Here is a 228,948-nt window from a genome sequence, read left to right as displayed (position 1 = left end):
CCCAGCTCTTCGGCCGCCGCCGCGGGGTCGCCCTGGGCCCGCAGCCATGCGCGCAGGGTGCGGGCGTGGTCCGTGCCGTGCTCGGCGTCGTGCCGGGTCAGGACGGCCACCGGGCCGTCTGCGGGGCGGCGGCCCGACGCCGAGGCCATGCGCAGGCGGTGGATGAGCACGTCGCCCCACGACTCGTCGTAGGCCACCGCCGCTCCCTCGGGCCGGGCCGCGTGCAGGGTGAGGCTCTCGTCCGCCTCCCTGCGGCTCGCGGCCAGACCGGCGAGGTCCGCGGGGGCGCCGATCCCCGCGTTCACCACCACGTGCGCCGGGAGACCGCGGGTGGTCTCCGAGACCCACGCGCGGGCCGGTGCGGGATCGTCCCCGCAGGGCAGGACCGTGTAGACGGTGCTCCCGAACACCGTGCTCCGCCCCTGGCGTGACCAGCCGAAACCGGTGGTGGCCCGCTCGAAGGTCATGAGGGTCGCGGAGTGGCGTTCGTCGGGCGTGTGCGCCTGGAGGGCGACCACCCGGTGCGGGGCGGCGGCCAGCCCCAGGCGCCCGGCGGCCTCGGTGGGGTCCATCGCGCCCTCCATCAGGCGGCTCACCAGATCCGACTCCACCTGGCGTTCCAGGTCCGCGCTGACCCTCGTGCGCAGCAGGTGCAGCGCCACCGTGCGGGCTCCCTCGGCCAGCAGGGCCGAGCGCTCGGCGTCCAGCGGGTCCGCGCAGGCAGCCCAGAGCGACCCCAGGAACTCCCGACCCACGCGGACCGCCACCGCCGTGCGGCCGCCCAGCCCGAGACCCGGCTCCGGCGGGAGGTACACGGGGTCGGCGGACGAGGCCAGGTGTGCGACGACCCCGGTGGCCTCCAGATGGCGCTGGAGCGCCTCGGGGACCCCGCGCCCCAGGATGGTGTCCCAGCGGGCCTGGTCGGCCTCTGACTGGCGGTTCGAGTACGCGAGGACGCGCAGACGGGGGTCCTCGATGGTCACGGGTCCGCCGACCCGCGCGGCGATCGTGTCCGCGAGCGCGGGGAGGTCTGCGGGGCCCCGTCCCGCCTCGGTCTCCCCGCCCTCCAGCACCAGCCCGTAGACCACCCCGGCGACCTGGCCCCAGGACACCGAGGGATCCACCGTGAGCAGGGCGATCCCCTGGTCCCCGGCCCGGGCGGCAGCCTCGCCGTGCGGGTCCACCCCGCCCTCTCGCACGATCCGCACCACCACGGCCAGGGACCGGGAGCGCTCGGCCAGCTCGACCGCGTGGAGCGGGTCCTGGACGCCCACAGCGAGCAGGACGTCGGCCTCCTCAGGGCCGGGGTCGGCCGGGTCGTGCACCGCGACCCCGCGCAGCACCGTGTCCGCGGCGGGACGTGGGCCGACCAGCCGGGTTCCGTACGTGCCGAGGATGGTGACCAGCCGGTCCAGCAACACCATCGAAGCCACTCCCTTGGACGTGGAACGCTCACGTTGTGTGATCTCCACATGAGCGTACGCCGAGATTGTCCGGCGCGGACAAAGGATGCCGTGCGCTTACGGGAGAGACTCTGGTCGGGTGCGGCACCGCACCCGCCGTCCAGCACGCACAGGAGAACTCGCCATGTCCGGGAAGGGCGCGGGCGCACCGCGTACCGTCATCGTCGTCGGGGCCGGGATCGTCGGTCTCTCGACCGCCTGGTTCCTCCAGAAGTACGGGGTCGGCGTCACCGTGGTCGAACGCGACACGGTGGCCTCGGGTTCGTCCTGGGGCAACGCGGGCTGGATCTCGCCCGGTCTGGCCATCCCGCTCAACGAGCCGGGTGTGCTCGGCAACGGCCTGAAGGCCCTGTTCGACCCGCGGGCCCCGCTGTCCGTCCCGCCCACCACGGACACCGGACTCCTGCACTTCCTGGCCTCGTTCGCCCTGAACAGCGGTCAGCGGACCTGGGAGCGGGCGCTGCGCGGCAACGTGCCGCTCAGCTCCGCCTGCCTGGACGCCTTCGAGGAGCTCGCCGAGGGAGGCGTGTCCGCGAAGGTCGAGTCATCCCCGATCACCGCGCTGTTCACCTCCAGGAAGCACGCCGCCCGGCTGCTCATGGAACTGGACACCGCCCGCGACGCCGGTCTGCCGCTGACCTACTCGGCGCTCGAGGGCGAGGCCGCCCGCGCGGGTGTCCCGCTCGCCTCCAAACAGGTGCGGGCGGGCGTGCGCATCGACGGACAGCGGTACGTCAACCCCGGGGTGTACACCCACGCGCTCGCGGACTCCGTGCGCGAACGCGGCGGGAGCGTGGTCGAGGAGTTCCGCGTCACCAAGGTGGAGGCCGCCCGCGACGGCGGGTTCCGGCTGCACTCCGCGCACGGCGAGACCGAGACCGGCGACGCGGTCGTGGTGGCCACGGGGGCGTGGCTGGGCCGACAGTCCCGGCCGTGGGGCGTCAACGTGCCGCTGCGCGCCGGACGCGGCTACAGCTTCATGGTCCCCACGGAGCGCATCGTCCCCGGCCCGGTCTACCTGCCCGAGGTCCGGGTGGCCTGCACACCGCACGGTGAGGGGCTGCGCGTGGCCGGAACCATGGAGTTCCGCGCCATCGACGCACCCTTCCGCGCGGAGCGGGTCCGGGCGATCACCGAGTCGGCCGCGCCCTACCTGGACGGGGTCGACCTGAACAAGCGCACCGACGAGTGGGTGGGCTCCAGACCGGTCACCTCGGACGGCCTGCCCCTGATCGGGCGGACCGACGTGCCGGGGCTCTACGTGGCGGGCGGGCACGGCATGTGGGGGCTCACCCACGGGCCCGTCACCGGGCGCCTCCTGGCGCGCACGGTCGCCACCGGCGCACCGTCCCCGGCACTGCGCCCCTTCGACCCCACCCGCTGAGGTTCGTTCGACGAAACCCAGCAGGTCCCGTCCGCGCCCCGCCGAACCCCGGCGGGGCGCCTTCGTACAAGGAGACCCCATGACGAACCGCACCTGGCTGACCCCGGGCACCCACCAACGCCTCACCGCCGAACTGGCGGTCCTCACCGGCACGTCCGCTCCCGGAACCGGGGGCTTCCCCCTCATCGAGGACAAGGACGCCCGTGAGACCCGCGTCAACCGCATCCAGGAGATCCTCAGGGACGCGGTCATCGGCGAGGCCCCTCCGGACGACGGCATCGCCGAGCCCGGCATGGTCGTCACCGTCCGCTACGGCGACGACCCCGACCCGGAGACCTTCCTGCTGGGGGTGCGCGACCGCGCGGACTCCGACGGCATGCCGGTGTGCTCGACGGAGTCGCCCCTGGGACAGGCCATCCTCGGCGCCGAGCAGGGGGAGGAGCGCACCTACACGGCACCCAACGGGCGGACACTCAGGGTGAGTCTGGTGCGCGCCGTTCCCTACGGCTCGGAGGCCGTCGAGGTTCCCTGAGTCCGGGGCGGGGTCGCTCACATCGGGATCGGCCCCGCCCCCGGACGTGGCCCTAGGGTGGCGGTACCCGCCTCAGGAAGGAAGCCCATGGCCGAGGAGATCACCCCGGAGCTCGCCAACCGCGTCCTGGCCGCCCAGCCCTTCAGCCAGCTGGTCGGGGCCCGGATCGCCGTCTTCGAGCCCGGCAGGGCCGTCCTGGAGGTCGACGTCCGCGACGAGCTCCGCCAGCAGAACGGTTTCCTGCACGGCGGGGTGCTCGCCTACGCGGCGGACAACGCGCTGACCTTCGCGGGCGGCACCGTGCTCGGCGCCTCGGTGCTCACGAGCGGGTTCTCCGTCGAGTACCTGCGGCCCGCCCGGGGACGCCTGCTCAGCGCCCGCGCCCACGTGGTGGAGTCCACCCGCCGCCGTGCGGTGTGCCGCTGCGACCTCGTGATGGTCGACGACGAGGGTTCCGAGAGGACCGTGGCGGCCGCGCAGGGCACCATCGCCCTCACCGACCGGTGATCACCCTCGGCGGCAGGGTCTCGCGGGACAGCAGGGACAGGAGGTACTCGAAGAAGCCGTCCGCGTCGATCTCCTCGATGACCCGCGCGTTGGGCTCCAGCCCGTGGACGCCCCAGGACATCGCCGAGTAGCCGCGGGTGAGCTCTCCGGCGGTCTCCACGTCCACGTGGTACGGAGAGGCCGCGAGCACCAGTTCCGGGTGGAGGAGCACGGCCGCGGTCAACGAGTCCGGATGGGTGGTGCCGTCGATGCCCACCCTGCGGTCGAAGTCCAGGGTGGCGGCGCAGATCGTCGTGAAGAACCGGGACAGCGGCGTGTCCAGCTCGGCGATGCGGTCCAGCCGGTCCTGCCCGAACACCGCCTGCCGCAGCGTGAGCGGGTCCCAGGGCACCACTGTGACGTCGAACCCGGCGGCGAACACCGCCTTGGCGGCCTCGGGGTCCACGTAGAAGTTGAACTCGGCGGCGGCCGTGATGTTGCCCCGGCCGTTGTTGGACCCGCCCATGACGTACAGGGACTTCACGTTGCCCGCGAAGTCGGGGTCCCGGACCACCGCGGCCGCGATGTTGGTGAGCGGCCCGATCGCCACGATCGACAGCTCACCGGGGTTCTCGGCGGCCATGCGCACCAGGGCGTCCACGGCGTGCTCGCCACGGGGATCCAGCCCGTCCTGGTCCATCGAGAGCCCGCCGGACCCGTCCCCGTGCACGTTCTCGGCGCTCACCCACTCACGCACCAGCGGACGCCGACAGCCCAGGTACACGGGCACGTCGGAGCGCCCGCCCGCGACGTTCAGCGTCATGAAGGCGTTGCGGACCTGCTGGTCGAACCCCACGTTCCCGGCCACCATCGTGACCGCCCGCAGGTCCGCCACCGGGTCCAGCAGCCCCACGAGGAGCGCCACGCAGTCGTCCTGTGCGGTGTCGGTGTCGATCACCAGGGGAACGGCCATCAGTCGAGTCCTTCCGCGGGGAGGGTGAAATGCCGGGATCCCGGGCATCGCGTGTCTATCAGCCCGGGTCCCGGCTGTCTAACCTGGTCGGCGTGCGGGAGCCAGGCTGAGCAGGCCGCAGCCGTAGGCCTTGGCCCGACCGATCCCGTTGCCCAGCGCGGCACGGAACGCCTCAGGGTCGGTGACCCTGAGTCGACCGTCGAACGTCACCGAGGCCACCGTGATCTTGAGCCGGTCCGGCCCCCGGGAGTTCTCCGGAGCCTTCTTGTACCCGACGGCCGGGGGGCGGGGCAGGGCCACGACGTCCGGAGCGTCGGCGGAGGAGTCCAGGAGGGCGAAGCCGTGGCGCTCACCCTGCCGCACCAGCCACTGGACCTGGAGTTCGGGGTCGTGGATGGGGCGTCGTGTACCGCGAGGGCGCTTCTCTCCGTTCGGCGGGGGAAGCACGCTCCTGGTGGGGTTGGCGGTCAGGCGGAAGCTGAACTCGGCCTTGTCCGCGACCGCGGAGAGGACCGGCTGGAGGCTTCTCACCAGGGCGCGGCCGCCGAGGTACCCCTCCGGTAGCGAACCCCAGTTCGGATGCTCCCTGCTCTGCACGTACAAGACGAGTTCGCGCCCCTGCCCTTCGAGCCGCCACAGCAGTCTCTGGTGCTCCCGAGCAGGCATGTCCTGCGGGGCTTCGGGAAACCTGGCCATGAGCGTGCGGTGCATGTCGTGGACGTCGGCGTAGTCCCGCCGGAAGGTGGGTGACAGGGGGTTGACCGGGACCCGGCTCAGATACACGGAGCCCCTCCTTCCGCACTGGTGGTGTGGCCGCTGATCATGACGTCGGTCAGGAGGACCTGGTCGACCCGGACGGCGCGGGAAGCGTAACGACGGGCCCCCTCGGTGAAGGACAGCGGGAGGTCGTGCCGCCGCTCGGCGTACTCGTGGTCGGGGCGGACGTCGACCACCGTCCGCAGCCTCCGCTGGTCCGGTTCGAGACCCAGCATCTCCCGCTGGCGCTCGGGGTCCCGTTCCAGCCAGGGGTGGTCCCGAAGCACGTCCCCCAAGGGGCGCAGGGAGAGACCGGTGCCCCAGCGCTCACGTTCTGAGTCGGGTTCGACGAGGGGAGCCGCCGGGACGAAGGCCTTGCGCCCGAAGAAGAGGGGCCAGTGCGGTCGGCGCACCGCTTCCTCAAGCTCCTGGAGCAGCGTGGCCGGGCCTTCCAGGACCACCAGGAACAGGGCGTCCGCGAGGTAGTAGCGATCGCTGACCACGGTCCGGTGGCTGGTTCCCATGGTGTTGGGGACCTCCTGCGCGGTGTGGAAGTCGCGCTCCAGCAGGCCCTCCCTGTCGACCCGGACCCCCATCCTCAGCTGGGAGATCTCCCTGAGTGCCGCGTCGTCGTCACGTGCGATGCCGCGTGCCGAGGCCAACAACCCGACCACCCCCGACTTGGTCGGTTCCGAGGCGGTGTCCCTCTTGACGAAGCGTGACCGCAGGCCCCAGGACTGCATGGGGGCGTCGATACGCAGGGCGAGTGTCTGTGTGTTCACGCCGTTCACCCGTGCGACGCGGTCACGGCACTCTGCACGAGGGCGTCCAGCGAGGACACGATTTCGCCCTCCTCCAGGCCGCTCACCTCACCCGACAGGGAGGAGGCCGCCACCTTGGTGATCTCGTCGTCGCCGTAGAAGCCCCGGAGCTTGCTGAAGTGTGCGAAGAGGCGCTCAGTGGAGTCCTCCATGATCGCGGTTCCCTCCACGGGCTTGAGGAAGGCGTTGGCGAGGTTCCAGGAGCCGTGTTCGCGCGCCACCATCATGAGGGTGTCGGGTCGTGTGTGCGCGGCCATCGAGTTCTGCTTGCCGCTGGGAGTCGCGTTCACGAACGCGCGGATCCAGGCACCCAGGGCCCGATCCATGAGCTCGTTGATCTCGCCGTCGTCCGCTGTGGCTCCCGAACCGCTGACCAGGTTGCGCCTGAGCTGATCAAGATCGACGTTGGCGTAGCGGTAGTAACAGGCGGCGTTGAAGTCCACCACCCCGATCATGTCCGCGCCCGCGTCCTGGTCGGCCTCGTTGGCCTTGAGGTCGTCCACGGCGGTGAAGAAGTCGAACTCGGTGGACACCGCGTGCGTGGAGATGGCGTGCGCGACCTGGGAGGCGGCGTCGACGTTGAAGTCCTTGTTGTTCGCGATCATCCGACCGAACAGCGCGATGTCCACGGAACGACCGGCGCTGAGGACGCGGCCGGCGGCCTTCCGCGCTTCCTTCTTCTTCGCGGCCGGGACCTCGTCGAGCTTCTTGATCTTGGTCTCGACGCTGGTGACCCCGGTCCTGGCCTTCCTCTTGTCCTCGTTGCCCTCGGCCAACTGGTGCCTCTCCCGAGCCTTCTCGAGGTCACTCATGAGCTTGCGCCGCTTGTCGCCTTGATCAGCGAGGTCGTCCCAGTGCTCGCGGCAGTACACGGCGAGCTCTTCGGCGGCCTCGGGCCCGAGGAAGAACAGGTACTGCGTGAGGTCCTTCTCAGCGATGGCGAAACCCATCCACGCCAGGGCCTGCTGGACGATTCCGCGTGCCTCGTCGGAGGGGACATCGGCGTCGGACACGCCGTCGAGCAACCGGGCGGTGATGGGTAGCAGGCGTTTGGTGCGCTCACCGAGCTCCGACTGATCGAGCCCGTACCGGGGGAAGAGCGTCCGGGCCGAGCGCTTCAGACACTGACTGGAGACCCTGCCCCGCACGACACCGCCGAAGGTGACGCTCTTCGGCTGGCCGATGTCGTCCCGGTTCAGGTTGCTGGTGGGGAAGGACTGGAGCAGGTGCAGTTCGATGTTCACGTACGGACTCCGTGCGGTGTGTGCTGTCGAGGGGCGGGGAGACCCTACGGTGCGGAGATTGTGGAGTGGTGGTCTTCCCAGCCACTGAGGAAATGCTCGGTCCAGCGCAGGTGCACTCGGTGCGCTCGAGCACTCCCGTGGGGAGCCTGGTGGAGTTCCACCAGGTCGTCGAGCAGCTGGCCGTAGTCCAGCGCCACCCCCTGCTGTTGAAGCATCGGCACGACCTGACGCAACCGGTACTGGAGGACGTTCCAGTCGGAGGTAAGCAATTGGCGCAGACGGGCCTCAACGGAGGATCCGGTTCCGGAGTCCCTCATGGCGATACCGAGAGGCCTTCGCTTTCCACTCAAAGCTGGTCGTGGGTTCAAGGAGAATAGGACCGCGACGAAGTACCAGACCTCCTTCTCATCCGGCACGGGTGAGTGAGGGAGGACGAGTTCGACGAGGTCGGGCAGGTAGCGCGGATCGTTGGTACTCCGACGTATTCGGGAGAGAACTCTGCGTGCCCTCGACGCTCGGGTTGGTTCTCCGGAGTCTAGTTCGATCCCTAGTTGGTACAAGCCGTCGATGAAGATTTTTCTATTCTGGAGAACTTCGATCGAAGCCGGGGTGGAAATCCTCTGGAAATTCTTCTGCTTCAATAGGATGTGGTCAGTCTCTATGCTGCTGTTGAAATCGTGTCGAATATCCCGGGTTCGCCTTTTGAACTGGATGGAGCATTTGGCCAGCGAGAACAAGTCGTCCGCTGGCCTGCGTGGAATATTATCAACCCATCGTAGGTGTGCCTCGTGGGCGATCCGATCTACTTCATTCGCCCAGGACGCCGTGAGTGGTGCGATGCCCCTTGGGTCTTCCTTGATTCCCTTTGCGAGGGCCATGAGGTAGCGGTTGAACTCCTCAGATAGGGGGTGCCAGAACCATTGTTGGAGGAGTCTTCGTTCTGCTTGCGAGTTGCCCTTGAGTCGGGTGTGGTAATCACGCTCCATCCTCTGGAGCGCCTCGCCCATGTTGACAGCCAGGGACACGGCCAGACCTATAAAGGGTTCCAGCGACGTCTTGCCCGGGTTTTCCTGGAGTATGCTCAGGGGGGCGGGGAGAGTCTCCTCTAGCCAGGTGTGTACCGCGCCGCGGTTGGGGTCGAGCTGCTGACCCAGGACGCGGAGCGTGAACACCTTGTCCTCTGGGAAGCAGCCCTCGCTCTCGTGTAGCTCCGTAATCCGGTCCAAGTTCCTTGGGCGGAGGTATTCGTACTGGCTATTGTCAACCTCGTTGGCGATCAGGAGTTCGCGGCAATGCCGCCAGACTCCTCGGACTTCCTCCAGCTGAATCGGTTTCCAAGGGCCAGACGCCTCCTTGTCGCGAGCTCCCTTCCTTATTCTGAAGCTGCGGCGGAACGCAGCCGTATGTTCGATGAGCTCTAGGTCTATTCCCATTCGATGGCCGGGAAGGATGACCGCGTCATGCACGACCACACCAGTAGCATCCTCGTGGCCGCGGAGTCGAATGTGCCGTGACTGCCAGGTGAGAAGATCCATTTGGCCGGACGGAGTGCGGATGAACTTTTCAGTCTTGGATGAGTCCTGAATGACATCAGACTCGCGTTCCCAGGTCGGTCGATCTCTCGAGCTCGACTGCGGTTTCCCCGAGGGGTTAGCTCGAGGTACGTTCAGCAGAAGAGTCTCGCGTAGGTCTGCTCCCTCGATGACGACTGTCGCGAAGCCGTTACCCAATGAGGGGCGTGAAGGGCGCTTCCCTGCTTTGAGTCCGCCCGTGTCGAAAGCCTGAACTGTAACGAGCCACCGCGCCGCTTCGGCCGGGCTGAGGTCTGTTCTTGTGTCATTGGCGGTGTGGTCGAAGAGCGTGGCGTTGTTCCCTGCCGCGCGGAACATGGTCAACTTTGCAGTGGAGCCAGTCATGTCTTCCGGGATGCGGGTGTTCTGGAAGAAGGGGTGAGCCCCGAACAGGTCGAACCGGTCTCGGTACCCGGGAGTGTCTCCATCACCGTCCAGGTACCGGGCTAGTAGACCAGCAGGAAGCGAGCCGCTGAACCACAGCTCGGACCAGCGTTTGTCTGACGAGACCGAATCCAGACCGTCGAAGTGGACGCGCAGAACTAGCGCGAGGAGTAGGCGGTGGAGGGCCGCAGTGACAGTGGGAGTCTCGCCCTGAAGCCAGCGGTATTCGTGTGCCCTGTTCAGAGCATCTTCGAGGCCGACGTATGCCGCTTCTCCCTGAAGGGTGATCACGGGTAGCCAGGGCTCTCGGAGAAGGTCGAAGCGCATCGTCCGTCTTCCAACGTCGCGTGATCTTGGGGTCGAGGGATACAGGCCGTGCTCCGAGGCCTGTGTGCCTCGGAGCACGATCCCTCACTCCCGCGAGTGCGGGAAGAGACCGAACGCAACGCGTCTACTAGGGTCCATCCCCCTGCATCGAGATGACCATCAGGGGCGTGTTGACACTATCGCAGGGTGTTGAGGGCCTGCGGCAGGAGCCCAGGGACAGCGGTAGCCATGTCTGTATGCGTGTTGTGGGCTCCGTGCTCCAGAAGCACCGCATTTACTACTTTGGCAGCGAGTGATCTCGTGTACGGTGTGTTGAGTCGCTAGCCCACTAACATGGAGAGGCCACCCCCCCCGATGCCTGAAGTCTCTGAACATACCCCCCAACCCTCGGCTGAACACTCTGGCGTGACTCTGCACGTTAAGATCGGCCTGAAGCTCTGTGTGGCGATCACCGTTGTCACCGCGGTCTGTGCGGTGCTCGGCATGGTGATTGTCGCAGGCATGGTGAATTGACTGACGCCCGTCCGAGGTTCTGTACCAGAACCTCGGACGGAGTCCCACTGGTAGTAGATGCTCGCGATCCTCGGCGTCGCAGTGCGATCGCTGTTGGCCTCGAATACCAGGACCTTTGGTTTGGTTCACCCCATTTCTCGAACCATCTGCAATGTGCACGCCGGTGATCCGTCCACGCTGCCTTCCCCCAACGACCGGTCTCGGTCAGAAGAGGGTGGCAGGTGGGTGTCCCCGGGGGGTGACATGTCCTGCCTTCCAACGCAGAAGGGGCCCCGATCAACGGGGCCCCCTCAGGTAAGCACAGGGCAGTGACAGAACGGATTCGAGCCGAACCGATCCGTGGTCGGCCTACCCGAACCGGCCGGTGATGTAGTTCTCGGTCTCCTTCTTCTCCGGGCGGGTGAAGATCTGGTTGGTCTCGCCCATCTCGATCAGCTTGCCGGGCTTGCCCGGGGCCGAGAGGTTGAAGAAGGCGGTCCGGTCGGAGACGCGGGCGGCCTGCTGCATGTTGTGGGTGACGATCACGATCGTGTAGTCCTCCTTCAGCTTGTGAATGAGGTCCTCGATCGCCAGCGTCGAGATGGGGTCCAGCGCCGAGCAGGGCTCGTCCATGAGGAGCACGGACGGCTTCACGGCCGTGGCACGGGCGATGCACAGGCGCTGCTGCTGGCCGCCGGACAGGCCCGAGCCGGGCTTGTTCAGGCGGTCCTTGACCTCTTCCCACAGGTTGGCGCCGCGCAGCGACTCCTCGACCAGCTCGTCCGCCTCGGACTTGCTCATCCGCGTGTTGTTGAGCCTGGCCCCCGCGATCACGTTGTCGTAGATCGACATGGTGGGGAACGGGTTGGCCTTCTGGAAGACCATGCCGATCTCGCTGCGGACCATCACCGGGTCGACCTCGCGGCCGTAGATGTCGAGGTCGTCCAGGAGGACCTTGCCCTCGGCGCGGGCGCCGGGGGTGACCTCGTGCATGCGGTTCAGGGTGCGCAGGAAGGTCGACTTGCCGCAGCCGGAGGAGCCGATGAACGCCGTCACGGAGCGGGGTTCGATGGTCATGGACACGTCCTCGACCGCGAGGAAGTCGCTGTAGTAGACGTGCAGTCCGGAGACGTCGATTCGTTTCGCCACAGGGTGTTCCTCGTTTTAGCGGGTCTTGGGTGCGAAGAGGCGGCCGATCACGCGGGCCAGGACGAACAGCAGCATGACCGTCAGGACCAGCGTCAGGGCGGCGGCCCAGGCCCTCTCGTAGTTGACGGCCCCACCCATGCGGAACTGCGAGTAGATGAACACCGGCAGGCTCATCATCTGGCCGTCGAACAGGTTCCAGTTGATGGACACGGCCGACGACCCGGCGGTGAGGACCAGCGGTGCCGTCTCTCCGATAACGCGCGCGATGGCGAGCATGATTCCGGTGGTCAGCCCGGCCGCGGAGGTGGGTAGCACCACCTTGGTGATCGTGCGCCACTTGGGCACGCCCAGGGCGTAGGAGGCCTCACGCAGGTCGCGGGGGACCAGGCGGAGCATCTCCTCGCTGGAGCGGACCACGACCGGGATCATCAGCACGGCGAGGGAGATCGCGCCCGCCGCGCCGTTGGTCTTGCCGGGGCCGAACAGCATCATCCACAGCGCCACCACGAAGAGACCGGCGACGATGGACGGGATGCCGGTCATGACGTCCACGAAGAACGTGATGACCTTCTTCAGGCGGCCCTGGGCGTACTCGACCAGGTAGACGGCGGTGAGCACGCCGATCGGCACCGAGATCAGCGTGGCCATCCCGGTGATCGCCAGGGTGCCGACGATCGCGTGGTAGACGCCGCCCGCGTCCATGCTCGGCAGTACGCCGTTCATCGACACGGACAGGAAGTGGCCGTCGAACCGGTCCAGCCCGTAGCCGACCACCGTGTACAGCAGCGACACGAGAGGTGCCATGGCGAGCAGGAACGCGGAGTAGACCAGCGAGGTGACCAGGCGGTCCTTCGCCTTGCGGCCGCCCTCGATCCGCGCCGAGGCGGTCACGACGATGACCACGTAGGAGACGGCGGTGAGCAGGGCCCACAGGACCACGCCGAAGGAGGAGAAGGCGGCCAGCACGCCCGCCACCACCATCCCGCACGCGACCAGCAGAACCAGCGGGAACCGGTTGGGCAGGGCGCCGGAGCGGAGGTGGTTCCCGGCCGGGCCCGCGTCGGGGGCAGGAGGCTGCGTCGTCGTCATGCTCATGCGGACTCCTTGTTGCCCCGGGCCACGACGTAGCGGGCGCCCATGTTGACGGCCAGGGTGATCGCGAACAGCACCAGGCCCGCGGCGATCAGCGCGGACACGCCGTAGCCGGTGGCCTCCGGGTACTGGAGGGCGATGTGCGCGGCGATGGTCTGGTTGCCGCTCTGGAGCAGGTTGAAGGAGATCGCCAGGGACGGGGAGAGGATCATGGCGACGGCCATGGTCTCGCCGAGCGCGCGGCCCATGCCGAGCATGGCACCGCCGACGATGCCGGACTTGCCGAAGGGCAGGACGGCGAGGCGGATCATCTCCCAGCGGGTGGCGCCCATGGCGAGCGCGGCCTCGCGGTGGCCCTGCGGGACCTGGTGGAAAACGTCGCGGGACATCGCGGTGATGATCGGCAGGATCATCACGGCCAGGACGACGCCCGCGGTGAGCAGCGTGCGGGCGGAGGTGGAGGCGGGGCCCGCGAAGAGGGGGATCCAGCCCAGGTACTTCGTCATGCCCTCGTAGACGGGCACCAGCTGCGGGGCGAGCACCATCATGCCCCACAGGCCGTAGACCACGCTGGGGATGGCGGCGAGCAGGTCGACCAGGTAGCCGAGCGTCGTGGCGAGCCGTCGGGGCGCGTAGTAGACGATGAACAGCGCGATGCCGATCGCCACCGGCGTGGCCAGCAGGAGCGCGATCGCGGCGGCCATGACGGTACCGAAGGCCAGCGCCGCCACACCGAACGACGGGTTCTCCCGGACGTTGGCGTTCCATGACTGGTCCGTCAGGAAGTTCGAGGTGTTGGCCAGCAGTGACGGCCAGGCCTGGACCAGGAGGAAGGCGGCCACACCCGCGAGGATCAGCAGGATCAAGATCCCCGATCCCCGGGCGAGCCCGGCGAAAACGACATCGCCGATCCGGCGCTTGCCCGTGGGCGGCGGTGCCGCCTTGGGCGCGTCCGTGGTCGTCATGGATTCTCCGGTTCGGAAGTTTGTGCGGGGCTGGTCATCGGTCCGCGTCCCAGCGGGACGGCGGTGAACCACGCGGGACCCGACCGTGGTGCCAGGGCCAACGCGCGGGAAACAGCCGAACCGCGCCGATTGCGAAGGTAGGCGCAGGAAGTGACCAGTTGTCCCAGAGAAGATGAACGGAAGGTGAACGCGGTGTCGCACTCTTGTGGCGCACCGGGGTTCGTCCGGTGAATGTGACAAGCCGCACGTCGCACGGGCCTTCGGGGGCGGCCCGCGCCGGCGTTCAGCCGCGGGGCCCGGAGGGGGCGTACATCACGTCCGTGTCCCACATCGTGAAGCCGAGGGACTCGTACAGGCGCACCGCGGCCTCGTTGTCACCGTCCACGTACAGGTGGACCCAGGGCAGCCCGGCGTCGCGCAGGTGAACGAGTCCGGCCAGGGTCAGGGCGCGGCCCAGGCCGGTGCCCTGCCACGCGGGGTCCACCCCCACCACGTAGACCTCGCCGACGGCCTCGTCGTCGCTCAGCCCGGCGCCGTCGGCGTGCGTCTTGGTCCAGTGGTAGGCGGCGATCGCTCCGCTGTTGGTGGACGCCACCAGGAACCCCCGTGGGTCGAACCAGTCCTCGACCTCACGCTGGAGCAGGTCGTCCAGGGTGAGCGAACCCTGCTCGGGGTGGTCGGCGAAGGCGAGCGCGTTGGCCCTCAGCCACGCCTGTTCGTCCTGGCCCACGACGAACGGCCGGATGCGCACCTTCTCGGCGACCTCGGGCCGCAGGACGGGCTCGGGCAGCTCGGGCGCGGTCCACGGGCCTCCCGGAACCTCGGGGCCCAGGTCGCGCAGGGGCATGCGCATCTTGTGCAGCTCCCGGACCGGCTTCCAGCCCTCGGACTCCGCCACCGAGACCGCACCGGGTGTGCGCCCGTGCGCCCACACCCGGACCCCGTGGGGGCCCGCGTCGTCGCGGATCGAGCGCAGGAGCGCGGAACCGTGTCCGCTCCGGCGGTGTTCGGGGTGCACGACGACCTCGCCGGAGTCCGGCTCGCCCTCGCCTCTCTCCACGAACGCGAACCCCACGACCCGGTCGTCGTGGGAGACGACATGGAAGCGGCTGCTGCCGGAGGGGGCGCCGTGTCTGATCCGGAGCAGGGTGTGCTCGGACAGGGCGGCGGCCCCGTCCCGTACACGCGCGGCCTCGGCCAGGGCCAGTACGGGCCCGGCCAGCTCCGGTGCGAGGTTGTCAGTGACTAGCGGGGTACTCATGAGCCAGAATCCTAGATCGTGTTGGCCGAATCCCCCACGTCGACGCCCGTACTGCCTCCCCGAACGGCGATCCAGCGGGCGGACGTGAGCGGACCCGGGGCCGGTACTCGCGTTCCCGGCCCCGGGCCGCCCGGCGACGTGTCAGACCTTGCGTCGCTTGCCCTGGTATCCGCCGCCGAGGCGGACCCGGCGGGTGGGTGCCAGCGGTGTGGCCAGCAACAGGGCGAGCAGGAAGGCCGCGAGCAGGACGGCCGGTGCGATCGAGGGACCCATGTCCGAGTGGTCGGCGGCGACCTCGGTCTCGGTGTCCTCCTCGGCCGTGGGCGTGACGAGCGGCAGTTCGGCGAGGTCCTCGGCCTCTCCGGGGGCGAGGTCGGGCAGGTCCGCCTCGCTGCGGGGAAGCGTGGGGATGCTCGCGTCGCTGGTGGGGGCGGTGCTCACGGTCGAGCGCGGAGGCTGGTTCGGGGGCCGGGCGGGGCCGCGCTCGTTGCCGGAACCGCCGCCCGCGCTGCTCTCGCTGGCCGAGGGGGAGGGCGTGGGCGTGCCTGACGGGGTCGGTGTCGGCGTCGGCGTGGGGCTCGCGGAGTGCGTGGGGGACGGGCTCGGAGTCCTGGTGGGCTGCTCGGTCGGCCCCTCCGTGGGTGTCTCCGAGGGCGACTCCGTGGGAGTGGGGGAGGGCGAGGGCTCGGGGTCGGTGACCGTCACCGTCCACGAGTTCGACGTGACCTCCTCCACCTGGCCCTCGTCGACTCCCTGGCAGCCCTCCCCGGGGGCGGCCGCGTAGCGCAGCGTCGCCGTCACGGTGGAGTCCTGCCGGGGTGCGCCGGAGACCGTGCTCTGGGTCGTGATCTCAGGTGCGATCACGGAGGCGGTGGGGGCGCCCGCCGGGAGCTCGTCGGAGTCGGTGCGCAGTTCGAGCAGGCAGATCGGGATGTTCCCGGTGTTGGTCACCGAGAGCGTGTTCGGCGGGGCCTCTTCACCGAGTCGGACCGTGTCGGCCTCACTGGAGAAGGTGATGACGGCGGAGGCGACGGGGTCGGCGGGGTCGGCGTGGGCCGGCGACATCACGGCGATCAGTGTGGAACCGATGAAGGCCGCGCCGATGACGCTGCTCAGGCGGGGTCTGTGGGGGGCGTGGGTAGCGGGGGTCGGCATCGGTGCGATCTCACTCCTCCGGGGGCGCGCCATCAGCGGCTCGGGCCGCACCCGGCGACGCGACTCCGCCACGCCTGCCAAGCCCCGTCCGTCGGGTGCCCCACCGATCTTAGGGCGTGGGGGCGCCGAGCACGAGAGTGCGCGCCGTCCGATTGGTCGGGTGGGGGGAGGGGCCCCGGGGACGGGCCGCTGGCCCGGACACGGCTCCGGGGCGCCCTGGACACGGGCGCCCCGGAGAGTGGTCGGGGTCGGGCGGGGCCGTCGTCAGGAGGCCCCGGCGGAACGGGTGGCGGGCACGGCCTCCGTCGTCTCCGCAGCTTCGGGCGCCTCGCCGGACGGCTTCTGGGCCGGCGCGGACTTCGGGACGGGGTCCGGTACGAAGCGGTAGCCCACGTTGCGGACGGTGCCGATCAGGGACTCGTTCTCCGAGCCCAGCTTGGCGCGCAGGCGCCGCACGTGCACGTCGATCGTCCTGGTGCCGCCGTAGTAGTCGTAGCCCCAGACCTCCTGGAGCAGCTGGGCCCGGGTGAACACGCGCCCGGGGTGCTGCGCCAGGAACTTGAGCAGTTCGAACTCCTTGAAGGTGAGGTCGAGGATGCGACCGCGCAGACGCGCGATGTAGGTGGCCTCGTCGATCACCAGATCGCCCCGGCGGATCTCGTCCGGGTCGTCGGACCCGGCCTCGGCCGCCCCGACAGCCAGGCGCAGACGGGCCTCGACCTCGGCCGGGCCGGCGGTGACCAGGATGAAGTCGTCGGCCTGCCAGTCCGGGGTCAGCGCCGCGACGCCGCCCTCGGTGAGGACGACCAGCAGCGGGCAGTCCAGCCCGGTGGTGTCCAGCAGCCGGCAGAAGTTACGGGCCGCCGCCAGGTCCGTTCGCGCATCGACCAGAATGGCGTCAACCGGGGCGCTCGGGTTCCCGCTGACTCCGGAGGCCAGCAGGGCCCCGGCCTCAGCGGGAGCCACCCGCACCGAGTGCAGGAGGAGTCCGAGGGCGGGAAGAACGTGGTCGGACGGTTCGTTCGAGTTCGTGAGTAACAGCAGATGGCTCATGCGTCTCTTCTCGTCGGCCCGCTTGTGTCGGGCGATCGAAGGCGCCATTGCCCCCGGTGAAGATTTGTCGAATACGTCGCCTCCGAGCAACACCAAGGATAATCAACTGATGGCGAAGTGCACTATCCGGTACTGGGCTTCCGCGAAGGAAGCGGCCGGAACGGCTGAGGAGACGGTCGAAGCCGACACCCTCGCGGCCGCCCTCGAAGCGGCGTGTCTCCTGCACGCCGACGACCGTTTCCAGCGCGTGCTGGGGGCTTCGTCGCTCCTTGTGGACGAACGTCCCGTGGGTCGGCGGGCGCACGGTGAGGTGCCGGTCACGGACGGGACTGTGATCGAGGTCCTACCGCCCTTCGCGGGCGGGTGAGGTGGCCGACAACGTGGCGGAATCGGAGCGAAACATGACGGAAACCCAGCAGTGGCCGGGGAAGGCGCGCGTGGTCATGCTCGGCAAGGCCGGGTGCCACCTCTGTGAGGAGGCGTGGTCGGTCATCGAGGGCGTGACGGACGACCTCGGCGTGGACCGGGCCGAGCACGACCTGGCGGAGGTCTCGGAGGCCGACCGCGAGGAGTACTGGGACAAGGTCCCGGTGACCTTCGTCGACGGTCGGCGGCACGATTTCTGGCGGGTGTCCGAGGGGCGTCTGCGCTCCGCGCTCTCCTCCTGAGGGGGCTTTCGAGGGTCACCTCCGAGGGTGGACGGGTAGGGGAATGGGCGCCGTCGAGCGTGCGGCGGTTCCACCGCCATTGGCGACGACGGTGCCTTTTCCGCGTCGCTTCCCGACACTTCCTTGAAGCATCCCCGGTTGGGTGTCGAGAGACTCCGCGACTTACTCACCGGGTCCGTGCCGCGGGCCTCCTCCGCCCGGAATGCGTGCGATGTGATCTCCTGTTCCGCGGCAGGCCCACGGGGGTGCATTTGTGGGAACTCGCCCGTGGGGCGTCACATCGGACCCCACTTTGTGCGTGCTTTCACAAGCGCGTAATCTGGGGGTCCCACGACCCGTAGGGCGGGGGAGGCGCGTGTTCGGGGCCGTCGGCGCCGGAGCCGCGAGCTCCGTACCCCGCACCCGCCCGAACCGACCTCTCCCCAGGAGCGCCACCCTGTGACAACTCGTCCGCCTCGGCCCCGGGAGAGGGGAATACCGGAGGCCACCGTCGCCCGGCTGCCGGTCTACCTCCGCGCCCTCCAGGCACTCCAGGACCGTGGCACCGCCACCGTCTCCTCTGAGGGGCTCGCCGGTGCCGCGGGAGTGAACTCGGCGAAGCTCCGTAAGGACCTCTCCCATCTGGGCTCCTACGGGACGAGAGGCGTGGGTTACGAGGTCGAGTACCTCATCTACCAGATCTCGCGTGAGCTTGGTCTCACCCAGGACTGGTCCGTGGCCATCGTCGGCATCGGCAACCTGGGGCGCGCACTGGCCAACTACGGGGGGTTCGGCACCCGCGGATTCCGGATAGCGGCCCTGCTCGACGCCGACCCGGAGGTGGTGGGGCGGTCCGTGGCGTCGCTGGACGTGAGGCATATTGACAGCCTGGAGGAGGTTGTGCGTTCCAGGGGTGTGTCGATCGGGGTGATCGCCACACCGGCCGGTTCCGCGCAGGGTGTCGCCAGCCGCTTCGTGGAAGCGGGAGTGACCAGCATCCTCAACTTCGCCCCCGTCGTGCTGAATGTGCCGGACGGGGTCGATGTGCGTAAGGTCGACTTGTCCATCGAACTCCAGATCCTCGCCTTCCACGCGCAGCGCAGGGCCGACGGCGACGGTCAGACGCACAGGTCGGGACTGGAAGTGACATGAGACGGACCGGGTCCTGGGGCAGGGTCCCCAAGGCTCGAGCGGCGGCGATGAGCGAGCGTTCGCCGTGTTTCGGGGGGTAGACGGCGGTGGTCCCCGTCCGTACCCGAACATGGAGAGACATAGTGCCTGCATAGGAGTGCGGATGAGTGTCCTGGCCGTGGGGTTGAGTCATCGGAGTTCGCCGGTGGCGCTGCTCGAACGTGTCGCGTTGAACGGCGAGACGCGCACCAGGGCGGTCGGTGAGATGGTCGGCTCCGACGCGGTCAACGAGGTCATGGTGGTCTCCACCTGCAACCGCACCGAGGTCTACGCCGACGTCGAGAACCTGCACGGCGGGGTCGCGGCCATCACCGAACTCCTCTCCTGGCACACCGGTGTGACCCTCGGCGAGCTCAACGAGCACCTTTACGCGCACTTCGAGGACAACGCCGTGCAGCACCTGTTCTCCGTCACCTGCGGCCTCGACTCCATGGTCGTCGGCGAGGGCCAGATCCTCGGCCAGGTGCGCGACGCCCTCAAGGAGGGCCAGGAGACCGGTTCCGTCGGCCGGGTCCTCAACGACCTCGGCCAGCGCGCCCTCCGCGTGGGCAAGCGCGCCCACACCGAGACCCACCTGGACCACGCCGGGGCCGACATGGTCAGCTTCGGCCTCACCATCGCCACCCGGGAGCTCGCGGTCACCCCGGACCCGTCGCTGCCCGCCGCCGAGGTCACCCCGCCCGCAGGCTGCCCCATGTCCGGCAGGGGCCCTCTCCCCGACCCCGCGGAACCCCGCAGCCTCGGCGCCGCACTCCCCTCCGGCCCGCTCACCGGCTCCCGCGTGCTGGTCCTCGGCGCCGGTTCCATGAGCGCCCTGTCGGCCAACACCGTGGCCCGCCAGGGTGCCGGGACGGTCGTCGTCGCCAACCGCACCCCCGAGCGGGCCGCGCGTCTGGCCGAGTGCCTCAACGAGGCCTACGACACCGTGCGAGCCGGCTCCGTGCCCTTCGCTGACGCCGCCGCCACCCTCGCCGACGTCGACCTCGTCATCTCCTGCACCGGCGCCCAGGGCCTCGTGCTCACCGCCGAGGCCGTGGCCGCCGCCACCCGGGGCCGCACCCGCCCCCTGGTCTTCCTGGACCTGGCCCTGCCCCGCGACATCGACCCCGGCGTGCGCGAACTGCCCGGCGTCCACCTCGTGGACATCGAGGACCTGCGTCAGGCCGTCGCCTCCGGAGCCGACCACGACCCCGGCCGCTCCAACGCGCTCCCGCTCGTGCGCGGGATCGTCGACGAGGAGGTCAACGAGTTCCGCGCGATCCGCCGCGCCAACGAGGTCGCGCCCACCGTCGTCGCCCTGCGCGCCCAGGCCCGCGACGTGGTGGACTCCGAGCTCTCCCGCCTCCACGGACGCCTCCCCGACGACCTCGACGACCGCACCCGCGAGGAAATCGGCCGCGCGATGCGCCGCGTCGCCGACAAACTGCTGCACAGACCGACCGTGCGCGTGAAGGAACTGGCCGCGGCCCCGGACGGCGAGTCCTACGAGGCCGCCCTGCGCCAGCTGTTCGACCTCGACCTCCAGATCCCCAAGGACCCGGACGGGGAGACCTGTCCCGGTCACCGCAGCCCCGCCGCGCGGCCCGCACAGGAGAAGGCATGACCGCAGAAGGCACCACCGCCGCACCCGCCAAGCTCGGCACCCGCCGCAGCACCATGGCCACCACCCAGTCCCAGGGGGTCGCCGACACGATCACCGAGCGGACCGGCCAGGCGATCGAACTGGAGCTCATCACGAGCTTCGGCGACGTCACCAAGGCCCACCTGACCCAGCTCGGCGGCACCGGGGTGTTCGTCAACGCCCTGCGCGACGAGCTGGTCGCCGGAACCATCGACTTCGCGGTGCACTCCCTCAAGGACCTGCCCACGGCCCCCTCCGAGGGACTGGTCCTGGCGGCCATCCCCGAGCGGGACGACCCCCGGGACGCCCTCTGCGCCCGCGACGGCCTCAAGTTCGCGGACCTGCCCGCCGGGGCGAAGGTCGGCACGGGCTCCCCGCGCCGCGTCGCCCAGCTGTCCGCGCTCCGCCCCGACCTGGTCTACCTCCCCATCCGGGGCAACGCCGAGACCCGCCTGGGCAAGGTCTCCTCCGGCGAACTCGACGCCGTGGTCCTGGCCTACGCGGGGCTGGGCCGTGTGGGCCGCCGCGACGACGTCACCGACGTCTTCGAGCCCGAACAGATGCTGCCCGCCCCCGGCCAGGGCGCCCTCGCCGTGGAGTGCCGCACCGAGCGCGCCGGGACCGACCTCGCCTACCTGGGTTCCGTCGACCACCCGGCCACCCGCGCCGAGGTCGTCGCCGAGCGCACCGTGCTGTCCGAGCTGGAGGCCGGGTGCGCCGCCCCGGTCGGCGCCTTCGCCGAGTACGCCGAGGGCCGCCTGCGCCTGCGCGCCGCCGTGGTCGCCACCAACGGCGCCACCGCCGTGCGGCGCGAGCGCACCATCGCCCTGGACTCACCGGAGGACCTCGACGCCGCCGTCGGGCTCGGCCGGGAGCTCGCCCGCCAGATGATCGCCGAGGGCGCCGACCGCATCGTCGCCGAGGCCTTCGCCGAGCGGGACACCCCCTAGACCGTGCGACCCGGTCCACAGCCGTCCCGCACACCGCCGAACACGCCGTGCGGACGGCCGAACCCGGGTGGGCCCCCGCCGTGCGACACGGCGGAGCCCGCGGAGCAAGGCACAGCAGGGGCAACTTCGCCCGCGCCCCGCGAGAGAGGGTCCGGCCGCCACCGCACCACCACCTCCCCGTCACCGCCCCGGACTCCGCACCCCGGGGCGCGGGCGACCCACACACGAGGAGCCAGTACGTGAACGCCAACGCCAGCCCCCAGCCGGAGGAACCGCGTCGCCGCGAGCGCGGGTCCGGTCACGTCGCCCTGGTCGGTGCCGGTCCGGGAGGCGCCGACCTCCTGACCCTGCGCGGCGCCGAACTGCTGCGCCGGGCCGACGTGGTCATCACCCTCAGGGAGCCCGCGGCCGAGGAGCTCGCCGGTTTCCGTGAGGAGCTGCTCGCGCACTGCTCCGAGGGCGTCACGGTGGTGGAGGCCGCCCAGTGCGGCGGCGACGTGAACGCGCTCGCCGTCACGCACGCCCGCGAGGGCCAGCGGGTGGTGCGTCTGTACTCGGGCGACCCGTTCTTCGGCTGCCGGGGCGCCGCCCTGGTCGCCGCCTGCCGCGAGGCCGGGATCGAGGCCGAGGTCGCCCCCGGGGTCTCCTCGATCACCTCCGTCCCGACCTTCGGCGGCATCTCCCTGCTCGGCGACGACGAGGCCGAGCTGCGTGTGCTGCACGCCCGCCCGCACGGCGACAAGGAGGTCGACTGGCAGGAGGCCGCCGCCAGCGACGCTCCCCTGGTCATCCTGGGCGCCGACGCCCCGCCGGAGGAGGCGCCCGAGCACCGGGGGCCCGGCTTCGACGTCGTGTGCAAGGCCCTCATCGCCGGTGGCCGTCCCGCCACCACCCCCGTGGCGGTCGTGCGCGCTGGCGGTACCACCCGGCAGACCACCGTCACCTCGACGCTGGCCCGCCTGGTCGCCGAACTCAAGTCCACCGACGCCAAGAACCACCACGTCACGGCACCCGCCCTGATGATCGTCGGCTCCCCGGTGGCCCGCCAGGCCGAGCAGTCCTGGTACGAGACCCGTCCGCTGTTCGGATGGCGGGTCCTGGTGCCCCGCACCAAGGAGCAGGCCGTGGCCCTCTCCGACCAGTTGCGCGGCTACGGGGCGGTGCCCGAGGAGGTGCCCACCATCTCGGTGGAGCCGCCGCGCACCCCGCAGCAGATGGAACGCGCCGTGCGGGGCCTGGTGACCGGCCGCTACCAGTGGGTGGCCTTCACCTCCGTCAACGCCGTCCGGGCCATCCGTGAGCGCCTGGAGTCGTACGGCCTGGACGCCCGCGCGTTCGCCGGGGTCAAGGTCGCCGTGGTCGGCGAGGCCACCGCGCAGGCCGTCCGCGACTTCGGCATCCAGCCCGACCTGGAGCCCGCCGAGGACGCCCAGTCCAGCAAGGGGCTGGTCGAGGTCTGGCCGCCCTACGACGCCGAGATCGACCCCATCGAGCGGGTCCTGCTGCCGCGCGCGGACATCGCCACCGAGACCCTCGCGGCCGGGCTCACCGACCTCGGTTGGGAGATCGACGACGTCACCGCCTACCGCACCGTGCGGGCGGCGCCCCCGCCCCAGCCGGTCCGCGAGGCGATCAAGGGCGGCGGCTTCGACGCGGTGCTCTTCACGTCCTCGTCCACGGTGCGCAACCTCGTGGGGATCGCGGGCAAGCCGCACAACACCACCGCGATCGCCGTGATCGGACCGGAGACCGAGAAGACCGCCATCGAGTTCGGCCTGCGTGTGGACGTGGTCGCGCCGAAAGCCTCGGTTTCCGCCCTCGCGGAGGCGCTTTCGGAGTACGGTGCGGCCAGGCGCCAGGAGGCGATCGACGCGGGCAAGCCGGTCCTCAAGCCCAGCCAGAAGCGCCGCGGTCGCCGCCGCAAGCTCTGAACAGCGAACTCCGAGCCGTGCCCTCGGTTCCCGACCACCACCAGCCCATCCGGGAGTACCCATGACCGCCAGCCATGACGCGGAGTTCCCCGTCGCCCGGCCGCGCCGACTGCGCCGAGGACCGGCGCTGCGCCGCCTGGTCGCGCAGACCCGGGTGCTCCCGGAGAACCTCATCCTGCCCATGTTCGTCAAGGAGGGGCTCACCGAACCGGTGGCGATCTCCTCGATGCCCGGCCAGGTGCAGCACACCCGGGAGAGCCTGCGCAAGGCCGCCCGTGAGGCGGTCGAGGCCGGTGTCGGCGGGCTCATGCTGTTCGGCATCCCCGAGCACAAGGACTCGGTGGGCTCGCAGGCCGACGACCCCGACGGGGTGGTGCAGGTGGCGCTGCGCGACCTCGCGGCCGAGGTCGGCGACGACATCGTGGTGATGGCCGACCTCTGCCTGTGCGAGTACACCGACCACGGCCACTGCGGTCCGTTGGAGGAGGACGGGCACGTCAACAACGACCTCACCCTGGAGCGGTACGCGTCCATCGCCGTCGCCCAGGCCGAGGCCGGCGCCGCCGTGGTGGCACCCAGCGGCATGATGGACGGCCAGGTCGGGGCGATCCGCGACGGGCTCGACCGGGCGGGTTTCCCGCACGTGCCGATCCTGGCCTACGCGGCCAAGTACGCCTCGGTGTTCTACGGTCCCTTCCGTGAGGCCGCCGAGGGCGCGCCCCAGTCCGGGGACCGCTCCGGATACCAGCAGGACCCGGCCAACGTCCGCGAGTCCCTGCGCGAGGTGGCCCTGGACGTCGCCGAGGGCGCCGACATGGTCATGGTGAAGCCTGGTCTGGCCTACCTCGACGTGGTCGCCAAGGTCGCCGAGTCCTCTCCGGTCCCCGTGTCGGCCTACCAGGTCAGCGGCGAGTACGCGATGATCGAGGCGGCGGCAGAGCGGGGTTGGCTGGACCGTGAGCGGGCGATCCTGGAGACCCTGACCTCCTACCGGCGCGCGGGAGCCGAACAGATCCTCACGTACTGGGCCACCGAGGCGGCCCGCCTGCTCCGCTGACGCGGCCAGGCCCACGCCCCGGTCGCGGCCGCGGGGCGCCCGGCCCTTCCACCCGGCCGCGCCCGCACCGATCACGACCGGGGAGTGCCAGATGGCCGACGTGTTGTACCGACGGAAACGACGCCACGCTACGGACAGCATGCTGGAGTCGGCCCTGCGCTTCGCCGAACTGGGCTGGCCGGTGGTGCGGGGCACGGCTCCGGGCGAGGACCGAGCGTGTACGTGCGACCGGATGGGCTGTCCGGACCCGGCGGCGCACCCGGTCACCGCGGCCTGGGGTGTGGAGGCCAGCACCGACGCGGAGACGATCCGCCGATGGTGGACGGCCAGTCCCCAGGCGAACATCGTGCTGCCGACCGGCCGGGTCTTCGACGTCCTGGACGTCCCCCGTGAGGCCGGTGTGATGGCCCTGGCGCGCATGGGTCGTTCGGGCGTACCGGCGGGCCCGGTCGCGGCCCTGGACTCGCGGTACATGTTCTTCGTCGCCACCCGCTCCCCGATGGACGAGGACGAGTGGTGGTCGTGCCATCTGGACTGTGTCCCGGAGGCCGTGGAGGCGATGCCGGGCCTGCGCTGGCACTGCCGGGACAGCTTCGTCCTGGGCGCCCCCTCCGTGCTGCCCTCCGGGGGACGCGTCACCTGGATCCGCAACCCCCGTGACGTGGAGGGCGCTGTGGTCCTGCCGGACCCCATCGCGGTCCTGGACATCCTCAGCGACGCCAGCGAGGAGTTCGCGGTCCCGGGCGCCTGAAAGCCGCGCTGCCGGGTGCCGTGACCACGCGCCCGGATCGCCGCGATGCCGTACCTTCTCCCCTGTGAGCGGACCCACCCCCACACTTCCCCCACGCGCGTCCCCGTCCCTGCGCCGGTCCCGGTCAGCGCGGGCCCGGGACCTCCCCGCCCTCCTCCCCGTGCTGGAGGAACTCGACTTCGGTGACGAGCCGGCCTGGCCAAGGCGCTCCCGCGGGTCGCGGACACCAGGGACCCCCTCCTGGAGTTCTGTGCGGTCTGACGTCGCCGGTCAGTCGCGGTGCTCCCCGACCCACAGGGCCAGCGCGGTGCGGTCACGCAGGTCCAGCTTGCGCAGGATGCTCGTGACATGGTTCTTGGCTGTGCCCTCGGTGATGAACAGGGTGCGGGCGATCTCCCGGTTCGTGGCGCCCGTTCCCACCATGCGCGCCACCTCCCACTCGCGCTCCGACAGCGCGGGCGGTGGCACGGGGGCGGGAGCCGGTGCCGGGGGAGCGGTGAGGGCGGCCACCAGGTGGTCCGCGGCCGGTCCGCCCAGGACGGTCTCGCCCCGCGCGGCCTGGCGGATGGCCAGAACCAGTTCTTCGGGAGGAACGTCCTTGAGCAGATAGCCCCGGGCGCCCGCGCGCAGCCCGCCGAACACGAGTTCGTCGTCGTCGAACGTGGTCAGGATGACCGCGGGCACGCCCGGGTGCTCCGCGCGCATCCGGGCGACGAGTTCGATCCCGTCCATGCGCGGCATACGGGCGTCCACTAGGGCCACGTCCGGCGGCGGTGCCGAGGCCAGGAACTCCAGCGCCTCGACCCCGTCTGCGGCGTCGCCCACGACCTCGACGCCGTCCTCGATCTCCAGCAGTTTGCGCAGGCCCCGCCGGAGCAGGATCTGATCGTCCACGATCAGCACCGAGACCGGACTCACCCGGCACCCCCAGCCATGACCGGGACGGTGCTGTCGGCCCCGGACCCGGCGGGAACGTTGACCAGGAGCCGGAACCCGCCACCCGGCGGATTCTCGGTGCTCATGGAACCGTCCACGGAGGCCACCCGCTCGCGCAGGCCGCGCAGCCCGAACCCTCCGCGGGCCGCGCCCTCCTCGGCGCCGGTGCCGTTGTCGGTCACCGACACGCACGCGCCCTCCGCCGTGCCGCCCACCTCCACCTCGATCCTGTCTCCTCCGGAGTGACGCATCGCGTTGGTCAGCCCCTCCTGGAGCGCCCGGTAACAGACCAGCTCGGCCTCCTGGGACAGGCGAGGCCAGGCCCCGGCGTCGGTGAAGACGATGCGTGCGCCGCCGCCGTCGAAGGAGTCGGCCATCGCCCGCATGGCCGTCGTGCCCGCCTTCCCCTCCAACTGGAGCGGGCGCAGGGCGCGCACCCAGCGGCGGGTGTCGGTGAGGGCGTCCCGGGCCAGTTCCCGGGCCTGCTCCACCTCCTCCCAGGCGGCCTCGGGGCGGGCGGTGCGAAAGCGCGACGCGTTCGAGAGCGTCATGGCCAGGGCGGTCAGGTAGTGCCCGGTGCTGTCGTGCATCTCCCTCGACATCCGCGCCCGCTCCTCGGACACCGTCAGCTCGCGCACGCGCTCCGCGTGGCGGCCCAGTTCCGCGTGGGCCTCCTCCAGTTCGGCCAGCAGCTCCCGGGTCCGTTCGGCCCGCTGGGAGGCCACGAGCAGGGCGACGTACACCAGCCCCGACGCCAGCACCAGGACCAGGGAGCTGCCGGTCGTCACGAGGCCGATCAGCAGCGGGTCGCCGGGGACCAACAGGACGAGCAGGAAGTTCACCCCGCCGAGGAAGGCCCCGTAGCCGCAGGCCCCGGCGATCCCGAACACGGCGATCGCGTTCATGGTGGCCAGGCACACCAGGACCAGCACGGTGTAGTTGTTGGAGGCCAGCGAGAACACGGAGACGCCCAGGAACAGGACGCTGGCCGCGCGGTGCCCCCAGCCTGCCGAGGGAGACCAGGCCAGGAGCGGCCACAGCGCGCAGGAGACCACCAGACACACGATGATCACCACGATCACGACGTCGACCAGCGGGTCGCCGGAAGGGAACAACTCCGGAGCGACGAGGAACACGAACCCGTAGGTGAGTCCTGTGGAGATCACGGCAGCCCAGAACAGCAGGTTCAGGACTCGGGGAGGGCGGTCGGCGCGGAGCGCCACCCAGGAGGAGAGGTCGGGCAGGGAATCCTTCTTCCGCATTCTTCGAGAATAACTGCGCGACGGTGCGCGGAAATGCCCGAAGGGTCATGGATACGGGCACGTTCCGACCATGACCTCCGGCATGCCCCACTCCCGACCAGGCACATGACCCGCGGGTGCCCCCGGCCCGATGCGCCCGCCGCGCGGAATTCCTAGCGTTTCTCCCATCGAAGAAGAGCGTGAATCGAAGGGTGGGAGTCGGATGGCGGCGAACTCGTCGGAAACCGTTGTCGGAAGGGGAGCGGTTCCCGTTCCGTGGATCGGAGCGGTGCTCGCCTCGCTTATGGCGCTGGTCGCCGTGGGGGTGACGGTGACCCTGTGGCCGGAGATTCCGGAGGTGGTCCCCAGCGGGAAGGTCGGGCTCGACGGTGAGCCCACGATGACCCCCCGCTGGCTGTTCACCAGTGCGGCGCCGGGGACCATCCTGCTGCTGGTCACGGCACTGACCGTCGGCGCCCGCCTGGGAGCCGGTTTCCAACGTGCGCTCCGGCTGCCGGTGTTCTGGTCCGGGCGTTCGCTGGGCAGGCTGCTGGACCTGCACCTGGCTGTTCTGGCCGCGTTCTTGCTGGCCGTCCACGTCGTCCTCCTGCACTCGGAGTCCGGGCGTGAGCTGCCGCTGTCCACCGACCAGCTGATGGCCCTCCTCCTGGCGGTCTTCCTGGTGGCCCTCAGCCTGCTGGTCCTGGTGGTGCGCGCCCGTGAGGGACACGACACCCCCGCCGTCCGATGGTGGAACCGGGCGCGCTGGTCCGTGGGCGGGGGTGTCGCGGCGGTCGGCGTGCTCACGGGGGCCGTCGGCCTCCTCCTCCCGGAGCCCCGGTGGGCGGCCCTCACGGGGGTGCTGCTGATGCCCGTGATCCTGCTGGGATGCGCGGTGCCCTTCCTTGGGAACCAGTCCTGGCGGAACAGCTCAGACGGCCCGAGCGCCTAGAGTTCGGTGGCGTTGACCACGATCCCGTCGTGGTCGCTGTAGAGCCACTCTCCCGGGACGAACGTGACGTCCCCGAAGGTCACCGGTACGTTCTGGCGTCCGGCGCCGTCTTTGAGGGACTTGCGGGGGTTGGAGCCCAGGGCCTTCACCCCGAGCTCCAGCCCGCTCAGGGCGGCGGTGTCGCGGACGGCCCCGTTGATGACGACCCCGGCCCAGCCGTTGCGCACGGCGGCCTCGGCGATCATGTCGCCCATCAGGGCGCTGCGCAGGGAGCCGTTGCCGTCCACCACCAGGACGGCGCCCTCGCCGGGGGAGTTGAGGATCTGCTTGACCAGGCCGTTGTCCTCGTGACAGCGGACGGTGCGGACCGGCCCGGAGAACACCCGGTGCCCCCCGTACTGCCGGAACTGCGTGGAGCAGCTGCGCAGGGTGTCGCCGTGGTCGTCGATCAGGTCCGCCGTGGTGAAGTCCGTGGCCATGCCAGCTCCGGTCCGTGAGTGAGCGAGTGGACGGGACCCAAGTTACTTCTCGGTAGAACTCGGGGTCGCGGCCGGGGCCGCGTGTCACTTCGACGGGGGCTGACCATGTGTCTTTCTTCGTTGTTCGGCTTCCTGGGACTCAGGGGGGTCGAGCGGATGACAGGATAAGGACCTTCCCTTCATTCGCTCGTGGGAGTCCCGTCACCGGGACGTCGCCCCGTCTTCCCCCTGCCGTCAGGGCGACTCTCCTCCCCGTACCACCCCTGGAGAGAGATGGTCTCCGAGATCTTCGACGTCAGCGCCGCCTGGTCACGATCCGTGATCGAGTTCGCGGACGGACTCGACCCCTGGATGCAGACGGCCGCGGAATGGGGCACCGACCTCTTCCTCGGTGTGTTCGCGATCCTCTTCCTCATGGCCTGGTGGCGAGCCCGCTCCGTCAGCTCGCGCCTGGTCGGCCTCGCGCTCTTCGCCCCGGTCGCCACCGTCATCGCCTACGCGGTCAGCAGGACCATCAAGTCGTTCTTCGAACAGCTGCGCCCCTGCCAGGCCATGACGGACCTGAACACCATCGCCACGTGCGACCCCATCGGTGACTGGTCCTTCCCGAGCAACCACGCCGCCATCGCCGGTGCCGCGGCCGCCGCGGTGATCGTCGCCTGGCGCCGGTTCGCCGTCGTCGCCGCGGTCTTCGCCGTCCTGGAGGCCTTCTCCCGGGTCTTCGTCGGCGCCCACTACCCCCACGACGTCACCGTGGGCCTCCTCGTCGGCGCCATCGTGGCCACCCTGGTCTCCCTGCTGGCCGCCCGCCCGATGACCGCGGTCGTCGACAAACTGGCCGAGAACGACCGCCTGCGCCCCCTGGTGCGCGCCCAGGGCTCGGACCACGGCCCCGAGGCCGAGCGGATCTGCCAGAACTCCCACAGCAACGTCTGAGCCACCCTCCCCCTTTACGCGTGCCCCGTCCCCCCGGCGGGGCACGCGTGCGTTGCGGGGCGGGTCACGGTCTCGGGGGAGAACACAGCTGACACACTGGTGAGGTGGGTACTCAACAGACTTCAGCAGAGCTCTTCCAGCGGGCGGCCGCCGTTGTTCCCGGCGGCGTGAACTCGCCCGTGCGCGCCTTCGGGGCGGTCGGCGGCACCCCGCCGTTCTTCGTCAAGGGCGAAGGCCCCTACCTCACGGACTCCGACGGCCGCCAGTACGTCGACCTCGTCTGCTCGTGGGGGCCGCTCGTCCTCGGGCACGCCGCCCCCAGCGTCGTGGAGGCCCTCCACGGCGCCGTCGCGGCCGGAACCTCCTACGGCGCCCCGACCCCCGGTGAGGTCGAGCTGGCCGAGCTGATCGTCGAGCGCACCCCCGTCGAGAAGGTCCGCCTGGTCAACTCCGGGACCGAGGCCACCATGTCCGCGATCCGCCTCGCGCGCGGGTTCACCGGCCGCAGCAAGATCGTCAAGTTCGCGGGCAACTACCACGGTCACGTCGACGCCCTCCTGGCCGCCGCTGGTTCCGGCCTGGCCACCTTCGCCCTGCCGGACTCCCCGGGCGTCACCGGGGCCAGCGCCGCCGACACCCTGGTGCTGCCCTACAACGACGTCGAGGCCGTGGAACGCGCCTTCGCCGAGCACGGTGACGAGATCGCCTGCGTGATCGCCGAGGCCTGCCCCGCCAACATGGGCGTCGTCCCGCCCCAGGCCGGGTTCAACGCCCGCCTCAAGGAGATCGCGCACGCCCACGGCGCCCTGCTGGTCCTCGACGAGGTCCTCACCGGCTTCCGGGTCAGCGCCTCCGGCTGGTTCGGCCTGGAGGGCGTGGCCCCCGACCTCATGACGTTCGGCAAGGTCATGGGCGGCGGCCTTCCCGCCGCGGCGTTCGGCGGCCGCGCCGAGATCATGGACCGCCTCGCCCCGAACGGACCCGTGTACCAGGCGGGGACGCTCTCCGGGAACCCGCTGGCCACGGCCGCTGGGCTGGCCACCCTGCGCGGCGCCACCCCCGAGGTCTACGCGCACATCGACCGGGTCTCCGCCCAGGTGGAGAGCGAGATCTCCAAGGCGCTCAGCGCCGAGGGCGTCACCCACCGCATCCAGAGCGGCGGCAACCTGTTCACGGTCTTCTTCACCGACCGCGAGGTCACGGACTTCGACAGCGCCCGCACGACGGACACCAAGGTGTTCGCCGCGTTCTTCCACTCCATGCTCGAACAGGGCGTCTACCTGCCGCCCGCCGCCTTCGAAGCGTGGTTCTTCTCCTCCGCGCACGACGAGGCCGCCGTCGACAGGGTGGTCGAGGCCCTGCCCGCGGCTGCCCGGGCCGCGGCACAGGCCCAGTCCCAGGGCTGACCCGACCCGCACCCCGGAAGGAAGTACCTCCACGATGACCACCACCACCGTCGTCCACCTGCTCCGGCACGGAGAGGTGTACAACCCCGAGAAGGTCCTGTACGGCAGACTCCCCGACTACCACCTGAGTGACCGGGGACTGCGGATGGCGGAGATGGCCTCCGACTGGTTCGAGGGCCACGACATCGCCGCTCTGTACTCGTCGCCCCTGGACCGCACCCAGGAGACCTCCGTCCCGCTCCAGAAGGCGTTCGACCTTCCGGTGACCCTGGACGACCGGTTGGTCGAGGCGGCCAACAAGTTCGAAGGGATGTCGCTGTCCTCCAAGTCGGTGCGCGACCCCCAGGTGCTCAAGCGCCTGTACAACCCCTTCCGGCCCTCGTGGGGCGAGCCCTACCAGGACATCGTCAACCGCATGGTCGAGGTCATCAAGGTCGTCCGGCGGGCCGCCTGGGGGCGCGAGGCCGTGTGCGTCAGCCATCAGCTGCCGATCTGGATGGCCCGTCGCGCGGCCGAGGGCAGGCACCTGTGGCACCGACCCGACCTGCGGGAATGTAACCTCGCCAGTGTCACGTCGCTGACCTTCGCGGATCAGCGACTGGCCAGTGTCAGCTACGCCGAACCGGCCGCCGTGCTCTACGGCGACGGTCCGTCCGTTCCGGGGGCGTGATCCGCCCGGGTTGCCCGTAGCGGTAAGCTGGGCCCACGGGTGCGGTAGACGTGTGTACTAGTGACCGTCGTCCTCCCCGGGGCCCGCCCCGGTCGCACCGGCCACCCGCGCTCCGCGCGCGTGTGCCCGGGCGAGCCCAGCAACCGCATCCGAGCCAGCAGGTGTTCGTCACCAGTGGTTCGGCATGTCCGTACTCACTCGTCAGCGAGAAGGTGATCCCATGGGTTCCGTCATCAAGAAGCGCCGCAAGCGGATGGCGAAGAAGAAGCACCGCAAGCTGCTCAAGCGCACGCGTGTGGCGCGTCGCAACAAGAAGTAGGAGCGTTCGCGACGTAGGTTGTCTCTCCGCGGGCGCGGGCGGGCCGCTGGCACGCCCCGGACGCGGAGACACTTCACTTCCCTTGCCCGGCGTCAGCCGGCGCAACGGAATTTTCCGGGTGCACCGCTGTTGTGAATCACAGGTCACCTTCACCGGGTCTCCTCCGTCGGGGTGAGCGGTGCGTGGCCCATCCGGACCACCGCCGTCTCCTTCCAAGGAACGTGTCTCCATGGCTCGTGTCGTACTCGTCACCGGGGTCTCCAGCCCCCTCGCGGCCGGGGTCGCCCAGACCCTGAGCCAGGGGCCCGGTGTGCACCGGGTGATCGGGGCCGACTCCGCCCCTCCACCGAGAGGCACCACCGGGGTCGAGTACCAGCACGTCGACCTGCACGACGGCAGCCTGGACCGCATCGTCGCCGAGTCCGGCGCCGACCTGGTCCTGCACCTGGGCCTGGACACCACGAACGACCCCAACCGGGAGGACAACCTCCTGGGCACCATGCGGGTCCTCGGTGCCGCCCAGCGCTCCTCCACCGTCCGGCGGCTGGTGGTGCGTTCCAGCGCCACCCTTGACGCCGACGACGCGGCCGAGGTCGAACGGCACACGCGCGGCCTCCAGCGCCGCCGCCCGGACCTGTCCGTGGCCGTCCTGAGGTTCGCGAATCTCATCGGTCCCTCCGTGGACACCCCGCTCACCCGCTACATGGACTCCCGTGTCGTGCCCACCGTGATGGGCCGCGACCCGCGCGTGCAGTTCCTGCACGAGGACGACGGGGCCGAGGCGCTCGTGCGCATGGCGCTCAGTGACCGGACCGGGTTCTTCGACGTCTCCGGGGCCGACGCGGTCCCGCTCTCCCACTGCCTTCGCCGTATCGGCGGCCGGCGCCTCCCCGTGCCCGCACGCGGCCTCAGGGTGCTGCGCGGAGTGGCCAGGCACGGACGGATCGACTACGCCAGCTCCAGCGGCGCCCGCGCGGTGCGTGAGGGACTGAGCGCCTCGGCGCTGGACCCCGCGCCGCTCAGCCGCGCCCTGGACTGGGCGCCGTCCTACAGCTCCGTCGAGGCCTTCGAGTCCTACGCGCACAGCCGGGGCGGCTCGCCTCGGGGCTCCGGGCTCCGTCCGGTGCACGTCCTGGCCCTGGCCCGCGCGACCCTGGGCAGGTAGAGGCCGCGGACCCCGCCCCGTCGGCCCTCACCAGTCGCGCATCTCGTCCGCCCAGGCGCGCAGCCCGGCGGCGAAACCCCGCCTGTCCCGTTCCGACAGGCGCTCCATCGCGCGCCGCAGCGGCGCCGCCCGCGCCGCCACCAGTGACTCCACCGAGGTCCGGTACTCGTCTGCCAGGCTCAGCAGGGTGCGTCTGCGGTTGTCCGGGTCCTCCTCCGCCACCACGAGTCCGGCGCGTCTGAGGTCTCCGGCCAGCTCGCTCGTGGTCGGCAGGGACACCGCCATCCGCCTGGCCAGCTCGCTCACACCGATCGACGGCACCACCGCCAGCTGCCCGAGTACTCCGCCGTGGCGCGCGGTCAGCCCGTGCAGGGAGAACACCTCCGCGACGTCGGCTGGCATGTCCATCCGCACCCGGCGGAAGTAGACCTCCAACTGCGGAACGACGCCCAGCTCGGCCAGGAGTGCGCGGTTCCGTTCGTCCGTGGACTCCGGTGCCCTGTCTTCAGTCATGTCTACGATCATAGGATTTGTCTTCCCGAACTGTTGGGGAAGGCAAAGCTTTCGGGTTAGAGTCGTCCGTACGGACCGTGAGGGGGCCTCCACGCCCCGCGACGGAGGAGGCGCACGCCATGCCCAGGAACAGCCCGGAGTCGGACCGGAGGACCGTTTTCCTCGAACCCCACCCCTACGGCTACGTGTACGTCGGCGCCCGGGTGGCCCCTCCCGCGCGAGGCCCCTTCGTGCGGCGCGACGAGGATCGGGAGCGCACCCTGGCGATGTTCCGGGTGCTGGCGGACGAACTGGAGGAGCTGCCCTCGGTGGTCGCCACCACGGTGTACGAGGCGGTGCTCATGCCGCCGCTGGAGGGCGGGCCCGGCTACGACGTCGTCCTGCTCGTCACCGTGGCCTCACCCGACGACCTGGCGGACGTGCTGGACTCCGACGCCTATCGCCGACTCGACGGCGAGCTCCTGATGACCGCCCGCAACACGCGGCGCATCGGTGAGACCGGTGACGACCCCTCGGCCACGTACCTGCTCAACCACTTCACCGCCCCCGACCCCGAACGCGCGGTCGAGGTGTGGGAGGAGCTGGCCCACTGGTACGTCGACAGGGTAGGGGGTGGACAACTCCACCCTGCTCCAGCCGCTCGAAGAGGCGCCCTACGCGCTCGTGAACCACGTGCGCCTGCCCGGTGGTCCGGTGCGCTTCCTGGTCGCCCAGATCACCAGGCCGAGCTTCTTCGGAAGGATCCGCACCGCCCTGCGAGAGGGGCGCATGCGGGCCCTCCCCGTTTTCTACCGGCGCCGGTGACGCTCGCGGGTGCCGTGGGCGCCTGTGGGGCCCATGGGCGAACCGGTCGCCGTCCCTGGGGTCCGGCACCGCTCCTGGAGTGCTCAGCGCAGGCTGAGGGCTCTGCGGTGTCTGACCGCGCGCACGGCCACCGCCCCGGCCACAGCGCCCGCCACAGCGGCGGGCAGGGCCACCTTCAGGGCCGCCCGGTGCCTGCGGAAGTCGTGCACCGGCCACTCGTGGGTGCGCGCGTAGCGGCGCAGGTCGCCGTCCGGGTTGACCGCGTGCGGGTCACCGACCAACGACAGCAGGGGCAGGTCGTTCGAGGAGTCGCTGTAGGCCGAACAGGCCGACAGGTCCCACCCCTCCCTCCTCGCCAGCGCGCGCACCGCCACGGCCTTGGCCGGGCCGTGCATGAGGTCGCCGTTGAGCCGCCCCGTGTACACACCGTCGACGCACTCCGCCTCGGTGCCCAACGCGCCGGTCAGCCCCAGTCGGCGGCGGATGATCTGGGCCAGCTCCACTGGGGTCGCGGTGACCAGCCACACCGGTCGGCCCGCGTCCAGGTGCTCCTGGACGAGTGCCCGGGTGCCCTCCCAGATGCGGTCGGCCATGGTGTCGTCGTAGATCTCCTCGCACAGCGTCACCAGGTCGTCGACGCCGTGTCCGGCGACGAAGGCCAGCGCTGCCTCGCGCGCGGCGTTGATGTGCTCCGGCTGCTCGCTGCCGGTCACCCGGAACACCGTCTGCCCCCAGGCGAACCGCATCAGGTCCCTGGTGGTGAACAGGTCCCGGGAGGCCAGTCCGCGGGCGAAGTGGTAGATCGACGCGCCCCGCATGAGCGTGTTGTCCACGTCGAAGAAAGCGGCTCCGGGGCCGACCGGTTTCGGGGAAACGGCGTCGTGTGACACGGTTCTCTCCTGGCTGTGGTGGGGGAGGCAGCCCTCCGGATGTCCGGGGTGGCGCTTCCCCGCGTACTGCGAGCTTATGACCACCCACGGGTGCCATGCCGCGACAGGGCGAGAGCGTCAAACCTGGTGATGAAGATCACAGTGTCAAACGCGGTTTCGGCCCCCACTCTGCGGGATCTTCCCGGTCGGCCTCCCGCTAATAGTGCACGCGGTGCACATCCACCCTTTGCGGTGCAGCATCATGGTCGGGATGGTCACGGTAGGACTGACATTCATCAGCGCGTTGGTGGGCTGGAGCGCCACCGCCGCGCTGACCGCGTATGCCCAACGCCGTCCGAGTGTCTCCGCGATCGCCTGGCTGATCGCGTCCCTGGCGGTCACCGTCGGCCTCAGCGCCGCGGTCATCGGGGTGCTCTTCGACTTCGGGCAGCTCACCTTCCGACTGCTGCACATCGGTGTCAGCCTCCTGGGTCCGCTCTACGCGGCCTGGGGCGCCATGGAGTTCGCGGTCCGTTCACCCAACGGTCTGTTCACCACGCGCCTCTTCGTCACCGCCCTGACCATCGTTCCCCTGGTGGTGCTCAGCGTCGACCGCATCAGCGGCCGGTTCGACGCGGCCTTCCCCCCGCTGGGAGACCACTACGACCTGATCCCTCGCTCGCTCACCAACGGCGTGCAGGGCTTCGTCGCCGTCCTCCTCGTCATCGCGATCGTCGCCGTCGTGCGGCGCGGGACCCGCGGCCCCGGACGGACCGACCTGGCGGTGCTGGGTCTGGTCGCGCTCTCCGTGCTCCTCGCCGTCGTGGTCGGACGCATGGGGCTGGGCGCCCTCGGCCCGCTGCTGGTCCTCGGTGCGGTCTCCTCCCTCTGGGGAGCCGGGGCGCTGGCCGCCAAGCCGCGCCGCGACCCCTACGACGACGGGTACGACGACTACTTCGACGACGAGTACGACGACGAAGACGAACTCGACGACGAGCCCCAGGAGGAGCCCGTGCGCCGCAAGCGCCGCAACGCCGAGAACTACGACGACCTCTATGAGGGTGCGCCCGCCGCCGCGCCCAGCAAGGTCCGCGGCGTCATCACGATCTACACGCTCGCCGACGGCGAGGGCGGCGGGTTCGACCAGCTCGCCAACGCCGTGGTGGCCGAGGTCTCCAAGCGCGAGCCGGACACCCTGCTGTTCGCCTCGCACACCGTGCCCAGTGCCCCCCTCCAGCGCATCGTCTACGCGATCTACCGCGACGAGCTGGCCCAGGAGGAGCACGAGCAGCAGCCGCACGTCATGGAGTTCACACGCCGCCTCTCCGGGCACGTGGTGGCCACCAACGTGATCGAGCTCTCCCTCTCCGGCGCGGCCGCCACCGACGGCCTCGCCGCCATGCTGATGCCCCGCTGACCAGGCGCTTCGCTCCGCAGGCGGTCCCTTCGGCACGGTTCGGGGGGACCGTGTACCGACCGTGACGAACGCCCCCGGCGCAACCAATTCCGGGCGCCCCGCGTCTCATGCCGGGTGAAGTACCCTTCCCTACAGGTTTTTCATGACCGGCGCCCGTCGGGTGCCGATGGCGTGTGACCGAGACCGGCCGGATGACCCAGCCGAGAGCCGCGCCGGAGCGAAAGAAAGTTGCTGGGAGCCCCGATGCGCAAGTTCCTTGTCGTCTTCCTGATCCTTCTCGCCGCCCTCGTAGTGGTGGCGGACGTGGGAGCGCGTTCGTTCGCGCAGAACACCCTGGCCGAGCGCCTGGCACAGCAGATGGAGATGTCCGACGAACCGGACGTGTCCATTGAGGGCTGGGCCTTCCTGCCCCAGGTGGTCAGCGGTACCTACACCGAGGTCAACATCCAGGCCGACAGCGCCACGATGGGCGGTGTGACGGTCGAGCAGATCGAGGCCACCGCCTCCGACGTCGACGCGCCGCTGAGCGACCTCATGGACCAGCCCACCGTGACCGCTGGCCAGGTGGACGGGTCCTTCGTGGTGCCCTACGCCTACTTCAACCCGTACCTGCCCGAGGGCATGACCATCACCACCGAGAACGGTGAGCCCCGCATCAACGGCGAGCTGGCCGTCCCGGAGATGGGCCGGAGCGTCTCGGTCTCCAGCGGCGGCGAGTTCTCCGTCGACGGGGACACCCTGTACGTGACCCCGGTCGGCATCGAGGTGGCGGACGTCCCCTTCAACGTCGACGCCATGGTCTCGAACATGCTGACCTTCAGCGCCCAGGTGCCCGAGCTGCCCTTCGGCCTGACCGCCGAGGACATGGAGGCCACCTCCAACGGCCTCAGGATCACCGGTACGGGCAGCGACGTCCCGCTGATGGGCTCCGAGGCCGTCTGATGACCCCGGCGGTGGAGACGCTCGGCCCCGACGTGCTCGGTGCCGAGCTGGGTACGCGGGCCACACTCGTGCAGTTCTCCAGCGCCTTCTGCCAGCCGTGCCGCGCCACCCGCCGTGTCCTGGAGGACGTGGCCGGCATGGTCGCGGGGGTGGCGCACGTGGAGGTCGATGCCGAATCCCGGCTGGACCTGGTGCGTCGGCTGGAGGTCCAGGGGACCCCGACGGTGTTCGTGCTCGACGCCGACGGCCGGGTGGTACGCAGGGCCGGGGGCCAGCCCCGCAAGGCCGACGTGATCGCCGCACTCGGCGAGGCCGTGCGCTGACGACGCCCGACAATCCGGCGATTCCACGACCCCCGTCCCACATTCTGGGACGCTCGTCCTGTGATCCAGGACACCCGTGACAAGATCGCTGTGCGGGCTGTAGCGTCTAGGACGTGACTTCCTTGACGAGCGCGTATCTCACGAAGCGACGAGCGGTGGACTTCTGCCGCGTCGCTGCCGCGCTCTGTCCGTGTCCCTAGGGCGGACGGGCCACCTTCGAGCCCCCGCTCGCTCCGTGCGACCGGCACCCTCCTTCGCGCACGCGTGGAATCGACGGCCTTCCTCCGTCATCCCTCCCGGACCCCGATGAACCGCGGCGGATCTCTCCTCCGCCCTCCGTCGGCAACCCCGAGGACACCCACCCACCGTGCCCGGACGGCTCGCCGCCGCCGCGACCGCCCTTTCCCACGCGTACTGCCTCTCCTCGCCCTCCCCTCCGGAACACCCGGGGGCCGTCAGGGAAGGGGAGGCCGCCTGAGACCCCTGTTCCGGGCACCGCGCGCCCGGAACGCGACGCACCGACCGCACACGCGACACACAGAAAGCACAGGAGGTTCCTCATGAGCCGCTCCGACGTCCTCGTGGACGCCGAATGGGTGGAGGCTCACCTGGACGACGCCAACGTCGTCCTGGTCGAGGTGGACGAGGACACGTCCGCCTACGACAAGGGCCACATCCCCGGCGCCGTCAAGATCGACTGGAAGACGGACCTCCAGGACCCGGTCCGCCGCGACTTCGTGGACCGCACCGGCTTCGAGAAGCTGCTGTCCGCCAAGGGCATCGGCAACGACGACCAGGTCATCCTGTACGGCGGCAACAACAACTGGTTCGCGGCCTACGCCTACTGGTACTTCAAGCTCTACGGCCACGACAACGTCCGCCTGCTCGACGGCGGCCGCAAGAAGTGGGAGCTCGACTCCCGCGAGCTCGTGGAGGAGGTCCCGGAGCGGGCCGCCACCGAGTACCAGGCCAAGGAGCAGGACTCCTCGATCCGCGCCTTCCGTGACGAGGTCGTCGAGGCCATCGGCACCAAGGACCTGGTCGACGTCCGCTCGCCCGACGAGTTCACCGGCAAGCTGCTGGCCCCCGCGCACCTGCCGCAGGAGACCTCGCAGCGCCCGGGCCACATCCCGACCGCGCGCAACATCCCGTGGGCCAAGACCGCCAACGAGGACGGCACCTTCAAGACCGCCGACGAGCTGCGCGAGCTCTACACCGAGGCCGGGGTGGACCTCGACAAGGACATCATCGCCTACTGCCGTATCGGCGAGCGCTCCTCGCACACCTGGTTCGCCCTGCACGAGATCGTCGGGCTGGAGAACGTCAAGAACTACGACGGCTCGTGGACCGAGTACGGCTCCCTTGTGGGCGTCCCGGTCGAGCTCGGAGAGGCTGAGGCCAAGTGAGTGACAGCTGCGGAGCACCCGAGGGAGGCGTGGCCCTGGCCGACGTCGACGCGGGCAACCAGGCGGTCATCCAGGGCACGGTGACCCGTGACGGCCAGCCCCTGCGCGGCGCCTACGCCCGTCTGCTGAACTCCTCCGACGACTTCGTCGGGGAGGTCGCCACCGGGGACGAGGGCACCTTCCGCTTCTTCGCCGCCGACGGCGAGTGGAAGCTGCGGGTCCTGGCCTCCCAGGGCTTCACCGGGGAGTTCCGGGTGACGGCCGAGGTCGGCAAGGTCATCGACGTCCAGGTCGAGGCCTGACACCAGTACCACCCGCGCGCGGCGCCGGTGCCGGACGAATCGCTCCGTCCGACACCGGCGCCGCGCCGTTTTGTGCGCCCTCAGCGCTCCCGGGGCGCCGCGTGCTCCGGAGGTTCCCCGGCGGGCCCGTCGTATCGCGACGCCAGCTCCCGGTTGGCCTCCAGCGCCCGCTCTGCCCGGTCGAGCACACTCCGGCGGTAGAGGGGCGCGGTCGTGGCGAGGGTGAACAGGGCGAGCCCCAACCACAGGAGGTGAGGGGCGTGCCCGGAGTACGACTGGCCGACAGCGAAGAGACCGACCCCCATCGCGGCCAGGCTCGCCCCCGCAACCTCCCAGGGGTTCTCGAACCGGCGCACACGGTGCTCGGCCACTCGCACGGTGAGGTGGGCCAGTTCGGGGCCGGGGGCGGTCGCTCCGTCGCGCAGGTAGGGGCGGACCCGGCTCGTCTCCGCGCTCCCAGGGGCGCTGAGCCACCGGGCGCGTTCGCTCCAGCCGTACCGCCCTCGTCGACGGTTCCAGAGCACGGCCAGGATCATGTGGACCAGACCGGCGGTCTGGAGGAGGAGCGCGATCGGCTGGAGGACGAAGACGGAGAACTGGGGGTCGGACATGGGGGACTCCTCGTCATCCGGACCCGCGCGCCCGGGAGCACCTGGGCGGGGCACGTGACGGGGGATGGGGGAGGGAGGCCCAGGCGACCGCGCCCCAGGGTTGCCCCGGGCGCGGTCGCACCCATGATGTCGGCCCCTCCTCCCGGGACCTCGGAGTCCCGTCGAGCTCGGCGACCGGAGTCACCCAGCGCGGGTCCAGCCTTCCCGGAGGCGGGTTTTCCCCAGGCCCGGGACGGGGGCTGGAAAGCGGTGGACGGCCCTGCTTGACTGAAGATCACGGTTCGTGTCCTCCGGAGGGGCCGGACGCCCCCGGCGCCCGCTCCCCGGCGGGACGCGGACCGTGGCAAGCACGCCGGGCGCGGGCCCCCAGCCCCGACCTCCGACCCCCTGGCCGGACCCCGCGTGAAGGTATTCCGGTGGTACTCCCCCCGCCGGTCAGGAGGTGTTCGGACGGTGCCCACAGCACGGTCGTCTGCGGCGGCCAGCACGCCCCGAGGTGAGGCGGGACGCACCTACCTCGGTTGGCGGCACAGGATCGTGCTGCCGCCGCCGGGACCGGCCCCCCGCCGTCCCGCGCCAGCGGACGCCCGGACCCTCAGCCAGGAGTGGGTGGCCGGGCAGCTCGACAGCGAGGCCGAGACCAACCGGCCGCTCTACTTCGCCCTGGGTGGGCTCGGGTTGTTCGCCCTGCTGTGCCCGCTGCTGTGGACCCTGAGGATCCTCCCCGGGAGCCTGGCCCTGGGCGGCGTGTGTGCCTGCGCGGCGATCGCGGCGCCGGTGGTCTTCGCGCTGCTCCAGAGCAGGCAGGTGATGGCCACCCGGCTCGAACGCGCGGAGGCGCGTCTGGCCGAGGAGCGGGCCGAACGGGAGCGGGCCCTGCACGAGCAACAGCGCGAACACGCGCGCCGGTACACCGAGTGGCAGGCCGCCGCGCGCGCCTTCGAGGCCCAGCCCCGCTGGTACGGCGTGACGGTGCCCGCGGGGGTCTCGTCAGTGCTCGTGGTCGGCGGCCGCGAGGCGGGGTGGTCCGCGCTGCTCACCACGATCGGGATCTCCCGGCTCCGCGAGGGCGGCGACCTCACCGTCGTGGACCTCACCGGGCGCTCCGTCACCAGCGAGCTGGTCCGTCTGGCCCGGCGCTGCGCGGTGGGGCCGCGTCGCTGGGTCCTCCCGGCCGACCTGCCGCGGATGACCCTCGGCACCAACCTGGACGCCGGACAACGGGCCCGCATCCTCTCGGCGGCGGCCGCGGCCTCCGGGGGGCTGGAGGACGCGGACGCCGACGAGACCCTGCTGCTGCGCCTGCTGGAGGTGCTCGGCCCGGACGTGGGCGTCGCCCGGCTGATCGGCGGACTGCGCGCCCTGGTCACCCCCGAGGACGACACGGCCGAGGACGACACCGCCCTGGCGCTGCTCACGGAGGCGGAGCGCGCTCGGGTGCGGGAGCGGTGCGCCGACGACCCCGGGATTCGCGAACGGGCGTGGACACTGGAGGACCGGCTCAGCCCCTTCGAGGCGGTGGGTACCCGGGCCGACGACGGAGCCTACGCCCAGGTCAAGATCATCTCCACGGACCGGGCCTCGGGCGAGGGCGCGGCCCGGGTCTACGGGACCTACGCCGTGGCCGCGCTCAGCGAACTGCTGGAGGCCCGCGCCCCGGAACCCGCCGTCGGCGGACGTGCCGTCCGACCGCGGCGTACGCGCAGCCTGGTGGTCTGCGGCGCGGAGACCCTCCCGACGGAGGAGGTGGACCAGGTCCTGGCGGCTGCGTCCGAGGGCGACGTGGAGGTGGTCCTGCTGTTCCGCACCGCCGTCCCCGCCGCTCTGGAACGATTCTCCGACCCCGCCTGCCTGCCGGTGGTGATGGGCCTGGACGACGACGCCGAGGAGGTCGCGAGAGCGGTGGAGGCGGCGGTCTCCGCCGAGGCCGACCCGCGCGACCTGGAGGTGCACCGGCTCACCGAGGTGATCGGTGCGGCGGTGGGCGGCACGGTGCTCGAACCGTCCGAGGACGAGGAGGAGGACGACGACCTCCTGTTCCCCTCGCCGCACACCGAGTCCGGCGCCCTGATCCGCAACGCCGCCGCCTCGATCGTCCCCCTCGACCTGGTCCGCCATGTGAGATCGACCACGGCGTGGGGCCGGGTCACCAGCCAGGCCGCCGAGATCGACACCCCGGGACCGAACGACGAGGAGGAGGCGCCGGGTGCGCGCTCCCGCGGCCTGGACGCGCGAGCCCTTCGAGGGCTGCCGTCCACCGCCGCCCTCGTCCTGACCCCGGGCGGGCCGATCCTCGCCGACACCAACCCGGGTATCCTCACCCTGTCCACGGCCACCCTGGCTACGGTGGACGACACCCGGAACACCGGTACCAGCGGGAACGTTGGCTCGGGTGGTGGCGCCGGAGCCACCGCCAGAGCATCGGCGTCCCGGAGCGGCACCGGGAACGGCGGCTTCCGGAGGGGGCGCGCGGGCGGATCCGAACCGTCCGGGGGCACCGGGACACCGGGGGGCGCCGCCGGACCGGACCGCACGGTTCGGGACGACACCCCCGGGGCGACCAGCGGGGACGACGGCAACGACGCCGCCGAGGCGTTCGGAACCGCGGGCCGCACCGACCCCGAGAAGGTCCCGCCCAACCTCGGGCCGCCGCCCGAGCGTCTGGACTGGCGGGTCTGAGGTCCGGTGGACAATAAGCTTGGCCCGACACATCGCCCGCCGCCGAAGCGCGTTCGTGCGGGTGATCTACCGATCGTGGAGATTTGATGAGCGAGCTTCCCTTGCGCGCCCAACTGGCCTCGGTACTTGGCAGGAGCGCAGCGAGCCTGTCCAGGGCCACCGGACGCGGAGACGGCTCCGTCATCGGTGGGCGCGTCGCCCTCAAGGTGGAACCCGACCTGCTCGCCAAGCTCGCCCAGGGCCGTCGCCTGGCCCTGGTCAGTGCCACCAACGGCAAGACGACCACCACCCGGCTCATCGCGCAGGCACTGCGCGAGTTCGGTGACGTGGCGACCAACGAGTACGGCGCGAACATGCCCACCGGGCACATCACCGCCCTGTCCGACAACAAGTCGGCGGTCAACGGTGTGCTGGAGGTGGACGAGAAGTACCTCCCGCAGGTACTCAAGGCCACCAACCCCTCCTTCGTGGTCCTGATGAACCTGAGCCGCGACCAGATGGACCGCGCCTCGGAGATCAACCTGCTCGCGAAGAAGTGGCGGACCGCCCTCGCGCAGACCGACACCCATGTCATCGCCAACGCCGACGACCCGCTGGTGGCCTGGGCGGGGCTCGGCGCCCCCAACGCCACCTGGGTGTCGGCCGGTCAGCGCTGGAAGGAGGACTCCTGGTGCTGCCCCGAGTGCGGCGGCCACCTCAAGCGCGAGACCGACCCGCACTGGGAGTGCCCCGAGTGCGGTCTGGCCCGTCCCCGCGCCACGTGGGCGGTGGACAACGACAACGACGTGCTGGTCGCCCCCGACGGTCAGCAGATCAAGCTCCGGATGAACCTGCCCGGCGACGCGAACCGGGCCAACGCCGCGATCGCCGCCGCCACGGCCGCCGGTTACGGCATGCACCCCGAGCGCACCATCGAGCGGCTCCGCGAGGTCACCTCGGTGGCCGGACGCTACACATCGGTGGTCACCATGGGCGTCGAGGTCCGCCTGCTGCTCTCCAAGAACCCGGCCGGATGGCTGGAGTCCTTCGCGGTCCTGGACCCGCCCCGCGTCCCCGTGATCCTCGCGGTGAACGCCCAGATCCCCGACGGCAAGGACACCTCCTGGCTCTGGGATGTGGACTACACGGTGCTGCGCGACCGGAGGGTGTTCGTCATGGGCGAGCGCCGCACGGACCTCGCGCTTCGCCTGGAGACCGACGAGGTGCCCTTCGAGGTCGCCGACCGCGTGGACGAGGTACTGGCCAAGCTCAAGGCCGAGCGCCCCGACATCACCAAGGTCGACGTCATCGCCAACTACACAGCCTTCCAGCAGATCCGCACGGCGTACGGCCGCGTCCAGTAGGAGACACACACCCATGTCGAACACCAGCAGCGCCCTGCGGATCGTGTGGATCTACCCCGACCTGCTCAGCACCTACGGGGACCAGGGCAACGTCCTCATCCTCAAGCGCCGCGCGGAACTGCGCGGCATCCCCACGGAGATCGTGCACGTCCACTCCAGCGACTCGGTGCCCGAGCAGGGAGACATCTACCTGCTCGGCGGCGGCGAGGACCGGCCGCAGATCCTGGCCGCCGACCGGCTCCGCGCCGACGGTGGGCTGGCCCGGGCCGCCGCGCGCGGCGCGTGCGTGTTCGCGGTCTGCGCGGGCTACCAGATCATCGGTGAGAGCTACGGCGACGACGAGGCCAACCCGCTTCCGGGCGTGGGCATCCTCGACATCCGCAGCACCCGCGGCCAGACCCGCGCGGTGGGCGAGATCGTCGCCGACGTCGAGCCCGCCCTGGGCGTCGGGCGGATCACCGGTTTCGAGAACCACCAGGGGCGCACCGCGATCGGCCCGCAGGCCCGTCCGCTGTCCACCACGGTGAAGGGCATCGGCAACGACGACCGCACCGAGGGTGCCTACCAGGGCCAGATCCTGGGCACCTACCTGCACGGCCCGGCCCTGCCGCGCAACCCGCAGCTGGCCGACCTGCTGCTGCGCTGGCGCGTGGGTCAGTTGAACCCGCTTCCCCCGGCCTGGGGTGAGCGTCTGCACGACGAGCGCCTGGCCGCCGCCCTGCGCTAGGCCTCGCGCACCGCGGCACCGGCGTACCGGTGCGAAACGGCCGGGCCCGGTGGGACTTCCCACCGGGCCCGGCCGCTTGTGTACGGAATGAATCACACGGTCACCGCCTTGTCACCCGACATGAAGGCAATAGCACTACAGCAGTACGGTTCCGTCGACGACCTCGCCCTGGTGGATCTGCCAGATCCCAAGGTGGCCCCGGGGGAGGTTCTGATCCGCGTGCGCGCGGCCGGTGTGAACCCGGTGGACTGGAAGCTCGCCACGGGTGGTCTGGATCCCGTGATGGAGGCGGACTTCCCGCTCGTCCCGGGCTGGGACGTGGCCGGCGTCGTCGAGGCCGTCGGGTTCGACGCGGGGGAGTACGCGGTCGGCGACGAGGTCTACGGGTACCTGCGCAAGGACTGGGCCAAGAACGGCACCTACGCCGAGCTGGTCTCCGCGAGCGTGCGACTGATCGCGCCCAAGCCCGCCGCGCTGAGCTGGCAGGAGGCGGCCGGGGTGCCCCTCGCGGGTCTCACGGCCCTACAGTCCCTCAAGCGCGTCTCGGTGGGTTCCGGTGACACGGTGCTGGTGCACGCCGCCGCGGGCGGCGTGGGCGCGTTCGCCGTGCAGATGGCGGTCGCGCTGGGCGCGAGGGTCATCGGTACGGCGAGCGAGCGCAACCACGACCACCTCCGAGCGCTGGGCGCCGAGCCGGTCACCTACGGCGACGGACTCACCGAGAGGGTCCGGGCACTGGCCCCCGAGGGCGTGGACGCGGTCCTCGACTTCGTCGGCGGCGGGGTGGCCGCGCTTCCGGTCACCGAGAACCCGGAGAGGGTGGTCTCGATCGCCGACCACGGGGTCCTCTCGACCGGTGGGCAGTACCTGTGGGTCCGGCCCGACCACGATGACCTGGTCGAACTCTCCCGCCTGGCGGACCGGGGCGTGCTGAGCGTGCACATCGACAGGGAGTTCCCGTTGGCGGAGGCGGCCGAGGCCTGGCGCCTGAACCAGACCGGTCGCACACGGGGCAAGATCGTTCTGACGGTCTGACGCCCCGAGTTCGCGAGGGCGCCCCGGCGGCGCGGGTGACGGCACCGTGGGAGGCATCGAGGCCCCCGTGACCGGTGCCGGGCTCCGCGGTGAGCGTCGCCGGAGCGTTCCTTCGCGTCCGTCGTCGGGTCGCACTCCTGAGTGACCGTGGTCCGGCCGTCCGGGCGTCCGGACGCCCAGGCGTCCGGACGCTCGGAGCGTCCCGGGGTGTGGGTGAGAAGGACGAGAAAGGTGGTCACACCCGGGACGTGGAGCCACCCCGGATGGGAGGGGTCCACTCGGAGGCGTCACCGAGGACGCCGTGTCGTCCTCGGGGGTGACCGGGGCGCGCGGTCCGCCGATGATTCGGGCGACGCCCGCGTCCGGGCCGAGCACCTCCAGTAGGCGCACATGTCCACCGTGCCCGTGGCCGTGTCCTGGCACCACCACCGGGCCTCGCCGCGTGTCCGGGCGGCGTCAACAGCCGCGAGTGAGCCTCCGGCTCAGGCCTGCGGAGCCCTGCCCGCGGGGAACCCTCCGGTGGCCACCGGCCCCCACCGCCGCGGAGTGACGCGCACCAGGGCCTTGCCCTGGCTGCGCATCGCCTGGCGGTACTCCTCCCAGTCCGGGTGCTCTCCGGAGATCACTCGGAAGTACTCCACCAGCGGTTCGACCGCCTCCTCCCCGCTGAGCACCTCGGCGGTCCCGTCGACCTGCACCCAGGGGCCCTCGAAGTCGTCGGAGAGCACGACCACGCTCACCCGCCCCTCCCGTGCCGCGTTGCGGGCCTTGGCGCGCTCGGGGTAGGTGGACACCACGATCCGCCCCCGGCCGTCCACTCCGCAGGTGACCGGGGAGGCCTGCGGGGAGCCGTCCCGGCGCTGGGTGATCAGCAGCGCCCTGTGCCGGGGTGTGACGAACGCGATCAGCGCCTCCCGGTCCACGGCGGTGTTGGTGGCGATCTTCGGGCTCACGGGGTTCCCCTTCGGCAGCGTCCGGTGGTTCACCACAGTTCACACCCGCCAGGGGAGTCCCTGTCAACACGACGCGGCCCGGGCCGACTCCGCCAGAGGGCCTCCGTCCTGTGGGAGCCGGGCGTGACCGGGAGGCTGGCGCATCCCGCACCCGTCGCCGTCCCCACCGTCGTCCGCGTCGTCGCGTCCGGTCCGCGGGAGCGGGGCGACCGGTCGGGGCGGGGCCGCGCCCCGCCCCGGTGACGGCTACCTGGGCTTGCGGCGGAAGTCGTCGAGGTTCGCGTTGGCGCCCGTGTCCGGGTCCACGACGACCTCCTGGCCCGCGGCGATCCCGTCCACGACCAGGTCGGCGTCGACCGGAACGGTGCGCTTGACCAGGCCGAGGGCGATCGGCCCCAGCTCGTGGTGACGGGAGGACGTCCCGACCCGGCCCACCTTGCGCCCGGCCAGCTCGATGTCGCTCCCCAGCTTCGGCAGCCGCTCGACGGTGCCGTCCAGGTGCAGCATCACCAGACGGCGGGGAGGGCGGCCCAGGTTGTGCACCCGCGCCACCGTCTCCTGGCCGGGGTAGCAGCCCTTCTCGAGGTGCACGGCGGAGCCGATCCAGTCCATCTCGTGCGGGATGGACCGCTCGTCCGAGTCCAGCCCCGGGCGGGCGCGGTGCGCGGCGATCCTGTGGGCCTCGTAGGGCCACATACCCGCCGGACGGGCTCCGGCGGCGGTGAGCTTCTCGGCGACGGCCACGAGGTCGCCCGAGGGCACGAACAGGTCGGTCTGGTCCTCCGTGTCCCGCTGAACCACGCCCTCGGCCACGGTCGTCACCCGGGAGCGTTCCGGGCCCAGCACGGTGAGCACGGAGAGCGCGTCGGACCGGTCCTCGACCTCCACCCGCAGCATGAACACCATCGAGTCCAGGAACTCCGCGAGCGCCGGTCCGCCACCGGGTTCGGTGTGGATCCAGGTCGTCTCACCGTCGTCCACCAGGGACAGGTGGTGGCGCAGGTGGCCCCGGGTGTCCAGGACCAGCGACTCGGTGGCGACCCCGGGGGCGAGGTCGCGGGTCAGTTGGCTGGTGATGTCGTTGAGCCAGCTCAGGCGGTCCGGTCCGGTCACGCGCACCACGCCGCGGTTGCTCCGGTCGACCCAGGCGCTGGAGCGTTCCATCGCGCGTGCCTCGTGGGAGGGGTCGCCGTAGTGCGCGGCGACGTCGGAGTCGGGGCTGTCGGCGCTCACGGCACCCGGTGTGGTCAGCAACGGCGAAGTCATGGAACCGAGGTTATCCGGCCCGCCAAACACCCCGGAGCACCGCTCTGAGCAGCGAATACGGAGCCCCGAAAATCACTTGCCCCACCCCGGCCACGGGACGTACCTTCGGAGGCACGCAGGAAAGGAGGTGGTCCGAGAAATGATTCATTCAAGGACTGGCGAGGTGGCCGTCCGCTAGGGCGACGCCGAGCATTCGCTCGACGTCGTTCGTGCGAATACCTGACGGACACCCGAACCCCGGGCTGCCGGACCTGGTCCGACCGGCCCCGCACCCGCGGGACAGAGCCCGGGGTTCGCCCATGCCCTCCGACCACGGTCGGAGCGCGGCCACTGCTACTTGCTCCCGGCCTTCTTGAGCTGCGCCGACATGTACGAGCGCAGGTCGTGCCCGCGCGCGGCCAGGTCCCAGGCGTAGCCCAGGGTGTCCCGGTCCTCGCCGAACAGCCCGTAGAGGCGGTGCGAGGCCTGGACCTCAAGGCCCGTGATGGTGTGCACCACCGCGTTGGTGGCCATCTCCACCCGGTTCGCGAACACGTTGCCCAGGTAGGACTCGATGAAGCCCTCGTTGTGGGCGACCAGCACTTCCAGGTGGATGATGTTCTTCTCGTCGTCCTTGGCGTACCGGGCGGTGTCCTCCTCGGACAGCGCGCGCCAGTAACCGGACTCCTCGGTGATGAGCTCTCCGAGCGTCCCGTCGGCCTTCATGCGCCAGGCCCGGCTCCGGTAGTCCAGGTAGGGAGCGCCGTCCCTGACGGTGAACTCGACCTCCTGTCCGAACTGGAGCTCCTCCTCGTCGGCGTAACCGGCCACGCCGACGCCCTCCCAGCGCCCGAACAGGAACGACAGTTTCTCCAGATCGGGGTGTACCTCAGCATCCATAGCCACCGAGCCTAGGGCATGTTCGGCGAACACCCGGCAGGGGTGCGTTCCGTGCCATCGAGGAGCCTTGGACTGGACATGCCCAATTGGCCCCGCTTTCCTGGAGAACTGGTAAAGATTGTCAGCAGACGCGGTGTGTCCTTGGGGCTCGGCGCCCGCAGTCGTCCTTGACCTCCGACGCGCTTACTAAGGGGCTGCCTGTGTTCATGGTGATCGGTGTGGCGCTGCTCGCCGTCGCGGTGGTCCTCCTGCCGTTGACCGTCGTCGCCCTGCGCCGCTGGCTGCGACAGCGCGGGCTGGCCCAGCTCCTGCCCAGCGCACTGGTGCCACGGAAGGGCCAGCGGGTGACGCTCACCGGAGTCGCCGCGGCCGGGCCCTCCGGTCTCATCGAGTCCGGGCTGGCGGGTTCGGAGTGCGTGTGGCACGGCCACGAGGTGCTCCGCCACTACCGGCCCCTGGTCCGCGACCGCGCTGAGGGCGCGGTCACCGAGCGGGCCTGCGACTCGATCGCCGACTACGGTTCCGATGAGCTGTTCGGGCTGGTCGCCGAGGGCCGCGCCGGTGCCGCTGAGCGCGTCTACGTCGACCCGACCGGTGTGGAGCCGCGTGACCCCGAGCTCTGCCTCAAGCGCCTGGTCGGCCGCCCCCAGCCCGGGGTCGCCGCCGCCGCTGACGACCTGCTGCCGCGCGTGCGCGGCCGTATCTCCGGCGTCTTCCGGGGCGAGACCATCGAGTTCGAGTACCGCGAGTGGATCATCCGTCAGGGGGCGCGTGTGCGCGTCAGCGGCGAGGTCGACGTGCGCGACGGCCGCGTGGTGCTGGTCGCCTCCGAGGGCGCCCCGCTCACCGTCGAGCACGGCGTGGAGGAGGGCCCTGCCCGCGTCTCGCCCCGCCGCCGTGAGGCCGTCCTGCTCCTGACCGCCTTCGCCCTGTGCGCGATCGCCGGCACGGTCGTCACCGCCGCCGCGTTCTGAGTAGGCTGACCGCATGACTCGTTCCCTGGTGATCAAGGTCACCGCCGGTGAGGATTCCCCGGAGCGCTGCAACCAGGCCTTCACCGTCGCGGCCACGGCGGTCGCGAGTGGAGTGGACGTGTCGCTCTGGCTGACCGGCGAGGCCGCGTGGTTCGCGGTGCCCGGCCGGGCCGAGAAGTTCGACCTCCCCCACGCCGCCCCGCTCCAGGACCTGCTGGCGGCGGTGCTCGCCGCTGGCGGCGTCACGGTCTGCACCCAGTGCGCGGCCCGCAGGGAGCTCACCCAGGACGACCTGGTCGAGGGCGTGCGCATCGCGGGAGCGGCCACCTTCGTGGAGGAGAGCCTCCGGGACGGCGCCCAGGCTCTGGTCTACTGACCCCGGACATGACGGTGCCCGCACCACCTCGCGGCGGCGCGGGCACGGGAGATCGGGTCCGGACTACTTCTTGCCCTGGTTGGCCACGGCCTCGATGGCGGACTTCGCGGCCTCCGGGTCGAGGTAGGTGCCGCCCGGGTTGGTGGGCTGGAACTGGTCGTCCAGGTCGTACACCAGCGGGATGCCGGTGGGGATGTTCAGGCCCGCGATGTCGGCGTCGCTGATCCCGTCCAGGTGCTTGACCAGCGCGCGCAGCGAGTTTCCGTGCGCGGTGACCAGGACGGTGCGGCCCGCGGCCAGGTCCGGGACGATGCTGTCGTACCAGTACGGCAGGGCGCGGTCCAGGACGTCCTTGAGGCACTCGGTGCGCGGCAGCAGCTCCGACGGGAGCAGACCGTAACGCGCGTCCCCGGCCTGCGAGTAGGGGTCGTCGTCGGCGATGGGCGGCGGGGGCGTGTCGTAGGAGCGGCGCCAGACCATGAACTGGTCGTCGCCGTACTCCTCACGGGTCTGCGCCTTGTCCTTGCCCTGGAGGGCGCCGTAGTGGCGCTCGTTGAGGCGCCAGGACCGCTGCACCGGCAGCCAGTGCAGGTCAGCGGTCTCCAGCGCGAGGTTCGCGGTGCGGATCGCGCGCTTGAGCAGAGAGGTGTGCAGGATGTCCGGGGTCACCCCGGCGGCCTTCAGGAGTTCGCCGCCGCGGCGGGCCTCCTCCTCGCCCTGCGCGGAGAGGTCCACGTCCACCCAGCCGGTGAACAGGCCCTTCGCGTTCCAGACACTCTCGCCGTGTCGAAGCAGTACCAGAGTTCCCATGGGAGCCAGCCTAGCGATGCCGCCCGGGTGGCCGCCCACGGCGGGTCCTACTGTTCGGGTTCGGCCAGGTGCGCGAAGGCGCTCAGGTTGCGGGTGTCGTGGCCGCGCGCGGTCCGCCACTTCCACTCCTTGCGGATCGCCGTGGCGAAGCCCAGCTCCAGCGCGGTGTTGAAGTTCTCGTCGGAGTAGGTGAGCACGCAGCCGAGCAGCCGGTCCACCTCGGCGGGGGTCACGCCGCCCAGCGGAAGGCGTCCCCGCACGTACACGTCGCCGACGTCGTCGGAGACGAACGCCATCCCGTACATGTCGGAGCTGCGCCGGGTCAGCCACTGGTAGAAACCGGCGTGGTTCTCGTCCGGCTGGCGGCAGAAGAACGACGTGAGGGTGAGGCTGTGCGGTCCGGCCTCCAACCACACCATGGTCCTGAGCTTGGCCGTGCCCGGGATCGTCACCAGGAACGACCCCTCACGCGGGCGTTCGACCTCGAGACCGGCCTCGGTGACGGCCTCGCTGATCGCCCTGATGGCGCTCTCGCGCTCTGTTTCCGCTGCCACGTCCTCGCCTCTCGTCACTTCGGTCCGCCCCCCGTGGTCAACGGGCCGCGGCGAGCCGGAGCCCGCGCGGGTTGAGGGTGTCCCGGTACACGTCCAGGAGTTCGTCCACCGTCCGCGACCACCCCAGGGTGGCGGCGTGGCGTGGACCCGCCCCGGCCAGCTTGGCACGCCAGGCCGGTTCGGTGATCATCCGGTGCAGCTCGGCGGCGTAGTGCCGGGGGTCGTGCCCGTCCACGAGGACCCCGGAGACGCCCCCGGCGACGGCCGTGGTCAGACCGCCGACCCGCGCGGCCAGCACGGGAGTGCCGCAGGCCTGCGACTCCACGGCCACCAGACCGAAGGACTCGGAGTAGGAGGGAACGACGGTCACGGTCGCGGCCCGGTAGTAGTCGGCCAGGCGCGCGCGGTCCTGTGGGGGCTCCATCCGCACCACGTCGGCGACGCCCAGCGAACGCGCGAGGTCGGTGAGCAGTCGGGGTTCGTGTCTGCCGCCCCCGGAGAGCCCGCCGACGACCCCGACCACCAGGCGGGAGCGGAGGGAGGGGTCGCGTTCGAGCAGGTCGGCGGCGGCGCGGATGAGTACGTCGGGGGCCTTGAGCCGCTGGACACGGCCCACGAACAGCAGGAGTTCGGTGTCCCGGGGCAGCCCGACCCGCTCCAGCGCCTCCGTACGTGAGCCGGGGGTGAAGGTGTCCAGGTCGACCCCGGGCGGGATCGTGTTGATCTGCTCGTTCCGTGCACCGTAGAAGCCGGTGAGCTGGCGCGCCTCGTCGTCGGTGTTGGCGATGAGCCGGTCCGCCTGGCGCACCAGCTGGTCCTCGCCCCGCACCCGCGCCTCCGGTTCGGGGGAGTCGCCCTCGGCGAGCGCGGCGTTCTTCACCCGCGCCATGGTGTGCATGGACTGCACCATGGGCACGCCCCAGCGGCGGGCGGCCATCACCCCGGCCCTGCCGGAAAGCCAGTAGTGGCCGTGGACGAGGTCGTAGTGGCCAGGGTCGGCCTGGGCCTCGGCACGCAGCATTCCGAACACGAACGGACACAGGTGGTCGGCGAGGGTGTTCTTGTCGAGGTGGCCGTAGGGTCCGGCGGGCACGTGCCGCACGTTCACACCCGGCGCCAGCTCGACGACCGGGGGGAGGTCGGCGCTGGTCGCGCGGGTGAACACGTCCACGGCCACGTTGCGTTCGGCCATCCGCCGGGCCACCTCGACCACGTACACGTTGAGCCCTCCGGCGTCACCGGTGCCGGGCTGGTCGAGCGGGGAGGTGTGCAGACTGACGGTCGCGATCCTTGAGGGAACCGCCGTCTGTTGTCCCAGCGGCAGGGGTCCGGACACCGGTGGTTCCTCCGAGTCGTGTCAGCAACGAGTGTGCGAGCCGTAGTCGTCAACAGCGACGAAGGTACACACTGTTCCCCACCGGAACGTCCGAGGGGGCCGGGGTTGACCCGGCCCGGATCACCGTGTACCCGCCCACCCGGACACCAGGAAGTCCACTGCCTCGGGGAAGGTGCTCCGCCAGGTCTCCAGGTCGTGGCCGCCCCGGGGCCTGAGGGTGTCGACCGTCATACCGTGATCGGCGAGCAGTTCCGAGAAGCGTTCGGCCTCCCCCTGGATGCTCCCCTCCTGGAGCGGGGTGTGGTCCGCTCGGCCCTCCACCAGCATGAACCTGAGGTCGCTCACGTCCTCCGACCCCAGGAGGAGGTCGGGGGAGTGCGCCGTGGTGTCCCCACCGAAGGTTCCGTGCGGATCGTCCACGCGGTAGTACCCGGCCCAGCCGACCACCTGGGAGTAGAGGTCGGGGTGGCGCAGGGCCAGAGCGGCGGCACCGTAGCCGCCCATGGAGAAGCCGCCGATCGCCCGCAGAGACCGGGGACGCGGGTGCTCGCCCTCGACCGCGTCGACGGTGTCCCGGGTGACGAAGCTCTCCAGCGAGAAGCGGCCGTCATGGGCGTCCCCCCACTCGGTGGTGGAGCCCCCGTCCTCCTGCCCGTACGGGGCCGCGACGACGAACTCGACCCCCGAGCGGCACATCTGCCGGTCCAGGTGGGCGCCCAGGTCCGCTTCCATGAGGGTCCGGTGGGTGGAGGCCGAGCCGTGCAGCAGGTAGAGGACCGGCAGGTCGGTGCTGTCGGGCCCGGGTGGACGGCGGATCCACAGGGGGCGGCCCTCGTCGTCGGAGGGGTCGGACAGGGTGACGACCTGGTCGCGCCCGGGTTCCTGGCAGACGGCGACCTGCCCCGGGTTGGGGATGGGTGCGGGGGTGGTCACCGGATACGGGGGCAGGAGGGCGTGGCCGTGGGTCAGTTCCGGTTCCGGGGGCGACAGGTGGTGGCCGATCCGCTCGACCAGGCGCTCCGGGGGAGCCGTGGCCAGGGACGTGGCGAGCAGCACGACGGCGCAGGAGGAGACGAGCACGGCGGCGCGTCGGGGAAGGGAGACGAACACGTCGGGGACCTCGGGTCGGGGGCAACCGGAAACCGCGCACGACGCGGCCGGGAACTGTCACCCAATGTAGCCGAACGTGTTCGCTGCGCAGGGATTCGCCGCGTGCTGTCAGGGGCCGCCCCGAACCGTCCTTCCGTGCTCTTCCCTCGGGTCCGACTCCGGCTTCCCCCGGGTCCGGCTCCGGTGCGGGATCAGACCGCCACCGGGTGCCGCAGCCGCAGCGCCTCGGGGTAGGGGCGCAGGTAGGTCTGCTCGTTGGCCCAGGTCATGGCCTCGGCGGAACAGTGGTGTCGCAACAGGGCCACCGGCAGGCTGAGCGGTGCCTGCCCCTCCCGGTAGTCCTCGATCGCGGCCAGCAGGTCGTGCCTGCGGGCGTCGTCCAGCAGCGGGCTGATCATCCCGAAGACGTGCTGGAGCACGTTGGCGTGCCTGCCCCGGCTGCCCTTGACGGCGAGGGTCCGGTGGAAGGCCTCCGCGTAGGTGGCCGCGACCTCCTCGGGATCGCCGGTGCCCGCACGGGCCACGATCCGCCCGGTCTCGCGGTAGCCGTCCGGGGAGTGCGCCATCAGCTGGAGTTTGTGCCGGGTGTGGAACGCCACCAGGTCCCGTGGACGCCAGTCGTCCTCCAGCAGGGCGCGCAGCCGGGAGTGCGCGAACACCCGCTCCACGAAGTGCTCGCGCAGAACGGGGTCGGACAGGCGGCCCTGCTCCTCCAAGGGGAGTTGCGGCAGCAGCTCGGTGAGCCGCGCGGCGAAGGCGCCCCGGCCGTTCCCGCGCAGCCGGTCGCCGTGGTCGTCGAAGACCGGCAGGGCGTACAGGCCGCAGCTCGGCGACTTGTTCTTGAGCACGTATCCGTCCAGACGGCGCAGCTCGGGCAGGTGCCGGTCGGCGACCCGGGCGAGGTCGTCCGTGTGGTCGGCGCCGTCCTTGCTGGAGATGACCCGGTCCTCGCCCTCGCCGGGGGCCGTGTCAGGCCGCTCCTGGAGACGCAGGGTGGGGCGGGGCACGCCGAGCCCGATCTCCGCCTCCGGGCAGACCGGCAGCCAGTCCACGTGCCGGTCCAACTCGTCGGTGAGGAACCTGAAGCGCGAGTGCCCGCCGTTGTAGCGCACGGGTGCTCCGATGAGGCAGCTGGAGACTCCGACGACGGGACGGGGAGGCGGGTTCATGGTGGGGCTCTACCCCCGACCACCTCCGGTAATCGCCAATGAACACACCCAGTAGTGTGATGGTGTCGAAAAGCGAAGGAGTCCTTGTTGGGCACCCCCGTCATCGTCCTGTTCACGCAGGACCTGCGCCCGCACGACCACCCCGCGCTCAGCGCGGCCCTGCGCGCCTCCCCGCGGGTGGTCCCCCTCTTCGTCCTCGAACCCGGCCTCCTGGCGCGCGCCGCCCGCAACCGCCGCGCCCACCTGGCCGAGGCCCTCGCGGACCTGCGCTCGGGGCTGCGGGAGAGAGGCGGAGACCTCCTCCTTCGCCGGGGCGACACGGCAAGCGAGGTCGGGAGGCTGGCCAGGGAGACCGGGGCGCGCGCCGTCCACCTCAGCGCGGGCGTGACCCGGTTCGCGGCACGGCGGCTGGACTCACTGCGTGCCACCGGACTGGAGGTGTGCGAGCACCCCGGGCTGACCGTGGTGCCGCCCGGCGACCTCACCCCGGCCAGCGGCGACCACTACAAGGTGTTCACCCCCTACTGGCGGGCCTGGGAGGGGGCGCGCTGGCGCGAGGTGCTGCCCGCGCCCGAGGCCCTCGAACTGCCCGAGGGGCTCGAACCGGGTGACCTGCCCGAGCTGGACGGCGACGCCGAGGGGATCGGCGCCCTCGCCCCGGAACGGCAGACCGGCGGCTGGACCATGGCGCGTGGACGACTGCGCGCCTGGCTCGACGAGGGGCTGGCCGACTACGGGGATCGCAACGACGACCTCCCCGGTGCCGCCACCTCCCGTCTCTCCGCCGACCTCAGGTTCGGCTGCCTCTCCCCGCTGGAGATCGCCACCGCCGCGCGGGACCTCCCCGGCGGCAGCGAGTACGTGCGCCAGCTCGCCTGGCGCGACTTCCACCACCAGGTCACGGCGGCGTTCCCGTGGATCAACACCCGCGACTACCGAGCGCGTGACCGCGAGTGGCGCGACGACCCGGACGCCCTGTCCGCATGGAAGGAGGGACGGACCGGTGTGCCGATCGTGGACGCGGGCATGCGGCAGCTGCTCCAGGAGGGGTTCATGCACAACCGCGCCCGCATGATCACCGCCGCCTTCCTCACCAAGACGCTGCTGGTGCACTGGCGGGAGGGGGCCGCGCACTTCGACGCCCACCTCACCGACGGCGACGTCGCCAACGAGTACGGCAACTGGCAGTGGACGGCGGGTACCGGCAACGACACCCGACCCAACCGGGCGTTCAACCCCTCCCGGCAGGCGCGGCGGTTCGACCCGGAGGGCGTCTACGTGCGCCGGTACGTCCCCGAACTCGCGGAACTGTCGGGTGCGCAGGTGCACACGCCCTGGCTGGAGGGGTTCGGGGAGGGGGTCGAGGGCTATCCGGCCCCGATCGCCGATCCCGGTAAGTAGCGGTTCAACCGTTGGGCCAGCGGTCGGGGCAGGTGCGCACACCCGCTTCCGGGTACTCATCGCACCTCACGCACCGGCCCGCGGTCGGCCTGTCGTGCTCGGGGAAGAAGCGGGGGCCGGGCGCGGGCAGGCGGGGAAGCCGGAGCACGGGAATCGAGGTCAACCCTCCGTCTCGGCCAGGCCGTCGATGATGTCGTCCAGGACCAGGGAGCGGTCCAGCGCCGACATCAGTCGCAGTTCCCGGAGAGCGGGCAGCGTGTCCACCCCGTCGCCCTCGGCCCCCGTCACCGTGCACACACGCATGCAGTGCTGGGTCGGGGGCCGCCAGAAGTCGCGTTCGTCGATGGGGGCGATGCGGTACACGGTGGCCGGGTACTCGGACGGGCGGCTCGGGGAGTGCCACTGTTGGACGCGGGACAGCACGAAACCCGTGATCAGGGAGTCGAAGACACCGCCTGACGCGAGGTCGGCCAAGGCGTCCTCGTCGCCTTCGGAGCGGCAGGCGTCACACCCCGCGAGTTCCGCGCGCAACAGCCAGCGGGCCCGCGCGTGACTCACCTCGGGGTTCTTGAGCTTGCTCGGATGCCGGTGTCCCATGGAACGGAGCGTACGACGGACGCGGGCGGCGCGGTAGACGGGGCAAGAGCCACGGTCGAGCCGCGCGCCTCCTCAGCCCGGTTCGAAGGCCCGCCGGAACGCGGCCAGGGCGGCCTCGTCGAACAGCACCAGGTCCACCCTGGGCACCCGGACCGGCGCGGTGCGCAGTGCCCGCGCGGCGATCCGGGCCGCGTCGTCCAGGGGCCAGCGGTACACCCCCGTGGAGATCGCGGGGAAGGCCACCGACTCCGCGCCCAGCTCGTGGGCGACCCGCAGTGACTCGGTGAAACAGGAGGCCAGCACCGCCGACCGGTCCTCGGTCCCGCTGTACACCGGGCCGACGGTGTGGATCACCCAGCGGGCGGGCAACCTCCCCGCCGTGGTCGCCACCGCCCCACCCGCAGGCAGCCCCTTCCCGTAATGGGAGGCGCGCAGGGCGCGGCACTCCTCCAGGATCGCCCCGCCGCCCCTGCGGTGGATGGCCCCGTCCACCCCGCCGCCGCCCAGCAGGGAGCTGTTGGCGGCGTTGACGATCGCGTCCGCGTGGTGCTCGGTGATGTCGCCCATCGAAAGCTGGAACCGCGTCCCCTCGGACGGCGCTTCCCCTCGGTCAGCCATGTCTCTCCCTCGGCCGCCCGCCCCGGGAGGAGCGGGACCTCGGTCACCCCGGCCCGTTCCACCCCTCGTCGGAGGCGGTCCCCGGGCCCTGTCGGCAGCGTCTCAAACCCCTACCCCGAAAGCCATCGAGAATTAACGTGGGGGTGCCACGGGGGGTAGTACTACCCGTCGTAGACTTGGTTTCATGAATCGGCTTGGCGAACTTGAACGCGCGGTGATGGATGTACTGTGGGCACGCAACGAACCAATGACGGTTCGCGAGGTCGGTAAGGCTCTCGCCGAGCGGGACCTGGCCCACACGACCGTCATGACGGTGCTCGACCGACTGGCCAAGAAGAAGGTCGTCGACCGGGCACGCGAGGGTCGTGCTTGGCGGTACCGTCCGGCAGCCAGCCGCGAGAACTACGTGTCGGAGCTGATGTTCGACGCTCTCGGTCAGACGGTTGACCGCGACGCGGCCCTGGCCGCCTTCGTCCAGTCCATGGACGGCCAGGAGGCTGAAGCGCTCCGTCGCGCACTCGCGGAAACCGAGCAGCCAAGGAACTAGTCCGTATGGTCAGTGCCGCACTCCTCACTCTCGTCGCGGTCAGCTGCCTCGTCGCCATGGAAGCACTCCACCGGGCGAAGTGGCCCTCCCGCGGCCCCTACACGGCGGTCATCGCCTGGCAGGCGCTCGGCCTGGCCTGGGGCGTGTCCACCATCGGTGCGCTTTTGGCCTACGGCCTGTCGTCCTACGAGCTCGGCGCCGCGGGCGGCCTGCTGGCCGCCGCCACCGACCTCCTGACCGGCGAGTTCATCGTCTCCGAGTTCTCGCAGGGGCTCGAGGGGCTGAGCCACCTCGCCGCCGTGCTGCTGGCCGTCGCCCTGACCCTCGTGCTGTTCTCGGGCCTCGTCGCCTCGTTCGTCCAGGTGGTGCGGGTCCGCAGACGCCACCACGACCTGCTGGAACTGGTGGCCAACGAACACCCGGACGTCCCGGGCGCACGCGTGGTCGACCACCCGGCGGCCGCCGCCTACTGCCTGCCCGGAGTGCTGCGCTCCCAGGTGGTGATCAGCGCCGGTGCCCTGGAGGTGCTCGACACCCGCGAACTGGCGGCCGTGCTCGCCCACGAGCACGCCCACCTGCGTGAACGCCACGACCTCGTTCTGCTCCCGTTCTCCTCCTTGAAGCGGGCCTTCCCGCGCGTGCGCCTGGTGCGGACCTACTACGAGACCGTCGCGCTGCTCATCGAGATGTGCGCCGACGACCAGGCCCGCCGCAGGAGCTCCTCCCGTGAGCTCGCCATGGCGCTGCTCCGCTTCGGTGCCGCCGGGCCCGCGCCCGTACCCGCCGGTGCGATGGCCGCCGTGCAGGCCGCTGAACCCGCCGTCATGCGCAGGGTCAACCGGCTCCTGCGCCCGGACAGCGAACTCCCGTACCACGCGGGTGCCGTGATCATGGGTGCCTCGGCCTTCCTGCTGGCCACCGTGACCTGCCTCTGGCACATCCCGATCTGACCGGCGCGCCCGGTGGTCCGGAGGTACCGCGCTCGTATTCGGTCAGTGATCCGCCCCTCTTTCGGGCACGATCCCCGCGTCCGATCCGTTTAACGTGGAGAGCGGGCGGAACCCCGCTCGGACGCGTGAGGCGACTGGAGTGAGTCTTGTTCTTCTGGATCTGGCAGCTGATCTACCTCGTGACCTTCGTGGCCAGCCTGTACGCGTTCATCGAGGCCCTGAGAACCCCTGAGCAGGCCTTCGTGGTGATGGACAAGCAGACCAAGAAGCTGTGGGTGATCCTCACCGGTGTGGCCTCCGGCGTTTCCCTGCTCGCCGTCCTGACCGGCACCGGCATGTTCGTCATCCTGGGCCTGGTCGCCACCCTCATCTTCCTGCTGGACGTGCGCCCCGCCGTGAAGGGCGTGGGCGGCAACCAGAACAACGGCCCCTACGGACCCTGGTAGCCCCGGGCCACCGGCGCGTCGGTCCCTGCGGGCACCGGTCTCCGTGGCCCGGTCTCCGCGCTGACGGCTCCGCGGCCCCGGCCCCCGACGGCGCGAACCACCGCGCGGACGCCTCGCGGGGTCCTTCCGGGAGGGCGTCAACCGCCGTACGGGGTCGAGGCCCTCGGTGGTGCCTCCCTCGGGGCCGAGGGAACTGGCGGCAGCACCTCGGACAGTGCCTGGGCGTAGGCCGGATCCTCCGTGTACTGGGAGTGCCCGAGGATCTCCGGGCGTCTGGCCTCTCCCGGCGGCGCGTCGTAGGAACGCGGGTCGGGCAGCGGGTCGGCCTGGTCCACGATGTCCAGGGACGCTCCGGCCCCACCCCCGGCAGGACCTGGTGGAGTGTCCCCGGCGTCCGCGTTCCTGCGTCTGACCGGACCGGCGATGGCGTCGGTGACCCGCCACAGGTTGCGCCAGGCCGACACCCGGCCGGTCAGGTCGGTGAACGAGGCCGGACCGAAGTAGGCCGGGAAGTACCGCGCGTACAGTCGGTCCAACGGTGAGCCGTGGGTGATCAGCGAGACCCGCCCCCGGCAGCTCCGGGGCAGCTGCCACACGGTCGCGGCGGCCAACACCGACCCCTGCGAGTGGCCGGAGATCACCACCTCGGTTCCCTCCCCGGCCATCCGCGCCACCCGCGCGGTCAGCTGCGGTACCGCGCGTTCGGCGTACGAGGGCGGGGCCAGCGGATGCGCGACACGCGGCCAGAAGGTGCCCACGTCCCACAGCGCGCCCACGGCCTGCCGCGTCGGCCGGTCCCGGTAGGCGCTCCGGCCGATCCACACCAGCGCCACCAGGCTCGCCCCGCCGATGAGCGACCCCACACCCACCAGCGCGTCCAGCGCGCTCTGCGCCACGCCCTGGAGCTCCCCGGCCACCGCCAGGGGTGCGTCCACCGGCCCGGCGACCAGGTTCCCGGTGAGGATCGAGTAGAGTGCCAGCCCCACCAGCGGCACCACCGGAAGCAGCAGCGCGGCCAGCACCTTGGGCAGTACCTCGGTCATCTGCCCGGTCGCCCTGGCCTTGGCGATGTCCCAGGTCCGGCGGTCCCGAACGCTCCGCGAGTAGAGCGAGGTCACCTCGGGCAGCTGGGCCCGCACCGCACCGCGCAGGCGCAGCGCCAGCACCGCCACCACGACCAGGACGATCACCGCCTCGAAGGCGAACGCCAGCTGCAACCACGAGTAGGCGGTCGGCGGCGACAGCGCCAGGCAGTCGGCCTCCGGCGCGTTCATGGGACCGCAGCCGCTCAGCCACAGCGAACCCTGGTACACCAGCGCGGCCGAGAACCCGCCGCCCAGCAGCGTTCCGAGCGCGGCCGTGGACGGTCCCGCCAGCCCTCGCATGGCGGTTCGCTCGTGCGGCCGGTCCACCGCGAACAGCACCAGGGCCGCCGCCAGCAGCATCACCACCAGCGCGCCCTGGGTGGCGAAGAGCGTGTTCAGCATGGTGCCGCTGCCGGGCAGCCGCCCCTCGGCCACCCAGCCGGGCCGCGGCCACACCGTGTAGACGGCCACGGCCACCACCAGGACGAGCATGGTGTCCCGCAGCACCCGGCAGAACCGGTCCGCCCTGGCGTTCCACCGGGGGTCCAGTCCGGGTACCAGCACACTCGCGACAGTCGCCGCCGCCACGGCGCCCAGCAGAACGGCCAACACCGCGCCGAGCCACCACGCCCCCGGATCGGTCGCCGGCGCCACGCCCCGGACCGACAGGTCGTGCAGGAACGCGGGCACCAGCAGCAGCGCCGCGACGGTTCCCACGGCCACGGCGATGTGGGCCGACCTCAGCCGGGCCATGATCTCGCTGTTGCGCCAGAAGTCCGGGTGGCTCAGCGGCGCGTCCTCGGAGTGGTCCGGCGGCACCGGGCCGGTCACCACCTCGTAGTCGGCCGCCGTTCTGCGGGACAGCCGCCACAGCACGACGATCACCGCGGCGGGCAGCACCGCCCCGACCACCAGCCCCCACCCCGGTGCGGACAGCGGTGAGGAGGACGAGGCCAGGAAGGCCAGCCACGGACGCGCCTGCACACACGACTCGCCCAACCCCGCGCACTGCCAGCCCACCAGGTCCATGCCGACCCCGGCCGAGGCCAGCGTGATGAGCACGGTCAGCGACAGCGCCAGGAGTCGGACCCCGGCCCCGTAGGTGATGCTGGCCGCCCTGCGGACCCCGGTCTGCCCCCGGTCCATCCGGCCGGGCCGCATCCAGTACGCCACGTTGAGCATCATGAACGGCAGCAGCAGGAGCCAGAACGCCCGCGAGGCGCTGCCCGAGGTCAGGTTGCCCCAGGCGAAGATCTCCCGTCGTACCCCCGGGACGCTCTGGGTGTCCGGTTCGCGCCGCCAGCGGAAGAAACCGGCGAGCCGGTCGCCGCCCACGCGCATGGCGGGCTCCACGTCCAGGAGTTCCTCGGCCTGTCCGCCGCTGACACCGTGCACGCGCAGTTCCACGCAGTTGCGGGTGGGAGCGGCCTCGGGCTCGGCGGTCGGGGAGACCGGGGGAACGACGGTGGTGACCGTGGTGTCCACGGGGGAGTGCCTGGTGACAGGGGGCCGGGTGGCGGAGAGGGTGTGTGACGCGGGGCGCGGGGGCTCGGGCTCGTGCGAGCCGGAGGGTTCGGGGGTGTCCGGCATGTCAGCATCCTGCCACGCACAGTCGCGATGAAACACGAAGAACCCGGAGCCTGTGGACAACCCCGGACCGAGGACGCTACTTGACCATTCCCTCGTCACTCACGTCCCAGGTGTTGCAGGCGCCCGCCGACTGCTCGGTCCAGCCGGTGCGCGTCCACCACACGCTGTTGTCCGAGGAGCCGTGCGTGCGATCCGACTCGGGACCGTCGGGACGGTCGGCGGTGGCCGAGGCGTCGTCCAGAAGGGTGGACAGGTCGTCCTCGGTGAGCGGGTAGCTCACCCGGATCGACCCCAGGAAGGCCGCCGAGAGGCAGTTGGCCTGGAGTTCGCTTCGGCGCGTCCAGGAGTTGCGGCCCGCGTCGTCCACCTCCAGCTGCCGCTGCTCGTGGTAGTACTCCAGGAGCCCGGACTCGCCCTGCACGTGGTGCCCGTACTCGTGGGCCAGCAGGGACGCGTAGACCACGCTGTCATCCGAGCCGTTCCACTTCTCCACCACGTCCGAGGTGCCGATGTAGATCGCGCCGCTGGCCCGGCAGTAGAAGGCGCCCGCCGGAGACGGGTAGGAACGGCACGGGCTCACCCCGGGCTCCTCCCAGAACACCCGGTCCGGCGGGGCGAACGGGATGCCCGCCCGGTCGAACTGGGTCTTCCACACGTCGTCCAGGCAGTCGGCGACCAGGTGCAGGAACCGCTCCATGGAGCCGGGGTCGTCGACGTCGAGCTCGGGCACCGGGCAGGGCAGCGGGCTCAGCCGACCGGTGTCGTAGATCGGGTTGGCGACCAGCGCGCTGTGGCCGGTCGGCCGGTCCGGGAGGGTGCGACCGGGCAGCCCCAGGTGACCGGTGGGCGCGTCGGCGGACGGGCTCGGAGTCTGGCCGGGCTTGTCGTCGCCCGCGCCCTCCGCCCGCTCGGAGACCGTGTCCATGGCGGAGCCGTCCTCGTTGACGCTGGTCCAGGAGAGCAACGACAGCGCGAGCAGGGCCACCAGGAGCCCGCACACCGCGCTGAACACCCTGCGGTTGACCCGGTGGGCCCTGCGCGAGTGCTCCAGCCGGGTGAGCGTCGCGGGCAGGGGGGTACCGGAACCGTCGGGGCCGGGTCCGCCGGGCTCGTCGGAGCCGACCGGACCGTGGTCACCGCTCACCGCACCAGCTCCTCGCGGGCTTCCCAGGTGTTGCAGGCCGCCGGGTCGAGACGGTCCAGACCGTGCGCGGTCCACAGACGACCGTTCTCCACCGATCCGTGCGTGCTCGTGCCCGCGTGGTCGGAGCGGAGCCCGACGGAGTCGAGGATATTGGCCCTCTCCGACTTCCCGTAACCGAGGGACTCCTCAGCGGAGCCGACGAACACCCCGCCCAGGCAGTTGGCCTGGAGCTCGTTGCGCCGGGTGAGCTCGTCCGCGGTCTCCTCGTCGGCGTTGGCCCGCAGGGAGCGGAACTCGGCGAGGATCATCGACTGCCCCTGCACGTGGTGCCCGTACTCGTGGCTGAGCAGGAACGTGTACGCCTCGGCCTCGTCACTGCCCGCCGAGGCCGCCACGATGTCCTCCACCCCCAGGTAGAGGCCCTGGTTGGCCTGACAATAGAAGGCCGCCGTGCCCTCCTTCGGGAAGGGGCCGCACGGGCTGTTCCCCGCCGCGTACCAGTACACGCGGTTCGGGGAGGAGAACGGGATGCCCGCCTCCTCGAAGTACGCGCCCCAGGCCGAGTCCAGGCAGTCGGCGATCGAGTGCACGAAGGTCTCCACCGACTTCGGGTCGTCGGCGTCCATCTGCGGTGGCCGACAGGTGACCTCGCCCAGCTCGCCGTTGGCGTACAGCGGGTTCTGCCCCAGCGGGTCCTCGATCGCCGCCGTGGTGGTCTCCGAGGACGAGACGGACTCGGCCGAGAGCACCTGGGTGGCGTCCGGCCCGATGGGCTCGCCCCACGCCGGTTGCGCGCTCGGCAACAGTGCCGAGAACGCGAGGAAGCCGGTGAACCCCACGGCGGCCAGCCCCGTGCCCAGGGACAGCGAGACGCCCAGCCCCATGCGCTGGAGGAACCCGGGGCGCTCCGCCCACGGGTCGGACTCGGGCCGGTTTCGTCGACGGGTCAGCACGCGTCCGAACCCCCGTTCCGCACGGGAGGCCCGGCCACGCCGGAGCTACTGTCGACGGAGCCACCGGCGGGGGGCCGGTACGCGACGCCGGGGAGGGCGCCCGATGGGTACGGTCCGCTCACGGACCGGATAAGCTCTCGCGTCATGTGGTGGGTCGGCTCCTGGCGCCCGGCCGTCGCGTTGGCGACGGCCCTGCTCGTGTACTCCTCGCTGTTCGTGGTGGTCGCCGTGGGGTGGCCGGGAGGGGAGGCGCACGCGGTGACGGCGACCGCACCGGCAACCACAGTACCGGGGCACGAACCGGCGGTCATCGCCCGACGTTCCGCCACGGACACGGACATCACCAACGACATCCGCCTCGAACTGGACCAACGGGGCACCCTCCACGGCGAGGAGTCCATCAGGTTCGAGGGCCCGGCCCCGGAGACCTTCACCCGGGCCCTCACCGCCACGATGCTCTACGACACCGACCACGACCGCCGGTTCGAGATCAACGGGGTCTCGGCGGTCGACTCCGGCGGCTCCACCCTCCAGGTGGAGACCGAGGAGACCGACGGCGCCCTCCTCGTGCGCATCCCCACCGAGGGCACCCGCGGGGTGCGGCTCAGCTACCGGGTGAGCGGCACCGTCGGCGAGGTCTCCCAGGGGGTCCAGCTGGAGTGGCGGGCCGTGGGTGCCTACAGCCACGATGTCCGCTCCACCGACGTCACCGTCACCGCGCCGCAGCCCCCCGAGGCGCTGTCCTGCCTTGCGGGCGAGCCCCGCAGCGCCATGTACTGCACCGCCTCGGACATGGGCGGGGACGCGGTCGTCGCGCACTTCCTCCAGGCCGACATGACGCCCAGCGACCGGCTGGACATCGTCGTCAACTACCCGCCCGGAACCGCCGAGGGCGAACCGATCCTGACCCGCCGGTGGTCGCTGGCGTCCGCCTTCCAGGTGACGCCGGGGACCGCGAGCGTGTTCGGTCTCCTCCTGCTGGTCCTGGTCGGCGGGCTGATCGCCCTCATCCGCATCCGGGGCCGCGACGAACGCGCGCTGCACAACGAGGCGGCGGAGGGCGACCACGCCCCCGTGGCCCGCGGTGAACACGGCCGGATGCGCTTCGCCCCGCCCGACGACGTCCACCCGGGCCAGATCGGCACGCTGGTCGACGAGCGCGTGGACATCGCCGACCTCACCGGTACCGTCCTCGACCTGGCCGTACGGGGTCACATCCGGGTCGAGGAGCTGCCCCACGAACACTTCACCTCGGTGGACTGGCGGCTGGTCCGCCTGGACGGTCCTCCCGAGGAGGCCCTGCTCTCCTCCGAGTGGCTCCTGTTGGACGCCCTCTTCGGAGAGCGGCGCTCCGTGCGTCTGTCGGAACTCGGCTCCTCCCGGCACTCCGAGGACTTCCCCGCGCGCGTGGACCGGGTCCGCGAGGAGTTGTACCGCGACATGGTCCGGCTCAAGTGGTTCTCCCGGTCGCCCAGCCGGGTGCGGGGGACCTGGACGACGGTCGGTATGGTGCTCACTGCCTCGGGGGTGGTCCTGACCGGTCTGCTCGCGGTGTTCACCAGCGCGGCCTTCACCGGTCTGGCCGTCATCATCGCCGGGGCCGCCGTCACCGCGGGCGCGCAGTACATGCCGGCCAAGACCAAACTGGGCAGCTCCGTCTACGCGCACACGATGGGCTTCCGCGACTACCTCCTCAGCCAGCGGGCCCAGAGCGCCCCGCCCGGCGAACGCGTGGAGCTGTACTCGCGCTACCTCCCCTACGCGGTGATCTTCGACGACGTCGACCGTTGGGCCAACATCCTCGCCTCCGCCGCGATCGCCGACCTCAGCCCCGAGGAGCTCGACGGCGACGGCCTGCACTGGTACACCGGCCCGCGGGAGTGGCGGATCGAGGACTTCTCGGATTCGATCAGCACGTTCGTGGTCACCCTCACCGGTCTGATCACCAACACCCGCCGTGTGCGCCTGCTCAACCAGCTGCAACGATCGAGGTGACACCGCCCCCGACCAGGGGCGGTCCGGGAAGAGAGCAGGGGAGGACCATGCGCGCTGTCGTGCAGCGGGTGTCGCACGCTTCGGTGACGGTGGAGGGCGAGGTGGTCGGTGAGATCACCCGACCCGGCCTGATGGCCCTGGTGGGGGTCACGCACACCGACACGGAGGACGAGGCCCGGAAAATCGCCAGGAAGCTGTGGACCCTGCGCGTCCTGGAGGACGAGAAGTCCTGCTCCGACGTCCAGGCGCCGCTGCTGGTGGTCAGCCAGTTCACCCTCTACGGCGACGCGCGCAAGGGCCGCCGTCCCACGTGGCAGGCGGCCGCGCCCGGACCGGTCGCGGAGCCCCTGGTGGACGCCGTCGTCAAGGAGCTGCGGGACCAGGGCGCCGAGGTGTCCACGGGGGTGTTCGGCGCCCAGATGTCCGTGGGCCTGACCAACGAGGGGCCCTTCACGGTCATCGTGGAGGTCTGAGGGAGTCCCCGCCTAGCGGGTCACGCGGGCCAGGATGTGGGCCGGGACGGGGAGGTCGTGGGTCAGCGCCGGGTCGGTGACCGGAGGGTCGAACACCGTCCGGACCGGCTGCACACCCGCCCAGACCGGGAGGGCGTAGTCCTCCTCGTCGTCAGCGGGCGGGCCGGTGCGGACCTTCACCGACGCCTCCTCCAGGGAGAGCGCGAGAACCCGGGTGGCCGCCATCTCCTTGGTGTCGGGCTGGCGGGCGGCGTCCCACTGGCCCGGTGCGAGCTGCTCGGTGATCGCCCGCAGCCCGTCCCAGCGCTCCTGTTCGTCGGTGACCACGCGCGGCGTTCCGAAGACCATCGCCGACCGGTGGTTCACCGAGTGGTGGAATCCCGAGCGGGCCAGGACGATCCCGTCCAGCAGGGTGACCGTCACACACATCTCGCCCTCCGTCCGCAGGGACCGGGCTCCGGTCGAGCCGTGCAGGTAGAGGGTGTCGCCGATCCGCCCGTACCCCGTGGGGACCACCCGGGGAGACCCGTCCACGACCACGCCCATGTGGCAGACCAGGCCCTCGTCGAGGAGGTCGTACAGTTCGGTGCGGTCGGTCCTGGTCTTGTGCTTGGCGCGGTTGAGACGAGTGCGTTCGGTCGTGGAGAGCATGCGACTACCGTAGGAAGAAGTGGATATCCCAACCATGGCCACTTCTGGCAGGAAGTGAAAGACCACTTTGTCCCGACGCCTCGCCGAACCACCGGTCCGCCTCGACCGCTCCGACCCCGCACCGCTCACCGCGCAGCTGTCCGGAGCGCTGCGCGAGGCCATGGTCTCCGGTGCGCTCCGGGCCGGTGAACGGCTGCCCTCCAGCCGGGCCCTGGCCGCGCAGCTCGCGGTGAGCCGCACTGTGGTCACCGACGCCTACCAGCAGCTCTACGCCGAGGGGTGGCTCGACGGCCGCCACGGTTCGGGCACCTTCGTGGCGGAGCACGAGCCCCTCCCCGGTCCGCCCGGGCCAACGGAGCCCTCGCGCTCCGCCGAGCCCCCGCGAGGGCGTCCGTCACGGCAGGAGGTACGCCGGGCCGGGGTGGTCGACCTGCGGGCGGGAGCACCCTGGGTCCGCGACCACGACCGTGCCGCCATGCGCCGGGCCTGGCGGCACGCGGCCGAGGTGCCGCCCTCCGACGACCCCGAACCCCAGGGCGAGCCCCGACTCCGCGCCCTGCTGGCCGAACACCTGCGCCGCACCCGGGGCGTGCGGGTGGGGCCCGAGAACGTCCTGGTCACCCGGGGGACCGGCAACGGGCTCGACCTGGTGGGCGCCATGATCGCCATGGGAGGGACCCCTGTGCGGGGCGCGGCCCCCGTAGCCCGCTTCCGCGCCGGAGTGGAGGAACCCGGCTACGGCAAGGCCCGCACCATCCTGGCCGCACGCGGCGCCGAGATCGTCCCCTGCCCCGTCGACCACGACGGCATCCGCCCCGGGGAGCTGACCGACGACCTCGCGCTGGTGTACACCACGCCCGCGCACCAGTACCCGCTGGGCGGCCGTCTGCCCCTGCCCCGCCGCGAACGCCTCCTGGCCTGGGCCCGCCGGACCGGAGCGCTCGTGGTGGAGGACGACTACGACGCCGAGTTCCGCTACGACGTGGCGCCCCTGCCCGCCCTGTACGGGCTCGATCCGGAGCGGGTCGTGCTGCTCGGCACCCTCTCCAAGACCCTCGACCCCGACCTCGGGATCGGCTGGATCGTCGCCGAACCCGACCTGCTCCAACGCCTCACCCGCGTGCGCGCCGAGCTGTCCGACCGCACCAGCGGCCCCGTGCAGGCCGCCACCGCCCTCCTGCTCGAACGCGGGGACCTGGACCGGCACCTGCGCCGGATGCGCCTGGAGTACGCCCGCCGCCGCGCCACGCTCGTGGAACACCTCGGGACGCGGATCGCCGGGGACACCGCCGGACTCCACGTGCTGCTCACCTTGCCCGAGTCGGCGGTCGCTCCGGTGGTCGCGGCGGCGGCCAAGGAGGGGGTCCTGGTGGAGGACACCCGACGCGCCAGCCACGGCGCGCCCAGCGTGCACGGGCTGGTGATCGGCTACGGGTCGGCGGGAGGCGCGGAGCTCCGGCGCGCCTGCGAGGTCCTGGCCCGCGCGGTGGAACGCCACACCGGGGAACCGGCGGCCCTCGGGACGGGTCGTGGGAGGCGCTGAGCCCGCCGACCGGGAGCCGGCGTGACCGAGCGGACGGGCCCGGTGAGGACCCACGGGATCCGCCGGGCACCGTCGGATCCCACAGGGGCGCACCAGCTCGGAGAGGGGGCGGCGGCCCCTGAAACACGAAGGTCCCGGTCCGCGGCGGTACCGCGGCCCGGGACTCGAAGCAAGGCGGGGTCGGGACGGAGAGGGGGGAGGGACCCGGAGGGGGCCTCCCGCATCCGCCAGGAGCCCTACTCGACCTCGACGGTGACCGGCTCGAACTTGTAGCCCAGGCCGCGCACCGTGACGATGTAACGCGGGGTGCTCGGGTCCTCCTCGATCTTCGCGCGCAGGCGCTTGACGTGCACGTCGAGGGTCTTGGTGTCACCGACGTAGTCGGCGCCCCACACGCGGTCGATGAGCTGCATCCGGGTGAGGACCCGCCCGGCGTTGCGCAGCAGCACCTCCAGCAGCTCGAACTCCTTCAGCGGGAGCTGCACGTTGTCGCCGCGCACCGTCACCACGTGCCGCTCCACGTCCATGCGGACGGGACCGGCCTCGAGAGCGGCGGGCAGCACGATCTCGTCCTCGCCCCGTCGGCGCAGCACCGCGCGGATGCGCGCCACCAGCTCGCGGGAGGAGAACGGCTTGGTCACGTAGTCGTCGGCGCCCAGTTCCAGACCGACGACCTTGTCGATCTCGGAGTCCTTGGCGGTGAGCATGATGACGGGGACGTTGGACTTCTGCCGCAGGGTCCGGCACACCTCGGTGCCCGACAGTCCCGGCAGCATGAGGTCCAGCAGCACCAGGTCGGCGCCGGTCCGGTCGAAGGTCTCCAGAGCGACGGTCCCGGTGGGCGCCACCGCGACCTCGAAGCCCTCCTTGCGCAGCATGTACGACAGGGCGTCGCTGTAGGACTCCTCGTCCTCTACTACGAGTACGCGCGTCACTGTGCCGTCTCCTGGTGGTTGTCGTTCCGGGAAGCTTCGAGCTCCCGGCTCTCGGGTCTGGGCAGACGCAGTGTGAACGTCGACCCCGACCCCTCCTTGCTCCACACGGTCACTTCTCCACGGTGGTGGGTCATGATGTGCTTGACGATGGCCAGACCGAGACCGGTACCACCGGTGGCCCGGCTCCGAGCGGCGTCCACACGGTAGAACCGCTCGAAGATTCGCTCCAGGTCCTGCTGGGGGATTCCGATCCCCTGGTCCGCGACGCTGATGTCCACGCTGCTCCGCGAGGTCCCGACGGATACCGCGACCCGCGTGTTCTTCGGACTGTAGGCGACGGCGTTGGCGATGAGGTTGCGCAGGGCGGTCCCCAGCATCGCCTCGTCACCCAGCACCGTCAGCCCCTCGGCTCCGCTGCCGACCAGTTCGATGCCCTTGGCGTCGGCGGGCATCCGCACGGTGTCGATCGCCTCCTCGACGACCGACCCCAGGTCCACCGGGGCGGGTTCGGCGATGGGCTCGGCACCCTGGATCCGGGAGAGCGTGATGAGGTCCTGGATGACGGCCGTGAGCCGGGAGGCCTCGGTCTGCATCCGCCCGGTGAAGCGGCGCACCGCCTCCGGGTCGTCGCTGGCGTCCTGTACGGTCTCCGCCAGGAGTGACAGCGCGCCCACGGGGGTCTTGAGCTCGTGCGAGATGTTGGCCACGAAGTCGCGTCGGACCGCCTCCACCCTGCGGTGCTCGGTCTGGTCCTCGGCCAGGACCAGCACCAGGCCGGTGCCGCCCAGCGGGGCGACCCGCACCGCGAAGGACGTGGCGTCGGGGCCGAACTTGCGGACGGCCACCTCGATGTCGGTCTCCCGGATCACCCCGTCGCGCCGGACCTTGCGGGCCAGGGTGAGGAGTTCGCCTATGACCAGTTCCTCTCCCCGGACGAGGCCGAAGGCCCGGGCGGCGGAGGAGGCGCGCAGCACGCGGTCGCCCGAGTCGAGGACCACCGCGGAGGAGGGGAGCGCGGACAGCACTTCTGCCACCCCCTGCGGGAGGGTGCTGCCGTCGTGCCGTGGTGACGGCGCCTCCTCCCGTGTGGTGCGCGTACGGAAGAGGGGGCTGGCGGCGACGACGCCGATGGCGACGCCCACGACGAGCCCGATGATGCCGACGACCGCGGCGAGAAGTTCCCCTTGCACGATTCGATCGTAAACGTGCGGACTGGGGCTTTACCCGGTCAGGACATGTGACACAACCGAGGTTCTTCCATCGTTCACCAACTCTTGGCCGATTCTTCAAACACAGACTGGGAGCATTGACGACATGCGCGATACCTACCATGAGGACCTAGACAGCCTGAGTGAACGCCTTGTCGAGATGACCAGGCTCGCCAGGCACGCCGTCGCGCGGGCCACCACGGCCTTGCTGGACAGTGACCTGAACGCGGCGCAGGAAGTGATCTCCGGTGACGAGGAACTCAACCGCCTCGACCAGGAGATCGAGGACACCGCCTTCAGCCTGATGGCCCGGCAGCAGCCGGTCGCCTCGGACCTGCGGACCATCATCACCGCCCTCGCGATGCGCGGTGACCTCGAACGGATGGGCGACCACGCCGTCCACCTCGCGAAGATCGCCCGCCGCCGCCACCCCGACTCGGCGATCCCCAAGCCGGTGCGCTCCATCGTCCTGGAGATGGGGCACCAGGCGGAGCTCCTGGTGACCAAGGCCGGCGAGGTGATCACGGAGCGGGACCCCGACACCGCTCTGGAGCTGGACAAGGACGACGACAAGATGGACCGGCTGCGCCGCAAGCTGTTGCAGCGCATCCTCGCTCCGGGCTGGGAGTACGGGGTGGAGGCCACCATGGACGTCACCCTGGTCGGCCGGTTCTACGAACGCTTCGGTGACCACGCGGTGCACGTGGCGGACAACCTGGTCTACATGGTGACGGGCGAGAAGCGTGAGGACTACGAGCCCGAGGCCTGATGACGGGGTTATGACGTGTGGTGCGGTCGGGTCGGCCGGGCCCGGAGATCCGGACGGGTCACGGGTGGGCCGACCCGATCCGAAATCGTGACCTATCTCGCTCCGAGTGCTCGCGGAGGGTGGTCGGGCGGGGGCGAACCCTATCCCGTTCCGGGCCCTCGTCAAGTCGCGCTTCGGCTGGCCAGTGGGGGTAGAGGGCTCTCGGGAGCGCTCCGACCGGGCCGCCGAGACTCCTCGGGTACACTTTGTCAAGGCCTAAAATGTGTGGCCTGACCTGCGTGTTCGCAAACCTAATAGGTACGTTAAGTCACAGATTCGTGGTATCCTTGTGGTAGCGGAAGGGGTACCTGTCACATGGCTTTCAAGGTCGGCGACACTGTTGTCTACCCCCATCATGGGGCTGCTCGTATTGAAGCGATCGAGACTCGCACCATTAAGGGCGAGGACAGAACCTACCTCGTCCTGAGGGTTGACAAAGGCGATCTGACGGTGCGTGTGCCGGCCGCGAACGCCGAGGATGTCGGCGTTCGTGACGTGGTGGGGCAGGAAGGCCTGGACAAGGTCTTCGAGGTGCTGCGCGCACCTCACACCGAAGAGCCCACCAACTGGTCCAGGCGCTACAAGGCGAACCTGGAGAAGTTGGCGTCCGGCGACGTCAACAAGGTCGCCGAGGTCGTTCGGGACCTGTGGCGCCGGGACAAGGAGCGCGGGCTGTCCGCGGGCGAGAAGAGGATGCTGGCCAAGGCCCGGCAGATTCTCGTGAGCGAACTCGCACTCGCGGAAAAGACCAACGAGGACAAGGCGGAAGCCCTCCTCGACGAGGTTCTGACGAACTGATACTCGCGGAATCACGTAATTCATGACGAAAATGCCTCGGGTGGGCGTCGGTACCGACGTCCACCCGTTTTCTCCTGGACGGACACTTTTTCTCGCCGGTTTGGAATGGCCGGGTGAAGATGGTGTCAGCGGCCATTCCGACGGTGATGTCGCCGCCCACGCGGCGTGCGACGCGCTGTTGTCCGCCTGCGGGCTCGGCGACCTCGGATCGAACTACGGCACCTCCGATCCCCGGTGGAAGGGCGCCTCGGGTGCGGCGCTGCTCACCGAGACCGTCGCACGCGTGCACGCGGCCGGATTCGAGATCGGCAACGTGGCCGTCCAGATCATCAGCAACCGACCCAAGTTCGCTCCCCGGCGCGACGAGGCGGAGAAGACCCTCTCCGAGGTCGTGGGTGCGCCGGTGAGCCTGTCGGCCACCACCACCGACGGCCTGGGCCTCACCGGCCGGGGTGAGGGCATCGCCGCCGTCGCCACGGCCGTCTGCGCCCCCAGGGACTGACGCACACGTAAACGAGGGCGGCCCCGCCAGGAGCGGGGCCGCCCTCGTCGTGTTCAGGAGGCTCGGGTGAGTCCGGAGGTCCACCCCCGGGCGCGCGACGACGTCACCGCCTCTTCGGGGCGGGGCGGTGGCCAGGCGGCAGGGGGCTTCTGTCGAGGGGCACCCCGGCGGGCGCCCTCCGGCCTTGCTGCGGAGCGGCCCCGGCCGGTGCGGACGAGCACTGGTGAAGCCCTCCCGGGGCGGCCGGGGGCGGCCCTCCGGGGGTGGGGCGGGCGTCGGGCGTCAGGGGCGTGACCTTCGGCCGATGGGTTCCCCAAAAGGTCCTTTCCCGTTGCTGTGGGGGCGGTATCCGGACGGTGACGCAGTGCCTGGTCAGGGGGCCGAAATCCGTCGTTCACAGGCGGACGGGAATCGGAGCTGGGAGGTTGTCCACAGGTGAGGTGGACCGCCCCTGGCGCACCCCGCCCGGCACGCGTAGCGTCGATAATCGGGGGATCCTCGTCTCTCGCCCGCCTTGTGCCGCCCTCACACGTGTGGGCCCGGCCGGTCCGCCTCCCCGGAGCCGGACGGCCGTCGGCCCCGGAACCGGGGGCTCCGGGGCCGACGGCCCTTGTCCCTGTCCTCAGCGGGGTCAGTGCCCCCGTCGGCTCAGTGGTCCTCCGGCGGCAGCGGCTCGCTGCGGACGCGGCGGGAGGGCGGTCCGGAGGCGAAGTCCGGCATGGGCGGGCGCTTCGGCTTGAGGACCATCGGCCGCTTCTCCACCGGCCTCCGAGAGCGGGGGCCGGAGCGGGGCGCGCGCTCCGTCGCCGGTTCGGGCTCGGCCTGCCGTCGCACCTCCGGTTCGGGCTCCGGCTCTTCGTCGGGCAGAGGCTCGGGCTCAGGAAGCGGCTCGGGCTCCGGCTCCGGTCGGGCCGCGCCGGGCGGTACCGAACCCATCCGGAAGGCGGCGCGCACCGACGGGCCGGTGTCGTGGTCCAGGGCCGGGGTCGAACCCTCCTCGGCGCCGGTCGCGTGTCCGACCAGGGGAGCGGGTTCGGCGGGGCTGTCGTCCTCGGGCGGGGTCCACACCGGAGGCACGTAGTCGGCCAGGTGCGAGGCGGGCGTGTCCTCGGTCGGCGGCTCCCACAGGGGGGAACCGGTGTGGTCGTCCCGGGGATCCGCCTCCGGTTCCTCCGCCGTCACGCCGGGCAGGTCCTCGACCTCCGGCAGGGGACCCGACCCGGTCTCACCCTCGGGCCACAGCTCCACGGTGCTCTGGACCCGGGAAACCTCCGGGGAGCCATCGCTCTCGGAGCCCGTTCCCGGGGCAGGTGCCGTCTCGGCGACCGGCTCCGGTTCGGCGGCGACCGGCTCCGGTTCGGGGATGGCCGGGGCGGGGATCGGAGCCTCCGCCTCGTCCGTGCTGGGGTCGGCCACCGGGGCGTCGTGCTCGAACCCCTCGTCGAAGTGCTCGGAAGGCTCGGCCACGACGTGGTCGGAGCCCACGGCGGGGCCCACGGGGGCCCGGTGAGCGAGGCCCGTGGTGGGGGCCTCGGTGCCCTCGGACTCGGCCTCGGGGGAGGAGGCCTGCGAGGGGACCACCGGCGGATCCGTGGCCGCACGCTTGATCGGGTTGTCGCCGTCGCGGGCCCGGCGCGGAAGCGGCAGCGTGGGCACGGAGGCCTCAGCCGGGTCCTGGGGCTCCTCCACGGCGGCGATCGGTTCGGTCGGGGCGTCCGCGTCGGAGAGCTTGTCGGCGTCGCGATCGTGGCCCACGGAACCGGCCCCGATGACGACCACGTTCGAGCTCTCGCGTTCGGCGCGCTCTCGTTCCTCCCGCTCCGCGCGCTGTTCCTCCTGTTCGCGTTCCTCGCGCTCGGCGCGCTCCTTCGCCTCCTGCTCCGCGCGATCACGGCGCAGAGTGGAGGTGCGGGCGGGCAGCGCGACCGTCTCGGACGCCTCCTCGCCGGACTCCCTCTCGTCCGCGTCGTCGGCGCCCAACCGCAGCAGTCGGGTCTTGAGCGCCTCCGTCCCGTGGTCGTCCCGGACCGGAGCCTCGCCCGGTCTGGGCCGCCCGCGCAGCACGGTCGTGCGGTCGTCGGAGGGGTTGGCCCGCGGGCGTCCGTTGGCGTTGCGTCTGCGGACGTGCGCCCGCACGGTGATCCACAGCAGGAACGCCACCAGCAGGGCGGCCAGCGGGGCGACCGCCACCACCACTTGGACGATCCCCTCGTGGTTCGCCGCGATGCGGTCCACCATGTTGACGCTGTGCAGCACCATGGGCACGGCCGCGGCGAGGATCAGCAGCGGGATGAGGACGACGTCCACCCAGAGGCGCTCGCTCGGCGGCGCCGCGCGCAGGACGTAGCTCACCCAGAAGGCCATGAGGACCAGCAGGGTGAAGGTCAGCGGGAAGACGTGCGCGAGGAAGCCGCCCTCGTCGTGCACGATCAGGGCGAACCGGTAGATGCCGTTGTAGGCGATGACTAGGGCGCACAGGGCGATGACACTGACGAACACGGCGCCACCGACGAGAGCACCGGCTCCCGCGCCGCGACCCGCGGTCCGACCGTTCCGTGTCCCTGTCTCGGGGGCGTTGTTGAAAGGGGCCATCGTCACCGAAGCGTAGTCGAGACGGTGCCGCGAACACGAGATTCCGGCCGATTCCGGCTGCTTCCCGACGCCGGTGCCGAAGGGTGCGGTGTGGCGCGGCGTCGCGGTTGACGGAGCGTGCCGGGCGATCCCCCTCCGGAACGGGGTCGGAACGCCGGGTCGTCCCACATGTGAGCGGGCCCGATACGGCTCGCCCCATATGAGTTCTCCGGGCTGTCCGGAGTGGACCGGACCCCGTCTCGTTCAGGACCCCGTACCGAACCGGTGGTGCTTATGGGTTTGTGATGCCCAGGCCAGGGGAGAACGGATAGTCTTGACAACGTGAGTCTGCGCTTCTATGACACCAGTGCCCGACAGGTCCGAGACTTCACCCCGATCCGCGAGGGGTGTGCCTCCCTGTACCTGTGTGGTGCCACCGTGCAGGCACCCCCCCACATCGGCCACATCCGCTCCGGGGTCAACTTCGACATCCTGCGCCGCTGGCTGATCCACCTCGGCTACCAGGTCACGTTCTGCCGCAACGTCACCGACATCGACGACAAGATCATCCGTGTCGCCGCCGAGGAGGGCGTCCCGTGGTGGCAGGTGAGCGAGCGCAACCAGCGCGCCTTCACCTGGGCCTACGACACCCTGGGCTGCCTGCCGCCCACCGTGGAGCCGCGCGCCACCGGCCACGTGCCGGAGATGATCGAGCTCATGCGCCGCCTCATCGACGCCGGGCACGCCTACGCCGCCGACGACGGATCGGGCGACGTCTACTTCGACGTGCGCTCGCACCCCGCGTACGGGGAGCTGTCCAACCAGCGGCTGGACCAGGTCGTGGAGTCCGCCGACTCCGACCCGGACCGCGACAAACGGGACCCGCGCGACTTCGCCCTGTGGAAGGGCGCCAAGCCGGGCGAGCCCAGCTGGGACACCCCCTGGGGACGCGGCCGTCCCGGCTGGCACCTGGAGTGCTCCGCCATGGCCACCAAGTACATGGGCCCCAGCTTCGACATCCACGGCGGCGGGATCGACCTGATCTTCCCGCACCACGAGAACGAGCAGGCGCAGTCGCGCGCCGCCGGTGACGGCTTCGCCCAGTACTGGCTGCACAACGGCATGCTCGCCATCGGCGGCGAGAAGATGGCCAAGTCCCTGGGCAACTCCATGAGGGTCCCGGACATGGTCCAGAAGGTCCGCCCGGTGGAGCTGCGCTACTACCTCGGCCAGGCTCACTACCGGTCCACCATCGACTACTCCGACACCGCGCTCCAGGAGGCCGCCGCCGCCTACCAGCGGATCGAGGGTTTCCTCACCCGCGCCGTGGAGGTGCTGGGCGCGGTCGCCCCGGCGGCCGACGTCCCGTCCGAGTTCACCGAGGCGCTCAACGACGACCTGGGTGTGTCCCAGGGGTTGGCGATCGTGCACGGCCATGTGCGCGAGGGCAACACGGCGCTCGCCTCCGGTGACAAGGAGCGGGCGCAGGGGCTCGCCGCCGAGCTGCGCACCATGCTCTCGGTGCTCGGCCTGGACCCGCTGAGCGAGCAGTGGTCCGGCGGCGGCGACCAGGGGCTGACCGAGGTCGTGGATGCCCTCGTGGCCGTCGCACTCGAACAGCGCCAGGCCGCGCGCGGACGCAAGGACTTCGCGGCCGCCGACGCCATCCGCGATCAGTTGGCGGAGGCCGGTGTGGTGGTGGAGGACACCCCGCAGGGTCCCCGTTGGGACCTGCGCAGGGGCTGACCGCCGACGCGTGTGGTACCGGGACGGCACTAGGCTGGGAGTTTGCCGCCGCCCCTCGGCGCCGCGGCTACCCCATCGGCCGGAAGAGTTCTTCCGGCATGCCCGCGACACGTAACTGGAGGCGGCGACCATGCCGGCGAAGAAGAGCAAGAAGGGCCCCACGAAGGGCAGCGGCGGCAAGGGTCGGCGTTCCCTGGAGGCCAAGAGCGGCACCCTGCCCGCGGAGCAGCGGCACTGGTATGACGGCAAGCAGCGGAACAAGGCCAACAAGCGCGCCGCGCAGACCGGCGGCCCGGCGGGCTCGGACAGCCCCCGCAAGGAGCGCTCGCCCAACCGGCCGGACAACTCCGACCTGCTGATCGGCCGTAACCCGGTGGTCGAGGCGCTGCGTGCGGGCATGCCCGCCACGCGCCTGTTCCTGGCCAACAGCCTGGACCCCGACGACCGCGTCAACGAGGCCGCCAAGCTCGCGGGCGCCCAGGGCGTCGACGTGGTGGAGGTCAACCGCACCGACCTGGACCGCCGCTGTGAGAGCAACGGCCTGCCCGGCGCCACCCACCAGGGCATCGTCCTCCAGGTCCGTCCGTACCAGTACTGGGCGGCCGAGGGGCTGCTGGACAGGGCGCTGGCCTCGGACACCCCGCCGCTGATCGTCGCCCTGGACGGGGTCACCGACCCGCACAACCTGGGCGCCATCGCGCGTTCGGCCGCGGCCTTCGGCGCGCACGGCCTGCTCATCCCGGAGCGGCGCACGGCCAGCGTGACCATGTCCGCGTGGAAGACCTCCGCGGGAACCCTGGCGAAGCTGCCGGTGGCCCAGGCCACCAACCTGACCCGGGCCCTGGAGACCTACAAGAAGGCGGGTCTGTTCGTCGCCGGTCTGGACGCCGGTGGCGACACCCAGCTGCCCGACCTGGAACTGGCCAACGGCCCGCTGGTGATCGTCGTGGGCTCCGAGGGCAAGGGCCTGTCCCGCCTGGTCCGCGAGGTCTGCGACGTGGTCGCGAGCATCCCGATCAGCGGCGCCGAGTCCCTGAACGCCTCCGTGGCAGCCGGGGTCTCCCTCTACGAGGTCGCCCGCCGTCGCGGAGCCGAGGCCAGCTAGCCCCCGGTGCCGAGTAGGCCACTCGGCGCCGGACCCGGTACCATACAGCTTGGACGTACCGGGGCCAGGCGCCCCGGCGGTCGGCCGACGTAGCTCAATTGGCAGAGCAATCGCCTTGTAAGCGATAGGTTAGGGGTTCAAGTCCCCTCGTCGGCTCTCATGCTTCCTCAAGGCCCGGTCACCCGACCGGGCCTTGAGTCGTTTCCGGGTGGCTCCGGGCTGGAGACGGGCCGTGTCGGCCGAGGAGAATGGCCGCTATGGCCACTTTGCGCATCCGCGTCCGCGACGTCACCCCCGACCAGCACTCCGCGTTGATCCAGCTCCTGCGCGACTCCCTGATCCGGCAGGACCAGATCACCGTCGAGAGCACCGGAAACCCCTCGGGCTCCATGCTCTGGACCACCCTCGTCCTGCTCGCGGGCACCATCGCGATGCTCCTGGCGTGGATCTGGGGCGGCGAGTGGAGATGGGGCGTCACCGCGATCATCCCCGCCCTCATCAGCGTGGTCACCTTCGGCATGTCCGTCTCCAGGGACGGCTCGTGACGGGCCCGGTCGGTTCCCGGGCTTGACCCTGTTCCAGGAACACAGTGTCTGCTTGGCCCCGACGTGCTGGTCGAACCGAAGGGGTGGAAGTGGAACATCGTCGACGAGGCGGAAGGCTGGTCCGGGCCGGAGCCGGACTGCTGGCGCTGACGGGGGTCCTGGCGGGCTGTTCGTCGGAGGAGGCGGAGGGCGGCTCCGGGGCCCTGGAGGCCTTCCACGAGCAGGAACTCAGCTGGGAGGGGTGCGCCGACTACCCGGACACGGCCGGGGAGGCGGCCCTCCTGGAGCTGGCACCGGGCTCCGAGTGCGCCCGCATGGACGTGCCGCTCGACTACGAGGACCCCGAGGGAGAGCTGGCATCGGTGGCGGTGCTGCGGGTGCCCGCCCGGGGGGAGTCCATGGGTTCGCTGGTCTACAACCCCGGCGGTCCGGGTGGTTCCGGTGTCGTGGGTGCGGCCCTGGCCTTCGCGGGGCTGGCGGAGAGCGAGATCACCGAGCGGTTCGACCTCGTCGGGTTCGACCCGCGCGGTGTCGGCGCCACCAGCCCCGCGGTGGACTGTTACACCGACGAGGAGGCCGACACCGGGGTCGTGCCGATGGGGTCGCAGGGCACCACGGTGCGCCTCACCGAGGACGACACCCGGGAGATCATGGAGCGGTGCGCCGAGGGGAGCGGTGGGGTCGAGGTCCTGGAACACCTGGGAACCCGGGACACCGCACGCGACATGGACGTGCTCCGGGCCGTCCTGGGCGAGGAGGAGCTGACCTACTTCGGGCAGAGCTACGGCACCCGGCTGGGGGCCGTCTACGCCGAGCAGTTCCCCGACCGGGTGCGCGCGATGGTGCTCGACGGGGCGATGAGCCCGCTGGAGGGCAGCTTCGACCGGCGGGTCAACGCCTACGCCGGGTTCCAGGGAGCGTTCGACGAGATGGCCGCGACGTGCGCGGCTGAGACGGACTGTCCGCTGGGCACCGATCCCGAGCGGGCGACCGAGCGGTTCCAGGAGATCGTGCGGCCGCTGCGAGAGGAGCCCGTGCCCGCGCTGGACGCCGAGCTGGACTTCGACGGGGCGGTCGGTGGCGTGATCTCCGGACTGTACTCCCCGCAGAGCTGGCCCCGGATCATCGACGGGATCGCCGAGGTCGAGGAGGGGCGGGGTGACACCCTGATGCAGCTCATCTACGACTTCGGCCTGCGCGGGCCCGACGGGCGGTGGCCGAACTCGTTGGAGGCCAACCACGCGATCAACTGCATGGACGAGGAGCGCCTGACCCCCGAGCAGGGCGGTGAGCTGCGGGAGGCGACCTATGCCCAGGCCCCGTTCATGGACCCCGGTGTGGACGTGACGGACGGCGCCCGTGACGGGTGCGAGGCCTGGCCCGTCGAGCCGGAACTCGGGTTCCCCTACGCGGAGGACATCGAGGGGCTGCCCGACACGCTGGTGGTGTCGATCACCGGCGACCCGAGCACCCCGCACGCGGGCGGGATCGAGCTCGCGGACACCCTCGGGAGCGCGCTGCTCACCGTCGAGGGCGAGGGGCACGGGATCGTCTCCCTCGGGTCCAACGAGTGCGTGGACGAGGCCGCCGCCAGGTACCTGATCGACCTGGAGGTGCCCGAGAAGGGGGCGACCTGCACGCTCTGATGCGGTACACCGGAGTGTGAGAGGGGGGTCCATGGGGTGGAGTACGAGTGAGCTGGCCGAGATGGCGGGCACGACGGTGAACACCATCCGCCACTACCACCGGGTCGGCCTGCTCGACCAGCCCGAACGGCGCGGCAACGGATACAAGCAGTACCAGGCACGGCACCTGGCACGGGTCCTCCAGATCCGCCGGTTGCGCGAGATGGGCGTTCCGTTGGCGCGGGTGGACCGGATGGGGGACAGCCCGGCCGACTCCAAGGACGCCCTCCGCGCGCTCGACGCCGAACTCGCCGCCGGGATCGAGCGTCTGCGACGCGCGAGGGAGGAGGTGGCGGCGCTGCTGCGAGAGGGCACGCCCACCGACGTCCCGGCCGGGTTCGAGGGCGTCGCCGAACGGCTGAGCGACGCCGACCGGGCGGTCATCGCGATCTCCAGCCGCTTCTACGACGAGCGCGCGGTGGAGGACCTCCGGGCCATGATCGACGCGGAGCCCACCGACCTCGACCACGAGATGAACACCCTGCCGCCGGACGCGAGCGCGGACACGCGCCAGCGTCTGGCGGAGCGGGTGGCGGTGGTCCTGGAGGAGCACCGGAGGAACCACCCCTGGTTGAGCGACCCGGGTTCGCGGCTGACGATGCCCCGGGCCGTGGTCGAGAAGGCCGCGATGATGTCCGTGGCCGACCTCTACAACGAGGCGCAGCAGGACGTCATGCGCCGGGCCGTCCTCATCCTGGAGGGGGACGACCCGGAGTAGGGGCGGGACGCGTGCGCCCCGCCCCCGTCGGTCAGCCGAGTTCCTTGATCTGCACGTCGCGGAACCACACGTCGGAACCGGTGTGGTGGTTCTGGAGGCCGATACGGCCGGTCAGGTCGCGGTCGGGGTCCGCTCCCTCACTGTCGAAGTCGTTGATCAGCGTCCCGTTGAGGTACACCCGCACCCGGTCGCCCTCGACGACGATCTCGTAGGTGTTCCACTCCCCGGGCGGGTTGAGGGCCTCGTCCCGGGCCTCGATGTCGGCGCCCTGGAAGTTGTAGATGGCGCCGGTGGTGAGGTGGGGCTCGTCGGTGGCGTCGATCTGCACCTCGAAGCCCCGGTTGCGGGCGGCGGGGTCGCCCTGCGGGTCGTTGACACCGAGGTGGACGCCCGAGTTGTCGTCCCCGCCCATCTTCCAGTCCAGGGTCAGGCTGTAGTCGGTGAACTCCTCCGGATAGCTGGTGAAGCCCAGACCGCCGATGGAGCGCATCGTGCAGTCGCCCTGGGAGACGAAGTCGCCGGGGCCGGCCATCTCCCAGTCGGCCAGGCTCTCGGGGGTGCCGTCGAACAGCATCCGGTAGCCCTCGTCGGGTCCGGCCGGGGTGCAGGGCTCGTGCTGGACGCGCAGGTGGTCCCAGTTCACGTGCCGGTCGTCGTCCTCACCGGCGGTGACCGTGACGGTGTTGTTGCCCTCCTGGAGGTCGAGCTGCTCGACGTGGTCGGCCCAGACCTGCCAGACCTCGGTGGTCTCGACGGTGATCTGTCCCAGGTCCTCGCCGTTGACGTCCAGTGAGATGGTCTTGGGCCCGACGAACGGGTTGGGGCCGCTGGAGTAGCGGAAGGTCACCGGGTACGTTCCGGCCTCGTCGACGTCGACGTCCCAGGTCAGGGAGGCGCCGATGTTACTGAACCCGTCCACGAACCCCTCACCGGTGTGGTGCGGGTGCTCGTTGGCGATGCCCGCGCCGCCGCGCAGCGTGCCGTCCTCGGCCTCGTACATGCCGATCTCGTTGGGCGGAGCCTCGTAGCCGGGGATGTTGTGGACGGTGTACCAGGCCTCGGTGCTCCACAGTTCGGTGCCGTCGGCGGACTCGAAGGGGCGGGGCGAGCGGACGTGTACCACGCGGTCCTCGCGCAGGCCGCCGATGTCCAGGCTGACCGTGTGCCCGTCGTCGGAGACCGAGGCGCCGGTGACGGGCAGGGTCTCCTGGTTGCGCTTGGGGCCGCCGTACTGCGAGGTCGGGTTGTACGACCACTGGGCCACGTCGTAGCGCTCCGCGGCGTTGGCGGCCACGTCGTCGGAGACCGGCTTGGTGTAGGTGATGTCGAACCCGGTCCCGGTGACCTCCATGGACAGGATGTCCATGGCGTCCTCGGAGGTGGGGGTCAGCTTCTGGAGGCCGTAGGGGAGCTTGCCGGGCTGCTCCCAGTTGCCGCCGCCACCGATGCCGCCGACGTAGAAGTCGCCGTCCGGGCCGAGCGCCAGGCGGCTGACCCCGGACTCCAGTCCCTGGGTCATCCGGAACACCGCGCCCTGCTTCCGGCCGTCGACCTCCTCCAGGAAGGCCCGCTGGATTCCGCCGTAGGTGACGTCGCCGAACACCATCTGCCCCTCGAACACCCCGGACTCCACCAGGACCGGGTTGGTGGGCGAGTTGGAGATCTCGTTGTGCGGGAGCCACAGGACGGGCTGCGTGACCGGCTGGTCGTCGAAGGGCCCGGCCGGGGTCGTGTAGTGGTTGTAGAACGCGCCCTCCTCGATCTCGACGATCTTGGAGGCGGGCAGCCAGTCGCCCTGGTTGTCGGAGACGAGGATCTCCCCTTCGGCGCCCCACCCGATGCCGTTGGGGGTGCGCAGGCCACCGGCGACGTACTCGACCTCGCCGGTCTCCTTGTCCACCCTGATCGAGGTGCCCCGGTTCTCCACGTGCTGGGGGATCGTGGTCCTGCCGCCGGGGGTGATGGCCACCGACAGGTTCAGGTAGTAGTTCTCGTCGTCGGCCAGGAGCCCGAAGCCGAACTCGTGGTACGTGCCGCCGCTCGGCCAGGTGGCGATCTGCTCGGTGTCCTCGTAGACGCCGTCGCCGTCGGCGTCGACCAACCGGCTGAGCTGGTGCTTCTCCGCGACGATGACCTCGCCGTCCTCCACCAGCACGCCCTGGGGTTCGTTCATGTCGGTCGCGACAACCCGCGTGGTGATGTCCTCGGGGTCGGCGTCCTCACCGACGGTCCCCTCGACGATCTCCACGGCGCCGTCGAAGCTCTCCCGGCCGGCCCAGGTGGTGATGACCATCCGGCCGTCCTCGAACCAGTCCATGCCGGTGACGGTGGGTTCGAAGCCCTCCGGCCGCAGGTCGGTCACGGTGTAGTTCGGGTGCACTCCGGCGAGCGGGGCGCCGTCGCCGGGGCTCATGTCGGCGTCCGAACACACCTTCACTCCGGGCGAGGTCACCCGGGTCACGTCGGAGTCGGTGGTGAGCACGTCCTCGGGGACGAGCGCGAAGCCGTCCTGACCGGGCGGGCTCCACTCCAGCCGCAGCGCCTTGTCGAAGGCCCCTTGGAAGTAGTCGATGCGCAGGGCGTGCGCGCCCTCGGTGAGTTCGGCCGTTCCGTCGACGGCGGTCGGCGGCTGGCGCTGGTCGTTCTCGATGATCTCCTCGCCGTCGAGGTACAGGCGCGAACCGTCGTCGCTGATCAGGCGGAAGTCGTAGGTCCCGTCCTCGGGGACGTGCAGGTTCCCGATCACGTGCGCCATGAAGTTGTTGGCGATGCCGCCGAACTCCTCCGTGGTCTCGTAGTCGACGGTCTCGCGCAGGACGTCGACGTTGGGGGTCTGCCCCTCGACCAGGGTGCAGATCTGTTCGGGCTCGAAGCCGACGTCGAAGACCCGGAGGGTGACCCCGGGCTCCTGCGGAGGTAGGTCGGAGGGGAAGGCCAGCGCCGGGGCGGCTGGGAGGAAGGCCCCGGCGACCAGGGCGAACCCCAGGGTCGTCGCCAGGGAGCGGCGTGGTCTCAGGAACATGAACAGACTCCCTCGTGCGGGTCGGGTGAGTGCTGAACTCGGTGTGGCCGCGGGCGGAGGAGGGCCCTCGGGCACGGCGGGGCAGGGCGAAGTGCGCGGGCAAGGGCGCGCCTGCCGGACGGTCGGGGGATGACGGGAGGGGGTGCCCGGGGCTGGGGGCGGAGGCGGCTGCTGGGGGGTGAGTGCTGGTGCTCGGGAGGGCTGGAACGAGGGCGGGGGATGACCGGCGTCCCGGTCATCCCCCGCCTCACTCGGCCCTTTCGGTTCTCTCGTACTTGTCGAGCCGCCCGCACATGCCCCAGGCCGGGGAGGCTCCGCCCCGGTGGACCGACGCGGACGCCAGGTGGGAGGTGTCTCCCTCGGCCAGGGCGTCGAGGTGGGCGGCGGTGCGGGCCACCTCGGCGGCCGGTCCGAGCTCGAACCTGGCCCGCCAGGCGGGCAGGTGGCCGGAGACCAGGCGCAGGGCGGCGGCGTGCAGTTCGGTCAGCGCGGAGGTGTCGCCCGACTCCAGGCGGTTCCGCAGTTCGGTGAAGCCGGAGACGGCGAGTTCGCGCCTCTCACGGGCCGAGCCCTCGGGGTCGGCGGGGTCGAGGGCGGCCGCCCTCGCGTAGGCGGCCGGGTCGGCCAGGACGTCGGAGGGGAACGTGAGGACGGCGTCGCCTGCCTCGGGCAGGCCCGCGTTCTGCATGAGGACGATCATGCGCAGGCCGTCATGGTTGACGAGGCGGTGCACGGTTCCGGGGGTGAACCAGAGGAGGTCGCCCTCGGTGAGGGGAGTGGAGGAGAAACCCTCCGGGGTGAGGGTCTGCACGGCGCCCGAACCGCCGGTCACCGCGTACGCCTCGGTGCAGGCCAGGTGGAGGTGCGGAGTGCCGCCGCAGAGGCCGTCGGACTCCGGGGCGGCGGGCCAGTCGTAGACGCGCAGCCGGGACAGCCCGATCCCTCCGGGCAGCGCGGGCGGCCCCTGGGCCGGTGCCGGGGCGTCAGGGCTGGTCGGCTGGGGGTGCTGGCTCAACGCGGCTCCCTGATCGCGTGGGGGAAAGCGCTTTCTATTCGGAGAAAGTACGTTCGGTCCCCGACCGCTGTCAAGGAGTCCTGAGGCGGTCGTTCGCGCCGGATCCCCGCCTGCGCCGGGCGTGGAAGTTCGCCATACTGCTGGGAGGGCCTCCCCGTACGCCGCTGGTGGCAGCGGCGGGGACGGGAGGCGCCGGAACGGGGGACCAGGGCGGAGATGGCGACCACACTCGCCGACGTGGCGCGGCGGGCCGGGGTGTCACCGGCGACGGTGTCCAGGGTCCTCAACGGCAACTACCCCGTGGCGCGGGCCACCGCGGAACGGGTCCACCGGGCCGTCGCGGAGCTGGACTACGTGGTCAACGGCCACGCCCGCGCCCTGGCGGCGTCCAGCTCCGACCTCATCGGCGTGCTGGTACACGACGTCGCCGACCCGTTCTTCGGGGTCATCGCCAGCGGAATCCAGGACGCCATGGCCGAGGGCGACGTCCTGGCGGTCGTGTGCAACACGGGCAGCTCCGCCGAACGCGAGCTGCGCTACCTCAGGCTCCTGCGCAGGCAGCGGGCCCGGGCCGTGGTGCTCACCGGCGGATCGGTGAACGGCCCCGGCCACCGCGACGCCCTCGTCGACCAGATCGCCGAGTTCACGGCCACCGGATCGCGCGTCGTCCTGTGCGGCCGCCCGCCCCTGACCGGCCACGACGGTGGACCGCTGCCGGGGGTGGTCGCGGTGGACTTCGACAACCGGGAGGGCTCCCGAGGGCTCACCGCGCACCTGGTCTCGCTGGGGCACCGGAGCATCGGCTACCTCACCGGACCGGAGCACCGCACGACCTCGCGGCTGAGGCTGGACGGGCACCTCCGGGCCCTGGCGGACGCGGGCCTGCCGGCGGGGGACTGCCCGGTGGCGTCCAGCGACTTCGACCGCGAGTCCGGTCGGGCCGGGGTGGCGGAACTCCTGCGCCGGGCCCCCGGGCTCACGGCGGTGGTCGCGGGCAACGACAACGCCGCGCTGGGCGCCCTCGCCGAACTCCGCTCACGCGGGCTGGACGTGCCAGGGGACGTTTCGGTGGCCGGGTTCGACGACCTCCCGTTCAGCCTGGACGCCGTCCCGGCGCTCACCACCGTGCGCATACCGCTGGCGGACGCGGGCCGCACCAGCGGGATGCTCGCGGTCGGCTCCCGGGAGGACCCGCCCGGCGGGGTCCTGACCGTGCGCACCGAGTTGGTCGTCCGTGACTCGACCGGCCCGGTCCCCGGATGACGCCTCCCCGAGGTGGCCCCATGTGGACCGGGGCGAGGCCCCATGTGACCGGGGGAGTGGCCTCGTCCGCGAACGGTCGCACGCCCCCGGTCAGGGTCACTGGACCGGGGAGGGTTCCTGGTCGCGCGTCGTGGGGCCCCGCAGGACACCCTGGGCTCCCGGACCCCTGTGCTCCCCGGCTTCACTTCGCGGGTGGGAGCGAGGGCCGCGCATGATCACCTCACCGGGGGCATGGGCGTCCTCGGTGGGCGGGGAGTCGGGTCCAGGCGGTCGGTTGCCTGGCGTGGTGGGTCCGCAGGACGCCCGGACCCCGGGTCTCCCCGACGCCCTGGACACCTCGGGCTCACCTCGCGAGCGGCGGGCAGGAGTCGCGCATGATCACCTCACCGGGCACGCAGACGTCCTCGGTGAGCGGGGCGGTCGGGTCCAGGGCGAGGTCGGCGGCCTGGCGTCCTATGGCGGCGAGCGGGAACCGCACCGTCGTGAGCTGGGGGGTGACGTCCGCGGCGGTCTCGATGTCGTTGAACCCGGTGACGGCGACGTCGCGGCCGGGCTGGATCCCGTTGTCGCGCAGGGCGGTCATCGCGCCTACCGCCATGAAGTCGTTGCCCGCGCACAACACGTCGACGTCCCTGATCCCGCCGGAACGGATGAGCCGGAGGGTGGCCCGGTAGCCGCCGGAACGGTCGAAGGAGTCGCTCTCGACCACGGAGATCCCGCCGCCACGGGTCGCGAGACCCTGGCGCAAACCTTCCGTCCGCTCCGCCACGGTCTCCAGCGACCCCGAGCCCGTCACCATCGCGGCGCGGCGGTACCCGATCCGGGCGATCTCCGTGCCGAGCTCCCTGGCCCCGGAGGTGTTGGCCGGGTGCACGGCGCCGAGGCCGCCCACCGACTGACTCAGGAAGAGGGTCCGGCCGCCGCTGTCCGCGAACCCCCGCAGCTCGGCGAGGAGCGCGTCGGTGTGGGGGTTGTCCGAGATGCGGCTGCCGCCCACGAGGATCGCGCGCGGGCGCTGCCCCCGGAGCGTGCGCACCGAGGTGAGCTCCCGCTCGCTGTCGCGCGCGGTGATCGCGATGGTCACGATCACGCCGTGGGAGTGGGCGGAGTCGGCGACCCCGGCGGCCAGGGCGGAGAAGTAGGGGTCGTCGATGCTGCTGACGAGCAGCGCCAGGACCGGGGAGCTGCCCCGGGCCATGGCCTGCGCGGACAGGTCCGTCCGGTAGTCGAGTTCGCTCGCGGCGCGCAGGACCCGCTCGCGGTGTTCGCGGCCGACCTTGCGGTCGCTGTCGTTGAGTACCCGGGAGGCCGTCGCCAGGGACACCCCGGCCCGTGCGGCCACGTCCGTGAGGGTCGGGTTTCCGCTGGATGCCCTGGTCCTCGTCTTGCGCATTTTCCGTCCCGTCCCTCGTGGGGGCATTGACACCCCACCTACGCGAACTTAATATTCCGGAAACGGGAAAGCGCTATCCCGCTCCCGGAACGTCTGGGTAAGCGCTTTCCAGCATAGCCGAGGCTTCTTCCGCCATCCCCCGAAGTGCGACACGAGGTCCGTATGACTCCACAGACTCAGTCCGCCCCAGCTCCTCCATCCGCCCGGGTCCCCGACGGGACCCGGGGGCGCGGACGTCGTCCCTCGCGCCGGGTCGCGGCGGCGGCCTACCCCGCCACCTTCCTCGCGCTCGTCGTGGTGGTGTGGTTCGCCGTCACGTCCACGGGGCTGGTCCAGCCCTACATCATCCCCTCGCCGGTCGACACTTGGAAAGCGTTTACCGACAACCCCGACTACCTGTGGGGCCACACGCTGGTCACCACGGGGGAGACCGTCGCCGGGTTCGTGATCGCGGCGGTGGTCGGCGTGCTCGTCGCGGTGCTGATGGTCTACTCGCCCACACTGGAGAAGACCTTCTACCCGCTGATCCTCTTCGCGCAGGTCATCCCGAAGATCGCGATCGCGCCGCTGTTCGTGGTGTGGCTGGGCTTCGGCGCCAGCCCGAAGATCCTCGTGGCCGTGCTCATGGCCTTCTTCCCGGTGGTGATCTCCGGGATCAGCGGCCTGCGCTCCGTCGACCCCGAACTCCTCGAACTCACCTCCACCATGGGGGCCTCGCGGCTCAAGACCTTCTGGAAGGTCCGCTTCCCGGCCGCCCTGCCCGAGCTGCTGTCCGGTCTCAAGATCGCCGCCACCCTGGCCGTCACCGGCGCCGTCGTCGGTGAGTTCGTGGGGGCCAACTCCGGCCTGGGCTTCGTGATCCTCCAGGCCAACGGCAACATCGACACTGCCATGCTCTTCGCCGCGCTGATCATCATGTCCGCGCTGGGCGTCCTGCTCTTCGCGATCATCCAGGTCGCCGAGACCCTCCTCATCCCCTGGCACGCCACGCGCCGCAACCGGGGCTGAACCGCCCCGGGCGGCGCACCCGCACCCGCACCCTGCTCCCCGCGCCCTGCCCCCCGCACCCTGCCCCCGCGCCCCGCGCCCCATCCGGCACACCAGGGCCCAGTGCCCTCCCCACGCACCCGAGCGCCCGGACCGCCCGGGTCACCCGGGCCCTCCCCAGCCTCCCCAGCCGTTCCCGGAACACCCGAAGGAACCCTCATGGCCACCCGAGAATCCCGCACCACGCAGTACCGCACCGCCTCCCGCTCAGCCCTGACCGCCCTCGCGGCCGGGGTGAGCGCCCTGGCCCTCGTCGCCTGCGGCGGCGGGGACGGCGAGACGGCCGCCAGCGGCGACACCGACGCGGTGACGTTGCAGCTCAACTGGTACCCCTACGGCGAACACGCCCCCTTCTACTACGGCGTCGAGGAGGGGATCTTCGAGGAGCACGGGATCGACCTCACCATCGAGGCGGGGCAGGGCTCCGCCCGGACCGTGCAGGCCATCGGCCAGCAGAGCTTCGACTTCGGCTGGGCCGACACCCCCGCCCTGCTCGCCAACGTGGACGAGGGCGTGGACGTGCGCTCCGTGGGCGTCTACCTCCAGTCCACCCCCGCCGCCGTCCAGTACTTCGCGGAGACCGACATCTCCGGACCGGACGACCTCAAGGGCCGAACCATCGCGGTCTCCGCCGGAGACGCGGTCACCCTCACCTTCCCCATGTACCTGGAGGCGGTCGGGCTCTCCGAGGACGACGTCGAGCAGCAGAACCTCGACTCGGCGGGCAAGAACGCGGCGCTGATCTCCGGCCAGGTGGACGCGCTCATCGGCTTCGGCCACGACCAGGGCCCCAAGATCTCCGCCGAGAGCGGCAAGGAGGTCAACTACCTGCGCTACTCCGACGCCGGGCTGAGCTTCTTCAGCAACGGTCTGCTCGCCCACTCCTCGACCATCGCGGACGACCCCGACCTGGTCCAGCGCATGGTCACGGCCACCTCCGCAGCCTTCACCGCCGCGCAGGAGGCACCGGAGGACGCGGTCGCCTCCATGGAGGGCCAGAACCCGCAGATGCCCAGCGGTGAGGTGCTCCTGGAGCAGTGGCAGGGGACCATCGAGCTCCTCCACACCGAGAACAGTGAGGGCCTGGAGCCCGGCCACACCTCGGAGGAGGACTGGCGGCAGACCATCGAGGTCCTTGCCGAGGCCGGGCTGATCAACGAGGCCAAGGAGACCGGCACGTACTTCGACGCCTCCTTCACCACGGAAGGGCAGTGAGCATGTTCGCCAGGACAGCGGACCGCGCCCGGGACGGCGCGGGTGGCGGTCCCCCGCAGGGCCCGGGGCCGATGGTCGACATCCACGGGGTCGACGTCACCTTCCAGACCAAGGACCGCACGGTGCACGCGCTCAGCGGCATCGACCTCACCATCCAGCACGGCGAGTTCCTCAGCATCGCGGGCCCCTCCGGCTGCGGCAAGTCCACCCTGCTGCGGGTGATTGCCGGGCTGACCGGGACCAGCGCCGGCGGAGTGACGCTGCGCGGGACACCCGTGACGGGGCCCCGCCGCGACGTCGGGTTCGTCTTCCAGAGGGCGGCGCTCCTGGACTGGCGCAACGCCCGCGACAACATCCTCTTCCAGGCCGAGATGCGCGGGCTCCCCAAGGCGTGGGCACGCAAGCGCACCGACGAGCTGATGGAGATGACCGGACTGACCGGTTTCGAGAAGGCCATGCCCTTCGAGCTCTCCGGCGGCATGCAGCAGCGCGTCTCCCTCTGCCGGGCCCTCCTGCACGAACCCGACGTGCTGCTCATGGACGAACCCTTCGGCGCCCTCGATGCGCTGACCAGGGAGAACATGAACGTCGAGCTGCGTCGCATCTGGGAGGCCACCGGCATGACGGTGGTGCTGGTGACGCACTCGGTGGCCGAGGCCGTGTACCTGGCCTCCCGCTCAGTGGTGATGGGGCCGCGCCCCGGCCGCGTGATCGAGGAGTTCGACATCGCCATCCCCGGCCACCGCGAGTACGAACCCACCCTGGAGAACCCCGAGTTCCAGCGCGTGACCGCACGGATCCGCGAACTCCTGGGCTCCACCGCCACCGCCGACTGACCCCGAGCCACGGTCGACCGACCGCAACTGGACAGGACCTGCACGACATGACGACACAGACGATCGGGATCATCCTCAACGGTGTCACCGGCCGCATGGGCTACCGCCAGCACCTGGTGCGGTCCATCCTCGCCATCCGGGACGAGGGCGGGCTCGCCCTGCCCGACGGCTCCCGGGTGCCGATCCGCCCCGTCCTCGTGGGGCGCGACAAGGAGAAGCTCGACCGCATCGCCCTGCGGCACGACGTCGACGAGTACACCACCGACCTGGACTCGGCGCTCGCCGACGACGGGCTGGGCGTCTACGCGGACTTCCTGCTCACCAGCGCCCGCGTGCCCGCCCTGCGCAGGGCCATCGCGGCGGGCAAGGCGATCTACAGCGAGAAGCCGACCGCCGAGACCCACGCGGAGGCCGAGGAGCTGGCCCGCGAGGTCGAGCGCGCCGGCCTGCACAACGGCGTGGTGCACGACAAGCTGTACCTGCCGGGGCTGCTCAAGCTGAAGCGGCTGGTCGACTCCGGCTTCTTCGGCCGGGTCCTCTCGGTCCGCGGCGAGTTCGGCTACTGGGTGTTCGAGGGCGGGTGGCAGCCCGCCCAGCGGCCCAGCTGGAACTACCGCAAGGAGGACGGCGGCGGGATCGTGGTGGACATGTTCCCGCACTGGAACTACGTCTTCGAGCACCTCTTCGGCCCGGTGCGCTCGGTGTACGCGCACACCGCCACGCACATCCCCGAGCGGGTCGACGAACGCGGTGCCACCTACGCCGCGACCGCCGACGACGCCGCCTACGCGATCTTCGAGGTGGGCGAGGGCACCGTGGTCCAGATGAACTCCAGCTGGTGCGTGCGCGTGGACCGCGACGAACTGGTGGAGTTCCAGGTGGACGGCACCCACGGTTCGGCCGTGGTGGGGCTGTTCAACGGGCGGGTGCAGACTCGCGAGACGACGCCCCGGCCGGTGTGGAACCCCGACCTCGCCGACACCCACGACTACCGGTCGGACTGGAGCCGCGTGCCCGACAACGCGGAGTTCGGCAACGGTTTCCGGGCGCAGTGGGAGGAGTACCTGCGCGACTTCGTGGCGGGCCGCCCGCACCGGTTCGACTTCGCCTCGGCCGCGCGCGGCGTGCTGCTCGCGGAGCGGGGCCTCGAATCCGCCGCCGAGGGCCGTCGGATCGCGCTCGGTGACGACGCGGAGGCGGGGCGATGACCGCGGGCCGCCCCGACCCCTCCGGGCCTCCTGAGGAGGCGTCCGACCCGGGCTCCGCACCGCAGGTGCTTCTGCCGCGCTCCTCGGGCCGCGTCGACCGGCTCACCCTCGCGGCCGCGCCGGAGGCGGTCCGGCCGCGCGGACACCACCGGGTGCGGTCGGTCTACGCCGCCGCCCACGTGGTGCCGTTGCCCTGGGGGAACAACGTGCCCGGTGCCCCCGCCGAGGTGGACTGGGACTCCACGCTGGGGTTCCGCCGACGGGTGTGGGACCTGGGCCTCGGTGTCGCCGAGGCGATGGACACCGCCCAGCGCAACATGGGGCTCGACTACGCCGCCACCCGCGAACTGGTGGAGCGCACGGCGCGAGCCGCCACGGAGTTCGGGCGGGAGCACGGGGTGCCCACGCGCGACCTCGTCGTGTCGGGGGTCAACACCGACCAGCTCCCGGACGCACCGGTGTCCCTCGCCCAGGTGGTAAGCGCTTACCGGGAACAGCTCGAGCACGTGGAGTCCACCGGCTCCGGGGTCGTGCTCATGGCCAGCAGGCACCTCGCCGCGGCCGCCCGCGACGCCGCCGACTACGCGAAGGTCTACGCCGAGGTGCTCGGGGCCGCCCGCACCCCGGTGGTCCTGCACTGGCTGGGCGAGGCCTTCGACGCCCGCCTGGCCGGGTACTTCGGGTCACGGGACACGGCCGAGGCCATGGACACCGTGGTGGACGTCATCGAGGAGCACGCGGACCGGGTCGCCGGGATCAAGCTCTCCCTGCTGGACGCGGCGGCCGAACGCCGACTCCGCTCCCGGCTGCCGGACGGGGTCCGGATGTACACCGGCGACGACTACAACTACGTGGACCTGATCCTCGGCGACGGCGAACACCACTCGGACGCCCTCCTGGGCGCGTTCGCGGCCGTCACCCCGCAGGCGTCGGCGGCGCTGACCGCGCTGGAGGCGGGGGACACCGACGCCTACCGCCGCGTCCTCGGGCCCACCGAGGAACTGTCCCGGCAGGTCTTCGCGCCGCCCACCCAGTACTACAAGACCGGGGTGGCCTTCCTGGCCTGGCTCAACGGGCTCCAACCGGGCTGGTCGATGGTGGGCGGCCTGCACTCCGCCCGCAGCCTGCCGCACCTGGCGCGGGTGGTCGAACTCGCCGACGCGTGCGGGGCGCTGGCCGACCCGGCGCTCGCCGCGCGGCGTTGGCGGAACCTGCTGCTGACACACGGTGTGACCGAGGAGAGGGAGGCACGGACGTGAGTACGGCGAAGGCGGGTACCGAACGGTTCTCGCTCAACCAGGCCACCATCAAGAAGGCCGACCTGGCGACCACCGTCGACCACGCTGTCGCCGCCGGGGTCGGTGCGGTGGGGCTGTGGCGCGACCGGGTGGCGGAGGCGGGCCTGACCGAGGCCGCCGCCCGCCTGGCCGACTCCGGGTTGCGCTTCTCCAGCCTGTGCCGGGGCGGGTTCGTCACGGACCCGGGCACCGCCGACGAACAGTGGAAGGAGAACCTGCGGGCGCTGGACGAGACCGCCGCTCTGGCCGAGGCCGGGGCCCCGGGTTCGGCGCCGGTGCTGGTGCTGGTCGTCGGGGGGCTGCCGCCCGGAGACCGGGACCTCGTGGCGGCCCGGGACCGGGTCCGCGCGGCGCTGCTGGCCCTGGAACCGGAGGCGCGGGCGCGCGGGGTGCGTCTCGGACTCGAACCGATGCACCCGGTGTTCTGCGCCGACCGCGCGGTGGTCTCCACCCTCGGGCAGGCCCTCGACCTGGTCGCCGACCTCGACCCGGAGACGGCCGGGGTGGTCGTGGACACCTATCACGTGTGGTGGGACCCGCAGGTGCTGCCGATGATCGCGCGGGCCGGGGCGGAGGGCCGGATCACCTCCTACCAGGTGTGCGACTGGCTCACCCCGGTGCCCGAGGGCGCGCTCCTGGGCCGGGGCCTGCCGGGCCAGGGCCACATCGACTTCGCCTCCCTGACCCGCGCGGTCGAAGCGACGGGGTACCGGGGGGACGTCGAGATCGAGGTGTTCCACCAGCAGGTGTGGGACGCGCCGTTCGCGGACGTGGTCCGGGAATGCGTGCGCGCCTTCGGCGAGGTCATCACGCCCCACCTCTCCCTCCCCGCCGGGGAACACTGAACGGTCCGGCGCCGACCCCCGCCCGCGGAGGTCGGCGCCGGACCCCGTCTCCCCGGGCTGACCGCACGCCTCCGGGCTCCGCCCGACGCCTCCGGGCTCCGACCGACGACCCACCCCCCCGGCCGAGCACACTCCATCACCCCCCGAAGGAGAACCGACGATGCGAGGCGCCCCTCCCGCGTCCCCCCGTCCGAGACCAGCCAGGCGGCCCGCACCGAGGATCGCGGCGGCGACCACCGCCTGCGCGCTCCTCGCCTCCCTCATGTCGGCCGCCCCCGTCACGGCGTCGGAGGCCCCCACCTCCGGACCGCCCGACGCGCTGGCCGACGGCTTCCGGCCCCTGGCGGTCTTCGACGACTACGCCAACGGAAGTCTGCGCAGCCAGGGGCCCTGGCACGTCAACACCCCCGGGGCCCCGGACGGGGCCGTCGTCTCCGAGGAAGCGCCCGCCTCCCTCTCCGGCAAGGCCCTGAGCGTCCTGCTGTCCGAACGCCCCGATCCGGTCCGGTACCGGGGCAACGCCTACGCCGAACTCGGTGACCTGGCCCTGGAACCGGACGCCACCGGCACCGTCTTCTGGGAGTTCGTCGCCGACGACCTCGCGGCCACCGGGCTCAACATCGGTCTGAGCGCCAACCCCACCCCGGGTCTGGGCGCCGACACCACGGGCAACCCGTACGACCTGGACGACTTCGGCCCGCACGTCACCCTGGACGAGCGCGGCCTGGTGGCGAGGGACGGTGACGCCGAGCAGCCGCTCGACACGGAGGTCGCCGACGGCGAGCGCTACGGGGTCTGGATGGTCGTGGACAACGCGGCCGACACCTACCGCGTGCACGTGGCGGTCGCGGGAGGAGACCCCGAGCCGGCCCGGGGCCCCGACGGCGACACCGAGTTCGCCTTCCGCACCGCCGGGGACGCCGCGCTCCCCACGTTCCTGCTGCTCAACGACGCCGACGAGCCGCCTTCGGGGGACACCCACCTCGACAACATCCACCTGGCCCCCGACACGGACTCCACGGCCAACCCCGCGCCGGAGTACGCGGAGGTGGTCGACTTCGAGGCCTACGAGGAGGCGGCGCTCGACGGTCAGGACGGCTGGCGCGCGGACGCGGACGTGCGGGTCGTGGCCGACCCCACGCGCCCCTCGGAGGACGGCCGTGTCGTGGAGATGACCGGTGACGGCCTGGCCGCCGACCGGGCCGTGCCGGAGATCGCCGACGGCGCGACCGGAACGCTGTTCTTCCGCATGCACCGCGACGCCGCCCTGGACACCTCCCTCGGCCTCACCGAGGTGGACGCCCCGAGCACGTTCGACGACATGCGGGCACAGGCCAACAGCCAGAACTCCAACGCACTCAACTTCCGGGACGGCGACTCCTTCGCCGAAGCCGGGACCTGGCCCTCCGACGCCTGGCAGTGCGTGTGGATGGTCGTCGACAACGACGCCGACACCGTGCGCGCCTACAGCAGGGGCGGCCCCTACCGCACCACGACCCGGCTGCCGGTGGGGGAGGAGACCGAGTTCGCCCTCCGCCGCTCGGTCGAGGAGGGGCTGGACCGGTTCTTCGCCCTCAACGGGGCGAACAGCGCCGGGCGTCTGCTCGTCGACGACCTGGCCGTGGACCAGCACAGTGCGAACCTGCGCGTGCCCAGCGGGAACGCGGGCGACTGCGAGGTCGTGGACGACGGCGAGGGGCCTGTCGAGACACCGATCCCCGAGACCCCCCTGCCCTCCGGGGTCACGCTCCAGGTGGAGGAGCTCACCCGGCTGCCGGAGACCGACGGCGAGGGCGGCGCGCGGATCAACTTCGTCTCCGAGGTCCCCGGACCGGACGGGGGATCGGGGCGCCTGGCCGTCCCCGACCTCAACGGGCCGCTGTACCTCGTGGACGAGGAGACCGGTGAGGCGACCGAGTACCTGAACGCGTGGGACGAGTTCCCCGACTTCGTCATCCGGCCCTCGCTCGGCACGGGGCTGGGCTTCGTCGCCTTCCATCCCGGGTTCGCGGACAACGGCCGCTTCTACACCGTGCACACCGAGGCCGGGCAGGCCCTGGAGACCCGTACCCCCACGCACGAGCCTCCCGGTGACACCCGGGTGCACGGCGTGGTCACGGAGTGGACCGCCGACGATCCGGGCGCCGACGTCTTCTCCGGCGATCGCCGGGAGGTCCTGCGGATCGGGTACAGCCGGTTCCTGCACGGGATGCAGCAGATCGGCTTCGACCCGACCACCGCGCCGGGCGACCCCGACCACGGGCTGCTCTACGTGGCCTCCGGTGACGGGGACGAGGTGCCCGACTTCAGTCCGAACCCGCTGGACCCCGGCCAGCCCCAGGGGAAGGTCCTGCGAATCGACCCCGAGGGGGACGACGGCCCCGGCGGCGCCTACGGCATCCCGGCGGACAACCCGTTCGTGGACGATCCCGAAGCGCTCGGCGAGGTCTACGGCCTGGGCATGCGCAACCCTCACCGGTTCACCTGGGACCCGGAGGACGGGCGCATGTTCGTCGGGATGATCGGCGAGCAGTCCATCGACTCCGTCTACGAACTCCGTCCGGGGGACGACTTCGGGTGGAACGAGCGTGAGGGCGGATTCCGCTTCGACCGGTCCGACCCGTCCAACGTCTACCCGTTGCCGGAGGACGACGCGGAGTACGGCTACACCTATCCCGTGGTGTCCCTGGGCCGGAACTCCGGGGTGTCGCTGGTGGGCGGGTTCGTCCCGAGGGGCGGCCCGTACCCGGCCCTGGAGGGCCGGTACCTGTTCGGTGACATCGTCAGCGGAGAGATCCGGTTCGCCGACACCGCGGAGATGGTCCAGGGGGGGTGAGCGGGCGCCGTTCTACGAGGTGGCGCTCGTGGACGAGGCCGGTCAGCCCACGGACATGCGGGAACTGGCGGGTCGATCGCGCGTGGACCTGCGGTTCGGGCAGGACGCCGAGGGCGGCCTGTATGTGCTGTCCAAGGCCAACGGCAGGGTCTGGCGCATCACCGCCGCCACCGAGGAGTAGGCGGACCCCGCCGCTCCCGACCCGGTACCGACTCCTCCGGCCCGACCTGCACTCGGATCGGAGGGGTCCCCTCCGTCCTGGGGCGTGTGTTCGCCGAACACGCCCTCGCACCCGGACCCGGCGCGCACCGCGTCCGCCGTGCCGCCTGGGGCGGAGGTGTCAGTCGCTCGGAGTACGGGGAAGCACGACGGTCCGGGGCCCCGGGTAGATGACCCGCTCCTCACCGTCGGCGAAGCGGACCATGTAGGGCGGGCCGTCGTCCGACCCGAGGACGTCGATGATCTCCGCCTCGTGCTCGCCCTTGGAGCTGGTGACCCCGTGTGTGTGCAACTGGTCTCCGACGGTGGCGCGCATTCGTTCTCCCCCACGGTTCGACGACCGGCCTCCCCCAGGCTGGTCACAGTCGGGTGGTACCCGCTCGCAACCCCGGACGAACCAGGTCGACCTGGGGAAACGATGGACTTTCGGGCGAACGGTGACGCATCGGGCGAGTGCCGACCCGGTGTGAGGACCGGTGCGCCCCTCGCATAATGAACGGGTGGACAAGCTCTCCCCGATCATCGCGTTCGTCGTCTTCATGGGTGTGTTCGTGCTCTCGCGGACCGCCACCCGGGACTTCCTGGAGTCCTGGGTCGCCCTGGAGGGGGTGATTCTCGGCCTGGCATCCCTTGTGGCCTCGATGGGCATCGCCGCCCTCGCCGCCGGGGCGGTGCTCTACGTGTCCCGGCTGATCTCCGGGGAGTAGCCCGCTCTCCGGGAAGCGCCGGAGAGCGGTGGTCGGAGCGAGCGGCCGAGACCGCCCGCCGTGCCGTCAGCCCGTGCTCAGGTAGCCGTTCGGGTCGAGCACGTACTTGCTCGCCGCTCCCTTGTCGAACGACTGGTAGCCCTCGGGCGCGTCCTCCAGCGGTATCGCGACGGCGTTGACCGCGTCGGCGATCCGGACGCGGTCGTTGAGGATCGCCGTCATCAGTTCGCGGTGGTACTTCATCACCGGGCACTGGCCGGTGAAGAAGGCGTGCGACTTCGACCAGCCGAGCCCGAAGCGGATCGACAGCGAACCCACCTTGGCCGCCTCGTCGGAGGCTCCCGGGTCGCCCGTCACGTACAGGCCGGGGATGCCGATGGCCCCGCCCGCCTTGGTGACGTCCATCGCCGTGTTCAGAACGCTCGCGGGCGCCTCCTCCGTGGCTCGCGCGCCGGTTCCGTGCGCCTCGAACCCGACGGCGTCCACGGCGCAGTCCACGGCCGGTGTGCCGAGCAGCTGCTCGATCTGGTCACCGGGGTCGCCCGCGGCGACGTTGATCGTCTCGCAGCCGAACCCGCGCGCCTGGGCGAGTCGTTCGTCGTTGAGGTCGCCGACGATCACCACCGCCGCGCCCAGCAGCTGCGCCGAGGCGGCGGCCGCGAGTCCCACCGGTCCGGCGCCCGCCACGTAGACCGTCGACCCCACGCCCACCCCGGCGGTGACACACCCGTGGTAGCCGGTCGGGAAGATGTCCGAGAGCATCGTGAGGTCCAGGATGCGCTCCAGGGCCTGGTCGCGGTCGGGGAACTTCAGCAGGTTCCAGTCGGCGTAGGGCACGAGCGCGTACTGCGCCTGCCCGCCGACCCAGCCGCCCATGTCCACGTACCCGTAGGCCGAGCCCGGCCGGTCCGGGTTGACGTTGAGACAGATCTCCGTGTGCCTGGCCTTGCAGTTCACACAGCGGCCGCACGAGATGTTGAACGGGACCGAGACGAGGTCGCCCACCTGGACGAACTCGACGTCGGGCCCCTTCTCGACCACCTCTCCGGTGATCTCGTGGCCCAGGACCAGTCCCTGGGGCGCGGTGGTGCGGCCCCGGACCATGTGCTGGTCACTCCCGCAGATGTTGGTGGCGACGACCTTCACGATCACGCCGTGCGGGACCTCGCGCCCCACGTTCGCCGGGTTGACTCCGGGTCCGTCCCGCAGAACGAAGTCCGGATACGCGATGTCCTCCACCTCGACCCTGCCTGGGCCCTGGTAGACGACTCCTCTGTTGCCGGTCATGATCCTTCCTACCTCTCCGCCTGGGCGGCCTCGCTCCGGTGCGTGGGGGTGTCCCCCCACTGTTTCCGCTGGGAGCCGGGGTTAACCGAACCTCGGAGCGACTATCCGGCGGAGGCCGGGACGGGGCAGGAGGCGTTCGCGCGGAGCCGCGCCCGCAGCGCCAGGCTCAGCAGCACGAGTCCGGCGGCGGCGAGCAGGGGTTGGAGCGGCGCGAACCAGGCCATCGCGCCACTGGTGCCCAGCGCCAGCAGGACGATCTTGTTGCAGACCGGGCAGCCGATCGCGAACCAGGCAAGGAGGCCTCCGCCGAGTCCGCGCCCGCCTCCGGGCCCGGCGGAGTCCTCGTGAACGGGGCGGGTGTAGGTGGCCAGGAGCAGCCCGGACAGGACCGAGGTGGCCACCCAGACCGGGTGGGACCACCACGGGGGTTCGATCTCACGGGCGAAGAGGCCGTTGGGGATCAGCACCGCTGGCAGGCCCAGGACGATGAGGGTCAGCGCCGTCCCGGCCGCCGCCGTCACCCACTGGCGGGTTCCCCAGTCGCGCATCGGTCCGTCCTTCCGGGAGAGTGGGCACGGGGCTCGTACCGGCAGGCCCCCACGCTTTTCTATGGAGCATAGAGTACGCTCTACTTTCCATAGAAAACGGGGGAGCGGCATGCCGAAGGACGCCAGGAAACCGCGGGACTCGGGCAGGAAGGGCGCCGGGGCCGCCAAGGGAGCGGCCACACGGAAGGGTACGGGGAAGGGCGGGCTGTCACCGCTGTTGATCGGCGGAGCGGTGGTGGCGGCACTGGTGGTCGCGGTGGTCGTGGGCCTGCGCCTGGAGGGTGGCGGAGGCGAACAGGAGACCTCCGACGAGGCCTCGGCGGTCGACCACATCGACGCCGAACAGCGCGAGTGGGGTCAGGCCCTGGCCCGCCGCACGGCCGACGACCCGATGTCCCTGGGCAGCGCGGACGCTCCCGTGGTCCTGGTCGCCTACTCGGACTTCGCCTGCCCGTACTGCGCCTCCTGGGCCCAGGAGACCCAGCCCGAACTGGTCGAGCGGTACGTGGACTCCGGTGACCTGCGGATCGAGTGGCGGGAGTTTCCCTACCTGGGCGACCTGTCCAACACGCTCTCCCTCGGCGCGACCGCGGCCGGGGAGCAGGAGGCGTTCTGGGAGTACCAGGAGGCGGTGTTCGCACAGCAGGACGAACTCAAGTCCGCCGACGACCCGGACGAGGTCCTCGACGGGATCATCGCGGACCTCGGCCTCGACGCCGACCGCTTCCACGAGGACCTGGACTCCGAGCGGAGCAGGATCGAGGTCAGCCACGACTTCATGGAGGGCCAGCAGATCGGGGTCAGCGCCACCCCCGCCTTCATCGTCAACGGTGACCCGATCATGGGCGCGCAGCCCCTGGACGTCTTCGTCCGGAGCGTGGACACCGCCCTCGCCGCGGCCGGGGAGTGACGGCCGTGGACATCGGGTTCGTCGCCGCGATCCTCGGCGGGCTGCTGGCCCTGCTCAGTCCGTGCAGCGCCCTGCTCCTGCCGTCGTTCTTCGCGTACGCCTTCCGTGACACCGGTCAGCTCCTGCTGCGCACCGGGGTCTTCTACGTCGGGCTCTGCCTGACCCTGGTCCCGCTCGGCGCCGGTTCGGCCATGGTGAGCGTGCTCTTCTACGGGCACCGTGAGCTGCTCATCTCGGTGGCGGGCGGCGTCATCATCGCCTTCGGTGTCGCGCAGATCCTCGGGCTCGGCTTCACCTGGGGCGTCCTGGCCCGGGCGCAGAGCCGGTTCGTGGGGGGACGGGGCAACCTGTCCGTCCTGGGCCTGGGCGCCGTCTACGGTCTGGCCGGGTTCTGCTCCGGGCCGATCCTGGGCGCGGTGCTCACCGTGGCGGCGACCGGGACGCCCGTCCGGGGCATGCTCCTGATGGCCGCCTACGCGCTGGGCATGGTCCTGCCGATGTTCTTCCTGGCGCTGCTCTGGGACCACTTCGACCTGGGCGGACGGCGTTGGCTGCGCGGACGCACCGTCGAGCTGGGCCCGCTGCGCACGCACACCACGGCGCTGCTGTCCGGCGGCCTGTTCGTGGGGATCGGCGTGCTGTTCGTGGCCTTCGACGGCACCGCCTCGATGACCTCGCTCCCCGGCGCGGGCTGGATGGCGGAGACCGCCGACCGCGCCCAGGGTGTGTTCGCGCGGCTGGGCACCAGCACCGACCTGGTCGCCCTCGGGGCGCTGGCCGTGCTGGTGGTCCTGGTGGCGGTCAGCACCTTCCTCGCCCGGCGCCGGACCGCCGGGGACGAGGACTCCGAGGTCGCGGGGCCGGATGAGGCAGGGATCGCGGAGACCGGGATCGCGGAGACCGGGGCCGAGGAGACCGGGGCCGAGGAGACCGGGGCCGAGGAGACGGGACCGGGGGCGGACGCGCGGGACGACTCGAACCCCGGCCGGACGGCGGGGCGTGCGGAGTAGCGCGCGGGTCCCCACGGTGCGGACAGCCTCCCTGGCAGCACCGTTGGCCGCCCTCCTCCTGCTCACGGCCTGCGTTCCGCGACCGACCCCCGACGTCGAACCGCGCGACACCCCGGCCACGCCCCCGCCCTCCGTCACCGGTGCGCTGCCGCACCCCCTGGAGGGGCCGGCCCTGTGGACGGCCCCCTTCTCCTCCGAGCCCAGGGCGGCGGGTTCCTCCTTCGTCGGTGTGGCACAGGAGAAGGCGGGAGGGCCGCTCCACTTCCTGGGTGTGGACCGGGACGGGGTCACCCGCTGGGCCACCGAACGGGACCCCAGCTGCACCGGGTTCACTGTGGCGCGCGCGGAGGAGGGCGGCGCGGAGTTCGTGGTGCTTCTGGACCGCGAGCCCGACCCCGACGGGGGCGTCCTCGCCTTCGTGACCACCGCCTCCGCCCACGACCCCGACACCGGGGAACGCCTGTGGGGGCCGACCGGGGTACCCGGGACGCTGGTCGGCCCCGGGCTGGTGTTCGCCGCCCAGGCGGGCAGCGTGATGACCGAGGCGAGCGGCCCGAAGGCGGCGCTGGCGGCGGGCAGCGGGGAGGTGCTCGCCCATGAACGGGACGGGGACACCGTCCTGCACGAACACCACGGCACGCTGCTGCTGCACCGGGACGGCGAGCTGCGGGCCCTCGGCGCGGACCAGGGGGAACTGTGGACCCGCGCCGACCTCACGGTCCCGGAGGAGCTGGGCGACCAGCCGGTCTCGGTCGGGTACGGCCCCCGCCCCTCCAGCGACTCCGGCGCCGCCGTGGTCCTGGAGTGGACGGCGGCCGACGCGGCCGGGGGCGCGGACCAGGACCGGGAGGTGCTCCTGTACACGGTGCACCACCTGCGGACCGGTGAACGCCTGCTGACCCTCGCCCCCGACGTCCGCCCCCGCCTGCTCGGCGACGGCCTGGACCGCACGGTGGTCCTGGCCGCCCCGGCCGGGGAAGGGGAGGCCAGGCTGTACGGGCTGGCCGCGACGGACCCCGAACCGGTCTGGGAACTGCCCGCCCTGCCGGGCGAACGGCTCGCCGGTCTGGTCGGGGACACCCTGTACACCGCCGCCGAGGGCGGGGCGGGTCGCGCGGTCGAGGCCGCCACCGGTGGGGTCGCCGCCGAACTCCCCCCGGAGGCCTCGGACCTGACACCGGTGGCCACGCTCCCCGGCGGCCCCGCCGTCCTGCGGGTCCCCGGGAACGGGGGCGGCGTGCTCGCGGCGCTGCCCGTCAGCTGAACGGAGGGCCGGGTTGCCTATTCTTGGACGGAGAAGCGCATGACGAACGGTGGGCCATGAGTAACACGGTTCCGGGACTCGGGTCACTGGAGTCCGCGGTGATGGCGGTCCTGTGGGCCGCCGGACGGCCACTCAGCGTGCGCGAGGTGGTCGACGGCCTGGCCGACCGGGAACCGGCCTACACCACCATCTCCACGGTCCTGGAGAACCTGCGCCGCAAGGACTGGGTCGACCGGGAACGCACCGGACGCCTGTGGTTTTACCGCGCGCTGCGCGACCGGGCCTCCCACGCGGCCGACCGCATGCACGGGGCCCTGGACGACAGCGGCGACTCCCAGGTGGCCCTGCTGCGCTTCGTGGACCGGATGGACCCCCGCGACCTCGCCCTCCTCCGCGACCTGCTCGCCGACATCCCCCGGCAAGAGGAACCGTGACCTGGTCCCTGGCGTCCCTGGCGGTGGTCCTGCTGTGGAGCACGGCGGGCCCCCGGGCCCTGCGCGCCTTCCAGGAGGGCCGGGGCGCCAGCGCACGGGCGATGCTCGCGCTCTGGACGCTCACCACCGTCGTGTGGCTGCTGGCCTGCGCGGTCCTGCTCGCCACCCTGGCCACGAAGGTGATGGGCCCGGGCGTGAAGGCGTTCGTCGCCGCGTGCGTGGACCTCGTCCAGGCGGTCCAGCAGAACGGCGCGGAGAGCGGGGTCGCGGTCGCCGGACTGCTCGGCGCCCTGGGCCTGGTCCGCCTCTCGTGGACGGCCGTGCGCCGGGCCCGGAGGCGACGCGCCTGGACCCGCGAACACGGCCGGACCCTCGCGGCCACCGGCAACCGCCGCGTTCTGCACCTGGACCGGGTCTGGTTGCTGGAGCGCCCCGAACCGGCCGCCTACTGCGTGCCCGGCCGCCGCTTCGGGATCGTCGTCACCAGGGGAGCGCTCGACCAGCTGACCGGGCCGGAACTGCGGGCCGTCCTCGCCCACGAGCGGGCCCACCTGGACGGCCGCCACCACCTCCTGGTCACCTGGACCAGGCTGCTCGACACCGCCTTCCCCGGGGTCCCGCTGCTGCGCGCGGCCGCCCGGGAGGTCCCCGAACTCGTGGAGTGGGTGGCCGACGACCGCGCGGCCCGGGAGGCGGGCCCGCACGCCCTCGCCCACGCCCTGGGGATCATGGCGGCGGCGGGAACTGGGGGACCCGAACCGGCGCTGTCGGTGACCGGCGCCTGCCCGGTGCGCCGGGTGCACCGTCAGGTGCGGCCGGACCGGTCCACCGCCGGAGCGGGCTCCTACGCCGTCGCCGCCCTGTTGGTGCTGCTGCCGCTGGTGCTCACGGTGCTGGCGACCGTCCTGAACGTGGCCGTTCCGCACTGCGACTGCGTGGGTTGAACGCTGTGGGAACGTCCCCGGGACGGGACCGGCGCGGCCTTGACTGTCTCCGCCACCTCGGCGACACCATCCGGCTCGACACCGAACGCGAGGGCGTCGTCCAGCAATACGCCGTGCTCCCCGCCGAGAGCGTCACTGACGACCACCCTGCGCAGGAGTACTTCCGCGACCGGTACGAGGGACTGCGCGCGCTGCTCACCGAGGCGCTGGAGGAGGCCGGAGGTCAAGAGATCCCTGGACGTCGCGGCCGGGGCGGTCTCGACCATCGCGGTGACGGACGGCCTCCAGGTCCGGTGGCTGCTCGACCCGGAGGGGCCGGACATGGCGGCCCACACGCGGCTGACCACAGAGCGCCTCGCCGGGGCGGACCTGTCCGGGGCCCCGACCGCGAGGTGAACCCGACCGTTCCGATCCGACACGGCCCCCGACACCCGTAGCGGCGCCGGGGGCCGTTGGGCCATCCTGGGGTCGTGCAGAGCGAGATCGAGGACGTGTACCGGGTGTTCGCGCGCTACCCCCGACCCGCGAGGGTGGAGGGGTGTCAGCACTGCGTCACCGAGAACGACCACCATGACCTGCTCGGGGCTCCGCTGCGGGAGCTCGACGCCGAGCGGCTGCGCCGGTTCTCCCACAAGGCCCTGAACACGTGGGGCGACGTGGACGACCTGCGCCACTTCCTGCCCAGGCTCCTGGAACTCTCCCTCCGCGGCGACGCGGACCTCCACGGGCTCTTCGCCAAACTCCGCCAGGCCGGGTGGACCGACTGGCCCGAGGACGAACGCGCGTCGCTCCGGGCCTGCCTGTCCGTCTGGTGGGAGCTCGGCCTCACCGCGGAGGACCGGGACTACGCGCCGTGGGGGACGCTCGCGGAGGCCGGGGACGAACTCGGCCCGTACCTGGAGTCGTGGTGGGGCCGCGACACCCCGCAGGCGCTGTGGACGCTGGTCGAGCTGGTCGGCGAGGTCGCGCACACCGAACCCGGAGCCCGCGACGAGCGGGTGGTCGCCTGGCTGGCGACCACCCGGGGATGGATGGAGGAGGCGTTCTTCGAGATCTCGGAGACCGGGCAGACCGAACTGGCTGAGGCCCTCTCGGAGGCCCGCCAGCTCCTGGACCTGGTCACCCTCGACGAACCGGTCGCCGACGGGCTCGCCGACCCCGACACCGGGCCGTCCGGTTCCCCCGACCCCGTCACCGGCTCCGGGCCGTCCGGAGCCGCGGACCCGGAGTCGGCCCGCCCCGGGACAGACGGACCGTCGGACCGGCCCTGAGGGGGCAGGGCCGGGGCCGCGGGGGAGGCGGCCCCGGTCCCGGGATTCACGAGGGCCGGACGGGTGGGCGCCGGGTCGGCAAGGGGCGGCCGGGGTGTGGGCCGTCGTGGGCGGGATGACACACTTCGTCCATGCTCGGTATCACCGACCTGCCGACCTACCTGGCGGGACTCGTCCTCATCGTGCTCCTGCCGGGGCCCAACTCCCTCTACGTGCTCTCCGTCGCCGCGCGCAGCGGTACCCGCACGGGGTACAGGGCTGCCGCCGGTGTGTTCACCGGCGACACCCTCCTCATGTTGCTCGCGGCCGCTGGTGCCGCCTCGCTGCTCCAGGCCAGCCCGTTGCTCTTCTCGGTGGTGAAGTACGCGGGAGCCGCCTACCTGGTCTGGATGGCGATCGGGATGCTGCGCTCGGCCCACGCCATCTGGACCTCACGGCACCAGAGAGCCGAGGGCCAGCGTGCGGCCGACGCGGACGCGACGGAGGTGCCCACAGGTGAACGTCCCTTCCACCGCGCGCTCGTGGTCTCCCTGTTCAACCCGAAGATGATCCTCTTCCTGATCTCCTTCTTCGTGCAGTTCGTCGACCCCGCCTACGCGTACCCGGCGCTGTCCTTCCTGGTGCTGGGCCTGCTGCTCCAGGCCTTCAGCCTGCTCTACCTGTCCGTGCTGATCTTCAGCGGTACCCGGCTGGCGGCGGCCTTCGGCCGGCGGCGGCGACTCACGGCGGGCGCCACCTCGGCGGCGGGTGCGCTGTTCCTCGGCTTCGCGGTGAAGCTGTCCGTCAGCAGCGCCTGACCGGCGGGCCTCGGCGCCCTCTGTCGGCGGGCCCGGAAAACTTCTCCGGGCCCGCGGAATAGCACCAGGGGTGGGGTCGTTACACGGAGCGGGTCGGTGCGGTTCAAGTGTCCCCCGGGCTCTAATCAAAGCCTTCAGGGAATACCGCACCCCAGTGGTGGACAGGAGCCTTGTTGTGCCACCCGCCGTGAGGCGACCGCCGCACCGGCCCTTCAACGTTCGAAGGCCCACCGGGAATCCCCGGTGGGCCTTCGTGTGTGCGCTCCCCCTCCGGCCCGACACGACGACCCTTCGGTCGAGCGTGCGGCCGAACGTCGTACGGCGATGGCACCGTGGAGGGCACGGTGGTGGCCTTCCACACCTCAGCGGCCCCGCCGAAGCGCCCGAGGAGGAAGCCATGTACACGCCCGACGCGGTCACGGAGACCGAGTGGCAGAGGGCCCATGAGGACCTGATCGCCAAGGAGAAGGAGCTGACCCGCGCCCAGGACCGGCTCGCGGCCGAGCGCAGGAGGCAGCCCGGGTACCGGATCGGCGGGGACCACGTGTTCGAGGGCCCGGGCGGGGAGTACTCCCTGACCGATCTCTTCGAGGGGCGCCGACAGCTGATCGTCTACCACTTCATGCTCGCGCCCGGTTCCGACCACCAGTGCGAGGGCTGCTCCATGTTCGTGGACAACCTGGGTCACCCGGAGCACCTCAACGCCCGGGACACCACGCTCGCCGTGGTGTCCCGGGCCCCCTACCCGGAGATCGCGGCCGTGCGCGAGCGGATGGGGTGGACGGTGCCCTGGTACTCGTCCTTCGGCGGCCGCTTCAACGAGGACATGGGTGTCACCGTGGACGGCGGCGAGAACTTCGGGCTGAGCGTGTTCATCCGGGACGGCTCCAGCGTGTACCGGACCTACTTCACCCAGGGTCGGGGCGTGGAGAAGCTGGGCACCAACTGGAGCCTGCTCGACCTCACCCCGCTGGGCCGTCAGGAGCTGTGGGAGGACAGCCCGGAGGGGGTCCCCCGGAGCGAGCCGTACGCGTGGTGGCGTCTGCACGGCGAGTACGGCGACTGACCCTGACGGAGGCCTCCCGAACGGAGGCCTCCGCCGGACGGACCGGTTCAGCGGGGGCTGAGGCCGGTCATCAGGAGCCGGACCACGTTCCGCAGGGCCTCGTCGACGTTCTCGGTGTTCTCGTCGCCGCTGAACGAGGCGAACCCGTGCAGGGTGGAGGCCACGGTGAAGGCGATGGCCGTGGGGTCGCCCTCGACGATCTCCCCCGCGCGCTGCCCCTCGGAGATGGCGTCCAGGACGACGGCGATCATGTCCCCGACGGCGGCGGCGAGCTGGTCGGAGACGTCGCTGTCGTGCTTGCGCGCGTACATCAGTTCCAGCAGGGCCGCGTTGGCCATCGCGAAGCCCACGTAGGCGCGGGCCAGCCCCAGGAGGTAGTTGCCGGTGTCCGACCCGGCGCGGTCCTGCTCCGCCTTGGCGCGTTCGAGTGAGGCCCGGAGTCGCTGGAAACCGTTGAGGGCGAGCGCGTCGAGCAGGGCCTGCTTGTCCTTGAAGTGTCGGCCGGGGGCCGCGTGGCTGACACCCGCCTCGCGGGCGAGTTCGCGCAGGGAGAGGGCCCCGGGGCCGCGCTGGGCCAGGGTGCGTTCGGCGCTGCTCAACAGGGTGGAGCGGAGGTCGCCGTGGTGGTAGGGGCGGTCAGGCATGCTGCCAGCATAGTCCGATGTTTGCGATGACAGCATTGTTGTCATTGACAACTTCGAGAGTGCTCCCTACTTTGGGGACATGAGCAGAACCAGCGTGAGCCTGCCCGACCTGACCGGCAGGACCGCCGTCATCACCGGCGCCAACAGCGGACTCGGCCTGGAGACCGCCAGGATCCTGGCCGGACGCGGCGCCCGCGTGGTGTTGGCGGTCCGCGACACCGCCAAGGGGGAACGAGCCGCCTCCGGGATCCCGGGCACCACGGAGGTCCGCCGCCTCGACCTCGCCGACCTGGCCTCGGTCCGCGAGTTCGCCGACGGTTGGCGGGGCGACCTCGAACTCCTGATCAACAACGCGGGACTCATGGCGATCCCCGAGTCCCGCACCAGTGACGGCTTCGAGACCCAGTTCGGCGTCAACCACCTGGGCCACTTCGCCCTCACCAACCTCCTCCTCGAACACGTCACGGGACGCGTGGTCACCGTCTCCTCCGGCCTGCACCGTTCGGTCAACCGGATCGACTTCGACAACCCCAACCTGGAGGGCCGCTACACGCCCTACCGGGCCTACGGACAGTCCAAGCTGGCCAACCTCCTGTTCACCCTGGAACTCCAGCGCAGGCTCGACGACGCCGGTTCGCCGGTGCTGGCCACCGCCGCGCACCCCGGCTACGCAGCAACCAACCTCCAGGGCCGTAGCGAGAACGCACTCCAGGACGGGCTCCTGCGGATCGGCAACCGGATCTTCGCCCAGAGCGCGCACAGCGGGGCACTGCCCACGGTCCACGCCGCCACGCAGGACGTCCCCGGAGCGTTCTTCGCCGGACCCACCGGTCTGTTCGTGAACGGGGCGCCCGGCCCGTCCGGGAGAAGCGCCGCCGCGCGCGACACCGAGATGGCCCGGCGGCTGTGGGACCTGTCCGAGGAGATGACCGGCACGTCGTTCCCGCTCTAGCGGGAGGCCCCGGAGAACGGTTCCGGACGTCTCCGGGGCCGGGAGTCACGGGACGAGGGTGAGCTCGTCCTCGGTGGCCTCGCGGACCGCCTCCTCGGTCACCGCCCAGGGGAGCGTCGCGCCCTCCGCCCACAGTTCCAGCTGGTCGTCGTAGTTCGGGTGGAAGGCGTGGCCGGAGTTGCCGGTGAGGTGGATCCACGTGGAGGAGTCCCGGTCGGCCAGGTCCACGACCATGCGCATCGACGGGACCGTGGTGATGCCGTAGCCCTCCGACGTGTTCCAACCGGTGGCGTTGACCAGGTCGGAGCCGCCCGCGCTCTCCACGGGGCCGCGGTTGAACAGCCACTCCACCGGGCCGATCCCCGAGGTCCCGAAGGACTCGTGCGTCGCGGTGAGGGTGTGCAGGTCGCCCCAGCGCCAGTCGGCCGGGTCGTCGCCGAGCAGTTCGTTGAGCTCCTCCACGGCGGCGTCCATCGCCGCGGCCAGGACCTCCTCCCGTCCGCTGGCGTCCCGGCCCTCCCACCAGGCCGAGTCGGGGTCCTCCAGCAGTTGGGAGACCACGTGCATCCCGCGTGAGCGGCCGTCCATGCCGCGTTCCCCGAGTTCGTCGAAGAGCAGGGGGAGGAGCTGGCGCCAGGTCGCGTTGTAGAACGCGGCCGCGGCGGAGTCGGGTTCGTTGCGGTGGTCCCAGTCGACGAGGAGTTCGCGCGCCTCGGCGGTGGCTCCCTCGACCGGGGTGTCCAGCAGGTACGGAGTGACCTCGAGGGCGCTGGTGTGGAGGGAGTCCACGAGGATCCGCTCCATGTCCGCGACACCCACGGGGCCGTCCGCGATCGCCTCGTCCAGGAGGTCGTTGATCCGCTGGCCCCGGTAGCCGTAGTTCCAGTCCGAGGTCAGGAAGTGCTCGTAGTCCTCGTCCACGACCGACTCGTTCGCGGTGACGATCACCCCGGACTCCGGGTTGTACACGCTGGGCAGCTCGTCGAAGGGCAGGAACTCGTCCTCCCAGTCGTAGTCGGAGTCCCAGCCGGGGGCGGGCCAGCGGCCGTCGCCCTTGCCCCGGACCGGGACCAGCCCCGGAGCCTGGTAGCCGATGTTGCCCTCGTTGTCCGCGTAGACGAGGTTCTGCGAGGGGACGTCGAACCTGCTCGCGGCCTCGCGGAAGGTGTCCCAGTCACGGGCGCGGTTCATGGAGAAGATCGCGTCGGCGGTGGTGCCCGGCTGGAGCGCGGTCCAGCGCAGGGACACCTGGTAGGGGGCGTCGTCCCCCTCACGGGGGTTCTCGCCGATCCGCCGCAGGTTCGACCCCGCGGACGTGGTCGACAGGATCGGGCCCCTGTGGGTGGAGCGGACGGTGAGTTCGAGGTCCTGGCCGCCGGAGACCGCGATGGTCTCCTCGATGATCTCCAGGGGGCGCCTCTCCCCGTCCACCACGTAGTCGTCGCCCTCCACCCGCTCCAGGTAGAGGTCCATGACGTCCGGGTTGAGGTTGGTGAAGCCCCAGGCGATGGACTCGTTCTGGCCGATCACAACGCCGGGCAGGCCCGAGAAGCTGAACCCGCTGGTGTCGAAGGGGCACTCCTCGGTGAGCTCCGTGCAGTGCAGTCCCATCTGGTACCAGGTGGACGGCATCGAGGCGCCCAGGTGGGGGTCGTTGGTGAGCAGCGGAAGACCGGTCTCGGTGTGCTCACCGGACACGACCCAGGAGTTGGATCCGAGGTCGGGGTCGTCGGAGGGGCCGAGGAGGTCCGGGATGGCGTCGTGCACGCCGGAGAGCCCGCCGAGCGCCGCGAGGGCCTCCTCGGGCAGGTCGGGTGCGCGGCCCAGGTCGGCTTCGGTGCCGGACCCGTTGTGCTCCTCGGTGGCCGTGATGGTCGCGTGCTTCTCGGTCGGGTAGGCGGGGTAGAGCTCCTCGATCTGCTCCTCGTCGAGGCCGTCGGCGAGCAGCAGGGCCCGCTGCGTCTCGTCCTGGAGGTTGCCGCCGAGGTCCCAGGCCATGGCCTTCAGCCACGCGAGGCTGTCCGTGGGCGTCCAGGGCTCCACGGTGTAGTCGTCCGCGGTGATCCCGAGGAGGCCGTACTCCAGGCCGGCCGAGAGCCCCTGGTTGTCGTCGATCCAGGCGTTCACTCCGGCCGCGTAGGCGTCCAGGTAGCGCTGGGTGTCCTCCTCCAGGAGGTCGTACTCCTGCTCGGCGACCCGGCGCCAGCCCATGGTGCGCAGGTAGATGTCGGTCTCCACCTGGCCCGGGCCGAAGAGTTCGGCGGTGCGCCCCGCCGTGACGTGCCTGCGGAAGTCCATCTCCCAGAACCGGTCCTGGGCGTGGGTGAACCCCTGGGCGACGAAGAGGTCCTCGGCGTCGTCGGCGTAGAGGTGGGCGACGCCGCGTTCGTCCCGCAGCACGGAGACCGGCGCGCCGAGTTCGGTGAGGGTCAGCTCCCCGGAGGTGGTCGGGAAGGAGCGCCGTACCGCCCAGACCCCCAGGAGCGAGGCGATCAGTGCGAGAGACGCGACCGTGGCGACAAAGCCCAGAAAAACACGAAGAAGGACACGCTTCCGCAATACACCCATGTCGGAACCCTAGGGCGTTCCGCCTTCGGCGCTCCAGTCGTCGCCGTTAATTGTTACCAACTGGTAGAAAAAGCTGTTCCTCCTGGCGGGGGCGAGTGGGGCCGAGTGGGTGCTGTCGGGGAGCGTTCCGTGTGCCGGAGGTCGCCGACGCCAGGCGCGGCGCGGCCGAGGCGATCGGAATAACTCATGGCGAACCGGACCAATACCCCCGCCGCTCGGTGACGAATAGTCCCGTGAGGGGCGGTTCGTCCAACCGGCGAAAGGCCCCGTCCGACCATCGAAGGGAACCCCCGTCATGACGTCAGTTCGGCGACGCGTCTCCGCGCTCCTGCTCTCCGCCCTCACCGCCACCGCTGTCCTCGGCCTCGCTGTCGCACCCGCTCAGGCCGCCGCGGCCCCCGTCGCCGAGGCCCCCTCGTCCCCAGGTGGCCTGCTCGGTGGTCTGGGCCTGTTCGGGGACGGCGGACTGCTCACCATCTTCATCGGCAACTACCAGATCAACAACTAGCGGCCCCTTTCAAAGTGGCCGGAGTGGTGCACTCCGGTCGCTTTGCCCTGTCCGGAATATGGCTTTTAGTAAGTATCCGATTGCTTTGTGTGATGTGCATCACGCAATCCTTCCGAACTTTCGCCACGAATCACCAGTGATCACAGACAAGCTATTGAAAGCGGTCATCCCGGCCTCCCTGGGGCGACCGATCCGCTGGCGTGCTCCGTTCCCCGCCCGGGGCACCCCGGACACACGCATTCAATTCCCCGCAACCGCGGCCCGTCCGCTGCTTCGGCAGAGGCGCCGACGCGATTGGAAGGTCTTCGATGACGAACACCGGCCGAACCCGCCGACTGCCGCTCACGGCTGCCCAGACCGGGCTCTGGTACGCGCAGCAGATGGACCCGGGAAACCCCGTGTACGCCATCGCCGAGTACCTGGAGTTGGACGGTCCGCTGGACGTGCCGGTCCTCTGCGCCGCCCTGCGCCAGGCGGTGCTGGAGACCGAGTCGCTCCACCTGCGCTTCGGCGAGGAGGACGGGGAACCCTGGCAGGAGGTCCGCCGACCGGAGGACTGGTGGCCCACCGTCGTGGACCTCACCGACGAGCCCGACCCCGCCGCGTCCGCCCGTCGGTGGATGCGCGACGACCTCGCGCGGGCACAGGACGTCCGGGGCGAGACCCTGTTCGCCGAGGTGATCTTCCGGCTCGGCGAGGAGCACCACTTCGTCTACCAGCGCGTCCACCACCTGCTCCTGGACGGCTACGGGGCCATGCTGGTCCTGGGCCGGGTCGCCGAGGTCCACGACGCCCTGGCCGCCGGGACCGAGCCGGGGCCCAGCCCCTTCGGTTCACTGAGCCGACTCCTGGAGGAGGAAGCCGACTACCGGGCGGACGGCACCGAGGAGACCGACGGCCGCTTCTGGTCGGAGTACATGGCTGACGCCCCCGACGCGGTGGGGCTGGCCGGTACGCCCCCGCGGATGCCCACCAGCCTGCACAGGGTCACCGACCACCTGCCGCGCGAGACCGCCGCCGGACTCCAGGCCGCCGCCCGCCGGCAGCGCACCAGCCTGCCCACCGCGGTCCTCACGGCCACCGCCGTCCACCTCCACCGCTTCACCGGCGCCCGGGACGTCGTCCTGGGCCTGCCGGTCACCACTCGCCGCACGTCGCACGCGCGGACGGTTCCGGCCGCGGTCTCCAACATCGTTCCGCTGCGGGTCCGGGTCCGCCCCGACCAGCCGGTGTCCGAACTCCTGCGGCAGGTGGCGCTGGACACCCGGCGGGTGCTCCGGCACCAGCGCTACCGCAGCGAGGACCTGCGTCGCGGCGGGAACCCCGGTCGCCGCCTCACCGGGCCGTCGGTGAACATCATCCCGGCCCTGGGCGAGCTGGTCTTCGCCGGGCTCCCGGCCACCACGCACAACCTCTCGGTCGGGCCCGTCGAGGACCTGTCCGTCATCTTCCACGGGCTCGGGGCGACCCAGGACATCCGCGTCGACTTCGACGGCAGCCCGGACCTGTACACGCGCGACGAGCTCGGCGACCACCAGAGCCGCCTGTTCGCCGTCATGCGGGCCATCGCCGAGGACCCCTCCGCCCCGGTGGGAACCCTGGCCGTCCGCTCCGACGAGGAGGAGCGGTCGGGGGCCAGCATGAGCGCCGGCCCGGTGCGGGCGCTGCCCGACCTCACGGTCGCGGACGAGTTCGCGGTCACCGCCTCCCGGTTCCCTTCGAGCACGGCGGTCGTCGCGCCGGACGGCCGACTCACCTTCGCCCGCCTCGACGCCCTGTCCGACCGCTGGGCCGACCACCTCGTCGCGCTCGGCGCCGCCCCCGGGCGCGTGGTGGGAGTCCGGCTGGGGCGCCACACCGACCTCGCCGTCGCCCAGCTGGCGGTGCTCAAGGCCGGCGCCGTGTGCCTGCCCCTCGACCCCGGCTACCCCACGGGCCGACTGGCCGCGATGGTGCGGGACGCGCGGCCGGACATCGTGCTCACCCACGGCGACACCGTGTCCGGGACCCCGGACGAAGCGCTCGAGGTCACCCCCAGGACCGTCCGGATGGACGATCCGGCCACCAGGACCGCCGTCGAGGAGGGCCCGCGTCCGCACACGTCGGACCGGCCCCGCCCCGCCACCGGAGCGGACCTCGCCTACGTCATCTACACCTCCGGTTCCACGGGCGCGCCCAAGGGCGTCGCCGTGGAGCACCGATCCCTGCTCAACCTCCTGCACTCGCACCGCGAACTCGTCTTCACCCCCGCCCGCGAACGCCACGGACGGGCGCTGCGGGTGGCGCACACCGCGGGGCTCTCGTTCGACGCCTCCTGGGACCCCTTCCTGTGGATGGTCGACGGACACGAGCTCCACCTGGTCGAGGACGAGGTCCGCCGCGACCCGCAGCGGCTCGTGGCCCACCTGCGCGAACAGGGCCTGGAAGCCATCGAGACCACGCCCTCCTTCGCCCGCGCGCTCCTGGCCGAGGGGCTCGCCGAGCCCGGCGGCCCCACGGTCGTCGCCCTGGGCGGTGAGGCCGTGGACGCCGACCTGTGGAACACGCTCGCGTCGCTGGAACACGTCAGCGCGCACAACCTGTACGGCCCCACCGAGACCACCGTCGACAGCCTGACCGCACCCGTCACCTCGGAGAGCCACCCCCACATCGGGGGCGCGGTCGCCAACTCCCGCGCCTACGTCCTGGACTCGGGGCTCCGGCCCGTCTCCCCGGGCGGCACCGGTGAGCTGTACGTCTCGGGCGCGTCCGTCGCGCGCGGCTACCTCGGCCGTTCCGTGCTCACCGCCGAACGGTTCGTGGCCGACCCCCACGCCGCCGACGGCAGCCGCATGTACCGCACCGGCGACCTCGTCTCGCCGGGACCCGACCACACCCTGCGCTTCCTCGGCCGCGCCGACGACCAGGTCAAGGTACGCGGGGTGCGCGTCGAACCGGCCGAGGTCGAGGCCGTCGTCCGGGAGTGCCCCGGAGTCCGCCAGACCGCGGTGATCGCCGTCGGCGAGGGCGCGGACACCCGCCTGGTGGCCTACGTGGTCGTCGACGACCCCTCCGACACGGACAAGGTCCGTGCGCACGCCTCGGACCGGCTGCCCGCGTTCATGGTGCCCGCCGCGACCGTCCGGGTCCCCGAGCTGCCGCTGACCCCCAGCGGAAAGCTCGACCGCGCCGCCCTGCCCCTGCCCTCCGGCGGCTCGGAGGCCCTCCGGGCGCCGCGCGACGAGCGGGAGCGCAGGCTCTGCGAGCTCTTCGCCGAGGCGGTCGGGGTCGAGCGGGTCGGCGTGGACGACGACTTCTTCGCCCTGGGCGGCCACTCCCTGCTGGCCACCCGCCTGATCGGCCGGATCCGCGCCGAGTTCGGCGCGGCCCCCGCCATCCGCGAACTCTTCGAGAACCCCACGGTCGCCGGGCTGGCCAGGGTGCTCCCGGACGAGGCGGTGACCGGACCGCGACTGGAGCCGCGCGAGCGCCCCGAGGTGCTGCCGCTGTCGCACACCCAGCGCAGACTCTGGTTCCTCAACAGGTACGCGCCCGACTCCGGCGCCTACAACATCCCGGCCGCGCTCCGGCTGCGCGGCGAGCTGGACACCGGGGCACTGCGCGCCGCTCTGGACGACCTGGTGGAACGCCACGAGACCCTGCGCACCGTGTTCCCGCTGCACGGGGAGGAGCCCCGCCAGCACGTCCTGGCACCCCACGAGAGCCCCCTCGACTTCGCGGCCGTCTCGTGCCCCGAACCCGACCTGGAGCGGGTGATCACGGCCGAGGCGAGCCGGGGCCTGGACACCTCCGTGGAGACCCCGCTGCGGGTCCGGCTCCTGCGGGTCGACGACCGTGACCACGTCCTGCTGCTGGTCCTGCACCACATCGCCGGTGACGGGTGGTCGCTGGGACCGCTCGCCCGGGACCTGGCCGACGCCTACTCCGCGCGCTCCCAGTGGCGGGCCCCGGACTGGGCGCCCCTCCCGGTCCAGTACGCCGACTACACGCTCTGGCAGAACGAGGTGCTCGGCGGGGACGACGACCCGGAGAGCGAGCTCTCCCGGCAGCTGGCCTACTGGCGCGAGGCCCTGCGAGGGGCCCCGGAGGAGACGGTCCTGCCCGTGGACCGCGCCCGCCCCGAACAGTCCAGCGGCCGCGGCGGCTCGGTCCCGCTGCGCCTGTCACCCGAACTCCACGAGCGCCTCAACGGGCTCGGCGACAAGCACGGCGCCAGCCTGTTCATGGTGCTCAACGCCGGGCTCACCGCGCTGCTCTCCCGCCTGGGCGCGGGCTCCGACCTGACGGTCGGCACACCCACGGCGGGCCGTACGGAGGCCGAACTCGACGATCTCGTCGGCTTCTTCGTGAACACGGTCGTCATCCGGACCCGGACATCCGGCAATCCGACCTTCGATGACCTGGTCATCCGGTCCCGGCAGGCCTGCCTCTCCGGTTTCGCCCACCAGGACGCCCCCTTCGACCGCGTGGTCGAGGAGCTGCGTCCGACCCGCACGGGCTCGCGGCCACCGCTCTTCCAGGTGATGCTCGCCCTCCAGAACATCCGCGCCGAGCGGCCGTCCCTGGGCGGCCTGGACACCACCGTGCAGGAGGGCGTCGGCACCCGGCAGGCCAAGTTCGACCTCACCCTCAACCTGACGGTGCACCTGGGGTCCGGGGGCATCGCCGAAGGGCTCCTCGGCGACCTGGAGTACGACGCCGACCTCTTCGACGAGCACACCGCCCGCTCCGTCGCCGACCGCTTCACGCACCTGCTCTCGGTCCTGGCCGAGGCCCCGGACACCCTCGTCGAGGAGGCGGAGCTCCTCCTCCCCGGAGAGCGGGCGGAGCTGGACGAGGGCTCGGCGGGACCGTACCGTTCCGGAGCCGCGGACTCGATCCTGGAGGCCTTCGAGGCCCAGGTCCTGTGCACTCCCGACCGGACCGCGGTGGTCGCGGGCGACGACTCGCTGACGTTCGCGGAGCTGGACGCCCGCGCCGAGAGCCTGGCCCGCCTCCTGGCCGACCGGGGCGCCGGGCCCGGAACGACCGTGGCGACGGTGCTGCCGCGTTCGGTCGACCTGGCGGTCGCGCTCCTGGGCGTGCTCCGCAGCGGAGCCGCCCACATGCCCGTCGACACCTCCTACCCGCGCGATCGGGTCGACCACATGTTCGCGGACGCCCGGCCCGAGCACGTCCTCACCACGGCCGGGAACCGGACGCGCGTTCCCGCCGACAGCACGGTGCTGTACGTCGACGCGCTGCCGCTGGACACACCGATGCTGCGGGTTCCGGCCAGGCCGGGCCCCCGCGACGCGGCCTACGTCGTCTACACCTCCGGATCCACCGGGCGCCCCAAGGGCGTGGTCGTCGAGCACCGCTCTCTGGCCAACCTGCTCCACTCGCACCGGGAGCGCGTGTTCGGACCGGCCGTCGCCGCCGCTGGCCGACCCCTGCGGGTCGCGCACACGGCCGGGGTCTCCTTCGACGCCTCGTGGGACCCGTTCCTGTGGATGGTGGACGGCCACGAACTCCACATCGTCCAGGACCCCGTCAGGGGGGACGCCGAACAGCTCGTCGCGCTCCTGCGTGAGCGGGAGGTCGACGCGGTCGAGACGACGCCCTCCTACGCCAGGCAGCTCGTGGCCCTGGGGCTCTTCGACGGCGGCACCGGGCCGCGCGTGCTCGCCCTGGGCGGAGAGGCGGTCGACGCCCGGCTCTGGGACGAACTGCGCGACGTCCCCGGCCTGACGGCGCACAACCTGTACGGGCCGACCGAGTGCACCGTCGACAGCGTCACGGCCCGTTCCGACGAGGAGATCGAACCGGTGATCGGCAGGCCGATCGCCAACACCGGCGCCCGGGTCCTGGACGGCAGGCTCCGCCCGGTCCCCGCAGGGGTCGTCGGCGAGCTCTACCTCAGCGGAGCCGGGGTCGCCCGCGGATACCTCGGCCGCCCGGGGATGACCGCCGAGCGCTTCCTCGCGGACCCGTTCGCCGCCGACGGGAGCCGGATGTACCGCACCGGTGACCTGGTCACCCGTCGGTCCGACGGCGCGCTGCGCTACGTCGGCCGCGCCGACGGACAGGTCAAGGTGCGCGGCCACCGGATCGAACTCGGCGAGGTCGAGGCCGTCGTGGCCGAACACCCCGACGTCGCCCAGTCGGCCGTGGTGCTCACCCGCACCAGGGACGGGGACGCGCGGCTGGCCGCCTTCGTCACCGCACGGCCGGGCGGACGCCCCGACACCCGGGGGATCCGCGACCACGCGGCGCGCAGGCTCCCCGCCGCCATGCTGCCCGGGGTGGTCATGGTGCTGCCCGAACTCCCGCTGACGCCCAACGGCAAGCTGGACCGGGCCGCGCTGCCCGAACCCGAGGCCGTCACCGGCAGTGGACGCGGCCCGCGCACCCGCGACGAGACCGTCCTGTGCGAGCTGTTCGCCAAGGTCCTGGACGTGCCCGAAGTCGGCATCGACGACGACTTCTTCGCCCTCGGCGGCCACTCGCTCCTCGCGGTCCGCCTGGTGGCCCGCATCCGTCACACGGTCGGCGCCGAGGTCGCGGTCCGCACGCTCTTCGAGGCACCGACCGTCGCCGGTCTGGCCGCGGCCCTCGGCACCGGCCGCCAGTCCAGGCCCCCGCTGCGACCGGTGCCCCGGCCCGCGCGTATCCCGCTGTCCTTCGCCCAGCGCAGGCTGTGGTTCCTCAACCGGTTGGACACCTCGGCGGCCCTCTACAACCTCCCGATGGCGGTCCGGATCACCGGTGAGCTGGACACAGAGGCGCTGCGCGGGGCGCTGCGCGACGTCTCCGCGCGCCACGAGAGCCTGCGAACGGTCTTCCCCGACATCGACGGCGAGCCCCTCCAGCACGTGCTGCCCCCCGAGGCGGTCACCCCGGGCAGCGAGTGTGTCGAGGTCGCCTCCGAGGAGGAGCTGCGGCAGGCCCTGGTCCGCGAGGCGGGCAGGGGCTTCGACCTGGCCGTCGAGACGCCCCTGCGGGGCCACCTGTTCAGAATCGGCCGGGAGCACGTCCTGCTGCTGGTCCTGCACCACATCGCCGGTGACGGATGGTCGACCGCGCCCCTGGCGCGCGACCTCTCCATGGCCTACACCGCCCGTGTGCACGGCACCGCGGCCCTCGCCCGCGACCTCCCGGTGCAGTACGCGGACTACACGCTCTGGCAGCGCGAGGTCCTGGGCGACGACGGCGACCCCGAGAGCGCGATCCGGCACAGCCTCGACGCCTGGGAACGCCGCCTGTCCGGCGCCCCGGACGAGGTGCGCCTGCCCTCCGACAGGCCCCGCCCCGCCAGCGCCTCCCAGCCCTCCGCCAGCACGGGGGTGGAGATCGGCGCGGACCTGCACGAACGCCTGGTGCGGTTGGCCCGGTCCTCGTCCACGAGCCTGTTCATGGTCCTCCAGGCCGGACTCGCCGCCCTGCACACCCGCCTGGGCGCGGGCGACGACATCGTGATCGGCAGCCCCGTCGCGGGGCGCACCGACCCCGCCCTGGACGAACTGGTCGGGTTCTTCGTCAACACGCTCCCGCTGCGCACCGACACCTCGGGCAACCCGACCTTCACCGAGCTGCTGGCGCGGGTGCGCGACGCCGACCTGGACGCCTTCGACGACCAGGAGGTGCCCTTCGAGCAGATCGTGGAGCGGCTCAACCCCTCCCGTGCCCTCGGACGCCATCCCCTGTTCCAGACGGCCCTGACCCTCCAGAACAACGAGACGCCCACCATGGAGCTGTCGGGTCTGGACGTGCGCCCCGAACCGGGCGCCCCGGCACTGGGTGCCAAGTTCGACCTCTCCTTCGACCTGGCCGAGCAGACCTGTCCGCTGGGCGGCGCCGCCGGTGTCACCGGCACGCTGGAGTACAACAGCGCGATGTTCGAACCCGGCACGGCGCGGCTGTTCGTGGAGCGCTACGTCCGACTGCTCGACGCCGCCACCCGGGCACCCGAGGCCCGTCTCGGTCGCCTGGAGATCCTCTCCGGAGAGGAGCGGGAGGGACTCCTGGCGGACGGGCACGGCCTGCTCAGGGAGCTTCCGGTCGAGACCGTCGTGGAGCTGTTCGAGGAGCAGGTCCGGCGCACCCCCGACGCGATCGCGCTGGTCTGCGCGCAGGAGCGGCTCAGCTTCGCCGACCTCGAACGGCGCGCCAACTGCCTGGCCCGTTCGCTGGTCAAGCTCGGCAACGGGCCCGGCGACGTGGTCGCCGTCCTGCTCCAGCGTTCGGTGGAGACGGTCGTGAGCCTCCTGGGCGTGCTCAAGAGCGGCGCCGCGTACCTGCCCCTCGACCCCGACCACCCGGACGAGCGGTTGGCCACCATGATCGGGGACGCCGTGCCCGGGCTGGTGCTCACCGACTCCTCGCTCGCCTACCGGGTCCCCGACGCCCCGCTGGTGCGCGACGTGGACGCCATCACCGACAAGCACGGCGACTGCCACTGCGCCACCGCGGGCGCGCTCACCGACCGCGAACGGGTCCGCCCGCTCACCGCCTCGGACATCGTGTACGTCATCTACACCTCGGGCTCCACCGGCAGGCCGAAGGGGGTCGAGGTCGAGCACGGGTCGTTGGTCAACCTGTTCCTGAGCCACCAGGAGGAGCTGTTCACCCCGGTCAGCGAGGAGCTGGGCCGCAAGCTCCGAGTCGCGCACACCGCCGGTGTGGCCTTCGACGCCTCCTGGGACCCGATCCTCTGGCTGGTCGACGGGCACGAGCTGCACGTGGTGGAGGACGCGGTGCGCCGCGACCCCTCCGGCCTCGCCGACTACCTGACCCGCAACCGCGTGGACTCCGTCGAGACCACGCCCAGCTACGCCCGCAGGCTGATCGCCGAGGGCGTGCTCGACCACTCGGACGCGCTCTCGGTGGTGGCCCTGGGCGGAGAGGCGGTCGACGCCGACCTCTGGGACGACCTGACCCGCCGCCCCGACGTGCGCGCCTACAACTTCTACGGCCCCACCGAGACCACGGTGGACGCCGTCATCGCGGGCATCGGCGGCGAGGCCGGACCGACCATCGGCCGACCGGTGGGCAACATCCGGGTGTACGTGCTCGACGGCGGACTCCAGCCCGCACCCGTGGGCGCGCTCGGTGAGCTCTACATCGCCGGAGCGGGGCTGGCCCGCGGGTACCGCAGCCGCCCCGGCATGACGGGGGAGCGGTTCGTCGCCGACCCCTTCGCCGCCGCGGGCGGGCGCATGTACCGGACCGGAGACCTCGTGCGGTGGCGCGCCGACGGCACGCTGGAGTTCGTCGGCCGCGCCGACGACCAGGTCAAGCTCCGGGGTTTTCGGATCGAACCCGGGGAGATCAGGGCGACGCTCGTGGACCACCCCGGCGTCGCCGAGGCCGCCGTCCTGGTGCGCCGCACGGCGGCGGGCGACGCCAGGCTCGTGGCCTACCCGGTGCCGCTCGTACGCCCCGGCCCCACCGACGCCGAGCTGCGCCGACACCTGGCCGCCAGGCTTCCCGAGTACATGGTCCCGGCGGTGTTCGTCCGCCTGGAGTCCCTGCCCCTGACCGTGAACGGCAAGGTCGACAACGCGGCCCTGCCGGACCCCGCCGAGCACGCACCGCAGGTGACCGGTGTTCCCGGGACACGGCGCGAGATCCGCATGTGCGCGCTGTTCGCGGAGATCCTGGACCTGCCGAGGGTCGGGGTGCACGACGGGTTCTTCGAGCTGGGCGGGCACTCCCTGCTCGCGGCGCGCCTCGTGCGGCGCATCAGCGCCGCCCTGGGCCAGGAGGTCACGGTGCCGATGCTCTTCCAGAACCCCACGGTCGCCGGGCTCATCCAGGCGGCGGACGGGGAGACCACCGAGACCGGGCTCGGCCGGATCCTGCCGATCCGGCCCACCGGCGAGGGCGCCCCGCTGTTCTGCGTGCACCCCGCCGGAGGGCTCGCCTGGCCCTACGCGGGGCTGGCGCGGCACATCGGCGCCGACCACCCGGTGTACGGGCTCCAGGCCCCGGGGCTCAGCCCCGGCGACCGGACCGAGCACGCCACCGACCTGCGATCCCTCACCGAGGACTACGCCGCGCGGATCCGCGAGATCCAGCCAGAAGGGCCCTACCACCTGCTGGGCTGGTCCTTCGGAGGCAACATCGCGCACGCGCTCGCCGGACACCTCCAGGAGACCGGCGACGAGGTGGCCACCCTGGCCCTGCTGGACTCGCACCCGTTCGGCCAGTCCGCGGAGGAGGGCTTCACCGACGACACCGAGGTTCTCGTCGCCCTGCTCCGGGCCGTCGGCTACGCCGAGGACGCCGAAGGCCTCGGCGAGTCACCGCGGACCGAGGACGCCATCGCGGTGTTCCGGCGCCACGGCGACCCCCTCGGCGAACTCTCCAAGGAGGCGGTCGAGGCCATGCTCCTCGGCTTCGACCGGCAGGTGACCCTGCTGCGCCACGGACGGCCGCCCGTCTTCGACGGAGACCTCCTCTTCTTCACCGCGACGCTGGACAGCGTTCCCGGAGTCGACCTCGCCCGGACCTGGCGGCCCTACGTCGAAGGCCGGATCGACAACCAGGACGTCACGTGCACGCACGCGCTCATGGCCACACCGGAGGCGCTCTCCGTGATCGGACCGGTCGTCGCCGACCGTCTGGCCCGCTCACTGGCGCACCGCCGCTGACCCCCACGAACCACCGACAATCCGCGGCCGTGATCACGAGCCGCACGAACACAGAAGGGCACACAGCCATGCAGAACCCGTTCGACGACACCGACGCCTCCTTCCTGGTCCTGGTCAACGCCGAGGACCAGCACTCCCTGTGGCCCGCCTTCGTCCCGGTCCCGGCCGGCTGGGTCGTGCGCCACGGTCCGGCCGAGCGCCAGGAGTGCCTCTCCTACATCGACACCAACTGGACCGACATGCGGCCCCACCGGGTGCGCCAGCTCGACGCCGCCTGAGAACCCCGGGCCCGGCCGCGCGGCCGGGCCCCCAACCACGAAGGGAGTGACGTGGACGGGGACGACCATGTCATCGAGGTCGAGGGACTGACCAAGTCCTTCGGGCGACACCGCGCGCTACGGGGCATCGACCTGGCCGTGCCGCGCGGGCACGTCCTGGGGCTGCTCGGCCCCAACGGGGCGGGCAAGACCACCACCGTCCGCGTGCTGACCACCCTGCTCCGGCCGGACGGCGGGCGGGTCCGGGTCGCCGGTCACGACGTGGTGGCCGACCCGGGCGCGGTCCGCCGCAGCATCGGGCTCTCCGGCCAGTACGCGGCGGTGGACGAGAAGCTCACCGGTTTCGAGAACCTGCGCATGGTGGGCCGTCTGTACGGGATGAACCGCGCGCAGGCGGCCGAGCGCGCCCGGGAACTGCTGAGGCGGTTCCGGCTCTCCGATGTCGCGGACCAGCGGTCGGGCGCCTACTCGGGCGGTATGCGCCGCCGCCTGGACCTGGCCGGGGCCCTGGTGGCCCGGCCCGAGGTGGTCGTGCTCGACGAACCCACGACCGGCCTGGACCCGCGCGGGCGCATGGACACCTGGGAGATCGTCTCCACCCTCGTGGAGGACGGGACCACGGTCCTGCTGACCACGCAGTACCTGGAGGAGGCCGACCAGCTCTCGGACACGATCGTGGTCATCGACAAGGGAACGGTGATCGCCCGGGGCAGCGCGGACGCCCTCAAGGAGCACATGGGCGGGGCTCGGATGGACTTCGTCCTCGCCGACGCCGCCGACCTGGATTCGGCCGCGGGGATCGTCGCGGACCACGGCAACGGCCGACCCGAGACCGATCCGGGCGCCAGGCGGCTCTCGGTGGGCACCTCGGAGGGGCAGTCGGCGCTGACCGGGGCTCTGGCGGCGCTGCAACGGGGCGGTGTCCCCGTGGTCGAGGTGGCGCTGCGCCGCCCCACCCTGGACGAGGTGTTCCTGGAACTGACCGGACGTGACGAGGGCGAGGCCGCCGAGCCCGCCTCACTGGCGGGAGGGCCGCGGTGAACGCGCTGATGAGATCGGTGAGCGACAGCGGGGTCGTCGCCCACCGGAACCTGCTCCACGTCGTGCGCACCCCGGGATCCATGGTCGCGGGGGTCATCCAGCCGGTGATGTTCGTCCTGCTGCTCGCCTTCGTCTTCGGCGGCAGCCTGGGCGGCGCGCAGTACCGGGAGTTCCTGATCGGCGGCATCTTCGCGCAGACCCTGCTGTTCAACTCGTCCTTCACGGCGGTCGGGCTGGCCAACGACCTCCAGAAGGGCATCGTCGACCGCTACCGGTCGCTGCCCATGTCCCGGATCGCCGTCATCCTGGGCCGAACCCTCTCGGACCTGGCGACGAGTTCCCTGTCGCTGCTGGTCACGGCCGTGTGCGGGCTCCTGATCGGATGGCGGGTCACCACGGGGGCGAGCGAGGTGGTCCTGGGCGTGGCCCTCCTGCTCTTCTTCGCCTTCGCGACCTCCTGGATCGGGGTCTTCATCGCGCTGACCGCCCGCAGCGTCGAGGTGGCCCAGAGCCTGGGCCTGGTCTGGCTGTTCCCGGTCGCGTTCGTGTCGGGTGCCTTCGTCTCCATCGAGGGCATGCCCGCGCCGCTGCGGGTCGTCGCGGAGTGGAACCCGGTCACGGCGGTCGCCTCGGCCGCCAGGGAGCTGTTCGGCAACGCCCCGCCGCCGGGCCTGGCGCAGCCGACCGGCTGGCCCGCGGAGAACGCGGTGCTGTACGCGGCGCTGTCCTCGGCCGTGATCATCGCCATCTTCGCCCCGCTGGCCCTGCGCCGCTACGTCCTCATCAGCGCCCGCTGATCCACGGGGCCTCAGGGGGCGCGGAGGCGGAGCGGGACGACCCATGGGCGGACCGCCACCTCCGCGCCCCGGGGCCGACGGACCACGGGGTGCCTCCCCGTACTCAGGCCCGGGGCCGGGGCTCCTCCTTGAAGGAGCGCAGGAGCAGGGGGACGCACAGGAAGACGGCGGCCCCCATGACGGCGAAGTAGGAGGGGGCGGACAGGTCCAGGAGGGTTCCGCCCAGGACGGGACCGACGAAGAACCCGAGGTAGCGCAGTTCGGACAGGCCGAAGTAGGCGCCCTTGCGGTCGTCCGTGGCCAGGGAGTGCACCGCCACGTCCGGCAGCGGCAGCAGGATCGCCTCGCCCAGGGTCCAGAACACGATGGCCACGTACAGAAGGACCACGTTGGTCGTGCCCAGCCACACGCAGACGAAGGCGACCGCGAAGAACACGCACCCCAGGGTCACCAACGGCCCCCGGGGGAGGCGCTCGGACAGCCAGATCACCGGGGGCTGTACCGCCAGGGCCAGGGCGGCGTTCAGCACCAGCAACGAGGCGAACAGGTACTCCGTCCGGTCGCCGTAGGCGCCCTTCATGTACAGCGGGATGGACGTGTCCATCTGGGCCATGATCAGGAAGACCACCGCTCCCGCGCCGATGGCGGCCATCAGGTGGCGGTCACGCAGGGCGTCGGTCCACGGAACCGGGGCGGTGCTCCTGGAGGAGGTCTCCAAGCGCGTCAACTCCGCGCCGCGCACCACCACCACTGACAGGTAGAGCGCGAAGAAGGCCGCCGGGGCCAGGAAGAACGCCGCGGGACCCACGTGGAACAGGACGCCGCCCACGGCCGGTCCGACGATCGCACCCATACACAGGGTGATGTAGCGGACCCGGAAGATCCGGCCGTCGCCGGTGTCGGACAGGGAGAGCAGCTTCTTCATGCTCGGTTCGACCATCGTGCGCGCCACGCCCAGGCTGAGGAAGAGCGCCACGATGGCGGCGGGAGCGGAGGCCAGGGCCAGTGCCGAGTAGACCAGCACGTTCAGCAGGAGTCCCCACCGCATGAGCCGGACGGCGCCGAACCGGTCGGCGACCATCCCGCTCAGGAGGCCGCCGAACGCGGCGATCAGCGGAATGCCACCGACCACCGCGCCGATCCCCGCGGCGGACAGTTCCGTCCGGTCCGCGAGGTAGAGCGCGGCGAACGGCAGGGCGGCGAAGAACGCCATGGAGTTGAGCAGCGAACCCAGCACGAGTGTGCGTTCGTCGCGGCTGAAGCGCCACAGGGAACGGCGCTGACCGGTCTGGGTCACGAGGGCTCCCGGGGGTGGACGCTGGGGGAACGGCCACTCTAGGGGCCGGCACCGACAGTCGAGCCGCCCTCGCCCGTGGAGCCCGGGGGCTCAGCCCAGGATCTCACCGACGACTGGCCCCGCCGAATCCCGCGCCTCAGGGGCGCCCGGCGGCGTCGCGCAGCTCGGTGACCAGCTCCGCCGCGGGCACCTCGCGGGCCTGGCGGAACCCGGTCCCCGCCCACAGGGCCATGCCCCCGGTGTCACCGGCCCGCGCCGCGGCGGCGCGCAGCGGCCCGGTCATGTGGTGCACCTCGGGGTAGGCGTCGGGCGCGTCCGGATGCTCGACCATGAACCGGTTGGTGAGCCCGCGCGCCGGGCGTCCGGTGAACGCCCGGGTCAGGGAGGTCTCACCGAAGGCCGGATCAGCCAGCGCGGCCTTGTGCGCGGGCTGCGCGCCGCTCTCCGGGCACCGGAGGAAGGCCGTGCCCAGCTGGACGGCGGTGGCCCCGGCAGCGAGGGCACCGACGACGTCCTCACCGGTCATGATGCCTCCGGCCGCGATCACCGGCACGTCGACGGCGCGCACCACCTCGGGCAGCAGCGTGAGCAGGGGCCTGTCGTCGCCCTGAGCGGGGTCGAAGGTGGCACGGTGCCCGCCCGCTTCCAGGCCCTGCACGCACACGCCGTCGGCGCCGCGGGCCACGGCGGTCCGGGCCTCCTCGACGGTGGTGGCGGCGACGACGGTGGCCGAACCCGCCTCGCGCAGCCGCTCCAGCACCGCCGCAGACGGACAGCCGAAAGTGAAGCTCACCAAGGAGACCGGCTCGCTCACCAACAGGTCGATCTTGGCGTCCCAGGCGTCGTCGTCGTGGGTGGCGGGGCCGACCTCGGCCCCGAGCCGCAGGGCCTCCTTCGCGAGGTCGACTCGGTAGTCGTCGAGCACGGACGCGGGCGCCGGTGAACCGGAGGGGACGAACACGTTCACGCCGAACACCTCGGTCCCCAACACGCGCACCTCGGCGATCCGAGCGGCCAGCGCCTCCACGGACAGGTAGCCAGCGGCCAGTGACCCCAGACCGCCCGCTCCGTCCACCGCGTGGACCAGGGTGGGGGTGGACGTGCCTCCGGCCATGGGGGCCTGGAGGATCCTCCGTGTACCGAGGAGTTCGGGCAGGTTCATGCTCTTCGCCTTCCCACGGGGGTCCGGTGCGGGACCGCGTGACCTGCGCGCAGGTTAACAGGAGGGTGCGGATCGGCCCCGGGCCGCGTCCTCGTTCCGCCGCACGGCCCAGGTGAAGTCCGTCGACTCGGGCAGGAGTCTGGTGAGTACCAGCGCGGCCGACGCCAGCACCAGGGCGAACACCGCCAGGACGGACACGGCGACGGGGATACCCCACAGGTCCCACAACCAACCGAACGAGCTGCTGGTGAGGGCGCTCCCGAGCAGCGTCACCACCGTCACGGCCGAGAACATCGTGTTCCGGTTGGCGTCGGTGAACATCAGTTGGCACCACGCCCCGGACAGCACACCGCCCAGCCCGATCAGGAACTCCGCAGCCACCAACCCCGCCACGAGCGGAACCACCCCGTGGGCCGCCAGGACCAGTGGCAGTCCGATGCCCATCGACAGGAGCGCGCCCCACACGTGCGGCCGGTCCTGGTGCACCCAACGGGCGCATGCCGCACCGGCGGCCAGCGAGAGGCTCATGAGCAGGAGCACCAGACCGTTCAGGCGCACATCGTCGTCGCCGTACTGTGCCAGGAGCATGGGCTGCCAGGACACGACGAGCAGCATGGTGGCGACCATCAGGGACAGCGCCAGCACCACGGGAGGCAGGAAGCGGCGGGAGGCCACCAGCACCACCGACTCCAGGACGATGGCGCCGATCCTCCGGTCCGGCTGACCCGGGGTCGCGGGGAAGCACACGGGGGCCAGAAGGCCCAGCAGGAGGACGAGGACACCTCCCACGGCGATCATCGTGCCCGCCGACAGCCACGTGCCCGCCACCATCACCGAGGCCGCCCCGAGCACGGAACCCATTCGCGTGGACACCGCGCCGACCCGCACGATCCTCGTGATGCGCGCGTTCCTGTCGTGGGGGCCGGTGCGGTTGATGAGGATCGCGTTGAGGGTGCCGGACTTCAGGGACATGCCGATGTTGCCCAGACACACGCCCACCACGGTGAACACGAGTCCGTCCGCCAGGCCGAGGGCGACGAAACCCGAACCCCACACCAGGAGGCCGAGCGTCAGCAGGCGGCGGTGTCCGTACCGGTCACCGAGGGCGCCGCTGGGCGCCTCCATGACCAGTCCGATGAGGTGGCCCCCCGCCAGGATCAGGCCCACGGCCCAGGGATCGGCCCCGCGGGCGAGGATCACGGTGACGAAGACCGCGCCGAAGGCGAAGTCGGCCGTGGTGCTGATCAGCGTGAAGACGCTGAGCCGGGCCAGCAGCGTGAACCGCCTCCCCTCCGGGGGAGGGGGCTGCGGACCGGAAGGCGCGGGTTCGTCCGTGGGGGCTTGGTCGGAAGTGCTGTGGGACATGGGCGGTCCGCTTCCGTCAGGACCCGTGCACCGGGCCGGTGAGGTTTCGCCGACGCTAACAGCGCCCGGTCCCGTCACTCCACGCGTTTTCTCGGCCCCCCAGGGTCGACTCGGCCCCTGGGGACACGGCGGCCCCGCCACGCGGTGGGGACCCCGTCCCCGGATACGCTCGGCGCGACACCTGACCTTGGGAGGAACCACATGACAGCGACCGCGGTCGTCACCGGAGCCAGCAGCGGGATCGGTGCCGCCACCGCGCGCGGGCTCGCCGCCGAGGGCTACGAGGTGGTCCTGGTGGCCCGCCGCGCCGACCGGATCGAGGCGCTCGCCGAGGAGATCACCGGCAGCGGTCACTCGGCCCGCGCCCGGGTCCTCGACGTCACCGACCGCGCGGATGTCGACGCCTTCGCCGAGGAGCTGGGCTCCTGTGACGTGCTGGTCAACAACGCGGGCGGGGCGATCGGCACCGAGACCGTCGCCAACGGTGACCCCGCCGACTGGCGGCGCATGTACGAGGTCAACGTCCTGGGCGTGCTCAACATGACCCAGGCCCTGCTGCCCAAGCTCATCGCCAGCGGGGACGGCACCGTCCTGGTCGTCTCCTCGGTGGCCGGACACGGCGTCTACGAGGGCGGCGGCGGTTACGTGGCCGCCAAGCACGGAGCCCACACCCTGGCCGCCACCCTGCGCCTGGAACTGTGCGGGGAACCGGTCCGCGTCCTGGAGGTGGCTCCCGGCATGGTCAAGACCGAGGAGTTCTCCCTCAACCGCCTGCGCGGGGACGCCGAGCGTGCCGAGGCCGTGTACGCCGGGGTTCCGGACCCGCTGAGCGCCGAGGACGTGGCCGACACCATCGTCTGGGCGATCACCCGGCCGCCGCACGTCAACGTCGACCTGCTCGTGGTCCGTCCGCGCGCCCAGGCGGCCGCGCACAAGGTGCACCGAGTCAAGGAGTAGGCGTCCTCCCGGGGCGGAGGGAAGGCCTTCCCTCGGGCCGGGGTGCGTGATAAGTGTGATCTGGCTTACATGTCCGGAGGGGTGCGGCCAGTGCTCCTCCGGGCGTGGGATCCACTGTCCCGCACGGCTAGGAGCCTGGACTTGAGTGTGAACGCCGCCCTTCCCAGCTACGCCTCCGGCACCTCCACCACCCCTCTGCTCGGCGACACCATCGGCGGCGACCTGGCCCGGACCGTGGCCGCGCACCCCGACCGGGACGCCCTGGTGGACCGGGCCTCCGGGCTCCGGCTCACCTACCGGGAGTTCGGCGCGGAGGTCGAGCGGGTGGCGCTGGGACTGCTCGACCTCGGCGTGGTGAAGGGGGACCGGGTCGGCGTCTGGGCGCCCAACCGGACCGAGTGGGTCCTCGTCCAGTACGCGACCGCCCGCGTCGGCGCCGTCATGGTGAACATCAACCCCGCCTACCGCACCCACGAGTTGGAGTACGTGCTCAACCAGGCGGGGATCTCGGTGCTGGTCGCCGCGCCCTCGTTCAAGTCCTCCGACTACGCCGCGATGATCGAGCAGGTGCGCGGCAAGTGCCCCGAGCTGCGCGAGGTGGTGCTCTTCGACGGCCCGGCCTGGGCGGCGCTGCTCGCCGCCGGTGACGGGGGCGATCCGGACGGACTCCACGAGGTCGAGGCCACGCTCTCCCCGGACGACCCGGTCAACATCCAGTACACCTCCGGCACGACCGGGTTCCCCAAGGGCGCGACCCTCTCCCACCACAACATCCTCAACAACGGCTACTCCGTCGGTGAGCTGCTGGGATACACCGAGGCCGACCGGATCTGCATCCCCGTGCCCTTCTACCACTGCTTCGGCATGGTGATGGGAAACCTGGCCGCCACCAGCCACGGCGCGTGCATGGTCATCCCGGGCCCCGGGTTCGACCCCGCCGCCGCGCTCGACGCCGTCCAGGCGGAGCGCTGCACCTCGCTGTACGGCGTGCCCGCCATGTTCATCGCCGAGCTGGCCCTTCCCGACTTCGACTCCTACGACCTCTCCACGCTGCGCACCGGGATCATGGCCGGGTCGCCCTGCCCGGTCGAGGTGATGCGCCAGGTCATCGACCGGATGGGGATGGCCGGAGTGTCGATCTGCTACGGGATGACGGAGACCTCCCCGGTGAGCACCCAGACGCGGACCGACGACTCGCTGGAGCGCCGGGTGTCCACCGTGGGCAGGGTCGGGCCGCATCTGGAGGTGAAGGTCATCGACCCCGCCTCCGGGGTCACGGTCCCGCGCGGCGTCCCCGGCGAACTGTGCACCCGGGGCTACTCGGTGATGCTCGGCTACTGGAACCAGCCGGACAAGACGGCCGAGGCGGTCGACGCGGGCCGCTGGATGCACACCGGCGACCTCGCCGTCATGGACGACGACGGCTACGTGAGCATCACCGGCCGCATCAAGGACATGGTGATCCGGGGCGGCGAGAACATCTACCCGCGCGAGGTGGAGGAGCTGCTGTACACCCACCCCGACCTGCTGGACGCCCAGGTCATCGGGGTTCCGGACCAGAGGTACGGCGAGGAGCTGATGGTCTGGGTGCGCATGCGCGACGGCGCCGATCCCCTCACCGCCGAGGCCCTGCGCGCCTTCTGCGAGGGCCGGATCGCGCACTACAAGATCCCGCGCTACGTCCACGTGGTGGACGAGTTCCCCATGACGGTCACCGGCAAGGTCCGCAAGGTCCAGATGCGCGAGGAGGCCGTCCGTCTACTCGACGGCGGGCTGATCTGAGGGGCGGACTGATCTGAGGGGCGGGCTGGCCTGGAGGGGCGGGCGGGGACGGCCGCCCGCCCCGGTCCCGGCTACTTCGGGTCCAGTTCCTTGCCGAGCATCTCCACCAGGCCGTCCAGGGCCGCGTCCGAGTTCTCGTCCTCGCAGGTCAGCGTGATGGTCTCGCCGTGCGAGGCCCCCATCGCCATGACCGCCAGCACGCTGCGGGCGTCCACCGGCTTGTGGTCCGCGCGGGAGACGGTCACGGGCAGACCGGTCTCGTTGACCGCCTGGACGAAGAGTGTCGCGGGCCGGGCGTGCAGGCCGAGGAGGGATCCGATGACAACGGTGCGCTCGGGCATGTCAGTCCTTGGAGGGTGTCGGGCGGGGCCGGGAGGTCCGGCCCCGGTCACGGTGGTGTGTGGCTGTGGAACGGGTGGTCACGACGACGGTTCGATGCGCCAGTCAGGGTCGGGCTCGGTCGCCGGGCTGACGCCGTCGGTGGCGACGTCGTCGGGGTGGGGGACGGTCGTTCCCGGAAGCGCGACGGCCGCGGTCCCCCAGGCCACGGCCTGACGGAGGCGCTCCTCTGGGGAGCCGTCTCCGGCGAGGAATCCCGCGAGCGCGCTGTCACCCGCGCCCACGGTACTCCGGGTGCGGACCCGGGGTCCGCGTGCCCAACGCACGTCCCGCTCCGTGACGAGGAGCGCTCCGTGGCCGCCCAGGGTGACCAGCGCGGACTCGTTTCCCCAGGCGAGGACCTCACGGGCCGCCTCGGTGACGTCGCCGAGGGTGGTCAGCTCGCGGTCGACCAGCGCCGCGAGCTCCTCCTGGTTGGGCTTGAGCAGGGTGATGGATCCGGCCTTGGCGGCGGCGGTCAGCGGCGCACCGGAGGTGTCCAGGGCCAGGGGCACGCCGTGGGCGGCGGCCAGACTCGCGACCCGCACGTACAGGTCCTCGGGGACCCCGGCGGGGAGGCTGCCGCTCGCCACCACCCAGGCGGGGGAGCGGGTCAGCTCGTCCTCCAGGGCGTCGAGCAGGGCCTCGACCTCCTCGGGGGACATCACGGGGCCGGCGGCGTTGAGCTTGGTGGTGGTGCCGTCGGACTCGGTGACGGTGACGTTCCCGCGGGTCTCACCAGCGATGGGCACGGTGACGCGGGGCAGGTCGCCGAGGAGGGTGACGAGTTCGGCCCCACCGCCGCCGCCGACAGGGAGGAGCGCGCGTGTGGTGACCCCGTTGCCGAACAGGGCCCGGGAGACGTTCACTCCCTTGCCGCCCGCCTGGGAGCGGGTGTCGCGCACGCGGAGCACCTCGCCTCGGACGAGGCGGTCGACCTCAAGGGTGTGGTCGACGCTCGGGTTCGGGGTGAGGGTCAGGATCATGGGTGCTCTCTTCGAGGGGTGTGACGCGCCCGGTCCGGGTGCCTCCGCAGTGGAGGGGTGCGCCCGAGGAGGTGGGGTTCCGCTGGCTGTGGGTGTCTCCATGGGGGATGTGGTTCTGTCTTTGATTATGTGTGTTTGTCTGTGTGTGTCAATGGTGTGACGCGGATCCGATGGATGCTTCTCGGGGGACCGAGGGTCGCGTGACCCGTGCTGTCTCCTGGTCACAACGCCCGAGGGTCGGATGATCCTTCTGCTGACAACCTGGTGGGGTTGCTGGGATATTGGGGTGAGATACCCCTTGTGTGTCCCATGCAACACCATTAAACTCACCGAAAACCACACCGAAACACAGGTGATCCAACATGTACGCGGAAGAGCGCCAGAAGGTGATCCTCGAACGCGCCCGCCACGATGGTCGGGTCGACGTGACGGGTCTCGCCTCGGAGTTCGACGTGACCTACGAGACCGTCCGCCGCGACCTCACCGCCCTTGAGCGGCACGGGGTCCTGCGCAGGGTCCACGGTGGCGCGATCCCCGTCGAGCGACTGGGCTTCGAGCCCGCCCTCACTGTGCGCGACTCCGTCATGACCCAGGAGAAGGAGCGGATCGCCAAGGCCGCGCTCGCCGAACTTCCGGACGAGGGCGCCATCCTCCTGGACGCGGGATCCACCACGGGGCGTCTGGCCGAACAGCTGCCCACGGACCGCGAGCTCACCGTCGTCACCAACTCCCTCTCAATAGCTCTCACCCTCACCCCACGAACCAACATCAACCTCATGCTTCTCGGCGGCCGTATCCGGACCCGGACCCAGGCCAGCGTCGAGTCCTGGGCCCTGCGCGCCCTCGCCGAGTGCTACGTCGACGTGGCCTTCATGGCCTCCAACGGAGTGTCCGTCGAACGAGGCCTGACCACCCCCGACCCGGCCGAGGCCGAGGTCAAGAGGGCCATGATCGCCTCCTCTCGGCGCTCCGTGCTCCTCGCCGACCACACCAAGGTCGGCAACGACCACTTCGCCCGTTTCGCCGCTGTCGAGGACCTCGACCTCGTCATCACCGACAACGGACTCGCCGACGGACTCGCGGACGAACTGGAGACGGCCGGTCCCAACGTCCGCGCCGTCTGACCCACCCCACAACCACTCTCTCCCCGGCCGAGGCAGACCGCCCGCCGGACCTCCCAGGAGGTTCCCCCATGTCAACCCAGCAGAGCAGACTCGTCAACGTGCGCTCGGGAGTCCAGCGCTTCGGCGGCTTCCTGGCGAGCATGGTGATGCCCAACATCGGCGCGTTCATCGCCTGGGGCCTCATCACGGCGCTGTTCATCCCCGACGGCTGGTGGCCCAACGAGCACATGGCCCAGCTCGTCGACCCGATGATCGGCTTCCTGCTGCCGCTGCTGATCGGGTACACCGGCGGTCACCTCATCTACGACAAGCGCGGCGGCGTGGTCGGTGCCATCGCCACCATCGGTGTGATCGTCTCCGCCGACATCCCGATGTTCCTCGGCGCGATGCTGGCCGGTCCGCTCGCCGCGTACCTGATCAAGCAGATCGACAAGGTCCTCCAGCCCAGGACCCCCAGCGGCTTCGAGATGCTGGTCAACAACTTCAGCGCCGGCATCCTCGGTGGCCTCATGGCCATCACGGGGCTCTACGCCATCGGCCCTGTGGTCACCACCATCGCCTCCTGGCTCGGCCGGGGCGTGCAGTTCCTCATCGACCTGTCGCTGCTGCCGCTGGTCTCGATCATCATCGAGCCCGCCAAGGTCCTGTTCCTCAACAACGCCATCAACCACGGTGTCCTCGGACCCCTGGGCGTGGTGCGGGTCGCCGACCAGGGCAAGGCCATCGAGTTCCTCATCGAGACCAGCCCCGGCCCGGGTCTGGGCATCCTTGTGGCCTGCATGCTCTTCGGCCCGAAGCTGAGCAGGGCGACCGCCCCCGGTGCGATCATCATCCACTTCTTCGGTGGCATCCACGAGATCTACTTCCCGTACATCCTCGCCCAGCCGAAGCTCATCCTCGCGGCGATCGCCGGTGGCATGTCCGGCATCACCACGTTCCTCCTCTTCGATGTCGGCCTGCTCGCCACCCCGGCGCCCGGCAGCATCTTCGCCCTCATGGCGGTCACCCCGCGCGGCGACCACATCGGTGTCCTGGCCGGAGTCCTGGTCGGAACGCTCGCGTCGTTCGCCGTCGCCTCGCTGCTCCTCGGCTTCGGCCGGGCCGAGCGCAAGGCTGAGCGGGAGGCCGCCGAGGCGGAGAAGGCCAAGGCAGACCAGGGCGAGTAGCCCACCGAAACCCCAACCACCACAGAACTGGGAGAACCGTTCATGGCCACCATCGAAGGCTCCGACATCAAGAAGGTCGTCGTCGCCTGCGACGCCGGGATGGGCAGCAGCGTCCTGCTCACCTCGCAGCTCAAGAAGAGCCTGTCGCCCCACGGCGTCACCGTCGAGCACTCGCCGGTCGACCGCATCCCCGAGGACGCCGACCTCGTCCTCTGCCACGCCGGTCTCGTCGACCGCGCCCGCCACCGGGCGGGCGACACCGTGGTCGTGCCCTTCCAGATGTTCCTCGGCGACCCCGCGTTCGCCCGCGTGGAGGCGGCCATCCGGGACGGTGGCACCCTTGGCGACTGACCTCACCCTCACCGCCGAGTCGGTGCGGCTCGGCGGGACCGCCAAGGACCGCGCCGACGCCATCGACCAGTGCGGGGCCCTCCTCGTGGAGCTCGGCGCCGTCGAACCCGGCTACGTGCCCGCCATGCACGAGCGCGAGGCCTCCATCCCCACCTTCGTGGGGGAGGGGGTGGCCATCCCGCACGGCACCGACGCCTCGCGGACGATGGTCAAGAAGACGGCCCTGGCCGTGATCCAGTTCCCGGAGGGGATCGACTGGGGCGGGCCCACCGTGCACGTCGCCATCGGCATCGCGGCCTCCGGCGACGAGCACCTCAAGGTGCTGTCCTCGCTGGCCGGGGTCCTCACTGACCCCGAGCGCGCTGCCAGCCTGCGCGGAGCGACCAGCGTCGAGGACGTCCTCGAGCTCCTCGCACCCGCCGCGGGCTGATCCCCAACCACCGAACAGACGCTCCACCGGTCGGGGCGGAGAACCCGCCCCGGCCAAGCCCCACCAGAAAGGCCCGAACATGCTCGTCGCCCGCTTCTACGCCCCAGGTGACATCCGTCTGGAGCAGGCACCCGAGCCCACCCCCGGACCGGGGCAGCTCAAGATCGCCGTCGCCAACTGCTCCACCTGCGGCACCGACGTGAAGATCTCCAAGCACGGCCACCACCACATCCGCCCGCCCCGGGTCATCGGCCACGAGATCGCGGGCCGGATCGTCGAGGTCGGCGAGGGCGTCGACGGCTGGGCCGAGGGCGACCGGGTCCAGGTCATCGCGGCCATCCCCTGCGGGAAGTGCGTGGAGTGCTCCGACGGCCGCTTCACCGTCTGCTCCAAGCAGGAGTCCATGGGGTACCACTACGACGGTGGTTTCGCCGAGTACATGATCATCCCCGAGGCCGTTCTCGCGGTGGACGGTGTCAACCGGGTGCCGGACAACATCGACCTCGCCGAGGCCTCCGTGGCCGAGCCGCTGGCCTGTGTGCTCAACGGCCAGGAGATCGCCGGTGTGGGCGAGGGCGACACGGTCGTGGTCATGGGCGCCGGTCCGATCGGCTGCCTGCACGTGCGGCTGGCCCGGGCCAAGGGCGCGGCCAAGGTGTACCTGGTCGACCTCAACCGCGGCCGCCTGGACATGTCCGCCGCCATCGTGGAGCCGGACGCCTCGATCTGCGGCGAGGAGACCGACGCCGTCGCCGAGGTCCTGCGCCTCACGGGTGAGCGCGGCGCGGACGTGGTCATCACCGCCGCCGCCTCCGGGAAGGCCCAGGAGGACGCGCTCCGCATGGTGTCGCGCAGCGGCCGGATCAGCTTCTTCGGCGGTCTGCCCAAGGACGCTCCCATCATCCAGCTGGACTCCAACGTGGTGCACTACAAGGAGATCTCGATCTTCGGTGCCAACGGCTCCAGCCCCGCGCACAACAAGCGGGCCCTCGAACTGATCTCCTCGGGTGCCGTCCCGGTCGCCGACCTCATCACCGAGCGGATGCCGCTGTCGGACGTCCACAAGGCGATCGAGACCGTGGCCTCGGGCACGGCCGTCAAGGTCACCATCCAGCCCTGACGCTGACCCTTCTCCGGTTCGGTCCGGCACACCAGACCGATTCCGGGTAGCTACTCGAAAACAGACCCCCTCAGGAGAGCGCACATGGAGCAGACGAACCCCACCCGGGCACTGGAAGGCATCGCGGCTGGTCCGGGTGGGGCCGTCGCTCCGGTGGCCAGGATGGCGGCCCCACCCTCACTCCCGGAGACCGAGCCCGAGGTGACCGACGTCGGGGCCGAGAAGGAGTCCGCGCGCGCCGCTCTGGAGAGTGTGGCGACCGACCTCGAAGGCCGGGCCGCCGGGCTCGACGGTGAGGCCGCGGCCGTGCTCAACGCGCAGGCGCTCATGGCCCGCGACCCGGAGCTGCGGCGCCAGGTCGAGGAGGGCATCACCGAGAACCGGGCCGCCGCCTGGGCGGTGCGGGACGCCTGTGGCCGTTACCAGGACCTGCTTCTGGCCGCGGGGGGCTACCTGGCCGAGCGCGCAGCGGACCTGGCCGACATCCGGGACCGCGCGGTGTCCGTCCTCCTGGGGCTGCCCATGCCCGGGCTGCCCGACCCCGGTCACCCGCACGTGCTGGTGGCCGAGGACCTCGCGCCCGCCGACACCGTGCGCCTGGACACCAGCCAGGTGAAGGCCATCGTCACCCGCCTCGGTGGTCCCACCAGCCACACCGTCATCCTCGCCCGTTCCCTGGGTCTGCCCGCCGTGGTGGGCTGTCCGGGAGCGGAGGAGCTGACCGACGGCACGCTCGTCGCCGTGGACGGGGACAAGGGAACCGTCGAGGTGGATCCGGACCCCGAGGTGGCCGAGCGGGTTCGCCTGCGGGCCGAGCGGCGTCGGGCCGTGCTGGCGGAGAGCTCCGGTCCCGGCCGCACGTCCGACGGTGTCCCGGTTTCGCTGCTCCTCAACGCGGGTGAGGGCGACCCGGACGAGGCCGGTGCGCACGACAGCGAGGGCATCGGTCTGTTGCGCACCGAGTTCCTGTTCCTCGACAGGGCTGAGCCGCCCACGGTCGCCGAGCAGACCGAGTCCTACACCAAGCTGTTCCGCGCCTTCGAGGGCCGTACCGTCACCGTGCGGACCCTGGACGCGGGTTCGGACAAGCCGCTGGCCTTCGCCGACACCGGCGAGGAGGACAACCCCGCGCTGGGGGTGCGTGGCTTCCGCACGACCCGCGTGCACCCGAACCTGCTCTCCGACCAGCTCACGGCCATCGCGGCCGCGACGAAGGCCTGCGAGCACACCCGGGTCCGGGTGATGGCGCCGATGGTGTCCACGCCCGCCGAGACCGAGGAGTTCGCCACCCTCGCCCGTGAAGCGGGGATCACCGAGGTCGGCGTGATGGTGGAGGTGCCCGCCGCGGCGCTGCTCGCTGACCGGCTGCTGTCCCGGGTGGACTTCGTGTCCATCGGCACGAACGACCTGGCCCAGTACACGATGGCGGCCGACCGCACCCTGGGTTCGCTGCCTGACCTGCTGGACCCCTGGCAGCCCGCGCTCCTGAGCCTGATCGGCCAGGTGGGGGCGGCAGGGAAGAGGGCGGAGCGTTCCGTGGGGGTGTGTGGTGAGGCCGCCGCAGACCCGCTGCTCGCGGTGGTTCTGGTGGGACTCGGCGTGACCAGCCTGTCCGCCGCGCCCCCGGCGCTGCCCGCCGTGCGCTACGCGCTGGCGCGGCACACCGAGGAGGAGTGCCGCGCGCTGGCCAACCTCGCCCTCAACGCGGAGACTCCGGCGCAGGGGCGGGAGGCCGTCAGGAAGGCCGCTCACGCGGAGGTCACCGACCTCTGATCGCGACAGGGTTCAGGAATGCGGCGTCCGGATTCCTGAACCGCTGTAGCCACCGAAGAGGCCCTGGGTTTTTCCCGGGGCCTTTTTGTGTTTCTAGCTCCCGGCGCGCACCCCGGTGAGGAGGGCTGACCATTCCTGACAGGGGAAGAGGAGGTGTCCGGCCTCGCGGTTCTGGGTGTCACGGACGGCAGCCCCGGTGGTCAGGTCAGCGACCTCGACACAGTTGCCGTTGCCGCCGCTGTACGAGGAGGACCGGAAGCCGAGTACACCAGGGTCGAGCATGAGGTTCACGGATGCCTTTCAGGATGCTTCGACGATCCCGTGGGGGGCAGCTGACGCTGGACCGCAGCGCTCTCAGAGAGCTACCCACAGGTGAGGCCGACCATTCCGAGGTCACCTGACTCTGATCCTCCTGGGAACGGGATTCCTCATTGGCGGGAGCGGAGTTCCGTGAATTCCTTTCATGGCAAAGGCCCCGCCCCGTAGCCTGACAGTGCGACCTGATCAGGAAGGGGAGGGGCCATGCCCATCGATTGTACCCCGACGGAAGTGCCCGATTTCGGAAAACGCCTACGGCACCACCGCACACGGAAGGGCCTGACCCGTGCGGTCCTGGGCGGGCTCGTCGGCCGCTCGGCCGAATGGGTCAAAGCGATCGAGACCGGCCGTCTACAGGTGCCCCGGCTACCGCTGCTGCTGCGGCTCGCCGAGGTGCTCCAAGTGAAGGACCTCGCGGACCTCACCGGAGAACAACGGTTGTCGGCCACCACTGTCACACGTGACGCACACGAGAAGCTGCCCGCGATCCGCACCGCGTTGACCACCTATCACCTGACCTCCGCGGACACGGAACCTCTGACCTCTCGTCAGGTGGCCGACCGGGTGCGGCACGGATGGCAGCTGTGGCACGGCAACCGGAACCACCGCAGCGGGGTGGCCGAAGTGATTCCGGACCTGCTGGCCGACATCCAGCGGACCGTGCGCCAAGTCGAGGGAAACGAGCGGCGCCGGGCCCTCACCGCCCTGGCGCAGGTGTACCACCTGGCGCAGCTCTACGTGAGCTTCCAGCCCGCGCAGGAACTGGTGACCCTCACCGGGGACCGGGCGATGGCGGCGGCCCAGGACGCGGACGACCCCCACGCCATCGCAGTGGCTGCCTGGTACATGAACCACGTGTTCCGCGACGCCGGTGAGCGGCATGAAGCCCGGGTCGACCTCGCCATGAGCGCGGCACGACTGGTCAAGCCCGCCCACGGCCCCGAGGATCTTGCTCGGTGGGGTCTGCTGCAACTCGGAGCTGCCCTGTCACACGCCAAAGTCGGCAAGTCCGGGGACGCGTGGCGCTACTGGGACCGGGCTGACCAAGCGGCCCGGCGGCTCGGGGATCAGTACGCGCACCCCTATCTGATCTTCGGTCGGGGGATGGTCGACGCCTACGCCGTCACCATGAACGCGGACCTTCTCCAGGGCGGGTCTGCCGTTCGGGCGGCGACCAGGATCGACCTCGCGTCGATGCCCTCGGCCACCCGGAGGAGCTTCCACCTGATCGAGTCGGCTCGTGCACACGATCTCCAGAACGAGGACATCGCGGTCGTCCACCTGCTCAACAAGGCCTACGAGGAGTCCCCCGAGACCGCGAGGTACAACCGGTTCGCGCGCTCAGCCGTGATCAGGCTCAGTGAGTCGAGGAACGGCATGATTCGCGACGACGTACGCTCGCTCGCTCGCAGGATCGGAGTACGGGTCGCCTGAGTGGCGCGGGTCCGGGGGTACGACTCGTACCCCTTGTCGAGGGGGTAGCGACGCTACCCCCTCCCTCGCGTTCGGAGACCTAGGGTCAGGGAGTCCAGACCCCGGCGAGCCGGTAGGAGGGCTCCCGGGGCACGGCCAACGCTGACTAGGAGCGCCGACATGCCCGACCTTATCCCCTGGCTCGCCCCGCGAATCATTGGCGCTGCCGGAGACCTCTCACACCGCCCCCGACGCCCGCGCAGGGCTGGGCGCGTGCGCGGCTACGCCGCGTCCCTCCGCCCGCCGCTCATCCCCTCGCCCCGGCGACCGCTGGACACCGCACCCCTGGACGTCCTCCACGCCGTCCTGGCCGGACTGCGCCGACTGGGGGTGTCCCTCTGATGCTGGACACCTACACCGGGGACCTTCTCGCCGCAGTCGGGGACGCCCTCCTCCCTCCAGCCCGCCTCACCCCTCAGGAACTGGCCGAGTGGCACGCCCACACCCTGCGCAACCGGCTCCCACTGATCCACGAGGCCCTGCGCATGGCTCAGGAGGAAGACGACGCCGAGCTGGCCACCCAGATGATCGACCAGGCCATCACCGACCACCCCAACCTCCCGGCCGCTCCCCGGGCTGAGCGACGGGTCCCCCGGGAAGGCTCATCCGGCGGCGAACTGCCCGTCCCGGAGCACGTCCTCTGCGATCTGCTCTACCGGCACTGGGCGATGACCATCGAGGGAAAGCCACCCCACGAGAAGTACGTGGCGCGCCGCCCCCTTGGCTGGTCGGGCGAGGGCGACCCCTTCGAGCGGATCACCGCACCCACGCGAACGGAGCTGCTGAGGCTGCTCGCCCATCGCCACTTGGGCGTGGGAAAGCCGGACCCCGGGCCGTCCACCACCTGATCCCAGCCGCTCGCGCGCCCGCTGAGGACTGGCGGGCGCGCGGGCCGATCGGCCTCCCTCGGTCGCGTGAGGGAGCCCGAGGTTCGTCGGGCGACTTTCGCTCTTGGGGGATCGCCTGGAGCTGGTCCATGGACAGTTCGGGCGGCACCCCACGAGCTTCTGATGAGTTCGCCGACGAGGCCACCTCGCAGGCGCCCACCGGACGCTTCGCCCTGCTCCCGCCCCGGAAGTCGCCGAGTGTCACGGGAAGCGAGTCGGGGTCGCGGTCGAACGCCAAGCATTGGAATCTCGCCGGTCCCGCCTCCGCCTCCGCGCCGAACATCTCGCCGTGTGCGCAGTCGCCCCAGTGGTCCCCCCCGAGTCGCCCCAGTGGTACCAGTGCATCAGCGGCTTCCAAGCCGACGATGCCCCGGGCAGGCTTCTGTGGAAGCCGCCCGGGGCATCGTGCATCCCGGGACGTCCTTGCTCCGCCCCCACCAAGGGGGTGAACCAAGTACGCCCGAAAGGGCAACGGAGGTCGTCGTCCACGTCGAGGCGTGGAGCCCCGACCGTTCAGGAGCGCGCGGCCCCGGTGAGGGTGCAGTCCGGCTGTGCCAGGTCCAGTTCGGACCCGGCGGTCAGGCAGTTCGTGATCATGTGGACCTGCTGGCCGTAGGCGCGGCCCTGCTCGAAGGAGAGGTCGCCGTCCCCGTCCACCTCGCAGGGGTTGTTGTCGGTGCACTCCTCGCCGTTCCGGTTGTGGGTGTTGTGGACCCCCACCACCGTGGAGCCGTCGGGGGCCAGCAGCGCCGAACCGGACATGCCCGGCTGGACACCGCAGGCCTCGTCCGAGGCGTAGCGGATCGCGTCGTCCTGCTCGTAGCCGCCCTCGCGCAGGTGCGGGACCACGGCTTCGGCGGAGCACTCCAGACGGGTGTGGGGGACGAGCATGCTGAGCGGGTCGCCCGCGCGCACGGGTTCGGAGGCCAGTTCGAGGACCTTGGCCCCCTCTGACTCCAGCTGCCCGTAGGTCGTGTCCAGGCGGTAGAGCGCGACGTCGGTACCGGTCATCGTCGCGTACACCAGACGCTCCAGTCGGGCGGTGGCCCGGGGGTAGCCCTGGGGGCCGCCGACGTGCACCTCGCCGTCGGCCGGGTGGTCGACCAGCGCGCTTCCGGGGGCAGGACGCTCCTCCTGCACGCAGTGGCCGTTGGTCAGTAGGAGCGCGGGGTCCTGCGGGCGCGAGGAGGCGGTGCGCACCACCGACCCCGCGCAGCTGCCCAGGCGCGCTGCCCCCTCCACGTCCGGGATCTCGTCGTCGGCGGGCACGTCGGTGCCGTCGATGATGCCCTCGATCCACTTGGTGTGCAGGGTGGCGTCGGTGAACCAGACCGGGGCGTCGGTCCCGCTCGGGCCGCTGACCACGCCAGCCACGGCCCACTCACCGTCCTCGCGGACCAGCGCGGGCCCGCCCGAGTCCATGTTGGCCGCGTTGACGCTGCCGTCGCGGCTACCGATGCACAGCTCGTCGGTGGGGCCCGAGGACCCGCACGCGGAGACCGGCTGGACCACGGTGTCGGCCTCGTGCAACCGGTTCGGGTAGCACGCCGGGTCGTCGCTGTCGTCGCAGGTCATGCCCCATCCCAGGAGTCGGGCCGGTGCGCCCTCCGCCGGGGTGCTGCGGGCGATTCGCACGGGTTCGGCCTCGACCGGGGCCGCCAGGTGCATCAGGGCGAGGTCCCTGCCCCAGAAGCCGCCCTCGTCGTTGTTGGTCGCCAGCCGGTAGTAGTGGTCGACCTCGGCCACCTCGCCCCCGGAGGTGCTGTCCAGCGACCCGATCCGGACCTTCCAGCCCTGGGGGACCCCCACCTTCGCGTTGGTCGGGTTCTTGCCGGCGCAGTGGCTGGCGGTCAGCACCCACTGGGGGGCCAGGAGCAGGACGCCGCAGCCGTGGCCGTCCTCGCGCGGGGGCGCGGGGTAGGAGGGCTGGAACGAACCCATGAAGGAGTAGGTACTGGTGGACTCGGTGCCGCCCACGATCGCCTGCGCCGGGACCGCGGAGAACAAGGGAACGGCGAGCGCGCACGCGGCACCGAGCAGGAGGAGTTGTCTACGCATCTGCCGGAACCTACTCGGGCCCGTGTTGCGTAAATGTGTGGTGACCCGCGGCGGAGGCGTCCGCCGGAGCGCCCTCCGGCACCGCAGTGGCTCAGCTACCCGATGAGCAGGCCATTGCCCCTTTCGGGCTTACGTGGTTCGCCCCCGCACCAAGGACCTCTCCCCCTCCCGGCACCCCAGCGGGCGGCTCGCCACGGTTCGAGGCGGCGGAACTGGACCTGAGCCTGCTCGCGCTACCTCTGAGGGGTCAGTCCTTCGGGGTGCCCACGCGCAGACGATTCCCATCGGGGTCGCGGAGTTCGATCTCGCGCGCCCAGGGCGCCTCCTCCACGGTGGTCCCGAACTCGGCCGCGATCGCGTCCACATCCCGCACCCGCAGGTACACCAGGGTGTCGGGGCGAGCATCACCCGTGTGCTCGGACAGGAACAGCCGGATCGTCCCCCGAACGATCTCCACGAAGGCCGGGAACCCCGGCTCGAAGCGGTGCTCCCACTCCTGAGCGAACCCGAGCCTTTCGTACCAGCGCACGGCCACGGAGGCGTCGGCCACGCGCAGGACGGGGACGACCTCCTCAGGCGCCATCAGCCCTGCTCCAGGTCCCACAGACGGCGTCGGGGACCAGGTCGAGCTGTTCCAGGAACGACCGCAGCAGCCCGTCGGTCTTGTCGCCGCACCCCGAGTCCGCCCAGACCTGGAATCCGTTGTTGAGCGTGGCGTAGAACACCGCCGCCACCAGGGCGGGCCGGTGGTCGGTCGGGTCCACTCCGGCGCGTTCGGCGATGACGCGGGCGAGCCGGGACTGGCGGCGGGCGCAGTAGCGCATGTTCACCTCGATGAGCTCGGGGCTCTGTGAGATGAAGTTGGCCGCACTGCCCTGGAGGTGCAGCTCCTCGCGCTCCAGGACCTCCCAGTGGTCCCGCATCGCGTTGCGCAGCGCGCGGAAGGGCGGTTCGTCGGCGGGACGCTCACGCACGAACGCGCACAGGAGAGCGTCGACCTCCTCGATCGCCTCCAGGACCACGTTCTCCTTGGAGGCGAAGTACCGGAAGAACGTCCGCTGGGAGACCCCCGCGCAGGCGGCGATCTCCTCGGTGGTGGTCGCCTCGTACCCCTTCTCGTGGAAGAGGCGCAGGCCGGACTCGATGAGGGTGTTGCGCAGTTCGGCCTTCTTGCGCTCGCGCAGTCCGACGTTCTCGGGGCTCGTCGTGCTCATGGACGTGCCTCCACTCCCGGGGTGACGCCTTCTTCCTGTCCCTGGAGGATACACGCGAGCAGAAGTGACGTCAGTCACTGACAAAAGTCAGCGATTGTCAAATGTCAGCCGCTGACATAATGTCGCCTGGTACGGAAAGCCAGAGAAGACACGGGGCACACATGACCACCCAGGCCGAGCAGAGTCCACGAGACCCGAGAGATCAGCAGCACCCTCCGGCCGCGACCGAGACGAGCCCCCGGCCCCGCTTCACCGAGAGCCCCTGGGCCACGCTGGTCGCGATCGCCTTCGGCGTCATGATGGTCGCCCTCGACGGCACCATCGTGGCCGTGGCCAACCCCGCGATCGGCGCCAGCCTCGGCGCCTCCCTGGCCGAGCTCCAGTGGGTCACCCACGGCTACCTGCTCGGACTCGCGGTCTTCCTCATCACCGCGGGAAAGATCGGTGACCGCTTCGGCTACCGGAACACCTACCTCGTCGGCGTGGTCGGCTTCGTGCTGTCCTCGGTGGCGATCGCGCTGTCGTCCGGTGTCATCATGCTCATCGCCTTCCGGATCGTCCAGGGGATTTTCGGCGCCCTGCTGCTGCCCTCCGCCATGGGACTCCTGCGCGCCAGCTTTCCTCCCTCCAAGCTCGGCCGCGCCTTCGGCGTGTTCGGCAGCCTGATCGGCGCGGCCACAGCTGGCGGACCGATCCTCGGCGGACTCCTCGTCAGCGCGCTCAGCTGGGAGGCCGTGTTCTACATCAACGTCCCGGTCGGCGCCCTCGCCCTGGGTCTGGGCCTGTGGCTGCTGGCCGCCAACCGCGCCACCGACGCCGGGTCCCGCATGGACGTGCCCGGCATCGTCCTGGTGAGCGTCACGATCTTCGCGCTGGTCTGGGCGCTGGTCGAGGCGCCCAGCATCGGTTGGGCGCACCCGGTCACCCTGGCCTCCCTGGGTGTGGCCGTGCTGTTCGGTGCCGCCTTCCTCGTCTGGGAACGCCGCCCCGAACAGCCGCTCGTCCCGCTCGCCCTCTTCGCGCACCCCTCGCTGTCGATCGGCGTGGTCCTGACCGTGGCGATGGCGCTGGGCCTGATGGGCTCGCTGTTCTTCATCACCTTCTACCTCCAGGGCGTGCGCGGCCTGAGCCCCGCCCAGACCGGGCTCCAGCTCATCTCCATGACCGCGATGATGGCGATCACCTCACCCATCGCCGGACGCCTCCTGGACCGGGTCGGCGCACGCCTGCCCACCACGGCCGGGCTGCTCTCCGCCTCGGCGGGCATGTTCCTGCTCTCCCGGCTGGAGGCCGACACCGGAGTCCCGTACATCTCGGTCGCGTTCGTGCTGCTGGGCGTGGGCCTGAGCCTGGTGATGACCGGTGCTACCGCCGCGATCATCGGCAACGCCCCGGTGCGCTACGCGGGGGTCGCCTCCGCGCTCCAGCAGGCCGCCATGCAGCTCGGGGGTTCCCTGGGCACGGCGGTCCTGGGTGCGGTGATGTCCGCGACCATCGTCTCCACGCTGCCCGGGCACTACGCCGCCGCCGGTCTGGCCGAACCCTCCGCCGACGACCTCTCCGCCATGCAGAGCACCGTCGCGCAGGGCGGGGCGGTCCTGCCCGAGGGCACGGACGCCGCCACCGCCGCCGCGATCACCCAGGCGAGCAACCTCGCCTTCCTGGACGGGCTCCAGCTGGCCTTCGGGATCGCCGCCGTGGTGATGCTGGTGGCGGCCGGACTCTCCCTCTTCATGAAGGCGGGACGGATGACGGACGGCCCCGCCGTGCACATCTGACCCCAACTGGCCCATGGAACGCGTGAAGGCCCTGGTGGTGCTCCCACCAGGGCCTTCGCGCGTTCCCGAGTCGTCGTGGCTCAGGTCGTGTAGTCGGCGTTGATCCGGATGTAGCCCTCGGTCAGGTCGCAGCCGTAGACCGTGAAGGCGCCCTTGGCGATGCCCAGGTCGACGGTGATCACCACCTCGTCGCCTTTCATGTGCTGGGCGGCGCGCTCCAGCGTCTCGTCCGTCGCCTCGGTCGGGAAGGTCTCCACGTCCCCGAACACGATCCGCACGTTCTCGGGGAACACGTCGGTCTCGTCCGAGCACTTGCCCACGGCCATCGCGACCCGGCCCCAGTTCGGGTCGGCGCCGTGCACGGCCGTCTTGACCAGGGGCGAGTTCACCACGGCCTTGCCGATCCGCTTCGCCTGGGCGTCGTCGCGCGCGCCGGTGATCCGCACCTCGATGAGCTTGCCCGCGCCCTCTCCGTCGGAGGCGATCATCCGCACCAGGCTCAGCGCGACCTCGTACAGGGCGTCCTCGAACTCGGCGACGTCCACCGGTCCGGCCATCCCGTTCGCGAAGATCGCGGCGGAGTCGCTGGTGGAGGTGTCCGTGTCGATGCTCAGGGCGTTGAAGGTCCGGTCGACCACCCGCCGGAACACCGCGTCCAGGACGGGCTGCTCCAGTTCGGCGTCGGTGAAGAACCAGGTCAGCATGGTCGCCATGTTGGGTTCGATCATGCCGACGCCCTTGGCGATCCCGGTCAGGGTCGCGTCGCCGACCTTCGCGGTGGCGACCTTGGGGTGGGTGTCGGTGGTCATCATGGCCGCCGCGGAGCGGTCCAGGTCGGCCGGGGGGAACTCGGCCGGGAGGTCCTCCAGGTAGGAGCGGACCCGGTCCATGGGGTAGGGGCGGCCGATGACCCCGGTGGAGGCGATCAGGATCTGGTCGGGGTCGACCCCGGCGGCGCGGGCCACGCCCTCCTGGACCTCGCGAGCGTCGGCCGTCCCGATCTGGCCGGTCGCCACGTTGGCGTTGCGGGCGATCACGGTGACGCCTCGGGCCCGGCCGTCGGCGGCCGCCTCACGGCTGAGCCGGACGCTGGGCCCGGCGAACCGCGACTGGGTGAACACGGCGGAGACCGCCGTGGGGACCTGGGAGACCACCGTGAAGAAGTCGTCCTGCGGGTCCTTGATCCCGATGTTGCCGGCCACACCGACGAAACCGGCGGGAACGGGGGTCTTGCTGCTCATCGTCCTCCTCGGAACTTCGTGGGCGCCAGCCTACTTCTCCCCACCTGCGGAGTCCGAGGCCGGAGTGGTGCTCAGGAGCCCCTGCTCAGCCCCGAGCCCACCCCTCCGTACGGTCCCGGGCAACGCCACGCCACAGCGGTGTGGTTACGGCCATGACCTGCGGGGGTTTCGTACTGTTCGGAGACGGCACGGGTGTGACAAGCCGGAGTGAACGGGGTATCCGCCGAGAAGTGGGGGAGACCGCTCGGGGGGAGGCGTGTTGTGCGTGATGGTGACTGGCTCACGGAGACTGGGGCGCGGATACGTGGCGTCCTGAAGGTGATGGTGGACGCGGACTGGTTGCCTGGCGGGGCCGCCGTGGTCGGCACCGGAGGAATGTGGGAGTTCGTGGCCGTGGGCCGGACCGACGGAGAGCACGACACCGCTCCCGACGTCTCCTACGACGTCGCGAGCCTGACGAAGGTGATGGCCACCTGGCCGCTCGTGGGAAGGGCGATCGCCGAGGGGGTTTTGGACATCAACGCCCCGATGTCCGAATACTTTCCTGGTGAGGACCTCCCCGGGGCCTGGGTGACCACCCGGCAGATCCTCACGCACACCAGCCGCCTCAACCCGGTGTCCTGGATGGAGCGGTACGTGGGCACCGACCAGGACCTCGCCGAGGCGATCCTGTCGGACCCGCTGGAGGAACCCGGCTACCAGTACATCGACCGCGGGTTCATCCTGCTCGGCCTGCTCCTGGAGCGCCTGTACGGCGGGACCCTGGACCGGCTGGCCGACGACCTGTGGACCGATCTCGGCCTGCGCTCCACCACCTACGGGCCGTTGGCGAGGTCGCCCGGTGTGGCGCCGACCGAGCGGCGCCTCGTCGGCGCGGCGCCCTCCTGGGGTGTGGTGCACGACGAGGCGGCCGCGCTGATGGGCGGAGTGTCCGGGCACGCCGGCGTGTTCAGCAACGCCATCGACCTCGGGTCCTTCGCCCGGGAGATGCTGCGCCTGCACGACGGCGGGAGCGGGATCATCCCGTCGTCGTTCATCCGGGAGAGCTGGTCACCACACGTGGACGCGGGGGCCCGGCTGTCGAGGGGACTCGCCTGGCTGGTCACCCCGGAGGGCGTGGTCTACCACAACGGGTTCACCGGCACGAGCCTGTTCCTGCACCCCGAGAGCGGGCGCTACGTGGGTGTGCTCACCAACGCCGTGCACTACGGGCGCGACCGGACCGGTCTGGTGGACCTGCGCTCGGCCGCGCGTTCGGCGCTCACCCCGCAAGCCCACGAATCGTCGCCGTGAGCTGGCCGAGCAGCGTGGTCAGCCCGGCCGGTCCGGGGACGACGAGGTCGGCGGCGTCGGCGACCTCGGTCACCTCGTCGGAGGAGGAGCACACGGTGAGACCGGGGATCCCGTGTCCGCGCAGGGCCGCCACGGCGGAGAAGGCGGGCAGGTCGCCCAGGTCGTCACCGGCGAAGAGGACGCTCCGGGCCGCTCTCTCCTCCACCAGGGAGGTGAGGGCGGCGCCCTTGTCCACGCCCTGTGGACGGAGCTCGATCACCAGCCGACCGGGCTCCACCTGGAGGTCGGCCCGCTCGGCCAGCTCGGTCAGGGGACCGGCCAGCAGTTCCAGGGCCCGTTCGGGGTCGGTGGCCCGACGTGTGTGCACGGCCAGGGACCGGCCCTTGTCCTCGACCCACGTGCCCTCCGGCGCGCCGGAGGAGTCGATGAGGGCCGGGAGTTCCTCCCTGACCAGCGCCACTCCGGGCGGTGGGTCGGCGGCCACCACGCGGCCGTCCGTCCACCGTTCGGCGCCGTAGTGGCCGAGCACGACGATCCCGGGGACCCGCTCCAGGCCGCCCAGCCGCACGACGGTGTCCGCGGGGCGGCCGGTGATGACCGCGACGGTGCCCACCACGGACGCCAGTTCGGCCAGCGCGGCCACGATCCCCGGCTGCGGAGCGGAGTCACGCGGATCGGCGACGATGGGCGCCAGGGTGCCGTCGAAGTCGAAGGCGACCAGCGCCCGGTCGGGGTCCGAGACCAGTGCGTCGAGCGCGCTGCGACCGGCTTCGGTGGTGGGTACGGGACGGTCGTCTGCTGTGGACGGGGGCATACGGGGACCTTGTCGCTGTCGGGGGCGCTGTGGAGTTCCCAGGCGGGTGCGCTGCCTGGGTCGGTGGCCTGCTCCGCGGGTTCTCCGGAGCCCGTGGCCCGCTCGGTCGCCCTACAGGTGGATGCCCAACTGGCGGGCGTTGCGCTGACGTCTGCGGTCGGCGCGCAGGCGGCGCAGGCGCTTGACGGTCATGGGGTCGAAGGCGAGCGCCTCAGGGCGCTCGACCAGACCGTTGAGCAGTTGGTAGTAGCGGGTCGCGGAGAACCCGAACTCGTCACGGATCGCCTGTTCCTTGGATCCCTCGAACTTCCACCACTGGCGTTCGAAGGCGAGGATGCGCTGTTCGCGCTCGGCGAGGGCCGACTGACCGTCGTCGGACGGACCGATGTTCGGCATGGGACACCCCCTGGACGGGTCATTGGTTTGTCCGGATCGGCGCGACTCATGCTAGCGACTCGACATGCCGGATGAGGAGCGCGAAACCCAGGACTGGCACCAGGGATACAGTTACGTGTCCTACCCCCCGGGTCACTTGTCCAAGCCTGGATCCTGTGCGCATGACAGAATCGCGAGGGTCCGGGGAGGGCCCGGCGCAGCACCGACCGCAACGTTCGAGGGAGCCTGACGTGCTCGGGGGCAACAGCCGTAGCAGGACACACCAGCGCCACGTGTTGGGCGCCACGGCGGGCGCCTGCGCGGCGCTCACCGTACTGGGACTGACGGCGGTTCCAGCCGCCGCCGACGTACCCGACTTCCGCCCGGAGCAGTGGGCCCTGGCCTCCATCGGAGCTCCGGAGGCCTGGGAGACCAGCCAGGGCCAGGGCGTCACCGTGGCCCTGCCGGGGGTCTCCGTGGACGAGGACCACCCCGACCTCCGGGACAACCTGGTGGTCGACACCGAGTTCGGCACGAACGGCAACGACACCGATCCCGGCACGGCGGCGGGCGCGCTGGTCGTCGGACACGGCCACGGTATGGACGCGGACGGCGGGGTGCTGGGAGTGGCCCCGGCCGCGAGGCTGCTGGTCCTGCCCACCGACGACGGTCCCGCGGAGGTCATCGGCTACGCCGTGGAGCAGGGGGCCCAGGTCGTCCTGCTCCAGGACGAGGTCGAACAGGACGAGGACCTCCAGACGGCGACCGCCTCGGCCGCGCGGAGCGGGACGCTGGTCGTCGCCCCGGCGGGCGGCGAGGCGGACCCGAACGTCCTGGCGGTGGGCGGTGTGGACGAGGAGGGCGCCCTCCTGCCCGACTCGCCCCCGGCCGAGTCGATCGACCTCCTCGCGCCCGGCGCCGAGCTGTCCACGGCCGGCCCGGACATGGGCCAGACCGACGTGACCGGCACCCCGTACGCCGCCGCGGTGGCCGCGGGCGCGGCCGCGCTGCTCACCTCCGAGTACCCGCAGCTGGGCGCCGAGCAGCTCCGTGACGCCCTGGTGGAGGGCTCCCAACAGGGCGGGCAGGGGCTGGCGTCCCTGTACCTGCCCTCGGCTGTCGCGCAGGCCTCCGGGAACGCCCAGGACATGCCGCTCGTCGACGACAACCTGGTGCAGGACGACTCCCCGACCGTTCCGGTGTGGATGTGGTTCGCGCTGGTCGGCGTGGTGCTGGCGCTGATCGTGATCCTGCTGGTGCTGTGGGTGCGCCGGACCAGCAAGGACCCCTACGGGGTGGCGGCCGAGCGGCAGGAGGAGGACCAGCGGATCGCCGCCGAGCGGGCCGAGCAGGCCAGGGCCGAGGAGCGCCCCTCCCGGCGCAAGGGCGGCCGCCGCCGCAAGAAGTAGGCGGGGCGTCGAGTCGGCTGAGGTCACACGCCCCCTGGCGGGGCGAGCCGTGGCGGATCGGGTGAAAAGCCCGTGACGCCACGGCTTTTCGTTGGTTAGGGTCCTTGCGGCACCACACACAGCTCGGCTCGGCGACACCTCGACGGTGGGAGACAGCATGGTTCGGATGCGGGACGGCAGCGCGGGCGACGCGGACTACGGGGTCATCGCCCGCACGTACACGGACCACCGGCAACCGGAACCGAGGATCGCCGAACTCCTCCACGCCGCCCTGGGAGACGCCCGGACGGTGCTCAACGTCGGGGCCGGGGCCGGGTCCTACGAACCCGCCGACCGCGACGTCACCCCCGTGGAGCCCTCGGCCAGCATGCGGGCCCGGCGCCCCGGGCACCTGCCCGCGGCGGTCGACGGCACCGCCGAGTCGCTGCCGTTCCCCGACGACTCCTTCGACGCCGCCATGACCACCTTCAGCGTCCACCAGTGGTCCGACCTCGCCAGGGGCCTGGCGGAGGTCCGCCGGGTGACCACGGGCCCTGTGGTGGTGCTGACCTGCGACCCCGCCCTGGTACGCGACTTCTGGCTATACGGCTACTGCCCGGAGGTCCTGGACACCGAGGCGCGCCGCTACCCGGAGCCGTCGGTCCTGGCCGAGGGGCTGGGAGGAACGACCACCGTCACCCGGGTGCCGATCCCGCTCGACTGCTCGGACGGCTTCAACGAGGCCTACTACGGCCGCCCCGAGGCGCTGCTCGACCCCGGGGCCCGGCAGGCCTGTTCGGCGTGGAGCTTCGTCGACGAGGCCGCGCACACCCGCTTCCACGAGGACCTCTCCCGCGACCTCCGCGACGGCACGTGGGACGCGCGCCACGGCCGCCTGCGTGAACTCCCCGAGTGGGAGGGCTCGCTCGTCCTGGTGGTCTCCACCCCTGAGGGACGCCCCCAGGCCTGACCGTCGCGTTCGGTCATGCCGCTCGGACGGTCGGTAGTGCCACGAATGCGCGTGCATATGTAAGGCACGTCGAAAGCCTTGACGCGGGTACGCCGGACGGCAAGGCTTTGTGGAATGTCGCCTCTCGAAACGCCCTCTCTGCCCTCACGAGGAGACAGGCGGGTCGCCTCCGACCCCATGGCACGCAACCTGGTGAACGGTCGCGTGCGCCTCTCCGAACCCGACCCCAAGTGGCCCTACCTGTTCCGCCAGGAGGAATCCCGTATCCGGGGCGCACTGGGGGACCGCGTGCTGTCCCTGGACCACGTCGGCTCCACAGCGGTGTCCGGCCTGGCCGCCAAACCCTGCGTGGACCTGGTCATGGCGGTCACCGACTCCGCCGACGAGACCGCCTACCTGGACGACCTGGAGAAGGTGGGATACACCCTGGTCATCGCCGAACCCGACTGGTACGAACACCGGGTCCTCAAGGGTCCCAGCGTCAACCTCAACCTCCACGTGTTCAGCCAGGGGTGCGAGGAGATCGACCGCATGCGGCTCTTCCGCGACTACCTCATCGCGGACGCCGGGGCCCGGGAACGCTACACCGCGGTCAAGCGTGAACTCTCCGAACGCACCTGGAAGCGCATCCAGGACTACGCCGACGCCAAGTCCGGCATCGTCACCGAACTCCTCGCCGAGGCCGAGGCCTGGAAGGCGGCCGCCTCCCGGACCCACTGACCGGATACCGGTCGGGCGCCCGGTGACTTACCGGATGACCGGAGTCCGACCGAGAGCCAGCGGGTCGTGGGCCGCAACATGACCCCGCCGAAGGGCGTGTCCAGCACGGGACACGCCCTCGCGTTGTTCCCGGCGTCCCGGCCGTCTCCGGCGCGCGGCGCGTCCCGACGCCCGGCACCCGTCCGGCCCCGCCGCGGCCGAGCGGCTCACATCGAACCCCGTCAGCCGTCCAGGGAACGCAGCTGCTCCTGGAACCAGCGGCGCGGCGGCAGCGCCACGGCGGCCTCGGCCAGCCGTCCCCGGCGCTCCTTGCGCTCCCCCTCGGGCATCGACAGCGCCCGGTGCAGTGCCTCGGCGGTCTCCACGGTGTCGTAGGGGTTGACCAGCAGGGCGTCCGCGCCCAGCTCGTCCGCCGCCCCCGCCTCACGCGAGAGCACCAGCACCGAGTCCCGCTCGGAGAGCACCGGGCCCTCCTTGGCGACCAGGTTCATGCCGTCCCGGATCGGGTTCACCAGCAGCACGTCGGCCATCTGGAACGAGGCCAGCGACCGCGGGTAGTCGTCGTTGACCTCCAGCACCAGCGGCGTCCACTCGGGGGTGGAGAACTCCTCGTTGATCTCCTTCGCGGTCCGCAGCACGGAGTCCGTGTACTCCCGGTACTCCGGCACGTCGCCCCTGCTCGGGTAGGCGAAGGCCAGGTGGGTGACCCGGCCCCGCCACTCCGGGTGCGCCGTCAGCAGCTCCCGGTACGCCTCCAGACCGCGCACGATGTTCTTGGACAGCTCCGTGCGGTCCACCCGGACGATCAGCCGGGTGTCGCCCACGGCCTCGCCCAGCGTCCGCCTGCGGTCCGCCACGGCGGGCTCCGAGGCGCTCTCCCGCAGCCCCTCCTCGTCCGCGCCCAGGGCGTGCACGCCCACCTCGACGATCCGGCCCCCGTGCTCCACGGTGCGCCGTTCGAGGTCGACGTCGGCGCGCAGGATCTCGGCGCAGCAGCGCAGGAACGCGTCGGCCCAGCGCGGGCTCAGGAACCCCAGCCGGTCGGCGCCGAGCATCCCCTCCAGCAGCTCCCGGGCCACCTGGGTGGGCAGCATCCGGAAGTACTCGGGTGGGGCCCACGGGGTGTGCGAGAAGTGCGCGATCCGCAGGTCCGGTCGGCGGGCGCGCAGGATGCGCGGCACCAGAGCCAGGTGGTAGTCCTGCACGGCCACGCGCGCGTTCTCGGCGGCACCGCTGACCAGCGCCTCCGCGAAGGCGTTGTTGTAGGCGGCGTAGTCCTCCCACTGGCTGCGGAACTCCGAGCCGAAGGAGGGCTTGTTCGGGGTGTCGTACAGCATGTGCTGCACGAACCACAGGGTCGAGTTGGCCACCCCGGTGTAGGCGCCCGAGAAGGTCGTCTCAGGGATGTCCAACATGTGGACTCGCATGCCGTCGAGGTCGTGCGCGAGGTCCAGACGGGCCCCCGGCGCCTCGGTGGCGGCGCGGCGGTCGGTGTCCGACAGGGCCGCGCACACCCACAGTCCGTCGATCTCGGTGGCCACGGAGATCATCCCCGAGACCAGTCCGCCGCCGCCCCGACGGTGCTCAAGCGAGCCGTCGTCGGCGGTGGAGAAGGAGACCGGGCCCCTGTTGGAGGCTATGAGGATCTGAGCCTTGTCCACGTGGTCGTCCTCTCGACGAAGGAAGCTCTGGGGATCACGCACTCCTCCTAGGTCTCGCCTACGGACAGTCGCCCCAAACCCCCTCGCGGGCAACGGTGGACACCGTCACAGGGGAGCCGGATCCGTACTCGGGTCGCGCCGCACGTGGACGGTGTCGTCTCAGCATTCGAGCCGCTTTGTGTAATCCGGATCACCCGGCATGGAAAATCGGTCAGCACCTCAGTTACAGTGACGGTGCGTTCTCGGAGAAGAACCGCCACAACTTCATATTGCTCATCCAGAGGGGTGGAGGGACCGGCCCTGCGAAGCCCCGGCAACCATCTCGACATGTGGAACCGCGATCAACGCGACCCGTCGAGGCAGGTGCCAACTCCGGCCTGGGGTCAAGGTGGCCACCAGGAAAGATGAGGGGAGACGCCTCGCCATGGCGATTGCCGCCGCTGAACCCACCTCCGTTCGCGCCTTCGGCCCCGGGACCGCGCTGTCCTGTCGGGAGTGCGGTGAGCGCTACGAACTCTCGCCGAGCTTCGCCTGCCAGTTCTGTTTCGGCCCCCTGGAGATCGCCTACGACTTCGGGCCCGTCACCCGCGAGCAGATCGAGAGCGGCCCCAAGAACATCTGGCGCTACCGCTCCCTCCTCCCGGTCCCCGACAACGTGGCCGACCTGCCCAACATGAACCCCGGCCTCACCCCCCTCGTCCGGGCCGACCGCCTCGCCGCCGAACTCGGCCTGCGCTCCCTGCACGTCAAGGACGACTCCGCCAACCCCACGCACTCCTTCAAGGACCGCGTGGTCGCGATCGCCGTCGAGGCCGCCCGCACCTTCGGGTTCACCACCCTCTCCTGCTCCTCCACCGGCAACCTCGCCGGTGCCGTGGGTGCCGCCGCCGCGCGTGCCGGATTCGACTCGTGCGTGTTCATTCCGGCCGGTCTGGAGGAGGGCAAGGTCGTCATGGCCGCCGTCTACGGCGGGAAGGTCGTGGCCATCGACGGCAACTACGACGACGTCAACCGCTTCTGCTCCGAGCTCATCGGCGACGAGGCGGGCGAGAGCTGGGGCTTCACCAACGTCAACCTGCGGCCGTACTACGCCGAGGGCTCCAAGACGCTGGCCTACGAGATCGCCGAGCAGCTCGGCTGGCGCCTGCCCGAGCAGATCGTCATCCCGATCGCCTCCGGCTCGCAGCTCACCAAGATCGACAAGGGCTTCCAGGAGCTGATCCGGGTCGGCCTCGTCGAGGACCGCCCCTACAAGGTGTTCGGCGCGCAGGCCACGGGCTGCTCGCCGGTCGCCCGCGCCTGGGCCGACGGGCACGACGTCATCCAGCCGGTCAAGCCGGACACCATCGCCAAGTCGCTGGCGATCGGCAACCCCGCGGACGGCCCGTACGTGCTGGACATCGCCAACCGCACCGGCGGGGCGATCGAACACGTGGGTGACGACGAGATCGTCGACGCCATCAAGCTGCTGGCCCGCACGGAGGGGATCTTCGCGGAGACCGCGGGCGGTGTGACCACCGGTGTCCTGCGCAAGCTGGTCCGCGAGGGCAGGCTCGACCCCGAGGCGGAGACGGTCATCGTCAACACCGGCGACGGGCTCAAGACCCTCAACGCCGTCGACTCGGGCGTCACCGCCACGATCAAGCCGTCCCTGGAGGCCTTCAAGGCCCAGGGCCTGGCCTGACCCGGACTCGCCCCACGTCCACCACCCACGTCCCAGGAGTACGAACACCATGAGCGTCAGCGTCCGCGTGCCTACCATCCTGCGCACCTACACCAACGACGCGTCCGAGGTGACCGCCGAGGGCGGCACCCTGGCCGAGGTCCTCGACCACCTGGAAGCGAACCACCCGGGCATCCTCGCCCGCGTGCTCGACGACGGCGGCAAGGTCCGCCGCTTCGTCAACGTCTACGTCGGCGACGAGGACGTCCGCTTCGAGAAGGGCCTCCAGACCGAGGTCCGGGACGGCCAGCAGATCTCGATCATCCCCGCCGTCGCCGGGGGCTGCTGACCCGCACGAGCAGTGGGCGGACCACGGGGCGGGCACCGGTCGGTGCCCGCCCCGCCGCGTGTCCGGACCCTCGTAACCTGGGAGGGAGATTCTCCAGGGGACGAGGGTGGCGATGTCGGCGACGCGGTTGTTGGTTCGGAGAGAGAAGAGATGAACCATGTGGGGCCTTTGGGGCTTCCTGTTTTCGGTGTCCAACTTCTGAGAAGTTGGAAAAACAACCCCTTGCCGCTGGTAAGTTTCCTGTTCACATAGTCTGCTCCCCGCGCACGCGGGGATGGACCCCCGCCGCCGCACCGGCCCCGCCGAGGACCCGCACTGCTCCCCGCGCACGCGGGGATGGACCCCGTACTGAGGACATCCCCGCGCCGGAGCCCCTCTGCTCCCCGCGCACGCGGGGATGGACCCGCAACCCCCGCCCCCGACTCCGCTCCCGCTGGCTGCTCCCCGCGCACGCGGGGATGGACCCGTCGTGCAGCCAGTCAGGCGCATCCCCAGCGCCTGCTCCCCGCGCACGCGGGGATGGACCCTGGCATTCCGCAACCCTCAAGAGTCAACATGCCTGCTCCCCGCGCACGCGGGGATGGACCCAAGGGCATCATGCCCCTGTGGAACAAGGTCGCCTGCTCCCCGCGCACGCGGGGATGGACCCGAAGCCGCCCAACTCCGCGCCAACCCCAGCCGCTGCTCCCCGCGCACGCGGGGATGGACCCGTGTTGCCGGTGACGGTGTTGTCACCGCCGTACTGCTCCCCGCGCACGCGGGGATGGACCCACCGAACCGTCCAGCATCTTGCGGATGAGTTCCTGTCTCCCTGCGCACGCGGGGATGGACCCACGGTGCTCGGGTACCAGAGCATCCTGACGAACCTGCGCCCCGCGCACGCGGGGATGGACCCAGCTCCCCCTGCGGAACCGCCTCGTTCTCCACCTGCTCCCCGCGCAGGTGGGGGTGGCCCCCCAGACGGTTCCCCTGCGGATCGCCTGCCCGCCTGCTCTCCGCGCCCGCGGGGATGGACCCCCTCGCGCATCCGCCAAGACACCGCGAGGGCCCTGCTCCCTGCGCACGCGGGAATGGGCCCGCTTGCGCGCCAACGTTCAACCAGATGGTGGGGCGACCCCTGGTCACCGGGCTGGCAGAACCTGGCCACCCGGTTCCACCAGGGGTTCGTCCGTTGTTCGCCGAGCGCTCAAACCGCCCTGTGGAGGGAAGTCCGCGCTGTTCAGGGCTGTTTCCGAAGCTGGGGAAATCGTGACCACATCGTTTGCACTCTCCATGGTCGAGTGCTAAAAAAGGGAGTGGTTAGCACTCACCTTTACCGAGTGCTAACCGGATCGAGGCTGCGAGATCGCGGTCCTCCGGCAGCAGGGTTGCCGGTGCGAACGCGGTCGTCCGTCGCGGGCGCACGCCTCGTCCCATCGCGTATCAGCCCGGTCACGGGAGGACAAGAACTCAATGGCAGCCAAACTGATCGCGTTCGACGAGGAGGCCCGTCGCGGCCTCGAGCGCGGCATGAACCAGCTCGCTGACGCCGTGAAGGTCACGCTCGGCCCGAAGGGTCGCAACGTCGTCCTGGAGAAGAAGTGGGGCGCCCCCACTATCACCAACGACGGTGTCTCCATCGCCAAGGAGATCGAGCTCGAGGACCCCTGGGAGAAGATCGGGGCCGAGCTGGTCAAGGAGGTCGCCAAGAAGACGGACGACGTCGCCGGTGACGGTACGACCACCGCCACCGTCCTGGCCCAGGCTCTCGTCCGCGAGGGTCTGCGCAACGTCGCCGCCGGCGCCAACCCGATCGGCCTCAAGCGCGGCATCGAGGCCGCCGTGGCCCGCATCAACGAGGAGCTCGGCAACCTCTCGAAGGACGTCGAGACCAAGGAGCAGATCGCCTCCACCGCCTCCATCTCCGCTGGTGACACCCAGATCGGTGAGACCATCGCCGAGGCGATGGACAAGGTCGGCAAGGAAGGCGTCATCACCGTCGAGGAGGGGCAGACCTTCGGGCTCGAGCTTGAGCTCGCCGAGGGCATGCGCTTCGACAAGGGCTACATCTCGCCCTACTTCGCCACCGACCTTGAGCGCATGGAGACGGTCCTCGAGGACCCCTACATCCTCATCGTCAACTCGAAGATCTCCAACAACAACGAGTTCCTGCCCGTTGTCGAGAAGGTCCTCCAGTCCGGCCGTCCGCTGATGGTCATCGCCGAGGACGTCGCCGACGGCGCCCTCCAGACCCTCGTGGTCAACAAGATCCGCGGCACCTTCAAGTCCGTCGCCGTCAAGGCTCCGGGCTTCGGTGACCGCCGCAAGGCCCAGCTCGGCGACATCGCCGTGCTGACCGGCGGCCAGGTCATCACCGAGGAGGTCGGCCTCAAGCTCGAGAACACCGAGCTCGACCTGCTGGGCCGCGCCCGCAAGGTCGTCGTCACCAAGGACGAGACCACCATCGTCGACGGTGCCGGTGACGCCACCGCCATCGCCGGTCGCGTGAACGAGATCCGCAACGAGATCGAGCGCACCGACTCCGACTACGACCGCGAGAAGCTCCAGGAGCGCCTCGCGCGTCTGGCCGGCGGCGTGGCCGTCATCAAGGCCGGTGCCGCCACCGAGGTGGAGCTCAAGGAGCGCAAGCACCGCATCGAGGACGCCGTCCGCAACGCCAAGGCCGCGGTCGAGGAGGGCATCCTGCCCGGTGGTGGCGTCGCGCTGCTCCAGGCCAGCGTCCCCGCGTTCGAGAAGCTGGACCTCGACGGTGACGAGGCCATCGGCGCCGACATCGTGCGTCGCGCCATCGCCGAGCCGCTCAAGATGATCGCGGTCAACGCCGGCCTCGAAGGCGGCGTCGTGGCGGACAAGGTCAAGAACCTGGAGCCCGGGTTCGGCCTCAACGCCGCCACCGGCGAGTACACCGACCTGTTCAAGGACGGCGTCATCGACCCGACCAAGGTCACCCGTTCCGCTCTGCAGAACGCGTCGTCCATTGCTGGTCTGTTCCTGACCACCGAGGCCGTCATCGCCGACAAGCCGGAGAAGGCCTCGGCTCCCGCCGGCGACCCGACCGGTGGCATGGGCGGCATGGACTTCTAGCAGGTCCGTGACACCGGGCGCGAGCCCGTAGGCGCCTGAGGTCCGGATACGCGACCTCGCCCGCGACGACCGGGCGGTCCCCATGGGGACCGCCCGGTTTCGCTCTTTCAGGGATTCCCGGGGGTCAACCCTGGGCGGGCCCGTGCGGACGGATCGCGTCGGCCAGTTGGTGCCAGCCCTGCGGACCCGGGAGCACCTGCGCCGACTCCGGTCCGTAGGAGCCCCGGGGATAGGGCTCGGGCTCCGTCGCCGAGTCCATCAGCGGGTCGACGATCCGCCACGACTCCTCGACGACGTCGAAGCGCACGAACTGCTCCGGGCTGCCCACCACGGCGCCGTGCAGCACGTGGTCGTAGGCCTCGTGCCCCCGGCCCAGCTGGCGTTCCACGTCGGCCCCGAGCACGAGGCGTGCCGCCGAATCGCTCTCCGCACCGGGTTCGTTGAGCAGCATCTCGAACGTCACCCCGGCCCACGGCTCCAACTGGAAGCGGACCAGGTTGGCGGGCCCCGGGTAGAGGTCGGCGGCGGGGCGCTTCAGCTCGGCCACCACCTCCCATGAGGTGAGGGGCATGTGCTTGCCCGAGCGAACGTAGAAGGGCACGCCCGCCCAGCGGCGGTTGTCCACCCACATGCGCAGCGCGAAGAAGGTCTCCGTGGTGGAGCCGGGGCCCACCCCCTCCGTGCCGAGGTAGCCGTCGTAGCGGCCCCGGATTGCTTCGGCCGGTTCGATGGTGCGCACGGCGCGCAGCAGGCGCAGCTTCTCGTCCTTGACCACCGAGGGGTCGGTGGAGACCGGCGCGTCCATGGTGAGCAGCGCGAACAGCTGGAGCAGGTGGTTCTGGAACACGTCCCGGACCGCCCCTGCGGCGTCGTAGAAGGACCCCCGGTCGTCCACCCCGAAGTCCTCGGCCATGGTGATCTGCACGTTGTCCACGTAGGCCCGGTTCCACACGGGCTCCAGCAGGGTGTTGCCGAACCGGGTCACCGGCAGCCCCCTGACGGGTTCCTCGCCCAGGAAGTGGTCGACGAGGTAGAGGCTCTCCGAGGGGAAGCACTCCAGGAGGGCGCGGTGGAGTTCGCGGGCCGAGGCGAGGTCGTGGCCGAAGGGCTTCTCCACCACCAGGCGGGCGTCACGGTTGAGCCCGGCGTCCGCCAGGGCGCGGGCCACCGTGGTGAACAGCGCGGGCGGTACTGCCAGGTAGTGGGCGGTGTGGGAACCGTCGGGCAGGGTCGCGGCGAGGTCCGCGTAGGTTCCGGGGTCGTTGAGGTCGCCGGTGACCAGCGTCATCCGGTCGGTCAGGGACCGCAAGACGGACTCGTCCAGGGCGGTGGAGGCCTCGGAGCCGGTCTCGGCCAGGTGCTCGGTGACGGCCTCGCGAGTGCGCCGCCGCAACTCCCCGGTGTCCCAGTCGGACTTGGCCACCCCCACGATCCGGGTGCGCAGCTCCTCCCGTTCCGCCAGGTGGTACAGGGCGGGCATGAGGTACTTCCGGGCGAGGTCACCGGTCACTCCGAAGATCACCAGGGTGTCGGCGTTGGGTCCTGTGGTCATGCTGTCCCCTCGTCGGCGGCCGGTGCGCGGTCGGCGCACGTTGGCGGGGGTACCCGGTCCGGGCCGGTGACGTGCCCAAGGGAGGGCCAAGAAAGGGTGACCGGGCCGGCCTGGGGCGTCCGCGCGGGGGCTCCTGCCAGCGTCCAGGAGCCCTGGGCGATCCGGTGCAGGTGGGCCAGCTGATGCCGCACCCCTCGTCCAGCACGTCGCGCGCCCCGCGGACCGCCGTCCGGCGCACCACCCAGGGGAAGGGGCGGTCGTCGTGGCTCCACGGATGCCGCAGGTGGGCGGTGCGGGTCCGTGCCGTGGGAGTCCTCGGACCGGCTAGAGGGGGGCTGACCCCGCGTCCCGGCCGTCGAGCCAGGCGCGGACCGCCGCCTTCACCTGCGGGGTGAGGTCGCTGTCCGCGTACTCCTCGGCCGGTATCCAGCGCAGGTCCGTGTGCTCCTCGGAGAGCACCACCTCCGCGCCGTCGTGGGGGAGGGCGAAGGTGAACTGGCGCTTGCGTGCCCCGTGCCGGGAGACGTAGTCGAACCAGGTCACGAACGGTTCGAGGGGCAGCGCGCCGGATGCCCGGCCGATCTCCTCCCGCAGTTCCCGCGAGAGGCCTTCCAGGATTGCCTCCCCGGGGTCCACCCCGCCCGAGGGGAGGCTCTCCGCGCCGGGGTGGGAGGTGTCGTCGTCGCGGCGGCGCAGCAGCAGGATCTCCCGCCCCGAGCCCCGGTGGACGATCGCGCCCGCCGCGTACCGTTCGATGCCCGCCGCTCGGGCCTGGTCGGCCAGGTCATCGAAGGCCGGGGGTTCCGTGGTGTCCATGGGGTGACCGTACCGAGCGGCGGGGCGGGCCGTCGGTGTCCGGCTCCGGTCGGCACCGGGACCGGACACCCGCGCTCTACCGTGGGCCGGTGATGCGCAGGGCCACCAGGGTGGCGAGCATCCACGCGACCCCGGCCACGATCAGCGTGACGGCCGCAGGGGCTCCGACGACGTGGGCCAGGCCGCCGAGCGCGAGAGGGGGAAGGACGGTTCCGCTCAGGGCGAGGAACGAGGCCGAGGCCCGCTCGGCGGGGGAACCGGCTCGGGCTCTGCCCTTGAAGCGGGCCGAGAGCCCCTCCGAGCTGAGGCGCGCCTCCATCCCGTAGGTGAAGGGGGTCCGGTCGATGTCGACGTCCGCTCGTGAGCGCGGGGACTCGGCGTCCAGACGGAGTTCCCTCACGTGTGGTTCTTCCCGAGTCTCCCGGTGTCGCGGGAGAGGTCCCCGGGGATCTGCCATGAACGAACCTCCAGGCGTTGGCGTGCAGGGGGGCGGTGCCGCTCTCTGGTTCGGTGGGGGGCCAGGCCGGCACCTGGTGACGCCGCAGCGCCGAGTGTCCACGCTCCGTAGCCTACCATGAGGGCGTTGTTGGTGCATGTGATGTGATGACGAAAGATGCCTTGACCGCATCTCATATCAGTCTGTTAAGCTTTTCCTAGCCTTACCAAAGTCGCGGAAGTGCTGGGGGGAAATGCCGATGGCCGGGATCAGCTCATGGAAGTGCCCCGGTCCGTGTCGCTGCCGGAGGGATCTCCGCGTCGAGGCGTTTGATCCTCCGTGCGAGCCCCGTCGTTTCCCCGTGCCGACCGCGCCGTCCCGCGTGCGGTGTCTCCGGCACGCTCCGAGTTCGTGTTTCCCGCGGCTCCTCGCGGATCGAGCCCACCGCAGTCAAGCCAGAGAACGAGGTCGCGCCATGTCACCCAAGGGCACAGGAACAGAACTGACCGACGCCTCCCAGGGGCGGGGGCGACCTGCCGGGAGAAGGGTCGCCGGATCCCCGGCGCGGGTCACCGTCAACCTCACCGCGCGTTCCACGAAGGCGATGGAGGAGGCCGTCGCCGCGACGGGCGACACCCAGACCGACGTCATCAACCGCGCCCTTCAGGTGTACGCCTACCTTGAGTCCGTCATGGCCGAGGGCGACCGCGTCTACGTCGAGAACGCCGAGACCCAGGAGCGGGAGCGCCTGCGCTTCTTCTGAACCCTCCCCTTCGGTGTGCCCGGGAAGCCCGGGTGCCGTGCCAGTGCCCCGACCGTGAGCGCCGAGTGTCCACACCACCGCCGCCCGGTCGGGCGCACGAACGCCGGGAGCAGCCGAACGTCCTCCCGGTGTCGTGCGCGGTCGTCTCTCCTCAGACCCGTAGCAGGGTGAGGTAGGCGAACCCCAGCGTCTCCCGCTGGGCGTGCACGCGCGCGTGGCGGTGCCGGTCGGCGCGGTCGCGGACCTCGTCGAAGTCGGGGGAGTCGGGGTTCTCCCGCAGCCAGTCCTCCCAGCCCAGGCAGTGCCGGTTCTCGAACTCGTCCCACTCGTCCACGGTGGTCTCCGCCAGCGCGATCAGCCGGAAGCCGTGGGAGAGAGCGAAGTCCACCAGCTCCGGCATGGAACGGTACTGGTCGCGCGGGATGAACGGCATGGCCGCCATCTCGGCGTCGGTTGGCGGCCGCTTCCAGAAACACTCGGCGAACGCCGCCCGGCCGCCCGGTCTGGTCAGGTCGGCCAGGGCCGCCAGGGCGTTGGCCGTGTGCACCACGGGGTCACCGCCCCACACGTGGCTGGCGCCGATGTTGAGCATGACGTCCGCGGGTTCGCCCCGCCACGCGCCGACGTCCCCGGCCACCAGTTCGACCCGGTCGGCCAGCCCGCGCTCCTCGGCGTTGGCCCGGCCGAGCCGGACGTAGTCCTCGCTGAGGTCGATGCCGAACCCGGTCGCGGTGGGTTCGGTCGCCAGTGTGCGGAGCAGCAGTTCGGCCCAGCCGCAGCCGACGTCCACCACGTGGCGATCCGTCAGGGGACCCAGTGAACGGATCAGCCGAACGGCCCGCTCGTCGTTGAGCGGGCCGTTGAAGTCGACGTCGCGGTACATCGGGGGAACCTCGGGGGTGGTCATCGGAGGAGGATCACCCGTGCGGGGGCGGTCTGTCAACGCTTTTCCGGCGCCCGCTTCCCGCGCCCCGTTTCCTACACCCCGTTTCCGGCCCCTGCCCCGGGCTCAGCCCTCCCCGTGCCAGGCGTTCCACAGTGCCGCGTAGGAACCGCCCCGGGCGAGGAGTTCGTCGTGGGTGCCGAGCTCGACGATCCGGCCGCCGTCCACCACCGCCACGCGGTCCGCGTCGTGCGCGGTGTACAGGCGGTGGGCGATCGCGACGACAGTGCGGCCCGCGAGGACTCCGGCGAGCGACCCCTCCAGCCGGCGGGCCGACCGCGGGTCGATCATCGAGGTCGCCTCGTCCAGCACCAGGACCTGCGGGTCGGCCAGCACGACCCGGGCCAGCGCCAGCTGCTGCACGTGGGCGGGGTCCAGGGCGTCGCGCCCGGAGCCCACCAGGGTGTCCAGGCCGTCCGGCAGCGCGCGCACCCAGGAGTCGGCGTCCACCGTCTCCAACGCCCGCCACAGCCGGTCCCGGTCCACGCTCTCGTCGTCCAGCGCCAGGGCCAGGTTCTCGGCGATCGTGCCCCGGAACACGTGGCTCTCCTGGCTGAGCAGGATCGCCCGTTCCCGGCGCTCCTCGGGGGACAGCGAGGTCAGGTCCGCGCCGCCGACGCGCACGGTCCCGGTGCCGGGCAGGTACACCCCGGCGAGGAGCTTGCCGAGGGTGGACTTCCCGGCTCCGCTCGGGCCGACCATGGCGAGCCGTTCCCCGGGGCGCAGGTCGAGGTCCACCCCGCGCAGCACCTCCGTGCCGGGGGTGTAGCCGAACCGCACACCGTGGACGGCCACGGTGCCGGGCTCGCTTGACTGCCCCTCGGCTTCGTCGCCGGGGAGTGCGGGCCCGTCCGGGGCCGGGACCCCCAGGAGGCGCCGCATCGCGGTGAAGCCGACCATCACGTTGTCGATCTGGTCGATCATGCGCTCCAAGGGCTTGGACATCTGCACGGTCAGGAACACCGCCGTGGCGATCTGGCCCAGGGAGAGCTCGCCCTGGACGTGCAGCACCCCCGCGACCAGGAAGGTCGTGGCCGAGGCGAACATGTACGAGAACTCCAGCGGCGGATACCAGACGGTCCGCAGCCACAGCGTGTACCGCTCGGCCAGGTACGCGCGGCGCACGTCGGCGTCCGTGCGCAGGTCCTGCCACCGCTGGCGGCCCAGCGCCTCCAGTGTGTGCGCACCCTCCACCGTGTCGGACACACCCTGGGTGAGCCTGGAGTAGGTGCCCATCTCGGCCAGGTACCCGTCCGGGGCCCGCCGCGTGTACCACCGCGTGCTCACCCAGATGACCAGCACGGACGGCACCCACGCGAGCAGCAGCGCCGGGTGCAGGAAGGCCTGGGCCACCATGATGACCAGCACCGTCGCCATACCCGTGGCGAACACGGGCAGCGACTCACGCACCATCACACTGAGCGAGTTGATGTCGCGGCCGGTCCGCGAGACCAGGTCGCCGGTGCCCGCGCGCTCCACGGTGCCCAGGGGCAGCCGCAGCACCGACCGGACGAACTCCTCGCGCAGCTCGGCCAGCAGCCCCTCGCCGAAGCGGATGGACTGGGCCACGGCCGCCAGCAGAAGGGCGGCGTTGACCAGGAGGGACGCCACGATGACCAGGGCCATGGCGTCCACGCGCCCCGGCGCGGCGCCGTCACGGACGGCGTCGATGACCATCCCGAGTACCCACGGGGCGACCAGCGCCGACCCCGTGGCCAGCGCGTACAGCGCCACGACCTGGATCAGGAGCGGTCCGTGGTCGCGGCCCGCGCGACGCATCCGCCGCCACACCACGGGGGCGGGCGCCACCGGGAGGGCCGTCGGGTCGACCGCGACGGTGGGCGGACCGCCGGGAACGGAGGGCGGCGCGGGTTCCTCGGCAGGGGGCCGGGGGCCTGCTGTCTGGGTCATACCCTCTCCTCCTCCAGAGTCGTGCGCAGGACGGTGGCGGCGTAGGCGTCTTCGGTGCGGAGCAGGTCCCGGTGGGAACCCTCGGCAGCCACCCGGCCCTCCACCACGAACTGGACGTGGTCGGTGCGGTCCAGCAGCAGCGGGCTGGTGGTGACCACCCCGGTGGTGCGGTCGGCGCGGACCCCTCGGAGCCGTTCGGCGACGGCGGCCTCCGAGTGGGCGTCCACCGCCGAGGTGGGTTCGACGAGGACCAGCACGTCGGGGTCCCTGAGCAGGGCACGGGCCAGGCGCAGGCGCTGCTGCTGTCCGCCGGAGTACTCGCGGGCGCGTTCGGTGAGTTCGACCTCCAGCCCCAGGGGGGACTGGGCGAGCACGTCCTCGGCCGACGCGGCTCGGAGCATGGCGGTGACGTGCTCCTCCGTCCCGGTGCCGTCGGGGTCGAGCTCGTCGCGCAACCGGCCGGAGAACAGGTGGGCGTCGTTGCCCGCGACCAGCACGCGGCGGCGGACCTCCCGCAGTGGCAGATCGTCCAGGGGGACGGCGGACAGCTCGGCGGCGCCGTTCCGGTAGCGGCCCAGCCGCTCGACCAGTGGGCCCACGTCGGTCTGGTCGGCGCAGACCACGCCGGTCACCCTCCTGTGGTGCAGGAGCACCCCGCTCGTCGGGTCGTGCAGGTCGTGCGGCCCGGTGGGTGCCTGCGCCGGTGCGGCGGGTTCCGTGAGGTCGTGCTCCAATCCCAGCACACGCACCACGCGGCTGGCCGCCACCCGGGCGGTCACCAGGTCGGAGGAGAAGAGCATGAAGTAGCGGACGGAGCTGGCCAGCGCGCCCGTGTAGCCGTAGAAGGAGACCAGCTGGCCCACGGTGATCTCGCCGACCAGCGCCAGCCGCGCGCCGTACCAGACGATTCCCACCAGGAGCAGTCCCGGGTAGAGGGTGCGGACGGCCTCCAGCGCGGCGTCCATCCAGCCCACCCGGACGCCCGCGGCCCGCACCCGCTGGGACTCGGCGCGGTACCGTTCGCCGGTCGACCGCTCGCCGCCCACCCCGCGCAGGACCCGCAGTCCGGCCACGAGGTCGGTGGCGCGGGTGGTGAGCTCGGCCTGCCGGTCGCGGTGGGCGTGCGTGCGGCGGTTGAGCGGACGCAGCAGAGGGACCATGCCGACAACGATCAGCGGTACCGCCACCAGGACGATCAGACCGAAGGTGACGTGGGAAGTCAGCATCAGGAAGGCGACCATCAGGACCGCGACCATGGAGGAGACGGCCAGGTTGGAGCGTTCGTAGAAAGCGCCGAGCCGGTCGATGTCGTCGGTGCCGACCGCCACGACCTCGCCGGTGGGCAGCCGCCGGGTGAGCGTCGGCCCCAGCCGTGAGGAGTGGCGGGTGATGAGCTGCATCGTCCGGTACGCGGACGCGTACCAGTTGAAGCAGCTCGCGCGTTCGAACAGGGGCGTCAGGGCCGCGCCCGCCACGGCGCACAGACCGATGAGGGCGAACCAGTACAGCAGAGTGCCGTACCCGCCGCCGTCCAGCCCGGAGTCGAGCGCCGCGCCGAGCACGAACGACACCAGGATCGTGCTCAGGTAGTACGCGGAGGCGACCAGCGAGGCCCACAGCAGTGAGCGCCACTCCTTGCGGGCGAGCCAGAGGAGGTAGCGGTTGGCGGAGCGGTGGTCCGGAGTGCCCGGGGGCTGGGGAAGTACGCGCACAGTTACGGCACTCTAACCAGGTCCTCCGGCGGAGACCACTGGTTTTTCCGGCCGTCGGAGGGCCCGCCCGGCGGTCGTGCTCAGGGGGTTCTCCGGGTGTTCCCGGATGGTGCGCGGCGGCCCCGGAGCGGGAGGCTGGTGCCATGAACGACACAACCCTCCGTGAGGTCGGGCCCGCCCGGCCTGGTCTCCCCCTGCGGATCGCGGTCGTCACCGTCGGCGCCGTGCTGATCTGGGTCGCCATCACCCTGGCCAACGACCTGCTCTTCGCGGAACCCGGGGGCCGGGGCAACCTCGCCCACTGGACGAACGCCGGGATCGCCGTCGTCCTGGGGACGGCGTTGGTCTGGGCGGCCCGCCGCTACCTGGATCGCCGCCCGTGGTCCGGTCTGGGGCTGACCGGCCCGAGCGAGGCCTGGTGGCCGCTGCTCGTGGGCGCGCTCTCCTGGCTGCTACCGGCCGCGCTCGGGCTGGGGTTCGCCCTCGCTCTCGGGGTCTCGATCACCCCGAGCGTTCCCGCGAGCCAGATCGTGCTCTCCCTGGTGCTGCTCACGGTGTTGGTGCTGCTCTACGAGGCCCTGCCGGAGGAGCTGATCTTCCGGGGCTACCTCTTCCGCAACCTCAACACCGCGATGTCCGCCTGGTTGGCGGTGTTCGCGCAGGCGGCGCTGTTCACCCTGTGGGGGACCGGCCTGTGGGTCCTCACCGGCGGGTGGGAGGTCGTCGCCGAGAGGATGCCGCTGTTCCTCGGTATGAGCGTGGTGCTGGGCTGCCTGCGGGTGGTCACCGGGAACCTCTGGGCCTGCGTGGGCTTCCACCTGGTCTTCCAGGTGGCGGCGCAGGCCCTGCTGAGCTGGGACCTGTTCGAGGTGAACGGGGTCGACACCGTCATGGCGACCGTGTTCCTGCTCCCGTTCGCACTCGGGGTCACCGTCGCCATGCTGTTCCTGCGCGACACCGGCAGCTGGGGCGGACGGGTCCCCGACCCGTCGTCCTGAACGCGGTGCGACGCATCGGGGAGGACGGCCGTGCCTCATTCACAGACGGAGGAACGCTGTCCGACGCGCACCACCCAGATGATGAGCCGATCGTTCTCCAGGGTGTGGATGACCCGGTAGCCCCCACACGGAGGCGCCGCACCTCGGGACCACCGACCGGGGCTGTGGTTCCGTCCCAGGGGGCCGCTCACATCGCTGGCGGCTCCGCCACCAGCGAAGCATCCAGGAAGCGCGTCCTAGGGGAGCTCGCCGCGCTGGTGGAGGAGCTCGACCAGCTCGCGCACGGCCGGGGCGCACAGGTCGCGCTGGGCGTGGGAGACCCACACCGCCTCCAGGATCTCGTTGTCCGGCACGATCTCCCCGTCGTGCTCGGCGGCGTAGCAGACCAACCGCACCCGGGTCCCCGGCGCCTGGGCGTGCGCCTCCTGGTCGATCTCCGCGACCGGGCGGAAGGTGCCGGGACGCAGGACCACGCTGACCTCCTCCAGGGTCTCGCGGGCCACCGCCTCCTCGTCGCTCTCGCCGGGCTCGCGCTTGCCGCCGGGGATGTACAGGAGGTCCCTGCCTTCGGGGCGCACGCACAGCAGGCGGCCCTCACGCACGTGGACCCAGGCCAGGGCCTCGATGACGGCGGGGGGCGAGGGAAGTGAGTTCGCGGACATGTGGCCACTTTAGGTCGCGGTGCGCTGGGGTGAACGGCCGCCTCCGGGTGACCTGAGACACTAACCTCGTCGGGTAGGCGGTTGCGTACACCCACGGCCCCGCGCACCGGACGGGCCACGGCGAGAGCGGACGAACATGGCACCCTCCCCCTCCGGAACCGGCCCCGGCATGGGCCCCGACCCCTCGGCCGAACACGTCGGGGCGGAGGTCACCCCCCTCCTCGCGGAGAGCTCCAGCGGCGGGGTCCCGCCCCAGACGACGGAGCAGCGCCAGGAGCGCGAACGCGCCTACAACCTGTACAGCGCGGCGATCGGCGCCTGTACGGCGCGTCTGGAGAAGGACCCCGAGCTGTCCGAACGCGCCGCGCGACTGCTCTCCGAGGAGGCGCGCCTGCCCTTCATGACCCCCGACGAGGTCGCCCGCGCGAACGCCGAACTGCCCCGGACCATCGGAGGACTCCGGGCGGACCCCGCGCAGCCGACGGCCGGTGCCACCCCCGGCGACCTGGGGCGCGAGCTCACCGACGCCGAACTGGACTCGCTCTTCGACCTCGCCCTGCGGGACCGGCTCACCGGCACCCCGCGCGAACGCCCCCGTCTGCTGCTCCTCGGCGGCCAGCCCGGCTCCGGCAAGTCCACCCTCCAGCGCCTCCTGCTGCCGGTCCTGCCGCAGGGGACGGTCAGCTACGACGGCGACGACCTGCTGCGGCTCTCGCCCGACTACGAGTGGTCCATGACCGCCGACGACAGGGCCGCCTCCACCTCGGTGTCCATGCAGGTCGGCGGGTTGCACGGGCGGGCCATGGAACACGTGCGGCGGGGCCGCCACGACGTCGTGTGCAGCCACCCGCTGGGCCGCGCGGACTGGGCCGCCTCATGGGTGCTGGGTTTCAGGGAGGCCGGGTACCGGGTGGAGGTCGCCTTCGTGGCCACGCACACCTCCAACAGCCGGTTCTCGATCTTCGACCGCCACGAGCGCGCCACCCGGGACCAGGGGTTCGGCCGCTGGCTGCCGGAGATCCACCACGACCGCTTCTACCTGGGAGTGCCCAACACCGTCGAGTTCCTGGAGACCCACCACCTCGCGGATTCGGTGTACGTGCTCTCACGGGAGGGCGAGGTCCTGTACGCCAACCACCAGCGGGACGGGGTGTGGCGGTCCGAGCCCTTCGGCCGGATCGCGTTGGAGGCCGAGAGGGGCAGACGCGAGCTGTGGCGCCGCGAGGACACGCTCTAGGGTCGTGCCCCATGGACCTCCTCACCGCGAACCCCCTCCTGGTACGCCAACCCAGACGCTTCATGGCTGACATCTCCGACTACGAGATCCACGACCAGTCCGGACGGTGGATCGCCCGGGCGCGTGAACAGGGCGCGGGTGGGGGCGTGCAGGTGCTGCGGCAACTGTCCAGCAGTACCGAGGGGTTCGAGAGACGGGTACACGTCACCGACCCGAACGGGGCGCTCCGGCTGGTCATCCGCAAGCACTGGTCCTGGATGACCGCGACCACCAGCGTGAGCCTGCCCGACGGCCAGCCGGTGGGCACCATCGAGCAGGACCTGAAGTTCTTCCGGGCCAGCTTCACCCTGCTGGACGCGTGGAAGCGCCAGCTGGGCACGATCGAGGGCGACCTCGTCGGCCGGGACTTCCGGATCAGCGACCACGTCGGCCACGAGGTCGCCAGGGTCGACCGGCGCCTGCCCGACCTCGGGGAGTTCCTCACGGCGGCGGACAGCTACGCGCTGCACCACCGCTACCCCTCCCTCCCGGAACCGTTGCGCACCCTCGTGGTGGCATCCGCGATCGCCATCGACCTCGTGCTGCGCGAGGGGAAGTGACCCCCGGAGCGTGCCGGGCCGCGCGCTCAGGTCTCCAGCCGGGCCATGGTGGCGCGGTCCTCCTCGCCGAACCGCTCCTCCAGCTCCTCGGGTGAGGCGTCCAGGTCGATCCGGGAGAGCGGCACCCCGCGCGCGGACTCGATGGCGCCCAGCCGCCGCAGCGCGCGGTCGCTCGCGTACTCCAGGAGTTGGCCCGGGGGGAGTTCGTAGCGCTGGACGGCCGGGTCCTTCGAGGGCACGTCGCCGTCCCTGACGGTGCCCATGACGTGGGGGAGGAGTTCGTCGAGGCGTTCGCTCACCGTGTCCCAGTTGCGGTCGTCGGCGGCCACGTGGCGTCGGCAGGTGAAGGTGCCCCAGGCCATGTGGCGGCGTTCGTCGTCGCCGATCCGCCTGATGATCCGGCGCATGCCCGGGAAGATGTCGCGGACGGTGCACACGTGGTTCCAGGCGTAGTAGCCGGTCAACGCGAGCGAGCCCTCGATGATGTGGTTGTAGGTGACCGAGGCGCGCACCTGGTTGCGGGGGCTGGGGTCGTCCAGGAGGGCCTCCATCGAGCGGGGGAGCTCGTCCTGGAACAGGGTCCGGTAGCCGGGGTTGGTGTCCACGTACTCGTGGAGGTCGTCCCGGACGCCGATCGCGTCCAGCCACAGACGGAAGGCCTGGACGTGCCTGGCCTCCTCGAAGGCGAACTGGGTCAGGTACATCTCGTCGCCCAGGCGGCCCTCGGCGGCCATGGCGCGCAGGAACGGCTGGAGGTCCTCGGTGACCGCCTCCTCGCCCGCCGCGAAGAGCGCGCACAGCCGCAGGACGCGGGTGCGCGCCTCGTCGTCGAGCCCCTTCCAGTCCTCGGCGTCCTGGGAGAGGTCGATGTCGGCCGGGTTCCAGAACCTCGCGTTGCCCTTGACGAACAGCTTGAGGGGGAGTGAGTCCCAGTTGAGTCCGCCGCTGCGGAGCGAGTGGAAGCCGTCGCGGTGCTCGGTGGCCGGTGCCTCGGTCATGGGGGTACCTCCGTCAGGTGTACTGCCCCTCATGATTGGACACGGTGCGGGTTCGCGTAAAGCCCTTCGGGTGTCCTGGGTCACTCGAATTCCGAGCGTGGTTCGGTTTGGCGGGAAGGCCCGGCCACGACCGGGATGCGGTCGTGACCCGGGGCGATCCGGCCCCGCCGAAACGGTACGGTCTTGGGAGTACGACCGCATGAACGATCCGATCGGGGGACGACGTGTTCTGTGGTGATCCCGGCAGTCCCGGCTACACCGCGTGCGCCGCCCAGTCCCAGCTGTTCGCGCTGGCCTCGGTGATCCCCGCGCTGCTCGGCCTCGCCCTGTTGGTGGCCGCCTTCACGGCGCCCTCGGTTCGGGGCGACCGGTTGCTGCGCACCCGGACCCTCAGCTACTCCCTCATCGCCTGGGGCATCGCCGCCGGGACCTACGTGATCGGCGTCCTGCCCTCGCTCTGACCGGCGTGGTGGCGCACCGCTCCGGTCAGATCTCCTCACCGGCGAGCAGGTCGCCCGCGTCGGCGATGCGGTACGCGTAGCCCTGCTCGGCCAGGAACCGCTGCCGGTGCGCGGCGTAGTCCTGGTCCAGGGTGTCCCGGGCGACCACGGCGTAGAACCGCGCGGTGCGGCCGTCCGCCTTGGGCCGCAGCACACGGCCCAGCCGCTGCGCCTCCTCCTGCCGCGAACCGAAGGAACCCGACACCTGGACCGCCACCCCCGCCTCGGGGAGGTCGATCGAGAAGTTGGCGACCTTGGACACCACCAGGGTGCGCAGCTCACCCGAGCGGAAGGCGTCGAAGAGGCGCTCACGCTCCTTGTTGCGGGTCTCACCCTTGATCACGGGGGCGCCCAGCCGCTCGCCGAGTTCGTCGAGCTGGTCGATGTAGGAGCCGATCACCAGGACTTGCTCCTGCGGGTGACGCTCCACGATCCGCCGCACCACGTCGGTCTTGGTCTCCGAGGACGCGCAGAACCGGTACCGGTCCTCGGGCTCGGCGGTCGCGTACGCCAGCCGCTCGGAGTCGGTCAGGTCCACCCGGACCTCCACGCAGTCGGCCGGGGCGATCCACCCCTGGTTCTCCATGTCCTTCCACGGGGCGTCGTAGCGCTTCGGCCCGATCAGCGAGAACACGTCGCCCTCCCGGCCGTCCTCGCGGACCAGGGTGGCGGTCAGGCCGAGCCGACGGCGGGCCTGGAGGTCGGCGGTCATCCGGAAGATGGGGGCGGGCAGCAGGTGCACCTCGTCGTAGACGACCAGGCCCCAGTCCTTGGCGTCGAACAGTTCCAGGTGCGTGTAGACGCCCTTCCGGCGCGCCGCCATCACCTGGTAGGTCGCGATGGTGACCGGACGGATCTCCTTGCGGGTCCCCGAGTACTCGCCGATCTCGTCCTCGGTGAGGGAGGTCCGCTTCAGCAGCTCGGTCTTCCACTGGTGCACGGACACGGTGTTGGTCACCAGGATGAGGGTCGTCGCCCCGGTCATGGCCATCGCGGCCGCGCCGACGATGGTCTTCCCGGCGCCGCAGGGCAGCACGACCACGCCGGAGCCGCCCGCGTGGAAGCTCTCGGCGGCCTCCTGCTGGTAGCCGCGCAGCTCCCAGTCGCCGTCGGCGAGGTCGATGCTGTGGGCCTCGCCGTCCACGTACCCGGCCAGGTCCTCGGCGGGCCAGCCGATCTTCAGCAGGGCCTGCTTGAGGTTGCCGCGCTCGCTGGGGTGGACGGAGACCGAGTCCTCACTGATCCGCTCGCCCAGCATGCCCTTGACCTTCTTGGCCCGGACGACCTCCTCCAGGACGGCGCGGTCCGAGGACTCCAGGACCAGGCCGTGCCGGGGGTCGCCGACCAGCCGGAGCCGCCCGTAGCGGTCCATGGTCTCGGCGATGTCCACGAGCAGCGAGTGCGGCACCGGGAACTTCGAGAAGCGCAGGAGCGAGTCCACGACCTGCTCGGCGTCGTGCCCGGCCGCGCGCGCGTTCCACAGGGCCAGCGGCGTGATCCGGTAGGTGTGCACGTGTTCGGGGGCGCGTTCGAGCTCGGCGAACGGCGCGATGGATCGGCGGCACTCCGGGGCGAGTTCGTGGTCGATCTCTAGCAGGAGCGTCTTGTCGGACTGGACGATCAGGCAGGACACACGGGGCCTTCCGGCGGGTACGGGCACTGACACGGGGAAGAGGGTGGCCCCAGGTGCAACACGGGAACCCCTCTGATCATGCCCGTACCCGGGTGGGGTTCGTTACGGTCGCGGGTCAGACCCCCAGATAGAGGATCAGGGACGCGATCACCATCACCGGCAGCAGGAAGACCACCGAGAACGCCGTGTAGGCGAAGGTGGCCGTCCACGTGTAGCGGATGTACCGCTCCACGGCGTCCGTGTCGGGGACCTTCGTCAGGGCGAGGACGCCGAGGACGATCCCGGGGACGTTGGCGAACAGCACGACGAACCACAGGCCCAGGGAGACGCCGAGGACCTGGACCAGCAGGGTGCTCACGGCCACGATCAGAGCCGCGACCGCCCCGCCCACCCGGGGCGGGGGACCGGAGGGGGGTGGCGGTCCCGTCCAGGGGCGGTGGACCGGAGTGGCGGGCTGGTACGCCTGCGGCGCCGGTCCGGGAGGGGGCGCTGGCGCAGGGCGCGCGACGGGGGCTCGCGCGGGCGCGCCGGACCCGGGGACGGAGGTCCGTCCCCGCTCCCAGAAGGCCCTGGGGTCGCTCCGGTCGCCGTTCACCGCTGGTCCGTGCCCCCTAACGCAGAACACCGTCTGTGGGTCGCATACCCGCCGCACCCGGGTGGGACGCGGACGGTGCCGTACTCGTTGCCCCAAACCGGGGTCAGAAGTTCACCACGGGGACGATCTGCTGGATCCAGTCTCCCGCCTGGGTGAACATCACGAAGGTCAGCACCAGCATCACGAAGAACATCACTCCCGCGGCGCCCAGGCAGTACCAGGAGTACCGGGTGAGGACCTCGGCCTGGTCCGGGCGCCCCCGGTCGCGGGCGTGCGCGGCCCGCACCGCGAAGGTGATCCCGGCGATCCCGAAGATCCAGTTCATGCAGCAGAGCGCGGTCACCGCGTGCAGGATGAGCGCCATGGTGGAGCTGTTGGCCCCGCCCGTCGACCCCGCGGGGCCGGGTGTGCGGCGGTCGTCGTCGAGATCCCGCTCGGGTGCCCGGTCCCGCCCCTCGACGGTGCGGTCCTCGCGCGCCCGGTCGCGGGGGGAGGAGGCTCCGGGGGGCAGCGGTGCGTTGCTCATGGGGTGTCTCTCGCCGTCGTTGATCGACCTACGCCACTCTAGCCCGCCCGCCCCGCCGGTGTTCTCCGCGCCAGGCGTCAGCCGAGCCGCCAGACGAGGATGGCGCCGTCGCGGCCGACGGACGTCAGGGGCGGCTCCGTCGTCGGAGTACGCCGCGGCCAGGACCTCGTCGTTCGTGTCCCTGGAGGGTGTGGAGTTCCTCGCCGGTCTCGGTGTCCCACACGCGTCCGGTCCGGTCGGTGCTGGTGGTGATGGTGCTGCCATCGGTGGCGTAGACAACCGAGGTGACGGGGCAGGGGTGGCCGATGGCGGCCAATCGGCCACCGTCCCCTGTCGGGCGGGTCAGTCGGAGGGGGCCAGCTCGGCGACACCGGTGATGCGGTGGATGGCGAAGCGGTGCACGGCGTCGCGGGTGGTGTCGTAGGCGGTGAGGAAGCCGCCGTCCACACGGGAGGGTTCGACGATCCTGCTGACCTGGCGGCCGTCGGTGTCGGTGTACCCGATCCACACCCTGCGCTCGGCCACGGCGGCCTCCGAGAGCACCTCCATGACGGCGGAGGCGCGGGACCCGGCGGTGCCTCCCTCCGGCAGCGACACCGGCACACGGGCCACCGTGGCGGCCTCGTCCCCGGCCCGCAGCGCGCGTACGGCGGCCCGGGTGAGCTCCGGGGTCGGCGCACCCTCGACGGCCGTGGAGGGCTCCGGGTCGGCGCGGCGCACCTCGGGGCGGCCCAGCCGCATCGTGCCGTCACCGCTCTCGGGCACCGGGTGGTACCCCAGCTGGCGCAGACGCTCGGTGAGCGCCGCACGGTTCAGCCCGCTCACCACCACGGTGGGAGCCAGGAGCAGGAGTTCGAGGTCGGCGGCGCGGCGGTCGGAGACCAGCTCGGTGAGCAGCGCGGGTTCGTCGCAGCGCAGGTAGCTGGAGGCCGTTCCGGTGCGCAGCCTGCCGTGTCTGCGACCCGCGTCCGACACCAGGTAGCGCAGAGCCTGCGGCAGAGGGGTCCGCGAGTGGCGCTCCAACAGCCCGGTGATGTCGGCGACCCCGCGTCCGGCGTCCAGCGCCCGGCGCACGGAGTCCTCGGTGAAGCGGTACACGGTGGCGCCGCCGGTGGACTCCACGTCCGCGACCATCGCGAGCTCCCGGGCGAGGCCGGTGACGAGCGGACCCGGCGCGACGGCGGTCAGGTCGCCCTGCACGAGGACGTAGTCCAGCGGTTGCGGGAGTTCGGCGGACAGCACGCGGGCGGCGGCGTCGTCGGCGTCCTCGTCGAGTGTGAGCAGGGGACGGGTGTGCTCGGCCAGCGCCCCCATCCCGGTGAGCCCGAGCGCGGCGGCCTCGGTCACGGCTGCCCCGACCAGGTCCGAGTACACGGGGGACTGGCGGCGGGGGCGGCGCCAGGCCAGCCGTGCCAGGAGTGATTCCTCGTCGGGAGCCAGGCCGGGTTCGGCCTCGCCCAGCTCGGCGAGGAGGTCGCGGCGTGACTGCGGGGCGGCGGGCCGCACCAGCCCGGGGCCGAGCACGTTGCGCACGCGTCCGCCCGCGTCGCGCGAACCGGTCAGCGCGGCCACGCGGTCCGAGCCGAGCCAGGCCCGGGCCAGGAGCAGCCAACGGCGTTCCGGCGGGCGCTCCCGCCACAGGTCGTACTCGCGGGTCGGCAGCCACTCACCGGCGACCCTGTGGTCGGTCCCGATCAGCCCGGCGGCCCGGACCACCTCCAGGTACAGGGCGGCGGTGTCCTCGTCGGTGTCCATCGCCTGCGCGGCCCGGCGCAGGTCGCGCACGCCCACGCCGCCGTTGCGCAGCACGGCGGCGGGTTCCTGGGCCCAGCGCTCCAGCAGCTCCTCCACCGCGCGCAGCACGGTGAAGGCCTGCCCGGCGGCGGCGCGGGCGACGGCCTCAGGAGGGACCGGGCGCCCCTCGAAGGCGGGCGGTGCGGTGTCGACCTCGCGGAACAGCACGCCGGAGCGCAGGTGCAGGCCGACCTCGCGGGGCAAGGTCAGGGTGTCGTCGCCGGTCGCCACCAGCAGACCCCGGGCGATGAGCTCCTCGACCGGTGAGGCCGCCGTGGCCAGGCTGACCTCCCGGCGGGCGTCGGTGACGGTGCCGTTGGGCGGCCCCCAGGCGAGGTTGTCCAGCAGACGCCGCGCGGGCGCCTCCACCTGAGCGGCCAGGGTGGCGAGCCGCGCGGGATCGGACAGCGCGGTCGCGACCGTCTCCACCGGGGTGCTGGCGGTGCTGTGCGGGACGAGGTCGCGCGCCAGTCGGCGGACGGCCTCGTACGGGAGTGCCGCCAGGAGGGCCCGGGCGGGCGGTCCCAGCTGTGCCGGGTGGGGCAGGAGTTCGCGCAGGACCTGGACGGGGCGCAACCGCCCGTGGTCCGGCCAGACCAGCGCGAGGGAGAGCAGGGTGTCCACAGCCGCGTCCAGTGGTTCCGTGCCCCGACCACCGGAGGGGGTCAGGCCCAGTCCGCGGGCGAGATCCGCGGGCTGGGCGCCCACCGGTTCCGAGAGCCGGTCGTCGCCCAGCGCGACCACGGCCTCCAGGACCTGGAGGGTGAACCGGTCGAGCCGTTCCAGGGCGCGCAGCGCGGCGTTGCGCGAGGTCGCGCGGTGGGCCAGGGCGCCGATGTCGGCCGGGACCGGCTGCGCCAGGTCCGGGCGCGCGTCCAGGAGGGCGGTGAGCTCCTCGTCGGAGCGCGAGCGCAGCCAGGAGGTGAACGTGGGGGGCCGCCCCGGCGGGTCGCCGGGGTCGCCCGTGCCCCGGCCGGACCCGGGTGGCGCGTAGTCGGTCATCGGATCAACGCTAAGTGATGGCGCGGGGCGGAGCACACCCGCTCCCGGTGCCTCCCCCTTCACGGCGAGCCGAACCGTATCGGCGGAGAAGTCTGCGACCGAAAAGGAGGGGGAGGGGTTAAAAGGCAGGTCAATGTGGGCCAATATGGGGCCATGAACCAGCGCTCCGAACAATTGGTACTCGACTATCTCTCCGAGGTCGGACTCGCGCTGTACGGACGTGTGACGGCCAGGGAACGGACCGCCTATCTCACCAGCCTGCGGGCGCGCATCGACGAGCGCCGCGAGGCCGAGGGCGACGACGTCGACACCGTGCGGCGGGTTCTCCGTGGCTTCGGCTCCCCCGAGCACATCGTTCAGGAGGAGCTCACCGGCCGGGCGGTCGACCTCGAGGACGACGAGATGATCCCGCCCAAGCCGCGTCACGCCGACCGTCCGGCACCGCCCTGGCGCGGCGGCCCCAACCAGGGGTTCATGTCCCTGCTGGAGGGCCCCAGCCAGACCGACCTGCGCATGGACGGCAGGGTCGCCCGCAAGCCCGGGGTGACCCGCAACAGCCTCATGCTGGTCCGGCACCACCCGCCCGAGGCCGTGGCCCTGGTCATGCTCATCCTGACCGGAGTGTGGTGGGACGTGGCCTTCCTGTGGGTGCTCGGAGCCGCCCTCGTTGTGCTCAGCCAGGTGTGGAGCACCCTGGACAAGTGGGTCGGCGCGGGGCTCCCCCTGCTGGCCTGCGTCGTCGGGACGGCCCTGTGGACCGGCGAGGCGAAGTTCGTCGACCAGTACATCCAGCAGGCACTGCCGGCCACCGGGGTCCCCGCCCTCGCGCTCACGTCGCTGGCGTGCGTGGTGTACCTCTTCCCGAAGGCCGCACGCGCGGCCCGGGTCGCGGACCGGGCAGCGAGGAGCTGACCTCGCCGGGGTGCCCGATCACCCCGAACCGGTCCGTTTCGTCATTGGTTGGCAAACCCTGGGGAATAACCTCTTCCGGCCCGCCCGTTGCCGCGTATCCGCGTGGGGTGCGTCGGGTATTCATGTCGGTACACCGCCGCTGTCGCTTCGAGGCGGTGCACGATGGGTGGTCCGGCCTCCAGCCCGGGCACCGACTCGTCGACGGCGTCCCTGACTCCGCCGAGTCCCGTCCCACACTCCGCACCCAGCGGTGACGGGGACGACGTCGACATCGCGAGGCCCGGGTGAGCCGTATCCGGGCCTCGTTCCGTGCCCGCGGCCCTCAGATGGAGCACGCGAATTCGGTCCCGCCCATAACCTCTCGCCTTGGCCAGCCCTCGGGCACTAACCTGGGGCCACCCATGGAAACCAGGGGCCGCCCGGGGCGGGGGAACAGGTGGACGGCACCGTTTCCGACGCCGCGTGCGCCCGTCAGTGAAAGCATGAGGTCTCTACGTGCCCACCGGCAAGGTCAAGTGGTACGACGGCGACAAGGGTTTCGGCTTTCTCACCCAGGACGACGGGGGTGAGGTCTTCGTGCACTCCACCTCGCTGCCGACCGGAACCACCACCCTGAAGCCCGGCCAACGGGTCGAGTTCGGCGTGGCCGACGGGCGCAAGGGCGCCCAGGCGCTCCAGGTCAGACTCCTGGACACGCAGCACTCGGTGGCCAGGGCGCGGCGCAAGAAGCCCGACGAGATGGTGCTCATCACCGAGGACCTCATCAAACTCCTGGAGAACGTCTCCAACGGCTACCGCCGGGGCCACCACCCCGACAAGCGCGAGGCGGCCAGGGTCGCCGCCGTGCTGCGCGTGGTCGCCGACGACCTGGAGGCCTGACGCTCCGGGGCCCGTGAGACCTGGTCAGGGCCGTGGTGTACGTGCTCGGCGTCCGCCACGGCCTTCCCTCCGTCTCGGAACCCTTCGTTCGCGTTGGGGATGGGCTGGCCGAAAAAACGTGTGACTTCCTGTCCTGAACCCCCGGAATCACGGCGGGTGAGCGCCCAGATCGCCCGTATCCGCCGTCTCCGGTGGCACAAGACTCCGTCAAGAGGTCGTATCGGGCGAACCTTGACCCGCGTTATGGTCAAATCGGTGCCCGCGATCAGTGAGAATGGTGAACGTGAGCCCTTCTCGACGTTCTCCTGTACCGGACAAAGCATGTGTCGACGCGGTGGATCTGGCCCGCTCGGTGGCGGCGGAGGTCGGGCGACCCGAATGGGTCGGTGAGCACCTCACCGCCCAGGTCGAGGACACGCGCCTGGTCACCCACTACTTCCAGTGCCTGGACCCCTCCTACCCGGGATGGACCTACTCGGTCACCGTCGTCCGCGCTTCGCGCGCCAAGGACGTCACGGTCAACGAGGTCGTCCTGCTGCCCGGCGAGGGTGCCCTGGTCGCTCCCAACTGGGTGCCCTGGAAGGAAAGGCTGCGCCCCGGCGACGTCGGTGTGGGGGACCTGCTCCCCACCGAAGAGGACGACGAACGTCTCGTCCCCGGCTACGCGCAGGTGCCCGACAGCGAACTCGACGCCGAGGGCATGGACAAACAGATGGTGTGGGAGCTGGGCCTCGGCCGACGCCAGGTGCTCTCCGAGGTCGGCCGCGAGCAGGCCGCGGAGCGCTGGTACAACGGCGATCCCGGACCGCGCAGCCCCATCGCCACGGCCGCCCCGGCGGCCTGCGCCACCTGTGGGTTCCTGACCCCGCTCGCGGGTGAGCTGCGCCAGATGTTCGGCGTGTGCACCAACGAGTACGCCCCCGACGACGGCAGGGTCGTGTCACTCGACCACGGTTGCGGAGCCCACTCCGAGGTCCGTCGCCCCGGCCCGCAGAACGAGCCGGTCGCACCGGTCGTCGACGAGATGGGGTACGACCACATCGTCTTCGACGACACCACGGAACTGGAACTGGTCTCCAGCGACTCCTGACGACACCCGTCGCGGAGCCCGCCAAACGGGCCGATCCACCTGATCAACGGGTCCCGTCGCACACGCGGCGGGGCCCGTTCCCGTGCGTGCCCCCACGCCCGCGCCACGCGAGCCGCCCGGACCCGAACCGCCGCGCTCGTGGGCTAGGGTCGACCTACCATCAAGCTCGCCCTGTCGCTCCCGTCCCGTGGCCGCGTACACGTGTCGGGCTGATCGGACCGCGCGCAGCGCAGGAGGAGACCCACCATGGCCGATCCGGTGACCGCTTCGGTGGCTGACACCTTCGACACGGCCGAACTGCGCCGTCGCGTGCTGTCGGCGTGGGCCGACGCGCCCGCCCGGTTCCGTGAGGACGCCAACGCGGAGGAGGACTTCGCACTCGGCGGCTACCGCGACCGGGTGGTGGTCGAACTCGCGCAGAACGCCGCTGACGCCGCCCGCCGCGCGGGGGTGCCCGGCCGTCTGCTCCTGGCCCTGGAGGGTGACCGCCTCACCGCCGCCAACACCGGTGCGCCGCTGACCTCGGACGGCGTGGAGTCGCTGGCCACGCTGAGGGCCTCCAGCAAACGCGACGACCATGGTTCCGCGGGCCGGTTCGGGGTCGGGTTCTCCGCCGTGGTGGCGCTCAGCGACGACGTCACCGTGGACTCCGGCGGCACGGCCGTGCACTTCTCCGCCGAGCGGGCCCGCGCCGTGGTGACGGACCTGCTCGACGCCGACGGCACGCACGCCGACCTCGCCGACGAGGTGGGCCGCCGCGCCGGGCACGTGCCCATGCTGCGCCTACCCTTCCCCGCCGACGTCGTGCCGGACCGCCCCGAGGGCGACTACGACACCTTCGTCACGCTGTCCCTGCGCGACGGGTCGCGTGAGCGGGTCTTGGAGCTGCTGGACCGCACCGGCGAGGCGCTGCTCCTGGCCCTGGACGGGCTCTCCGAGGTGCGGGTTGTCGTCGACGGCGAGGAGCGCACGCTCACCCGCGAGGGCGGTGACGAGGAGGCCGGGACCGACCTGGTCACCACCCACTCCGACGCCGGTGGCAGCCGGGTCACGCCCTGGCGCGTCCTGCGCCGCTCCGGTGAGTTCGCCCCGCACCTGCTCGCGGACCGTCCCACGGAGGAACGCGAACGCTCCGCGTGGTCGCTCACCTGGGCCGCGCCGGTGTCCCCCGACGGCGGAGTGGGCGCGCTGCCCGCCGACGTCGAACACGTCGTTCACGCCCCCACCCCCACCGACACCGAGCTCGACCTGCCCGCCGTGCTCATCGGCACGTTCCCGCTGGGGGCGGACCGGCGCTCCGTGCAGCCGGGCGCCGCCACGGACCTCCTGCTCATGGAGGCGGCCGACGCCTACTGCGCGCTCCTGCGCCGCTTCACACCGGGGGCCGCCCTCGACCTCGTGCCCGCCACACGGGTGGGCGGCGGCGCCGTGGACGCGGTCTTCCGCACCCGGGTCGCCGAACCGCTCCAGGACACCCCGTTCCTGGTCACGGCGGCCGGTCACCCCCTCGCCCCGCGTGACGCCGTCCTCCTGGACACCGGGGGAGCCAGCGGCGCTGCCGACCTCGTCGACCTGCTCGCCGAACTCGTCCCGCCGCTCCTGCCCGGCTCCTGGAGCCCACGGCACCCCGCCCTGGCGGCCCTGCGCGTGCGCCGTCTGGGCCTGGCCGATCTCGCCGACCTGCTCGGGGACACGCAGCGCCCGCCGGAGTGGTGGCGCGGGCTGTACGCGGCCCTGGGCTCCGCCGGAAGCGGCGGCGCCGACCTCGATGAACTCGGCTCCCTTCCGGTGCCCCTGGCCGACGACCGGCTGGTCCGGGGGCCGCGCTCGCTGCTGGTGCCCACCGAGGACTGGGCGAGGGTCACCGACGCCGACGGCCACCGGCTCGACCCCGCCGCCCTGGCCACCCTGGGTGTGCGCGTGGTGCACCCCGAGGCGGCCCACCCGCTGCTGCTGCGGCTGGGTGCCGTGGAGGCCGGGGCCGCCACGGTCCTGGCCGACCCCAACACCGAGGCGGCGGTCCGGGAGTCGTTGGACGCCGAGGACCCCGAACCCGTCGCCGAGGCGGTCCTGGACCTGGTCGCAGCCTCCGGCACGACGGTCCGGGACGCTCCCTGGCTGGCCGAACTCGCCCTGCGCGACGACGAGGACGGCTACTCGATCGCCGCCGAACTCCTCGTGCCCGGAGCGCCTCTGGCCGACCTGCTGGTGGACGACGCTCCTTTTGGCACCGTGCACGACGACCTCGTCCGACGCCACGGCACCGACGCCCTGCGTGCCGTAGGAGCCCTGTGGGAGCTCACCGTGGTGCGCACGGAGGAGGCAGCCCTCGGAGAGGCGCCGCTGGCCTTCGACGGCGCCGGTGACGAGGGACCGGACGGTCTGGACGATTGGGCCGACGAGGTCCTGGAGCGCGTGGGCGACCCCGAACTCCCGCCAGTGGTCCCCGAGCTGGTGTGCGTCGCCGACCTCGACTACGTCGCCGACGACGCCTGGCCGCAGGCCCTGGCGATGCTCTCCCGGGAGCCGCTGCGCGAGGCCGTCACCGAACCCGCCCGGCTGGTCATGCCGGACGGCCGGGTGGTCGACGTCTCCTCCTACACCGCCTGGTGGCTGCGCACCCGGGCGCTCCTGGACGGCCGCGCCCCGGTCGAGCTGCGCACGGCCGACGCCGATCCCGCGCTGGCCGGGCTCTACGACGAGGTACCCGCCGACGTCGACCCCGAGTTCGCCCGGGCCCTCGGTGTGCGCACGACCCTCGCCGACCTGCTGGCGGACCCGGACGGCGCGGACGACCTGCTCAACCGTTTGGCCGACCCGGCCCGGCACGTGAGCCGCTCCTCCCTGCGCCGCCTGTGGACCGTGCTGGCCGAGGCCGACGCCGACCTCGTCACCCCGCCCTCACTGGTGCGAGCGGTCAACGAGGGCGCGATCGTGGTCGCCGACGCGGAGGACGCCGTGGTGGTGGACTCGCCGGACCTGTTGCCCCTGGTGGCGGACCGGCCGCTGGTGCTGGCCGAGACGGCGTCGGCCGAACGGTTGGCCGACGTGCTGGACCTGGACCTGGCGTCGGAGAGCGTCACAGGGAAGGTCAACTCGGCCGGCCGCATCCGCGCGGTCCCGGACGAGGCCGCCCTGTTCCTCGCCGGTGACCGGGAGCCGGACCGCACCTACCTGCACCACCAGCAGCTCACCGTGGACGGTGTGGAGGTGGACTGGTACACGGGCGACGGCTCGGTGCACGCCTCCGGCACCGAGGGGCTGGCCCGGGCCCTGTGCTGGCGGTCCGGCCAGTGGTCCCGCCGCCACCTGCTCGCGGCCGTGCTGCGGGACCCGTCCTCCGCCGCGCACCTGCTAGCCGAGGCCGACCTGGAGTAACACCCCCGCACCAGGCCCGCGCCCGGAGGGGCGAAGAGGCACGGGCGTGCACCCCCTGGGGGGTTGGAACCGCAACCACGTGCTGTTGTGAGCTGCACGGCGCAGTTCCCCTCAGACTCTGGGGGTCTAGAAACGGGCACGTGTGTGCGCTCGTTGGTGTGTGCGGGTTGGCGGGAGTGCGGTGGGCGGCGCTGGGGCGGCGGGGGTTTTCGCCAGTGCTGGGGACACGTTCTTCTAGAGCACGTCAGTAGTCCTGGGGGGTGGGCCGGCTGCGTTCCTCGCGCTTTTTCATACTGCCAGTGGTAGAGGCCGAGGGCACGTCCAGCGAGGTGCGTAGCGGCCACTGATGGCTGCCACATCAACCTCCACCTGGCTCAGTTGGATGAACACCGGGCTCCCGTCAGCACCGGGGGGTGGCCCGAACCCCCACCACAGACGCCCGAACGGAAAACCCACGCAGATCCCTGCACCACCCACCACCCACCCACCCGCCTGCCCCACCCACCCCGCCAGGCCACCAACCCGCCAGGCCACCAACCCACCAGGCCACCAGGCTCAGCCCTAGGTCGCGTTCCGGGATCGATCCTTCCTCCCAGCCCTGGACCGCCACCTCAACTGACCCCTGCGGCACGATGTCCTCGCGTCGCGACCAGGCTGCATCTCACCGCGCCAATCAAGCTCCCAACCCCAACCCCAACCCCAACCCCAACCCCGGGAGCCCGCTGCGCGACACTACGAAGCTCGCGTAGCCGGACACAGCAGTGAGGTAGCCGTACACAGCAGGGAAGGTAGCCAGACACAGGGAAGACGGGCCCGCTCGCATCGATCACTGCTCCGCCCCCACCGGCGAAAGCACCCAGAACACGCCCTACGCCTCCGGCGCCTCGGCCCACTCCACAACGTCCAGCGCGTCGCCCACCGACACCACGCCCGTACCCGTCACCGCGAACTTGGTGCAGAAGGCAACGCCCCCGTCGGCGACGCGGCGGTAGGCGGCCAGGGCGCGCAGCGGCTCAGGGCCGCACCGGTCCCCGGTCTCCTGATCGACGGTGGTGACCGCGCATCGGGTGCACATCTTCGCGTAACCCAGCTCGGTGGTGCCCACGCGGACACGGCGGATCAGGTCCTCCGTGTGCGGCTCGGTCCAACCGGTGACGACGACGTTCGGCCGGAACCGGGCCATCGGCACGGGCTGGGCGCCGTTGGCGACGATGCGCTCGTTGAGCTGCTCCAACGAGCGAGTCGACCCGATCACTGCAGCGTGGCCGTCTGCGAACCCGGCGGTGCCGGGCGTGACTCCGGTGGTCACCCGCCTGTTGTCGTCGGGGACCCGAACCAGACGGCTGGTGCGGCCGAACAGCTCGCTCAGCCACCCGGCCACCTCGTCGCCCTGGTCCACTCCGACGAGCGGGTTGTTGTGCACCGTCACGTCCAGGCGGGGACCCTCGGGGTCCACGTCGACCTTGACGGGTGAGAGGCCCTCGGTGCTCAGGACCAGCCGGGAGCCGTCCGCGGTGAGGTCGGGCACGATCCGAGCCATGCGCGGGTCTCTGCGCTGGCTGCGGAAGTCACCGGAGTCGTCGACCACCATGAACGAGCGGTCGTGGGTGATCCCGGCGGCGGTGAACTCTGCGGTGCGCAGGGCGAGACCGGCGCATCCCTTGACGGGGTAGACGACGAGGGAGGAGACACGGGCGGTCGGAGTAGGGCTCATGTCGAAGACGCTACCGGGCGCCGCCGCACCCGTCCGACGGGACCCGACCGCCGCTCCGGTCCCACGGCACCCATGCGACGGGGCCCATTGGTCAGGCCCACCCGACCGACCCGAGCGACGCCCCCATGCGACGGGGCTCACCCGAAGGACATCTGAGGGGAACCGACCTCCGGAACCATCCAACGGCCCGCTCCGACAGGACCGATCGCCGCACCCATCCGACGGGGCCCGCCCGAAGGACCCATCTGCGGGGAGACCGGCCGCTGGGATTGACCGTCGCCACCGGCCGCCTCTGGGACCCACCCCATCCCACGGCAGCCGTAGGTCAGACCCACCCGACCGGCCCACCGATGGACCCGAGCGGTGCACCCGCCCCCCCGCACCCATCCACGGATGCTTGAGTCCACGAGACGCCGACGTGGTTCCTCTCTCGCATAGTAACTGTACCTTCCAGAAGGTACAGTTACTCCCATGCGACCCAGTTCGAGAACCCTCATCCTCGATGCCGCCGTCCGGGTGACCGACCGGCAGGGCATCACCGCGCTGACCCTCGAAGCCACGGCAGAGGAGGCCGGGCTGACCAAGGGAGGCCTCCTCTACCACTTCCGGACCAGGGAGGACCTGCTCCTGGCGATCCAGCGCCACCTCGTCCAAGGCTGGGAGGAACGGCTCCTCGCCGAACTCGGCCGACCCTGGACGCAGGCCAGCCCCACCGAGCGCGGCGCCGCCTACGTGCGCGTCATGATGCGCGGGGAGGTCCGCCACGCCGACCTCGCCTTCATGGTGGAGGCCGAGTCCAACCCCGACCTGGCCCGGATCTGGGACGAACTGATGGAGCGCTGGGCGCCCACGCCGCAGTCCCCCGACCCGCGCGCGCTGGACCTGTTCCTCGCGCGCCTGGCCGCCGACGGGCTCTGGCTCTTCAACGCCACCCCGGGCAACGCGCTCCCCGAGGAGGTGGCGCGGGCCCTCCGGGCGCGCGTGGCCGAACTGACCGACGGGGGGCCGCAGGCTCCCGAGACCAAGGGGGCGAACTCTCCCGTGACTGTGACCAAGGGCGAGAACACTCCGGTGACCGAGACCAAGGGCGAGAACACTCCGGTGACCGAGACCAAGGGGGAGAACCGATGAGCGGCGTGCACGATGACGCGCACGAAGACCCGCACGAGCGCACGCACCAGGACGCCCACACCCCCAGAACCCCCAGAACCCCTGGAACCACCGGATCCCCCGGCACCCAGCCGGTCTCCCGGGCCAGACGCTGGCTGGTGCTGGCCGCCGTCTCCGCCGGGCTGCTCCTCATCTCGGTGGACATGACCGTGCTGTACACGGCGCTGCCCACCCTCAGCTCCGAGCTCCAGGCCACCGCCTCGGAACGCCTCTGGATCATCAACGCGTACCCGCTGGTGATGGCGGGTCTGCTACTGGGCGCCGGAACCCTCGGGGACCGGGTCGGCCACAAGCGGATGTACCTGGTGGGGCTCGTGCTGTTCGGAGCGGCCTCGCTGGTCGCCGCCTACGCGGTCAACCCCGCCATGCTGATCGCCGGGCGGGCCTTCCTCGCGGTGGGCGCCGCGGCGATGATGCCCGCCACGCTGTCTCTGATCCGCATCACCTTCGTGGACGAGCGGGAACGCGGGATCGCGATCGGTGTCTGGGGCACCATGGCGATGGTGGGCGCGGCGGTCGGGCCCATCGTCGGCGGAGCGCTGCTGGAGTTCTTCTGGTGGGGCTCGGTGTTCCTGGTGAACGTGCCGATCGTCCTGGTCGCGCTAGTCCTCGCCGCCGTGGTCGCGCCGGGCGGTTCGGGCAGCTCGGACCGCCCCTGGGACCTGCTGGCCTCCGTGCAGGTCATGGTCGGCCTGGTGGGGACCGTCTACGCGATCAAGGAGCTCACCAGCCCCGATCCCTCCGTGCTGGCCGTCGGGGCGGCCTTGGTCGCCGCCGCGCTGGGCTTCTGGAGCTTCGTCCGGCGCCAGCGCGGCCAGACCTACCCCCTGATCGACTTCTCGCTCTTCCGCGACCCGCGCATCCTCGTCGGCGTGCTTGCGGCCGGGATGGCGATGTTCGCGCTGGCCGGGGTACAGCTGGTCCTCACCCAGCGCCTCCAGCTGGTCCTGGGGTTCACCCCGTTGCAGGCGGGTACGACCGTCGCCGCCATGGCTCTGGGCGCCCTGCCCGTGGGCGTGGCCGTGGGAGCGCTGCTCTACCGGGTGGGCACGCGACCGATGATCGTCGCCGGGCTGCTGACCTCCGCCGTCGGGACCGTGGTGGTGCTGCTGTCCGCCTCCGCTCCGCTGCCCTGGACCGTCGCCGGACTGCTGGTGCTCGGCGCGGGCACCGGTGCCGCGATGACCGCCGCGTCCGCCGCGATCGTCGGCAACGCCCCCGCGCACCGCGCGGGCATGGCCGCCTCCGTGGAGGAGGTTTCCTACGAGCTGGGCAGCCTCACCGGGGTCGCGGTGCTGGGAAGCCTGATGGCCGCCGTGTTCACACGGACCGTCACTCTGCCCGACGGGGCACCCGCCTCGGCGGCCGAGGGCATGGACGAGGCCCTCGCCGCGGCCCGTGACCTGGACGCCGCGAACGCCGCCGAGCTGGTGTCCGCAGCCGCCCGGGCCTTCGACAACGGCTTCCTGGTCACCCTGGTCATCGCCGCCGTCGTCCTGCTCGCCTCCGCCGCGTTCGCCTTCTTCCACAAGCGCGGCTGGAACGGCGAGGCCACTGGGAAGGCCCCCGGTCAGAGAAGGAACGGCGAGGCCACTGGTAGGGCCCCGGTCAGAAGAGGAAGGGCGAGGTGAACAGCAAGCTCAGGTCGACGGAGTAGACCAGCGGGAAGACGACGGAGACCAGGGCGGCGACCGCTGCCGCGCCCAGCGCGGGGAGAAAGCGGGGGAAACGGCGGACCACGGCCCAGATGAGCAGGGCCGCGCCGACCGTGACCGACCCCCACCAGTACTCGGCGGGCGTGGTGGCGGCGATGACCGTGAGGCCGTACAGGCCCTCCCCGACGAGAAGCCCGCTCACCGCGCCCACCGCGAGGGGAGAGTACCGGGAGCGCGTTCTGAGGGCGTGGGCGCCCCACCCGAGGAAGGGGCCGACGACGACCGCGGTCGTGCACCAGAAGAGTGACGAGCCCAGGGAGGGGGAGAAGCCCCTCAGAACCGAAGCCAGGTCGTACCCGGCGACCATGGCGAACAGGGTGAGCACGCCGGTCGCGATCGCGAATCCCCGCCGACGGGACGGGTACGCGAGGAGGAAGGCGGCCACGCTCCAGGACCCCGATGAGTTGGCCAGGGGCGCCAGGACCTCGGGGAGCAGTCCCTGCGCGTACGAGGTGAGGACCCCCACCAGCAGCCCGACTCCGACGGCGACGGCCAGTGAGAACCACAGAGACCGGCCCGAAGCGGGCGCGGACCGCGCCCCGGGCCCGTGCTCGGGCCCGGATCCCGGTGCGGATCCCAGTTCGGATCTGGGATCGGATTCGGGAGAGGGCTGGTCGCTGCCGGTGCCGGTGCCGGTGCCGGGTGTGGTCACGGTGGGGTCCTCGGGGCATGGTCGACGGGACACGTCGGCCCCTGCGGAGTGTCCGGGGGCCGTTCCCTGTGTCCTATCGCCGGGCTCCGCCCCACCGGTTCGTCCCAGGGTTCGTCCCGCCGGTTGTCCCGCCGGTTCGCCCCACCTGTTCGCCCCGGCGGTTTGTCCCGCCGGTTCGCCCCACCGGCTCGCCCCACCGGCTCGCCCCACCTGTTCGTCCCGCCGGTTCGCCCCACCGGCTCGTCCCACCTGTTCGCCCCGGTGTTCGCCCCACCGGCTCGTCCCACCGGCTCCTCCCGGTGTTCGCTCCACCGCCCCCGCCCCACCGCCCCCGCTCCACCGGTTCGTCAGCGGGCGACGCGGAAGAACCCCTCGGAGATCAGCGTGCGCAGCGCCTCCGGGGTGCGCTCGCGGATCATCACCGGGTCCTCGCCCATGAGGTCGGCGATCGCGTCCAGCAGCGGACCGACCGGCATCGTGCCGTCACAGACACTGGCCAGCGCCGCCTCCACGGTGCCGATCCGCGCCACGCGGCGCAGGCCGTCGCGCTGGCGCAGCAGGATCTTCTCCGGGTCGGGAGCCCCGGGCACGGCCACGCGCTCCTCCACCACGTTCGGCGCCAGCGCCACGTGCGCGGCCAGGAGCGCCGCGTCGGTGAGGCGGTGCGCGGTCATCGCGCCGTCCACCACGTCCGGCAGGTAGGGCCCCACCGGCTGCTGGACATCGTGCCGCAGCTCCTCCACCCGCACGGTGGCGTCCTGGGCGACGTCGTTGCGCAGGCTGATCCAGCCGAAGCCGATGCCCTTGATGCCCTCGCGGTCGAAGTAGTCCAACCAGGCGTCGTAGCGGCGCGTGTACTCGGGGGTGCCGTGCTCGCAGGAGTCGCGCAGCCACAGCTCCACGTACTCGGCGGGGTCCTGGACGTCGCGCTGGACGACCCAGCCGGAACAGCCGGTGCCGGTGATCCAGCCGCCCACCCGGTCCTGCCAGTCGTCGGTGTCCGTGTGCGTCCAGTTGGCGAGGAACTGTCCCCAGCCGCCCTCGGTGAGGTGGGCGGGGGCCTGCCGGACCAGCTCCGCGCAGACCGTGTCGCCGGGCAGGTCCGACTCTCGGTAGGTGTAGCGGGCCGCCTCGGGGGTGATCACGAACGGCGGGTTGGACACGATCAGGTCGAAGCGCTCGTCGCGGACCGGCTCGAACAGCGAACCCTGGGCCAGCCGGGCGCCGGTGATCCCGGACAGGGCGAGGCTGATCCCGGCCAGCCGCACCGCGCGGGGGTTGAGGTCGGTGGCCACCACCTCGCGGGCCCGGGAGGCCAGGTGCAGGGCCTGCACGCCGCAGCCCGTGCCCAGGTCCAGGGCGCGTTCGTAGGGGCCGTCGACGATCAGTCGGGAGAGGTTGGCGGAGGCGCCGCCCGCCCCGACCACGTGGTCGGGGCGCGGGACGTCCCCGCTGCCCGGGCGGACCTTGGGATCGGAGACGACGAAGCCGGGGCGGCCGTCCTCCAGTTCCCAGGGGCCCAGGTGGACGAGGGCGCGCACGACCGCGCCGTCGGCCCCCTCCTCGACGGTGACCAGTCCGGCGTCGGCGAGCTCGTCGACGGGGAGGATGGCACGGGCCGCGCGCGCCGGGATGGGGGTTTGGAGCCACCACAGGCGCAGGAGCAGTCCGAGGCGTTCCTCCCCGCCCGTGGCGCGGAGTGCGGGCACGAGCTGCTCGCGGGCCAGGGCCTTGGCGGCGGCGTCGCCGAGGCGGTCGCGGACCCCGGACACCGTGTAGTCGGCGTCGATCAGGGTGCCACGGAGCCGGTCGGCGAGTCCTCGCGGGAATTCTGTCTCAGACACCCGCCCATTATCGGTCAGGTGACGAGGTGCCCCGGTGGGGTGGTGGCGCAGTTCAGGGGGTCCCGGGTTCACGGGTGCCCGGTTCCGTGAACCGTTCGGCCGCCCGATCCGCCGCTTCGTCGCGTCTGCGGAGCAGGCGGGGAATGTAGAGGAACCCGAAGACGCCCAGGGCGATCCCGGTCACACAGACGCCGATCCACCACTGCTCCGAGGCGGGCAGGCCGTCCCCCATGGCGAGGAGCACGACGAGCGCGATCGTCCAGGCGCCCGTGCCGATGGCGGCCGGGACGCGGTAGTCGCTCTCGTGGACTTCGGGATCGGGCTGGCGAGGTTTGGGCACGGCCCCAGGCTATCCGCTGGTGTCCGGAGCGCGGGGGAGCGGTGCGGTCGGTCGAGGTCAGCGCGGAGATGCCTTGGTCACACCCAAAGATCCGATGTCCCCATCATGTGGTGGTTTCTATGAAAATCGTGTGAATCAGGTGTCTGGTGTTGTACGAAGATGCAACTAACCTGGCGCAGAATCCTTGTTGTCCAGTAACACGACCAGGTCAGGCTGACGACGTGAACGCACCGACACCATCCCCCACTGACGAGCACAGACAACCCAGGAACGCGCTGGACCGCTACTTTCGCGTCACGGAACGCGGCTCCACCATCGGCACCGAGATCCGCGGTGGCATGGCGACCTTCTTCGCCATGGCGTACATCGTCGTCCTCAACCCGCTGATCATCGGCACCGCCGAGGACGTCAACGGCGACACCCTGGGCATCCCCGGCGTCGCCGCGATGACGGCCCTGGTCGCCGCCCTCTCCTGCGTCCTCATGGGCGTCGTGAGCCGCTACCCGTTCGCCATCGCGGCGGGCATGGGCCTGAACGCCGTGGTCGCCTACGGCATCGCGCCGCTCATGTCGTGGGCCGACGTCTTCCTGCTGATCATCATCGAGGGCGTCCTGCTCCTCATCCTGGTGCTCACCGGGTTCCGTACCGCGGTCTTCGCCGCGATCCCGCCCGGTCTCAAGGTGGCCATCGCGGTCGGTGTGGGTCTGTTCCTGGCGTTCATCGGCCTGGTCAACGCCGGGTTCGTGCAGGCGGGCGAGGGCACCCCGGTGCAGCTCGGCGACGGCGGCCTCAACGGCTGGCCGATCCTGATCTTCGTCATCGGCCTGCTGCTGAGCATCGGCCTCTACGTGCGCAACGTGCGCGGCGCGCTGCTCATCGGCATCGTGGCCACCACGTTCGTCGCCATCGGGGTCGAGACGCTCCTCGGTGACGGTGCCGACGGCCTCGGGTGGGGTCTGACCGTCCCGAGCCTGCCCAGCAGCCCGGCCGACCTGGTCGCGCTCCCCGACATCTCGCTCCTGGGCCTGTTCCTCGACGGCGGGCTCGCCGGTCGCTTCTCCGACGTGGGCGTCGCCACCGTCATCATGCTGATCTTCACCCTGCTGCTGGCCGACTTCTTCGACACCATGGGCACCATGGTCGGCGTCGCGCACCAGGGCGGCCTGGCCGACGAGGACGGCAACATCGAGGGCACCCGTGAGGTGCTGGTCGCCGACTCCCTCGGCACGGTCCTGGGCGGTATCGGCTCCGCGTCGGTCGCCACGCTCTACGCGGAGTCCGCCGCCGGTGTCGGTGAGGGCGCCCGCACGGGTATCGCCCCGATCGTCACCGGTGCGATGTTCCTGGTCGCGACCCTGTTCACGCCGCTGGTCACCCTGGTGCCGTTCGAGGCGGCCACCCCGGTCCTGGTGATCGTCGGCTTCATGATGATGACCCAGGTGACCAACATCGACTTCAGGGACCCGGCCATCGGCATCGGTTCCTTCCTGGCGATCATCATGATGCCGTTCACCTACTCGATCGCCAACGGGATCGGGTTCGGCCTGCTCGCCTTCGCCTTCGTCATGCTGGTCACGGGCCGCGGCCGCCGGGTGCACCCGCTCCTGTGGCTGATCTCGGTGATCTTCCTGATCCACTTCGCGGAGGCGCCGATCTACGCCCTGATCGGGTGACCTCCTGACGCGGTGAACCGCTTCCGACACGGGCCGACCTCCCCTCCACGGGGACGTCGGCCCCTGTCATGGGCGGGTCGGCCCCTGTCGTGGGCGGGTCGGCCCCTGTCGTGGGCGGGTCGTGGGGAATGCGCGGCGGGGTGGACGGCGTTGCGTCAGTTGATGAGTCAACGCCGTTTACTTCTCCGCCCCCGAAACCACGTACCAGTGGTCGTCTCCGTCCCTTCCCGCCGTCCGACGGGGAGGGACTGATGCGCCGCATCGCGATGTTCCGTTCGCTGGCCGTCCGCAACTACCGCATCTACGCCCTCGGCCAGCTGGTCTCCAACCCCGGCACCTGGATGCAGCGCATCGCCCAGGACTGGCTGGTCCTCCAACTCAGCGGAGGCAGCGGGATCGCGCTGGGGATGACCACCGCGCTCCAGTTCCTGCCCATGCTCTTCCTCGGGCTCTGGGGCGGCGCCATGGTCGACCGGTTCGACAAGCGCAAGCTCCTGGTCATCACGCAGGCCAGCATGGGTGTGCTCGCGGTCGGCCTGGGCATCCTGGCCACGCTCGGCGCCGCCGAGGTATGGCACGTCTACCTGTTCGCCTTCGGCCTCGGCATGATCACCGTGCTCGACAACCCGGGACGCCAGGCCTTCGTCCCGGAGATCGTCGACCGCGAGCTGCTGCCCAACGCCATCGCCCTGAACAGCGCCAGCTTCCAGCTCGGCCGCGTCACCGGCCCCGCCATCGCCGGTGTGCTGATCGGCCTGGTCGGCAGCGGACCGGTGTTCATGATCAACGGGCTGTCGTTCGCCTTCACGATCGTGGCGCTGCTGCTGATCCGGACCGCCGACCTCAATCCCACCGAACGCGTGCCGCGCGGCAAGGGGCAGATCCGCGAGGGCCTGCGCTACATCGGGAGCAGACGCGACCTGGTCCTGCTGCTGGTCCTCGCCGGTTCCGTGCAGTTCTTCGGCGCCAACGCGCAGAACCAGATCGCCCTCATGGTCAACAACGTCTTCGAGGCCGGTGCCACCGCCTTCGGCGTGGCCGCCGCCTCGCTCGCGGTGGGCGCGCTGGCCGGTGCCCTGCTGGCCGCGCGCCGCGAGCACCCGCGCCTGAAGCTGGTGCTCGTCGGCGCGATGGGGTTCGGCGTGACCCAGCTCGTGGCGGGACTCATGCCCGGCTACGTGGCCTTCGTGGTGATCCTGGTCCCGATGGGCGTGCTCTTCATGACCTTCGTGACCACGCTCAACGCCACCTTCCAGCTGAGCGTCGACCCCCAGATGCGCGGCCGGGTCATGAGCATGTTCCTGCTGGTGTTCATGGGTGTGGCCCCGATCGGCGCGCCCGTCGTGGGCCTGATCGCCGACGCCTTCGGACCGCAGGCCAGCCTGTTGACGGGCGGAGCCGTGACGACCGTGGTGGTCGGCGTGCTCACCCTGCTGCTGATGCGCACCAGGGGCGTGGCCGTCCGCGACCTGCTGACCCGACGCGGGCGCGGGCCCGAGCCGGTGGCCTCAGGCGGTGACCACCCGGGTGACCATGGAGACCGAGCTGACCGCGAGCAGCACCAGGACGGTGCGGCGGAAGAGCTCGGCGTCCAACCTGCGGAAGAGGTTCTCACCCACGAGGGTGCCGATCAGCAGGGCCGGGGCCCCGACCACCAGCAGGCCGCCGACCTGCGGCGTTAGCTGGCCCCCGAACCCGAACCCCACCAGCGTCGCCACGCTCGTCGCGGAGAACGTCACGGCGAGTGTGGCCCGCTGGACCCGCGGTTCGAGCTCGGCCAGCCGCGAGCCCTGGAGCCCGGCCACCATGAGCGGGCCGTCGATCGCGGTCGAGGCGAACGCCGCGCCCGAGAGCGCGCTCATCCCGGCCACCGCCCCCATCCCGCCGGGGATGCGCACCCGGCGCCACACCAGGACCGTGCCGAGGACGACCGTCGCCGCGATCAGCACCAGCAGCACCTGCTCTGACAGCACGTTGAGCGCCCACAGACCGAACGGCACCCCCGCCAGGGCGCACACGAGCAGCAGCAGCGCGGAGCGCCGGTCCACGTGCGCGCGGTCGCGCAGCGCGACCCACAGGTTCAGCGGGACCGCCAGGGTCGCTGCCACCACCACCGCCGTCACCGGGTCCAGGAGCAGGGCCAGCGGTGGCACCGCCGCCAGGGCGAACCCGAACCCTGCGGTGATGCGGATCAGGGCCGCGAGGGTCAGGACCACGAAAACACAGGCGAGGACGTACACGGAGGCGACTCACAGGACGAGGGCGGGTGGACCGGGCCCGGCGCCGGAGGGTGGCGGGCGGCGGGTGTCGAAGGGAAGATGATGTCATGACCCTGTTCGTCGCGCTGTGGCCGTCCGACCAGGTGCGGGAGCGTCTGGACGGGGCCGTGCGAGCCGCACGTCCCACCGCGCCTGAGCTGCGCTGGAGCCCGCCGGAGAGATGGCACCTCACCCTGGTCTTCCTGGGGGAGCCCGCCGTGCCGCTCCCCGGCCTGGCCGCCGCGCTGGAGCGCGCCCTGGAGGGACGCCCGCCCCTGGACCTGGCACTCGACGGCTGGGGCGTCTTCCCCCAGACGGACCAGCCGGCTTCGGGTGCCTCCGTCGTGTGGGCCGGGGTGACGGGCGACGGACTCCCCGAGCTCGCCGACGCCCTGGCCGACGCCGCCCGGGACGCCGGGGTGCCCGTCTCGTCACGCCCCTTCGTGCCGCACATCACCCTCGCCCGCGCCCGCCGACGCCACGACGTCTCCCGGACCCTGCGTGCCCTGGGCCCGGCGCTCGCCACCGGCTGGCGGGCCGACCGGGTCGACCTCGTCGAGAGCCTCCCGTCGGGACCGGACCGCTACCGGACCGTCCGGAGCTGGGGACTACCCTGGGGTAGCGAATCCCAACGAGCACCGGAGCGGGGCACGTCATGAGCATGCTCACCAACAACCGCAAGCAGCGCTGGCTCCTGCCGGTGGTGCTCGGTTCGATCATGCTCATCGTGATCCTCGGCGCCCTCGTGGGCTGAGCCCGCCGGGCTTGACCCTGACACCGGTGTCAGGGTCCTAGCGTGCGGCACATGTCCACTCACACGCTCCGTTCCGGCTGGCTGGCCTGCCTGGCCCTGACCGCCTTCGCGGTCGGCACCGACGACCTCGTCATCGCCGGGCTCCTGCCAGCCATCGCTCTGGACCTCGACGTCAGCGTCGCCGCGGCCGGGCAGCTCGTGACCGTCTTCTCCCTCACCTACGCCCTGGCCGCCCCGCCGTTGGCCGTGGCCACCGCGCGGGTGCCCCGCCGTCCCCTTCTCCTCGGCGGACTCGCGGCGTTCGCCCTCGCCAACCTGGTCACCGCCCTCGCGCCCACGTACGCCAGCCTCATGGCGATGCGGGTGGTCGCGGCGCTGGTCGCGGCGGCCCTCACCCCGGCGGCCTTCTCCATGGCCGCCCGCCTCGCCCCGCCCGGACACACCGGGCGGGCGGTGGGCGCGGTCGCCGCGGGGCTGACCGTCGCCCTCTTCCTCGGTGTGCCCATCGGCGCGCTCCTGGGATCAGCCCTCGGCTGGCGCTGGGCCTTCGTCGCCGTCGCCCTGCTCACCTGCGGGGTTCTCGCCGCCTCGGCCCGGTACCTCCCCCCACTCCCCGGAGCGGCCCAGAGCAGTGTGCGGGAACAACTGCGACACCTGGGCCGACCGGCCATCCTCACCTGCGTCACCGGGACCGTCGCCGGGTCCACCTGCGGCTTCATGACCTACACCTACGTCGCCCCGCTCACCCGCGACCTCACCGGGGCGGGCGGCGCCCATCTGGCGCCACTGATCGCCATGGTGGGCGCGGCGGGGGCGGTCGGTACCTTCCTCTGCGGGCGGGCGACCGACCGCTGGGGCTCCGACCGGGTCCTGCTCGGCACCTTCACGGGGATGGTCGGGACCAGCCTGATCCTGGCCGCGTTCGCGCTCCCCGCCAGCGTCCCGGTATGGGCCCTGGCCTGTGTGCTGGCTCTGTGGGGCTTCGCCGCCTGGGGGTTCGCCGCGCCGATGAGCGCCCGGCTCCTGTACCTGGCAGGGAACGCGGGCACCGAGGCCCTGGCACTCAACACGGGCGGGCTGTACGTGGGCACCGCCCTGGCCGGGGCCCTGGGCGGCGTGGTCGTCGCCGGACACGGGGGAGCGGCCGTGCCCGTGGTCGCCGCCGCCGTAGGAGTCGCCGCCCTGGGGTTCATGGCGCTCTCCGTCCGCTGGTTCCCCGCCACCGCACCCGTGGCCGCCACGGAGCGGTCTTCGTAGGCTGTGGGGTGGCCCCGTACCGGCGCGGCCACCCCACAGAGGTCGGAGACGGCATGCGCATCGGAGAACTCGCCGAACGCACGGGCGCCAGTCCGCGCTCCCTGCGGTACTACGAGCAACGCGGGCTGCTCGACTCGGAGAGGACGGCCAACGGCTACCGCGAGTACGGGCCCGGGGCGGTGGAGCGGGTGCGCAACATCCGCCTGCTCCTCGAATCCGGGCTGACCTCGGAGGACGTCCAGGAACTCCAGGACTGCCTGGAGATCGATCTGGTCCGTGAACCCGCCTGTGCCGAGGCCGTGGCCCTCTACGAGCATCGGCTCCGGGCGGTCAGGAAGCGGATCGAGGCGCTCACCGCCACCGAACGGCGGATCGAACGCCAGCTGTCCGACGGACCCTAGGGCCCGGCCTGCTTGCCTGGATGCTTTCGCTCGTGTCGGCGGAGCCGGCATCGCGAGCGGCCGTCTCCCTTACTGTGTGCTGCTACGCAAGCTCCCCGCCGCCTCGCACAGCGGGGGCCCGGCCATCTCTGGCCAGACGATGAGCGAGGTCAGCCTGGGGTCGGCTGTCCGAGTGGTATCGGCGCAGCGAGAGGCCGCCCGGCGGTAACGCGAGGACACCGCGCCGCGGGCCGTCCGTTGAGGGTGGTGGCGGACGACGGGTGGGAGGAAAGGTCCATGCAGCAGGGCCTAGGCCGAGGCACCGGCCAGCGAGACCGCGTGCGCCACGAGGGCCGCGTTGTCGTGCGCCTCCGCGCCGTCGGGCAGGCGCATGGTGTCCTCCAAACCGATCCGGACGTCCAGACCGTCCTCCAGCGCCTGTCCCAGCATCGGCCAGGCCGTCGCGTCCACACCGTGCAGCATCCGGGGGACGTTCACCCGGCCGCGGTCCAGCACCCGGGTGATCGCCTCCGTGTTGCGGCGGGCGTCCTCCACCGCCACCTGGGTCGGCTCCACCAGCACCGCCGCCACCTCCACCCTGGTCGCGACCAGGATGCGCGCCGCGTCCACCGTCCACACACCCGCCTCCACCGCCACCCGGCGGTCGCCCAGGAGCTGGATCAGGTCCACCGAGCCCGGCTCGTGGAGGTTCACCGACACGGAGTCGGGCAACGCGAGGGAGGCCCACCTGTGCACGAGGTCGTAGCGGCGCCAGGGGTCGGACTCCGCAGACAGGGACGTGGTCAGCGACACCGGAACGTCGGGCCCCTCTTCGCGCATCCGCTCCATCAACGTCCCCACCACCTGCGGTTCCAGGGACTCCGCGCCCTGGGAGTCACGCGGATGGACGTGCAGTTCGGTGGCGCCCGCCGCCACCACGGCGTGCGCGTCGGCGACGAGTTGGTCCACGGAGACGGGCAGCGCCGGGTGCGCACCCGGACGGCGGTCACCGTTGAGACAGGCGACGATCCTCATGAGGTCTCTCCTTGCGGCGCTCTCTATGCCGAATGTTCCCGCTCGCACCCGGGTGCAAGCCCCCGGCGGCCCGCCCTGGCAGGATGGCGGGCATGAGAAGATCCCTGCCCTTCGTCGCGGCCGCCCTGTTCGCGTTGGCCCCGACGGTCCCCGCCACGGCCGCCCCCGTGGACCCGGGGGAGGGGTCGGGCGGGATCGACCACCCGCGCGGAGGCGAGGGCCCGGAGGGTTCGGAGATCGCCTTCGAGTTCCAGGACGACCGCATCTCCGAGTCCAGCGGGCTGGCCCCCTCACTGCTGCACGAGGGTGTGTGGTGGACGCACAACGACAGCGGCGACCACCCCTCGGAGGTCTACGCGGTCGACGAGGACGGCGAGACGCTCGCGACCGTCACCCTGAACGTGGAGCGCCGCGACTGGGAGGCGATCAGCCTCGCCCAGGGCCCCGAGGGGGTGCCCACGGTCTTCGTGGGGGACATCGGCGACAACTTCGGCGGAGGGTGGCCGAACATCCGCGTCTACCACTTCACCGAACCCGAGGTCCTCGGTGACTCCGCCCTGGACCCGTCGGTGTTCACCTTCACCTACGAGGACGGCGGGCGCGACGCGGAGGGGATGATGATCGACCCGCGCGACGGCCGCCTCTACGTGGTGTCGAAGGAGTTCGCGGGCAGTGTCTACGCCGCACCCGAGAACCTCGACCCCCTCGGGGAGAACGTCCTGACCAGGGTGGACTCCGCGCCGCTCTTCGCCACCGACGCCGCCTTCAGCCCGGACGGGACCCGCTACGCCGTCCGCACCTACTGGGGGGTGAGCGTGTACGACGGGACCAACGGGGTGCCGGGCCGGTCGGTGGGCTCCTTCGACCTGCCGGAGACGGAACAGGGCGAGTCCGTGGCCTTCACCCCGGACGGAACCGCGCTGATGGCGGGGACCGAGGGGGCCAACTCCCCGGTCTGGCGCGTTCCGTTGTCGGGGGAGCAGTTGCCCGACATGGCGGCCGAGGCTGAGGCCGAGGCCTCCCCGGCCTCCGACGAGGACGAGGGCGAGGAGCCCCAGGAGTCGGGTGCCAGCGGCGCCCTCCCGCTCATCCTCGGCGGCGCCGTCGTGGCCGTGGTCCTGATCGGCGCCATCGTCCTCCTGGTCCGGCGCACCTGAGCCCCTTGCGGGACCTCCCGGGCCCGAGGCGCCAACACTCCGGCCCGGCCCGTTCCGGTGGAATGTCGCAGCCAGGCAGTAGAACTGGCATCACGGAACCGGGCCCTCAGGAGGACGACCGATGGCACTCGACTACCAGATCACCATGGACTGCGCCGAGCCCCTGGAACTCTCCAGGTTCTGGGCGTCCGCGCTCGGCTACCTGGCCGAGGACAACAGCGCCCTCATCGAACAGGTGGCCGCCCAGGGACTGGCGACGGAGGACGACTACACCGTCGTGGACGGGCGCCGGGCCTGGATCACGCTCGCGGCCATCCGCCACCCCGACGACCCGGTGCACGCGTTCACCGGCGCGGGGCTGGGCCGCCGGATGCTCTTCCAGCAGGTGCCCGAGCCCAAGACGGTCAAGAACCGCGTCCACCTCGACCTGCGCTCCGGCCCCGAGGGCCGCGACGCCGAGGTGGCCCGCCTGGAGGCGCTGGGCGCGACGGTGGTCACGGTCATCGAGGAACCCGGCGCCTCACACGTGTGCATGCTCGACCCGGAGGGTAACGAGTTCGACGTCCAGTGACCCGTCGCCACGACCGCCGGAGGCGGGGCTTCGGGTTCCGGGGCCGTCGACCAGCCGCTACTTCTCGGGCTGGGGGTCCAGGTAGTGCTCGCGGCACAGGAACGCGTGGCGCGAGAAGTCCGTGAAGACTCCGTCCACTCCCGCGTCGAAGAAGGCCTCGTACTCGGCGGCGAAGCCGCCGTAGTCCTTGGGGTCGCCGTCCGAGCGCAGGTCGGTGGGCAGGAAGTGGTTCTCGCTGCGGAACGTGAAGGGGTGCACGACCAGGCCGGCCTCGTGGGCGTCCTTCACCAGGTCGGTGGGCTCCCCCAGGGAACCGTCCTCGTTGGTGGGGATCACCAGGCTCTTGTGCGGGCCGATGGCGTGCGCGAAGGTCGCCACCTCGGCCAGGCCGTCCGGGGTGGTGTGGTGCAGCCAGTGCTCCTCGGTGCCCATCAGGTAGACGAGGGGCAGCCCGGTCTCGGCGAGCTTGCGCAGGCTCTCGGCCTCGAAGGACTGGAGGAACACCGGGACCGCGGGTTCCTCGCCGACCAGGTCGGCCTCGCGCAGCGCGGCGATCAGCGGAGGTTCGAGGTCCAGCCCCTGCTCCACGTGGTGGGCGGGGTGCTTGGTCTCCGGGTAGATCCCGATCGGGCGGCCCAGCTCCTTGGTCAGGGACAGGGCCAGCTCGATGACCTCCTGGAGGGTCGGGATCCCGTAGGTCCCGTCCATCACCGCGTTGTCCGGGCGGACCTCGGCCATACGCTCGCGGGCCCGGAGCGTCCTGATCTCGGCGAGGGTGAAGTCCTGCGCGTAGAACCCCTCGGCGGTGCGGCCGTCGATGGTCCGCTTGGTGCGCCGGTCCGCGAACTCCGGGCGGTCGGCCACGTCGGTGGTCTCGCCGATCTCCTGCTCGTGGCGGCAGATCAGGTGACCGTCCTTGGTGGCGACCAGGTCCATCTCGATGAAGTCGCCGCCGTGCCGGGCGCCCAGTTCGTAGGAGGCCAGCGTGTGCTCGGGTCGGTGACCGGAGGCCCCCCGGTGGGAGATGATCTTGATGGGGAGTTCAGTCTTCTTGTTCCTGCGCACAGTGGGACCGTCCTGGGAAACGATGAGCGGAAGTAGGAGAAGGAGGCCGACCCACGCGCGGCGGGTCGGCCTCCATTCTCCAGTGTCCGTGGACCGATTCAGGACGGTCCCCGGGTGATCCCCGTCAGGACAGCTGGCTCACGATGTGGTCGACGCACTCGGTGAGCGCGTTGACGTCGCTGGGCTCCACGGCCGGGAACATCGCCACGCGCAGCTGGTTGCGGCCCAGCTTGCGGTAGGGCTCGGTGTCCACCACGCCGTTGGCGCGCAGCACCTGCGCGATCCGGGCGGCGTCGACCTCCTCGGAGAAGTCGATGGTGCCGACCACCTGGGAGCGCTGCGCCGGGTCGACGACGAACGGCGACGCGACGGGGGAGTGGTCCGCCCAGTTGTAGAGGATCGAGCTGGACTCGTGCGTGCGGGCCACGGCCCACTTGAGACCGCCCTGGTCGTTGATCCACTCCAGCTGCTCGGCGAGGAGCAGCAGTGTGGCCACGGCCGGGGTGTTGTACGTCTGGTCCTTCGCGGAGTTGGCGACCGCCGTGGGCAGCGAGAAGAACTCGGGAACGTAGCGGCCGCTCGCGGCGATCTCCTCCACGCGGGCCAGGGCCCTGGGCGACATGACCGCGATCCACAGGCCGCCGTCGGCGGCGAAGCTCTTCTGCGGCGCGAAGTAGTAGACATCGGTCTCGGAGATGTCGACGTGCAGGCCGCCCGCACCGCTGGTGGCGTCGACCAGGACGAGCGCGTCCTCGTCGGCCCCGGCGACCCGGCGGATCGGCGCGGCCACTCCGGTGGAGGTCTCGTTCTGGGTGAGGGCGTACACGTCCACACCGGCCTCGGCGACGGCCTCGCCGTGGGTGCCGGGGTCCGTGGTGATGACCGTCGGGTCGTCCAGCCAGGGGGCGCCCTTGGCGACCTTCGCGAACTTGCTGGAGAACTCGCCGAACGCCAGGTGCTGCGACTTGGAGCGCAGCAGGCCGTGGGCGGCGATGTCCCAGAAGGCGGTGGTCCCGCCGTTGCCCAGAACCACTTCGTAGCCCTCGGGCAGGGACAGGAGCTCACTCACACCGGAGCGGACCCGGCCGACCAGGGACTTGACCGGCTTCTGCCGGTGGGAGGTCCCCAGGTAGCGGGAGCCGGAGGCGGCGAGGGCGTCGAGCTGGGCGGCGCGGACTTTGGAGGGGCCGCTCCCGAATCGGCCGTCGGCGGGCAGCAGGTTCGCGGGAATCTGAATCTCGGTCACGCCGACCAGCGTAGTGGTGGACAACGTGGCGGCGCCGGTCAGGTCGGCAATTGGTGCAAGTGAAACCGCGTGACCCGCGCAACGAATCATCACAGGTCGGCGGTTCTGGCCGGTATGGGCCAGTCCCAATTCGGGGAAAAGGGATGTCGGCCGGCCTTCTCCTGCTGTCTAATGGGGCAGCTGCCGGGGGCCGACCCTTACAACAAGACCGTGGAGGGATGCTTCGAGTGTCCGATCAGACACCCGACACCCAGGACGACCAGCCGAGCAGACCCGCCTTCGTCCGGGTCTTCGAGAACCTGCGCCGACGCCCCTCGCGCTCCGAACACTTCACCGTCCGTAACCTGGAACACACGGTGGCGCGACGTCGACCCGCTCGGAGGGGCAAGCGGCAGCGCGGTGACATCGCCGAACCCCCTCCCGTCCTGGACCTGGTGACCGATCGCCGCGAGGACCGCCCCGCCGTGCTGCGCGCCCTGGTGAGGGCGAGCGCGCTCGGCCCCGTGTGGCTGCTCCCGGAAGGCATCCCCGAGAAGGAGCGCCAGGAGGCCGGGGAGGTCCCGGCCCGGGAGACCGGGGAGGCCCCCCGACCACCGGCGCGGCGCACCACCGGTTGGAGCCGCCGCTGGCCGTGGCCCGGGGACACCGACGCTCCGCCCCCTGGTGCCGAACCCGTCCGGGAACCGCGCGAGGGCACGTCCTCCGGGGACGCCGACGGCGACGTCACCACCCAGGAGCTGTACGAACTCCTGGAACGCCTGGTGGACGGCGGGTTCGCGTGGAGGGACGATCAGCCCGCGGCGCCCCGCGGACGAAAGCCGCCACCCCCGCCGCGCTTCTCCCAGGTCCGCTCCCTGCTGTGGCTCCGGCGCTGCAACTTCCAGGTCATCAGGGGCAAGTTCTCCGAGGGCACGGGCGTCTCCGAGCACGGCACCCTGCTCAACACCAGCAGCACCCAGGTCGAGGTGATCAGGGCCCTGCGGGAGACGCGACTCGACAGCGCGCTCAAGCGCAGGGACGAGCTCCTGGAACGCGCGGAGCGCGCCGCCGAGGATCCGGGCGCCGTGACGGCCCCCAGCCGCTGGGAGCTGCTGCGCAGCAGGTGCACGGTCTACTGGCGCGGGCTCGCCCGCGGCGCGGCCGGGTTCTCCCGGTTCGTCAACGCGGCCTCCAGGGTGATCACCTTCGGCGCCGCGGACGAGAAGATCCTCACCCCGCTGTCGTTCGTGTTCTCGCTGGTACTCGCGGCGACCCCCTTCGGTGTCGCCTACCTCGGTCTGCTCGCGCAGCAGGCCGACGAACTCGTCTCCCTGCTGGTCGGCACGCTCCTGGTCACCGTCTACGTGCTGACGGTGTTCTTCTTCCTGCTCCCGTGGCGCCCCTACCTGTGGCTGAACCGGCACCGCTACGTCATGGACCTGGACGGGCGCGGTCCCGAGCAGAGCGCCTCCCCGGGCGGCCGGGGCCGTCACCGCGCGCACGGCGTGCACCTGCTCAACCAGCTCAACAACCTCGCCATGGACCGGGCCCGGATCAACGGGCCGATCCGCCCGCCCGGCACTCACCAGATCGCGGTCAACGCGCTCCTGGACGACCTCCACCGGGAGTACGGCGCGGGCAGCTACCGCCTCCGGCGCGGCAGCGGCGCCCGGCCGGTGCTCGTCTACGACCAGCGACGGCTGGACCGGGTCGGCCGGTACTTCGTGTGGCTGATCGAGCAGGAGCGCCTGCGCCGGGCCTTCCCGGACCCCCTGCTGCTCGTCCAGGTGCGCGACGCCGGGCTCGGTCCCCTGGTGGAGGGCACCGTCGACTCCACCCGCAACGAGGCGATGCCCGAGTTCATCGAGGGCGGGGAGGAGAACGAGGAGGAGGAAGAGAAGAGGGCGCTCGAACCGGTGCGGTCGTGGACCCGGCGCCGCTACCTGGCCGGGGTGCTCGGTGTGGAACGCGTCATCACGAGACACATCGCGCCGCTGCCCGAGGGCGGTGGTGAGCTCACGCGGCGCGGCACCCCCGAGTGGGTCCTCAGCGGACCCGTCCTCGCCGGGCTGTGGACCGGCGGGGTCGCGGGTGCCACCGCTGTCCTGGTGCTGTTCGGAATGGTGTTCCTGCCCTCGCTGGCGCAGGCCAGCAACCCGTGTGTCCAAGACGGGGTCTGGCAGCCGCAGGGCATCACGCGGAAGGGCGACCAGTGCGTCGGCGTCACCGACGGCGCGTTCGTCTTCAACGAGCGGCTGACCGAGGTCACCGAGCTGGTCCATGAGCAGAACAAGGAGGTGGAGGCCAGCGGCCAGCCCTACGTCACCATCGCCCACCTCGCGGAGTTCGACGTGGTCGACCCCGACGACCCCTCGCTCTCCGGCAGCCAGGGCGAACTCCTCGGCCTGGCGTACCAGCAGGGCCAGCACAACCGGATCAAGGACTCCAGGTACCCCAGGATCAAGCTGCTCATCGCCAACGCGGGCCGGAACTGGGAGCACTCACTGGTGGCCGCGAAGGAGATCGTGGACCGCGCCGAGGACGAGCGGCTCGGGATGGACCGCCCGATCGCCGCGGTCGGCTTCGGCCACAGCGTCGTGCCCAACAGCAACGCCATCAAGGAGGTCGGGGACGCCTCGATCACCATGGTGGGCACCACCGCCACCTTCGACGACGTCGCCCAGTCCGGCGCGCGCGAGCACAGCGAGTTCTACTTCCCGGTCTCCCCGGCCAACACCAGGATCGCCGAGCAGTCGGCGCACTGGGCCCGGTACGGGGTGTCCTGGCGTGACGCCGACGGCGCGGAGCGCGGGCTGAGGCCGCACCAGACCGCCGTGGCCATCGCCAGCGGGGAGACGGACGCCGAGGGCGGGCCGCACGAACAGTACGGGCCGCACCTGGCGCGAGAGTTCATCGCCGCCTTCAAGGACCGCGGCGGCCGGGTGTGGGAGGGCGCCGAGGGGCTGGAGCGGGACGAGTACGACGGCCAGGGCGTGCTGCTCTACCAGAACGGTGAGTCGGAGACCGACACCACCTACGAGCAGCAGCTCGAGCGCCTGTGCACCGACGAGGATCCGCCGGACCTGCTCTACTACGCGGGCCGCTCCGACGACTTCACCGAGTTCTACCGCCGGTTCACCCGGACCGGCGGTGAGGACTGCGTGGACGGACGCATGACCATCCTGGGCGGGGACGACGTCTCCAAGTTCGTCTCGGACGAGGAGGAGCTCATCGGCAACAACGCCGCCTACCACTCGGTGTTCTACACGCCCCTGGCGCCCAGCGGGCCCTGGGGCGGTCCGGGTGGTCGACCCGGAGGCGGTGACCAGGGCTTCTACCGCGACATGGCGACGCTCCAGGAGGAGTTGTTCAGGGAGGACGGCCAGGAGGAGCGGTCGGCGCCCAAGACGGAGTTCCCCTCCATCGCGCACGCGGCCGTGGCCAGCGACGCCCTGCTGGTGGTCTCCGAGGCGCTGCCCACCACCGGGCTCACCCAGGAGCAGCTCGCGGAGAAGAGTCCACTGCGCTGGGTCGGCCTGGACCGGCCGCCCTTCCTCCGCACCCAGGAACAGTACGAGGAACAGCGGGACGACCTGCACAGCGGGATCAAGGGCATCCGGAACCTGACCGGGGTCTCCGGGTACATCGAGTTCGACGCCGGGAACGACGGGAACTGGTACGACGGTCGTATGGTGCAGCTGGTGCTGGTGGGCCCGGAGGTGGTCAACCCGGAAACCGGCTATGAGCAGCGCCAGCACGTCGTGCAGCGGTGCGGAATGCGCAACGCCAACACCATCGAACCAGGTGAGGAGTGCCTGCCCCTAGGCCCGGGGATCGGGGGACGACCGGCGTGAGAGTATGCGTCGTGTGGACCACCTGAACCCCGCGGAACTGCGGAAACCGTACCTGGGTGAACCCCTGCGCCGCCGCGACCTGGCAGAGCGGCCGATGGCCCAGTTCCACGTGTGGTTCGGCGAGGCCCACGAGTCCGGCCTCGCCGAACCCAACGCGATGGTGCTCTCGTCCGTGGAGCCCTCCGGGATGCCCAGGTCGCGGACGGTCCTGATGAAGGGCTACGACAGCACCGGCCTGCGCTTCTTCACCAACTACACCTCGCGCAAGGGCAGGGCCCTGGAGGCCGACCCCCGCGCGAGCGTGGTGTTCCCCTGGCACGCGATCCGGCGCCAGGTCCTGGTGGCCGGGCGCGTGGAGCCGCTCGGGGACGAGGAGAACGACCTCTATTTCGCCTCCCGCCCCCGGGGCTCGCAGCTGGGTGCCTGGGCGAGCGAGCGCCAGTCGCAGCCGGTGGCCGACCGTCCCGAGCTGGACCGGCTGTTCCACGAGTTCGACGTGGTCTGGGGCGCGGACGAGGCGATCCCGCGGCCCTCCTACTGGGGCGGCTACCGGTTGATCCCCAGCGAGGTGGAGTTCTGGCAGGGCGGCGAGGACCGCATGCACGACCGGTTCCGCTACCTGTGGACCGGGCGGGCCTGGGAGATCGAACGCCTCGCTCCCTAGCGTCCCCGGGACCTCCGGGCACCGCGAGGCCGCGCCCCTGTTCGATCGGTCGGCGGAGGGCCCGGACGGGCGCTCCCGTGGATCCTGGCCCCGAGGTGACGTTGGTCGCGTCGAACGCGGGTTCGGGCGGGAGCGGGGTTCGTGAGAGGGTTTGGCAAGGGTCTTCCGGATACTTCTTGTATCGACCGGATCACCTGCACGCCTGTGACCTTGGACCCTTGCGCGGTCGGGGCCACAGGGACCCATGGTGTCCGGATCGTGAGACGGTGTCGAAATCCACGCCCGTCGCGTCGCGATATGCTGGACGCATCGGTGGTCGCTCCCGCGGTCCTGCGGACGCCCCGGTCCCCACTTGGCCCCAGGGAATCACGTGGTCCCGGCCTGTGTTGTGAGAGACCTGCCGTGCCCGCACGTGACCGCGCGTCGGGCGCAGAGCCTTGGGAGGGGAGTCTTGACCGCACACGGGCTGATCGACACCACGGAGATGTACCTCCGTACGGTCTTCGAGCTCGAAGAGGAGGGCATCGTCCCGCTTCGGGCCCGGATCGCCGAGCGCCTGCACCAGAGCGGCCCCACGGTGAGCCAGACCGTCGCCCGCATGGAGCGCGACGGCCTGCTGAAGGTCGAGAACGACCGCCACCTGGTGATGACCGCCGAGGGCCGCAGACTGGCCACCCACGTCATGCGCAAGCACCGGCTCGCCGAGCGCCTGCTCGTCGACGTCATCGGGCTGCCGTGGGAGGACGTCCACATCGAGGCATGCCGCTGGGAGCACGTCATCTCCGAGGCCGTCGAGGAGCGTCTGGTGACACTGCTCAACGCCCCCTCGGTGTGCCCGCACGGCAACCCGATCCCTGGGCTGGAGGAGCTGGGCCTGGAGGGTTACTCCCCCGAGCCGTTCACCGACGACTCCATCGTGCCGATGATCGACGCCGCCTCCAAGACGGAGACCACCGTGACGGTGCGGCGCATCAGCGAACAACTCCAGCCGGACGCGGACATCATGCTCACCTTGCGCGAATCCGGGGTACAACCGGGACAGGAAGTCGTGCTTCAGGCTTCCGACGACGGTGTGCGCGTCATCGGCGAGATCGAGAACACCGAGCTCCCGGCGGACGTCGCCGGGCACATCTTCGTCGCCAAGCCGTGAAGCGTTCGTCCACGTTGATTGGTTGCTCATCGGGATTGTCTCATTGCGCTGCGGGAACGTTGACGGTGTTGCTACGCTCGCCCCAAGGTGCGGTCGTTCGGGGTACCCGGAGCGGGCATGTGTGCAGCTCATGACGGCGAGGTGGCGGCTAGATGACACGGTGGGGTGAGCCCTTCCGGGAGAGCGACGCGCTCGCCACGGCCGAGGTCGTCGACCAGGCCCAGATCGCCATCGTCGTCATCGACCGGTTCAGCCTCCTTCGTTACTGGAACCCGTACGCCCGCGAGCTGTTCGGGTTCGTCGGCGGGCGCGACTACGTCGGCCTGTCGCTGCTCGACATCGGCATCCACGAGTCCGACCGCGAACACGCCTCGCAACTGGCGCGGCGTGTGCTGCGCGGCGAGCCGTGGGAGGGCACGTTCGCCGTGCTCAAGGGCGACTCCACGTGGATCCACGTGCGCGCCCAGGCGGTGCCCATGCGCGACGAGTCCGGCGAGATCGACGGGATCACGCTCATCGCCCGCGAGGCGCTGCGCAGCGGCCGGGTCGAGGAGCAGTACGGCCTGCTCGAACGCATCGGCAGCCGTCTGGCCAGCTCCCTGGAGTTCGACTCCACGGTCAGGGGCGTGGCCGGAATCCTGGTGCCGCAGTTCGCCGACCACTGCTTCATCGACCTCTACGACCGCGACCGCCTGGTCAGACAGGTCTCCGTGCACGCGGAGGGCTGGACGCCCCCGGCTAACTCGTGGTTCGACGTCGGGGACGAGGTCCGCTACCCCGAACGCCACTTCGTCACCCAGGCGATGCGTCGTCTGGAGACGGTGGTCACCAGCGACTACCTCTTCGAGAACTCACCCAGCGACCGTTCCGACCGGGTCTCCCGGCAGGTCGGGGTCACCTCCGCCATCGCGGCCCCGCTCCGGGCCCGCGGCGAGATCCTCGGCGTGCTCACCCTGGCCCTGTCCGGGCTCTCACCACGGCAGAAGAGCAGCTACGGCGGCTTCGACCGCGACCTCGTCGGCGCCATCGCCTCCCGGGTCGCCCTGGCCATCGACAACGCCCGGCTCTTCGAGGAGCAGCGCAGCACCGCGGTGGCCTTCCAACGGAGCCTGCTGCCCACCGACTTCCCCGCCCTGGACGGTCTGACCGTCGCGCACCGCTACCTTCCGGCCGGCCCCCTCCAGGGCCACGGCCACGGCATACAGACCCAGGTCGGCGGCGACTTCTACGACGCGATCCCGCTCTCCGCCGGACGCGTCGGGCTCGTCATCGGCGACGTCGAGGGCCGGGGGCCGCACGCGGCCGCCGTCATGGGCCAGCTGCGCGCCGCGCTGCGCGCCTTCGCGCAGGCCGACCGGGAACCCGCCGACATCCTGCGCGAGCTCGACGAGTGGGTCCGCCAGCTCGGCATCCCCGACAGCGGGGGCGGCGTGTGGATTCCCAGCGTCAGCTGCCTGTACATGGTCTACGACGCCTGGTCCCGCGAGCTGTCCTACGCCAACGCCGGGCACGCTCCGCCGCTGCTCATCACCTCGGAGTCGGTCGAGACCCTCGACCTGGAGGTCACCGACCGCATGCTGGGCGTGCGCGCCAAGGGCGGCTCGGGCGAGGACATCGTCTACCACCAGGCCAACCTGCGCCTTCCCCTGGGCGCCACCCTGGTCATGTACACCGACGGGCTGGTGGACCGCCGGCCCGTGGGCGGCAAGGCCGACCCGGAGCGCGCGCTGGCCCGGATGACCGAACGCGTCGCCGAGGTCGCCGACAAGGACGTCGACCAGATCGCCGAGGCCGCCGTGCACAGCGTGCCCGGCGTGCTGGACGACGACACCGCGCTGATGGTGGTGCGCACCCACTCCGAGGAGCTGGCGCTGCGGGAGGGCTGGTTCCCCTCGGAGGCCTCCACCGTGGGCGCCGCCCGGCACCTGGCGGCCGACACCTTCAAGGAGTGGGGGGTCGACCGCGACCAGGCCGAACTCGCCTGCCTGCTGGTCTCGGAGATCGTCACCAACGTGGTCATCCACGCCACCCCGCACCCGGTGCACCGCGAGTTCACCGGCAGTGGGGTCCTGGACTCGGAGACCCCGATCGACGCCGCCGGTGGTGGGGCCGACGAGTTCGACGAGGACTGGAGCGACCTCCTGGAAGCGGTCGCGGAGGAGGACGAGTCCGCCGAGGACCCCGCCGACAAGGAGTTCCTCCTCCGGTTGCGCCGTGGCGCCAACGCGGTGTGGGTGGAGGTCTTCGACCACGACCTGCGCCTGCCGCGCATCCGCAGCGCCGCCGCCGACGACGAGGGCGGACGCGGCCTCTACCTGGTGGAGCAGCTGGCCAGTCGCTGGGGATCGCGCCCCACCCCGGACGGCAAGGCGGTCTGGTTCGAGATGCCCATGCAGGCCGAGGTCCGAGAGGCCGAGAAGGACGACGACGAGTAGCCGGGTCGCTCTGGGAGCGCCCGGCCCACCGCGCGGCTGTCGACCGGTGCCCCGCCCCCAGGGGCCCGGTGGAGGACGCCTCGTGGCCGAGGCGGATCGGGGACGGATCGTGGGACGAGGCGACCGCGGTCCGACGGTCCGCAGGGCCGTCGCCCTCCCGGGGAGCGTGACGCAGAAGACCTGGTTGTCCACTGCTTTGGTCGCTAATGTGGGGAAATCATCGTCCCCCGCCTGAGCCTCCGGAGCACCCCATGCCCCTGCGACCCCGCACCCGTGGTCCCCTCACCGCCTCACCCTTCGTCCGGCTCGGGGCGGTCGCGGCCTCGGCCGTGCTGCTGGCCACCGCCTGCTCCCCGGAGGAGGCCCCGGGCCCGGTCGCCGAGGGCGACGCCGCCGCCTGCGAACCCGGTGCCCTGCCCACGCTGACCGACGGCACCCTCACCGTCGGCACGGACAGTCCCGCCTACCCGCCGTGGTTCGTCGGAGACGACCCCGCCAACGGTGAGGGATTCGAGTCCGCGGTGGCGTACGCGGTGGCCGAGGAGCTGGGATATCCCGCCGAGCAGGTCGAGTGGACCGTGGTGACCTTCAACAACGCCATCGCCCCCGGTCCCAAGGACTACGACTTCGACGTCAACCAGTTCTCCATCACCGACGAGCGGCGGGCGGCCGTCGACTTCTCCTCGCCCTACTACGACGTCCGACAGGCCGTGGTGGCGCTCTCGGACGGCGAAGCGGCCGGGGCCGAGGGCCTGGACGACCTCCGGGAGCTGGTGATCGGCGCCCAGGTGGGCACCACCAGCTACGACGCGCTGATCGCGAGCATCGCCCCGGAGCAGGAGCCCCTCGTCTTCAACAACAACGACGACGCGAAGCAGGCCCTGGAGAACGGTCAGGTGGACGCGGTCGTCCTCGACCTCCCCACCGCCTTCTACGTCACCTCCGCCGAACTGGAGGACGCCGAGATCGTCGGGCAGCTGCCGGAGGCGGAGTCGGCGTCCGGGGACGAGTCGTTCGGGCTGGTCCTGGACCTCGACTCACCCCTGACGGACTGCGTCACCCGGGCCGTGGACAGCCTGCGGGAGGACGGCACGCTCGCCGAACTCGAACAGGAGTGGCTCGCCGACGCCGCCGACGCCCCCGAACTGTCGTGACCGGACCCAGGGAACCGCACGTCCCGAGCCTGCTGGAGACGGAGCGCGGCACGTTCCGCCGCCGCCAAGGCGTGCGCTCGGTCCTGGTCGGTGCGCTCTCCACGGCACTGCTCGGCGCGGTGCTGGTCACCGTGGTGGTCGGCTCGCCCGGATGGGAGCGGGTCCGGGAGACCTTCTTCGACCTCGGCGTGGCCCGCGAGGCCCTCCCGGCCGTCCTGACCGGGCTCTGGCTGAACCTGCGCGTCCTGGTGTTCTGCGCGCTCGGCGCGCTGGCTCTGGGCCTGCTCGTGGCGATCATGCGGACCCTGCGCGGGCCCGTGTTCTTCCCCCTGCGCGCCCTGGCCGCCTCGTACACGTACGGGTTCCGGGGCGCCCCGCTGATCATCGTGCTGTACCTGATGACCTTCGGTGTGCCCGGGCTCCGACTGGAGGGAACGCCGAGCGTGCTCGTGCTCGGCGGGATCGCGCTGGTGGTCACCTACGGCGCCTACATCGCCGAGGTGTTCCGGGCGGGGATCGAGTCCGTCCACCCCAGCCAGATCGCCGCCGCCCGCTCGCTCGGGCTCACCTACACACAGGCCATGCGCTGGGTGGTGCTGCCGCAGGCGGTCCGCCGCGTGTCGCCGCCGCTGCTCAACGACATGGTGGCCCTCCAGAAGGACGTGGGCCTGATCTCCCTGGCCGGGCCGATCGACGCCATCCGCGCGGCGCAGATCGCCACCGCGCAGACCTACAACTTCACCCCCTACGTGGTGGCCGGGGTGCTGTTCGTGCTCATGGCGATCCCGCTGGTGGCGGTGACCGACTGGGTGACCGTACGGGCCGCCCGCAGACAGTCCTCGGAGGGCGCAAGGTGAGCGAGCTCGAACGGCTCTCCCGACTGGAGGGCGACGTCCCCGTGCTGCGGGCGCGCGGGGTCCGCAAGGAGTTCCGGGGCGACGTGGTGCTGGACGGGCTCGACCTCGACGTGCCCGAACACGGTGTGGTGGTGCTCATCGGCGCCTCCGGTTCCGGCAAGTCCACGCTCCTGCGCTGCGCCAACCTGCTGGAGCCGATCAGCGACGGCTCCATCCACCTGGACGGCGAGCACGTCACCGACCCGAGGGTGGACCCGGACAGCGTGCGCCGCCGGATCGGGATGGTCTTCCAGGCGTTCAACCTGTTCCCGCACATGTCCGTGCTGGACAACGTCACACTGGCCCCGCGCCGCGTGCACCGCAGGCGGCGGGCGGAGGCCGAGGAGCGGGGGCGTGCCCTCCTGGACCGGGTCGGCCTGCTGGACAAGGCCGATGAGTACCCGGACCGGCTGTCCGGCGGGCAGCAGCAGCGGGTCGCGATCGTGCGGGCCCTGGTCAACTCTCCGCGCCTGCTCCTGCTGGACGAGGTGACCAGCGCCCTGGACCCGGAACTGGTCGGTGAGGTGCTGGACCTCGTACGCGGGCTGCGTGAGGACGGGATGACCATGCTCCTGGCCACGCACGAGATGGGGTTCGCCCGCCAGGTGGCCGACACGGTGTGCTTCCTCGACGGCGGGCGCATCCTCGAACAGGGGCCGCCGGAGCGCGTCCTGGGAGATCCGACCGAGCCGCGCACCCGTCGGTTCCTCCAACGCATCATCGACGCCGGACGGCTGTGACCGTCCTCCGACGCCTTTTTCGCTGGTCGGGGACAGTGCCGCGGTAAACCTGTTCCCGGCCACGAAAAAAATGCGGCGAACCCGTCTTGTTTGTCTGTAGTCGGCTGGTTACTTTATTCAGTGGTAAAGGGACTGGCAGGTGTGGAGAATGGCGGTGTGCGCATTGCGGGAAGACGGCGCGAAAGTGGCTCCGGGTTCCTCGTGGGGTTTCATGGAACAAAGTCCCAAGAGGTTCCCGGGGTCGCTTCGCCTCCCGAAGAGGTCCGCTCTGCGCGGCGGGGTCTCGCTCATGGGAGCCCTGGCCCTGGTGGTCGCGATGGCCACGCCGGCCTTCGCGGAACCGCCTCCCGCGCTCCCCGCCCATTCCTCCGAGGCCGAGGCCAAATGGCAGCCCGCCTTCGACTACGACACGGACGGTTGCTATTCCACCCCCGCCATCGGGCCGGACGGAACTGTCGCTGAGGGGCTCAACACCTCGGGTGCGCTGAACGGAAACTGCCGGGACCAGTCGGACCTGGACAACACCAATTCCTATTCCCGGTCCAGCTGTGACGGCAGCGGGTGGTGCGCGTACATGTACGCGCTCTACTTCGAGAAGGACCAGATCATGCACGGCTGCTGTGGGCACCGGCACGACCTGGAGCACGTCGTCGTCTGGGTGTTCGAGGACGAGGCCCGCTACGTGTCGGCCTCCGCGCACGGCGACTACGACACCCGCGCGGCGGAGGACCTCCTGTGGGAGGGCACGCACGCCAAGATCGTCTACCACAAGGACGGCGCCTCGACCCACGCCTTCCGGTTCGCCGCCGACCACGACGACCCGCCCGAGAACCACTACGGCGAGTGGCAGTACCCGGACCTGGTCGGCTGGGACGGCTACCCCGAGGGGATCCGGGAGATCTTCGTGACCGCCGACTACGGTGCGGCCCAGCTCGACCTCAAGGACGAGCGGTTCGCCGACTCCCTGGCCAAGGCCCTGCCCGACGGGATCGACTTCGACCCGTACGCCCCCTGACCCGACCACGAGAACCGGCCCGCCCCCGACCCGTCAGACCATCACGGCCGGGTCCGCCCGCACGGTCCTCACCCGCCTTTGGATCGTGCGCCGTGCCCGTCCCTCCTCCCGGACGCCGGAAGGCCCGCCGCCCCAGTCGAGGAGCTGGGATGGCGGGCCTTCGGTGTGCGTCGGGGCTCCGGTGTCGCGGCGGGCGCGCTCAGCGGTAGGAGTTGGCCCACAGGAGCAGGCAGACGAAGACGAAGAAGACCACGATGCCGCTGGTCGCCCAGGGAATGTGGATCTTCGGTCGGAGCTTGCGCACGGCGATGACCAACAGTACCGCCAGCAGGCCCATCACGATGAGGCCGTCCCACGATCCGCTCACGACCGGTCCCTTCGGGGTTCGGGGGGTCCTACAAGCCCAGGCCCCTGCCGACGATCTCCTTCATGATCTCGGTGGTGCCACCGTAGATCGTCTGGACGCGGGAGTCCTGCCAGGCCCGTGCCACGGGGTATTCCATCATGTACCCGTACCCGCCGTGAAGCTGGAGGCAACGGTCCATCACCCGGTTGCACATCTCGGTGGTCCACCACTTGGCCTTCGCCGCGTCCTCCACGGTGAGCTCACCCTTGTTGAGCAGCTCGACCCCGCGATCCACGTAGGTCCGGGCGATGTCGACCTCGGTCGCCAACTCGGCCAGGACGAAACGGGTGTTCTGGAACCGCCCGATCGGCCGTCCGAAGGCGGTCCGCTCCCGGCAGTACTCGATGGTGTGCTGGAGGACGTGGTCCGCCGAGGCCACGGCGCAGGTGGCGATGGACAGCCGCTCCTGCGGCAGGTTCTGGAGCAGGTGGATGAACCCCTGGCCCTCGGTGCCGATGAGGTTGGCGGCCGGCACGCGGACGTCGTCGAAGAACAGCTCCGCGGTGTCCTGCGCCTTCATGCCGACCTTGTCGAGGTTGCGGCCGCGCTCGAACCCGGTGGCGCCGCGTTCCACGGCGATCAGGGAGAAGCCCTGCGCCCCGGCGTCGGGGTCGGTCTGGCACACCACGATGACGAGGTCGGCGTTGACGCCGTTGGTGATGAAGGTCTTGCCGCCGTTGACGACGAACTCGTCGCCGTCGCGCACGGCGGAGGTCCGGATCCCCTGGAGGTCGCTGCCGGTGCCGGGCTCGGTCATGGCGATCGCGGTGATCAGCTCGCCGCTGGCGAAGCCGGGCAGCCAGCGCCGCTTCTGCTCGTCGGTGGTCAGGCCCACCATGTAGGGCGCCATGACGTCGTTCTGGAGGGTGATGCCCAGGCCGCTGGCGTGCGCCCGGCAGATCTCCTCGTTGACGATCTGGTTGTACCGGTAGTCGTCGAGGCCGGTGCCGCCGAACTCCTCGGGCACCCCGTGGCCGAGCAGGCCGACGGTACCCGCTTTGACCCACACCTCCCGGGGCACGATCCCGTCCTTCTCCCACTGGGCGTGGAAGGGGACGACGTCCCGCTTGAGGAACTCGGCCACCGATTCGCGGAAGAGGTCGTGGTCGGCGTCGAAGAGTTCCCGCTTCATGCTCTGCTCCGAGGGTGTCGGGGATCACTGTGCTCCCACACGGTAACCGAACCGCGTTCGGTTTTGAAGTACGGGGGGCAAGCCGGAGCAAAGTTCCGGGTGGCCTGGGCGGTTCCCGGGAGTGGCGCGGTCCCCGGTTCCTAGGGTGGACCAGCAGCCGGGCCGTGGAGAGTCGGGCGGCCCGACCCCGGGAGGCGATTCGATGTCACACAGCCCCGCCGACCAGCGCGAGTCCCACGGAGGGCGGATCGCGCTGATCATGACCGCCCTCATGCTGGCCGTCCTGCTCTCGGCGCTGGACCAGACCATCGTCTCCACCGCGCTGCCGACGATCGTCTCCGACCTCGGCGGGCTCAACCACCTCTCCTGGGTGATCACCGCCTACCTGCTGGCCGTGACCGCCAGCACCCCGCTCTGGGGCAAGCTCGGCGACCAGTTCGGACGCAAGCGGCTGTTCCTGGGGTGCATCGCGATCTTCCTCCTGGGCTCCGTCCTGTGCGGTCTGGCCCAGGACATGCTCCAACTGGTGCTGGCCCGCGGACTCCAGGGCGTGGGCGGCGGCGGCCTCATGGTGCTGGCCTCGGCGATCATCGGCGACGTCGTCTCGCCGAGGGAGCGCGGCAAGTACCAGGGCCTCTTCGGCGCCGTCTTCGGGGTATCCAGCGTGGCGGGGCCCCTGCTGGGCGGGCTCTTCGTGGACCACCTGTCCTGGCGGTGGGTGTTCTACGTGAACCTCCCGCTGGGGCTGATCGCCTTCCTCACGGTCCTGGCCGTGCTGCCGCGGCAGGATCCGGTCGGCCGCCGCGACATCGACTACGCGGGCATCGTGCTGCTGGCCGCCACCGCCGTCTGTCTCACGCTGGTGGCCTCCTGGGGCGGCGGGGTCTACGGCTGGCTGTCGTGGCAGATCCTCACCCTGGGCGCGGCGGGGCTGGTCCTCGGAGTGGGCTGGTGGCTCACCGCGCGCCGCGCCCCGGACCCGGTGATGCCGCTCAGTCTGTTCCACAACCCGACCATCGTGGTCGCCATGGCCATCGGCTTCTGCGTGGGCTTCGCGATGATGGGCTCGATGGCCTTCCTGCCGCTCTTCCTCCAGATCGTGCACGGGCTCTCCCCGACGGCGTCCGGGCTCCACCTGCTCCCGATGGTCATGGGGATGCTGATCACCTCGATCACCAGTGGCCGCCTGGTCACCCGGACCGGCCGTTACAAGTTGTTCCCCGTCGCGGGCATGGCCCTGACCGCGATCGGCCTCTTCCTGATGTCCGGCATGGGGCCCGACAGTTCCCTGTGGGAGATGGGTGTCTACTTCTTCGTCCTGGGCTCCGGACTGGGCCTGGTGATGCAGGTGGTGGTCCTGGTGGTGCAGAACGCCTCCTCCTACGACGACCTGGGAGTCTCGACCTCGTCCGCGACCTTCTTCCGTTCCATCGGCGGCTCCTTCGGCACGGCGGTGTTCGGGTCGGTCTTCGCCGGACAGCTCGCCTCGAACCTGGCCGCGCGGGCCGGGAGCCTCGACCTCCCCGCGGGGGTCGACGCGACCTCGCTGGAGAGTGACCCGAGCGCCATCGACCGCCTGCCGCCACAGGTCCAGGCGGGTTTCCTGGAGGTCTACGCCGACGCCATCGACACCGTGTTCCTGTGCGCCGTACCGGTCGCCCTCGTGGGACTGGTGCTCGCCCTCTTCCTGCGGCAGGACGTACTGCGCACCACCATCAGGACCCCGGACCTGGACGAGACGGTGTCCCCGGTGGTCACCCCCAGCCGCAGCGCCATGGAGCAGGTGGAGCGCGAGATCTACGAGGCCTGCGGGGCCGAGGGCGCCGAGACCATGTACCAGCGGCTGCGGGAGGCCTCCGGTCTGGAGGTGTCGACGGAGGCCTGCTGGGCGCTGAGCCACATCGGGGTCCAGGGGCCGCTCGGCGTGATCGACCTGGTCCGGTTGTCGGGCCTGAGCGCCGTCCGTTGGGAGGATGCCCACCAGGAGCTGCTGGAGGCGGGCTACCTGGCCGACGACAGCGACCCCTGGGAACTGAACTGGCGCGGGGAGGACGCCGTGCGGCAGTTGTACGAGGCCCAGCGGACGGCGCTGCGCTCGTTGCTCTCAGACTTCGGTCCCGACGAGCACCCGGACGTGTTCGACGTCCTGGAGCGGGTCACGGGCAGCACGCTCGGCGACGGGGAGGGCGGGCGCTGGGGCGACCGCACGGACTGACCACCGGCGACCAGTGCGGCCGTCCGGAATGCGGGGCCGGGGTCTTGCCAGGGAATTCAAACCGAATACAGTTCGGTTCTATAGGACGTCACATCCCACGCCCCTTGGAGGACCCAGTGGCTGAGGCCTACATCGTCGGTGCGGTGCGCACCCCCGTCGGCACCAAGAAGGGTGCCCTGGCCGCCGTGCACCCGGCGGACCTGGGCGCACACGTCCTCAAGGAGCTCGTCGAGCGCACCGGAGTCGATCCGGCCGCCGTCGAGGACGTCATCATGGGCGTCGTCAGCCAGGCCGGTCCGCAGGCCCTGGACCTGGCCCGCACCGCGTGGCTGTCCGCCGGCCTGCCCGAGTCGGTCCCCGCCGTCACCATCGACCGCCAGTGCGGCTCCTCGCAGCAGTCCATCCACTTCGCCGCCCAGGGCGTCATGTCCGGTACCCAGGACCTGGTCGTGGCGGCGGGCGTGGAGAACATGGGCATGGTCCCCATGGGCGCCAACGTCCAGTTCGCCCTCGACAACGACCTCCCGCTGTACGGCGAGGGGTGGGTCGAGCGGTACGGCTTCCAGGAGATCTCCCAGTTCCGGGGCGCCCAGCTCATGTGCGAGAAGTGGGGCTACAAGCGCGAACAGTTGGAGGAGTTCGCGCTGGAGAGCCACAAACGGGCCGCCGCCGCGCAGGAGGCCGGGCACTTCGACGCGCAGATCGCCCCCATCGCCGGGGTGGCCAGGGACGAGGGCGTGCGCCCGGACACCACCCTGGAGAAGATGGCCGGGCTCAAGCCGTTGCGTGAGGGCTGGGAGCTCACCGCCGCGGTCGCCAGCCAGATCTCGGTGGGCGCCGGCGCGCTGCTGATCGCCTCCGAGCGCGCCGTGGAGCGGCACGGCCTGACCCCGCTCGCCCGTGTCGTGCAGCTGTCGCTGGTGGGCGACGACCCGGTCTACATGCTCACGGCCCCGATCCCGGCGACCCGGATCGCGCTGGACAAGGCGGGTCTGGGCATCGACGACATCGACGTCACCGAGATCAACGAGGCCTTCGCCCCGGTGCCGATGTCGTGGACCGAGGAGCTCGGCGCCGACCCCGCCAGGGTCAACCCCAACGGCGGCGCCATCGCCCTGGGACACCCGCTCGGCGCAACGGGCGCGATCCTGATGACCAAGCTGGTCAACGAGCTCCACCGGACCGGGGGCCGTTACGGTCTCCAGACCATGTGCGAGGGCGGCGGCCAGGCCAACGTCACCATCGTCGAACGCGTCTGATCCCCCGACCTCGACGGGCCGCGCACCACGGGTGCGCGGCCGTCCGTCAGCGGACGGGGTGGGTGAGCCCCTCGCCGCCCACGCCGTTCTCCAGGCCGAGCCAGGCCGCCATCTCCTCCAGCTGGTCCACCAGCTCGGGCATGGTGTCGGCGGGTGCGTCCTCCTCCAGGGTGACCTGGCGGGCGAGCAGCGTGCCCGAGGCGCGGTCCGCCTTCAGGTCCACCCGGGCCACCAGGTCCTCGCCCAGCAGGAAGGGCAGCACGTAGTAGCCGTGCACCCGCTTGGCGGCGGGCACGTAGATCTCCAGGCGGTAGCGGAACCCGAACAGCTCCTCGGCGCGGTCGCGGGTCCACACCAGGGAGTCGAACGGGCTCAGCAGCGCTCGGGCGTCGACCCTGCGGGGAACGCGGGCATCCCGGTGCAGGTAGGCGGGGCGTTCCCAGCCGCGCACGGTGACCGGCAGCAGTTCGCCGGAGTCCACGAGGTCGGCCAGGGCGGCACGGGACTCGACGCCCTTGAGCCGGAAGTAGTCGCGCAGGTCGGGCTCGGTGGCGATCCCGTGGGCGCGGGCGGCGATGGCGACCAGCTCCCGGTGTGCCTCCTCCGGGGTGGGGTGCGGGAGGGCGTGCACCTCGGCGGGCAGGACACGTTCGGGCAGGTCGTAGCGGCGCTCGAACTGGGTGTTGCGGCCGTTGGCGGTGAGGTCGCCGATCCAGAACAGGTACTCCAGGCACCGCTTGACCTCGGACCAGTTCCAGCCCCAGTGGTCCTTGGCACGCGGCACGTCGTGGGCCAGGGCGGCCTCGACCTCGCGGGCGGTGGCCGGGCCGATCCGTGCCACCTCCTCGTGCACGGCCTTGACCAGCTCGGGTTTGTCCTCGCGGATGCCGTTCATCCACCCCACGTTCGGCTGGGCGCGGTTGTGCTCCATCCGGTACCGCATGAGGCGGTGCGTGGCGGGCGGCACCAGGCTCGCCTCGTGCGCCCAGCACTCGACCAGCCGGGCCGGGCTGTCGCCCACGCTCGTGGTGGTGGCCCGGTCCAGGAGGGCGGGGGAGTAGGCGCCCAGCCGCGCGAACACCGGCAGGTACTGGCTGCGGGCGAGCACGTTCACGCTGTCGATCTGGAGCAGGCCCACCCGGCGGACCACGCGCGCCAGGTGGGCGAGCGTGGGTGCGGAGCCGGGTCTGGGGTCGTGGAAGCCCTGGGCGGCCAGGGCGATCCGGCGGGCCTGCGGCAGTGAGAACTCCGCGTCGCGGCGGGGGTGCGGTGCAGCCATGTGATCACCGTATCCGCGGCCGACGACAGTTCAGGGGGGCGATCAGCCCATCCGGCGGTGCAGGTCCTCGTGCGGGGACGGCCCGGGGGCGGTCGGGGCGATCCACGGCCCGGGCACGGAGGGGTCGAGCACGCCCTCCTCCAGCCAGGTGTAGGAGTCGGCCATCAGACGCCGGGCCAGTCTGCCGTCGAGATCGTCGGTGTTGGACCACAGCCCCTCGAAGAGGGCGTCGACCCGCAGCCGGGACTGGCGGCAGAACACGTCGGCCACCTGAAGCGGCGACGCTCCGCGCTCGGGGCGGGCGTCCGCGTCGGCGCGGGCCCGAACGACCACGGCGCTCGCCGCGAAGAGCTCGGCGCCGATGTCCACCACGCGGCCGAGGAAGCCCTGCCGGGCCTCCAGCCCTCCCTGCCAGCGGGACATCGCGTAGAACGTGGAGCGAGCCAGGCGACGCGAGGCGCGCTCCGCGAAGCGCAGGTGCGCGGCGAGCGGCCCGAACTCCTGGAAGGCCGACGGCACCTGACCCCGGCCGACCACCAGGGTCGGCAGCCACCGGGCGTAGAAGCCGCTCGCCCTGACGGCGGCTCGCGCCTTCGCGGAGCGGCTGGTGTCGGGGTCGACGAGGTCCCCGGCCACGGACAGGTGGGCGTCCACGGCCTCACGGGCGATCAGGAGCCTCATGATCTCCGTGCTGCCCTCGAAGATCCGGTTGATCCTCAGGTCGCGGAGCACCTGCTCGGCGGGCACCCCGCGCTCACCGCGCGCGGCCAGGGAACCGGCGGTCTCGTACCCGCGCCCGCCCCGCACCTGGACCAGTTCGTCGGCGACCCGGTGGGCCATCTCGGAGGTCCAGAGCTTGGCGAGGGCCGCCTCGATCCGGATGTCGTGGCGGTCGTCGTCGGCCATCCGTCCGGTCAGGTCGAGCACGGCCTCCATGGCGTAGGAGGTCGCGGTGATGAAGGACAGCTTCCGGGCGACCTCCTCGTGCCGGCCCACCGGCCGACCCCACTGGACGCGCTCGCGGGACCACTCACGGGCGATCCCGGTCGCCCACTTGCCCGCGCCCGCACAGAGGGCGGGCAGGGAGAGGCGGCCGGTGTTGAGGGTGGACAGTGCGATGCGCAGGCCCTGCCCCTCCTCGCCGATCCGCTGGTCGGCGGGCACCCGTACCCGGTGCAGGCGAGTGACCCCGTTCTCCAGTCCCTTCAGCCCCATGAACCGGTTGCGGTGCTCCACGGTGACACCGGGGGAGTCGCCCTCCACCACGAACGCCGTGATCCCGCCCCGGCGTCCGGGCCCCTCGGGCACCCGCGCCATCACCAGGAGGAGTTCGGCGACCACGCCGTTGGTCGTCCACAGCTTCACCCCGTCCAGCAGGTACGCGGACCCGTCGTCCGTGGGCGTGGCCGTGGCGCTCAGCCGCGCGGGGTCGCTGCCCACGTCGGGTTCGGTGAGCAGGAAGGCGCTGACCGCGCCCCGGGCGCAGCGCGGCAGCAGGCTCCGCCGCTGTTCCTCGGTGCCGAACACGGCCACGGGCTGGGGCACGCCGATGGACTGGTGGGCGGAGAGCAGGGCGGCGATCGCGGGGCACACCGAGCCGACCAGCATCAGGGCGCGGTTGTAGTGGTACTGGGTGAGGCCGAGCCCGCCGTACTCGGTGGGGATCTTCATCCCGAAGGCACCGATCCCGCGCAGCGCCGCGACGGTCTCGTCGGGGACGCGCTCCTCCAGTTCGACGCGCGGGGCGTCGATGCCCTCGCACACCTCCCGCAGCAGGGCGAGGAAGGCCTCCCCGCGCCGCGTCTCGGACTCACCCGGGTACGGGGGCTGGAGCAGGTCCAGGCGCAGGCGGCCCAGGTACAGCTCCTTGGCGAAGCTGGGCCGGGTCCATCCGCTCTCCCTGGCCTGTTCGGCCACCCGTCGCGCCTCGCGGGGATCGACCGTCGACATGACACGTTCACCTCACCGGGGAGGGTCTGTGTGGCCTCTCCCACAGGCCTACCCGAACGGTGTGCGTCTGATACCCATGAGGCCCCTGGTGGGCGGGGGGAGAGCCGACACACCCCCCGGTTCGCGACAAAAACCTTGCGCACAATGCGAACCGTTCGAGGGGCCTGGCCGTCCAACGAAGCGCGACTGAAACCAACCGCGCATGTGCCGGGAGTCGCCGAACCCCGGTGCGGAGGACGGCCGCACCGGGGTTCCTCGTGTCCGCACCCCCTCACCCCGCGTGTCCGGCCAGGTCGGGGCGGTCCGTCGGCGCGATCCTCTAGCCTTTGGCTGTGCGTATCGCGACATGGAATGTGAACAGTGCCCGGGCCAGGGCCGAGCGGATCGGCGACTGGCTGGACCGGAGCGACATCGACGTCCTCGCCATCCAGGAGACCAAGGCGCGCGACGACCAGTTCCCCGAGTCGGTCCTCACGGACCGCGGGTACGAGGTCGCCCACCACGGCCTCTCCCAGTGGAACGGGGTCGCGATCGCCTCGCGGGTGGGGCTGGAGGACGTCCGGATCGGCTTCCCCGGCCAGCCCGGCTACGGCGACCCCGAGGAGCGTGAGGCCCGCGCCATCGCCGCCACCTGCGGCGGCGTCCAGGTGTGGAGCCTGTACGTGCCCAACGGCCGCGAGATCGACCACCCCCACTACGCGTACAAGCTGCGCTGGCTGGAGGCCCTTCGCGCGGCGGGCGCCGCGAGCCTGGCGGAGGACCCCGAGGCGCAGATCGCCTACGTCGGCGACTTCAACATCGCCCCCCAGGACGACGACGTGTGGGACATGGCCGCCTTCGACGGCCTCACCCACGTCACCGAGCCCGAGCGCACCGCCTTCGGCGCGCTGGTCGACGCCGGGTTCTCGGAGGTCGTGCGCGAGTACACGCCCGGCCCCGGCGTCTACACGTACTGGGATTACAAGGCCCTGGCCTTCCCCAAGCGCAGGGGTATGCGCATCGACTTCGTGCTCGCCTCGCCCGCGCTGAGGGCCCGGGTGACCGGTGCGAGCATCGACCGCGAGGAGCGCAAGGGCAAGGGCGCCTCCGACCACGCCCCCGTCATCGTCGCCCTCGACGGTGCGGACAGCCAGCCGGTCGACCGGCCCAAGAAGTGACCTGGAGAATGAACAGAGAAGTGGACAACGAAGTGGGATCCGCGCCGCGCGTCGCCGTGCTCGGCAGCGTCAACATGGACCTGGTTGCCTACGTGGACACGGTCCCGGGCGGCGGCGAGACCGTCACCGGAACTGACTTCCGGCAGATTCCGGGCGGCAAGGGCGCCAACCAGGCGGTCGCGGCGGCGCGGGCGGGTGCCGACGTGGCCTTCCTCGGCGCTGTCGGCGACGACGCCTTCGGTGCCGAACTGCGCGCCAACCTGGTGTCGGGCGGGATCGACGTGTCCGGTCTGCGCACGGTCCCGGGGGTGTCCGGGGTCGCGCACATCGTCGTGGACGGCCGGGGCGGCAACCGGATCATCGTGGTCCCGGGTGCCAACGCCGAGGCCGGGGCGGTCGACGGTGACGAGGCGCGGGTGGCCGACGCCGCCGCGCTGCTGCTCCAGCTGGAGCTGCCCATGGAGGCCGTGGTCGCCGGGGCGCGGCTGGGCCGCGGGTTGGGCGTGCCGGTCTACCTGACCCCGGCCCCCGCTCGTGAGCTCCCGGACGACCTCCTGGCCAACGTGGACGTGCTCGTACCCAACCAGCACGAGGCCGCCGCCATCACCGGGCACACCGAACCGCGCGCCGCGCTGGCGGCGCTGCTGGAGAGGGTGCCGGAGGTGCTGCTGACGCTGGGCGAGGACGGCTCGCTGTTCGGTCGCCGGGGCGAGGAGCCGGTGCACGTTCCGGCCCGGAAGGTGGAGGCCGTGGACACCACCGCGGCCGGTGACACGTTCTGCGGCTCGTTCGCGGTGGCCAGGGCCGAGGGCCGGTCGGCGCGGGAGGCGATGGAGTTCGCCGCGGCCGCCGCCGCGATCTCCGTGGGACGGCACGGAGCCAGCTCGTCGATGGCCTCGCGGGACGAGGTCGAGGCCCTGCTCAGGGGCTGAACGGGGGCGGTCGGACGGGATCGGGCGCGCACCCCGGCCACGAGTTCAGCGGGTGTGCCCGATCTGCTTGAGGAACGGCGCGGGGTCCTGGTCCTGGAGGCGGACCTCCAGCACGATGTCCACGGTGTCCCCGACGAGACGGCCGCCCCAGGGCACGGGCCCGCCGTCGCCGACCCCGAATTCGGACAGGCTGATCTGGGTCGTGGCGGAGAAGAAGTGGCCGTACGTGTCGTCGGGCGAGGCGTAGTCGGGGGCCTCGCCCACCCACTCGCCGTTGAGGACGACGGGGAGCGCCGTGCCGTGGATGGTGAGGTCGCCGTGCAGGCGGAAGGAGTTCCGCTTCCTGCCGGGCTCCAGGCGAGTGGAGGTGAAGCGGATCTCCGGGTGACGCTCCACGTCGAGGAAGTCGGCGGAGCGCAGGTGCGCGTCTCGGGCGTTGACACCGGTGTTGACGCTGTCCGCGTCGATCACGACCTCCACCGAGGACCGTGCGGGGTCCTCCGTCACGTCGACCCGCCCGTCGGCCCCGCTGAAGGTGCCCTGGACCCGGCCGAAGCGCAGGTAGTGCGCGACGAAGATCAGGCTGGAGTGCAACGGGTCGAGGTGCCAGGTGCCGGGGCCCGGGCCGTACTCGGTGGGGATGGATGCCATGGGTGTTAACTCCCTTTGTGTCCGTTATGGGACATTAGTCCACACACTGTAGGTCCGATGCTCGACCAGAACCCCTGGTTCGCCTCTGACCTGCGGCGAGACTTTCGACTCGCCCCACACGGGAAGCTTCCTGACCGCGCTGAGACGGCACCGGGCACAGGTCGGTACCGCGCACACGAAGGGAGGGCCGGAGCCCGTGGCCCCGACCCTCCCGTCGTGTAGGTGCCGACGCGCCACGGGGGCGCGCCGGGCAAGCGGCTACATGTGCTCGGGCGACTCCACTCCGAGCAGGTCCAGACCCTGGACCAGCACGCGCAGCGCCACGGACACCAGCGCCAGACGCGACTCGCGCTCGGCGTCGGTCTCCGCTGTCAGCACCGGGCAGTGCTCGTAGAACGCGGTGAGGTTCTGCGCCAGCTCGAACAGGTACGTGGACAGGCGGTGCGGCTGGAGGTGGTCGCCCACCTGCTCCACCACGGCGCCGAAGCCCAGCAGCTTGAGCGCGAGTTCGCGCTCGGAGCCCTCGGAGACGGTGATCCGCCCATCGACGGTCCGGGGGTCCACTCCGCCCTTGCGGAAGATGGACCGGATCCGGGCCTGCGCGTACTGGATGTAGGGGCCGGTGTTCCCGGTCAGCGCCAGCATGCGGTCGAAGTCGAACACGTACTCGGTGTCGTGCGAGACCGACAGGTCCGCGTACTTCACCGCGCCGATGCCGACCTTGCGGGCGATCTCCGCCTGGCTCTCGGCGTCCAGGTCGGGGCGGTTCTCCGCCACCACGGCCGCCGCCCGCTGGATCGCCTCGTCCAGCAGCTGCACGAGCCGGACCGGGGCGCCGCTGCGGGTACGCAGGATCTTGCCGTCCGAGCCCAGTACGTTGCCGATCTGCACGTGCGTGGTCTCGACG

General features: G+C 71.4%; 201 protein-coding genes, 1 tRNA gene, 1 pseudogene, 1 CRISPR repeat array and 1 riboswitch (2 of these 205 running past the window's edge). Of the genes and pseudogenes, 120 read left to right on the top strand and 83 right to left on the bottom strand.

The genetic code is table 11. From position 1 onward, the window contains the following. Window positions 1–1,424: the 5' portion of a CdaR family transcriptional regulator gene (locus BDW27_RS13500; RefSeq protein ID WP_110049516.1), read on the bottom strand. The gene continues 127 nt to the left of window position 1, outside the view; only the first 1,424 of its 1,551 coding nucleotides appear in the window; its start codon is at window positions 1,422–1,424; the stop codon falls past the left edge of the window. A gap of 163 nt (window positions 1,425–1,587) precedes the next feature. Here BDW27_RS13500 and BDW27_RS13495 point away from each other — a divergent pair, with 163 nt between their 5' ends. From BDW27_RS13495 to BDW27_RS13485, 3 genes are all read left to right on the top strand, one after another. Continuing rightward, entirely contained in the window at window positions 1,588–2,847 is a 1,260-nt protein-coding gene (locus tag BDW27_RS13495) for an FAD-binding oxidoreductase (RefSeq protein ID WP_110049515.1), read from the top strand. Between the two features lie 79 nt (window positions 2,848–2,926). Continuing rightward, window positions 2,927–3,379: a GreA/GreB family elongation factor gene (locus tag BDW27_RS13490; RefSeq protein WP_017544218.1), complete on the top strand. Its 453-nt coding sequence runs from the start codon at window positions 2,927–2,929 to the stop codon at window positions 3,377–3,379. Window positions 3,380–3,466: 87 nt separating this feature from the next. Then, on the top strand, window positions 3,467–3,886 hold the full coding sequence (locus BDW27_RS13485; protein WP_017544217.1) for a PaaI family thioesterase: 420 nt from the start codon (window positions 3,467–3,469) through the stop codon (window positions 3,884–3,886). Here the strand turns inward: BDW27_RS13485 and BDW27_RS13480 are convergent. The 11 genes from BDW27_RS13480 to BDW27_RS13430 form a co-directional block, all read right to left on the bottom strand. Then, window positions 3,873–4,838 carry a nucleoside hydrolase gene (locus tag BDW27_RS13480; protein ID WP_110049514.1) on the bottom strand — a complete coding sequence of 322 codons (966 nt, stop codon included), beginning with the start codon at window positions 4,836–4,838 and terminating at the stop codon, window positions 3,873–3,875. The two genes, BDW27_RS13485 and BDW27_RS13480, sit on opposite strands and share 14 nt — an antisense overlap. Before the next feature lie 78 nt (window positions 4,839–4,916). Continuing rightward, on the bottom strand, window positions 4,917–5,621 hold the full coding sequence (cas6e, locus tag BDW27_RS13475) for a type I-E CRISPR-associated protein Cas6/Cse3/CasE (RefSeq protein WP_110049513.1): 705 nt from the start codon (window positions 5,619–5,621) through the stop codon (window positions 4,917–4,919). Next, the gene (cas5e, locus tag BDW27_RS13470; protein ID WP_233515748.1) at window positions 5,612–6,376 is read right to left on the bottom strand and encodes a type I-E CRISPR-associated protein Cas5/CasD; all 765 of its coding nucleotides are present in this window, start codon (window positions 6,374–6,376) and stop codon (window positions 5,612–5,614) included. The genes cas6e and cas5e overlap by 10 nt, the downstream gene beginning before the upstream one ends. 5 nt (window positions 6,377–6,381) lie before the next feature. After that, window positions 6,382–7,659, bottom strand: a complete 1,278-nt coding sequence (cas7e, locus tag BDW27_RS13465; protein ID WP_110049512.1) for a type I-E CRISPR-associated protein Cas7/Cse4/CasC — start codon at window positions 7,657–7,659, stop codon at window positions 6,382–6,384. 44 nt (window positions 7,660–7,703) lie between these two features. Next, entirely contained in the window at window positions 7,704–9,941 is a 2,238-nt protein-coding gene (casA, locus tag BDW27_RS13460; RefSeq protein WP_110049511.1) for a type I-E CRISPR-associated protein Cse1/CasA, read from the bottom strand. A gap of 861 nt (window positions 9,942–10,802) precedes the next feature. Beyond that, window positions 10,803–11,582: a phosphate ABC transporter ATP-binding protein PstB gene (gene pstB, locus BDW27_RS13455; RefSeq protein WP_017544215.1), complete on the bottom strand. Its 780-nt coding sequence runs from the start codon at window positions 11,580–11,582 to the stop codon at window positions 10,803–10,805. 15 nt (window positions 11,583–11,597) lie between these two features. Continuing rightward, window positions 11,598–12,677, bottom strand: a complete 1,080-nt coding sequence (gene pstA, locus BDW27_RS13450) for a phosphate ABC transporter permease PstA (RefSeq protein ID WP_017544214.1) — start codon at window positions 12,675–12,677, stop codon at window positions 11,598–11,600. Continuing rightward, the gene (pstC, locus tag BDW27_RS13445; protein WP_017544213.1) at window positions 12,674–13,639 is read right to left on the bottom strand and encodes a phosphate ABC transporter permease subunit PstC; all 966 of its coding nucleotides are present in this window, start codon (window positions 13,637–13,639) and stop codon (window positions 12,674–12,676) included. Before pstC ends, pstA begins: the two co-directional genes overlap by 4 nt. Window positions 13,640–13,922: 283 nt before the next feature. Beyond that, window positions 13,923–14,900, bottom strand: coding sequence for a mycothiol synthase (mshD, locus tag BDW27_RS13440; RefSeq protein WP_017544212.1), 978 nt, complete (start codon window positions 14,898–14,900; stop codon window positions 13,923–13,925). A gap of 141 nt (window positions 14,901–15,041) precedes the next feature. Further along, complete coding sequence (locus tag BDW27_RS13435) at window positions 15,042–16,055, bottom strand: hypothetical protein (protein ID WP_110049510.1); 1,014 nt, start codon at window positions 16,053–16,055, stop codon at window positions 15,042–15,044. A gap of 264 nt (window positions 16,056–16,319) precedes the next feature. Continuing rightward, window positions 16,320–17,108: a response regulator transcription factor gene (locus BDW27_RS13430; protein ID WP_110049509.1), complete on the bottom strand. Its 789-nt coding sequence runs from the start codon at window positions 17,106–17,108 to the stop codon at window positions 16,320–16,322. 109 nt (window positions 17,109–17,217) lie between these two features. Here BDW27_RS13430 and BDW27_RS13425 point away from each other — a divergent pair, with 109 nt between their 5' ends. The 8 genes from BDW27_RS13425 (at window position 17,218) to BDW27_RS13390 (ending at window position 25,256) form a co-directional block, all read left to right on the top strand. After that, complete coding sequence (locus BDW27_RS13425; RefSeq protein WP_017544210.1) at window positions 17,218–17,475, top strand: MoaD/ThiS family protein; 258 nt, start codon at window positions 17,218–17,220, stop codon at window positions 17,473–17,475. A gap of 34 nt (window positions 17,476–17,509) precedes the next feature. Next, window positions 17,510–17,776, top strand: coding sequence for a glutaredoxin family protein (locus BDW27_RS13420; RefSeq protein ID WP_026129193.1), 267 nt, complete (start codon window positions 17,510–17,512; stop codon window positions 17,774–17,776). A gap of 438 nt (window positions 17,777–18,214) precedes the next feature. After that, window positions 18,215–18,907, top strand: a complete 693-nt coding sequence (locus BDW27_RS13415) for a redox-sensing transcriptional repressor Rex (protein ID WP_017544208.1) — start codon at window positions 18,215–18,217, stop codon at window positions 18,905–18,907. A 142-nt stretch (window positions 18,908–19,049) separates the two neighbouring features. Then, entirely contained in the window at window positions 19,050–20,549 is a 1,500-nt protein-coding gene (locus tag BDW27_RS13410; RefSeq protein WP_110049508.1) for a glutamyl-tRNA reductase, read from the top strand. Further along, window positions 20,546–21,517, top strand: a complete 972-nt coding sequence (gene hemC / locus BDW27_RS13405) for a hydroxymethylbilane synthase (RefSeq protein WP_017544206.1) — start codon at window positions 20,546–20,548, stop codon at window positions 21,515–21,517. The genes BDW27_RS13410 and hemC overlap by 4 nt, the downstream gene beginning before the upstream one ends. Before the next feature lie 239 nt (window positions 21,518–21,756). Then, window positions 21,757–23,448: a uroporphyrinogen-III synthase gene (locus tag BDW27_RS13400; RefSeq protein WP_110049507.1), complete on the top strand. Its 1,692-nt coding sequence runs from the start codon at window positions 21,757–21,759 to the stop codon at window positions 23,446–23,448. A 61-nt stretch (window positions 23,449–23,509) separates the two neighbouring features. Beyond that, entirely contained in the window at window positions 23,510–24,505 is a 996-nt protein-coding gene (hemB, locus tag BDW27_RS13395; RefSeq protein WP_017544204.1) for a porphobilinogen synthase, read from the top strand. A gap of 139 nt (window positions 24,506–24,644) precedes the next feature. Beyond that, window positions 24,645–25,256 (top strand): bifunctional DNA primase/polymerase, encoded by a 612-nt coding sequence (locus BDW27_RS13390; protein WP_017544203.1) that lies wholly within the window; start codon window positions 24,645–24,647, stop codon window positions 25,254–25,256. Between the two features lie 270 nt (window positions 25,257–25,526). Here the strand turns inward: BDW27_RS13390 and BDW27_RS13385 are convergent, their stop codons facing one another. Further along, window positions 25,527–26,174 carry a response regulator transcription factor gene (locus BDW27_RS13385; RefSeq protein ID WP_110049506.1) on the bottom strand — a complete coding sequence of 216 codons (648 nt, stop codon included), beginning with the start codon at window positions 26,172–26,174 and terminating at the stop codon, window positions 25,527–25,529. Then, the gene (locus BDW27_RS13380; RefSeq protein WP_110049505.1) at window positions 26,171–27,454 is read right to left on the bottom strand and encodes a sensor histidine kinase; all 1,284 of its coding nucleotides are present in this window, start codon (window positions 27,452–27,454) and stop codon (window positions 26,171–26,173) included. The genes BDW27_RS13385 and BDW27_RS13380 overlap by 4 nt, the downstream gene beginning before the upstream one ends. A gap of 268 nt (window positions 27,455–27,722) precedes the next feature. Here BDW27_RS13380 and BDW27_RS13375 point away from each other — a divergent pair, with 268 nt between their 5' ends. Further along, on the top strand, window positions 27,723–28,385 hold the full coding sequence (locus BDW27_RS13375; protein WP_110049504.1) for a hypothetical protein: 663 nt from the start codon (window positions 27,723–27,725) through the stop codon (window positions 28,383–28,385). Here BDW27_RS13375 and rraA read toward each other — a convergent pair. After that, window positions 28,382–28,864, bottom strand: coding sequence for a ribonuclease E activity regulator RraA (gene rraA / locus BDW27_RS13370; protein WP_110049503.1), 483 nt, complete (start codon window positions 28,862–28,864; stop codon window positions 28,382–28,384). The genes BDW27_RS13375 and rraA overlap by 4 nt on opposite strands. A 273-nt stretch (window positions 28,865–29,137) precedes the next feature. Here rraA and BDW27_RS13365 point away from each other — a divergent pair, with 273 nt between their 5' ends. The 5 genes from BDW27_RS13365 to BDW27_RS13345 all read left to right on the top strand — a co-directional run bounded on the left by BDW27_RS13365 (window position 29,138) and on the right by BDW27_RS13345 (window position 33,360). Next, window positions 29,138–29,800 (top strand): phosphatase PAP2 family protein, encoded by a 663-nt coding sequence (locus BDW27_RS13365; RefSeq protein ID WP_110049502.1) that lies wholly within the window; start codon window positions 29,138–29,140, stop codon window positions 29,798–29,800. A gap of 104 nt (window positions 29,801–29,904) precedes the next feature. Continuing rightward, window positions 29,905–31,206: a glutamate-1-semialdehyde 2,1-aminomutase gene (hemL, locus tag BDW27_RS13360; protein WP_083927497.1), complete on the top strand. Its 1,302-nt coding sequence runs from the start codon at window positions 29,905–29,907 to the stop codon at window positions 31,204–31,206. Between the two features lie 34 nt (window positions 31,207–31,240). Continuing rightward, window positions 31,241–31,876 (top strand): histidine phosphatase family protein, encoded by a 636-nt coding sequence (locus BDW27_RS13355; protein WP_017544194.1) that lies wholly within the window; start codon window positions 31,241–31,243, stop codon window positions 31,874–31,876. 220 nt (window positions 31,877–32,096) lie between these two features. Continuing rightward, on the top strand, window positions 32,097–32,195 hold the full coding sequence (locus tag BDW27_RS13350) for a 30S ribosomal protein bS22 (protein ID WP_013155353.1): 99 nt from the start codon (window positions 32,097–32,099) through the stop codon (window positions 32,193–32,195). Between the two features lie 229 nt (window positions 32,196–32,424). Further along, a complete protein-coding gene (locus BDW27_RS13345; protein ID WP_017544193.1) occupies window positions 32,425–33,360 on the top strand; it encodes an NAD-dependent epimerase/dehydratase family protein in 936 nt (311 codons plus the stop codon). Window positions 33,361–33,387: 27 nt separating this feature from the next. Here BDW27_RS13345 and BDW27_RS13340 read toward each other — a convergent pair whose 3' ends face one another. After that, window positions 33,388–33,873 (bottom strand): MarR family winged helix-turn-helix transcriptional regulator, encoded by a 486-nt coding sequence (locus tag BDW27_RS13340; protein WP_233515746.1) that lies wholly within the window; start codon window positions 33,871–33,873, stop codon window positions 33,388–33,390. 612 nt (window positions 33,874–34,485) lie between these two features. On the opposite strand from BDW27_RS13340, the gene BDW27_RS27785 reads away from it, so the two are divergent. Further along, complete coding sequence (locus tag BDW27_RS27785; protein WP_233515745.1) at window positions 34,486–34,677, top strand: hypothetical protein; 192 nt, start codon at window positions 34,486–34,488, stop codon at window positions 34,675–34,677. 83 nt (window positions 34,678–34,760) lie between these two features. Here BDW27_RS27785 and BDW27_RS13330 read toward each other — a convergent pair whose 3' ends face one another. After that, window positions 34,761–35,567, bottom strand: coding sequence for an HAD family phosphatase (locus tag BDW27_RS13330; RefSeq protein ID WP_110049500.1), 807 nt, complete (start codon window positions 35,565–35,567; stop codon window positions 34,761–34,763). A 241-nt stretch (window positions 35,568–35,808) separates the two neighbouring features. Here BDW27_RS13330 and BDW27_RS13325 point away from each other — a divergent pair, with 241 nt between their 5' ends. From BDW27_RS13325 to BDW27_RS13305, 6 genes are all read left to right on the top strand, one after another. Further along, on the top strand, window positions 35,809–36,963 hold the full coding sequence (locus BDW27_RS13325; protein ID WP_017544190.1) for a putative quinol monooxygenase: 1,155 nt from the start codon (window positions 35,809–35,811) through the stop codon (window positions 36,961–36,963). 243 nt (window positions 36,964–37,206) lie between these two features. After that, window positions 37,207–37,905 carry a DUF2993 domain-containing protein gene (locus BDW27_RS13320; protein ID WP_017544189.1) on the top strand — a complete coding sequence of 233 codons (699 nt, stop codon included), beginning with the start codon at window positions 37,207–37,209 and terminating at the stop codon, window positions 37,903–37,905. Then, complete coding sequence (locus tag BDW27_RS13315) at window positions 37,905–38,228, top strand: thioredoxin family protein (protein WP_017544188.1); 324 nt, start codon at window positions 37,905–37,907, stop codon at window positions 38,226–38,228. Before BDW27_RS13320 ends, BDW27_RS13315 begins: the two co-directional genes overlap by 1 nt. 113 nt (window positions 38,229–38,341) lie before the next feature. Then, on the top strand, window positions 38,342–38,428 hold the full coding sequence (locus BDW27_RS28155) for a putative leader peptide (protein WP_355267795.1): 87 nt from the start codon (window positions 38,342–38,344) through the stop codon (window positions 38,426–38,428). A 360-nt stretch (window positions 38,429–38,788) separates the two neighbouring features. Next, window positions 38,789–39,634, top strand: a complete 846-nt coding sequence (locus tag BDW27_RS13310) for a sulfurtransferase (RefSeq protein ID WP_017544187.1) — start codon at window positions 38,789–38,791, stop codon at window positions 39,632–39,634. Then, a complete protein-coding gene (locus BDW27_RS13305) occupies window positions 39,631–39,936 on the top strand; it encodes a DUF1416 domain-containing protein (protein WP_026129190.1) in 306 nt (101 codons plus the stop codon). Before BDW27_RS13310 ends, BDW27_RS13305 begins: the two co-directional genes overlap by 4 nt. A gap of 80 nt (window positions 39,937–40,016) precedes the next feature. On the opposite strand, the gene BDW27_RS13300 is transcribed toward BDW27_RS13305, so the two are convergent. Beyond that, complete coding sequence (locus tag BDW27_RS13300) at window positions 40,017–40,547, bottom strand: hypothetical protein (protein WP_110049499.1); 531 nt, start codon at window positions 40,545–40,547, stop codon at window positions 40,017–40,019. Window positions 40,548–41,000: 453 nt separating this feature from the next. On the opposite strand from BDW27_RS13300, the gene BDW27_RS13295 reads away from it, so the two are divergent. The 4 genes from BDW27_RS13295 to BDW27_RS13280 all read left to right on the top strand — a co-directional run bounded on the left by BDW27_RS13295 (window position 41,001) and on the right by BDW27_RS13280 (window position 46,331). Continuing rightward, entirely contained in the window at window positions 41,001–43,226 is a 2,226-nt protein-coding gene (locus BDW27_RS13295) for a hypothetical protein (protein WP_199560643.1), read from the top strand. Between the two features lie 86 nt (window positions 43,227–43,312). Further along, complete coding sequence (locus BDW27_RS13290; protein ID WP_017544184.1) at window positions 43,313–44,569, top strand: Mur ligase family protein; 1,257 nt, start codon at window positions 43,313–43,315, stop codon at window positions 44,567–44,569. A gap of 13 nt (window positions 44,570–44,582) precedes the next feature. Beyond that, window positions 44,583–45,296, top strand: coding sequence for a type 1 glutamine amidotransferase (locus BDW27_RS13285; RefSeq protein WP_017544183.1), 714 nt, complete (start codon window positions 44,583–44,585; stop codon window positions 45,294–45,296). Window positions 45,297–45,416: 120 nt separating this feature from the next. Further along, window positions 45,417–46,331 carry an NADP-dependent oxidoreductase gene (locus BDW27_RS13280; RefSeq protein ID WP_017544182.1) on the top strand — a complete coding sequence of 305 codons (915 nt, stop codon included), beginning with the start codon at window positions 45,417–45,419 and terminating at the stop codon, window positions 46,329–46,331. Window positions 46,332–46,813: 482 nt separating this feature from the next. Here the strand turns inward: BDW27_RS13280 and BDW27_RS13275 are convergent, their stop codons facing one another. The 3 genes from BDW27_RS13275 to BDW27_RS13265 form a co-directional block, all read right to left on the bottom strand. After that, the gene (locus BDW27_RS13275) at window positions 46,814–47,284 is read right to left on the bottom strand and encodes a PPOX class F420-dependent oxidoreductase (RefSeq protein ID WP_026129188.1); all 471 of its coding nucleotides are present in this window, start codon (window positions 47,282–47,284) and stop codon (window positions 46,814–46,816) included. A gap of 246 nt (window positions 47,285–47,530) precedes the next feature. Continuing rightward, window positions 47,531–48,550 (bottom strand): folate-binding protein YgfZ, encoded by a 1,020-nt coding sequence (locus BDW27_RS13270; RefSeq protein ID WP_110049497.1) that lies wholly within the window; start codon window positions 48,548–48,550, stop codon window positions 47,531–47,533. 333 nt (window positions 48,551–48,883) lie between these two features. Beyond that, window positions 48,884–49,429 carry an FABP family protein gene (locus tag BDW27_RS13265; protein ID WP_017544179.1) on the bottom strand — a complete coding sequence of 182 codons (546 nt, stop codon included), beginning with the start codon at window positions 49,427–49,429 and terminating at the stop codon, window positions 48,884–48,886. A gap of 206 nt (window positions 49,430–49,635) precedes the next feature. On the opposite strand from BDW27_RS13265, the gene BDW27_RS13260 reads away from it, so the two are divergent. Further along, window positions 49,636–50,403 (top strand): hypothetical protein, encoded by a 768-nt coding sequence (locus tag BDW27_RS13260; protein ID WP_040693545.1) that lies wholly within the window; start codon window positions 49,636–49,638, stop codon window positions 50,401–50,403. 13 nt (window positions 50,404–50,416) lie between these two features. Further along, a complete protein-coding gene (locus BDW27_RS13255; protein ID WP_017544177.1) occupies window positions 50,417–50,779 on the top strand; it encodes a DsrE family protein in 363 nt (120 codons plus the stop codon). A gap of 63 nt (window positions 50,780–50,842) precedes the next feature. Here the strand turns inward: BDW27_RS13255 and BDW27_RS13250 are convergent, their stop codons facing one another. From BDW27_RS13250 to BDW27_RS13230, 5 genes are all read right to left on the bottom strand, one after another. Further along, window positions 50,843–51,589: a phosphoglyceromutase gene (locus BDW27_RS13250; protein WP_026129186.1), complete on the bottom strand. Its 747-nt coding sequence runs from the start codon at window positions 51,587–51,589 to the stop codon at window positions 50,843–50,845. Between the two features lie 47 nt (window positions 51,590–51,636). Continuing rightward, on the bottom strand, window positions 51,637–52,143 hold the full coding sequence (locus BDW27_RS13245; protein WP_017544175.1) for a YbjN domain-containing protein: 507 nt from the start codon (window positions 52,141–52,143) through the stop codon (window positions 51,637–51,639). A gap of 37 nt (window positions 52,144–52,180) precedes the next feature. Continuing rightward, complete coding sequence (mshA, locus tag BDW27_RS13240; protein ID WP_017544174.1) at window positions 52,181–53,479, bottom strand: D-inositol-3-phosphate glycosyltransferase; 1,299 nt, start codon at window positions 53,477–53,479, stop codon at window positions 52,181–52,183. 120 nt (window positions 53,480–53,599) lie between these two features. Beyond that, window positions 53,600–54,589 (bottom strand): alpha/beta hydrolase family protein, encoded by a 990-nt coding sequence (locus BDW27_RS13235; protein WP_110049496.1) that lies wholly within the window; start codon window positions 54,587–54,589, stop codon window positions 53,600–53,602. A gap of 191 nt (window positions 54,590–54,780) precedes the next feature. Then, window positions 54,781–55,758, bottom strand: a complete 978-nt coding sequence (locus BDW27_RS13230) for a DUF523 and DUF1722 domain-containing protein (protein WP_026129185.1) — start codon at window positions 55,756–55,758, stop codon at window positions 54,781–54,783. Window positions 55,759–55,845: 87 nt separating this feature from the next. On the opposite strand from BDW27_RS13230, the gene BDW27_RS13225 reads away from it, so the two are divergent. Continuing rightward, the gene (locus BDW27_RS13225) at window positions 55,846–57,159 is read left to right on the top strand and encodes a deoxyribodipyrimidine photo-lyase (RefSeq protein ID WP_017544171.1); all 1,314 of its coding nucleotides are present in this window, start codon (window positions 55,846–55,848) and stop codon (window positions 57,157–57,159) included. Between the two features lie 159 nt (window positions 57,160–57,318). Here the strand turns inward: BDW27_RS13225 and BDW27_RS13220 are convergent, their stop codons facing one another. Together BDW27_RS13220 and BDW27_RS13215 are read right to left on the bottom strand one after the other, a co-directional pair. Continuing rightward, on the bottom strand, window positions 57,319–57,756 hold the full coding sequence (locus BDW27_RS13220) for a hypothetical protein (RefSeq protein WP_017544170.1): 438 nt from the start codon (window positions 57,754–57,756) through the stop codon (window positions 57,319–57,321). Window positions 57,757–57,828: 72 nt separating this feature from the next. Further along, entirely contained in the window at window positions 57,829–58,374 is a 546-nt protein-coding gene (locus BDW27_RS13215; RefSeq protein ID WP_026129184.1) for an O-acetyl-ADP-ribose deacetylase, read from the bottom strand. A gap of 184 nt (window positions 58,375–58,558) precedes the next feature. Here BDW27_RS13215 and BDW27_RS13210 point away from each other — a divergent pair, with 184 nt between their 5' ends. From BDW27_RS13210 to BDW27_RS13200, 3 genes are all read left to right on the top strand, one after another. Continuing rightward, window positions 58,559–58,921, top strand: coding sequence for a BlaI/MecI/CopY family transcriptional regulator (locus BDW27_RS13210; protein WP_082206639.1), 363 nt, complete (start codon window positions 58,559–58,561; stop codon window positions 58,919–58,921). Window positions 58,922–58,926: 5 nt separating this feature from the next. Further along, window positions 58,927–59,871 (top strand): M56 family metallopeptidase, encoded by a 945-nt coding sequence (locus BDW27_RS13205; RefSeq protein ID WP_017544167.1) that lies wholly within the window; start codon window positions 58,927–58,929, stop codon window positions 59,869–59,871. A gap of 146 nt (window positions 59,872–60,017) precedes the next feature. After that, window positions 60,018–60,317, top strand: a complete 300-nt coding sequence (locus tag BDW27_RS13200; RefSeq protein ID WP_017544166.1) for a DUF2516 family protein — start codon at window positions 60,018–60,020, stop codon at window positions 60,315–60,317. 137 nt (window positions 60,318–60,454) lie between these two features. Here the strand turns inward: BDW27_RS13200 and BDW27_RS13195 are convergent, their stop codons facing one another. From BDW27_RS13195 to BDW27_RS13185, 3 genes are all read right to left on the bottom strand, one after another. Continuing rightward, entirely contained in the window at window positions 60,455–62,992 is a 2,538-nt protein-coding gene (locus BDW27_RS13195) for a hypothetical protein (RefSeq protein ID WP_017544165.1), read from the bottom strand. Window positions 62,993–63,068: 76 nt separating this feature from the next. After that, entirely contained in the window at window positions 63,069–64,136 is a 1,068-nt protein-coding gene (locus tag BDW27_RS13190) for a neutral zinc metallopeptidase (protein WP_370446489.1), read from the bottom strand. Then, entirely contained in the window at window positions 64,133–65,020 is an 888-nt protein-coding gene (locus BDW27_RS13185; RefSeq protein WP_233515753.1) for a neutral zinc metallopeptidase, read from the bottom strand. Before BDW27_RS13185 ends, BDW27_RS13190 begins: the two co-directional genes overlap by 4 nt. A gap of 213 nt (window positions 65,021–65,233) precedes the next feature. On the opposite strand from BDW27_RS13185, the gene BDW27_RS13180 reads away from it, so the two are divergent. Continuing rightward, on the top strand, window positions 65,234–67,084 hold the full coding sequence (locus tag BDW27_RS13180) for a DUF2207 domain-containing protein (RefSeq protein ID WP_110049494.1): 1,851 nt from the start codon (window positions 65,234–65,236) through the stop codon (window positions 67,082–67,084). A 47-nt stretch (window positions 67,085–67,131) separates the two neighbouring features. After that, complete coding sequence (gene dtd, locus BDW27_RS13175; protein ID WP_110049493.1) at window positions 67,132–67,557, top strand: D-aminoacyl-tRNA deacylase; 426 nt, start codon at window positions 67,132–67,134, stop codon at window positions 67,555–67,557. A 12-nt stretch (window positions 67,558–67,569) separates the two neighbouring features. Here dtd and BDW27_RS13170 read toward each other — a convergent pair whose 3' ends face one another. Beyond that, the gene (locus BDW27_RS13170) at window positions 67,570–68,208 is read right to left on the bottom strand and encodes a pyridoxamine 5'-phosphate oxidase family protein (RefSeq protein ID WP_110049492.1); all 639 of its coding nucleotides are present in this window, start codon (window positions 68,206–68,208) and stop codon (window positions 67,570–67,572) included. A 67-nt stretch (window positions 68,209–68,275) separates the two neighbouring features. On the opposite strand from BDW27_RS13170, the gene BDW27_RS13165 reads away from it, so the two are divergent. Beyond that, entirely contained in the window at window positions 68,276–69,751 is a 1,476-nt protein-coding gene (locus BDW27_RS13165) for a PLP-dependent aminotransferase family protein (RefSeq protein ID WP_110049491.1), read from the top strand. 236 nt (window positions 69,752–69,987) lie between these two features. Here the strand turns inward: BDW27_RS13165 and BDW27_RS13160 are convergent, their stop codons facing one another. After that, window positions 69,988–70,686, bottom strand: a complete 699-nt coding sequence (locus tag BDW27_RS13160; RefSeq protein WP_017544158.1) for a response regulator transcription factor — start codon at window positions 70,684–70,686, stop codon at window positions 69,988–69,990. Next, the gene (locus tag BDW27_RS13155) at window positions 70,683–71,876 is read right to left on the bottom strand and encodes a cell wall metabolism sensor histidine kinase WalK (protein ID WP_017544157.1); all 1,194 of its coding nucleotides are present in this window, start codon (window positions 71,874–71,876) and stop codon (window positions 70,683–70,685) included. Before BDW27_RS13155 ends, BDW27_RS13160 begins: the two co-directional genes overlap by 4 nt. Before the next feature lie 124 nt (window positions 71,877–72,000). Here BDW27_RS13155 and phoU point away from each other — a divergent pair, with 124 nt between their 5' ends. The 3 genes from phoU to ispF all read left to right on the top strand — a co-directional run bounded on the left by phoU (window position 72,001) and on the right by ispF (window position 74,002). Further along, window positions 72,001–72,663 carry a phosphate signaling complex protein PhoU gene (gene phoU, locus BDW27_RS13150; protein ID WP_026129183.1) on the top strand — a complete coding sequence of 221 codons (663 nt, stop codon included), beginning with the start codon at window positions 72,001–72,003 and terminating at the stop codon, window positions 72,661–72,663. A 354-nt stretch (window positions 72,664–73,017) separates the two neighbouring features. Continuing rightward, window positions 73,018–73,500 carry a CarD family transcriptional regulator gene (locus BDW27_RS13145; RefSeq protein ID WP_026129182.1) on the top strand — a complete coding sequence of 161 codons (483 nt, stop codon included), beginning with the start codon at window positions 73,018–73,020 and terminating at the stop codon, window positions 73,498–73,500. A gap of 31 nt (window positions 73,501–73,531) precedes the next feature. Continuing rightward, window positions 73,532–74,002, top strand: a complete 471-nt coding sequence (ispF, locus tag BDW27_RS13140) for a 2-C-methyl-D-erythritol 2,4-cyclodiphosphate synthase (RefSeq protein ID WP_193374227.1) — start codon at window positions 73,532–73,534, stop codon at window positions 74,000–74,002. A 648-nt stretch (window positions 74,003–74,650) separates the two neighbouring features. Here ispF and BDW27_RS27255 read toward each other — a convergent pair. Continuing rightward, a complete protein-coding gene (locus tag BDW27_RS27255; RefSeq protein ID WP_158543581.1) occupies window positions 74,651–76,501 on the bottom strand; it encodes a DUF2637 domain-containing protein in 1,851 nt (616 codons plus the stop codon). A gap of 414 nt (window positions 76,502–76,915) precedes the next feature. Here BDW27_RS27255 and cysS point away from each other — a divergent pair, with 414 nt between their 5' ends. The 6 genes from cysS to BDW27_RS13105 all read left to right on the top strand — a co-directional run bounded on the left by cysS (window position 76,916) and on the right by BDW27_RS13105 (window position 82,372). Further along, a complete protein-coding gene (cysS, locus tag BDW27_RS13130; RefSeq protein ID WP_110049489.1) occupies window positions 76,916–78,319 on the top strand; it encodes a cysteine--tRNA ligase in 1,404 nt (467 codons plus the stop codon). 130 nt (window positions 78,320–78,449) lie between these two features. Beyond that, window positions 78,450–79,424 carry a 23S rRNA (guanosine(2251)-2'-O)-methyltransferase RlmB gene (gene rlmB / locus BDW27_RS13125; protein ID WP_017544152.1) on the top strand — a complete coding sequence of 325 codons (975 nt, stop codon included), beginning with the start codon at window positions 78,450–78,452 and terminating at the stop codon, window positions 79,422–79,424. An 83-nt stretch (window positions 79,425–79,507) separates the two neighbouring features. Beyond that, window positions 79,508–79,580, top strand: a tRNA-Thr gene (locus tag BDW27_RS13120). A 101-nt stretch (window positions 79,581–79,681) separates the two neighbouring features. Next, on the top strand, window positions 79,682–79,969 hold the full coding sequence (locus tag BDW27_RS13115) for a hypothetical protein (protein ID WP_110049488.1): 288 nt from the start codon (window positions 79,682–79,684) through the stop codon (window positions 79,967–79,969). An 89-nt stretch (window positions 79,970–80,058) separates the two neighbouring features. Then, window positions 80,059–81,615: an alpha/beta hydrolase gene (locus BDW27_RS13110; protein ID WP_110049487.1), complete on the top strand. Its 1,557-nt coding sequence runs from the start codon at window positions 80,059–80,061 to the stop codon at window positions 81,613–81,615. A gap of 31 nt (window positions 81,616–81,646) precedes the next feature. Continuing rightward, on the top strand, window positions 81,647–82,372 hold the full coding sequence (locus BDW27_RS13105; protein ID WP_110049486.1) for a MerR family transcriptional regulator: 726 nt from the start codon (window positions 81,647–81,649) through the stop codon (window positions 82,370–82,372). Between the two features lie 31 nt (window positions 82,373–82,403). Here BDW27_RS13105 and BDW27_RS13100 read toward each other — a convergent pair whose 3' ends face one another. Together BDW27_RS13100 and BDW27_RS13095 are read right to left on the bottom strand one after the other, a co-directional pair. After that, a complete protein-coding gene (locus BDW27_RS13100) occupies window positions 82,404–85,394 on the bottom strand; it encodes a family 16 glycoside hydrolase (RefSeq protein ID WP_110049485.1) in 2,991 nt (996 codons plus the stop codon). Window positions 85,395–85,641: 247 nt separating this feature from the next. Then, window positions 85,642–86,409 (bottom strand): cupin domain-containing protein, encoded by a 768-nt coding sequence (locus BDW27_RS13095; protein ID WP_199560642.1) that lies wholly within the window; start codon window positions 86,407–86,409, stop codon window positions 85,642–85,644. A gap of 216 nt (window positions 86,410–86,625) precedes the next feature. Here BDW27_RS13095 and BDW27_RS13090 point away from each other — a divergent pair, with 216 nt between their 5' ends. Beyond that, the gene (locus BDW27_RS13090) at window positions 86,626–87,672 is read left to right on the top strand and encodes a LacI family DNA-binding transcriptional regulator (protein ID WP_110049484.1); all 1,047 of its coding nucleotides are present in this window, start codon (window positions 86,626–86,628) and stop codon (window positions 87,670–87,672) included. A 343-nt stretch (window positions 87,673–88,015) separates the two neighbouring features. On the opposite strand, the gene BDW27_RS13085 is transcribed toward BDW27_RS13090, so the two are convergent. Further along, complete coding sequence (locus BDW27_RS13085) at window positions 88,016–89,065, bottom strand: LacI family DNA-binding transcriptional regulator (protein ID WP_233515743.1); 1,050 nt, start codon at window positions 89,063–89,065, stop codon at window positions 88,016–88,018. 162 nt (window positions 89,066–89,227) lie between these two features. Here BDW27_RS13085 and BDW27_RS13080 point away from each other — a divergent pair, with 162 nt between their 5' ends. The 8 genes from BDW27_RS13080 (at window position 89,228) to BDW27_RS27250 (ending at window position 98,531) form a co-directional block, all read left to right on the top strand. Further along, window positions 89,228–90,073 carry an ABC transporter permease gene (locus BDW27_RS13080; protein WP_017544144.1) on the top strand — a complete coding sequence of 282 codons (846 nt, stop codon included), beginning with the start codon at window positions 89,228–89,230 and terminating at the stop codon, window positions 90,071–90,073. 198 nt (window positions 90,074–90,271) lie between these two features. After that, window positions 90,272–91,327 carry an ABC transporter substrate-binding protein gene (locus tag BDW27_RS13075; RefSeq protein ID WP_110049482.1) on the top strand — a complete coding sequence of 352 codons (1,056 nt, stop codon included), beginning with the start codon at window positions 90,272–90,274 and terminating at the stop codon, window positions 91,325–91,327. 2 nt (window positions 91,328–91,329) lie between these two features. Continuing rightward, window positions 91,330–92,163 carry an ABC transporter ATP-binding protein gene (locus tag BDW27_RS13070; protein WP_040693524.1) on the top strand — a complete coding sequence of 278 codons (834 nt, stop codon included), beginning with the start codon at window positions 91,330–91,332 and terminating at the stop codon, window positions 92,161–92,163. 47 nt (window positions 92,164–92,210) lie between these two features. Next, entirely contained in the window at window positions 92,211–93,371 is a 1,161-nt protein-coding gene (locus BDW27_RS13065; RefSeq protein ID WP_110049481.1) for a Gfo/Idh/MocA family protein, read from the top strand. Then, window positions 93,368–94,630 carry a dihydrodipicolinate synthase family protein gene (locus BDW27_RS13060; protein WP_110049480.1) on the top strand — a complete coding sequence of 421 codons (1,263 nt, stop codon included), beginning with the start codon at window positions 93,368–93,370 and terminating at the stop codon, window positions 94,628–94,630. Before BDW27_RS13065 ends, BDW27_RS13060 begins: the two co-directional genes overlap by 4 nt. After that, window positions 94,627–95,514, top strand: a complete 888-nt coding sequence (locus BDW27_RS13055) for a sugar phosphate isomerase/epimerase (RefSeq protein WP_017544139.1) — start codon at window positions 94,627–94,629, stop codon at window positions 95,512–95,514. Before BDW27_RS13060 ends, BDW27_RS13055 begins: the two co-directional genes overlap by 4 nt. 160 nt (window positions 95,515–95,674) lie before the next feature. Further along, complete coding sequence (locus BDW27_RS13050) at window positions 95,675–98,350, top strand: sorbosone dehydrogenase family protein (protein ID WP_146223261.1); 2,676 nt, start codon at window positions 95,675–95,677, stop codon at window positions 98,348–98,350. Between the two features lie 28 nt (window positions 98,351–98,378). After that, complete coding sequence (locus BDW27_RS27250) at window positions 98,379–98,531, top strand: hypothetical protein (RefSeq protein WP_158543580.1); 153 nt, start codon at window positions 98,379–98,381, stop codon at window positions 98,529–98,531. 159 nt (window positions 98,532–98,690) lie between these two features. Here the strand turns inward: BDW27_RS27250 and BDW27_RS13045 are convergent, their stop codons facing one another. After that, a complete protein-coding gene (locus BDW27_RS13045; RefSeq protein WP_017544136.1) occupies window positions 98,691–98,885 on the bottom strand; it encodes a DUF1918 domain-containing protein in 195 nt (64 codons plus the stop codon). 184 nt (window positions 98,886–99,069) lie between these two features. Here BDW27_RS13045 and BDW27_RS13040 point away from each other — a divergent pair, with 184 nt between their 5' ends. Next, window positions 99,070–99,276, top strand: a complete 207-nt coding sequence (locus BDW27_RS13040; RefSeq protein WP_017544135.1) for a hypothetical protein — start codon at window positions 99,070–99,072, stop codon at window positions 99,274–99,276. 66 nt (window positions 99,277–99,342) lie between these two features. Here BDW27_RS13040 and fdhA read toward each other — a convergent pair whose 3' ends face one another. Together fdhA and BDW27_RS13030 are read right to left on the bottom strand one after the other, a co-directional pair. Beyond that, entirely contained in the window at window positions 99,343–100,563 is a 1,221-nt protein-coding gene (gene fdhA / locus BDW27_RS13035) for a formaldehyde dehydrogenase, glutathione-independent (protein ID WP_110049478.1), read from the bottom strand. Between the two features lie 101 nt (window positions 100,564–100,664). After that, window positions 100,665–101,111, bottom strand: a complete 447-nt coding sequence (locus BDW27_RS13030) for a hypothetical protein (protein ID WP_110049477.1) — start codon at window positions 101,109–101,111, stop codon at window positions 100,665–100,667. A gap of 109 nt (window positions 101,112–101,220) precedes the next feature. Here BDW27_RS13030 and BDW27_RS13025 point away from each other — a divergent pair, with 109 nt between their 5' ends. From BDW27_RS13025 to BDW27_RS12985, 9 genes are all read left to right on the top strand, one after another. Continuing rightward, window positions 101,221–102,021: a thioredoxin domain-containing protein gene (locus BDW27_RS13025; RefSeq protein ID WP_199560641.1), complete on the top strand. Its 801-nt coding sequence runs from the start codon at window positions 101,221–101,223 to the stop codon at window positions 102,019–102,021. A gap of 5 nt (window positions 102,022–102,026) precedes the next feature. Then, entirely contained in the window at window positions 102,027–103,031 is a 1,005-nt protein-coding gene (locus BDW27_RS13020) for a cytochrome c biogenesis CcdA family protein (protein WP_110049537.1), read from the top strand. 16 nt (window positions 103,032–103,047) lie between these two features. Beyond that, window positions 103,048–104,295, top strand: coding sequence for a pyrroloquinoline quinone biosynthesis protein (locus BDW27_RS13015; RefSeq protein ID WP_146223260.1), 1,248 nt, complete (start codon window positions 103,048–103,050; stop codon window positions 104,293–104,295). 56 nt (window positions 104,296–104,351) lie between these two features. Then, the gene (locus tag BDW27_RS13010; RefSeq protein WP_017544129.1) at window positions 104,352–104,729 is read left to right on the top strand and encodes a BlaI/MecI/CopY family transcriptional regulator; all 378 of its coding nucleotides are present in this window, start codon (window positions 104,352–104,354) and stop codon (window positions 104,727–104,729) included. Then, the gene (locus BDW27_RS13005; protein ID WP_110049475.1) at window positions 104,726–105,673 is read left to right on the top strand and encodes a M56 family metallopeptidase; all 948 of its coding nucleotides are present in this window, start codon (window positions 104,726–104,728) and stop codon (window positions 105,671–105,673) included. Before BDW27_RS13010 ends, BDW27_RS13005 begins: the two co-directional genes overlap by 4 nt. A 270-nt stretch (window positions 105,674–105,943) precedes the next feature. Then, on the top strand, window positions 105,944–106,069 hold the full coding sequence (locus tag BDW27_RS28010) for a hypothetical protein (protein WP_255421485.1): 126 nt from the start codon (window positions 105,944–105,946) through the stop codon (window positions 106,067–106,069). A gap of 74 nt (window positions 106,070–106,143) precedes the next feature. After that, on the top strand, window positions 106,144–106,944 hold the full coding sequence (locus tag BDW27_RS12995) for a hypothetical protein (protein ID WP_110049473.1): 801 nt from the start codon (window positions 106,144–106,146) through the stop codon (window positions 106,942–106,944). A gap of 131 nt (window positions 106,945–107,075) precedes the next feature. Next, a complete protein-coding gene (gene leuE / locus BDW27_RS12990) occupies window positions 107,076–107,741 on the top strand; it encodes a leucine efflux protein LeuE (protein ID WP_110049472.1) in 666 nt (221 codons plus the stop codon). Window positions 107,742–108,138: 397 nt separating this feature from the next. Further along, window positions 108,139–108,807 carry a DUF899 domain-containing protein gene (locus tag BDW27_RS12985; protein WP_110049471.1) on the top strand — a complete coding sequence of 223 codons (669 nt, stop codon included), beginning with the start codon at window positions 108,139–108,141 and terminating at the stop codon, window positions 108,805–108,807. 47 nt (window positions 108,808–108,854) lie between these two features. On the opposite strand, the gene BDW27_RS12980 is transcribed toward BDW27_RS12985, so the two are convergent. Continuing rightward, entirely contained in the window at window positions 108,855–109,451 is a 597-nt protein-coding gene (locus BDW27_RS12980; protein WP_110049470.1) for a TetR/AcrR family transcriptional regulator, read from the bottom strand. Window positions 109,452–109,530: 79 nt separating this feature from the next. Here BDW27_RS12980 and BDW27_RS12975 point away from each other — a divergent pair, with 79 nt between their 5' ends. Beyond that, window positions 109,531–110,403 carry an oxidoreductase gene (locus BDW27_RS12975; protein WP_110049469.1) on the top strand — a complete coding sequence of 291 codons (873 nt, stop codon included), beginning with the start codon at window positions 109,531–109,533 and terminating at the stop codon, window positions 110,401–110,403. A gap of 45 nt (window positions 110,404–110,448) precedes the next feature. On the opposite strand, the gene BDW27_RS12970 is transcribed toward BDW27_RS12975, so the two are convergent. Further along, complete coding sequence (locus BDW27_RS12970; RefSeq protein WP_233515742.1) at window positions 110,449–112,971, bottom strand: penicillin acylase family protein; 2,523 nt, start codon at window positions 112,969–112,971, stop codon at window positions 110,449–110,451. A gap of 295 nt (window positions 112,972–113,266) precedes the next feature. On the opposite strand from BDW27_RS12970, the gene BDW27_RS12965 reads away from it, so the two are divergent. From BDW27_RS12965 to BDW27_RS12945, 5 genes are all read left to right on the top strand, one after another. Beyond that, window positions 113,267–113,479: a hypothetical protein gene (locus BDW27_RS12965; RefSeq protein WP_110049468.1), complete on the top strand. Its 213-nt coding sequence runs from the start codon at window positions 113,267–113,269 to the stop codon at window positions 113,477–113,479. 308 nt (window positions 113,480–113,787) lie between these two features. Continuing rightward, a complete protein-coding gene (locus BDW27_RS12960) occupies window positions 113,788–124,113 on the top strand; it encodes a non-ribosomal peptide synthetase (RefSeq protein ID WP_110049467.1) in 10,326 nt (3,441 codons plus the stop codon). Between the two features lie 68 nt (window positions 124,114–124,181). Then, window positions 124,182–124,391, top strand: a complete 210-nt coding sequence (locus BDW27_RS12955) for an MbtH family protein (RefSeq protein WP_017544117.1) — start codon at window positions 124,182–124,184, stop codon at window positions 124,389–124,391. Between the two features lie 51 nt (window positions 124,392–124,442). Further along, window positions 124,443–125,432, top strand: a complete 990-nt coding sequence (locus BDW27_RS12950; protein WP_110049466.1) for an ATP-binding cassette domain-containing protein — start codon at window positions 124,443–124,445, stop codon at window positions 125,430–125,432. Continuing rightward, a complete protein-coding gene (locus BDW27_RS12945; RefSeq protein ID WP_110049465.1) occupies window positions 125,429–126,229 on the top strand; it encodes an ABC transporter permease in 801 nt (266 codons plus the stop codon). The genes BDW27_RS12950 and BDW27_RS12945 overlap by 4 nt, the downstream gene beginning before the upstream one ends. Before the next feature lie 103 nt (window positions 126,230–126,332). Here the strand turns inward: BDW27_RS12945 and BDW27_RS12940 are convergent, their stop codons facing one another. The 3 genes from BDW27_RS12940 to BDW27_RS12930 form a co-directional block, all read right to left on the bottom strand. Beyond that, complete coding sequence (locus BDW27_RS12940) at window positions 126,333–127,526, bottom strand: MFS transporter (RefSeq protein ID WP_110049464.1); 1,194 nt, start codon at window positions 127,524–127,526, stop codon at window positions 126,333–126,335. A gap of 136 nt (window positions 127,527–127,662) precedes the next feature. Then, on the bottom strand, window positions 127,663–128,688 hold the full coding sequence (locus BDW27_RS12935; protein WP_110049463.1) for a nitronate monooxygenase: 1,026 nt from the start codon (window positions 128,686–128,688) through the stop codon (window positions 127,663–127,665). 54 nt (window positions 128,689–128,742) lie between these two features. Continuing rightward, window positions 128,743–130,053 (bottom strand): MFS transporter, encoded by a 1,311-nt coding sequence (locus tag BDW27_RS12930; protein ID WP_110049462.1) that lies wholly within the window; start codon window positions 130,051–130,053, stop codon window positions 128,743–128,745. 201 nt (window positions 130,054–130,254) lie between these two features. Between BDW27_RS12930 and BDW27_RS12925 the strand changes: the two genes are divergently transcribed. Next, a complete protein-coding gene (locus BDW27_RS12925; protein WP_017544109.1) occupies window positions 130,255–131,010 on the top strand; it encodes an SDR family oxidoreductase in 756 nt (251 codons plus the stop codon). Window positions 131,011–131,157: 147 nt separating this feature from the next. After that, complete coding sequence (locus BDW27_RS12920; protein ID WP_370446493.1) at window positions 131,158–132,792, top strand: AMP-binding protein; 1,635 nt, start codon at window positions 131,158–131,160, stop codon at window positions 132,790–132,792. A gap of 71 nt (window positions 132,793–132,863) precedes the next feature. On the opposite strand, the gene BDW27_RS12915 is transcribed toward BDW27_RS12920, so the two are convergent. Both BDW27_RS12915 and pfkB read right to left on the bottom strand, forming a co-directional pair. Further along, window positions 132,864–133,133: an HPr family phosphocarrier protein gene (locus tag BDW27_RS12915; protein WP_017544107.1), complete on the bottom strand. Its 270-nt coding sequence runs from the start codon at window positions 133,131–133,133 to the stop codon at window positions 132,864–132,866. Window positions 133,134–133,211: 78 nt separating this feature from the next. Further along, on the bottom strand, window positions 133,212–134,156 hold the full coding sequence (gene pfkB / locus BDW27_RS12910) for a 1-phosphofructokinase (protein ID WP_017544106.1): 945 nt from the start codon (window positions 134,154–134,156) through the stop codon (window positions 133,212–133,214). Window positions 134,157–134,518: 362 nt separating this feature from the next. Between pfkB and BDW27_RS12905 the strand changes: the two genes are divergently transcribed. From BDW27_RS12905 to ptsP, 6 genes are all read left to right on the top strand, one after another. Beyond that, a complete protein-coding gene (locus BDW27_RS12905) occupies window positions 134,519–135,280 on the top strand; it encodes a DeoR/GlpR family DNA-binding transcription regulator (RefSeq protein ID WP_017544105.1) in 762 nt (253 codons plus the stop codon). 68 nt (window positions 135,281–135,348) lie between these two features. Continuing rightward, window positions 135,349–136,446 carry a PTS mannitol transporter subunit IICB gene (gene mtlA / locus BDW27_RS12900; RefSeq protein WP_199560640.1) on the top strand — a complete coding sequence of 366 codons (1,098 nt, stop codon included), beginning with the start codon at window positions 135,349–135,351 and terminating at the stop codon, window positions 136,444–136,446. A gap of 42 nt (window positions 136,447–136,488) precedes the next feature. Then, window positions 136,489–136,797 (top strand): PTS lactose transporter subunit IIB, encoded by a 309-nt coding sequence (locus BDW27_RS27485; RefSeq protein ID WP_017544103.1) that lies wholly within the window; start codon window positions 136,489–136,491, stop codon window positions 136,795–136,797. Continuing rightward, window positions 136,787–137,227, top strand: coding sequence for a PTS sugar transporter subunit IIA (locus BDW27_RS12895; RefSeq protein WP_017544102.1), 441 nt, complete (start codon window positions 136,787–136,789; stop codon window positions 137,225–137,227). The genes BDW27_RS27485 and BDW27_RS12895 overlap by 11 nt, the downstream gene beginning before the upstream one ends. 79 nt (window positions 137,228–137,306) lie before the next feature. Next, window positions 137,307–138,347 carry a zinc-dependent dehydrogenase gene (locus BDW27_RS12890; RefSeq protein ID WP_110049460.1) on the top strand — a complete coding sequence of 347 codons (1,041 nt, stop codon included), beginning with the start codon at window positions 137,307–137,309 and terminating at the stop codon, window positions 138,345–138,347. 84 nt (window positions 138,348–138,431) lie between these two features. Next, window positions 138,432–140,120: a phosphoenolpyruvate--protein phosphotransferase gene (gene ptsP, locus BDW27_RS12885; RefSeq protein WP_110049459.1), complete on the top strand. Its 1,689-nt coding sequence runs from the start codon at window positions 138,432–138,434 to the stop codon at window positions 140,118–140,120. Between the two features lie 93 nt (window positions 140,121–140,213). On the opposite strand, the gene BDW27_RS12880 is transcribed toward ptsP, so the two are convergent. Beyond that, window positions 140,214–140,402 carry a DUF397 domain-containing protein gene (locus BDW27_RS12880; protein ID WP_110049535.1) on the bottom strand — a complete coding sequence of 63 codons (189 nt, stop codon included), beginning with the start codon at window positions 140,400–140,402 and terminating at the stop codon, window positions 140,214–140,216. 267 nt (window positions 140,403–140,669) lie between these two features. On the opposite strand from BDW27_RS12880, the gene BDW27_RS12875 reads away from it, so the two are divergent. The 3 genes from BDW27_RS12875 (at window position 140,670) to BDW27_RS12870 (ending at window position 142,759) form a co-directional block, all read left to right on the top strand. Further along, complete coding sequence (locus BDW27_RS12875; protein ID WP_233515741.1) at window positions 140,670–141,872, top strand: helix-turn-helix transcriptional regulator; 1,203 nt, start codon at window positions 140,670–140,672, stop codon at window positions 141,870–141,872. A gap of 159 nt (window positions 141,873–142,031) precedes the next feature. Next, the gene (locus tag BDW27_RS27085) at window positions 142,032–142,253 is read left to right on the top strand and encodes a hypothetical protein (protein ID WP_146223259.1); all 222 of its coding nucleotides are present in this window, start codon (window positions 142,032–142,034) and stop codon (window positions 142,251–142,253) included. Further along, window positions 142,253–142,759: a hypothetical protein gene (locus BDW27_RS12870; protein ID WP_110049457.1), complete on the top strand. Its 507-nt coding sequence runs from the start codon at window positions 142,253–142,255 to the stop codon at window positions 142,757–142,759. Before BDW27_RS27085 ends, BDW27_RS12870 begins: the two co-directional genes overlap by 1 nt. Before the next feature lie 552 nt (window positions 142,760–143,311). Here the strand turns inward: BDW27_RS12870 and BDW27_RS12865 are convergent. The 3 genes from BDW27_RS12865 to BDW27_RS12855 all read right to left on the bottom strand — a co-directional run bounded on the left by BDW27_RS12865 (window position 143,312) and on the right by BDW27_RS12855 (window position 146,070). Then, the gene (locus BDW27_RS12865) at window positions 143,312–144,856 is read right to left on the bottom strand and encodes a serine protease (protein WP_110049456.1); all 1,545 of its coding nucleotides are present in this window, start codon (window positions 144,854–144,856) and stop codon (window positions 143,312–143,314) included. A gap of 247 nt (window positions 144,857–145,103) precedes the next feature. After that, window positions 145,104–145,439 carry a glyoxalase superfamily protein gene (locus BDW27_RS27780; RefSeq protein ID WP_017544096.1) on the bottom strand — a complete coding sequence of 112 codons (336 nt, stop codon included), beginning with the start codon at window positions 145,437–145,439 and terminating at the stop codon, window positions 145,104–145,106. Then, a complete protein-coding gene (locus BDW27_RS12855; RefSeq protein WP_017544095.1) occupies window positions 145,429–146,070 on the bottom strand; it encodes a TetR/AcrR family transcriptional regulator in 642 nt (213 codons plus the stop codon). The genes BDW27_RS27780 and BDW27_RS12855 overlap by 11 nt, the downstream gene beginning before the upstream one ends. Window positions 146,071–146,231: 161 nt before the next feature. Here BDW27_RS12855 and BDW27_RS12850 point away from each other — a divergent pair, with 161 nt between their 5' ends. Next, complete coding sequence (locus BDW27_RS12850; protein WP_110049455.1) at window positions 146,232–147,848, top strand: MFS transporter; 1,617 nt, start codon at window positions 146,232–146,234, stop codon at window positions 147,846–147,848. Between the two features lie 80 nt (window positions 147,849–147,928). On the opposite strand, the gene argJ is transcribed toward BDW27_RS12850, so the two are convergent. Then, window positions 147,929–149,089: a bifunctional glutamate N-acetyltransferase/amino-acid acetyltransferase ArgJ gene (gene argJ, locus BDW27_RS12845; RefSeq protein ID WP_110049454.1), complete on the bottom strand. Its 1,161-nt coding sequence runs from the start codon at window positions 149,087–149,089 to the stop codon at window positions 147,929–147,931. 261 nt (window positions 149,090–149,350) lie between these two features. Here argJ and BDW27_RS12840 point away from each other — a divergent pair, with 261 nt between their 5' ends. Beyond that, window positions 149,351–150,382 (top strand): serine hydrolase, encoded by a 1,032-nt coding sequence (locus BDW27_RS12840; RefSeq protein WP_110049453.1) that lies wholly within the window; start codon window positions 149,351–149,353, stop codon window positions 150,380–150,382. Here BDW27_RS12840 and otsB read toward each other — a convergent pair. After that, entirely contained in the window at window positions 150,351–151,196 is an 846-nt protein-coding gene (gene otsB, locus BDW27_RS12835) for a trehalose-phosphatase (protein WP_110049452.1), read from the bottom strand. The genes BDW27_RS12840 and otsB overlap by 32 nt on opposite strands. Before the next feature lie 111 nt (window positions 151,197–151,307). Beyond that, window positions 151,308–151,592, bottom strand: coding sequence for a DUF3263 domain-containing protein (locus BDW27_RS12830; protein WP_017544090.1), 285 nt, complete (start codon window positions 151,590–151,592; stop codon window positions 151,308–151,310). Between the two features lie 230 nt (window positions 151,593–151,822). On the opposite strand from BDW27_RS12830, the gene BDW27_RS12825 reads away from it, so the two are divergent. From BDW27_RS12825 to BDW27_RS12815, 3 genes are all read left to right on the top strand, one after another. Next, on the top strand, window positions 151,823–152,980 hold the full coding sequence (locus BDW27_RS12825; RefSeq protein WP_110049451.1) for a S8 family serine peptidase: 1,158 nt from the start codon (window positions 151,823–151,825) through the stop codon (window positions 152,978–152,980). Between the two features lie 157 nt (window positions 152,981–153,137). Further along, the gene (locus tag BDW27_RS12820; protein WP_017544088.1) at window positions 153,138–153,929 is read left to right on the top strand and encodes a class I SAM-dependent methyltransferase; all 792 of its coding nucleotides are present in this window, start codon (window positions 153,138–153,140) and stop codon (window positions 153,927–153,929) included. A 114-nt stretch (window positions 153,930–154,043) separates the two neighbouring features. Continuing rightward, window positions 154,044–154,649: a GrpB family protein gene (locus tag BDW27_RS12815; protein ID WP_110049450.1), complete on the top strand. Its 606-nt coding sequence runs from the start codon at window positions 154,044–154,046 to the stop codon at window positions 154,647–154,649. A 221-nt stretch (window positions 154,650–154,870) separates the two neighbouring features. Here the strand turns inward: BDW27_RS12815 and BDW27_RS12810 are convergent, their stop codons facing one another. Beyond that, window positions 154,871–156,310 (bottom strand): trehalose-6-phosphate synthase, encoded by a 1,440-nt coding sequence (locus BDW27_RS12810; protein ID WP_110049534.1) that lies wholly within the window; start codon window positions 156,308–156,310, stop codon window positions 154,871–154,873. Window positions 156,311–156,580: 270 nt separating this feature from the next. Continuing rightward, a riboswitch (SAM riboswitch) is annotated at window positions 156,581–156,721 on the top strand. Between the two features lie 13 nt (window positions 156,722–156,734). Here BDW27_RS12810 and thrC point away from each other — a divergent pair. From thrC to groL, 3 genes are all read left to right on the top strand, one after another. Beyond that, complete coding sequence (thrC, locus tag BDW27_RS12805) at window positions 156,735–157,994, top strand: threonine synthase (RefSeq protein WP_110049449.1); 1,260 nt, start codon at window positions 156,735–156,737, stop codon at window positions 157,992–157,994. Between the two features lie 49 nt (window positions 157,995–158,043). Further along, a complete protein-coding gene (locus tag BDW27_RS12800; RefSeq protein WP_017544084.1) occupies window positions 158,044–158,322 on the top strand; it encodes a ubiquitin-like small modifier protein 1 in 279 nt (92 codons plus the stop codon). A 253-nt stretch (window positions 158,323–158,575) separates the two neighbouring features. Continuing rightward, window positions 158,576–159,400: direct repeats of the CRISPR family, unit length 29 nt; unit sequence CTGCTCCCCGCGCACGCGGGGATGGACCC. Window positions 159,401–159,774: 374 nt separating this feature from the next. Then, window positions 159,775–161,406, top strand: coding sequence for a chaperonin GroEL (gene groL, locus BDW27_RS12795; RefSeq protein ID WP_017544079.1), 1,632 nt, complete (start codon window positions 159,775–159,777; stop codon window positions 161,404–161,406). A 124-nt stretch (window positions 161,407–161,530) separates the two neighbouring features. Here groL and zwf read toward each other — a convergent pair whose 3' ends face one another. The 3 genes from zwf to BDW27_RS12780 all read right to left on the bottom strand — a co-directional run bounded on the left by zwf (window position 161,531) and on the right by BDW27_RS12780 (window position 164,174). Further along, the gene (zwf, locus tag BDW27_RS12790) at window positions 161,531–162,958 is read right to left on the bottom strand and encodes a glucose-6-phosphate dehydrogenase (protein WP_110049448.1); all 1,428 of its coding nucleotides are present in this window, start codon (window positions 162,956–162,958) and stop codon (window positions 161,531–161,533) included. A gap of 324 nt (window positions 162,959–163,282) precedes the next feature. Then, on the bottom strand, window positions 163,283–163,774 hold the full coding sequence (locus BDW27_RS12785; protein WP_110049447.1) for an NUDIX hydrolase: 492 nt from the start codon (window positions 163,772–163,774) through the stop codon (window positions 163,283–163,285). A 76-nt stretch (window positions 163,775–163,850) separates the two neighbouring features. Beyond that, complete coding sequence (locus BDW27_RS12780) at window positions 163,851–164,174, bottom strand: hypothetical protein (RefSeq protein WP_017544076.1); 324 nt, start codon at window positions 164,172–164,174, stop codon at window positions 163,851–163,853. Between the two features lie 511 nt (window positions 164,175–164,685). On the opposite strand from BDW27_RS12780, the gene BDW27_RS12775 reads away from it, so the two are divergent. After that, window positions 164,686–164,973 (top strand): hypothetical protein, encoded by a 288-nt coding sequence (locus BDW27_RS12775; protein ID WP_017544075.1) that lies wholly within the window; start codon window positions 164,686–164,688, stop codon window positions 164,971–164,973. 151 nt (window positions 164,974–165,124) lie between these two features. On the opposite strand, the gene BDW27_RS12770 is transcribed toward BDW27_RS12775, so the two are convergent. The 3 genes from BDW27_RS12770 to BDW27_RS12760 form a co-directional block, all read right to left on the bottom strand. Continuing rightward, window positions 165,125–165,880, bottom strand: coding sequence for a cyclopropane-fatty-acyl-phospholipid synthase family protein (locus tag BDW27_RS12770; RefSeq protein WP_017544074.1), 756 nt, complete (start codon window positions 165,878–165,880; stop codon window positions 165,125–165,127). A 102-nt stretch (window positions 165,881–165,982) separates the two neighbouring features. Beyond that, window positions 165,983–167,827, bottom strand: coding sequence for an ABC transporter ATP-binding protein (locus BDW27_RS12765; protein WP_110049445.1), 1,845 nt, complete (start codon window positions 167,825–167,827; stop codon window positions 165,983–165,985). Continuing rightward, window positions 167,824–169,539: an ABC transporter ATP-binding protein gene (locus tag BDW27_RS12760; protein WP_110049444.1), complete on the bottom strand. Its 1,716-nt coding sequence runs from the start codon at window positions 169,537–169,539 to the stop codon at window positions 167,824–167,826. Before BDW27_RS12760 ends, BDW27_RS12765 begins: the two co-directional genes overlap by 4 nt. Window positions 169,540–169,682: 143 nt before the next feature. Here BDW27_RS12760 and BDW27_RS12755 point away from each other — a divergent pair, with 143 nt between their 5' ends. Further along, window positions 169,683–170,537, top strand: a complete 855-nt coding sequence (locus tag BDW27_RS12755; RefSeq protein ID WP_110049443.1) for a CPBP family intramembrane glutamic endopeptidase — start codon at window positions 169,683–169,685, stop codon at window positions 170,535–170,537. 236 nt (window positions 170,538–170,773) lie between these two features. On the opposite strand, the gene BDW27_RS12750 is transcribed toward BDW27_RS12755, so the two are convergent. Beyond that, the gene (locus BDW27_RS12750; RefSeq protein WP_110049442.1) at window positions 170,774–171,199 is read right to left on the bottom strand and encodes an NUDIX domain-containing protein; all 426 of its coding nucleotides are present in this window, start codon (window positions 171,197–171,199) and stop codon (window positions 170,774–170,776) included. Between the two features lie 136 nt (window positions 171,200–171,335). On the opposite strand from BDW27_RS12750, the gene BDW27_RS12745 reads away from it, so the two are divergent. Next, window positions 171,336–172,436 carry a zeta toxin family protein gene (locus tag BDW27_RS12745; protein ID WP_110049441.1) on the top strand — a complete coding sequence of 367 codons (1,101 nt, stop codon included), beginning with the start codon at window positions 171,336–171,338 and terminating at the stop codon, window positions 172,434–172,436. 11 nt (window positions 172,437–172,447) lie between these two features. Continuing rightward, entirely contained in the window at window positions 172,448–173,035 is a 588-nt protein-coding gene (locus BDW27_RS12740) for an LURP-one-related/scramblase family protein (protein WP_110049440.1), read from the top strand. A gap of 26 nt (window positions 173,036–173,061) precedes the next feature. Here BDW27_RS12740 and BDW27_RS12735 read toward each other — a convergent pair whose 3' ends face one another. Beyond that, complete coding sequence (locus tag BDW27_RS12735) at window positions 173,062–174,033, bottom strand: R2-like ligand-binding oxidase (RefSeq protein ID WP_110049439.1); 972 nt, start codon at window positions 174,031–174,033, stop codon at window positions 173,062–173,064. A gap of 224 nt (window positions 174,034–174,257) precedes the next feature. Between BDW27_RS12735 and BDW27_RS12730 the strand changes: the two genes are divergently transcribed. Beyond that, window positions 174,258–174,494: a hypothetical protein gene (locus BDW27_RS12730; RefSeq protein ID WP_017544066.1), complete on the top strand. Its 237-nt coding sequence runs from the start codon at window positions 174,258–174,260 to the stop codon at window positions 174,492–174,494. A 25-nt stretch (window positions 174,495–174,519) separates the two neighbouring features. Here BDW27_RS12730 and BDW27_RS12725 read toward each other — a convergent pair whose 3' ends face one another. From BDW27_RS12725 to BDW27_RS12705, 5 genes are all read right to left on the bottom strand, one after another. Next, window positions 174,520–176,166, bottom strand: a complete 1,647-nt coding sequence (locus BDW27_RS12725; protein WP_017544065.1) for a DNA repair helicase XPB — start codon at window positions 176,164–176,166, stop codon at window positions 174,520–174,522. A 115-nt stretch (window positions 176,167–176,281) separates the two neighbouring features. Beyond that, the gene (locus tag BDW27_RS12720) at window positions 176,282–176,524 is read right to left on the bottom strand and encodes a hypothetical protein (RefSeq protein ID WP_233515740.1); all 243 of its coding nucleotides are present in this window, start codon (window positions 176,522–176,524) and stop codon (window positions 176,282–176,284) included. Between the two features lie 340 nt (window positions 176,525–176,864). Beyond that, a complete protein-coding gene (locus tag BDW27_RS12715; protein WP_017544063.1) occupies window positions 176,865–177,287 on the bottom strand; it encodes a hypothetical protein in 423 nt (140 codons plus the stop codon). Window positions 177,288–177,411: 124 nt separating this feature from the next. Then, window positions 177,412–177,603: a hypothetical protein gene (locus BDW27_RS12710; RefSeq protein ID WP_110049438.1), complete on the bottom strand. Its 192-nt coding sequence runs from the start codon at window positions 177,601–177,603 to the stop codon at window positions 177,412–177,414. A 26-nt stretch (window positions 177,604–177,629) separates the two neighbouring features. Continuing rightward, window positions 177,630–180,083: a helicase-associated domain-containing protein gene (locus tag BDW27_RS12705; protein ID WP_110049437.1), complete on the bottom strand. Its 2,454-nt coding sequence runs from the start codon at window positions 180,081–180,083 to the stop codon at window positions 177,630–177,632. Between the two features lie 153 nt (window positions 180,084–180,236). Between BDW27_RS12705 and BDW27_RS12700 the strand changes: the two genes are divergently transcribed. The 4 genes from BDW27_RS12700 (at window position 180,237) to BDW27_RS12685 (ending at window position 186,342) form a co-directional block, all read left to right on the top strand. Further along, complete coding sequence (locus BDW27_RS12700; RefSeq protein ID WP_199560639.1) at window positions 180,237–180,995, top strand: hypothetical protein; 759 nt, start codon at window positions 180,237–180,239, stop codon at window positions 180,993–180,995. A 495-nt stretch (window positions 180,996–181,490) separates the two neighbouring features. After that, on the top strand, window positions 181,491–181,874 hold the full coding sequence (locus BDW27_RS12695) for a cold-shock protein (RefSeq protein WP_017544059.1): 384 nt from the start codon (window positions 181,491–181,493) through the stop codon (window positions 181,872–181,874). 334 nt (window positions 181,875–182,208) lie between these two features. After that, window positions 182,209–182,964: a DUF3027 domain-containing protein gene (locus tag BDW27_RS12690; RefSeq protein WP_017544058.1), complete on the top strand. Its 756-nt coding sequence runs from the start codon at window positions 182,209–182,211 to the stop codon at window positions 182,962–182,964. A 246-nt stretch (window positions 182,965–183,210) separates the two neighbouring features. After that, window positions 183,211–186,342, top strand: coding sequence for a sacsin N-terminal ATP-binding-like domain-containing protein (locus BDW27_RS12685; RefSeq protein WP_110049436.1), 3,132 nt, complete (start codon window positions 183,211–183,213; stop codon window positions 186,340–186,342). Between the two features lie 868 nt (window positions 186,343–187,210). On the opposite strand, the gene BDW27_RS12675 is transcribed toward BDW27_RS12685, so the two are convergent. Beyond that, on the bottom strand, window positions 187,211–188,056 hold the full coding sequence (locus tag BDW27_RS12675) for an MOSC domain-containing protein (RefSeq protein WP_017544057.1): 846 nt from the start codon (window positions 188,054–188,056) through the stop codon (window positions 187,211–187,213). A gap of 471 nt (window positions 188,057–188,527) precedes the next feature. On the opposite strand from BDW27_RS12675, the gene BDW27_RS12670 reads away from it, so the two are divergent. Together BDW27_RS12670 and BDW27_RS12665 are read left to right on the top strand one after the other, a co-directional pair. Next, window positions 188,528–189,187: a TetR/AcrR family transcriptional regulator gene (locus tag BDW27_RS12670; protein ID WP_110049434.1), complete on the top strand. Its 660-nt coding sequence runs from the start codon at window positions 188,528–188,530 to the stop codon at window positions 189,185–189,187. Beyond that, a complete protein-coding gene (locus tag BDW27_RS12665) occupies window positions 189,184–190,857 on the top strand; it encodes an MFS transporter (RefSeq protein WP_110049433.1) in 1,674 nt (557 codons plus the stop codon). The genes BDW27_RS12670 and BDW27_RS12665 overlap by 4 nt, the downstream gene beginning before the upstream one ends. Here BDW27_RS12665 and BDW27_RS12660 read toward each other — a convergent pair. The 3 genes from BDW27_RS12660 to BDW27_RS12650 form a co-directional block, all read right to left on the bottom strand. After that, window positions 190,835–191,593 (bottom strand): DUF6518 family protein, encoded by a 759-nt coding sequence (locus BDW27_RS12660; RefSeq protein WP_110049432.1) that lies wholly within the window; start codon window positions 191,591–191,593, stop codon window positions 190,835–190,837. The genes BDW27_RS12665 and BDW27_RS12660 overlap by 23 nt on opposite strands. 347 nt (window positions 191,594–191,940) lie before the next feature. Next, a complete protein-coding gene (locus BDW27_RS12655) occupies window positions 191,941–193,437 on the bottom strand; it encodes a methyltransferase (RefSeq protein WP_110049431.1) in 1,497 nt (498 codons plus the stop codon). 52 nt (window positions 193,438–193,489) lie between these two features. Next, window positions 193,490–193,777 carry a DUF2530 domain-containing protein gene (locus BDW27_RS12650; RefSeq protein ID WP_110049430.1) on the bottom strand — a complete coding sequence of 96 codons (288 nt, stop codon included), beginning with the start codon at window positions 193,775–193,777 and terminating at the stop codon, window positions 193,490–193,492. Between the two features lie 221 nt (window positions 193,778–193,998). Here BDW27_RS12650 and BDW27_RS12645 point away from each other — a divergent pair, with 221 nt between their 5' ends. Both BDW27_RS12645 and BDW27_RS12640 read left to right on the top strand, forming a co-directional pair. Continuing rightward, window positions 193,999–195,450, top strand: a complete 1,452-nt coding sequence (locus tag BDW27_RS12645) for an NCS2 family permease (protein WP_110049429.1) — start codon at window positions 193,999–194,001, stop codon at window positions 195,448–195,450. 251 nt (window positions 195,451–195,701) lie between these two features. Next, complete coding sequence (locus tag BDW27_RS12640) at window positions 195,702–197,132, top strand: MFS transporter (RefSeq protein WP_110049428.1); 1,431 nt, start codon at window positions 195,702–195,704, stop codon at window positions 197,130–197,132. Here the strand turns inward: BDW27_RS12640 and BDW27_RS27775 are convergent. Beyond that, window positions 197,043–197,666: pseudogene (locus tag BDW27_RS27775) on the bottom strand (sulfite exporter TauE/SafE family protein); the annotation flags it as partial. The gene BDW27_RS12640 and the pseudogene BDW27_RS27775 sit on opposite strands and share 90 nt — an antisense overlap. A 110-nt stretch (window positions 197,667–197,776) precedes the next feature. Between BDW27_RS27775 and thpR the strand changes: the two are divergent. The 3 genes from thpR (at window position 197,777) to BDW27_RS12620 (ending at window position 200,120) form a co-directional block, all read left to right on the top strand. Then, entirely contained in the window at window positions 197,777–198,367 is a 591-nt protein-coding gene (gene thpR, locus BDW27_RS12630; protein WP_110049427.1) for an RNA 2',3'-cyclic phosphodiesterase, read from the top strand. 146 nt (window positions 198,368–198,513) lie between these two features. Next, entirely contained in the window at window positions 198,514–199,719 is a 1,206-nt protein-coding gene (locus tag BDW27_RS12625) for an MFS transporter (protein ID WP_110049426.1), read from the top strand. A 53-nt stretch (window positions 199,720–199,772) separates the two neighbouring features. Next, window positions 199,773–200,120: a MerR family transcriptional regulator gene (locus BDW27_RS12620; RefSeq protein ID WP_110049425.1), complete on the top strand. Its 348-nt coding sequence runs from the start codon at window positions 199,773–199,775 to the stop codon at window positions 200,118–200,120. Between the two features lie 288 nt (window positions 200,121–200,408). Here BDW27_RS12620 and BDW27_RS12615 read toward each other — a convergent pair whose 3' ends face one another. Next, window positions 200,409–201,134, bottom strand: a complete 726-nt coding sequence (locus tag BDW27_RS12615; protein ID WP_017544043.1) for a 3-keto-5-aminohexanoate cleavage protein — start codon at window positions 201,132–201,134, stop codon at window positions 200,409–200,411. A 92-nt stretch (window positions 201,135–201,226) separates the two neighbouring features. Between BDW27_RS12615 and BDW27_RS12610 the strand changes: the two genes are divergently transcribed. Together BDW27_RS12610 and BDW27_RS12605 are read left to right on the top strand one after the other, a co-directional pair. Next, window positions 201,227–202,291 carry a hypothetical protein gene (locus BDW27_RS12610; protein WP_110049424.1) on the top strand — a complete coding sequence of 355 codons (1,065 nt, stop codon included), beginning with the start codon at window positions 201,227–201,229 and terminating at the stop codon, window positions 202,289–202,291. A gap of 121 nt (window positions 202,292–202,412) precedes the next feature. Continuing rightward, complete coding sequence (locus BDW27_RS12605; protein ID WP_049576828.1) at window positions 202,413–202,862, top strand: VOC family protein; 450 nt, start codon at window positions 202,413–202,415, stop codon at window positions 202,860–202,862. A gap of 57 nt (window positions 202,863–202,919) precedes the next feature. Here the strand turns inward: BDW27_RS12605 and BDW27_RS12600 are convergent, their stop codons facing one another. Both BDW27_RS12600 and serC read right to left on the bottom strand, forming a co-directional pair. Beyond that, window positions 202,920–203,927 (bottom strand): glycerophosphodiester phosphodiesterase family protein, encoded by a 1,008-nt coding sequence (locus BDW27_RS12600; protein WP_017544020.1) that lies wholly within the window; start codon window positions 203,925–203,927, stop codon window positions 202,920–202,922. 124 nt (window positions 203,928–204,051) lie between these two features. Beyond that, a complete protein-coding gene (gene serC / locus BDW27_RS12595; protein ID WP_110049423.1) occupies window positions 204,052–205,173 on the bottom strand; it encodes a phosphoserine transaminase in 1,122 nt (373 codons plus the stop codon). Between the two features lie 227 nt (window positions 205,174–205,400). On the opposite strand from serC, the gene BDW27_RS12590 reads away from it, so the two are divergent. The 8 genes from BDW27_RS12590 (at window position 205,401) to BDW27_RS12555 (ending at window position 217,060) form a co-directional block, all read left to right on the top strand. Further along, complete coding sequence (locus tag BDW27_RS12590; protein WP_110049422.1) at window positions 205,401–209,006, top strand: ABC transporter substrate-binding protein; 3,606 nt, start codon at window positions 205,401–205,403, stop codon at window positions 209,004–209,006. A 13-nt stretch (window positions 209,007–209,019) separates the two neighbouring features. Further along, window positions 209,020–209,670 carry a pyridoxamine 5'-phosphate oxidase gene (gene pdxH / locus BDW27_RS12585; RefSeq protein ID WP_026129155.1) on the top strand — a complete coding sequence of 217 codons (651 nt, stop codon included), beginning with the start codon at window positions 209,020–209,022 and terminating at the stop codon, window positions 209,668–209,670. Between the two features lie 451 nt (window positions 209,671–210,121). Beyond that, window positions 210,122–210,820: a metal-dependent transcriptional regulator gene (locus tag BDW27_RS12580; protein ID WP_017544016.1), complete on the top strand. Its 699-nt coding sequence runs from the start codon at window positions 210,122–210,124 to the stop codon at window positions 210,818–210,820. Between the two features lie 152 nt (window positions 210,821–210,972). After that, entirely contained in the window at window positions 210,973–213,255 is a 2,283-nt protein-coding gene (locus tag BDW27_RS12575) for a SpoIIE family protein phosphatase (RefSeq protein WP_110049421.1), read from the top strand. Between the two features lie 251 nt (window positions 213,256–213,506). Continuing rightward, window positions 213,507–214,409, top strand: coding sequence for an ABC transporter substrate-binding protein (locus BDW27_RS12570; protein ID WP_110049420.1), 903 nt, complete (start codon window positions 213,507–213,509; stop codon window positions 214,407–214,409). Beyond that, window positions 214,406–215,266, top strand: coding sequence for an amino acid ABC transporter permease (locus BDW27_RS12565; RefSeq protein WP_017544013.1), 861 nt, complete (start codon window positions 214,406–214,408; stop codon window positions 215,264–215,266). Before BDW27_RS12570 ends, BDW27_RS12565 begins: the two co-directional genes overlap by 4 nt. Next, a complete protein-coding gene (locus BDW27_RS12560; protein ID WP_199560638.1) occupies window positions 215,263–216,045 on the top strand; it encodes an amino acid ABC transporter ATP-binding protein in 783 nt (260 codons plus the stop codon). The genes BDW27_RS12565 and BDW27_RS12560 overlap by 4 nt, the downstream gene beginning before the upstream one ends. Window positions 216,046–216,256: 211 nt before the next feature. Then, window positions 216,257–217,060: an NPP1 family protein gene (locus tag BDW27_RS12555; protein WP_110049531.1), complete on the top strand. Its 804-nt coding sequence runs from the start codon at window positions 216,257–216,259 to the stop codon at window positions 217,058–217,060. A gap of 199 nt (window positions 217,061–217,259) precedes the next feature. On the opposite strand, the gene BDW27_RS27475 is transcribed toward BDW27_RS12555, so the two are convergent. Both BDW27_RS27475 and BDW27_RS12550 read right to left on the bottom strand, forming a co-directional pair. Further along, a complete protein-coding gene (locus tag BDW27_RS27475) occupies window positions 217,260–217,427 on the bottom strand; it encodes a hypothetical protein (RefSeq protein WP_017544010.1) in 168 nt (55 codons plus the stop codon). 28 nt (window positions 217,428–217,455) lie between these two features. Next, complete coding sequence (locus BDW27_RS12550; protein ID WP_110049419.1) at window positions 217,456–218,598, bottom strand: acyl-CoA dehydrogenase family protein; 1,143 nt, start codon at window positions 218,596–218,598, stop codon at window positions 217,456–217,458. Window positions 218,599–218,800: 202 nt separating this feature from the next. Here BDW27_RS12550 and BDW27_RS12545 point away from each other — a divergent pair, with 202 nt between their 5' ends. Then, the gene (locus BDW27_RS12545; protein ID WP_110049418.1) at window positions 218,801–220,813 is read left to right on the top strand and encodes an MDR family MFS transporter; all 2,013 of its coding nucleotides are present in this window, start codon (window positions 218,801–218,803) and stop codon (window positions 220,811–220,813) included. Window positions 220,814–220,929: 116 nt separating this feature from the next. After that, complete coding sequence (locus tag BDW27_RS12540; RefSeq protein WP_017544007.1) at window positions 220,930–222,072, top strand: acetyl-CoA C-acetyltransferase; 1,143 nt, start codon at window positions 220,930–220,932, stop codon at window positions 222,070–222,072. A 46-nt stretch (window positions 222,073–222,118) separates the two neighbouring features. Here the strand turns inward: BDW27_RS12540 and BDW27_RS12535 are convergent, their stop codons facing one another. Both BDW27_RS12535 and BDW27_RS12530 read right to left on the bottom strand, forming a co-directional pair. Further along, window positions 222,119–223,351, bottom strand: a complete 1,233-nt coding sequence (locus tag BDW27_RS12535; protein WP_017544006.1) for a winged helix-turn-helix domain-containing protein — start codon at window positions 223,349–223,351, stop codon at window positions 222,119–222,121. 42 nt (window positions 223,352–223,393) lie between these two features. Further along, window positions 223,394–225,301 carry an acyl-CoA dehydrogenase family protein gene (locus BDW27_RS12530; protein WP_110049417.1) on the bottom strand — a complete coding sequence of 636 codons (1,908 nt, stop codon included), beginning with the start codon at window positions 225,299–225,301 and terminating at the stop codon, window positions 223,394–223,396. A gap of 332 nt (window positions 225,302–225,633) precedes the next feature. Here BDW27_RS12530 and BDW27_RS12525 point away from each other — a divergent pair, with 332 nt between their 5' ends. Together BDW27_RS12525 and BDW27_RS12520 are read left to right on the top strand one after the other, a co-directional pair. Beyond that, entirely contained in the window at window positions 225,634–226,458 is an 825-nt protein-coding gene (locus tag BDW27_RS12525) for an exodeoxyribonuclease III (RefSeq protein ID WP_199560637.1), read from the top strand. 8 nt (window positions 226,459–226,466) lie between these two features. Further along, window positions 226,467–227,390, top strand: a complete 924-nt coding sequence (locus tag BDW27_RS12520) for a ribokinase (RefSeq protein ID WP_110049416.1) — start codon at window positions 226,467–226,469, stop codon at window positions 227,388–227,390. A gap of 45 nt (window positions 227,391–227,435) precedes the next feature. Here BDW27_RS12520 and BDW27_RS12515 read toward each other — a convergent pair whose 3' ends face one another. Together BDW27_RS12515 and argS are read right to left on the bottom strand one after the other, a co-directional pair. Beyond that, window positions 227,436–228,041 (bottom strand): YceI family protein, encoded by a 606-nt coding sequence (locus tag BDW27_RS12515; RefSeq protein ID WP_110049415.1) that lies wholly within the window; start codon window positions 228,039–228,041, stop codon window positions 227,436–227,438. Window positions 228,042–228,299: 258 nt separating this feature from the next. Then, window positions 228,300–228,948, bottom strand: partial view of an arginine--tRNA ligase gene (gene argS, locus BDW27_RS12510; RefSeq protein ID WP_017544001.1) — the end only. The gene runs 1,097 nt beyond the window's last position; 649 of the gene's 1,746 nt are visible here — the last part of the coding sequence; its start codon lies beyond the right edge, outside the window; its stop codon occupies window positions 228,300–228,302.

The organism is Nocardiopsis sp. L17-MgMaSL7 (genome assembly GCF_003182025.1).
In the GTDB taxonomy this organism is placed as follows: Bacteria; Actinomycetota; Actinomycetes; order Streptosporangiales; family Streptosporangiaceae; genus Nocardiopsis; species Nocardiopsis prasina.
The sequence above is the reverse complement of the archived record's forward strand: the minus strand, read 5'-3'. Positions and strand labels throughout refer to the sequence as shown.

What these genes read in the sequence shown, in the direction of transcription:
- BDW27_RS12830 (WP_017544090.1), bottom strand. Translation starts at nt 151,592, where the DNA reads ATGCCGAACATCGGTCCGTCCGACGACGGTCAGTCGGCCCTCGCCGAG.
- BDW27_RS12865 (WP_110049456.1), bottom strand. Translation starts at nt 144,856, where the DNA reads ATGCGTAGACAACTCCTCCTGCTCGGTGCCGCGTGCGCGCTCGCCGTT.
- BDW27_RS12925 (WP_017544109.1), top strand. Translation starts at nt 130,255, where the DNA reads ATGACAGCGACCGCGGTCGTCACCGGAGCCAGCAGCGGGATCGGTGCC.
- BDW27_RS13060 (WP_110049480.1), top strand. Translation starts at nt 93,368, where the DNA reads ATGACCGCGGGCCGCCCCGACCCCTCCGGGCCTCCTGAGGAGGCGTCC.
- BDW27_RS13435 (WP_110049510.1), bottom strand. Translation starts at nt 16,055, where the DNA reads ATGCCGACCCCCGCTACCCACGCCCCCCACAGACCCCGCCTGAGCAGC.
- BDW27_RS13285 (WP_017544183.1), top strand. Translation starts at nt 44,583, where the DNA reads ATGTCGAACACCAGCAGCGCCCTGCGGATCGTGTGGATCTACCCCGAC.
- BDW27_RS12955 (WP_017544117.1), top strand. Translation starts at nt 124,182, where the DNA reads ATGCAGAACCCGTTCGACGACACCGACGCCTCCTTCCTGGTCCTGGTC.
- phoU (WP_026129183.1), top strand. Translation starts at nt 72,001, where the DNA reads ATGCGCGATACCTACCATGAGGACCTAGACAGCCTGAGTGAACGCCTT.
- BDW27_RS13215 (WP_026129184.1), bottom strand. Translation starts at nt 58,374, where the DNA reads ATGGCTGACCGAGGGGAAGCGCCGTCCGAGGGGACGCGGTTCCAGCTT.
- BDW27_RS12770 (WP_017544074.1), bottom strand. Translation starts at nt 165,880, where the DNA reads ATGACCACCCCCGAGGTTCCCCCGATGTACCGCGACGTCGACTTCAAC.
- pstC (WP_017544213.1), bottom strand. Translation starts at nt 13,639, where the DNA reads ATGACGACCACGGACGCGCCCAAGGCGGCACCGCCGCCCACGGGCAAG.
- BDW27_RS13255 (WP_017544177.1), top strand. Translation starts at nt 50,417, where the DNA reads ATGACTCGTTCCCTGGTGATCAAGGTCACCGCCGGTGAGGATTCCCCG.
- BDW27_RS12515 (WP_110049415.1), bottom strand. Translation starts at nt 228,041, where the DNA reads ATGGCATCCATCCCCACCGAGTACGGCCCGGGCCCCGGCACCTGGCAC.
- BDW27_RS12820 (WP_017544088.1), top strand. Translation starts at nt 153,138, where the DNA reads ATGGTTCGGATGCGGGACGGCAGCGCGGGCGACGCGGACTACGGGGTC.
- BDW27_RS12555 (WP_110049531.1), top strand. Translation starts at nt 216,257, where the DNA reads ATGGAACAAAGTCCCAAGAGGTTCCCGGGGTCGCTTCGCCTCCCGAAG.
- BDW27_RS12575 (WP_110049421.1), top strand. Translation starts at nt 210,973, where the DNA reads ATGACACGGTGGGGTGAGCCCTTCCGGGAGAGCGACGCGCTCGCCACG.
- BDW27_RS13425 (WP_017544210.1), top strand. Translation starts at nt 17,218, where the DNA reads ATGGCGAAGTGCACTATCCGGTACTGGGCTTCCGCGAAGGAAGCGGCC.
- BDW27_RS12775 (WP_017544075.1), top strand. Translation starts at nt 164,686, where the DNA reads ATGTCACCCAAGGGCACAGGAACAGAACTGACCGACGCCTCCCAGGGG.
- ispF (WP_193374227.1), top strand. Translation starts at nt 73,532, where the DNA reads ATGCCTCGGGTGGGCGTCGGTACCGACGTCCACCCGTTTTCTCCTGGA.
- BDW27_RS13230 (WP_026129185.1), bottom strand. Translation starts at nt 55,758, where the DNA reads ATGAACCCGCCTCCCCGTCCCGTCGTCGGAGTCTCCAGCTGCCTCATC.
- BDW27_RS13185 (WP_233515753.1), bottom strand. Translation starts at nt 65,020, where the DNA reads ATGGGGCTGGGCGTCTCGCTGTCCCTGGGCACGGGGCTGGCCGCCGTG.
- BDW27_RS13480 (WP_110049514.1), bottom strand. Translation starts at nt 4,838, where the DNA reads ATGGCCGTTCCCCTGGTGATCGACACCGACACCGCACAGGACGACTGC.
- BDW27_RS12550 (WP_110049419.1), bottom strand. Translation starts at nt 218,598, where the DNA reads ATGAAGCGGGAACTCTTCGACGCCGACCACGACCTCTTCCGCGAATCG.
- BDW27_RS13195 (WP_017544165.1), bottom strand. Translation starts at nt 62,992, where the DNA reads ATGCCGGACACCCCCGAACCCTCCGGCTCGCACGAGCCCGAGCCCCCG.
- BDW27_RS12785 (WP_110049447.1), bottom strand. Translation starts at nt 163,774, where the DNA reads ATGGACACCACGGAACCCCCGGCCTTCGATGACCTGGCCGACCAGGCC.
- zwf (WP_110049448.1), bottom strand. Translation starts at nt 162,958, where the DNA reads ATGACCACAGGACCCAACGCCGACACCCTGGTGATCTTCGGAGTGACC.
- BDW27_RS12970 (WP_233515742.1), bottom strand. Translation starts at nt 112,971, where the DNA reads ATGGGTGTATTGCGGAAGCGTGTCCTTCTTCGTGTTTTTCTGGGCTTT.
- mtlA (WP_199560640.1), top strand. Translation starts at nt 135,349, where the DNA reads ATGTCAACCCAGCAGAGCAGACTCGTCAACGTGCGCTCGGGAGTCCAG.
- dtd (WP_110049493.1), top strand. Translation starts at nt 67,132, where the DNA reads ATGCGCGCTGTCGTGCAGCGGGTGTCGCACGCTTCGGTGACGGTGGAG.
- BDW27_RS13300 (WP_110049499.1), bottom strand. Translation starts at nt 40,547, where the DNA reads ATGTCCGACCCCCAGTTCTCCGTCTTCGTCCTCCAGCCGATCGCGCTC.
- BDW27_RS27485 (WP_017544103.1), top strand. Translation starts at nt 136,489, where the DNA reads ATGGCCACCATCGAAGGCTCCGACATCAAGAAGGTCGTCGTCGCCTGC.
- BDW27_RS12855 (WP_017544095.1), bottom strand. Translation starts at nt 146,070, where the DNA reads ATGAGCACGACGAGCCCCGAGAACGTCGGACTGCGCGAGCGCAAGAAG.
- thrC (WP_110049449.1), top strand. Translation starts at nt 156,735, where the DNA reads ATGGCGATTGCCGCCGCTGAACCCACCTCCGTTCGCGCCTTCGGCCCC.
- BDW27_RS12625 (WP_110049426.1), top strand. Translation starts at nt 198,514, where the DNA reads ATGTCCACTCACACGCTCCGTTCCGGCTGGCTGGCCTGCCTGGCCCTG.
- BDW27_RS13280 (WP_017544182.1), top strand. Translation starts at nt 45,417, where the DNA reads ATGAAGGCAATAGCACTACAGCAGTACGGTTCCGTCGACGACCTCGCC.
- BDW27_RS13365 (WP_110049502.1), top strand. Translation starts at nt 29,138, where the DNA reads ATGGTCTCCGAGATCTTCGACGTCAGCGCCGCCTGGTCACGATCCGTG.
- BDW27_RS12755 (WP_110049443.1), top strand. Translation starts at nt 169,683, where the DNA reads ATGAACGACACAACCCTCCGTGAGGTCGGGCCCGCCCGGCCTGGTCTC.
- BDW27_RS13355 (WP_017544194.1), top strand. Translation starts at nt 31,241, where the DNA reads ATGACCACCACCACCGTCGTCCACCTGCTCCGGCACGGAGAGGTGTAC.
- BDW27_RS13390 (WP_017544203.1), top strand. Translation starts at nt 24,645, where the DNA reads ATGCTGGAGTCGGCCCTGCGCTTCGCCGAACTGGGCTGGCCGGTGGTG.
- BDW27_RS12765 (WP_110049445.1), bottom strand. Translation starts at nt 167,827, where the DNA reads ATGACCCAGACAGCAGGCCCCCGGCCCCCTGCCGAGGAACCCGCGCCG.
- BDW27_RS12960 (WP_110049467.1), top strand. Translation starts at nt 113,788, where the DNA reads ATGACGAACACCGGCCGAACCCGCCGACTGCCGCTCACGGCTGCCCAG.
- BDW27_RS12980 (WP_110049470.1), bottom strand. Translation starts at nt 109,451, where the DNA reads ATGCCTGACCGCCCCTACCACCACGGCGACCTCCGCTCCACCCTGTTG.
- BDW27_RS12740 (WP_110049440.1), top strand. Translation starts at nt 172,448, where the DNA reads ATGGACCTCCTCACCGCGAACCCCCTCCTGGTACGCCAACCCAGACGC.
- BDW27_RS13065 (WP_110049481.1), top strand. Translation starts at nt 92,211, where the DNA reads ATGACGACACAGACGATCGGGATCATCCTCAACGGTGTCACCGGCCGC.
- groL (WP_017544079.1), top strand. Translation starts at nt 159,775, where the DNA reads ATGGCAGCCAAACTGATCGCGTTCGACGAGGAGGCCCGTCGCGGCCTC.
- BDW27_RS13205 (WP_017544167.1), top strand. Translation starts at nt 58,927, where the DNA reads ATGGTCAGTGCCGCACTCCTCACTCTCGTCGCGGTCAGCTGCCTCGTC.
- BDW27_RS13490 (WP_017544218.1), top strand. Translation starts at nt 2,927, where the DNA reads ATGACGAACCGCACCTGGCTGACCCCGGGCACCCACCAACGCCTCACC.
- BDW27_RS27085 (WP_146223259.1), top strand. Translation starts at nt 142,032, where the DNA reads ATGCCCGACCTTATCCCCTGGCTCGCCCCGCGAATCATTGGCGCTGCC.
- BDW27_RS12745 (WP_110049441.1), top strand. Translation starts at nt 171,336, where the DNA reads ATGGCACCCTCCCCCTCCGGAACCGGCCCCGGCATGGGCCCCGACCCC.
- BDW27_RS13025 (WP_199560641.1), top strand. Translation starts at nt 101,221, where the DNA reads ATGCCGAAGGACGCCAGGAAACCGCGGGACTCGGGCAGGAAGGGCGCC.
- BDW27_RS12815 (WP_110049450.1), top strand. Translation starts at nt 154,044, where the DNA reads ATGTCGCCTCTCGAAACGCCCTCTCTGCCCTCACGAGGAGACAGGCGG.
- BDW27_RS13380 (WP_110049505.1), bottom strand. Translation starts at nt 27,454, where the DNA reads ATGCGGAAGAAGGATTCCCTGCCCGACCTCTCCTCCTGGGTGGCGCTC.
- argJ (WP_110049454.1), bottom strand. Translation starts at nt 149,089, where the DNA reads ATGAGCAGCAAGACCCCCGTTCCCGCCGGTTTCGTCGGTGTGGCCGGC.
- BDW27_RS13100 (WP_110049485.1), bottom strand. Translation starts at nt 85,394, where the DNA reads ATGTTCCTGAGACCACGCCGCTCCCTGGCGACGACCCTGGGGTTCGCC.
- BDW27_RS12700 (WP_199560639.1), top strand. Translation starts at nt 180,237, where the DNA reads ATGAACCAGCGCTCCGAACAATTGGTACTCGACTATCTCTCCGAGGTC.
- BDW27_RS12640 (WP_110049428.1), top strand. Translation starts at nt 195,702, where the DNA reads ATGCGCCGCATCGCGATGTTCCGTTCGCTGGCCGTCCGCAACTACCGC.
- BDW27_RS12985 (WP_110049471.1), top strand. Translation starts at nt 108,139, where the DNA reads ATGTACACGCCCGACGCGGTCACGGAGACCGAGTGGCAGAGGGCCCAT.
- BDW27_RS13485 (WP_017544217.1), top strand. Translation starts at nt 3,467, where the DNA reads ATGGCCGAGGAGATCACCCCGGAGCTCGCCAACCGCGTCCTGGCCGCC.
- mshD (WP_017544212.1), bottom strand. Translation starts at nt 14,900, where the DNA reads ATGAGTACCCCGCTAGTCACTGACAACCTCGCACCGGAGCTGGCCGGG.
- BDW27_RS12570 (WP_110049420.1), top strand. Translation starts at nt 213,507, where the DNA reads ATGCCCCTGCGACCCCGCACCCGTGGTCCCCTCACCGCCTCACCCTTC.
- BDW27_RS13170 (WP_110049492.1), bottom strand. Translation starts at nt 68,208, where the DNA reads ATGCTCTCCACGACCGAACGCACTCGTCTCAACCGCGCCAAGCACAAG.
- BDW27_RS13290 (WP_017544184.1), top strand. Translation starts at nt 43,313, where the DNA reads ATGAGCGAGCTTCCCTTGCGCGCCCAACTGGCCTCGGTACTTGGCAGG.
- BDW27_RS13070 (WP_040693524.1), top strand. Translation starts at nt 91,330, where the DNA reads ATGTTCGCCAGGACAGCGGACCGCGCCCGGGACGGCGCGGGTGGCGGT.
- BDW27_RS12890 (WP_110049460.1), top strand. Translation starts at nt 137,307, where the DNA reads ATGCTCGTCGCCCGCTTCTACGCCCCAGGTGACATCCGTCTGGAGCAG.
- BDW27_RS13010 (WP_017544129.1), top strand. Translation starts at nt 104,352, where the DNA reads ATGAGTAACACGGTTCCGGGACTCGGGTCACTGGAGTCCGCGGTGATG.
- BDW27_RS12870 (WP_110049457.1), top strand. Translation starts at nt 142,253, where the DNA reads ATGCTGGACACCTACACCGGGGACCTTCTCGCCGCAGTCGGGGACGCC.
- BDW27_RS13210 (WP_082206639.1), top strand. Translation starts at nt 58,559, where the DNA reads ATGAATCGGCTTGGCGAACTTGAACGCGCGGTGATGGATGTACTGTGG.
- otsB (WP_110049452.1), bottom strand. Translation starts at nt 151,196, where the DNA reads ATGCCCCCGTCCACAGCAGACGACCGTCCCGTACCCACCACCGAAGCC.
- leuE (WP_110049472.1), top strand. Translation starts at nt 107,076, where the DNA reads ATGCTCGGTATCACCGACCTGCCGACCTACCTGGCGGGACTCGTCCTC.
- BDW27_RS12715 (WP_017544063.1), bottom strand. Translation starts at nt 177,287, where the DNA reads ATGAGCAACGCACCGCTGCCCCCCGGAGCCTCCTCCCCCCGCGACCGG.
- BDW27_RS13260 (WP_040693545.1), top strand. Translation starts at nt 49,636, where the DNA reads ATGGTGATCGGTGTGGCGCTGCTCGCCGTCGCGGTGGTCCTCCTGCCG.
- BDW27_RS12670 (WP_110049434.1), top strand. Translation starts at nt 188,528, where the DNA reads ATGCGACCCAGTTCGAGAACCCTCATCCTCGATGCCGCCGTCCGGGTG.
- fdhA (WP_110049478.1), bottom strand. Translation starts at nt 100,563, where the DNA reads ATGACCGGCAACAGAGGAGTCGTCTACCAGGGCCCAGGCAGGGTCGAG.
- BDW27_RS12705 (WP_110049437.1), bottom strand. Translation starts at nt 180,083, where the DNA reads ATGACCGACTACGCGCCACCCGGGTCCGGCCGGGGCACGGGCGACCCC.
- BDW27_RS13105 (WP_110049486.1), top strand. Translation starts at nt 81,647, where the DNA reads ATGGGGTGGAGTACGAGTGAGCTGGCCGAGATGGCGGGCACGACGGTG.
- BDW27_RS12615 (WP_017544043.1), bottom strand. Translation starts at nt 201,134, where the DNA reads ATGAGGATCGTCGCCTGTCTCAACGGTGACCGCCGTCCGGGTGCGCAC.
- BDW27_RS12665 (WP_110049433.1), top strand. Translation starts at nt 189,184, where the DNA reads ATGAGCGGCGTGCACGATGACGCGCACGAAGACCCGCACGAGCGCACG.
- BDW27_RS12915 (WP_017544107.1), bottom strand. Translation starts at nt 133,133, where the DNA reads ATGCCCGAGCGCACCGTTGTCATCGGATCCCTCCTCGGCCTGCACGCC.
- BDW27_RS12800 (WP_017544084.1), top strand. Translation starts at nt 158,044, where the DNA reads ATGAGCGTCAGCGTCCGCGTGCCTACCATCCTGCGCACCTACACCAAC.
- BDW27_RS12530 (WP_110049417.1), bottom strand. Translation starts at nt 225,301, where the DNA reads ATGTCGACGGTCGATCCCCGCGAGGCGCGACGGGTGGCCGAACAGGCC.
- BDW27_RS13430 (WP_110049509.1), bottom strand. Translation starts at nt 17,108, where the DNA reads ATGAGCCATCTGCTGTTACTCACGAACTCGAACGAACCGTCCGACCAC.
- BDW27_RS13090 (WP_110049484.1), top strand. Translation starts at nt 86,626, where the DNA reads ATGGCGACCACACTCGCCGACGTGGCGCGGCGGGCCGGGGTGTCACCG.
- rraA (WP_110049503.1), bottom strand. Translation starts at nt 28,864, where the DNA reads ATGGCCACGGACTTCACCACGGCGGACCTGATCGACGACCACGGCGAC.
- BDW27_RS13310 (WP_017544187.1), top strand. Translation starts at nt 38,789, where the DNA reads ATGAGCCGCTCCGACGTCCTCGTGGACGCCGAATGGGTGGAGGCTCAC.
- BDW27_RS13180 (WP_110049494.1), top strand. Translation starts at nt 65,234, where the DNA reads ATGTGGTGGGTCGGCTCCTGGCGCCCGGCCGTCGCGTTGGCGACGGCC.
- BDW27_RS13115 (WP_110049488.1), top strand. Translation starts at nt 79,682, where the DNA reads ATGGCCACTTTGCGCATCCGCGTCCGCGACGTCACCCCCGACCAGCAC.
- BDW27_RS13320 (WP_017544189.1), top strand. Translation starts at nt 37,207, where the DNA reads ATGCGCAAGTTCCTTGTCGTCTTCCTGATCCTTCTCGCCGCCCTCGTA.
- BDW27_RS13050 (WP_146223261.1), top strand. Translation starts at nt 95,675, where the DNA reads ATGCGAGGCGCCCCTCCCGCGTCCCCCCGTCCGAGACCAGCCAGGCGG.
- BDW27_RS12750 (WP_110049442.1), bottom strand. Translation starts at nt 171,199, where the DNA reads ATGTCCGCGAACTCACTTCCCTCGCCCCCCGCCGTCATCGAGGCCCTG.
- BDW27_RS27780 (WP_017544096.1), bottom strand. Translation starts at nt 145,439, where the DNA reads ATGGCGCCTGAGGAGGTCGTCCCCGTCCTGCGCGTGGCCGACGCCTCC.
- pstA (WP_017544214.1), bottom strand. Translation starts at nt 12,677, where the DNA reads ATGAGCATGACGACGACGCAGCCTCCTGCCCCCGACGCGGGCCCGGCC.
- BDW27_RS13340 (WP_233515746.1), bottom strand. Translation starts at nt 33,873, where the DNA reads ATGACTGAAGACAGGGCACCGGAGTCCACGGACGAACGGAACCGCGCA.
- pfkB (WP_017544106.1), bottom strand. Translation starts at nt 134,156, where the DNA reads ATGATCCTGACCCTCACCCCGAACCCGAGCGTCGACCACACCCTTGAG.
- BDW27_RS12610 (WP_110049424.1), top strand. Translation starts at nt 201,227, where the DNA reads ATGAGAAGATCCCTGCCCTTCGTCGCGGCCGCCCTGTTCGCGTTGGCC.
- BDW27_RS12905 (WP_017544105.1), top strand. Translation starts at nt 134,519, where the DNA reads ATGTACGCGGAAGAGCGCCAGAAGGTGATCCTCGAACGCGCCCGCCAC.
- ptsP (WP_110049459.1), top strand. Translation starts at nt 138,432, where the DNA reads ATGGAGCAGACGAACCCCACCCGGGCACTGGAAGGCATCGCGGCTGGT.
- hemC (WP_017544206.1), top strand. Translation starts at nt 20,546, where the DNA reads ATGACCGCAGAAGGCACCACCGCCGCACCCGCCAAGCTCGGCACCCGC.
- BDW27_RS12880 (WP_110049535.1), bottom strand. Translation starts at nt 140,402, where the DNA reads ATGCTCGACCCTGGTGTACTCGGCTTCCGGTCCTCCTCGTACAGCGGC.
- casA (WP_110049511.1), bottom strand. Translation starts at nt 9,941, where the DNA reads ATGCGCTTCGACCTTCTCCGAGAGCCCTGGCTACCCGTGATCACCCTT.
- BDW27_RS13265 (WP_017544179.1), bottom strand. Translation starts at nt 49,429, where the DNA reads ATGGATGCTGAGGTACACCCCGATCTGGAGAAACTGTCGTTCCTGTTC.
- BDW27_RS13350 (WP_013155353.1), top strand. Translation starts at nt 32,097, where the DNA reads ATGGGTTCCGTCATCAAGAAGCGCCGCAAGCGGATGGCGAAGAAGAAG.
- BDW27_RS12935 (WP_110049463.1), bottom strand. Translation starts at nt 128,688, where the DNA reads ATGAACCTGCCCGAACTCCTCGGTACACGGAGGATCCTCCAGGCCCCC.
- BDW27_RS12520 (WP_110049416.1), top strand. Translation starts at nt 226,467, where the DNA reads ATGAACAGAGAAGTGGACAACGAAGTGGGATCCGCGCCGCGCGTCGCC.
- BDW27_RS12975 (WP_110049469.1), top strand. Translation starts at nt 109,531, where the DNA reads ATGAGCAGAACCAGCGTGAGCCTGCCCGACCTGACCGGCAGGACCGCC.
- BDW27_RS13250 (WP_026129186.1), bottom strand. Translation starts at nt 51,589, where the DNA reads ATGGGAACTCTGGTACTGCTTCGACACGGCGAGAGTGTCTGGAACGCG.
- BDW27_RS13270 (WP_110049497.1), bottom strand. Translation starts at nt 48,550, where the DNA reads ATGACTTCGCCGTTGCTGACCACACCGGGTGCCGTGAGCGCCGACAGC.
- BDW27_RS12545 (WP_110049418.1), top strand. Translation starts at nt 218,801, where the DNA reads ATGTCACACAGCCCCGCCGACCAGCGCGAGTCCCACGGAGGGCGGATC.
- BDW27_RS12620 (WP_110049425.1), top strand. Translation starts at nt 199,773, where the DNA reads ATGCGCATCGGAGAACTCGCCGAACGCACGGGCGCCAGTCCGCGCTCC.
- BDW27_RS13030 (WP_110049477.1), bottom strand. Translation starts at nt 101,111, where the DNA reads ATGCGCGACTGGGGAACCCGCCAGTGGGTGACGGCGGCGGCCGGGACG.
- BDW27_RS13220 (WP_017544170.1), bottom strand. Translation starts at nt 57,756, where the DNA reads ATGGGACACCGGCATCCGAGCAAGCTCAAGAACCCCGAGGTGAGTCAC.
- thpR (WP_110049427.1), top strand. Translation starts at nt 197,777, where the DNA reads ATGACCCTGTTCGTCGCGCTGTGGCCGTCCGACCAGGTGCGGGAGCGT.
- hemB (WP_017544204.1), top strand. Translation starts at nt 23,510, where the DNA reads ATGACCGCCAGCCATGACGCGGAGTTCCCCGTCGCCCGGCCGCGCCGA.
- BDW27_RS12675 (WP_017544057.1), bottom strand. Translation starts at nt 188,056, where the DNA reads ATGAGCCCTACTCCGACCGCCCGTGTCTCCTCCCTCGTCGTCTACCCC.
- BDW27_RS13045 (WP_017544136.1), bottom strand. Translation starts at nt 98,885, where the DNA reads ATGCGCGCCACCGTCGGAGACCAGTTGCACACACACGGGGTCACCAGC.
- BDW27_RS13345 (WP_017544193.1), top strand. Translation starts at nt 32,425, where the DNA reads ATGGCTCGTGTCGTACTCGTCACCGGGGTCTCCAGCCCCCTCGCGGCC.
- BDW27_RS13075 (WP_110049482.1), top strand. Translation starts at nt 90,272, where the DNA reads ATGGCCACCCGAGAATCCCGCACCACGCAGTACCGCACCGCCTCCCGC.
- BDW27_RS13495 (WP_110049515.1), top strand. Translation starts at nt 1,588, where the DNA reads ATGTCCGGGAAGGGCGCGGGCGCACCGCGTACCGTCATCGTCGTCGGG.
- BDW27_RS13325 (WP_017544190.1), top strand. Translation starts at nt 35,809, where the DNA reads ATGGTCGGGATGGTCACGGTAGGACTGACATTCATCAGCGCGTTGGTG.
- BDW27_RS13145 (WP_026129182.1), top strand. Translation starts at nt 73,018, where the DNA reads ATGGCTTTCAAGGTCGGCGACACTGTTGTCTACCCCCATCATGGGGCT.
- BDW27_RS12535 (WP_017544006.1), bottom strand. Translation starts at nt 223,351, where the DNA reads ATGGCTGCACCGCACCCCCGCCGCGACGCGGAGTTCTCACTGCCGCAG.
- BDW27_RS12735 (WP_110049439.1), bottom strand. Translation starts at nt 174,033, where the DNA reads ATGACCGAGGCACCGGCCACCGAGCACCGCGACGGCTTCCACTCGCTC.
- BDW27_RS12850 (WP_110049455.1), top strand. Translation starts at nt 146,232, where the DNA reads ATGACCACCCAGGCCGAGCAGAGTCCACGAGACCCGAGAGATCAGCAG.
- BDW27_RS12965 (WP_110049468.1), top strand. Translation starts at nt 113,267, where the DNA reads ATGACGTCAGTTCGGCGACGCGTCTCCGCGCTCCTGCTCTCCGCCCTC.
- BDW27_RS13080 (WP_017544144.1), top strand. Translation starts at nt 89,228, where the DNA reads ATGACTCCACAGACTCAGTCCGCCCCAGCTCCTCCATCCGCCCGGGTC.
- BDW27_RS13410 (WP_110049508.1), top strand. Translation starts at nt 19,050, where the DNA reads ATGAGTGTCCTGGCCGTGGGGTTGAGTCATCGGAGTTCGCCGGTGGCG.
- BDW27_RS13315 (WP_017544188.1), top strand. Translation starts at nt 37,905, where the DNA reads ATGACCCCGGCGGTGGAGACGCTCGGCCCCGACGTGCTCGGTGCCGAG.
- BDW27_RS12930 (WP_110049462.1), bottom strand. Translation starts at nt 130,053, where the DNA reads ATGTCCCACAGCACTTCCGACCAAGCCCCCACGGACGAACCCGCGCCT.
- BDW27_RS13420 (WP_026129193.1), top strand. Translation starts at nt 17,510, where the DNA reads ATGACGGAAACCCAGCAGTGGCCGGGGAAGGCGCGCGTGGTCATGCTC.
- rlmB (WP_017544152.1), top strand. Translation starts at nt 78,450, where the DNA reads ATGCCGGCGAAGAAGAGCAAGAAGGGCCCCACGAAGGGCAGCGGCGGC.
- BDW27_RS13085 (WP_233515743.1), bottom strand. Translation starts at nt 89,065, where the DNA reads ATGCGCAAGACGAGGACCAGGGCATCCAGCGGAAACCCGACCCTCACG.
- BDW27_RS12605 (WP_049576828.1), top strand. Translation starts at nt 202,413, where the DNA reads ATGGCACTCGACTACCAGATCACCATGGACTGCGCCGAGCCCCTGGAA.
- BDW27_RS12685 (WP_110049436.1), top strand. Translation starts at nt 183,211, where the DNA reads ATGGCCGATCCGGTGACCGCTTCGGTGGCTGACACCTTCGACACGGCC.